Source organism: Salininema proteolyticum, from assembly GCF_042685645.1.
Taxonomy (GTDB): domain Bacteria; phylum Actinomycetota; class Actinomycetes; order Mycobacteriales; family Micromonosporaceae; genus Salininema; species Salininema proteolyticum.
The window spans coordinates 56,182-286,867 of sequence record NZ_JBHUNX010000001.1 but is presented as its reverse complement, the minus strand read 5'-3'; the positions used below and the strand labels follow the sequence as shown (position 1 = coordinate 286,867).

Below are 230,686 nucleotides of genomic sequence, written 5' to 3'. Positions count from 1 at the left end.
TCCCATTCGATGATGGTCTCCATGGAGAGTCTCTCCTAGTCTTGGGCGGACGGAACCGAGTCCGGGTCGGCGGATTCGATATAGGTGAGGGTGTGCCCCACGGCCGGTTCCACCATGTCGACGATCGGCTGCGGGTAGAACCCGAAGGCGAGGATGGCGACGACGAGGGGCGCGACGAGCGCCTTCTCGCGGATGGTGAGGTCGCGCTTCATGGCGGGCAGCTTGTCGAGCCGGTGGTTCCGGTCGCCCTGCATGGTCCGCTGGTACATCCACAGCACATAGGCGGCGGCGAGGATGATCCCGAGGGTCGCGACGATCGCGACGGGCTCGTTGACGCTGAAGGCGCCGAGCAGGACCATGAACTCGCTGACGAACGGGGCGGTGCCCGGGAGCGAGAGCGAGGCCAGTCCGGCGAAGAGGAACACCCCGGCCAGGAGCGGCAGGGTCTTGGCGGCCCCGCCGTAGTCGCTGATCTGGGAGGACCCGCGCCGCATGGTGAGCATGCCGACGACGATGAACAGCAGTCCGGTGGCCAGGCCGTGGTTGAACATGTAGAGGACGGCTCCGGTGGCGGCGGAGGTCGTGAACACGAAGATGCCCAGTCCGATGAACCCGAAGTGCGCGATCGAGGTGTAGGCGACCAGGCGTTTGAGGTCCCGCTGCCCGATGGCGACGAAGGCGGCGTATAGGATGCCGATGACGCTCATGGCGATCACCCAGGGCGCGAAGGTCTCGACGGCGTCGGGGAACATCGGCAGGGCGTAGCGCAGGATGGCGAACGTGCCGATCTTGTCCATGACGCCGACGAGGAGCGCGGCTATCGCGGCGGGCGCGGCGCCGCCGGCGTCGGGCAGCCAGGTGTGGAACGGGAAGAACGGCGCCTTGATCGCGAAGGCGAGGAAGAAGCCGAGGAACAGCCAGTTCTGGAGGCTGCCCGCTCCGAGTTGGAGGGCGGCCTCCTGCTCGTCGGCGCCGACGAGGGCGGCCCACTCGAAGACTCCGCCGGAGGCGACCCACACTCCGATGACGGCGACGAGCATGAACAGGCCGCCGACGAAGGAGTAGAGGAAGAACTTGACCGCCGCGTACTGGCGGCGCTGCCCGGTCCCGTAGGAGCCGATGAGGAAGTACATCGGCACGAGCATGACCTCGAAGAAGATGTAGAACAGGAGCACGTTGGCCGACAGGAAGGTCGCCAGCATGCTCGCCTCCAGGGCGAGGGTCAGCGCGAAGAACGCGGGGACCGAGCGCTTGACCGCGTTGAGGTCGCGCCAGGCGGCCAGCATCGCGATGGGCGTGAGCCCCCCGGTGAGGAGGACGAGGATCAGCGCGATCCCGTCGATCCCCCAGGAGAAGTTGAGGTCCCAGGCGGGGATCCACGCGTAGGTCTCGGTCAGCTGGAGCCAGGCGGCCCCTTCGGCGTAGTCGAACTGGAGGGCCGCCCCGGCCGCCAGCGCCGCGGTGGCGATGGCGATCGTGAGGGCCAGCCATTTCGCCGCGTTCGGTCTGGTCCTCGGGACCAGCGCGACGGCGAGCGCGCCCAGGGCGGGCAGCGCCACGATTCCGGTGAGAATCATTGGAATATCACCACCATCAGGCCGGCGAGCACGAGGACGGCGCCGGATAGGACGGACAGGGCATAGGAGCGGACGTATCCCGTCTGCAGGCCGAGGGCCCGCCGGGAGATGCCGCCGACGGCGGCCGAGAGGCCGTTGACGATCCCGTCGATCCCGCGGGCGTCGAAGGCGACGGAGGCGCGGGCGGTGAAGACGCTCGGCCTTTCGAAGAGGGCCTTGTTGACCAGTTCTCCCCCGAGGTCGGCGCGGGCGGCGCGGACGGGGAGGGAGGCCGGCTGGGGCGCCTCGTCGGTGCCGGAGCGGAAGTACCACCAGGCGAGGGCGGCGGATCCGACGACGGCGACCATGGTCATGACGGTGACCTGGAGGTGGGAGAGCGGTCCGTGGATCGTCTCCGGGTTGGCCGCGAAGACGGGCTCGAACCAGGCCGGCATGTACTTGTAGAGCAGGTAGCCGCCGCCGAGGGAGCCGATGCCGAGGACGACCAGGGGGCCGACCATGACGGCGGGGCTCTCGTGCGGGTGGACGTCCTCGGTCCACCGCTTGGGGCCGTGGAAGGTGAGGACGAACAGGCGGGTCATGTAGAAGGCCGTCAGGGCGGCGCCGAGGAGGGCCGCTCCGCCGAGGATCCATCCCCGGACGCCGCCTTCGGCGAAGGCGGCGTAGATGATCGGGTCCTTGGAGAAGTAGCCGGAGGCGGGCCACATGCCGATGATGGCGAGCCATCCGGCGGCGAAGGTGGCGTAGGTCCAGGGCATCTTCCTCCAGAGTCCGCCGAAGCGGCGGATGTCGGTCTGGTCGTTCATGGCGTGCATGACCGAGCCGGAGCCGAGGAACAGGTTGGCCTTGAAGAAGCCGTGGGCCAGCAGGTGGACCAGTCCGAGGACGATGGCTCCGCCGCCGAGTCCGACGGCGAGGAACATGTAGCCGATCTGGCTGACGGTCGACCAGGCCAGGACGCGTTTGATGTCGTCCTTGGCGCAGCCGACGATCGCGCCGAAGAGCAGCGTGAGCGCCCCGATGGAGACGACGGCCAGTTGGACGGTCTCGTTGAGGCTGAACAGGACGTGGCTGCGCGCGATGAGGTAGACCCCGGCGGTGACCATGGTCGCGGCGTGGATGAGCGCCGAGACGGGCGTGGGGCCCTCCATGGCGTCGGGCAGCCACGTCTGGAACGGGAACTGGCCGCTCTTGCCGCAGGCGGCGGCGAGGAGGCTGAGCCCGATGAGGAGGGCCATGCCGGTGGACAGCCCCGAGGCGTCGGCCTCGATGGCGGAGAAGTCGAGCGTCCCGAACGCGGCGACCATCGCGAACAGGGCGATGAGGAAGCCGACGTCGGCGACGCGGTTGGCGAGGAAGGCCTTCTTGCCGGCGGTGGCCGCCGCGGGCTTCCACTGCCAGAACGAGATCAGCAGGTACGACGCCAGTCCGACGCCCTCCCAGCCGATGAAGGTCATGAGGTAGTTGCCGCCGAGGACCAGGACGAGCATGGCCGCGACGAACAGGTTGAAGTAGGCGAAGAACTTACGCCGGTCGGGGTCGTGGGACATGTATCCGACGGCGTAGAGGTGGATGAGCGCGCCGACTCCCGTGATGAGGAGGACGAAGGCGGCGCTCAGCGGGTCGAACAGGAGGGAGGCCTCCATGTCGGTCCCGCCCACGGACAGGAACGTGTAGAGGTCGGTGTGGACGCTCTTGGCGTCCAGCCCGGCCAGTTCAAGCGTCTGCGCCAGGCCGAGCCCGAAGGCCGCGGCGACGGTGGCGACGCCGAGCCAGTGCCCCCAGCGGTCGGCCGCCTTCCCGGTGAGGAGGAGGACGGCCGCGCCGAAGGCGGGCAGGGCGATCAGGAGCCAGGTGTGGGCGAGGATCCCGGTCGGGTCGGAGTAGGTCATGCCGGCGTGGGCCAGTGTCTGTGCTGTCATGGGACCTTCCTAGGCCTTCAGAAGGTTCGAGTCGTCGATGGAGGCCGACCGCCTCGACCGGTAGATGGCCATGATGATGGCCAGGCCGACGACGACTTCGCTGGCGGCGACGGCCATGGTGAAGAACGCCAGGACCTGGCCGTCGATCGTGCCGGTGGTGCGGGCGAACGTCACCATGGCGAGGTTCCCCGCGTTGAGCATGAGCTCGACGCACATGAACACCACGATGGCGTTGCGCCGCACCAGTACTCCCACGGCTCCTATGGAGAAGAGCGCGGCGGAGAGCATCAGGTAGTACTCGGGTTTCATTCCCTGCCTCCCAGGGTCTTTTTGGGAGCGGCCTCGACGGCGGTGAGCTGCCGGGGCGCGACGTGCTCCGAGATGGACGACCCGGCCACGGACCCGTCGGGCAGGAGGGCCGGCGTGGCGGTCGAGGACGAGGTGGCGAAGACGCCGGGCCCGGACTTCGGCCCCGGGTAGTTGCCCTCGGCGAAGCGCTCGCGGCTGTGCTCGCGCTGTCCCTTGCGCTCGCCGTGCCTGGAGACGTGGGCGAACATGAGCGCGCCCATGGCGGCGACGGTGAGCAGCGCGGCGATCAGTTCGAACGCGAAGACGTAGGTGGTGAACAGCGACTGGGCGATGGCGGCGACGTTGGACTCCTGCCCGGCCGAGGTCGTCACGGTCGGCGGGCCGACCGGCGAGACGAACATGCCCGAGACGGCGTGCGCGATGCCGCCGGCCAGGAGCGCCGACAGCCCGATGCCGAGGGCGATGGCGGCGATCCGCTGGCCCTTGAGCGTCTCCATGACCGAGTCGCGCGAGCCCGACCCGAAGAGCATGAGCACGAACAGGAACAGCATCATGATCGCGCCGGTGTACACCATGATCTGGGTGAACCCCAGGAACGGCGCGGACTGGGCGATGTAGAAGACGCCCATGCTCAGCATCGTGCACACCAGCATCAGCGCCGCGTGGACGGCCGAGCGGGCCAGGACGAGGCCCACGGCCCCGCCCAGCGCGATCGGGGCGAGGACCCAGAAGACGACCGCCTCGCCGGAGACGGCCAGGGTGGCTGGTTCAAGCATTCTCGCTGCTCCTCTCGCTTTCCGTGCGCTGCTTGAGCAGTTCGCTCAGCTCGACGGAGGAGAACTCGGCGCCCTGGCTGGCGCCGGGATTGTCGGTGCCGGTGCCGTAGTAGTCCTTCTCGCTGTCGCCCAGCCGCATCGGGTGCGGAGTCCGCTCCATGCCCTCGGTGAGGGGCGCCAGCAGCTGCTCCTTGGTGAAGATGAGGTCGCGCCGGTTGTCGGCGGCCAGCTCGTACTCGTTCGACATGGTCAGCGAGCGCGTCGGGCAGGCCTCCACGCACAGTCCGCAGAAGATGCAGCGCGCGTAGCTGATCTGGTAGACCTTCGCGTAGCGCTCGCCGGGCGAGTAGCGCTCGGCCTCGGTGTTGTCGGCGCCCTCGACGTAGATCGCGTCGGCCGGGCACGCCCAGGCGCACAGTTCGCAGCCGATGCACTTCTCCAGGCCGTCCGGGTGCCGGTTGAGCACGTGGCGGCCGTGGTAGCGCGCCTCGAGCTTGGGCGGGCGCTCCGGGTAGTCGACGGTCACCTGCTTCTTGAACATGTGCTTGAAGGTGACCGTGAAGCCTTTGAGTGAACCCCACATATCAGGACTCCTTCCTCTCGGAAGACGCCTCGATCTCGAGGGCCTCCTTCTCCTTGAGCTCTGTCAGGCCCCGCGGGGTCGGCGGCACGACCAGGTCCATGGGCGGCACGGGGTAGCCCCCGACGCCGCCGTCCGGGACGGAGGACGGCTCGTAGGGCTTGCGAGTGGGCCACAGCATGATCAGCGTGAAGATGAGGACGGCGGCCCCGCCGATCATCCCCCAGCGCACCGCGGCCGACTCGGAGGCGCCGCCGATGTTGATGGCCGCCAAGGCCAACAGCCACACCAGGCTGACCGGCACGAGGACCTTCCAGCCGAGGCGCATGAACTGGTCGTAGCGCAGGCGCGGCAGCGTCCCGCGCAGCCACACGTAGACGAACAGGAGCGCGAGCACCTTCCCGAAGAACCACACCAGCGGCAGGTAGCCCTCGGCGGCGGCGGGCCACCAGGACTCGGGGAAGGGCGGGCGCCAGCCGCCGAGGAACAGCGTCGTCGCCAGCGCCGACATGGTGACCATGTTGACGTACTCGGCCAGGAAGAACGAGGCGTACTTCAGGCTGGAGTACTCGGTGGCGAAGCCGGAGACGAGCTCCGACTCGGCCTCGGGGAGGTCGAACGGGGCGCGGTTGGTCTCGCCGACCATGGCGATCAGGAAGATCACGAACGACGGGGCCAGGATGAGGAAGTACCAGCCCGGCAGGGAGAACGACACCCCGAAGAGGGCCCCCTCCAACGGCTCGGACTGGGCGTTGACGATCGCCGACATGCTCGTCAGCTGCGACTGGAAGAACACCGCGAGGACCGCCAGGCCGAGGGCGATCTCGTAGGAGATCACCTGGGCGGCGGCGCGCAGCGAGCCGAGCACCGAGTAGGAGGAGCCGGAGGACCAGCCGGCGAGGACGAGCCCGTAGACGCCGACCGCCGAGGTCGCGAGGATCAGCAGCACCGACACCTCGAAGTCCGTCAGCTGCAGCGGGGTCGTGTACCCGAGCATGCTGACCTCGGGGCCCATGGGGACGACGGCGAAGGCCGTGAACGCGCACGTCACCGCGATCAGCGGCGCGGCCAGGAAGGTGACCTTGTCGGCCGTGCGCGGCGTGATGTCCTCTTTGAACGCCAGCTTCAGGCCGTCGGCGAGGCTCTGCAGGAGCCCGAACGGGCCGTTGCGGTTCGGTCCCGGCCGCACCTGCATGAAGGCGACCACCCGGCGTTCGAACCAGATGGTGAACAGCACCAGGAGGACCAGCACGACGAAGACGCCGAGCGCCTTGAGCGCCGTCAGCCAGAACGGGATCTCGGAGAAGGTGTTCACTGCGACCTCTCTTCCGCGTCGGTGCGCTGTGCGGGGCTCCCCGGAGCGCGGTGGGAACCGTAGGCGCTTACGGAGACGACGTCCCCGTTGCCCGCGCCCAGGTGCCGGTAGATGCCCCTGCCGGGGGCGTTGGTCGGCAGCCACACGACGCCCTCGGGCATCGGCGTGACGGCCAGGGGGAGGGTGATCGACCCGATGGTGGTGCCGACGGTGACCCCGCCGCCGTCCTCCGCGCCGATCGCCGCCGCCGTGGCCTCCGAGAGCCGGACGACCGGCTTCGGGGCGCACTCGGCCAGGTAGGAGTTGTTGTCCTGGAGGCTGCCGCCGTCCAGCAGCTGCCGCCACGTGCCGAGGACCGCCTTGCCCTCGCCGGGCCTGGGGACCTCGGCCGGCTCGTGCAGCGGCGCGGGCTGGCGCGTCTTCGGGTCGGGCAGCCCGGCCAACTCGGCGCGCACCTCGTGCACGTCCGACAGCCTCAGCTTGTGCCCCAGGGAGTCGGCGAGCGCGTCGAGCACCTCGTGGTCCGACATGTACTCGGTGTCGAAGGTGGCCTCGAAGGCGCGCAGGCGCCCTTCCCAGTCGAAGAACGCGCCGGGCTTGTCGCTGACGGGCGCGACCGGCAGGACAACGTCTGCCACGCGGGTGACCGCCGAGTGGCGGATCTCCAGGCTGACGGTGAACTTGGCGGCGTAGAGGGCCGCCTCGATCGCGGGCGCGTCGGCGAAGTCGTACGGGTCGACCGCTCCGACCAGGAGCCCGCCGACGGACCCGTCGGCGGCCGCTGCCAGGAGCTGGAAGGCGCTGCGGCCGTCGGCGGCCGGGAGCGCGTCCACGTCCCAGTACTCGGCCAGCTGCTCGCGGTCCTCGGCGTACTCGGAGAGCCCGCCGCCGGGCAGCATGCCCGGGAGGCAGCCGGCCTCGACGGCTCCGCGGTCGCCGGCTCGGCGCGGGACCCAGGCGAGCTTCGCGCCCGTCTCCCTGGCCAGCTTCACGGCCGCGCTGAGCGCGCCCTCGGAGGTGGCGAGGCGCTCGCCGACGAAGAGGATCGCGCCCTCCTCGGAGAGGGAGGCCTTGAGATCGCCGTCCAGCAGCGCCTCGGCCTCCCCTCCGGGGGCGCACTCGACAAGAGCGCCGTTGATCTTGCGAGTGCCCTGGGTCGCGAACGGTGCCACGACCCTGACCTTGACGCCGGACTGGCGGACCGCCTTGCGCAGGCGCAGGAAGAGGATCGGGCACTCCTCCTCGGTCTCGAGTCCGGCGATGACGACGGTGGAGGCCTTCTCCACGTCCTCGTAGGTGACCGCTCCGCCCGCGGGGAAGACCCCGGCCACAGCGTGGGCGAGGAACTCGGCCTCCTCCGTGGAGTGAGGCCGGGAGCGGAAGTCGATGTCGTTGGTGCCCAGTGCGACACGCGCGAACTTGGAGTAGGCGTAGGCGTCCTCGACGGTGAGGCGCCCGCCGGGGAGGACCCCGACGCCGCCGCCGTCCTTGGCCGCGGCCAGCCCCGCCGCCGCCTTGCGCAGCGCCTCGGGCCAGCTGGCCTTCTCCAGGCGGCCCTCCTCGTTGCGCACCAGCGGGTGGGTGATCCGGTCGGTGGCGCGGATGTAGTCGTGGGCCCAGCGGCCCTTGTCGCAGTTCCACTCCTCGTTGACCGCCGGGTCCTCTCCGGCGAGGCGCCGCAGGGTCTTGCCGCGGCGGTGGTCGGTGCGCTGGGCGCAGCCCGCCGAGCAGTGCTCGCATACGGACTCGGAGGAGACCAGGTCGAAGGGCCTGGCCTGGAAGCGGTACTGGGTGCCGGTCAGGGCTCCGACCGGGCAGATCTGGACGGTGTTGCCCGAGAAGTAGGAGTCGAACGGCTCGTCCTCGTAGATGCCGACCTGCTCCAGGGCGGAGCGCTCCATCAGCTCGATGAAGGGGTCTCCGGCGATCTGGTCGCTGAACCTGGTGCAGCGGGCGCACAGGACGCAGCGCTCGCGGTCGAGGAGCACCTGCGGGGAGATGGGCAGGGCCTTCTTGTAGGTGCGCTTGTCGACCGCCTCCATGCGCGTCTCGGTGCGCCCGGCGCTCATCGCCTGGTTCTGCAGGGGGCACTCGCCGCCCTTGTCGCAGACGGGGCAGTCCAGCGGGTGGTTGATCAGGAGGAACTCCATGATCCCTTCCTGGGCCTGCCGCGCGACCTCGCTGGAGTACTGGGTCTTGACGACCATCCCCGGCATGGCCGTGGTGGTGCAGGAGGCGGCGGGCTTGGGCATGCCGCGCCCGTTGCCCATGTCCGGCACCTCGACCAGGCACTGGCGGCAGGCGCCGGCGGGGGCGAGGAGCGGGTGGTCGCAGAAGCGCGGGATCTCGATGCCCAGCTGCTCCGCCGCCCGGATGAGGAGCATGCCGTTGGGGACTTCGATCTCCTGGCCGTCAATGGTGATCGTGATGGTCTCTTCGGCCATGTCAGTGGGCTCCGATCATGTCGGCGTGAAAGAGGGGCTGCTTGCGCCCTTCGATGTAGTCCTCGTAGTCCTGGCGGAAGTGCTTGAGCGAGGAGGTGACGCAGCTGGTGGCGCCGTCGCCGAGGCCGCAGAAGGAGCGGCCGAGCAGGTTCTTGCAGGCGTCTTCGAGCAGCTTCAGGTCGTCCGGCTTGCCCTGGCCCGACAGGATCCGCTCGTAGACGTGGACCATCCAGTAGTTGCCCTCGCGGCACGGGGTGCACTTTCCGCAGGACTCGTGGTGGTAGAACTGGATCCACCGCCAGCAGGAGACGACGGGGCAGTCCTGGTCGGAGAAGATCATGACCGCGGTCGTGCCGAGGATCGAGCCGGCCTTGGCGACGTTGTCGAAGTCCAGCGGCACGTCCTGGTGCTCGGCGGTCAGCATGGGAGTCGAGCTTCCTCCGGGCGTCCAGAACTTGAGCTCGTGGCCCTCCTCCATGCCTCCGGCCAGCTCGATGAGCTCGCGCAGGGTCGTCCCGAGGGAGCACTCGTACTGGCCGGGGTTCTTCACCCGGCCGGAGAGGGAGTAGATCATGGTCCCGGCGGCGTTCTCGCTGCCGAGGCCCTTCCACCACTCCGCTCCGCCGAGGACGATGTGCGGCACGGCCGCGATCGAGCCGACGTTGTTGATGGCGGAGGGCTTCTGGTAGAGGCCGTGGGTCGCGGGGAAGGGCGGGCGCAGGCGCGGCTGCCCCCGGTAGCCCTCGAGCGAGTCCAGCAGGGCCGTCTCCTCGCCGCAGATGTAGGCGCCGGCGCCGGAGTGCACGTGCACGTCGACGTCGAAGCCGCTGCCGAGCACGTCCTTTCCGATGTACCCGGCGGCCCGGGCCTCGGCGATGGCGTGGCGCAGCCGACGGGCCGCGTGGACCGCCTCCCCGCGGATGTAGATGTAGGCCCGCGACGCCTTGATCGCGTAGGCGCCGATGAGGACGCCCTCGATGACCGAGTGCGGGTCGTTCATCATCAGCGGCAGGTCCTTGCAGGTCCCCGGCTCGCCCTCGTCGGCGTTGACGACCAGGTAGTGCTCCTGGCCGTCGTCGGGCACGAACTGCCACTTCATGCCGACGGGGAAGCCCGCGCCGCCGCGTCCGCGGTGGCCGGACTCCTTCATGAACTCCACCAGGTCGCCCGGCCGGTAGCGTAGGGCCTTGCGGAGGGCCTTGTAGCCGTCGAGCTCCTCGTAGACGTCGAGGCGCCAGGCCGAGGGCGAGAGCCACCGCTTGGTGAGGACGGGCTTGAGCTTGGAGAGGACGTTGTCGCTCGCTTGTCGTGGACTGGGCACAGCTGTCTTACTCACTTACGGCCTCTTCGGTTTCGGGAAGGAGAGGGGCGTCGGGGTCGCCGTAGGGCGCCGTCTGGCCGGCCTCCGCCGCCAGTCGCGCTCCGGCCAGAGTGGCGTCGCCCTGGGCGTTGGCCTCCAGGGCGGGGCGGCGGTCCTCGTCGAACCCCGCCAGGATCAGCTGGGTCTCCTTGAGCGTGCACAGCGGGGCGCCCCGGCCCGGGAAGGGGCGGTTGCCCTCCTTCAACTGGTGCACCAGGTCGAGGGACTTCTCCTCGTCCATGTCGTCGAAGAACTCGTAGTTGACCGTCACCACCGGCGCGTAGTCGCAGGCCGCCAGGCACTCGGCGTGCTCCAGCGTGAACTTGCCGTCCGGGGTGCTCTCGTCGTGGCCCACTTCGAGCTCGGCCGACAGGGCGTCGAAGATCCTCTGGCCGCCCTTGGCGTGGCACAGCGTGTTGGTGCAGACGCTGACCAGCCAGTCGCCGGCCGGGCTGCGCTTGTACATGGTGTAGAAGGTCGACACGGCCTGCACCTGGGCCTTGGTGATGTCCAGCTTCTCGGCGCAGAAGGCGATGCCCTCGTCGCTGACGTACCCGTCCACCGACTGCACCAGGTGCAGCAGCGGCAGGAGCGCCGAGCGCTCCCTTCCCTGCGGGTAGCGCTTGAGGATCTCGTCGGCCTGCTCGTGGATCTTCTCGGGCCAGGCTCCGGCCTTGCGGTCTCCGTAGGTCATCAGCGGTCACACCCTCCCATCACCGGGTCGAGCGAGGCTCCGCCGGAGATGACGTCGGCCAGCAGCCCGCCTTCGGCGAGCGCCGGGATGGCTTGCAGATTGATGAAGGAGGGATCCCTCATGTGGACGCGGAACGGGCGGGTCCCTCCGTCCGAGACCGTGTGCATGCCCAGTTCCCCGCGCGGGGCCTCGATGTTCACGTACACCTGTCCCTCCGGGACGCGGAATCCCTCGGTCACCAGCTTGAAGTGGTGGATGAGGGCCTCCATGGACTGGCTCATGATGTGGCGGATGTGGTTGAGGCTGTTGCCCATGCCGTCGGCGCCCACGGCCAGCTGCGCGGGCCAGGCGATCTTCTTGTCCGCGACCATGACCGGTCCGGGCTCCAGTTTGTCCAGGGCCTGGCGGACGATCTTGAGCGATTCGCGGATCTCCTCGATGCGCACCATGTAGCGGGCCCAGGCGTCGGCGCCGGTGTGGATCGGGACCTCGAAGTCGTAGTCCTGGTAGCCGCAGTAGGGCTGGGTCTTGCGCAGGTCCCACGGCAGTCCCGCGGCCCTGAGCACCGGCCCGGTGACGCCCATGGCGAGGCAGCCGGAGACGTCGAGGTAGCCGACGCCCTGGGTGCGCTCCTTCCAGATGGTGTTGCCCGTCAGGAGGCCGTCGTAGTCGTCCAGGGCTTTCGGCATGTACTCGAGGAACTCCTCGATGAGCTGGATGCCGCGCTGGTCGATGTCCTGGGCCACGCCGCCGGGCCGGATGTAGGCCATGTTCATCCTGAGGCCGCTGACGGCCTCGAAGATGTCGAGGACCTTCTCGCGGTCGCGGAAGCCGTAGATCATCATGGAGAGCGCTCCCAGCTCCATGCCCATGGTGGCCAGGGCGACCAGGTGGCTGGCGACGCGGTTGAGCTCCATCATGAGGACGCGGAGCACGGTGGCCCGCTCGGGGGCCTCGATGCCGAGGAGCTTCTCCACCGAGAGGCAGTAGGCCGTCTCGTTGTGGATCGGGGCCAGGTAGTCGGCTCGGGTGACGAAGGTCGTGCCCTGGGTCCAGGTCCGGTACTCCAGGTTCTTCTCGATGCCGGTGTGCAGGTAGCCGATGACCGGCCGGATCTCGCGGACGGTCTCGCCCTCGAGCTCCACGATGAGCCGGAGCACGCCGTGCGTGGACGGGTGCTGGGGGCCCATGTTGATGACCAGGCGGTCCTCGCCGACCGGGTCGACTTCGCTGACCAGGTCGTCCCAGTCTCCTCCGGTGACCGTGTAGACGCGGCCCTCGGTGGTCTCTCTCTCGTCTGCGTAGGTCATTCTGACGACCTCCTCCGGTCCGGGGTCGGGATGGGCGCGGCCGTGCCGTTCCTGGGAAGAACGCTCACTTGTAGCTCCTCCTCTGGTCGGGCGGCGGGATGTGCGCGTCCTTGTACTCCACGTCGATGCCGCCGAGCGGGTAGTCCTTCCGCTGCGGGTGGCCCTCCCAGTCGTCGGGCATGAGGATGCGCGTCAGGCCGGGGTGGCCGTCGAAGACGATGCCGAACATGTCCCAGGCCTCGCGCTCCTGCCAGTCGGCGGTCGGGTAGACCTCGGCGACCGAGGCGATCGTCGGGTCCTCCGCGCTCACGGCCGTCTCGACGCGGACGCGGCGCCTGTAAGTAAGAGACGTGAGGTGGTAGACCGCGTGCAGGCGCCTCTCCTCGCTCGGATAGTCCACTCCGGACACCGAGTTGCAGAGTTCGAACTTGAGGTTCTCGTCGTCCCTGAGCACCTTGCAGAACTCGGCCGTCATGTCCGGCGGGACGTGGACGGTCAGCTCTCCGTGCTCCACGACCACGCCGCGGATCGCGTCCGGCCCGAACCGCTCCTCGAGCACGTCGACGATCTCGTCGAAGTACTCGCCGTAGGGGCGTTCGCTGGAAGCGACCTCGTCGGGGTGGGCCTTCTGGCGCACGAGCCCCGAGAATCCGCTGGTGTCACCGCTTCCGGTGACTCCGAACAGTCCTTTGTCGCTCATTTGCGGACCACCGCCTTCTTGATGCGCAGCTGCTCTTCCTCGCCCTTCTCCTGGGCGGCGATCCATTCCCTCTTGCGCTGCTTGTCGAAGCGGTAGCTGGAGGGGATGGTCCCCGGCTCGGGACCGGTCCGCTCCTTCTCCTTCAGCTCCAGCCGGCGCTCTTCGCCCAGCGGCTCGTGCTGGATCTTGTCGTGCAGCTTGAGGATCGCGTCGAGCAGCATCTCCGGGCGCGGCGGGCAGCCGGGCAGGTACATGTCGACGGGCACGACGTGGTCGACGCCCTGGACGATCGCGTAGTTGTTGAACATGCCGCCCGACGAGGCGCAGACGCCCATGGACAGCACCCACTTCGGCTCGGCCATCTGGTCGTAGATCTGGCGGACGACCGGCGCCATCTTCTGGCTCACGCGGCCGGCCACGATCATCAGGTCCGCCTGCCTCGGGGAGGCCCGGAAGACCTCCATGCCGAAGCGGCCGGTGTCGTAGCGGGCCGCGCCCGTCGCCATCATCTCGATCGCGCAGCAGGCCAGTCCGAACGTCGCCGGCCACAGCGAGGCCTTCCTCGTCCAGTTGACGAGGCCCTCGACGCTCGCCAGGATGATCCCGCTGGGCAGCTTCTCCTCGACACCCATGTCTAATCCCATTCCAATCCGCCGCGCTTCCATTCGTAGGCATAGGCCACGAACAGCGAGGCAATGAACATCGTGACCGCCCAGAAGCCGAACAGCCCCAGGACGTCGTGGTGGACGGCCCAGGGGATGAGGAACATGATCTCGATGTCGAAGACAATGAAGAGCATGGCCGTCAGGTAGAACTTCACCGGGAACCGCTTGGGCTGGGCGGCGTCCGGCGCGGGCTCGATGCCGCACTCGTACGGGTCCGACTTGGCCCGGTTGGGCCGCCGGGGGCCGGCCACTCGCGCGCCTATGAGGCTCACGATGCCGAATCCCAGGCCGATGGCGAACATGACCACCAACGGCACGTAAACTTCCGTCCCCATCAGACTCTCCTCAGACGCGGGGTCAGTACTTCCAGGGTGTTGACCAGATGGTCTGCCGCGCCCTTGGCCGGCCGGTCGTGCAGGTTCGCCAGCAGCCTCAGGACGAGGCGCATCAAGCGCGGGGACTTCAGCCCGTACTCGGTGCACAGACGCATGACCTCGGGGCGGCCGATCAGGTCGACGAACACCCCGCCCATGCGGTAGTAGGAGCCCAGCCGCAGGCCTATCGCCTCCGGGTAGGTGCGGAGGACCCGCTCCCTGCCCGGGACGGTCCGCTCGCGGAGCGCCCGCGCCGCGGTCCGGGCCGCGATCTCCCCGGCCTCCATGGCGTAGGCGATGCCCTCGCCATTGAACGGGCTGACCATGCCCCCTGCATCCCCAACGAGGATCACCCCCCGGGAGTAATGGGGTTGTCGGTTAAATCCCATCGGCAGCGCCGCGCCGCCTATCGGGCCGTCCGCGGCGGACTCGTCCAGATCGGTCGTCTCGAGCCAGTCGGTCAGCAGCTTGCGGTAGTTGGTCTTGCCGTAGGCGGTCGACGAGTTGAGGACGCCGAGGCCGACGTTCACCCTCCCGTCGCCGAGGCCGAAGATCCAGCCGTAGCCCGGCTGCAGCACGTCGGGGGCGCTCGCCGACCTCAGCTCCAGCCAGGACTCCAGGTAGTCGTCCTTGGTCCGCTCCTCGGACTTGTAGTAGCGGCGCACGGCCACGCCCATGGGGCGCTTCTCGTTGCGCTTGAGGCCCAGGGAGAGCGCGAAGCGGCTGGAGACGCCGTCGGCCGCGATCACCACCGGGGCGCGGAACTCGACGGGGTCGCCGAGGTCCTTCCTGCCTCGCGGGGCGTCGGGGTCCTCCCGGCGGGCCTGGACTCCGCAGACCCTGCCGGCCAGGTCGAAGAGCGGGCCGGCGACGTTGACGCCGCACTCCAGCCTCGCTCCGGCCTCGACGGCCTTCTCGGCGAGCATCTGGTCGAAGTCCTCGCGCGTGCGCGTGAGGCCGTAGTTCGGGAAGTCGTCCAGTTCGGGCCAGTCCAGTTCCAGGCGGACGTCCCGGGTGACGACGCGCAGTCCCCGGTTCCTGATCCAGCCGTTGGCCTCCGAGGTGTCTATGCCCATCCGCAGCAGGGCGGCCACGGACCGGGGCGTGAGCCCGTCGCCGCAGACTTTCTCCCTGGGGAACCGGGTCTTCTCCAATAGCAGTACGTCGAGCCCCCGCCGGGCGAGGTGGTAGGCGGCTGCCGCGCCGCCTGGTCCCGCTCCGACGATGACTACATCCGCGTCCGGGGCGCTGTGAGTGGTCACCGTTGATCCTCTCCATCGGCCAGGCCCGTATCCAGGGCCTTCAACCGGTCCAAGTGAGACTTTTCCTACTCCCACTTCGCTTGTGAAGATATTCACAAGCCCTAACCGAAGGGTAAACCCCCGAAATACACGCCCGCAACTTAGGTCCACCTAAGTATCAATGGATGCTGGTCAAGCATCGGTTACCTGCCAGTACGCCACTTTCGGCCCCCACGTCGGCCCCATTTCCGGCACGGCCATCCGCGAACAAACCTTAGATATCGCGATTTTTCAACTCCATGACCGATCCGACACCTGTTCGACCCCTCGAAATCCGCCCGCTCCCGCACCCGTCCGTATCCGGACCATCGCGAGCCGCGACACCCCGTCAGCGCCTACCAGCGCCTTGGCGAACTCGATAAACTCGGAGCCATGCCTCCCGACGCCCGCCAACAGACTGAATGGCCCGACAGACTGCTCACCTGGGAGCGGAAGACCTCTCCGCTCCTCATGTTCCTGGCCATCGCGTTCCTCATCGCCTACTCGACGCGCGTCCTCTTCCCCGGGCTGCCCGACGGGGTCAGGACCAGCCTCCTGATCATCGACTACGCCATCTGGGGGCTCTTCGCCCTCGAGTACGCCTGGCGCCTGACCATCGTCGGCAAAGGGTTGCGGGCGGACTTCATCCGCGCGACCCCCCTCGAGTTCTTCGCCGTGCTCCTCCCGCCCGCGCGGCCCCTGCGCCTGCTCCGGGCGACCATCGTCATCATCGACACCCTCACCCGCCACACCAGGCTCCTCGTGCGGACCCGCCTGTCCGTCCTCGTGCTCGGCTCTACCGCGATGCTGGTCTTCCTCTCCGCGCTCGCCGTCCTCGACGTCGAGCGGGACGCCCCCAGCAACATCAACACCTTCGCCGACTCCATCTGGTGGGCCTTCGTCACCATCACCACCGTCGGATACGGCGACTACTCCCCCGTCACGCCCATGGCCCGGATCATCGCCATCGCCCTGATGATCATCGGCATCGGCCTCTTCGGCTTCGTCGCCGCCACCCTCGCCTCCTGGATCACCGAGAAGTTCGCCCGACACGGATCCGAGACCGAAGAAGAGATCGAGTCCGAGTTCGGCGTCGTCCGCCGCAGCCTGGAGTCGCAGAAGCAGGCCACCCGGGAGCTGACCGACGAGGTCGCCGAGCTCCGGGCCCAGATCGCCGACCTCACCGCAGCCCTGTCCGAATCGCAGCGATCCCCGGACTCCACCGCCGACGATCTGGAGTCCCGGGCCGCGCCCCGTCAGAACTAGGCGAAATCCCGCCAGATCACCACTGAACGTTGTCAGACTCGCACGATATCCGTATCATGCGTATGCACACTTATACCCTTCAATGCATTGGAGACAACGTGTTCAAGAAGAAACTGCTGGGCATCCTCGCCGCCGGGGCGATCGCCGTCCTCGGGGTCGCCCTCCCCTCCGCCGCACAAGCAGATCCAACCTCAGGCGACGACGTCTCGGCCCAGTTCTGCGACAAGAAGGTCATCTCCTCCGACGGGGTCAACCATCGGGCCGACCGGAGGCTCGACGCCACGATCCTCGGGTGGATCCCCAACGGCACGATAGTATCGGCCGCGTGCGACACCTTCCCCGGCGATCGGTACACCGCTTGCGGGAAGACTTCCACCAGTTGGGAGCAGGTAGGCTGGAACGGCAACTACGGATGGGTCGCCGACGCCTGCCTCAAGTACGTGTCTTGAGGACTTTAGGCCGCCGGAACTTCCCCGGTGCCCCCTCACAGAACCGTGCGCAACATTCCCCTAGCTCCAATGCCGTTGCCTTAGCGGGTTGGCTATTTTTCAAGTCTTGTTGGGGCGCTTAGGGATAAGAGAAGGAGCTCCTGGTAGAACGGTTGTTACCACACATCCGTCAAAAAGAGCTCCTTGTCTTCCCATACTCTCATAACGTGTGTCGTCCGTGCGGATGGAGGGGTCTTCGCTCCCGGTCATATCGGCAAGCTCACCCGCATCCTCCCGTTCGAAATGGTCGACGCTGTCTTGTCCGGGTGCGGTAAACAGGAAAAGCGCGTCCGGTTGCTGCCCGCGCAAGTGGTGGTCTACCTGGTGGTGGCAGGCGGGCTGTTCCCCGCGTTGGGCTGAAGCCTGGTGTGGGACAGGCTCACCTCGGGCCTGGGTCGACGGTCGTGTCCGTCGGGGTCGTCGCTGTATCGGGCGCGCAAACGTCTCGGACCGCTTCCGCTGCGGCGCCTGTTCGAGATGATCGCTGGCCCGACGGCGGCCGCTTTCCGGTGGAGGGGCCTGCTCTTGTGCGCCTTCGACGGAACCGAACTGGACATCGCCGACTCCACGGCCAACCGCAGCGCGTGCGGAACTCACGGACATGGCGACAAACAGGCGGGCTACCCTCATCTGCGGTTGGTCGCCCTGGTCGCCTGCGGTACACGGTCGCTGCTCGGGGCGGCGTTCGGCACCATCCGCACCACCGAGAGAGACCTGGCTCTGGTGTTGTTCGGTCATCTCGACGCGGGGATGCTGGTTCTGCTGGATCGGGGATTCGCCGCCGGGCAATGGTTCAGCGACTTGCATGCGACCGGGGCGGACTTCCTCGCCCGCGTCCCTGCCCACTGGAAACCGGGAACCGTGGAACGCTTGCACGATGGGTCGCGATTGGTCCTTCTCGGCGGTCTGACGCTCCGGCTGATCGAAGCGGAGATCACCATCGCCACTGCCGGCGGGAAGCGGACGGGTGTCTACCGGCTGGCCACCACGTTGGTCGATCCCGACCGGTTCCCGGCGCTGGACCTGATCGAGCAGTACCTTCACCGGTGGGAAATCGAGACTGCCTACAGTGAGCCTTTCCGTGCAAGCTAACCGGTGCGCTCTGTGATCTTCCTTCGGGGCCTGATCCGGTGGAAGGCGACGAGGCAGGCCTTCATGACCGTGCCGATCTGTTCGGGATCAAGGCCGACTTTGTCCAGGCACTTGAACATGACCTTCAAGTCGGCGTTGGCCTTCTCTTCCAGCGCACGAGCGGCGCCATGAACTCGATTGAACACACGGCGTTCGATGGCCAGGTCGGCGTTCTTCGGCTTCTTGAACGGCGCGACGACGCTGTCGATGCTCTCGAACTTGAGATACCCGAGGTCGACCAGGATATGCAGTCGCTGCTCGTCAGCGACGCCGGTGTTGACCTGCCGCAGCGCTTCGTCCAGGCCATGGTGGGTGGCGGCGGTGGAGTCGAAGACGCGCCCGGGCAACGCGTCGGAGACCCACAGCGGGTGGCCATCGGGAGCGGAGAGGACCTGCTCGTTCACCCCGTGACGATGATGTTTTCCCGACCAGTAGAGGTCAACGCCCTTGGTCGGTCCCTCCTTCTTGTAGGAGCGGGTCGGGATAAGGGTGCCGTCGAGGATCAGGTGCTCATCGCCGGCCGCTCGGGCCGCCGCGATCGCCTTGGACAGGTCCGGAGACTGGTCGGCGAGAACGTCGAGCCCTTCCCACAGGCGGTCATAGGCGCAGGTCTTCTTGATGTCGTTGTCACGAGCCAGCTGTGTGAGCCGAGTACCGTCGACCAGCCATCGCAGCACGAAGACGGCCTGCTGAAAACAGGTCAGCGCACGCGTGCCGGTTCGGGTGCCGATGCGGTGGCGGTGGGCGCGCAGTTGGAAGGAGAACCACGTGACGGCAGTACGAGGGACAGGTAGGACAGCGCGGTATGCGACACTGGAGGACACGGGAACCTCTTCGTGGTGTTGTTGATTAGCCAGAAACATTGTCCACGAAGGGGTTTCCTATTTTCTTACCAGGGGTTCATTACCGGCTGTGTTGACGTCCTTGCGCGGAAGAGCTCAGTGATCTGAAGTCGACTCTGGGCGATGGGCGCGTCCTTCGCTCCCGCGATCGGCTTGGCGTCGAGCAGGAAGTCTGGGCCGTGTTGACGTTGTACCAGGTCATCCGGTGTGTGATCGATGACGCCGTGACCGGCGGTGAGATCACTTCGCTGCAGGCCAGTTTCAAAATCGCTGTGGAAACCGCTCGTGACCATCTTATCCGGGCAGAGAACATCCTCGACGAGAAGACCATCGATCTCAAGGGCCGTATCGGGGCGGCACTGCTTGCCAGCCCGTTGCCGAAACGACGGCTGCAAACCGCGCCACGAGTCGTGAAAAGGACGATCTCCAAGCACAGAGCCAAAGGCCAGGTCCAACGCAAGACCTACCAGGCCACCCTGGAAATCGCCCTCATCGACACTCGCTACGGCAACGGCATGGACCCTGGCCCCTGATGGTTGCGGGGACGATCATGTCGGCCTTGGTTGACTAGGAATCGATGGACGTAGCTGGGAATTCACTCTTCCATCTGGTCGCGTAACGGAGCTTTTCACGAATAGCGGTGTTTAAACAGCCTCCACGCACCGGGCGAGACCCAGGGGGAATAGAACCAGAACACCGTCTTGAACGGAGAACCGTCAACTGTGAGGATGCGCCATTTCGGGCCGGAGTCCGCAATGTAGCGGATTGCATCGACGATCGCCCAGGGCAGCGGTGCTCATGCCGGCCTCGGCCGGCCGAGGCCGCCGGAACCGGAAGGAACATGGCGTTCAGAGCCCATTCAGCGTCAGTGAGCCTTTTCCCGCAACCTATCCGTGACTTGGTGTGAGTCTGGAGCCGCGTGGGCGGTCGATCCGGAATACGGCCAGGCATGCCTTTACGATGGTTCCGATGCGCCATGGATTGAGGCTGACCAGGGCCAATGCCTTGGACCTGACATTCAAGTCCGCGTTGGCCTTCTCGGCCAACGCTCGGGCTGCACCGATGGCCTTGTTGTACTGCTTCTGAGCCAGGTTCAGTTCCTTCTTCGGTTTCTTCTTGTGGGGCATGTGAACGGAGAGAAAGTCCTTGAATTTCTCGTATCCCAGATCGACGAGGGCAAGCAGACGCAACCGGTCCTCGATACCGACGCTGAGCAGGGCCAGGTCTTCTTCCTTGCCATGCTTGATCACGGCAGTGGAGTCGTGTTCACGGCCGGGGCGGGTCTCGAACACCCATAGCGGATACCCGTCCGGAGCCGACATGACCTGGATGTTCGCTCCGTGGCGGTGATGCTTTCCCGACAACCAGAGGTCAACGCCATCGGTCGGTCCTCTCAGGTGGGTCTTGGCCATGAGGATGAGCGTGCCGTCCAGGCCGATGTAGCTGTCGCCGGCTGCACGGGCGGCGTCGATGGCATCGGCCATGGTGGGGGCCTGGACTGCCAGGACTTTCAGTTCCTCCCAGAGGTAGGCGTAGGTCGTCGTACAGCCCAGGTTGTTGTCGCCCTGCAGTTGCCTGATTCTCGTGCCGTCCAGCAGCCAGCGCAGGACGAGCACTGCCTGCGCCCATGCTGTCAACTGCCGTGTGTTGGCCTTGGTCTTGAGGTTCCGGCGGTGACATGCGAGTTTGCGGGAGAACCACCCGACGACAGCCCGGTCGATGGGTAGGACGGCGGCGTATGTGACACTGGAATCCATAGAACCTTCTGGGAGAAGTTGTTGTTGTAGTAACTACATCTTCTACCAGGACGTTCTCTTGTTTCCCAACGGGTTAAGGTCACCGTCCGCACAGGACTGCTTGCTGGAAAAGACTCAGTGCAGTCGGAAGGGTAGACGGAGATATGGCCTTTGTGAAGCTATGGGTCGCAGGCACGATGCAAAACAACCTCCGGTGGCCGTCCTTCTTGTAGCTAAGAAAACTGATTCCAGAGGCTATTTTTCTATGGGCTGCAGGGGCTCAGGATTCAAAGGCAGCTTCTCAAGAATGGCCAGTATTCCATCTCTCCCGGATAGTTTCACGTTGCTCGGCAACAGTTGCCGCCTGCTCCCGGGGAACCGGATCTAGAATATCCACCTTATTCTTCTGAGCAAGCTCCAAAGCTCCCTCTTTGAACACATATGCATCACGAGTAGCACCCATATCCAATTGCATCCCAGAAGGCTGCACTTCCCTTCGAGAACCTTGACAACATAGAATGTACCCGAAATCCTCCAGATCTTTCCGAAGTGAAATAAGGCTATCCCACAGAGTTGACTCACTGTAATCTGATTCAAAATCCAAGCCAGGCACGGCGACTTGGAGAGTCGGTGGAAGATGAAGGACTCCTACCGTAACATCAACATAGGCTTCACCGCTTTTCACGTACGCTCGAAGCTCTTTGATCTCCACTCCATCAGCCTCCTGTGTAGTTTGGATTCATAACTCTAGTTCCGTCTGGCAATCTACATGAAACAATACAGCCTGGAGAAATTGATCGTGGAACGGCGATCTCCTGCTCTCCCCCGAAGGGAAAACCGGGCAGCTCTCTATCTACATCGATACCTTTCACGCCCTTGATTTCATATACATATTGGGGATTCCGTTCAATTGCGTGAGCCTCATCTATAGATGTACCAATATAGCCAGAATCTTCAAGCCGACCTCCGTCTGACTTACGCATACCGGCGACATGTTCTTCCAGGTCCATATTGTTACCCCTTGACTCGAAACCATTCTCGAAGATTTCCTCAGGGCCCCTATTGTCCGCTCTATAGAGCGTACACGACCCCTCATTGTGAGTGAGAAAGTCAGTTTCGTCAGCTTTGACATGGTACGTATGAAGATCGGCGATCGTGAGGTTATAGACCGTCGTGTCTTCCGCATGCCTCTCCACAGAGGCGATCTGGATCCAGGTTCCAGAGCTTGTACGTAGAAACTGACCTACCTGCAGGTTGATCGCGTCAGTCCACTCACCGGTCAATGTGCCCGCGGCGGAGCTGACTGGACCTGCGTTCTGATCGTCGCCAGACGGCGGTCCGCCGCCCCCGGAGCCGGATCCGTCAGTGACGCTCAGTTTCTCGCCGAAATCAACTTCATTATCGCTTCTCTTGCCCAAATTGGCACCGAACTGCTCTTCGACTGGAATTTCAGCCGGGTCCGCAGTCCATATGGGGTGCTCATCAGTAGCAGTGATCGTCTCATCTGACTCTCCATCGCCATCAGTGTCGATGCCGAAGGTGATGAGAATGCGTTCTCCAGTGCCCTCACGAGTCATTACTACTTCACGGGCTTCGGTCTCGCCGGTACTGTCATCAGTGGCGAGAACCTTCTCACCAGGTTCGACTTCGTCGATGGGTTTGGTACTCCCGTCCGCCATGACGACTTCTGCGTCTGGCTTGAACGAATTGCCGATGCGGCAGGAAGGCGCGTCCGCTTCAGCTGCCTTCTTGTCTTTCTTCTTAAGTTTGTTCAAGAACTTGCCGGCCGCTGCCTTGGCAGAGTCGTTGTAGCTCTTCAATGTGCTGCGAGCCCAGGCGAGCTTCTCCTTGAAACCCGTGACCGCCTTGTAGATCCGTTTGGCTGCCTTCATCAGTTTGGCGCCGACCTTCAGCATCTTGGTCCACGGGATGAGATCCAGCAGCAAGGACGCACAGGACATCATATCGCCGGCACCGACGCAGGACATGATGTCATTGATGCCGATGAGGTCCTTCAGCACCTCTCCGGCCACATCTATGACCACATCCACTATCGACGTGTTGAGGATATCCTGGGCTTTTTGAACCTCTTCTTTCTCCTCCTGGCTCATGTCCTGCTTGGCCAGGTCGGTAGCCTTGTCTTCGTTGCTCGGGGTGGCTTCCCCTGTACCTTGACCGCACCTGGCTTCATGCTGGTAGTCGCCGCAGTCGGTCCGGAGGGAACCATCACTGTTGTGGTACGAGCAGTCGCCGTCGATGCAGGATTGCCCGTTGATCTTCCCGGGAGTCAATCCCGAGGGGTCCGCGAACGATACAGGCGAGTGGTTCGAGTAGGCGTACCCGCCCATTTGCTGTGAGGAGAGGGGATCGATGATCGGGTCGGCCGATATGAACCTGCCCAGCGTTGGATCGTATTCTCTCGCCCCTAGATGGGTCAGCCCGGACGGATCCTGGGTGCCTCCGAGGAAGCCGTGGTCGTTGACCCACGACTGGACCGGAGCGCCACGCTCATTCCCGTAGATGTCGAGATGGCGGACGTTGGCTTCCATCGTTTCGGAATCGACGGTGGCAGTGGTCGTACCCTGGTGGTCACCGCCGAGCCAGTGAACCCTGTTTTCGTTGGTGCGCAGTGCGACCTGCTGCCCGCCGTGCGAGTAGTACCGCGACGCGGTGATAGAGCCGTCGGCTTCCTTCACCACCTCCATCCCCGGCAGGAAGACGGTGGTCTTCCCATTTGGGTCGGTCCTGGAAATGCGGTTGCCGTCGGCCGTGTAGTCATAGTCGGTGACGTCACCGGCCTGTTCCAGCGTCTCCAATTTCCCGTCGGGAGACCAGGTAAGGGTCTGCGGAACACCGTTCTCGTCGGCACGGGTGATCGTGTTCCCGGCCTTGTCGTAGGCGTAACCCAGAGTCTTGGTCGACTCGGGCTTCGTGATCGTCGCCTCGGTGACGGTGTGCGGCTGGTCCGGGCTGTAGGTGTAATCGATCGTCTCATCGGCGAGGTGGTCGACCTGCTTGGTGCGGTTGCCCGCCAGGTCGAACTCCCAGGACTTCCAGTAGGGAGCAGAACCTCCGACCTTATCGGCGCTGGTCGGCTCAGACCCACACGCCTCCGGATCCGCCCCGGTCCAGGCGTCGGTGATCCGCTTCAGGTGGTCATAGGCGAAACACTGGGTGTCCACCCCGAGGTCCGACTGGTTGTCGATCGACGTGATCAGGCCGGCGTCAGAGTACTCATAGGTGTTGTTGATGACCTGGTGGTTCGGACCGGTGGAGACCTCGAATCTCGAGCCGGTCATCCGGCGGGTGCCCTTCTCGTATGTGAAGGCTTGCCACGCCGACGGAGAATCGGCCACGTTCGGCCCGTCGGGGTCCATCGTGATCTGAGCGATCTCCGCGAACCTGGTGTACAGGGACTCGGAGACGTACCACTGTTTCGACGAGTAGGTGCTCTGGGCCAGGCCCAAGTCGTCGTACGTGGTGACGACCTGCTCCTTTCCTAGCCCGCCGACCTGCGGGTAGGTGATCTCTTCGACCGAACCGTCGGGGTTGTACGTGTAACGGAAGTCGAACGATCGGTCCAAGCCGGTGCCCATCGAAGTGGGCATCGTGTACCGCATGCCGACCGGCCGGCTCGCGGCGTCATAGGCGAGGACTCGGGTCTTATACTGGTTCCCGTCCTCATCCCATGACGACGTGGTCGCGGGCAGGCCCTTTCCGAATATGTCGTACTCGTATGCCTGAACGAGGTCGCCCCAGAAGTCGTCCTTCATGACGTAGATCGGACGCCCGAGCTCGTCGTACTCGTACCACATGCTCTTGCCGCGGGAGTCGGTCACCGATTCCACGAGTCCGTTGTCGTAGTAGGTCGACTCCGTCCGCCCCGTGTCCGGGTCGACCGAAGCGATCTGGCGGCCCATGAGGTCGTACTCGTAGGACCAGGTGTTCCCCGCCGCATCGGTCATCGCCTTGAGGCGGTCGGCATGGTCGTACTCGTAGGTGATCGAGTCGTGAGCGCCATCGGGATCGGACGTGTGCAGATTTCGGACTTCGGTGGTGTTGCCGCGAACGTCGACGATCGAGGTCGCGGCACGCCCGTCAGGGTCGGTTACCGTGACCTTCTCGCCGTTGTAATCACTAGTGGTCCGGTACTGCTCGTTCCCGAAGGAATAGAAGACATCAGCGGTCACGCGGCCGGCAGAGTCGTACTCGTACACGGTCATTCCGGGAATGTCGCTGTCGGACGAGGCGAAGAACGTTTGGGACGGCTCGGCCTCGTTGTAGTAGGCGCTGTACTCTCTATGAACCTGGCCGAGCGTGTTGTAGAAGGTGTCCGAAAGGATACGGCCGCCGCCTGGCGCGGGAAGTTGCGTCTGGCGAGAGCGGAGAAGCCCGTCGAACAGCTCCACAGTCGACGTGTACGTGCCGTTCGCGTTGATTCCGTGCGCGATCGTTGCGTTCGGCTCGGTGTCGGACAGGATGTACTCGAATTTCGCGGCCGGGTCGAACCCGTCGGCTCGGGTCCGGTCCGGGGTCCACCCTGCAGTGATCCGTCCGAGCGCGTCGTACTGCATCTCGGTGACGTTGCCGTTCGCATCGGTGGACGAGAGCGGCTTACCGCGCAGTGGATCGAGGGTCTGACTCGTGACGTGGCCGAGCGGATTCGTCGACGTCACCTTTGTCAGCGGGCCGCCGGCGGCCGGCGTGTACGAGGTCTCGGTGACATTGCCGTCGACGTCGGTAGAGGTCAGGCCACGTCCGTACTCGTCAACGGTGACGGAACCGGTGACGAGGTAGACGGGCTTGCCGTCCACATAGTCCTTGAGAGTCTCGGTCTTGGTGATGTCACCGGTGGTCGGAGCAGTGGTGTGCGACGTGGCGCCGTCGTAGTAGACGCGTTCATCGGAGAGGAGGTCCTCCGGATAAGAAGGTGCGGCATCGCAGGAGGTCGAAAGGGCCTCGGTACGGACCGGCGCGTTGACGATCCACTTGGACGTGTTGCGTGCGTAGGTGATCTTGACGCATTCTTCGTCGCCGGATACGGCGGAATCGCCGGAGGACTCGGTGGCGACGGCCATCCCCCACGAGTCATAGGTGGTCGTGGAGACCGACGAGCGCCAGGTCCCGTCCGACTGGAGCGAACTGGCCTCGACCGAGGCGGTGCCAGTGTGCCTCGCATGGACCGTCCCCCAGTCACGCGCACGGGTGGCCGTGGGACTGGACCGCCAAGGAGTCGTGGTCTGCTTGGAAATGACTCGGCCGTCGAGGATCGTCTTCTTGACGCGGGGCCGGCCGGCGAACTCGTCGTGGTCGGTGATTCCGTCGACCTTGACCGACGTGGTAGAGCCGTCGGGCAGCTTCTGTCCGTCGAGACCGCGGAAGTACGTGGTCTCGGTGGTCATCTTCATGTCGTCGCCGTCGCCGATAACGGTCCGGACTGCCGAGTAACCGCGGTACTGCGACCAGGTCTTGTAGGCGGGATCGGTGAGCCCGTCGTCGTCGGTGAAACGCCAAGCGGGCTTCCCGACGTACTCGTACCTGGTGGTCACGGCCGGAGCGCCGCCCGTAGTGTCGATGTCCGCGACATCGGTGACCACGTACTTGTGGTACCAGTCGTGCTCGGGCGTGCCGCCGTTGTCCTCGGCGGTCGTCGTGATGATGGGCATGCAGCGCATGTCGTTGCCCTCAGGGCTCGACGGCATGACGCCGTCCTTGGCGTTGCACTGCTCGCCGGAGTAGTTGACGGTGGTGGTGCCGCCGGTCCCGTTCTTGATCGACTTGACGCGCCACCAGTTCATGGGCGCCTTGGTGTCCAACGACTTCTGGACGCGGTTGGACAGCTGCAGGCCGTGGAAGACGGTCTCCGGCATGGAAATAGGATTGTCTCCTGCGAGCCCGGTCCGCTGGATTCCGGCCAACCAGAGACCGGCTCTGGTCGAATCGCCCGGGTCAGGGAAGGACTGGCGCAGCTCGTACTCGTCCACGCCCTTCCACGTTCCGTTTACGTTGGCCTTGGTGGTCACCTTGCTCAACCGCTTATCGGTGAAGAAGGCCGGAGTGTAGATCTCCGCGCAGTCCGAAGCGGTTCCGTCGCAGGCTTGGTCGAGCGGTGTGTCGGGCCAGTTCTCGGGGTGGTCGTAGTCGCACACGCTCCCCGGGGCACAGCGGTCGGTGAGGGTGAACTCGACGCGGTTGGTGGCACCGGAGTAGGCGTCGCCCTTGCGGAGTCCGTAGTCGATGCGCTTGAGGTTGACGGCGCGATCGTAGGCGACGGGCTCGTTGTCGTCCAGGTTGAGGAGGTAGTGGTTGCCCTCGCCCTCATAGAAGTAGGCCATGGCGTTGCCGTGGGGATCGACGACCCAGTCCAACTGCCAGCGCCAGGCCTGCTGGCACCAGGAGTCCCCGAACGAAGACGAGTGGCAGGGCTCCCCGGTGTGGTTGCCGAAGACCGGAACGGTGGCGGTGGATTCCGTCTCGCTCTTGCCGGAGGCGTAGCCCGGCAGGCGGTTGAGCCCAAAGTAATACTGGATGCCGGCCGACGTGGTGACCCGCCAGTATTCGCCGTTGTCGTCCCCGTTGGTCGCGCCCGTGAGCTTTTCGACCTTGGAAGAGTCGTCGTTCTTTATCCTCCACTCACCGGTGTCGTCGTCGAGGATCAGCTCGCCTCCGGACCCGTTGAGCGACAAGGTCGCGTTGTCCGTGCGCCAACACTGGTCGCCACCGACGGGGTCGGGGTTGTTCGCCCCGTCCTCGTCGTCCGTCTGGCACGCCGAGTATTTGCGCTCGATGAACCCGGACTCGAAGTTGAAGCCCTCGCCGATGACGGACGGCTGGTTGTTGGTCGACTCGTTGCGGCCGTCGACCGAGGACGAAGAGTAGGAGAACCCTATGGACGGGTCCAGGCTGCCCGGAGAGGAGGGCACGTCCAGAGGGTAGGACCAGGAGAAGTCACCGGTCGGATTGCCCGCGCTCCACGTGGCCGACGGAGAGAGCGTCGTGGCGGCGAAGCTGCCGTTGGCGCCGGAGGCCGAGGCGGCCACCGTGACCGAAGCCGTGCTGACCGAGCCGCTCGAACCGTCGTTGGTCTGGTATGCGGCTTTCTTTACGGGTTTCAGATCGATGCGCGCCGTGACGGTTCCCTCGACACCGTTGTTCTCGGACGCGATCGGAGTTCCGCTGGAACGGTCGTAGACCTTGAGGCGGTCGTCCCAGTCGGCGCCGGCCGCATCGCGGTAAGAGCCGTAATCGAACCGCATCTCGACCGAGCCCGGTTCGACCGAACCGTCCGTCCGCTCAACCTCCCAGTCCAGACCCTCGGCGGCCGAGGCGGACTTCAAGGAGATCCGGACGCTGCGCGGCGTCTCGGCGTTCTCGCTGCCGGAGGCCACGGCACGGACCGAGGCATCCAAGCCTGGAACATCCGTCCAAGAGGAACCCTTCAGATCCACCCGCACCGCGTCGGATTCGGGAAAGTCGACCTCCCGTTCACCCTCGACCCCGCGGTCGGCCGTGCCGTCTGGGGGAAGATCGGGGTCGCCGGGCTCGAAGTCCTCGCCGGGAACGGACTCTACTTCGTCGGCGATCTCAGGCCGGTACGGCGCCTCCCATCCGGCGACGGCCACGAAGAGGCCCACGAAAAGGGCCATGACGGCGGCGAACACGAGCGCCCGGCGCGACAGGTCCCTTCGCGACGCGGACCACGGCGAGTCCAAAGCAGAGAGTTCTGTCTTGTATTCCGGCACAGGGCGTCTCGAAGGAGTGGACACGAGGGGGTCTCCAACCAAAATGAGAGGTTTCTGATTTTTGTCGAAGAGTAACATATCTATCGCACACGGGTGAGATACCCCCCACGGGGACGATCTCCTAAACGGATTGTTATCTGACATACTCTCAACCGTCCCGGCCGCCCGGCCTGGACCGAAACCCCAAGATGTCTGAGAAATCGGAATAGGAGCATCCCTTGAGACCCTCTCTCAGGCGGCCACTCGCTCTCGCGCTCGCGGTGGTAACCGCGAGCGCGACGGCAGCGACGCTGGTCGCCGCGCCTCCCGTTGCCGCCCAAACGGCCGACGACACCGTTCCCCCGGGGTCGGGTTCGTCCGAGACGACGACCGACACCGAAATCGACGACGCTCTCGACGAAGCCGCTTCCACCGGCCAGGACGTCGAGATCGAGTCCCTGTCCAGCCCCGACTCCGACGTGTTCGCCACGCCCGACGGCGTGTTCGCCGAAGAGGTGGCATTGGAACCTTTCCAGGCGCAACAGGACGACGGCAGCTGGGCCCCGATCGACAACACCCTGGTCGCTTCGGGCAACGGCGCCTTCGTTCCCACGAACAACGACTCGGGTCTGGAGGTCTCCGACGGGGGCGACACCGTCATCGCGAAGACGACGGACGTCCACGGCCGCAGCGTCGCCTACACATGGCACGAGAACCTTCCGACTCCTGAGGTCACCGGCGATACGGCCGTTTTCCCCGAAATCGTCCCCGGCGTCGACTTGAAGGTCAAAGCCACTGACGACGGCTTCTCCAAGGTCTTCGAAGTCAAGACTCCCGAAGCCGCCGCCTCGCCCGAGGTCGCGAATCTGAGCATGGGTTTGGAGCTCGACGGGTACACCGCCGCGATCGGCGAGACCGGCGCACTGGAGATCAACGACTTCGCCGGCAATGTCGTCGCAGGCGGTCCGACCCCGATCATGTGGGACTCGACCCCGCCCGACGAGGGTGTGGGCGACTCGACGACCACCGAGTGGTCGCCGACGACGTTCGCCGTCTCCGCCGACGTCGCCCTGGCGTACACAGACGGGCAGCTGACCCTCACTCCCGACGCGGAGATGCTGGCGGACCCCGACGCGGTCTACCCGATCCGCATCGACCCCAAGCAGGTCGCCGTAGGGAGGTCGGCCTGGGCCATGGTGTCGGACTACTACTCCTACCGGAACCGCAACTACTACAACGGCGGTTCGTTCGAGAAGGACCCCAACGGCACGGCACGCCTAGGCCGCGCCTACGACTACAACGTGGGCATGGAGCAAACCTGGCGACTAGCGTTCGAGTTCGACACCGCGCGCTTCCGAGGCCGCGACATCCTGGACGCGGACCTGCGCCTGACCATGACGTACTCATGGATGCGCAGCTGCGACGGAATCTCCGCCACCGCGGACATCTACGAGCTGGACGCCAATCTGCGCAAGATGACGTGGAACAACCAGGGCAGCTGGGGTTCCAAGATCGCCTCTCGCGATGAGGGGATCGCATCTGGTTGCGGCGCCCCGCGACAGCTCTGGACCGACGTGACCGGTTATGTGTCCGACACCGCCGGGACGAAGGACCGCAAGATCCAGTTCGGACTCAAATCCTCGTCGGAGTCGTGCGGGACTCACTGCCCGAGCTTCCGGCGCTTCGGCCCGGAGAAGACGAAGGACGACAACGGTGGAGTGTACCTGCGCGTCAAGTACAATACCCCGCCGAACAAGCCCGGTTCGTTCACTATCGATGGGCAGTCCTGCCGCCCCGGTACGACGGTCAAACTCGGAGCCGCCGCCGCTTGGACGGTGACGGCGAAGCTGACCGACGACGAGGGTGACAACATGGACGGTGTTCTCAAGTGGACCGACAATGACAGCGGTTCCTCAAAGACCTGGAACACCGCCGGCGCCGACCGTGAGCGCGCCACCTGGTCAGTTCATCGGGACGGGATCTCCGGGCAGTCGTACCGGGCGACGGTCTCCGCGAAGGACGGCCGTGCCACCGGTTCCAGTTCCGGCGGTTGCACCGTGCTAGTGGACACGACGCCGCCGGAGAAGCCCACGGTGACTTCCACCGACTACCCGTCCGATGGTGATCCGCACGGTTCGGTCGGCAAGACCGGACGGTTCACACTCGAGTCGACCAGTTCCGACACGGCCGGATACTACTGGAGCCTGCAGGACGCCACCGGGGACAACGAAGTACCCGTCTCAACTCCGGGCAGAGCGGCCACCATAGCGTTCGACCCACCGACCGACGGGCCGCTCACACTGAGCACCTGGGCTTACGACGCGCATGGGAACGTGTCGGACAAGACGACGTACAACTTCAGCGTCAACCCAGCATCGTCACCCATCGCACATTGGAAGCTCGACGAGACCGAGGGGGAGACCGCGCCGGACTGGGCGTACCCCGGCAACGCAGATGACGTCGATCTGCCGCTGGCGGTCTCGGGCGCGGAATGGAGCGGTGGCAATGCCGCCGACGCCGCCGAGGACCACCTCAACTACCTGACCTTCGACGGCAGAGACGAGGCGACGACCGACGGCCCGGCCGTTCGGACCGACTCTTCGTACACCGTGTCGGCGTGGGTGAGGATCCACCAGACCGACACCGACTACACGATCGTGTCGCAGGACGGCAATGTCAACTCGGCGTTCATGTTGAAGTACGACGGCGAGAGCCACGAGTTCCTCATGGTGGCCTCCAACAAGGACAGCACCGAGACAGGTCTGTCCTTTCCCTCGGCGGGTTCCGAGGTCAATGTGGAGGCCGGCGTCTGGTATCACGTGACCGGAGTGTTCGGGTACAACGCTCAGCAACTGAGCCTGTACGTCAACGGGCAGCTGCAGAACACGGCGTCCTTCTCGGACTCGTGGAACTCCACGGGTTCGTTCGTTGTGGGACGCGATCTCTACGGCGGCAATGAGTCCACTCACTTCGCCGGCGACGTCGACGATGTGAAGGTCTGGGACCGCACCGTGTTCCGCGGCGAGGTCGAACGCCTCGGTCAGCACGCCAAAGGTATCTGGGACTTCGAGGGCATCAGCGCCGGATACTACGACGACAAGTCGGGCAACGGGCCTCGACTGTACGGCGACAATATCGAGATCGCCGAGGGTTACACCGGACAGGCGGCCATGATGGACGGTTCAACGTCCACGCTCACCACCGAGTCGAAGGTCATCGACACTTCGGGGGACTTCACCATCGGAGCGTGGGCGCGTTTGGACCGCGACGGCACGACCGCGAACGTCCTCAGCCAGGACGGCGACTACATCAGTCCGTTCTACTTCGGTTACCACGGGGGAGGAAACGCTTGGAGTTTCCGCTCCACCGCGACGGACGGGACCGGCTACACATGGAATCAGAAGGTCGACGCCGACACCCCCGTACGTGTCGGTGAATGGACTCACCTCGCCGTCGTCTACCGTGCCGAAGGCGGTACCGTCGACTTCTATGTCAATGGCAACCCCGCAGGGCACGGGGAGGACATCGACCTCTGGGCTTCGACCGGAAACCTCCGCGTCGGATCGGTCCTCCACAAAGGCGGCGTCGTAGACCATTGGCCCGGCTTGATCGACGACGTCAATATCAATACGGGGGCCTTCGACGACCAACAGGTGAAGGCCCTGGCCGACATCAGCGAGCGTGAGACCCGCAGCGAGCTCGTCACCGGCGACTTCAACGGGGACGGCTATGTCGACGCGCTGGCCGTGGTCGACGACAGCTCCGACTATTCCGACGTCTTCATGTTGGAAGGCAATGCCGAAGGCGGGTTCACCCGGCGATCCGACGAGGTGTTCGAATCGGACGACTACAACCTTCCGGAAGTCAGGGACTGGTACCTCGATGACGCCGTCTGGCGTTCCGGCGACGTGAACGGTGACGGCCGGGACGATCTCATCGTCGCGGTTCCCGAGGACGCAGGGTTCGAGGTATGGGCGATTCCCGCTTGCAGCCCGCGCGATCGGGTCTGCCGCCAGAACGCAGCGGTGTTCGCACAGTCGGGCATTGCAGCGGCATCACTGAACGCGAAAGACGGATGGGAACTGTCCGACACTCAGATACAGGTCGGCGACGTTACCGGCGACCAGCATGACGACCTCGTGATGCTCCGCGGCGACGGTCGATTCGACTACTCTGTGTGGACTGCGGAATTCGTCCAGGACCGGAGAAACGCCGGCTTCGGCGCACCGACTCAGGTCGCTTCCGAAAGCGGTGACTCGCGCACGATCGAACTGGCGGTCGCCGATTTCGACGGTGACTGGCGCGGCGATATCGCGGAGATCCGCACAGGTTCCGACGGCAACGCCGAAGTGTACGTTCGCTACGGCTCTGGCACGGGAATGGAAGCGCCGAAGCTCGCCTTCGACTCCTCAGGCGGATGGTTCACCCACCGCGACCACGTCACGATTGCCGATGTCTCCGGGGACGGACTTCCCGACATCGTCGCGTCCTACCGTTTCGACGCCAGAGTGCGCCTGCAAGTGGCAGTGGCCGAGCCGAACCGGGGCGGTTTCAAGAACAGCTCCGGTTGGGACCATAGCGCCCGTTGCACCGGATGCGCGTCAGACTTGACCCAGTGGCCCCATGTGCGGCTCGCCGGCGGGGATATCGACAACGACGGTAAGGAGGACCTGTTCACCCTTCGCGCCGGAATCGGCGGCGAAATCGGTGCGCTGTGGACGAGAAAGTCGAACGGCGACGGTTTCGCCGACGCTACGCCGACCTGGGCCGACCCGACGACCTGCTTCGGTGCCGACGGAGACGTCAACGGGGACGGGTATCGCGACGCAGTTCTTCCGAATCCTTCCCAAACTGTCGACGGGCAGGCGGACGCCGGAGCCATTTGGTTCGTAGACGGAGCCACGCAGAAAATCTCTCTCATCCATGCGAATTCGGCTGGAATCAACGGTGTTTCCGAAGCAGGAGATCTGTTCGGTCACGCCGTCGACACCTATGATTCCGACGGCGACGGCTGCGCGGAGATCGTCGTCGGAATACCCGGCGAGAACTCGGATACCGGCTACACGCAGATCCTGCCGGGTTCTCGTGACGGTATCGATACCGCCTCCGATCTCATGATCAGCCAGAATACCTCCGGATATCCCGGAGCGGCCGAGTCCGGAGACAAGTTTGGCTGGTCGGTGGCGGCCACTAACACCGCCCACGGAACACCCATCCTGGTGATCGGAGCTCCCGGCGAAGATGTCCAGACCGATACGACCGGTGCTTACCGGGATGGCGACGCCCGAGTTTCCGAGGTCACCGACGGCGGTGCGCTCATCTATGTCAAGGGTGACCGCAAGGCATGGGTCGACCAGAACTCTCCCGGAGTCGGTGGCGGAGTCGAAACCGGCGATCAATTCGGATGGGACATCGACGCTTCTCCCACTCATTTCATAGTAGGAGTTCCCTTCGAGGACGGCGGCGCCGACCAGATCAACGAATCCGGTGGCGCTCTCTTGTTCAACCACTACACTTCGAAGCAGAACCGTCCCAATTTCAAAGAATGGTATGACCAGGACGACGCCTACATGCCCGGCGGTCTGGAATCCAGCGACCGCATCGGATACAGCGTCGCCATCGAGGATTACTGGCCAGAGGGAGAAGGCCCTTGGAAGTATGCGACGAAAATCGCCGTATCGACTCCGTGGGAGGATCTCAGCGGATTCGACAACGCCGGAGTGGTCACTCTCCTGGACAGGAATTCCGCAGGCACTACGACTCTGGCGGAACACTACAGCCAGGGTTCCGCGTTGGGCGAAGCGAAGGAGGATTTCGACCATATCGGGACCAGTGTCGAGCTAGTCAACATGGATGATTCGGTGGTCTCTACAAATGCCACATTGAAGTTGGCCGTCGGGGTTCCCGACGAGAATTTCGCCACCGCCGACGACGACGGCCTGGTTCACGTTACCGGTGCGGCGGCGCCTGGCCATGGTAAGGACACCGTGGTGACATATTCCGACGCGAACAACAACGGCAGTTTCGGAGCGGGGATCGCCTGTCTGCCGACCGGGCTTTTCGCCACAGCGCTGGGCGACAATTCCGTGTACTCCCTGGACTGGGCCGACGCGAAGGAGGGAACGACGCAGACAGCGGTGTCCGCTGGTACCGCTTAACGTACAAATTAATATTTGAAGCCGTCGCGGTTTTCATCGCGGCGGCTTCATTCGTTCGCTTATGAATATCGTCCGGCCGAGTTCAATCGGACGTTGCGGTCCCCGGAGGCAGGTCGAACTCGCCGTCGTCCTTCCCCTCGACGAAGGCCGTCCACTCCTCGGGCGTGTAGATCAGGAGATCGCCATCGGGCTCTTCGGCCAGTCTCAGCGCGACCAGGCCGTTCTCGGCGAACCCGATCTCGAACGCGCCGGGCTCGCCGTCGTCCTTCAACGGCCTCTCCCATCGGGCCTCGGCAGTGTCGAACTGCCCTTTCAGCGGGTGCTCTCTCGTCGTCATGGCCGTATTCTACCGCCGCTCCCCGTGCAGAGAATCCCCCGAAAAGGCTGACCGTCCGCGCAAGGTTCGAATGGCGGAAACATCCTTGTCCCGTACGGGCTGGGACCGCGGCGTTATCTCCGCTTCACACTCGGCCGCATCCACATGCCGACCTGATCGGCACCGAAACCCGGTCCTGCGTCAACGTCGAGAACGGACGAAACGGTCGATGGCCTCTACGCTCGCCACCGCCGCGTCGCCTTTCCCGTACGGGAAGTACCCTTCTCTGACCGCGGGATCCGGCGTCCTCGTCAAGAGAGACTCCCACTGGGAAGTGGACACGGAGGACGCGTCCGGCACCAGGACGTTCCACTCGCCGGTCAGCGTCTCGCCCCATTCGGTCTCCGTACGAACGGTGATGCAAGGCGTGTCGAGGAGGAAGCACTCCTTCTGCAGACCCCCGGAATCGGTCACCACGGACCGTGCTCCCGACACCGCCGCCACCATGTCCGCATAACCGAGTGGTTCGACGAGGCGCAGCGAGCCCCTGTCGAGGGCGACTCCGGCCTGCTCCGCCTTCGCCCGCAGCCGGGGATGGACGGGAAGCACCACAGGCAGTGGCGACGTGGCCAGCTTGTCGACCACGGCGGCCAGCCGGGCGGGATCGTCGGTCGTCTCCGCGCGGTGAATAGTGGAGAGGACGTACTCCCCGGGCACGACGCCGAGCGCTGCGGCGACGGCCGCCGAATCCGCGCCCTGGGCGGTGGCGAGGCACACATCGGTCATTACGTCGCCGGTCAGAACGGTCCGCTCGGCAAGCCCCTCGTTGCCGAGGTTCTCCACAGCGGCTTCAGTCGGGGCGAGGAGGAGGTCCGAGGCGTGGTCGCTCAACACCCTGTTGTGCTCCTCCGGCATGGCCCGGTTGTGCGACCTCAGGCCGGCCTCGAGGTGGGCCACCGGAACATGGATCTTGACAGCGGCCAGGGCCGCGGCGAGAGTCGAGTTGGTGTCCCCGTAAACGAGGACGCAATCCGGCTCGAACCGGCCGAACTCCCTCTCCAGGCCGGTCATCATGGCCCCGGTCTGCGCGGCGTGCGACCCGGATCCCACATCGAGGTTCACGGTCGGCGCCGGAATCGACAGGCCCTGGAAGAACACGTCCGACATCCTGTGATCGTAATGCTGCCCGGTGTGGACGATGATGTGGTCCACACCTCGCTTCTCCGCCGCCGCCGCGATCGGAGCCAGTTTGACGAACTGCGGACGGGCGCCTACTACGCTGATCAACCTCATGGGGGCACTTCCGTTTGAAGGGGTCAGGGCACTGCACCATAAGATAACCCCCGGACCCCGAACGCACGCTTGTGCCGGAGGCGCGTGTGACCAGTGTGATCCCCCGGCGTGCTCGCTTCAACGGACCGCTCTCCGCATCCTGGCTCACATGACGCTGCCTGCTAGAATCCTCCCTAGCCCGGCATGAGCCGCATTCCCCGCGATATTCCGACACGCTCCCGGAGATCCGCCCCGACGAAGCGCCGTCGACATCCGCACAGGACGACACAGCCCCGCCCAGGAGAGCCGCATGACAGCCGTTGACTTCCCATCAGCCTCCGACCGGACCCCTCTGATCGGTGACGCTCCCCGGTTGACGACTGAGATCTCACGGATCTGGTCGGAGTTCGGACGGGAGGCCGTCTACAAGACCGGAATCAGGACCAGATCGCACCAGCTGACGGACTGTCTCGAGGACCTCGCTGCCGAGTTCGACGAGGGCGGTACCCGCCACGGGATCCCCCGCCAATCCGGCGGAGGCGGCCGTGCCTCGGCCGAAGTCCGCCTCGTCCTGGGGTGCTTGTACGCGCGGAGGGGCCTGTTCGAAGAGGCGCGCTCCGCCTTCAACCGCGCCGCGTCGGCCGTCGATATCCGGGAATGGAGCGTCGACGAGCACTTCTACTACGGCACGAGTGCCCTGCAGACCTCCGGATCACTTCCGGACGGGCTCTTGGACGCCATGAGGCAGGGCGACTTCCGACGAGAGGCCCTGGCGACGGACGCGGTACACCCGGACTTCGGCGGCGAGCCCGGTCCGTGGTTGGCGAGGTTCGAAGAGTTCTGCGGCTGGACGGGGCTGGAACTTCGCGAAGGGGACGATGCGCCCGCGATCGACCGGTTGACCTTCGCCCCGGCCCCGGAGAGGCGGCACCCCTCGCTCATCTCCATCATCATGACCACCTACAACCCGACCGAAGAACTGCACACGGCCATCGACTCCATCCGACGGCAGACGTGGACCAACTGGGAACTCATCGTGGTCGACGACCACTCCGACCCCTCCTGCCATGAACTGCTCCGCTCCATCGCCGCCGATGACCCCCGCGTGCGGCTGCACCTCCTCCCTGAGAACGGGGGAACCTATCGCGCACGCAACGTGGGGCTCTCCCTCGCGCAGGGAGAGTTCACCACGGGCTTCGACTCGGACGACGTCGCCTCCAACCGCTGGCTCGAGGAGCAGGTGGAACCGCTTCTCCACGATGAGTCCCTGGTGATGACGTCGTCGAGCTGCTACCGGGTGACCGAGGACCTGCGTGCGACGGGAACAGGGAGGCCCGTCCGGGGCCCGCGCTCCACCTCGGTCCTCTTCCGGACCGAGGAGGTTCGGCAGAGGCTCGGCTTCTTCGACACCGTGCGGAAGGGAGCCGACACCGAAATCCACGAACGCATTCGGGCCGCCTTCGGAAGGGGGTCGACGAAGTTCCTCAAGAACAGCATCCACACTCTGGTCCGCCTCCAGTCCGGCACCTTGACCTCGCAGGAGATCTACGGAGGGTGGAAGCACGCGGCGCGCACGGCCTACCAATCCTCACACCACCAGTGGCGCAAGAGGATCCGTAAGGGGGAGGCCTCGCCCTTCCTGCCCGCCCATCAGACCGAGAGGGCCTTCTACGCTCCGCCGCACCACTTCGGGGAGAAGTTCGAAGGCAGCGAGTTCGACCTGCTGGTCGTGGCCGACCTGCGAACGGACACTCCTGAACTGCGGCGGGCGCTGGACGCCCTGCGGGAGGCCGAGGACGGAGAGGCCGTTGGCCTCGTCCACATGGAGAGTCTGCTCCGCCCCACCAAGGACGACGGGGAGTTCTGTCCCGAGGCCGTCGACTTCCTGCATTCCAGCGGCGTGCCGTTCGTCGCCGCGACCACCGCGGCCCGCACCGGCAGGCTGCTCGCGGCGCAACCGGACTTGGTGGACGGCCGCCACGACGAATTCTCCATCGAGTACGCCGAGTTCGCCTTGCTCGAGTCCCCGCCCACCCGCTCCGCAGGTCGGGACGGGGGCGAGTCAACGGAGGCCGAGCCCCGAACCAAGACCGACGGTACGCCCGCACCATCGGAGAACCCGGCCTCGAAGTCGAATCGCAATGAGACCGGGACTACCGCGCGCAGGCCTGGCCTTCGCAAGATGGCACTTCTCGCTCTTTGCATCCTGGGAGCGGGGCTGATCGCCGCCGTGGGGCTGGCCGTTGCCGGATATGCTGCCGTGGCGATCGGCCTGTTCGCGTTCATCGCGGTCCAGCCGCTGGCCGTCGGCGTCCTGCTGCTCGGCGACCGGGGCCATCCGCTGCTTTTGAAGGCGACCTCCAAGATCAAGAACGCCCTCCCCTCCACCGGACAGGGACCCGCATCATGAGACTCTCCCGAAAACTGTTGCTCGCCGAGACCGCCTTGATCGCCATTGCGGTCATCATCGCCTTCATGGCCGTATGGTCCCCCGTCAACGCCGTCGTGGGCGCCGCGGTCGTTCTGGCGGCCGGCACCGCCGGCTGCCTCTTCCGGGCCGGCAGGCTGAAGACCCGACACCGCCTGGAGAAGCTCTGGCACGTCGCTTCACGGCGTCATATTCGCGAAGCGGGCAAGCGAAAGACGCTCAACGGCAAGTACCTTGAGAAGATCGCCGTGGCGGAGACCTGGGTCGAGCACGGCTTCCACTCGCTCGCGGAGAAGCGGTTGAAGGCCATCGAAGAGAGCGAGTGGTCCTTTGAGGAGACCCGCCGCTCCGCCGCCTCGGTGATCGCGTCGATCCCGGATCCGCGAGACCACGCCGAGCCGGAGGAGCGCTTCGACGTCGTCGTGGTCTCGAACTTCAACCTTCCGGGCGGAACCACCGAGAGCAACCGCCAGGAACTCTCCCTCCTGGCCGAGAACGGCGCGAAGGTGGCGGTGGTGCATCACCCGCTGGTCCAGCACTGCGACCGTCCCCTGAACCCCAAGATCGAACAGGTCATAGATCAGTACGGTATCCGCCGGCTCGGACCCGACGATTCGGTGAAGGCCGACATCCTGCTCATGCGGTTCCCGCCCTTCGCCACCACCCTGCGAGACGACCTTCCCCGGATCGACGCCGAGAACCGCGCCCTGGTGGTCAACCAGACGCCCATGACCTACTACTCCTCGGTCGGAGGCCGAAAGAAGCAGTGGGACGTCCAGAACGTGGTGGAGAACCTCGACGCGTGGGCCGGACCGCAGACATGGTTCCCGGTGGGGCCCCAAGTCGCCGAGGCGCTGGCGGAACACCATGCCGACGAGTTCGACCTGGGACGGGTCTCAGCGGACCATTGGTACCCGAGTTTCGACATCGCGGCCGTAGAGCGCAGAAGCGGGTACCGGGACGCCTTCGACCCCGATGACGTAGTGATCGGCCGCCACTCCCGGGACCACTCGTCCAAGTGGCCGGAGCTCGCCAAGCACATCCACGAGTGCTACCCGTCCGGAGAGGGCCATACGGTTCGCGTTCTCGGGGGCGGGAGCACCCCCGAGCGGATCCTCGGACGGATCCCCGTCTCCTGGCAAGTCCTCCCCTTCACTTCCGACCCGGTGGAGTCCTTCCTAGCCGGCCTGGACGTGTACGTCTACTTCCTTCACTCGCAGTACGTCGAGGCCTTCGGACGGGCACCGGTGGAGGCCATGAACTCCGGGGTACCCGTCATCCTGCCGCCGAAGTTCCGCACCCTCTTCGGTGAGGCCGCGCTCTACTGCTCCCCCTCAGAGGTGCGCTCGACCGTCGACGCCCTCAGTTCCGACGAAGGGCTGTACCGACGTCAGCAAGATGCCGGGTACCGCCTGGTCGACGATCTGTTCAGCCACGACGTGCAGTGGAAGAGGTTCGAGAAGCTCGGTCTGAAGACCCGCTGACGCCGTGGGGGTCAGTCGGGCAGAAGGCGGCCGACTCGATTCAGGTAGGACTCGGCGGAGAAGCGCTCCCGGACGGTTCTCCGCCCCGACTCCGACTGTCGGCGGAGCCTCGTCTCATCGCTGACCAGGTCGCGCACCGTTCGTTCCACGGCGGCCGGCTCGCAATAGAGGGCCCCGTCGCCGAAGAGGTCCGCGAACCGCGGTTCCGTCACGACCGGAATACCCCGTGCCATGGCCTCCATCGGCGCGCGTCCGAAAGCCTCTACCGCGTCCTTTCCGATGAAGTAGACCATGACGTCGATGCCGGCGAGGAAGTCGTCGACGTCTTTCTCTCCGAAGCCGTGGACGTTCCAGTTGTCCGGCAGTCCGCCGAGCTTCTCCCGGGCCGCTTCGGCACCGCCGAGGACTTCGATCCGGAAGTCCGGAGCGTCCGGATAGCAGAGGCGCAGGTCCTCGGCAGAGGGCCACTTCCGCTTGTCGTCCCTCGCATGGCGCCCGACGACGATCACGCCGTCTCGGTCCGAACCCCGGTGCGGTGGGAAGTCTCCGGCGACGATGTCGTACCACGGTTCCTCGGCCAGCTCGACGCCGCCGAGGTCTTCGGCATGGTGGCGGCTCATCACCTCGGTGATCGCAGGTCCCACCGAGTACCAGTCAACCTCTCCCGGCCAGCGACGGAGGTTCTCCCTGACCTTCGCCACGTCCCACACCTTGCGCCGCGGACCGTCTTCGCCGTAGTAGCCGTAGGGGCTCTGGTTGACCACCAGGACGGACCTGTCGGAGCGAACGTCGGGCAGAGTGTCCGCCAGACGGTGGAAGCTGGGTGGGAAACGCAGAATCGCCAGCCTCGCCCGGACACTGTCGTGTCGGCCCACGGCGACCACACCGCCGTCGGACTCGATGAAATGGGAGATCTTGGGATTCACGGGCCGTGCGACGTCGAATTTGTAGGCCGGGTGGTGGTAGAGCCCGACTGTGAGGCCCGCTTCGCGGAGCGCCTTGATCTCCTGGACATTGGATTCCGTTGTTCCACCGGGGAGGGACAGGTCCCCCGCGATGAGGACGTCGACATCGCGGTGTGCCGGATCGACCGCCGTTTCGGCCTCGTACCAGGCGACAATGTTCCGCAGGATCGAGAGGCGAAAGTAGGCGGGTTCGTCGTCGCTGCGCGCCATGGCTTTGCCCTTGGCGATCGCGTTCTCGTGGAACCCGTTGAAGAGGCGTCCCTTCCACTCGTCCCGTTCGGCCTTCTTCTCGGGGGTCAGCGGTTCTAGCCGCTGCGGCCGCCCTTGCCCGACGGGATCACGGACGTCGTCTTTCCGGGGACGGCGAGACCGACCCCAGGCGTAGCCGGTCGCGAGTGCCGCCAGGACGGCGGCCGCCGCGACCGCGATGATCGCAATGGTCATATCAGCTCCTCGAGGAGGGGAAGAAGCGGTCGGAAGGCGGCGGAGACGCGGCTCGGAGCGAACCGGCGTCACCGCACGAGGCAGGTCTCCGCGGTCTCCACCAGGCGGCGGAGCGATCGCCTGCGGCTCCATTGAACACCGTGGTCCAGTGCTCGGGCGGTCAGGTCGGGGTCCGGTGACCGGGCCGCGTCGGCGGCCGAGCGCATGGCGGCGGCGACATCGTCGGCCTCCAGGCTCTCCGGTTTGAACCAGAGGGGGTAGTCGCGCAGGAAACGCTCGGCGTCGGATCCCTTCTTGTGAATGGACACCACGGGCTTCCCCGTCGCCATGTACTCGAAGACCTTGCCGGACGTCACGTACTTGGAGCCGCCGGCCAGGAAGAGGAGCACATCCGAGCGCGCATAGACCGAGCTGATCTCCGACTTCGGTATCGGGCCGCGGTACTCGACCGCGGGGTCTCCGCCGGATTCTCCGTCCAGCCCCAGCTTCCGCATCAGTCCGGCGCGGCTGTCCTCGAAGTAGCCGAGGTATCCGTACAGGCGGATGCGCGCTCCGAGTTCGGGATTCGCCCGGCGGAGGGCGTCCAGCCCCGCGCCCATTCGCTTCACCAGATGCTGCCGGGTGAGGGTCCCGACGAACGCGAAGTCGGTGTGCGGACCGGGCTCGCCGTGGCCGGCCTGCGCCTCGGTGTCCAGGTATTCCTCATCCCACCCGTTGAGGACGACGGTCATCCTGTCCGCCGCCTCCGGGTACCGCGCCGCGTACCATTCCCGGATCGGCTCGTTGACGAAGGAGATCCCGGCCGCGCCTTCGACGCAGCGCCGCTCCCACCTGCCATCGGCGGAGTCCTCCGCGTGCGCTTCCTTGCCGGTGAAGAGGTCGAGGGTCCAGGAGTCACGGAAATCGAGGAGGTACGGCGTACCCGTCCTCTCCTTGAACTGCTGGGCGACAGCGAAGGCGGAGTTGGGGTTTCCCGTCGCCAACACCAGATCGAAGGGCCGGCGCGAGTGCTCCCGCAGGCTCTCCTCCAAGACGCGGCGAGCCCAGCCCCAGTACTTCTCCGGGAAGAACCGCGCCTCGAAGCGCCTGTCCGCGCGCTTGCCGAGGCCGGCCCGGACGGACGCGAGAACCGATCCCTCGGACGAGGGCGGCGATACCCTCTTCACCCGCACCGACTCGTCGATACCGGGAACCAGGCTGGGGTCCGTCGAGCCCGCGAGGGAGGCGAAATAGCCTTCGTCCGCGGTCGCCACCGTTACGTCCCACCCGGACTCCGCGAAAAGGTCGGCCGTGGTCTTAGCGCGGTACACGCCGCTGGCCCGCGAAGGCGGGTAGAAGAGCGAGACGTAGAGGAGTCGCGGTCGGGCGCTCACGCCGCATCGTCCTCGAAGCGCGAGGCCAGGAAACCCGACATACGCTGAACGGCCATGGTCCCGTCGTGGTACTGCTTAGCGAACGCGGCGGCGTCCGCCCCGAGGCGGCGTGCCAGGTCCCTGTCGTCCAACAGCTTCTCCAGTCCGGAGCGGACATCGGCCGCCCTGCAGTTGACCAGGGGCGGTTCCACTCCCATCCGGTCCACAGTGTCCCCGTCCACATAGGCGAGGACCGCCTTGCCGGCCGCCATGCCCTCGCACGCGAAGGTCCCATAGGCGCCGATGCTGAACTGGTCGACCACGATGTCGCTTTCCCGCACCGCCCGGACTACCGCATGGTGAGGCTTGCCCTCCATCAACTTCAGCTCGATGGCGCCGCGGCGGTCCATGTCCTCCAGGACCGGGAGGATGGCCTCCGTTCCCTTCGTCCACCGCGCCGACGGCGCGTGCACCACCACGGGGCGTTCCCGCTCGAAGATCTCCCTCTCGTTGCGCCAGCGCTCGTAGTCGACGATCAACGGGAGCCACGTGGCCTGGGGAAGGTCGTCGAGCAGGTCGGGCGTGGTGACGAATACCGGCAGGTCCGCCGCTTCGGCGATGGCACGGTTCTCAGCGCTGATACGCCGCAGAGCCTCCAGCATCTTCGGTTCCGCCGCCTTGAAGAGCGAGTCCGGATGCTTGGCGAGGTGCCGATCGGGGTCCCGCGCTTCGCTGCCGTGCACGAGCAGGGCCACCTGCTTCTTCGCCATGCGCAGCGCGGGAAGGTCCGCGGCGATGTCCTTGCCGTTGAGCCAGCCCAGGACGGGTCGGAACGCGTCGGATACGACGTGGGTACTCCAGCCGAGTACGGCCTCGACCTGTTCGACCTTCGTCTTGGCCTTCGACTGGCTGAAGTGCTCGATCTCCACGTCTGCCGCGTAGCGGATCACCCGCGCCTTGGTCGAGGCGACCGCCACCTTGGAACTCACGTCGGGGCGGGTCGCCCCCAGCGATCCGGCCAATCCGGTGAGCTGTCCGGCGAAGTTCGCCGTTCCCATCCACAACCGCACATCGTTCCCCGGCGTGGTCGGCCAGGGCGTCGTGGTGCCGTAACGGCGACGTTCGGCGAACTTGAGCGTCTTGAATCCACCTGTCAGCGCCTTCGAAACGGCCCGTGAGAGGGAGTGCTCGGATTCGGGCAGGCATTTGACGCCGATGGACTTCTTGACCGCGAACCGGGAGAGCGCCTTGTCTCCGCCCACGATCAGCGGCAGTCCGGTGGACACCACCTTGACGAAGTTCTCCGGCGCCCTGACCTCGTCGCCGTTCTTGCCTCGGATCACCATGGCCACGGACTTGACATGATCGTCCGAGGCGAATCCGTCGGTGTCTAGGTCCACCTTGCGAAAACGGTCATCGAGGCCCCTGGAATGCAGCAGCGCGGCAAGTCGGGGTAGGTCGGAGGTCGCCGCGAGGCTGAGACCGGGGTGGGACTCGAGGAGATCGCCGAGTGCGGTGTCTCCGGAGGCGGGAAGGTCTTCCAGCAGCAGGATTCGGGCGACGGCGTCTTCTGGGAGCAGAGCCGGCTCCTTGCTCCCCTTCTTGCCCTTGGACTTCGACTTCGCAACGGATGCGCCGGCGGCCTTCGCGGGAGCCGCGTCCAGCTTCCTTCCGATCGCGGAGTAGAGGTCGGCGTATTCCCGTGCCTGGTGGTCCCAACTGAATTGGTCCAGGATCTCTTGCGGGACGGGTCCTTGCGCCTGCGACGGTTCGAGGACGCGTGTCATGGTCGCGGCAAGAGAGTCGCTGTCGCGGGGGGCGAAGGTGTCCCCGATACCGTGCGTCCTCACGAACGCGCCGGAGGTGGGCAGGTCCGGAACAATGACGGTAATGCCGGCGTGGGCGTACTCGAACAGCTTGTTCGGCAATGCCAGTTTGTGGTTGAGCTGGGTGTCCACGAGTGAGACGATTCCCGCGTCGGCCGTCCGCAGGTAGTGCTGGACGGTTTCCGAGGGGACGAAGGGCAGGAAGTGCACGCGTCGCGAAACGCCGAGTTCCTGCGCCTGCTTCCGCAGTTCCATGACGTACGGAGCCGTCATGGAACCGAGTACCAGCGCCAGGTGGACGTGCCGGGGAGTCTTTGCGAGAGCGTCGACGATGACGTCCAGACGCCTCTCCGGTGCGGCTCCTCCCGAGTACACGACCAGGCGCTCCTCGTCCTCGAGGTCGCAGTGCGTCCGGATATTGTCGAACTCCAGGGACTCCACCACCTCGTCAGGGGCCTTCCTCGGCGGAGTGTTCAGGACGACCTTCGGGAGGTACCGGAGCCCGTAGTGCTTCTTCAGCGCCACGGCGATGTCGGGAGATACCGTGACGACATCGTCGACCCGACCGATATAGCGCTTCTCGTACGAAGTGAGCGCCGTGTACTTGGCGGGCGCGAAATCTCCGACACCGGGCATGAACTCGTGGCTGTCGTATACGACGGGGACTTCCCTGCCCCGGGCCCGGAAGAAGTCCGCGCAGCGGACGGCGATTCCCAGCGGATAGATGTCATGGGCGTGAATCGCATCGGGGGCGAGATCGATGACGAGCTCTCTCATCCCGGCCTCGATGCGCTGCGCCACGGGATCGAGATACCGCCAAATAGTGGTGGGGCGCAGTAGCCTCCCGACTCCGATCTCGAGGCGCTCCCGGAAGTCGGCGTCCCTGGGAGTCGTACCGCTCCCATTCTCGGTGGCTGAAATGCGTTTCTCGAGCCAAGCCCGGTGGATCTTTCCCGCGAGTCTTCCCGCCATTGATCCAGGGAGGAAACGGCGCACTCCACGGTATCGTCCGAGCAATTCCGAATGGTGCGCCCAAGCGAACCGGAGCCGCGACTCCGCGAGTTTTCGTTCATTCGTAGAGGCGTAAGACAGCCAATTCCTCTTGCCTTTGTTCCGCACCGACCACCGCAAGTCCGGATACGGGGGGATGGCGACGCGGTGCACCGTGAAATCACCATATGAAAAAGTTTCATACTTTGAGTCGGGCGACGACCCGACCAGGTGAACGTCCCATCCTTCCTCGGCCATGGTCTGCGCCGACTTGAGGACCCTCGAGTCCCCGATCACCTTATTGGCGACCATCATGACAAGACGGCGTTTAGCGCGAGCGGGCAATTTCGGCTCCTCCGGGGTCAAGGGATTCGTCCGCCGTTCTCCTGGAGGGCCGTTCGCGAAATCGGGCTGAACGAGGGTATACGGCCGCCGCATAACGGAGAAATCCGACAGAACAGGCACATGAAAGCCGAAAGGTCGCGCTGGTGACCCAGGCGACGACCGGTACGGCTTTCACCACCTATTCTAACCGTATGATGTCCGACACTGCTATTCAGGCGCGAGCCCGTCCTGGCCGCGAAGGCTCTCCTACGCCTGCAGCGGGTCGTTCCACTCGCCGCCGAACTCGATGCCCGCCAGCAGTTCCGGACAGGCGCGCTCGACCTGCTCGTAGTTGTCCTTCCACTGGCAGGAGGCGTAGACCATCTGCGTCTCGGAGAAGATGAAGTACTCACGCTGCTTCAGCTGGTCGTCGCCATCGCCGGAGCGCCCGAACCGGTAGATTCCGTGCTTGCCGTTGACCAGTGCCCCGTCCGCGGCGGACGTGTAGGTGAAGCCGTTGCCTCCGTCGGTGAGGCTCGTGGCCAGTTCCCTCTGCAGGGCGATGGTCGAGGTGTCCGTGCCTTCCGGAAGGACGAAGGATGAGATCTCAAGGCGGTCCTCGCCCTTGCCTCCGGCGACCTCGAAACGCTGGGTGGCGGACTCCTCGTAGTACGGGAAGTCGGGCTCAGCGCCCTCCGCCTCGACGAAGCCGGCCGGCGCCTCGGCGGACACCGGCAGGATCTCGTAGACCGGAGCCGCTTCGGACGACGAGTCCTCCGAGGGGTCCTGGTTGCTGTCATCTTTGTCGCCGTCGCCGTTTCCGCAGGCGGCGAGCAGCAACAGGGGGGTGACGAGGAAAGCGAGTCGTTTCACCATTGCTCCTGACGGGGTTGTACGGGATCCGATACTCAGTTTACTAGAGCCTCGCCCAGCAGTGCGGTCAGCGACCGCACATATGGCGTGCTCAGGTGGTGGGAGTCGCGGTAGGTCAGCAGGTTGTCGACGATGGGCGGGCAGTACTCCTCATAGCAGATCCAGTCGGTGGGATCGATGATATGAGCCTGGTAGGCCTCTTGCACTGCGATGCCACCCTCGCGCCGTTCCGGCTTCGACACTGCAGCGGTCCGCTCGAAGGAGCACGCCTGAACGTCGTTCTCCTTTCGCGCCACGCATTCGGCCACGTTGTAGCCGGGACGCGGCGTATCCGATATCACCGTGATCTCCGTGTCGGCGGCGAGGAGCTGCTCCATGGTGCGGGTCCAGCCCTCCGTCCAGATCGAGGCGTCGGAGTTCGACCCGTTCGCGTACACCACGGCCTCTTCCGAACTGAGGATCACCCTGTCCGGCTTCTCCCGCTCGATCTCCTGGAAGACGGCGTTCCTCCACTCGTCGCACTGCCGGTAGGCTCCGCCGACGTCATCGTTGTGCACGGTGATGTCGACGGGAGTGCAGGCGCTCTTGGTTCGGCTGACCAGGCGCCATCCGTTCTCTTCGGCGATCGTCTCCAACGCCGGGAACCACTGGGCGGCATGTGAGTCGCCCACCAGGAACACCGTTTCGCCGCCGTCCGGCGCGCCGAAGACGCACCCGTCGGGCAGGGCCGTGTCCGGGATGTCGACATGGCATTTGTTGTCGTACGTGGTCGGCTGGTCCTTCTGAACCTGGTGCAGCGGCGGTAGGAGTTCGTCGGGCACACGGGTGATCTCCGCGGCCTCTTCCAGGCGTGTCCGGGACTCCGACTCCTCCTCGGCGGTCTCGACCTGGACGCTCTCCAGGTCGACCGTCTTCGGGGTCGGTTGCAGCAGGATCGCCGTGAGGATCACGGCCACCGAGAAGGCGACCGAGGTGAGCCCCACGCCGAATCCCCAGTAGTTGGCGATCCGCTTGGGCTTGCGGGCGCCCACGTGCCGCAGCGGATTCTCGATGAAGCGGTACGACAGGTAGGCCACGCCGACCGAGACGAGCCCGAGAAGGCTTCCCAGCCATGGATTGAGCTCCACATCGATGGCCAGCGGCACGATCATGATGATCGGCCAGTGCCACAGGTAGAGGCTGTACGAGATGTCTCCCAGGAAACGCATGGGCGCGTTGTTCAGCAGCGGGTAGGCCGCGTGTCCGCGGGAGGCCGTTCCAGCGAGGAGGACCGCCGCCGAGCCTAGGACCGGTAGGAGTGCGGCGTATCCGGGGAACAGGGTGTCGCTGTCGTACAGGAGGGCCGAGAGCACGATGGCCGCCAGCCCTCCGACGCCGAGCACGTGGGCTGCCCACTCGGGGATCCTCCTCCACAGCGGGATGCCGAGCGCGAAGAGGGCGCCAAGGCCGAGTTCCCAGACGCGCGTGTAGGTCACGAAGTAGGCGATGGGCGGGGAGTCCGCTGTGACGATGAGCGACAGGATGAAGGAGGCCGCCACGATGACCCCCATGAGGATCGCGGCCCAGCGGACCACGGCGGCGCCCTTCCTACGCCCGAGGGCTATCGCGCCGATCAGGAGCAGGGGCCAGACGAGGTAGAACTGCTCCTCCACGGCGAGGGACCAGTACTGCTGGAAGGGGGAGGGGATGACGTCGCTGCTCAGGTAGTCGGTGCCCTGGATCGCGAGGCTGAAATTGACCGAGAAGACGGCCGAGAAGAAGGCGTCCTGCAGGACGGTGCTCATGCGGGTGACCGGGTACCAAGCCCAGGCGGCCAGGAGCGTCGCTATGAGTACCGCGGTGCCGGCCGGGAGGATGCGGCGGGCGCGGCGGGCGAAGAAGCCGGCCAGGGAGACGCCGCCGGTGGAGCCGAACTCCTTGACCAGGAGAGAGGTGATGAGGAATCCGGAGATGACGAAGAAGACGTCGACGCCTACGAAGCCGCCGTCCATGAACGGGATGGTCGCGTGCGACAGCAGGACGAGCAGGACGGCCACCGCGCGCAGCCCCTGGATGTCGGGGCGGAAGCCGTTGGAGGCCGGTTTCGCGGCGGTCGCGGTGCGGGCGGGGGACGGGGGCTGAGGTTCGGCCGGTTGGAAGCCTCCGCCGGTCCCCGGGGGGCGGAACGTCGTCGCCGAGCCGGGGGCCGCGTGGGGCGCCGGCTGTGGGGAGGGTTTGCGGGGCTTGCTCTTCGGCACCAGACGATATGTGTCGCGGTGCTCCTGCCCTTCGCCGCCCACGGTGGGGAGTGCGGCCGTCTCGTCCTGGATGAGGTCCGGCGCGGCGGGGTGCGGCGCGCCGTCAGGGCGTGGCGGTTGCGAGGAGGTCATGCGTATTACTCTCCGAACGGAAGACGGGGAACGTGACGAGTCCGTGCGACGCCGTATCGTCGTTTTCCATGGTATCCAGAGCCGACCGCTCCGACCCAAGGGGAGACAGAGAATGCGGCCCAGCCGATTCCGACTGGGCCGCAAGCGAACGATATATCAGAGCGCCTTGAGTACGCGGGGTTCGAGCTTGTAGAACACCCAGCGTCCCAGGAACATCATGATGACCGCGAAGAACGTCGCCGACATGATGCCGACCTGGTCGGGCGCGAGCCCGGGGATCCAGACGGCGCGGTGCATCTGGAAGAGGACCACCAGTGGGTTGTGCTCGTAGAGGTAGGTGACCCACGGCAGCTTCTGACCGAGCCCAGAGTCGGAGACCCTGTCCATGGTGAAGAGGATGGCCGAGCCGTAGAACAGCATGCGCATGACCAGCGGCAGGAAGCGCTGGATGTCGCGGACCAGAACGTTGCCGGCCGCCAGCATGAAGCCGATGCCGACGAGGGTCATCGCCTGGAGCAGGATGGCGGGGAGAATCCACAGGAGGTTCCAGCCGAAGACCCCGTGCCCGAAGGTCGCGGCGATGATGATGATGATCGGGAAACCGGCGAGGTACTCCGCGAAGCGGGCGAAGACCACGGAGATGGGGAAGACCTCGCGGGGCACCTTCATTACCGTGATGAGGGCCGACTGGCCGCCGAGGGAGTTGGCCGCCTGGGTGACCGCCGCGCTGAACCACTGCCAGACGAAGACGCCGGAGACGATGTACAGGACGAAGCTGGCATCCGATCCCGGCACGACGTCTTTATCGTTGGCGCCCATGACGATGCCAAAGACGAAGAAGTAGATGAACGCCATGCCCAGGGGCTCCAGCAGAGACCAGAAGTACCCCATGACGGTCGCCTGGTACTTCACCGCGAGGTCGCGTCGGATCAGAGTGGACAGGGCGTGGCGGTTCCGCACGAGCGCCGAGAAACCCGTGGTCAGGGGGAAGCGCCGTCCCGCCAGGTCCCCCTCCGGCTTGACGTTTCCGATGGGCTCGTCGGAGGTCGCGGAGTCGAGGAACCGGGGCAGCTCCCCGGTCTCGTCGAGCGACGGCCTGCGCGTGGGGCCGCCCGGAGTAGGTGTCGGATTATCCGAGCTCATTGATCATCCCGTCCAAGTGATGGCGTATCTCAGCGGTGTCCAGCTCACGGTGCTCCAGAATCGTATAACGGCCCGGCCTGGTCGCCGGGGCGTGCGCGACGGCGTTCGTGAACTGGTCGACAGTCAAGTCCAGATCCTGTGGCACGGTGGGGAGGCCGTGCCGCCGGTACGCCGCTGCGAGGTCGCGCCAGAGCCCCGTGTCCCCGCGTACCCAAGTACAATACAACGCCCCCAACGCGCCCTGTTCACCATGGCTCCCGTGTCCGGGGAAGAGGGAGTCGACGGCGTGGGCGATCTCGTGGCACCCGCCCGAGCACGGCCGCGAGGAACCGGCCATGGCCATGGCGGTCCCGCCCTGGATCAGCGCGGCCGCCAGAGTCGAGAGAAACGCCTCGTCATCGATGGTGCCGGGGTGGCGCAACACCGCTTCGGCACCGGTGTGGGCGATGGAGGCGGAGAGGCCGTCGAAGCGCTCTCCGGTGACCCGGTGCGACAGCTGCCAGTCGGCGACGGCCGAGAGGTTCGTCAGGGCGTCGCCGATGCCGCTGCGCCGTTGCACGGCCGGGGCCTGCAGAACCATGGTGAGGTCGACCAGGACGGCCAACGGCATGTGAACACCGTATGAAGTCGAGGCGCCGTTGTCGTTGAGCAGGCTCGCGACCGGAGAGGCCAGTCCGTCGTGGGCCAGGGATGTGGCCACCACCACGAGGGGGACGCCGAGCTCGGTCGCGGCGTACTTGGCGGTGTCGATCAGCCGGCCGCCGCCGATGGCGACGATGGCGTCCTTGTCGACGGACTTGAGCCGCGCGGCGAGGTTCCGCGCGTCGCCCAGGCTCCCGGCGGGGACGGTGTGGAAGGTCGCCGAGGGAAGCTCCAGCGACGGGACCAGCGACTGCCCCGTGGAGCCGACCACGACGGCGACCTTGCCGGTCGGGGCGATGTTCGTCTCCTGCAGCAGGTGCGGCAGGTGGGCCAGCGCGTCGGACCGCACCTCGACGGCCAGGGGCGCGAGGACGGTGCGCGCTAGGAGCGGCATGCCAGTTCCCGCGCCAGTTCCAGGTCGGCGTGGTCGTCGACCTCGGTCCACTCGACCTCGCCGATCGAGACGGCCGAGACCAGGCCCTGTTCGGCGAGCAGCTGGTAGCCGTCCTCGTAGTACAGGTCGGGGTCGCCCTTGAAGGTCCGCTCGAGGGCGGCGGTCAGTTCGTCGGCGAGCGCGGCGGGGATGAGGCTCACGCCGATGTACTCGCCCGCGGCGGCGTCGGCCGGTTGCTTCTTGGTGATGAGGTCGACGCGCCCGTCGGCGACGCGGACCTTCATGTCCTCGTCGGTGAGCGGGTGGAAGTCGTCCAGGGCGAGGAGGAGCCTGTCGCCCTCGTCGACGTCGAGGAGGCGCCGTTCGACGCTGTGGGGGTGGAAGGTGTCGCCGTTGACGACGACGGCGCCGTGGCGGTAGTGCTCGCGGGCGGTGTAGAGGGAGTAGGCGTTGTTCCAGTCGGGCCTGTCGTTGTCGACGAGGGTGATCGTCGCTCCGTGGCGCTCCTGGAGGGCTTCGCGGCGCTCGCGGATGGCCTCGGCGGCGTGTCCCACGGTGATGGCGATGTCGTCGATGCCGACGGCCACGAGTCCGGCGAGGATGGTGTCGAGGATGCTGTCGTCGCCGGTGAGAGGGAGAAGCGTCTTGGGGATGGTGTCGGTGTCGGGCCGGAGCCGCTGTCCTTGGCCGGCGGCCAGTATGATGCCTCTCACGGTGCGCCTTTCTGGGTCGGATACGTCCGTCGACCAGCTTACCCGGCTGTCCCGGCCCGGCCCGCGTCACACGTTCCGGTGATGGCCGGGTCTCGGATTGAGCCGCACGCGGAGCGTCGCGGCGTTAGCGCTGGAAGGAGCTCAGGCCGCTGCCGGAGGCAGCCTGCAGGCTCTGCCAGGTGCGTTAGATCGTGCTGATCGTGAGGTCCGATAGGGCTTCCGCCCATCGGGCCTCGGGATCGGTGCGAACTGCGCTTCCCGGTCGGCTCCGCCGACGCACGTGCCTGGGACGGGGCTGAGCGGACACCGACCACGCAAAAGAGGAGGCCCCCCGGAGGGGACCTCCCTTGGGAAGGGACGGCGGTGTTGGACCACCGCCGCACTAGTTATAACGAGCCCGGGCCCGAAAAGTGACTCTTACTTCGCGCTCTGGGCCTTGGAGAGGTTCTCGGACAGGGCGTCCATGAACTCGTCGGTGGTGAGCCACTCCTGGTCGCCGCCCACGAGCAGGGCCAGGTCCTTGGTCATCTGGCCGCCCTGGACGGTGTCGATGACGGTCTTCTCCAGGTCGGCGGCGAACTCGGTCACGGCGGGCGTGTTGTCGAGCTTGCCGCGGTGGGCCAGGCCGCGGGTCCAGGCGAAGATGGAGGCGATCGGGTTGGTCGAGGTCTTCTCGCCCTTCTGCCACTGGCGGTAGTGGCGGGTGACGGTGCCGTGGGCGGCCTCGGCCTCGACGGTCTTGCCGTCGGGGGTCATGAGCACGGAGGTCATGAGGCCGAGGGAGCCGAAGCCCTGGGCGACGGTGTCGGACTGGACGTCGCCGTCGTAGTTCTTGCAGGCCCAGACGTAGCCGCCCTCCCACTTGAGCGCCGCGGCGACCATGTCGTCGATGAGGCGGTGCTCGTAGGTGAGGCCGGCGGCCTCGAACTGGTCCTTGAACTCGGCGTCGAAGACTTCCTGGAAGACGTCCTTGAACATGCCGTCGTAGGCCTTGAGGATGGTGTTCTTGGTGGACATGTACACCGGGTAGTTCCGGGCCAGTCCGTAGCGGAACGAGGCGCGGGCGAAGTCCTCGATGGACTTCTTGTAGTTGTACATGGCCATGGCCACGCCGCCGCCCTCCGGATACTGGGCGGCCTGCATCTCGATGGGCTCGGAGCCGTCGTCGGGAGTGAAGGTGACCGTCAGCGTGCCGGGGCGGTCGACCTTGAAGTCGGTGGCCTTGTACTGGTCGCCGTGGGCGTGGCGGCCGATGATGATCGGCTGGGTCCAGCCCGGTACCAGGCGCGGCACGTTGTTCATGATGATGGGCTCGCGGAAGACGACGCCGCCGAGGATGTTGCGGATGGTGCCGTTGGGGCTGCGCCACATCTTCTTGAGGCCGAACTCTTCGACGCGGGCCTCGTCGGGCGTGATGGTCGCGCATTTGACGCCGACGTTGTGCTCGTTGATGGCGTTGGCGGCGTCGACGGTGACCTGGTCGTCGGTCGCGTCGCGGTTCTGGACGGAAAGGTCGTAGTAGCGCAGATCCACGTCGAGGTAGGGGTGGATGAGCTCGTCTTTGATCTTCTTCCAGATGATGCGGGTCATCTCGTCGCCGTCGAGTTCGACGACAGGGCCCTGCACTTTGATCTTGGACATTGCGGGTGCCTCCTTCAATGTTTAACAGTACAAGCGTACTGGGGGCGGCGGGCCTTCGGTCGGCGGGCAGTTGGAGATAACGGTCACCACACAGGTAGACTGACAGAAAGTTTATGCAACTTTACTTACAGAAATATCGCGGCTGCGCAACCCGCAACCGAGTACTCATTCCCACGGACGGTCCCTACCGTCCGGCCGGAAGCTTCCCACCCCGGAAAGGAAACAGCCCCGATGACAGCCGACCCCACCGGGTTCCGCCGTCGCTCCGTGTTCCAGGCGGCGGGCCTCGCCGCCCTGGGAGCGACTCTGGCCGCCTGCGACGACGAGCGGCAGGGCCCCAAGAGCGACACCTTCATCTACGCGTACCCCTACTCGTACGAGGACGCCTCCTACAACACCTTCCTAGGCAAGGACGCCTTCCTCGACCAGGCCGCCGTCACCGAGCTCCTGCGCCCCTCCCTCGCCATGCTCAACTGGGAGACCTACCAGTGGACGGGCCTCGTCATCGAGGACCACGCCTGGGACGGCGACACGCTCCACCTCGCCCTGCGCTCCGGCGTCAACTGGTCCTCGGGCGACCGGCTGAGCGCCAAGGACGTCCTCGGCACCTTCCAGGTCGAGCGGATCAACGCCGACGCCAACACGCCGGGATGGTCGGACGTCAAGAAGGTGGAGGCCCTCTCCGAGACCGAGGTCGCGGTGACCTTCCACCAGACCTACTACGGAGTGGAGACGGAGATCCTCCGCAGCCGGGTGAGCCCCTACGCCGTCTACCACGAGTGGATGGACCGGGCCGCCGCGCTGCTCGAGGACGGCGTCGAGCACGGCGACGACGAGCAGGTGGCCTTCGACGAGGAGCTGACGGCCCTCGCCCCGCCCCAGGAGGACTTCCTGGCCTACGGCCCCTACAAACTCGACGCCGCGTCCGAAGAGGACGTCGACCTCGTCCTCAACGACGGCGGGCTCTTCTCCGACCGGGTCGGGTTCGCCCGGTGCCGGGCGGTCAACGCCGACAACTCCGAGGCCACCCGCCTGCTCCTGCAGCAGGAGATCGACTACATGACCCAGGTCCTCGACTCCGCCAAGCGCGACATCCTCTACGAGGTGGAGGGCATCACCGAGACCAACACGCCCGGCAACGACGGCGTAGGCCTCATGTTCAACTACGGCGACGACCCGGCCTTCGACGACGTCCGCCTGCGCAAGGCCCTCCTGCACGTCCTCGACCGCGAGTACATCGGCGAGGACGCCCTGGGCGGCGGCGGCTTCTCGCTGCCGCACTACGACTGCGGCCTGCCCGACCGCCACGCCGAGGAGATCTACTCCACCGAGGAGCTGGCGGAGATGCCCCGCTACGACACCGACCAGGGCAAGGCCCGGGAGCTCCTCGAGGAGATCGGCTGGAGCCTGTCCCCCGACGGCTGGAAGGACGACTCGGGCGAGCCGGTCTCCTACACCGTCGTCGCCCCCGCCGGCTGGTCGGACTTCGAGGCCGTCGGGAAGCAGGTGGCCGACCAGCTGAGCACCTTCGGCATCCGCTGCGAGTACGAGGCCATCGACGGCGGCAACCCCTGGGGCGTGTGGAACGCCGGGGACTTCCAGATCGCGGTGCGCCACTGGGGCAACCCGACCGTCCCCTACCACTACGGCTCGTGGGCGATGACCTGGTTCACCGACAACGAGCGCACCGACGCCAGCCCCGGCATGGACTACGACACCACCGAAGTCGAGACCGACACGATGGGCACCGTCGAGATCGACGGCCTCTACGAGAAGGCCCGCAAGGGCTCCGAGGAGGAGCGCGTCGAGGCCAACAAGGAGCTCGGGAGGATCTTCCACGAGACCCTCCCCCGCCTCCCCCTCGTGCTCATGAACCGCGTGACCTACGGGATCGAGGACCTCCGGGCCAACACCCTCGACACCGGCGAGTACGCGGCCAACGACATCTACACCGACAACCCGGTCATGCTCCGCATGCTGCAGGGCGACATCGGCCCCGCGTAGACGGCGAAGGGGGCGGAGAGTCGCCTCTCCGCCCCCTTCGCGCCGATGACGCCTTAGGCGCCCATGTGCGGGTACTTCCAGTCGACCGGGGGAACGAAGTTCTCCTTGATCGAGCGCGGGCTGATCCAGCGGACCAGGTTCTGCCAGGAACCGGCCTTGTCGTTGGTGCCCGAGCCGCGGCTGCCGCCGAACGGCTGCTGTCCCACCACGGCGCCGGTGGGCTTGTCGTTGATGTAGTAGTTGCCCGCCGCGAAGCGCAGCTCCTCCGAGGCGCGCGCGATGGCCGCGCGGTCGTTGGCGAAGATGCCGCCGGTCAGGGCGTACGGGGCAACGTCGGCGGCCTGGCGGACCACCGAGTCGAAGTCGCTGTCGTCGAAGACGTAGACGCTCGTGATCGGGCCGAAGTACTCGTCCGTGAAGACCTCGTGCTCCGGGTTGGTCGCCTCGATGATGGTCGGCTGCACGAAGTAGCCCACCGAGTCGTCCGCGGTGCCGCCCGCGATGACCGTGGCCTCCTTGTCGTCGGCCACGCGCTTGAACAGGGCCGTGTGCTTGGCGTAGGCCCGCTCGTCGATGACCGCGCCGCCGAAGTGGTCGAAGTCGGTGACGTCGCCGTACTTGATCTGCGAGGTGATGTCGAGGACCTGGTCCTTCAGGCCGCCCTCCCACAGGCTGCGCGGCATGTAGGTGCGGGAGACCGCGGAGCACTTCTGGCCCTGGTACTCGAAGGCGCCGCGGGTCATGGCGACGGCCAGCTGGTCGATGTTCGCGCTCGGGTGCGCGATGATGAAGTCCTTGCCGCCGGTCTCGCCCACCAGGCGCGGGTAGGAGCGGTAGCTGGAGATGTTCTCGCCGACGTGCTTCCACAGGCTCTGGAAGACGCGGGTGGATCCGGTGAAGTGGATACCGGCCAGGTCCGGGTCGGCCATGACGACGTCGGAGATCTCCGGTCCGGGACCGGTCACCATGTTGATGACGCCGCCGGGGAGTCCGGCCTCCTCGAGGATCTGGACCAGGAAGTTCGCCGCGAACTGCTGCGTGGTGGCGGGCTTCCAGACGACGGTGTTGCCCATCAGCGCCGGGGCCGTCGGCAGGTTGCCGGCGATGGCGGTGAAGTTGAACGGCGTGATCGCGTAGACGAAGCCGTCCAGCGGACGGTGGTCCGTGCGGTTCCACAGGCCGGCGGAGGACTGGGCCTGCTTGGCGTAGATCTGCTCGGCGAAGTGGACGTTGAAGCGCAGGAAGTCGATCAGCTCGCAGGCCGCGTCGATCTCGGTCTGGGCGGCGGTCTTGGACTGGCCGAGCATCGTGGCGCCGTTGAGGGTGTCGCGGTACGGTCCGGCGATCAGCTCGGCGGCGCGCAGGAAGATCGCGGCGCGGTCGGCGAAGTCCATCGACGCCCACTCGCGCTTGGCGGCCTTGGCGGCGGCGACGGCCTCGGCGGCCTGCGCGCCCGTGGCCGCGTGCGTGACGCCCAGCACGTGGGAGTGCTTGTGGGGCTGCACGACCTTGATGGCCTCGCCGTTGCCGCGACGCCACTCACCTGAGATGTACATGTCAAGGTCGTGCTCCTTGGCCTGAAGCTCGGTAAGCTTGGCCTGGAGGCTCGCCCGCTCCGGGGTCCCCGGGGCATATCCCTTCACCGGCTCGTTCTGCGGAGTAGGGACAGTAAACAAGGCGTCCATCAAAATCTCCCGTCGATTTCAAAGCATCTTTGCGGTTTATACCTTTGAATCGTAGAGTAACGGATCGTCATAACGATCGTGTAACGATCCAAAGGCCCCTCTCCCCCGAATCTATCGCGTCGGCTCCGGTCGCGCCAGCACCTCGCTTAGACCTGTACAACACTGGCCCGGCACGTTGAAGAACCTCTAATCCGCTGGTCCGTATGGTGGGGAGTGTGACGGACACACTCGCGCCCGGCAGACCCGCGGCTGCCGCCAAGTTCTCGCCCACCGCGACGGTACTCTTCATCGCGGCCTGGGCCTGGCTGATCTGGACCCTCGTGGCGACGGGGAATACCCTGTCGATGGACGGCCGGCTCGACGACACGGGCATCGTCCTGCTCGTCACCAACCTCCTGGCGCCCATGCTCGCCGCGACCTGGGCCGGCGCGGCCACGGCGTTCCTCATCCGCGGATGGAACGGCCCGCGCCTCCTGTCGCTGCTGATCGGCGGCCTGCTCGTCGGCATCCTCTGCTGGGTGGCCGCCTTCGCGTACTTCGCCGCCGACCCCGCGATCTCCACGATCCTCGGGGCGCTGCTCCTGGCCTGCTCCCTCGCCGGCGGGCTGCTGGTGTTCCCGGAGAACACCGTCAAGATCCGCGCCGCCATGCTCGCCATGGCGATCCTCGCGACCATGATCCTGCTGCAGGGCTTCCTGCGCCCCATGACCGCGCGGTTCTTCGACAACCCCCTGGACAACCTCCGGGCCTGGAGCATGTGGATGCCCCTGATCATCGGCCTGGTCATCGGAATCGCCGTGTTCCTCTACCTCCGCAAGGTGCAGCCGCAGACGACCCTGTACGGCTACGTCTACGCCGCGGCCTTCCCCGGAGTCCTGTGGATCGTGGCTTCCGTCGTCTTCCAGATCAGCATCGGCCCCCTGACCGGGCAGCTCCAGGGAGGCCTCAACCCGCTCGACGCGGCGAACCTCTCCATAACCTCCACCGGCGCCTACAACGGGGCCATGACGGTGCTGTTCACCGCCGCCGTCACGACGCTGCTGGCCTACGGACTGCTGATCCCCCGGGGGAAGGCCGCCGCCGAGGGGTGACCCTACGGCCTGCTGATCCCCAGCGCGAAGATCTCCAGCACGGAGTCCAGCTCCGACGGGTGGTACCAGTCCATCACGAGGCTCTCGAGGCCCTCCGGGTCGAGGGAGCCTTTCTCTATGCCCTCCTTGACCGCGCCGGCCGCCTCGTCGTCGTCCACGTGGATCGCCGCGACCTTGGCGAGCTTCACCGATCCGCTCGCCTCCGCGGCGGCGGTCCCGGGGATCTCCTCCAGGAACTTGTCGGGCAGGTCGGCGCTCACCACGACCCTCCGCGGCCTCTCGGCCGTCGCCATCCCGGCGGAGACGCCCGCCGCCTCGGCGAACGCGGTGTACTCCAGGTCCTCCCCGTCCGCGTCGGGGAACGCCTCCCGCAGAGCCTCGGTCACGAGGTAGACCGGCTCCTCCAGGGCGACGGAGCCGGCCTCCTTCAGCTTCTCCAGGAACGCGGCGTCGGCGGGCACATAGATTCTCGACATGCGCCCATTCTAAAGTGAGCCCGGGCCGCCCGCGCTAATGCAGGAACGCGAAGTAACCCAGGAACAGGACCGCCAGGATGTAGGTGACGAAGTGGACCTCTCTCCACCGCCCCTTGGCGATCATGACGACGGGGTAGAACAGCAGGCCCAGGGCGATGCCGTTGGAGATCGAGTAGGTCAGCGGCATGGCGATGACGGTCAGGAACGCCGGCACCGCGTACTCCAGGTGCTCCCACTCGATGTTGCCCATCGACCGGGCCATGAGGATGCCCACCACGATCAAGGCCGGGGCGGTGACCTCTCCGGCGCCCGCGATGACCTCGAAGACCGGGTAGAAGAAGGCCGCTATCGCGAACCAGCCGGCCGTGGACACCGCGGTCAGGCCCGTCCGGCCTCCCGCCGCCACGCCGGCCGTGGACTCCACGTAGGCCGTCGTCGTCGACGTGCCGATGATGGCTCCGGCCATGGTCGCGACCGAGTCCGAGCCCATCGCCCGCCCGGCGCGGGGCAGGCGGCCCTGCTTGTCCAGCAGGTCGGCCTGGTTGGCCACCGCGATGAGCGTGCCCGACGTGTCGAAGAAGTCGACGAACAGCATCGTCAGCACCACGATGATCATCTGCGACGTGAAGGCCTCGGGCAGGTGGATGACCGCCTGGCCGAACGTCTGGTCCAGTCCTCCGGGCAGGGCGAGGAATCCGCCGGGGAGGCCGACGACGCCGGTCGCCATTCCCACGATCGCGGTGATGGCGATGCCGTAGAGCACTCCGCCCTTCCAGCCCAGAACGAGGAAGACCACGGTGATGAGGAGCCCGAACAGGGCCAGCAGCGTGGTGGGCTCCCTGAAGTCGCCGAGGGCCACGAAGGTGGCGTCGTCGGCCACCACGATCCCCGCGTTCTTCATTCCGATGAAGGCGATGAACATGCCGACGCCCGCTCCCACGGCGAGCTTCATCTGCATCGGGATCGCGTTCACGATGTACTCGCGGATCCCCGTCACCGCCAGCACGAAGAAGACGACGCCCGAAAGGAGCGTTCCCGTCAGGGCCACCTCCCACGGGATCCCCATGGTGAGGACCACGGTGTACGCGAAGAACGCGTTGAGGCCCATGCCGGGCGCCAGCGCGATCGGGTATTTGGCCCACAGCCCCATGACGAGGGTGCCGACCACGGCGGCCACGGCGGTGGCGGTGAAGACGGCCTGCATGGGCATGCCGAGTTCGCCCAGGTCGCCTTGGTCGCCCAGGATGATGGGGTTGACCGCCAGCACGTAGGCCATGGCGAGGAACGTCGTCGTTCCGGCCAGGATCTCGCGTCCGGCGTTGGTCTTGTTCTCGCTGAGTCCGAAGAACCGGTCGAGGAAGGGCTTCCTCTCCTTCTCTCCGGTTGCGGCGTTGTCGGCCATGTGGGCGTCTCCGTAGATTGCGCGCGCCGGGCAGCAGGCGCTGGGGACAGACTAAAGCAACGTCGCTGAACCGTAGAGCAGTTTACCGAAGAGGAAACGCCTTCGCCCCCGGCCCGGGGCGGGCGTGAGAGAGGGCGCGGGTTCAGGGAGAGAGAGTGGAACCCGCGCCCTCGGGCGGGTCGCGGCGGCAGGAGGTCGTCCGGACCCTGACCCTCGGTGGCCTGCACCGGTGAGGTCTACGTCGATAACACGCCCCCGGGACGGAGGAGGTTGCAAAGGAAACGCATCCGGATCCGATCCCAAATCGGCCCGGTACTCCCCCACTCTGTTCCACCCTTCCCATTCATCTGGTTCCCCACATGGAAAGGAGCTCAGGCGTGTCCAGGTGCGCCAGATCGTGGGCTTCAGCCGTTCGAGGCGTGCGTGCGGCACATCCGAACGGCTGAAGGTCGCGAGATGGTGTGGCTGGGCGCGGCTGAGCGGTCAGTCACCCCCAACACGTCCGGACGGCAGAAGGTCGCGAGATGGTGTGGCTGGGCGCGGCTGAGCGGTCAGCATAAAGAAAAGGCCGGGCTGATGGGACAGCCCGGCCTCGGGTAGGAAGGGAAAGTTCTCAGTTCTTGCAGGTCGTCGGGTCGCCGGCCTGGAAGGCGGTGACGCCGCAGACGTTCCAGGCGAAGGCTCCGGTCAGGTCGACCTTCGCCAGCGCGATCTCGTTGTCCTCGGGGCCGACGGGGTCCTCGCGGGGCGGGATCGAGTTGTCGCAGTCCTGCGGGGTCTCCGGGCTGCCCATGATGGCGACGCCGCAGACTTGGACCTTGGAGAAGTCGCGCGCGTCAACGTTGACGAGCGACATGCCGCCCGTCTTGGGGGTCGCGTTCTCGGCCGCTGTGTAGCGCTTCTCCATTTCGGCGCCCATGAAGCGCTCGCTGAAGCAGTCGGGGTTCACCGGAGCGCCGACGTCTTGGAGGGCGCAGAAGTTCGGGATGTCTACTTTGTCCTGCTTGATCTTGACGAGCCCGGGGCCGTGCTCTTCGACCGGCGTCTCGGCGGCCATGGCCGTGCCCGCGGTGAGGGCCAGCGTCCCGGCGACGGTCGCGGCCGCCGTCGAGGCGACTTTGATTCCTCTGTTCATCTTCGTTCTCTTCTCTCGGGGAATTCAGCGGGGGTCAGCGGAAAAATGAAGGGTGCCGGCCACCGGCCGGCACCCTTGGGTCCTGTTACTGGACGTCGCCCATGTCGGAGACCATGGCGTTGCCTCCGTCGGCGGCGGCCTGGAAGGCCGGTCCGGTGAGGGGCTTGTCGCCCGGGCCGTTCCCGCCCTCGTCCATGGTGAAGTGGTCGCGGCTGTCGCAGTTCTGGTCCAGCGACGGGCTGGTGGCGACGTTGATGCCGCAGATCTGCCAGTGGGCGGCGTCGGAGACGTCGACGTTCACGGCCGACACGTCTCCGGAGTCGACGCCGGACTGCGGGCCCTCGCCGAAGTGGTCGCGGTTGTCGCAGTTCTGGCCGTACGACGTGGTGAACGCGTTCACGCCGCAGATCTGCCAGTGGGCGGCAGAGGAGGCGTCGACGTTGACCAGGCTGACTTCTCCGGCGTCGACGCCGGAGTTGCCCAGCGCGAGAGCGGGGGCGGCACCGACGGTGGCGAGGCCGGCCGCGGCGACTGCCGCAGTGGAGAGTACTTTGCGCATGTTTCCTTCTTCGTCCTTTTCTGTACCGCCCCGCGGGGCGGATGGTGGTGCCGGGCGGGAACCGTCAGGTCCCCGCCCTGAGCTTCAGTTCCGCGTTACTGCGTGAAGTGGTCGCGGTTGTCGCAGTTCTGGTCCAGCGACGGGCTGGTGGCCAGGTTGCCGCCGCAGATCTGCCAGTGGGCGGCAGAGGAGCCGTCCAGGTTGGCGACCGAGACCGAGCCGGCGTCGACGCCGGACTGGGGGCCCTCGCCGAAGTGGTCGCGGTTGTCGCAGTTCTGGCCGTAGGACTGGGCGAACGCGTTGATGCCGCAGATCTGCCAGTGGGCGGCCGAGGACAGGTCGACGTTGGCCAGGCTCACTTCGCCCGCGTCGACGCCGGAGTTGCCCAGCGCGAGAGCGGGGGCGGCACCGACGGTGGCGAGGCCGGCCGCGGCGATGGCAGCGGTGCTAAGAACTTTACGCATGTTGTTTCCTTCGTGTTAAAGGCGTTCGAGCGGTGCTCGAACCGTGTAACTGACTGCGTCGGCGCAGCGCGCTCGACTTTTCTGCTCGGCCGCCGTGCATGCGGGGCTGCGCCTCTGAGGCGCCAGAGCGGAGTCCGGAAAGGACTGTTCGCCTGCCAGTGGGAGCCTGGTGGCCCGCCCATGCGCGGGCGGCTGCGGTGAGCTTTGCGGGCGCGGAGACCGGTGTCCCGGTTCCGGAGCCGCTCGGCGGTGCGACTCGTGTCCGCGCCTGCATTCCCTGCCACTCGCTGCCCGGAGCGCCGGGGAGAGGGTGACCCTGGGAATCGCTGTCGGCGGACAGCGCAGACGTCTCTGCCCCCGGTCGGCGGACCGGTATCGAGGCGTCCAAGTCGTAGTCCGACGATGAGGAGCCGATGCCGCGGGCACTGGGTTGGCGCCCTTCCGGATACGTTTCCACTGCCCCGTGCCGCGCGCCGGCGGGATTCGCGTCCCGTCGACGGCCAGACACACGGCGCGGTTCCGGATCCTGGGCCCGCGTCTTCGCGTGACTGCGCCGGTCTTGCGCAGCCGCCGTCCCGGCCAGGGGACGGTTGTCGCTGGGACGAGGGAGATCCGGTGTGTCCGCGCCGATCACGCCAGGCGGCACGTGCCCTTCCGGGGCGCGGTCGCGGGGCGCGGAATCAGCTTGAAGGGAGGAGGAGGGAACGGGCTGGGCCGCGATCCGTCCGACTAGTTCGCCGTTGGCTGTCATGGCCCCTCCTTTCCTCTCCGGTCCTTCTCGGGTGTCCCGCTGTGCGGGTTCGCTCCGGTTTCGCATCGACTCATGTCTCATCGAACCGCAGGGGCCGCTACTCCGCGGTGGGCCTTGCGGGCCCTGGCCGCTGGGAGCCTTGCGTCCCTTGCACTAATAGAACGACCTGAGAGAAACCGGGGATACGGCCAAAATAGGATTTTTTGGCATCAAATACCCGAAACTTGCTTTTATTCGCCCACTTCCCTTTGCCTAGCAGGCGTTTTAATCGGAATCGCGATTGCGGAGGGCGACGATGAGACTACAGATTATGGCGTATCCCACAAGGGTGAAATCGTTTCCGGACATGGAGAAAGGCGCGCGGCCCGTGCCGCGCGCCCTGTGAAGCGTCCTGTCCCGCCGGCCCCTCAGAGGAGGTCGGCTATGTCCCTGCGGACTAGGTCGGCGCTGACTCCGGAGTTCGGGCAGCCGCCGAAGTGGTGCAGCGCCACCACTTCATGGGAGTCTCGGGATAGCACCGGAGAGCCGGAGGAGCCGAACTCGGTGTCGCAGTGGTAGGCGATGTCCGTTCCCTCCACATAGCCGTCGATGCGCGCCCGGGTCACCTCGCAGGAGCCGCCGGGGTCGACGGCGATCTCCTTGGGGCGGCCGCCCGGATGCTGGGGGATGTAGAGCTGGTCGCCGCGTTTCGCGCGGCGGTCGGCCAGTTCGAGGTGCCCGAATCCGCGGACCGCGCGAAAGTTGTCCACAGTGAACAAGGTGTAGTCGTGGGACTTGTCGGTCCTCAGGACCCTGTCCCCCCTGACCTTCACGGGATCCGTCGGCGTCTCGTCCCGGCAGGAGCGGCAGCCGTAGCCGAACCAGACCTCCGTCCTCTTGGCCTCCCAGTCCTGGGTGAAGCAGTGGTTGTTGGTCAGCAGCCGGTTCTTCTCGCTGACGGTGAAGGCCGTGCAGAGGGTCGTGCCGTCGACCAGGAGGCGCGCCACGGGTTCGGCCTGCGCGACCATGGCGGGGTGCTCGGACTCGTAGCAGGGGACCGGGCGCCGCTGCGTTGAGCCGCAGTTGCTCTCCGGGACGCGCGCCCCGTCGGCCCTGTCGCGCACGGCGGCGTCCACGACCTCGTCGCGGAGGCCGTAGGCGACCTCGTCCACCACCGCGCCCAGGGTGCCGGGGAAGCTGGTCCTGTTCTCCGACACCGACAGTTCGAGGACGGCCTCGTCTCCCGAGACCGACATGGCCCAGTCGTCGAGGAGGGTGTCCTCATAGGTGTGGGACTCGGAGCCGTCCGGGCTGGAGACGGTGAGGCTGTCGCCGTCCATGAGGAGGAGGCGGTCGAAGTGCACCTTCACATAGGAGGCGCCCTCTTTGGCGAAACGCAGGGTCCGCTTCCCGGCCTCGTAGTCGTCGTAGCCGAGGGACTCGGAGACCTCGACCCGCTCACCTATATCCACTATGGATTTCACGGCGTCGTCCACGGGCAGGAAGTCCTCTTCCCCGGGGGAGTCCCCGAAGGGCAGGTCCAGCCTGTCGGCCATGGCGTCGGGCACGACCGCGACTGCTACGGCCGCGGCGGCCGCGCCGGCGGCCGTCAGCGCTGTGATCTTGCGGCGTCGTCGGCGGGCCGGACGTCGGATGGGCCCGTGCGAGGGCTCTGGGTGGACCACGATCTCCCCTTCACTTTGTCGTTGCTGTATTGGAGAACGACTCGGGAAGCGATTGGTTACTAGGCCGAACGGCCATTCACCCGCGACGAACGGGTGCGGACGCAGCTGGGAGGCACGGTCCGCACCCGTTGTTCCACCCGCACTCCGCTGTGCGGGAAGACCTGTCGTCGCCGGCCCGCGGTAGGGGCCTCGCGGCGTTGGCGCTGGAAGGAGCTCAGGCGCTGCCAGGGGTACTAGATCGTGCCGATCGCGAGGTCCGATGGGCCGAAAACCCTTTCGGACCTCGCGATCGGTGCGAGATGACGACCCTGGAAGGGGTTGAGCGGGCACCGACCGCTCGTCAGCCCTTGACCGCCCCGCCCGTGAGGCCGGAGACGATGTAGCGCTGCAGGGCCATGAAGATCCCGACGGTCAGAACCGAGGCCATGAGCGTTCCCGCCGCGAACATGCCGCGCTGGGTCAGTTCGGCGTTGTCGGCGGTCATCGTCTTGAGGCCGAGGGCGAGGGTCCACTCCTCCCGGTCGGTCAGGAAGATCGAGGCGAGCACGAAGTCGTTCATGGTCCCCACGAACGCCAGGATCCCCGAGATGGCGATGATGGGAGCCGCCAGCGGGAGGATGATCTTGAAGAAGATCTGCGCGTGGGAGGCCCCGTCGATGCGCGCGGCCTCGTCCAGCTCCTTGGGAATGGTGTCGAAGAAGCCCTTCATGAGCCACGTCGAGACGCCCAGGGCGCCGCCCATGTAGACCATGAGCAGGCCCATCCTCGTGTTGAGCCCCAGCGCGGGGTAGTACTCCCCCAGGTTGCTGAACAGGACGTACAGGGCCACCATCGCGAGGAAGGCGGGGAACATCTGGATCAGCAGCAGGAAGAGCAGGTACGGCCGGCGCCCCCGGAAGCGGAAGCGGCTGAAGGCGTAGGCGGCCAGGGACGAGATGAGGATGGACAGGAAGGACGCCGTGCACGCCACGGCGATGGTGTTGCCGTACCACTTCACGAAGGGGAACTGCGGGTCGGTGAAGAGCCGCTCGAAGCTCACCAGGCTGACGCCCTCGGGCACCAGGGAGGTGCTGGGCAGGGTCCCTGACGGGTTGAAGGCGCCCACGACGATGTACAGGAGGGGGACCAGGACGTAGAGGCAGACGACCAGGGCCACGGCGTGGCGCCAGCCCTTGGTCTTGGCCCACTTGGCGAAACGGCGGTCGTTCTTCGTCGTCACTGGAAGACCTCCTCCTGCTTGACGGTGAGGCGGAACATCGCCGCGGACATGGTCGCCACGATGAGGAAGATGAACACGCTGACGGCCGAGGCGAATCCGTAGTCCGGGTTCGTTCCGGTGAAGGCCAGGCGGTAGGTGTAGCTGATGAGCAGGTCCGTCCCGCCGACCTGGTCGCCCACGCCGATCGGGTGGCCCCCGGTGGTCAGGAGGATCGCGTTGACGTTGTTGAAGTTGAACGCGAACGAGGAGATCAGCAGCGGCGTCAGGGAGACCAGCAGCAGCGGCAGGGTGATCGACCGGAAGGCCCGGAAGCCCGTCGCCCCGTCGATCTTGGCCGCCTCCAGCGAGTCGCTCGGAAGCGCCTGCAGGGCGCCGAGGCTGATGAGGAACATGTAGGGGAAGCCCAGCCACAGGTTGACGAACAGGACCATGAAGCGCGCCGTCCAGGTTCCCGCCAGCCAGTTGACGTCCATGCCGAACATGTTGTTGATCAGCCCGTACTCGGAGTTGAACATCTGCGACCAGACCAGGAACATGGCGAAGGCCGGCATCGCGTAGGGCAGGATCAGGATGGCGCGGTAGATCTTGGTGCCCTTGAGGTCCGGCTTGTTGAGCGCCATGGCGCAGGCCAGTCCGAGGGCGAAGGTCAGCGCCACCGACGCGACGGCGAAGGCGAGGTTCCACACGAAGACGCGCAGGAACGGGTCGCGCACGGACTCGTCGGTGAAGACCTTGGTGAAGTTGGACAGGCCGACGCTCACCTTCCACCCGGCGAGCGCCCGGTTTCCGTCCTCGTCGTAGAACGCGCCGCGGTCGTCGTCGGCGGTCCACACCGTTCCGGTGGCGCTGTCGGTGATGCAGTCGCACGAGGCGTCGTAGGTGCGGGTGCTGGTGCCCTCGAAGGCGGTGAAGCCCTGGACGTTGATGCCGCCGTCGCCGACGGGGACGGCGAGGGCCTCGATCTCGTCGATCCTCTGGTTGACCTCGTCGGTGTCCCAGACCCGGTAGCCGGGGGACTCGGTGACGCGGCCCTGACCGTCGACGGTGAGCTCCGAGGCGTCGAGCTCGGTCAGCCCGGTCTCGTCTCCGGCCCAGTAGGACTCCTCGGCGGGGTCGGTCAGCAGGAGGGTGGGGCCGCCGGCGTCCTCGCCCACCGAGTAGAGATACGTGGGCGAGTCGGGGTCGCGTTGCAGCCCGGCGGCGATGGTGGCCTGGACGGCGCCGTCCTTGTCGAGGCGGTGCCCTTCGCCGTAGTTGGTCGTCGCGGTGGCGACGGTGAGGACCACGGGGAGGATCTGGAAGGCGGCCAGGAGGAGTGTGCCGGGCACGAGGTATTTGAGCGGGACGTGCCGTTTTTGGAGGTAGACGTAGTAGACGAGCGCGAGGAGGCCGGCTTCGAGGGCGAGCCAGCCCCACTGCTGCTGCCCGATCAGCGGGAGCGCGGCCCACACGGCGAGGGCCGTGGTGAGTCCGAGGGCGGCGATCTTGGCGACGGTGCCGCCCAGGGTGACGCTGTGTCCGGTGTGGTGCGTCGGCCGCGCTCCGCTGTCGGGTTCGTCCGTCGGGCGCGTGGTGCGCGTGTTCATTCGGTGCCTTTCGGAGGGTCCGCGCGGGCGGCTAGCCCTCCACCTCGTCGCGGACTGTCTTGGCGGCGGTCTCGGCGGCCTCGCGGCCGGTGGTGTTGCCGTTGATGCAGTCGGCCATGGCGCGTCCGAGGGGTTCCCAGACGGCGCCCATGGCGGGGATGTTCGGCATGGGCAGGGAGTTCTCTCCGGCGGCGGCGAAGCCGGCGTTGACGGCGTTGTCGCGGGTGAAGGCCGCGGCGGCGTTCAGGTGGGCGGGTTCGCGTCCGCCGTCCTGGGCGACGATGTCGAGGAAGGCCTCGTCGAAGAGGGCGCGGGTGGCGAAGTCGACGGCGCTGGCCTTGTTCTCTCCGTCGGGGTTGACGTAGAAGCCCTGGGCGCCGAGGAAGGGGGCGGCGGGGTCTTCGCCTTCGAAGCCGGGGATGGCGCCGACCTCGAAGTCGACTCCGGCTTCGGTGACGGCGCCGACGGACCAGGGGCCGGTGATCATGTAGGGGGCCTCGCCCTTGACGAAGAGGTCGACGGCGTTCTCGGAGCTGACGGAGGTGGAGAGGACGCCCTCTTCGCCGAGTTCGGCGAACTTCTCCAGGGCGGCGACGCCGCCTTCGGAGTCGATGCCGATGTCGGCGGCGTCGAAGCCCTCGTCGGGGTCGTAGCCGAAGAGGTAGCCGCCCATGGAGGAGTAGATCGGGTAGCCGTGGTAGGGGTCGCCGTCCTCTCCCTGCTGGACGACGAGGGAGCGCTCGGTGCCGGCCTTCTCGGCGTCGGCGATGAGGTCCTCGAAGGCGGCCGGCTCGTCGGGGGCGAGCTCGGTGTTGCGGAAGAGGCCGAGGTTCTCGACGGCGTAGGGGATTCCGTAGAGCTGGCCGTCCATGGTGAAGGCGGAGACGGAGGCGGGGTTGAGGGCGTCGGTCTGCGCTGTGTCGAGGTGGAGAGCCTCGGCTCCTCCGGCGGAGACGACGGCGCCGGCCCAGTCGTGGGCTCCCACGACGATGTCGGGGCCGTTGCCCTGTTCGACGGCGTTGAGGTAGTTCTCCTGGAGGTCTTCGGCGTACTCCTTGACCTCGAAGTCGAGGCCGTAGTCGGCCTTGACGGCGTCGACGGCGTTCTTGAGGACGGGTCCTTGGGTCTCGTCGGCCCAGATGACGAGTGTGGTCCCGTCTCCGGCCGAGTCGTCGGTCTCTGGTCCGCCGCCTCCGCCGCCGCAGGCGGCGAGGGCGAGCGCCGTGGTGGCGGCGATTCCGGCGCCCAGGGTGCGGCGGGTGAGAACCGTTGGGGCGGTGGAGTGTCGGCTCTGCTTCATGTTCAGTCTCCTCATTGAGATCGGCCCCCGTTGTCGCAAGGGCGGCGCGGACGCCGCAAACCCTGCCACGGAGGTCATCCTCGCAGGTTAAGTGAGATGTTCGCGTAACCTGTGCGACATTCTCACGTCATTGACATCCACCACAGCATGACACGGATCGGAAATATATTGCAATTCCCGTAAAATCTTGCACCCAAAATGTTATCTACTTTCCAAACTGCTACGCTGGATCCATGCGCCTCAGACTCACCGATGTGGCCGAACAGGCCGGCGTCAGCGAAGCGACCGTCTCCCGGGTTCTCAACGACAAGCCCGGAGTCGGCGCGCGGACGAGGGAGAACGTCCTCACCGCGCTCGACGTCCTCGGCTACGAGCGCCCCGCCTCCCTGCGGCGCCACGCCGTGGGCCTCATCGGGCTCATCCTCCCCGAGTTGGACAACCCGATATTCCCCCTGTACGCGCAGACGATCGCGACGGTGCTCGCCGGATCCGGGTACACCCCGGTGCTCTGCACCCAGTCGCCCTCGGGCGTCAGCGAGGACGAGTACATCGACATGCTCACCGAGCGCGGCGTGGCCGGGATGGCCATCGTCTCGGGCATGAACTCCGACTCGACGGCCTCCAGCGAGCGCTACCGGGAGCTGGTGGAGAAGAAGCTGCCGCTGGCGTTCATCACCGGGCAGCCGGAGGGGATCGAGGCGCCCGCCTTCAGCGCCGACGACGCCCACGCGGCGCGGACGGCGGTGGAGCACCTCGCGTCGCTGGGGCACACCGAGATCGGCCTGATCTCCGGACCGGAGAAGTACACTCCGGTCAAGCGCAAGCTCGACGGGTACCGCAAAGCGGTGCAGAAGGTCGGGCCCGAGCACATCGAGTTGACGCTCTTCGGCGAGCAGGGCGGCTACGCGGCCGCCGAACGACTCATCGACCGGGGCGTCACCGGGATCGTCTGCGGCTCGGACATGATGGCGCTGGGCGCCGTCCAGGCCGCCGCCGACCGCGGGCTGCGCGTCCCGGACGACCTCTCCGTCGTCGGGTACGACGACTCGCCCCTCATCGCGCACACCTCCCCTCCCCTCACGACCCTGCGCCAACCGGTCCGCGACATAGCCACGGCCGCCACGCGCTCCCTCCTCGAGTCCATCGACGGCGCCGCCACCCCCACCGCCGAGTACCTGTTCCGCACGGAACTGGTCGTCCGCGGTTCCACCGGCGGCGCCTGAGCCCCTCGCGAAGCGAACAGCACCCAGACCGACTTCTTCTCTCCAGAAAGGGAACCCCCTATGACCAAGTGGTGGCAGGACACCGTCGTCTACCAGGTCTACCCGCGCTCCTTCGCCGACGGCAACGGCGACGGCATGGGCGACCTCGCCGGCGTCGGGGACCGACTCCCGTACCTCGCGAAGCTCGGCGTCGACGCCGTCTGGCTCTCGCCCTTCTACACCTCGCCCCAGAACGACGCGGGCTACGACGTCGCCGACTACCGCGACGTCGACCCGCGCTTCGGCACGCTCGCCGACTTCGACGCCATGCTGGCCACCGCGCACGAGCACGGCATCCGCGTCATCGTCGACCTGGTCCCCAACCACACCTCCTCGGAGCACGAGTGGTTCAAGGCGGCTCTGGCCGCCGGGCCCGGTTCGCCCGAGCGGGCGCGCTACCACTTCCGCGACGTCGACCCCGCCGCCCCGGACACTCCGCCGAACAACTGGCAGTCCATCTTCGGGGGCGCGGCCTGGTCCAAGACGCCCGACGGGGGCCAGTGGTACCTGCACCTGTTCGACTCCACCCAGCCGGACCTCGACTGGGACAACCCGGAGGTGCGCACCGAGTTCGAGTCCGTGCTGCGCTTCTGGCTCGACCGCGGCGTGGACGGCTTCCGGATCGACGTCGCCCACGGCATGGTGAAGGCCGAGGGCCTGCCGGACACCGGCGGGGACGGCTCCATCGAGATGATCGGGACGACGAAGGCCCCGTTCTTCGACCAGGACGGCGTCCACGACATCTACCGCTCGTGGCGCCCCGTCATCGAGGAGTACGACGGCGACCGCGTGTTCGTCGCCGAGGCGTGGACCGACTCGGCCGAGCGCCGTGCGCTCTACCTGCGCCCCGACGAACTGCACCAGGCGTTCAACTTCGACCTCGTGCTGGCGCCGTTCGCCGCGGCGGACTTCGAGTCGGCCATCGACGCCGAGGTGCGCAACAACTCCGGTGTCGGCGCCCCCTGCACGTGGGTGCTGTCGAACCACGACGTGCAGCGCCACGTGACCCGTTACGGCGGAGGCGAGACCGGGCTGGCGCGCGCCAAGGCGGCCACCGCGCTGCTCATGGCGCTGCCGGGTGTCGTCTACGTCTACCAGGGCGAGGAGCTGGGGCTCAACGAGGTCCTCGACCTCCCCGCCGAGGTGCGCGAGGACCCGACCTTCCACCGCACCGGCGGCGAGCAGATCGGCCGCGACGGCTGCCGCGTCCCGCTGCCGTGGAAGGAGTCCGGCGAGTCCTTCGGGTTCGGGTCGGCCGGCGCCTGGCTGCCGCAGCCCGGCGACTGGGGCGGCAAGTCCGTCGAGGCCCAGGAGAAGTCCGAGGACTCGGCCCTGGCCTTCTACCGCCACGCCATCGGACTGCGCAAGTCCTTCCGCGACGAGCGCGGCTCCTCCGTCGAGTGGCGCGAGGCGCCCCGCGAGGACGTCCTCGTCTTCGACAACGGGGCCCACTTGTGCGCCACCAACTTCGGCGACGAGCCGGTGGACGTCTCCGGGCTGCTCGAGGGCCGGGAGGTCCTGTTGGAGACCGCTCCGCTGGAGGGCGAGTCCCTCCGGGGCGGCTCGACCGTCTGGCTCAGCCGCTGACCGATACCGACTAGGGGACCGGCGGCCGAACGGCCGCCGGTCCCCTTTCGCTCCCCCTCATCGCGACCCGGCTCCGTCGAGCGTCGGGTAGTCGGTGTATCCCTGCGCGCCACCGGTGTACATCAGGGCACCGTCCTGGAGTCCGTTCAACGGCGCGCCCTTCTCCAACCGCTCCACGAGGTCCGGGTTGGCGATGAACGCGCGCCCCAGGGCGATGAAGTCCGCGCCCGCCTCCAGCAGTTTCCGCCCGGCCTCGGCTCCGCCGTCCTCGGGGACGGTCTCGCCCAGGCTCGGGTTGGCGATGATCGCGGTGGGCCACTTGGCGCGCAACGTCCGGAACAGCTCGGACTCCGGTTCGGCGAAGATGACGTGCAGGTAGGCGATCCCGCTGCCCGCCAGGCGGTCGGCCAGGGCGGGGTAGATCTCCCCGGTCTCTCCCTCCGCGATGCCGTTGACGGTGTTGCCGGGAGAGATCCGCAGGCCGACGCGCTCGGGCCCGATCTCGGCGGCCACCGCCTCGACCACCTCGACGGTGAGTCGCAGCCGGTTCTCCAGCGAACCGCCGTAGGAGTCCGTGCGGTGGTTGGTGTTCTCAGCGATGAACTGGTGCAGCAGGTGTCCGTTGGCCGAGTGGACCTCGACGCCCTCGAAGCCGGCCTCGACCGCTCGGCGGGCGGTGGCGGCGAAGTCGGCGACGGTGTCGCGGATGTCCTCGGCGGTCATCTCCTCGGGCACCACGGACTCCTGGCGGCCGGAGGGGGTGTGGATGGTCTCGGGCAGGGCGATCGGCGAGGGCGCCTGCGGGGTCAGTCCGCTGTTGTCGGGGTGGCCGGCGCGCCCGGCGTGCTGGATCTGGACGAACATCCGCCCTCCGCGGGCCTTGACGGCGTCGGTGACCTTCCTCCATCCGCGGACGTGGGCGTCGGTGTAGAGGCCGGGGATGTTCGGGTAGGACTGGCCGACGCGGCTGGGCGTGGTGCCCTCGGTGATGATGAGCCCGGCCGAGGCGCGCTGGGCGTAGTACTCGCGCATGAGGTCGGTGGGGGTGCCGTCCACGGCGGCGCGGTTGCGCGTCAGCGGGGCATGACGAGGCGGTTGGGGAGCTTGAGGCCGGCGAGGGAGTCGGACTGGAGGAGTTCGGAGGTGTTCTCGTTGTGTCGCATGCCGATAGACTAGGACTTGACACCGGTGTCAGTTTCAAGCGTCTGTGAGGTGCGCCATGAAGATCGGGGAGCTCTCCCGCCGGACCGGAATCAGCGAGCGCTCGCTGCGCTACTACGAGAAGCAGGGCATTCTCCGCTCGGAGCGGACTCCCGGCGGGCACCGGGTCTACGGTGAGTGGGCGGTCGACCGCGTCATCCGTATCCAGATCCTCTTGGCCGCCGGGCTGTCCAGCGACAAGATCAACTACCTGCTGCCCTGCCTGCGGGACGCGGACGGCGGGCCGAACGAGCGCACCGACGAGAAGCTCCGCCGGGAGCTGGAGGCCGAGCGCGACCGCATCGACGAGTCGATCCGGGACCTCATGCTGACGCGCGACATCCTCGACGAGGTCATCGAGACCGCCGAGCCGAGGCGGAGCGTCTCCGCCTGAGCCGGATCGCACCCGGTCCGCGGCAGAACGCGTCCACTCGAAGGGTGGGCGTCAGCCGCTCTCCGTGCCGGGCCCCTCTTCCCCCGGCTCCCACCGCAAGAGGTCGCCCGGCTGGCATTCCAGGGACTCGCACAGCGCGTCCAGGGTCGTGAACCGCACGGCCTTCGCCCTGCCGTTCTTCAGCACCGCGAGGTTCGCCGGGGTGATCCCGACCTTCTCGGCGAGCGCCCCGACGGTCATCTTCCTCTTGGCCAGCATGACGTCGACGTCGACGACGATGGGCATCAGATCACCTCGTCCAGTTCGGACCGCAGGTCCACCGCCTGTGCCAGCAGTGCCCTCATGACGGCGACGATGAGTGCCACGCCCGCGAGCACGACGGCCACTCCCCCGATGAGGAGCACCATCCCGGGCGGGACGTCGTCGCCCGGTGCCAGGAGCGCGCCGAAGACCAGCACCAGTGCCGAGGCGGTGGACACAGCCGCGATGACCGTGTGCACGAACCGGAAGGCCCCGTGGGAGAACACGGTTCCCTTGCGCACCATCGTCAGGAGTCTCCAGACGCAGACGGCGACCACCTGCATGCATAGGAGGGCGAGAACGGCGATCGCCATGAGGGCGACGTCGCGGGCGCTCAGGTCGTTGCCCGCCCGCTCGTCGTTGATCGCCGTCATCGGGATCATCAGCAGTTGCACGACCAGGGAGCCGGCGAAGGCCAGCGCTATCACGGTCCGCAGTGCCAGGACGGTCAGTCGGCCCATGGCTCCTCCTTCTCTCGAATCACGATAATAATATATCGTTTTTCGATAGATATTGCCAACTCGGGCCCGGGCGCACGGAGGGGCCGCCCAACCCCAGTGGAGCCCATTGCGGCTGACGCATCCGGGCTCTGGCGCACGGAGGGGCCGCCCCCTTTTCGGGACGGCCCCTCACCCTCGGGACGAGGTCTACTTGTACTCCCAGTCCTTCATGCAGTACCAGGCGGAATAACCCCATCGCCCGTTCCATTTGACCTTCAGCCAGTAGCTCGACGAGCCTCCGCAGGCGGAGTACTTGCCGCCGGACACGCGGCTGCACGTGGCCGGGACCCACCGCCCCTTGGGGATGATGCCCAGGGCCGTCGAGTTCGTGGTCGCCCTCGCGCGGTGCTTGACGCCCTGCTTGAAGCGGGCGCGGCAGGAGGCGTCCGGTAGGACTTCCACCTCGGCGTCGACCACGGCGGCGGTCGGCTCGGACGGCGGAGCCGCCGCCGACGGTGCCGCCGTCGTGGGACTGGCAGTGGACAGGGCGAGGCCCACTGAAGCGGCGAGGACTACCAGGGCTGTCAGCAGTCTGTTCTCACGGAATTTCTCTCTCAGCACTATCTTCTCCAGATTCGTTGTGCCGGACAGGAATATCGGGTCGATGCCCGACTAACCGCAAGCTATCAACGCGGGATCGCGGTGAACATACCAAGAATGCCTCTAGTCGCGAATTGTATTATCCGTGCCTACCGATATCAGCAGCGAGGAGTGCCCCAAGAAAGTTGAACGGATATACAACTTGTGTTACCGTTCAACTAATTTTCCACAGAAAGGGGCACCACCGTGGTAGCCACCGAAGCCCCGCCGGCCGGAACCCGGGAATGGCTGGGCCTGGGCCTGCTGTCGGTCCCGACCGTCCTCCTCGGCCTCGACGTCACCGTCCTCTACCTCGCCCTGCCGAGCATGGCCGCCGACCTCGCCCCTTCCCCCGCCCAGACGCTCTGGATCATGGACGTCTACGGATTCCTAATAGCCGGCTTCCTCATCACCATGGGCACCCTGGGCGACCGCACGGGCCGCCGGCGCCTGCTCATGATCGGGGTGTCCGCCTTCGCCGCCGCCTCCCTCTTCGCCGCCTTCGCCCCGAGCGCGGAGGCCCTCATCGCCGCCCGGGCCCTGCTGGGTATCGCGGGCGCGACCCTCATGCCCTCGACGCTCTCCCTGATCGGCACCATGTTCACGGATGTTCACCAGAGGGCCGTGGCGATCGGCGTCTGGGTCACCATGTTCGCCGTGGGCATGGCCGCCGGTCCCGTGGTCGGCGGCCTCCTGGTCGACCTCTTCTGGTGGGGCGCGGCCTTTCTCCTCGCCGTACCGGCCGCTGCGGTCGTGCTCGTCGCGGCGCCGAGACTGCTGCCGGAGTACTCGGCGCCGACCGGGCAGCGCCTCGACCTGGCGAGCGTCCTCCTCTCCCTGGCGGCGATCCTGCCGGTCGTGTACGCCGTCAAGCACATCGCGGCCAACGGCTTCGACCTCTCGACCGCTGCCCTTTTCCTGGCCGGGGCCGTGGCCGGCACGGTGTTCGCCCGGCGGCAGCGGCGGCTCGACGCTCCCCTGGTGGACGTGGGGCTCTTCGCCGACAAGGGGTTCTCCGCGGCATTGGCGGTGCTCCTCGTCGGGCTGGTCGGCGTCGGCGGGGCCATGTACCTGGTGACGCAGTACCTCCAGACCGTCGAGGGACTCTCTCCCGCCGCGGCCGGCCTGTGGATGGGGCCTCCCGCGCTGACGATGATCGTCGCGGCCGTCGGCGCTCCGATCTTGGCCCGGCGCGTGCGGCCCGCCGTCGTCATAGCGGCCGCGCTGGCCGTCTCCGTGGCGGGCTACCTGCTCATCGCGGGGGCCGACCTGGGCGGAAAGGCGTTCGTGGTCGCGGGTTTCGCCCTGGTCTACCTGGGGCTCGGAGGCATCGCGGCGCTCGGCACCGACATCGTCGTCGGCGCCGCCCCGGCCGAGAAGTCCGGTTCCGCCGCCGCGCTGTCGGAGACGGTCCAGGAGTTCGGAATCGCCGCCGGGGTCGCCCTGCTTGGTAGCCTCACCACGGCGATCCGGCTCGGCCGGTCACCCGAGACGCCGGCGGAGGAGAACGCCGCCTTCACCGCCGGGCTCATGGCCTCGTCGCTGACGGCGGCGGTGGCGACGGCCGCCGTGGCCGTGCTCTGCATGACCACGCTCAAGCACTTGAGACCCATCGGGGCCGACTGACCGTGGCGGTACAGTTGTACCGGGCGGACAGGAGGCGCGATGAGCGGGGACGAGGCGAGCGACGGGCGCAAGGCCAGAGGGGCCAAGCGCCGTGCCGAGATCATCGCCGCCGCCCTCGCCGTGGTGCAGCGGGACGGCGCCGGAGGGGTCACCCACCGCGCCGTCGCCAAGGAGGCCGGCATTCCGACCAGCCTGAGCGCCTATTACTTCGCCACCATCGACGATCTGCTCGTAGCCGCGCTGGCCACCGTTGCGGACTCCTATACCGCGAAGATCCGCGCGATCATCGATCGGCGCGAGGACGTTTTGCGCGGCCTGGCCGAGCTCATCGCCGAGTCGGCGGGCGGGCCGGGGCGCGACCGGGCGCTGGCCGAGCGTGAGCTGTCCACTTTGGCATCACGTAGGCCGGCGCTTCGCCCGGTCGCCAGGCGCTGGCGGGAGAACGTGGCGGAGCTGGGCGGGCGCTGCACCGACGACCCCGAGGCCATCTCAGCGCTGGTGGCGGTATCGGACGGGATGTGCACGGCGCTGCTCATCGAGAACGCCCCCGCCGACGTAGACCATATATACGCGGTGCTTAGGAAGACGTTGAACGTCTGATCTCGTGCAGCGGTCCGGAGAACGTGGCCGAGCCCGGTGATCGGCCTCCACCGCGCCTTACGACTTGTCTCGTTTCCGACAATTTACAGTGCGTGTCAACGGGATCCGACTCGCGACGCGATTCGTATCCTGGGCGAATGGTAACAGCCGAACACGAGGTCCCCCTCCGGATTCTGCAGAGCAGACCGGAAACCGCGCTGGACCTACTCGAGATCGCCGGATTCGAACGCCCCCGCGCCACAGCGGCGACGCCCGGGTCGGAGGTGTCCTCCAACGTCGCAATCAGGCCGTTGAACTGCGACTCGGTCTTCTCTGTCGTCGGCCCTTTCTGACGGGCCCAAGAACCTGCTGGAGCAACTCATGGCAATGGAATCATATCCGTACGAAAGTCGCCTTCTCAACGAGCGGGAAAAGCGCGGAGAACAGCGCGGCAAAAAACACGGAGAGGCGATCGGCCTGCTCAAGGGCATAAGGCAGTCCCTCATCCGCTACTGTGAGATCCGGGACGTCGCCCTGACCGACGACGATCTGCGGAAGATCGCCGAGTGCGACGACCCCCGACAACTCGAGCGGTGGCAGGTCGCCGCCTTCCAGGCGACATCTCGGAACGAGATCTTCGGCCCCTGACCGCAGCCCGACGCGCCGCGGCGGCGGCACACCGGCTCCTCATTCGTTCTCAGACCCCGGGGCCTCGCCTGCGCAAGTCGTCCACCGACGTCATCGCGTCGCGCAACTCGGCGAACCAGTCCTCGGCGTGCTGCTCCACGAGCCTCACACACCAGGCGAGCGCGTCCGATCGCGAAGAGGCGACGCCGGATCCGACGAGCGTGTCGAGGACGAGCCGCTCTGGCTGCCTCAGCCGCGCGGTGACGGGCACGGACTGGTGGGTGAACACCATCGTCGTCCCGCCGCAGCGCGCGCCCCAGGAGGCTTGGCGCTGGTAGCGGTACTGGACCTGTTGCGCGATCTGCACGCGCAGGTCCCGGGTGGCCTCGCGGAACCGGGAGATGCGCCCCTCTTCGGTGGCGGCCCGGTCGGAGTCGGTGGCGTCGCCGGGATGTTCGGGCGCGGGCAGCGGACAGATGATGATCATCTCGTCGCGGTCGACGGTCAGCTCGGGCAGTCCGGCGATCCACCCGTCGGGCATGATGCCGTAGATCCACGCGGCGGCGTCGTCGGTCGGGGGCAGGGGACCGTAGTGCCACGAGGCGGTGTTCTCATGTGCCATGCGCTGTTCTCCTCAATGTTCCCTATCGAGGATTACAGGTGTCCGCCACTGTCGCAAACGGGCGGGCCCCGCTCACCCTCTAGGCCGACATGAAGCCGACGGGGAAGAAGCCCTCACCGTCGTTGCGGCGAGGCTCGGGCTCGGCATTGGCCTGGCGTTTCGGGGCGCGTTGGCGTCCGGCCTCGTACAGGCACATCGTGGCGACGGCGGCGGCGTCTACGCCGGGCATCCCGTCGCGGGTGGGCGTCCTCACCGTGGCGTCCACCGCGTTGCGCCAGGAGTTGGGCAGTCCGAACTGCTCGTCGGCGACGACCAGGAGGGTGGGCCCGGTGAAGTCGTGGGCGGAGGCCTCGTCCTGCCCGGTGGGCGAGGCGCCGACGACGGTGAGTTCCCCGTGTTGTCGGGTCCAGGCGATCACCTCGTCGACGGGCAGGCCGGTGAGGACGGGGACGCGGAGGACGGCTCCGGCGGAGGCGTGGACGGCGCGGGGGTCGAAGGGGTCGGGCACGCCGGCGTCCATGATGACCATGTCGGCGGAGAAGGCGTGGGCGGCTCTCAGGGTGGCTCCGACGGCGGAGGGGTCGGCGGTCGGGCCGCAGACGACGGCGGTGAATCCGGGGCCGGGTCGGACCAGGTCGAGGTCCCAGGCGCGGTGGGAGAGGACGGCGGTGATCTCGGAGACGCCGCCGAAGCGGGATCCCAGTTCGGCCATCAGTTCGGGGGCCACGGCGTACACGTCGCCGCCCGTGGCGTCGAGGAGGCTGCGGGCCCCTTCGGAGAGGTTGAGGCCGCTGTTGAACAGGAGGGCCCGGACCGTCCACCCGTATTCCAGGGCGGTGCGCACGCCGAGGACGCCCTCGACGAGGAACATGCCGGTGGAGTTCCGCTGTTCCCTGTCGTTGAGCAGAGCCTCGACGCGGCTCCAGGTGGCGTCTCTTTCGGTTATCCACTGCGGAGCTTGCATACCATGGGTCCTTCCTATGCGAAACCCCCATGATAGACGCACATGGCTCGATGGCAAGGGGTCGCGCCCCTCCGGTTCCCATCTTCTGACACTCGGTGATCGTGCCAACGAATATCGTTGCGCCCCTTATGCTCTGGAATGCACCGCGCCTACGCACGGCAGTAGGAAAGGACGCCGTCCGAATACCCGGGATGGGCGGGTCCCGGGACGGACGGTGAGCGGTCAGTACCGGACGGCGGTCGTCCGGAAGTCCTGGATGTCGTCGCCCCGGACCCAAGTCTCGTACAGGCCGCGCTCCACGGCGCTCACGTTCAGGTTGGAGAAGTCCTCCATCGACGGCTGGGTCAGGCGCAGGCGGACCCACTCGTCGGAATGGTCCACCGCGAGGCACTCGACCCCCTTCCACCAGCCGGTGATGTAGAAGCGCTGCGGCGAGGAGACGACCGTCGGAGTGGTCGAGCCGGGCAGGAAGGTCACGAACACGTCGTCGCCGAACTTGCCGCGGCCGAAGCCGAGGTCCGCGGTGGCCGTGACGGTCCGGTCCTCGTGCAGGGCGACGAGGCCCGACCAGCGCGACGGTTCGACGAAGTAGCGCGTGCGGTTGCCCTGGTTGCCGGGGACCTGGTCGAGGAGGTTCTTGCGCCGGGCCCCCGCCATCCGCTCCCAGGTGCGCGTCCCCGCCTGGTACTGGAACAGCAGGACCTCCTCGCCTTCGGGCGTGTAGGCGAGGATCTCGGCGCCCGAGGTGAGCGGGATGTCGGCCAGGCGCGCGGTGGCGAACTCGGGGATGAGCTCGGAGGGCGAGGGGAGGAATCCGGACCCGATGACGAGGGTCCCGCGGCGCTCGCGGGAGCTCATCGTGGGCAGCCCCGGGAAGTGCCGGAGGTCGGTGGGCACGTAGTCGCCGGCGTCGACGGCGTTCCAGCGCAGCGCGAAGGCGACGGTGGCGGCGACGTCGGGGTCGCCGGACAGGGCCTGGCGGTGCTCGGGGAGGCGCAGGTGCGCGGTGTCGTATTCGCGGTAGCAGACGCCGCCGATGGTGGGCGGGCTGTGGAGCTGCCGCGAGACCTGCTGGGCGCTGAGGGGTTTGACCATGCGGGTGCCGCGGCGGACGCGGGCGGTGTTGCGGACGTGGGTGACGATGTCGGCCTCCCGGGGCGTCAGTCCGGCCCTCTGGGTGAGGTTCTGGATCCTGGCCTGGTCCAGCCCGGAGTCGACGGGGAGGCAGATGGGCGTGTCGGGATGGGGTACATAGGGTTCGGTGACGGTGTCCTTGACATGGACGTAGCGGCGGAAGCGGCCGGCCGAGGGCCGGAAGCCCTCTTGGGGTACGGGGCTGATCAGTTCGTAGGCGGCGCCGTCGGCGAGTACGCGAGCCTCGTACTCCCGGCCTTGCCAGCGGGCGACCGTCTCTGTTGCCTTTTCGATGGTTGCCACGCCCTGAGCCTAGGATTCGGGCGTGAACCGGCGGTGAACCCGTTCCGAACGCGCCGTGACACCGGCCTGTATTTCGATATGCACCGAAATACGGCCTGATCGGTCACTCTTCGGCGTTCTCGCGGAGTACGCGGTTCTCTTCGGCCAGCCGGAGGTTGCGTTCCTGAACCACTTGGTTCTCGACGGTGAGATCGGTGTTCGAACGGCGGAGGTCCTCCATCTCGGCGCGGAGTGCCGCGAGTTCCCCGGAGTGCTCGGAGCGGAGGCGGTCGGCGTCGGCCGCTTTGGCGGAGGCCTCGTGGCGCGCGACGGCCAGCTGGCCGATCAGCTCTTCGACGCGGGTCTCGAACCGCTGCGTCTCCTCGCGCGCCTCTTGTGCGTCCTTCTGCGCCGCACCGGCTCTCGCCTCAGCGGCGTCCACCTGAGCCTCGGCCCGCAGGACCGCTTCGCGGCCCTCCGCGCGGGCCTCGTCGGCGGCCTCGCGCTGCCGCTCGGCGTCCTCTTGCGCGGCGCTCATCGCCTGTTCGGCGATCGCCCGCGCGTCGAAGGCTTCGCGCCGCCGCCGTTCGGCTTCCTCGGCTGACGCCTCGGCCTCCTCGCGAGCGGTCTGCGCTTCGCGGGCGGCGGCCTCCGCCGCCTCGACGGCGCTGCGCGCCTCGGTTCGGGCCTCTTCGCCTGCGGCGATCGCCTTCTCCGCTTCGCGGCGCGCTTCGGCGGTCTTGTCGGCGGCGTCGTTGGCGCGCTGTCGGGCCTGGTGCGCCTCTTCTTTCGCGGTGTCGAGGTCGGCGGTCCGGGCGGCGTACTGTTCTTCGAGGTGGGTCAGGCGGTTCGCCTGTTCGTCGCGTTCGGCTCGGGCCGCTCGGACGGCGTCGGCGGATTCTGCCTTGACCTGGGCGAGTCGGGCTTCGACTTCGGCGGGGTCGGTTTCGGCGCGGAGTGCTTCGGCGAGGGGGCCGAGGGCGGTGGACAGGGACTGCTCGATGTTCTCGTACAGTTCTTCGGCTCGGGCGAGCGCGCCTTCGAGCCCGGGGGTCGACCGTCGCATCTCGCGCTGCCTCTTGGCTTGGGAGGCGCAGTCGCCTTCGGGGCAGTAGAGGCGGGGGCGTCCGCGTCCGCGTTGTTGGGGAACGGGTTTGCCGCATCGTTTGCAGAGGGTCACTTGGTCGGCCACTCGTCCATGATAGTCGAGCCGTCCGGTTCGCCCGGGCGAACCGCGTTGCCGCCGCGCAAGTCTCCGTCGGGGCGGCTCTCGCGGTTCCAGTCCGGCGCGCCGGCGCGGGTATTAGACCGGTCGGGCCGCCTAGAGGCTCCGGCGCTGGCGTTCGGCCCGTCGGTATACCCGAAGGCTTCGGCGCGGGCGTTCGGCCCGCCGGTATACCCCCATGGGCTTCGGCGCGGGGCTCCTCGCCGTCGGAGTCCTCGTCGCGCCGTTCGGCTATTTGAAGCCGCGGTGCAGTGCGACCGAGCCGCCGGCGAGGTTGCGCCAGGCGACCTTCCGGTAGCCGGCCTTGATGATCTTCTGGGCGAAGGCCTCTTGGTCGGGCCATTCGAGGGTCGTCTCGGACAGGTACCGGTAGGCCTCGGGGTCGCTGGAGACGACCTTGCTCACGCGCGGGAGGACGTGTTTGACGAAGGTGCGGAAGCCGACGCGCACCGGGGCCCACACGGGGGTGGAGACCTCGAGGAGGACGAGTCGTCCGCCGGGCTGGAGGACGCGGTGGATCTCGGCGAGGACGGCGTCGGAGTCGGCGACGTTGCGGATGAAGAACATGCCGGTGACGGCGTTGAAGGTGTTGTCGCCGAAGGGGAGTTCGGCGGCGTCGGCCGCGACCAGGGGGGCCTTGCGGTCGCCGCGCTCCTGCATCATGCCCAGGGAGATGTCGACGCCGATGACGTCGGCCCCGGACTTGGCGAGCTCTTCGGTGGAGACGCCGGTCCCGGCGCCGAGGTCGAGGCAGCGCTCTCCGGGTTGGAGGCTGAGGGCCTCGCGGGTGGTCCTTCTCCAGCGCTTGTCCTGGCCGGCGAAGGCGATGGTGTTCGTGCGGTCGTACTTCGGCGCGACCCGGTCGAACATGGCGGCCACTCGTCCCGGGGCCTTGTCGTCGACGGTGGGGGCGTCGGCCTGGTGCTGTCGTGGTTCGGTCACGACTCAAGCGTCGCATACGCCGTGGAAAAGCATCCGCCGGAGCCCAGTCTTGTGGGCGCCGGCGGATCAAGGGGTTGGCGGACCGGGGTCTCCCGGGGGAGTGCGGGACAGGGGGATCTCCATGGTTCGAGACCGCGGTCCACCAGTAGGTCTATTCGGTTGTTCGCTGTGGTTCCATCATGCCCGCTGAAATCCGCGTGGTCTATCGATGATTCCGAACCGTTATCGTGCGTAATCAAAGCGATAGACTTCCGGTGCCCGCGGACACACGGTTGTCGGCGCCACTCCCGTTCGAGGGAATTCCTCGCGATCCACTGATGGTCGTGTCCACCTGCGGATACGAAGGAACCGGGGCCCTCCCCGAAGGGAAGTCCCCGGTTCGCGTCCAGTCGGCGTCCCGGCCTAGCGGTCGAGGAGGCGCCCCTTGACGACGGTCGCGGTGCAGTTGCCGGCCGCCGCTGACACGAGCGCGGCGTAGGGGTCGTCGCCCGCGTCGACGGCGAAGTGGGCCAGGTCTCCCCGGCGCCCGACTTCGAGGGAGCCGATGTCCTTGCGGCCCAGCGCTGTGGCCCCGCCCGCGGTGGAGGCCTCGATGATCCAGCGGTCCAGGCCCTCACCGGAGTCGCCCTGCGACAGCGCGGCCTTGCGCAGCTCCGGCCACTCCCCCGCCACGTCCAGGTCGGGCGAGGAGGCGCGCGAGTCCGTGCCGACGGCCACCGGGCCGCCTTCGGCACGGTAGGCGGCGACGGGCGGTTCTCCCGCTTCGAGGCGCTGGTTGGAGCGGATGCACAGCGCGGTCGCCGTGCCCTGTTCGCGCAGCAGCGCGCGGTCCTCGGCGTCGAGGTGGACGCCGTGGGCGACATGGGAGTCGGCACCCAGCCAGTTGAGCTTCCCCGCCTGGGCGGCCGGGGAGTGGTCGGCGCCGCGCGACTCGGTCAGGTCCATCGACAGTCCGGCGCGGCGGGTCATGAAGGCGAACGGGCCCGCCCCGCGGCGCACGAACATGTCCTCGTGCTTGGTCTCGGCCAGGTGCGGGTGCAGGCGCACGTCGAGTGTCCGGGCCAGTTCGGCCACCGAGACGCCCACGGCGGTGGACAGGGTGTAGAGGGTGTGGGGGCTGACGCCTATGGAGAGGTCCTCGCTGTGGTTCTTGGCGCGGGTCTCCATGAGGACGTCGCGCCAGGCGGCGCGGTTGTCCTCCCAGGTGGCGGAGTCCTGGAAGCACGCCTCCCAGTAGAGGGTCCCGGTCAGCGGGGTGTCCAGCAGGGCGGGGAACGCCGCCGCGGGGGTCACCACGTCGGCGACGGCCGTGGTGCCGTTGCGCAGCGACTCCTCGGCGCCGGCGCGGGCAGCGGCGGCCCATTCCCCGTCGGTCATGGCGGGGTTGCGGATCGCGAACTGCTGGATCCACTCGAAGAACTCCTTGTCCGAGGTGTACATCTCGGTGTAGGCGCTGTAGCAGAGGTGGGTGTGGGCGTTCACCAGGCCCGGGGTGAGGACGCCGTCGAAGCGGGTGGTCTCGCCCTCCGGGGCCTCCGAGGAGGGGCCGACGTACGCGATCAGTCCGTCGTCCCCGACTGCGACGGCGCCGTCGGAGATCGGCTCGGAACCTACCGGCACGACGGTGGGAGCGGTGAAAATATGCATGGCACCAGACTACTCCCGCGCCGGTGCCCAGAGAACGCTCGGAGACGCCGGCGACACACCGCGTCACCTCGGTCGTCTCGAACGGAGAGCGCGGGTGCGGACCACAGAGAACGGGAGCGGGCCGCGGAGAACGGGGTGCGGACCGTGGAGAGCGCGGGAGCGGGCCGCAGTGCACAAGTGCGCAGAGAACGAATGCGGGCCGCCCGCGTCCGGTGCCCGTGGGCGGCCCGCTCCCTCGGCGCCTCTACTTCTTCGCGTCGAAGAAGGGGACGACGACCTCGCGCAGCAGCTCCACCTTGTCCGGGTGGTGCAGGAAGGTCGCCTTGACCGCGTTGACGACCTGGCGCTCGATGTCCTCCCAGCCCCAGCCGTTGGCCGTGGCGACGAGGTGGAACTCGCGCGAGAGGGTCGTGTTCGACATGAGGCGGTTGTCGGTGTTGACCGTGGTGCGGAAGCCCAGGCGGTCGAGCTCCCCGATGCCGTGGGTCTCGACGCTCTCGGCCGCGCCGGTCTGCACGTTCGACGACGGGCAGAGCTCCAGGGCGATGCGCTGGTCGCGGATGTAGTCGGCCAGGTCGCCCAGGTTCAGCTCGCCGTTGACGACCTCGATGTCGTCGAGGATGCGGATGCCGTGGCCGATGCGGTTGCAGCCGCAGCGCTGGACGGCGCCCCAGATGGAGGGGAGTCCGTCGGCCTCGCCGGCGTGGATGGTGAACGGCATCGACTCGCGCTTGAGGTACTGGAAGGCCTCCAGGTGCTTCTCCGGCGGGTTGCCCAGTTCTCCTCCGGCGATGTCGAAGCCGACCACGCCGCGGTCGCGGTGGTTCACGGCCAGTTCGGCGATCTCCATGGAGCGGTCGGCGTGGCGCATGGCGTCCAGCAGGGTGCCGATGCGGATGGTGTGCCCGGCCTCGGCGGCCAGGCGCTCGCCCTCGGCGAAGCCGGCCTGGACGGCCTCGACGACCTCGTCGAGGCTCAGGCCGTTCTGCTGGTGCTGCTCGGGTGCGTAGCGGATCTCGGCGTAGACGACGCCGTCGGCGGCGAGGTCCTGCGCGGCCTCGGAGGCGACGCGCTTGAGGGCGTCGGCGGTCTGCATGACGGCGCAGGTGTGCGCGAAGGTCTCCAGATACCGCTCCAGGGATCCGGAGTCGGCCGATTCGGCGAACCACCTGGCGAGGTCCTTCGGCTCGTGCTCGGGCAGTTCGTGGCCGATGGCGTCGGCCAGTTCGACGATGGTGTGCGGGCGCAGACCGCCGTCGAGGTGGTCGTGCAGGAGCACCTTGGGAGCCTGCTGGATGTCGGCCAGGGTGATCTCTTGCGGATTCTTCTCTTGAGCTGTCACACCGTCAGTTTAAACGAATCATGGGATGACTCACGTGCGCCCGAGGGCCGTCGCGCGCCGTGGGACGCGGGTTCCGCCCGAGCGCGGCCGTCCTAGAGTTTGACCTGGTCCCACATGGGGGCCTCTTCGCCGTCGAAGGTGACCACCCACTCCAGGACCCAGCGGCGGTGCCAGACGAGCGAGTCGTCCAGTCCGGCGGGCGGGTTGACCCCCGTCTGGTAGGCCTGTTCGCACAGCCAGTCGAGGCAGAAGTAGAGGTCGAGCATCTCGGCGATGTCCGCCGGGCCCCGGGTGGCGTGGAGCTGGCGGGAGCGCCAGTCGGCGAAGGGCTCGGGGGTCCGCAGGTCCGGCAGCAGGGCCGGGAAGTTCTCCTCGCACGGCCTTCTCGGGTCGAGGTGCTCGACGAGCCCCAGGACCCACGCGAGCGCGTAGAGGCTCTCGCACTGTTCGGCGTAGCGCATGCGGTCGCCTCGGCCGCAGGCGATGAAGCCCCACTCGGCGGGGACGAGGTGGTCGAGGATGTGGGCGTCGAGCAGCCAGCGCATGGCGAGGTCTTCGGGCATGTTGAAGACGCGGGCCTGGATGACGTTGAGGATGGCGAGGCGGGACTCGATCTCGTGGCTGTTGCGGACCCGGGGGACGGTGCCTTGGGGGAAGAGCAACTGGAACTGGTTGGGGACGGTGAGCCCGTAGTTTCGGAGTAGACTGACAGTCGTCTGCCGCATGGTGTGCGGGCTCACGGCGAGTGAGGTCATGGGGCCCCCTGGCACATCGAGGTGGTTGGAGTGCCCGTCCGTGGTCAGTTGCGGTATGCGCCACAGTCGGGGTTATTACTCGACTGTAGCGGCAGCGTGGAAAACCCGTCAATGGGGTGACGTGAAAAACCGAGAAGCCCTGCGTATTCAGCGGGCGGTGTCGTCATCGCGTTGCGTAGTCGCCTCTCCGCCGCGGTTTTCCGGCCGCGACCAGGTCGTCCACGCGCCGGATCAGGGCTTCGTGCGAGAATCGTTGGCGCACTGCGTCGCGCGCGCGTTGGGCTTGGGCGCGCCACCGCGCGGGAGACTGTGCGAGTGCCCGCACCGTACCCTCTACCTCGGATGGTTCACAGTAGACGGCCGCTTCCCCGAAGAGCGGTTCGAGCCGCCGGTCGCAGACCACCGGGACGCCGGCGGCCATGGCCTCCATGGGGGCGTAGCCGAAGGCCTCTTGGGCGGCGGGGTCGATGAAGTAGACATAGACGTCCAGGGAGTGGAGGAACTCTTGGACGTCCGTGCTTCCGAAGGGCAGGTCGGTCCAGGTCTCCGGGAGGCCGCCGAGACGTTTACGGGGGACGTTCGATCCGCCGAGGACCCGGACTTCGGTCGTCCGGCCGGCGGGGTAGGCGTCGGCCAGGTCGCGGCCGTGCGGCCATTTCAGTTCGTGGTCGCGGGAGTGGCGGCCGATGACTATCGGCCGGGAGGTCGGGGCGGCCTCTCCGTCGATCGCCTTGGCCCGCCACCTCGCGAGGTCCAGGACCTCGTACCAGTAGTCGCCCGATAGATCCATTTCGGACATTGCCGTCGAGTGGTGATCGGACAGGGCCTCGCGCACGACGGGTCCGACCGGGAGCCACGTGTGGTCGCCGAATAGCCGCTGGACGTTCTCCCGGACGGTCGCCACGTCCCAGGCCTTGTCGACGCCCCGGTCGCCCTCGTAGTACTTGAACGGGGTCTGGTTGACGACCAGCACCGTTCTGCGGGCGGTGATCTCGGGCAGGTCCTCCATGGGGCGCATGAAGACCGTGGGCAGGCGCAGGACGGCCAGCCCGCACTCGACGGCGTCGCCCGGTCCGGCCAGGACGGCGGACTCCCCGTCGAGGAGGTCGGCGATCTTGGGGTTCAGCGCCCTCGTGATGTTCCAGGTCCGGACGGGGTGGTGGACGAGGACAACAGTCTTGCCGGCCGCCTTCAGGGCGCGGACCTCCTCTGCCACTGCGGAGGCGTTTCCGCCGGGCAGGGCGAGGTGGCTGACTATGGCGACGTCGGCTTTCAGAGTGCGCGCGGTCCAGGTGCGCCGCCAGGCGCTCCAGCGGTTCTTGAGGTTCAGGGCGGACAGGCGGGCCGCTCGGCCGCCGTTGCGCTCCACTCCGGCAAGGAGGGCGAGGCCCTCTTGCGACCAGCCGTGGAACAGGAGGTTCTCAGCGCGGCGGAGGGTCGTCGCTCCACGTCGGGAGAGGAGCGGCGTCGCCCACGAACCGCGGCTCAGGGCGGGCAGTCTTCCGGCGAGGCGGCGGATCACCGTTCGGCCCTCTCCCCCGACCCCGGCTCGCGTGCCGGTCCCGGCCCGTCGGCGCCGTCTTCGGCGGCCGGTTCCGCGCGCTCGCCGTCCGCACGGCCTCCCGCGCCGTCTCCCGGAGCGGACGCGGCACCGGTGTCCGCACCGGCCTCCGATCGGGCGCGCATCTTCGCGCCCAGGCTCGGATGCAGGCGGCCGACCCGGTCCACATAGGCCTCTGTGCTGAAGCTCCGGCGCACGTGGTCGAGCGCGCGCCGCGATGCCTCGCGGTAGTATTCCTCGTCGTTCCTCAACTTCTCGAGCACGTCGCGAACCTCCTCTGGTTCGCAGACGATAGCGCCCGGCCCGAACAATTCGGTGAATTCCGGGGCAACGACACACGGCAGTCCGGAGGCCATTCCCTCCAGGATGGTCCGGCCGAACGCCTCCGTGCCCGTCTCGGCCCGGAAGAACACCAGCGCGTCGAGGTCGTGCAGGAACTCGCGGGCGCCCCGGGACCCGAACTCCTCGACCGTCCAGTTGTCCGGCAGGTCTCCGCCGATGACCTTGGCCGCGGCGGCCGCGCCGCCCAGGACGCGCACCTCGATGCCCTCGTCGTCGGGGTAGGCGGCCAGCAGCGTCTCCGGCCTCTGCGGCCATTTCCCGGCCGCGTCCCTGGCGTGCCGGCCGATACGGAAGGCTCCGCCGCCCGCCCTGCGGCCCTCGCGGCGCCAGTCCTCCACGTCGACGAAGCCGTACCAGTACTCGTCGTCGACGGGCATGGCGGCGGTCTCGCGGGCGTGGTCGGCCTCCAGCGCGCGGCGGATCTGCGGGCCCTGGAGGAACCAGCGGTGGGCCCCGGCCCAGTCGGTGAGGCCGTTGAAGACCGGGGACGGGTCCCAGGTGAGGACCTTGCCGCGGTCGGCGTAGTACTCGTAGGGGGCCTGGTTGACGACCAGGACGGTATCGTCGGCCTCGATGTCGGGGCGGTCTTCCAGGGGGTGGGCCATGACTCGCGGAAAGCGCACGATCTGCAGGCCGACGCGCAGTGGTTCGTCGACCGCGACCTCCTCGACCGCTCCCTCGTCGAGCAGAGCCCGGATCTTGGGGTTGAAGTCCCTGCTGATACGCCAGTCGTAGACGGGGTGGTGGAGGAGGCCGACGGTCAGTCCGGCGTCGGCCAGGGCGCGCATCTCGGCGGCGTTCGAGGTGGACGTTCCGCCGGGCATGCAGAAGTTGGAGACGAACAGGACGTCGATCTCGCGGCGGTGCGGAGGAGTCAGCACGCCTCGGGAGATCGCTCCGCCCGGGCCCGACGGCGGATTTTGGGACTGCCCGGCGTCGGCGCGGTGGCCGTCCCCGGCCCGGCCGTCCTCGCGGTCCCGGTCGCGTACTCCCCCGCCGCGTCGGTGTTTCCCGCGTTCACCGGTGTAGAACTCGTCCAGCATCTGCGCCGCGCGCTTGCGCAGTCCGTACCGCAGGGCCGGGTTCTCGGCGATCTTCCGCAGTTCCTCCCCCGCCGTGCGGGAGAAGCCGCCGTACAGGCGCTGCCTCCAGAACTCCAGGTCGTGGCGGGCCGAGCCCCATTTGCGGCGGGCCCTGCCCGGGAGCCAGGTCGTGCCCGCGACGGCGGCGCGGCGGGCGATTCCCCCGGCCTTCGCCGGAACCCTCTTGAGTCTTCCGCCGACCTTGCGGACCGGGGCGGGCAGGGAGGCCTTCACGCCAGGGCCCTCGTGCGGCTCGCGCACCTCCAGTCCAGGCGGGGCCGCGGCCTTCTTGCCGTGCTCGACGGACAGGAACAGCGCGGTGGCCTCGTCCGCCGCGAACCAGTCCGCGTCGGTCGACGCGGCCGGGTCGGCCCATTCCAGGCCCTCACGCAGGGCGGTCTCCAGGACCGGTTTCGCGTAGCGGCGACTGGCGACGGGGTTCGTCCAGTCCGGGTAGTGGGCCAGCGCCACCCGCCGTCCCCGGCGCGCGGATCCGACGGCCCGGTCCATCAGCCCGCTGCGCAGCGGGGCGTCCTCGCTCCAGTCGGCGATGTAGACCTCGTCGAACTCCTGCGCGGCAAGCGGGTCGAGCAGCACGGTCGGCGCGTAGAACGGGCGCGGCCAGACGTTGCGCGCCAGTCGGGAACGGCCCCTGCGGAACTGCTGCCAGTGGCTGAAGGCCGACTCGTAGGCCTTGCGGCTGGGATGCAGCCAGCCGGGGGCGATCTCCCCCGCCGAGAGACTCTGCCCGCTGACCCGCAGCACGGTGTGGACCGCGTCCAGGCGGACGGTCCGCTTGGCGCCGAAGCGTTTCTGGATCCGCAGGCGGAACTCGCTGTCGGCTCCCTTGCGGACCCAGTCGTAGTAGCCGATCCGCTCGCGGACGGGGTCGCGGCGGAACATCGCGGAGGTGGAGCGGTGCTCGAAGAGCTTGAGGCCCGGGGCGACGAAGGGGGCGAGGTCCGAGCCGAGGCGCACGGCCCGCGACATGGTCATCATGAGCTCGGGGTCGTCGAGGAGCGGGGCGGCCTGGTCGGCGAGCCAGGAGGGGTGGGCCCAGTCGTCGGAGTCCAGCCCGGTCACCAGGCTGCCGCGGACCTCGTCGAGGGCGCGGTTGCGGGCGGCGTAGGTGCCGAGGTTGTAGGGCTGGCGCAGGACGCGGACCCGGTCGTCGAGGCCGGCGATCTCGCTCAGGACCCCGTCGTGTTCGGGCCCGGAGCAGTCGTCGACGACGACCAGTTCCCAGCGCTGCCAGGACTGGGCGATGACGGATCGGACGGCCGTGGCGATGTGGCGGTCGGGCCGGTAGCAGCTCATGATGATCGAGATCAGCGGGCCGCTCTTGACCGGGTCCAGGGCGGGGCCGCGCAGGCCGTCGAGGCCTCCGGGCTCCTTCCTGCTGCCGAGCGTCCCATCGGACGCGGCCTCGCCGGACTCGCCGCCCAGGGACATTCCGGTCCATCCGGTGCAGGCCTCCAGGGACGCGACGACGTCCCCGCCGCCGTTCACGGCGTCCTTCAGGTCCAGCGCGGCGGCCGTCTCCGCCGTGAGCCGGACGCCTCCGAGGTCATCGGGGGCGGTCTCGGCGATCAGGCGCGCGTAGGTCTCGCGCAGTCCGGCGTCGTCCGGTATCTCGCCGCGTTCGAACAGGTCGCGGGCGGCCCGGCGGTCCCCCTCGGCCAGCGGCTGGACGGCCAGGACGCGTGCGAGCTGGAGTTCCGCGCGCCGTCGGCCGCGCCGCGCCGCGATGGCGAGCGCGTGGCGCCCGATCCGGCTACGGGTGGCGAGCGCGTTGGCCGCCGTGGCGTCGATGGCGTCGGGGCCGGTCAGGCGGTCGGCGACCGCGTTGAGGGCAGCGTCCGCCTCGGGAGGGGCGTCTTCCCAGACGCTCGGGGCGTCGGGGCCGGGGGTTCTGGTCGCCTTCACCGTGAGTCTTCCACGTATGTCCGAAAGGTGTGATTCGGAAGGGTGTGCCGCTTCCGCCGCCCAGACTAGCACCTTATGGCGAACTTCCTGCTCGTCTGCGGTTCGGGGGCCGTCTCGGTCACGGGTGTCGGGGCGGGCCGCCGGCAGGCCCTCGTGGACTCGCGGAGGGGCCGGTCAGTCGACGGGTGCGGGGAGCTCGCAGGCCCCTACCGGTGCCCCGCCCGTGAATATCCGGTCAGTCGACGCGGGCGAGGATCTCGCCGTGCGGGACCATGAACCACGCTTCGGGATCCTGGGACCAGAGGCGCCAGGCCTCGGCCAGGCGGCCCAGGTCTCCGAGGGAGGCGAAGCCCTTCTCCACGGCGATCGCGGCCAGTTCGGAGCTCTCCAGGCGCTCGGCCCACAGGCCGCACCACCATTCCAGTTCCTCCGGGGTGGAGTAGGTCCAGGCGGAGGTGGTCATGGCGATGTCCTCGGTCTCGATGCCGGCCTCCACGCACCAGGCCTTGAGGCGGCGGGCCGCGTTGGGCTCGCCGCCGCAGCTGCGGGCGATCTCCTGGTAGAGGGTTCTCCAGGTCTCCATGTCGAGGTCGGGCGGGAACCAGGTCATGGCCCCGTAGTCGGCGTCGCGCACCGCTATGAGGCCGCCGGGGCGGACGACGCGCCGGAGTTCGCGCAGGGCGTCGACGGGCCGGCTCACGTGCTGGAGGACCTGGTGGGCGTGGGCGACGTCGAAGGCGTTGTCGGGGAAGGGGAGGTCGAGGACGTCGGCGGTGCGGAGCTCGGCGTTGTGGACGCCGTTGGCCGCCAGGTGTTCGGCCGCCCGGCCCACGATGGCCGGTTCGCGGTCGACCGCCACGACGCGGCCCCAGCGGACGAGGCGGGCGAGGTCGGCGGTGATGGTGCCCGGCCCGCATCCCACGTCGAGCAGGAAGTGGTCGGGTTCCAGTTCGGGGATCAGATAGGCCGCGCTGTTCTCGGCTGTGCGCCACGTGTGGGACTTCAGCACCGAGGCGTGGTGTCCGTGGCTGTAGCGGGCTTCGTCTCTTGCCATGGTCATACCATAGGCATGAATTCCATATTATAGAAACGTATTCCTATATCGTGGTCAGTGCTCTTACCTCTGTTTTCGTCTTTCCTTGCGGCCGTGGCAGGTCGGTGGGCGGCCGACCCGCCCTCCGCCGGTGCGGACCGTCCGTGCGGACGGCCCGCTCCGTGTCGCGGCCTCTCGGCCGCTCACCGGTTCGTCCGCCTATCCGTACGAGGCCGACTGGAGCGCGTGCAACTCGGCGTACTGGCCGCCGGCGGCCACGAGCTCCTCGTGCGTTCCCGCCTCCGCCACGCGACCGGAGTCGAGCACGACGATCAGGTCGGCCATGGACACCGTCGAGAAGCGGTGCGAGATGAGGACGGTGACCGTTCCCCGGTGGGCGCCGTGCCGGGTCTCCTCGGCGAAGCGCTCGAACAGCCGGTGCTCGGTCTGCGGGTCGAGAGCGGCGGTCGGCTCGTCGAAGACCACCAGCAGCGGGGCGCGCCGCATGCGGCCGCGGGCGATGGCCAGCTTCTGCCACTGGCCTCCGGAGAGGTCGACGCCGTTCTCCCAGCGCACGCCCAGTCTCGTGTCCAGGCCGTCGGGCAGGTCTTCGAGGAGGTCGTCGGTCCCGGTGCGCCGCATCGCGTCGCGCACCCTCTCCTCGGAGGTGTCGCGGAGGTCCCCCAGCGCCACGGTCTCGGCGGCGGTGAACTCGAACTTGGCGTGGTCCTGGAAGGTCGCTCCGATCCGCGAGTGCCAGTCGGTCTTGGCGACCTCGGAGAGGGGCTCGCCGTCGAGGAGGACCTCGCCCCCGGTCGGTTCGAGGAAGCCGCTCAGCATCTTGGCCACCGTGGTCTTGCCCGCGCCGTTCTCCCCGACCAGGGCGACGACCTTTCCGGCGGGTAGGTCCAGGTCGAGGCCGGAGAGGACGGGACGTTCGGCGCCGGGGTAGGAGAAGGAGACGTCGCGCAGGGCGATGCCGCTCTCCAGCGTCTCGGGGGCCGGGCCGCCGCCCTCCTTCGCCCCGCGTTCGGCGACGTATCCGCGCAGGCGCTCGATGCGCCGCCCGACCACTCCCATGCGGGCCATCAACGCGGTCATGCCCACCAGCTGCGCCGAGGTGCCGGCGACGGTGATGAGGAGGCTGCCGAGCATGGCGAGGTCGCCGGCCGTGGCCCGCCCGTCGACCGCCAGGTAGAGCCCGAAGGCGAGCGCTCCGGCCATGACCGCGGCGGACAGGAGTCCCTCCATCGACATCCACAGCACGGACTTGAGTTCGGCGCGGTTGCGTTCGGCGACGACCTCGGCCCCTTGGCGGGCGTGGAACTCGCCGACCCTTCGGGCGCTGCCGAAGGTGCGCAGCTCCTTGGCCGGCTCCGAGCGGGTGCCGATCTCGAACAGGGCCCGGCGCAGGCGTTCGGCCGGGCTGGTGGCCTTCTGCGCCGCGACCTGCAGTTTGTTGGCCTTGCCGCCTACGTAGAGCGCAAAGACGGCGAGCGCGGGGAAGAGCACCATGAGCGGGTGGATCGTCGCCAGGAGGAGGCCGCCGGCGGTCACGACGAGGAGCGAGCGGATCCACTGGGCGGGCCAGTTGATGCCCATGGCGAGGTAGTGGCGGTCCTCGCGGATGCGGTGGAGGTCGTCGAGGTAGCGCTCCTGCTCGAAGTGGTCTATAGAGGCCGTCGCGGTGGACAGGTCCATCAGTTCGCGGTCGCCGGCGCGGGTGCACTTGCCGACGAGGCGGAAGACGACCTTGATGTAGGCGAGGATGATGGCGGCGAGGAGGACCACGCCGACGGAGAGGATCGCGGCACCGGTGTAGGCGGAGGCGGCGTCGCCGCCGAGGATCCCGTCGAGGGCGAGCTTGCCCCCGTAGGAGAGTGCGGGGACCTGGAGGGCCATGAGGATGCCGAGGGCGAGTTGGAGGCGGGAGTCGCGCGGGTCGGTGCGGTAGCAGAGGCGGATGACGGCGCGCAGTCCGGAGAGGCGTTCTTTCATGACCGGGCTCCTGTGGTGTGGAGGTTCAGTCGGTCGGCCTGGAGGCGGAAGGCGGTGGCGTAGAGGCCGTCGGCGGCCATGAGGGTGTCGTGGTCGCCGTCCTCGGCGATGCGTCCGGCGTCGATGACGACGATGCGGTCGGCGCGGCGGACGGTGGAGAATCGGTGGGAGACGATGACGGTGGTGAGTCCGGAGGTGATGTCGAGGAACTGGTCGTAGAGGTCGGCCTCGGCGCGGACGTCGAGGGCGGAGGTGGGTTCGTCGAGGATGAGCAGCCGCGCCCCGCATTCCACTTTGAACAGTGCACGGGCGAGGGCGACGCGCTGCCACTGGCCTCCCGAGAGGTCGACGCCGCCCTCGTACTCGGCGGAGAGGACGGTGTCCAGTCCGCGCGGCAGCGAGTCGACGAGCTCTTGGACGTCGAGGTGGCGGCAGGCGGCGCGGATCTTGTCGTCGTGGTCGGCGAACTCGGGGGCGCCGAGGGTGATGTTGTCGCGGACGGTGAGCGGGTAGCGGGTGAAGTCCTGGTAGAGGGCCGAGAGGCGGGAGCGCCACTCGGCCGGGCGCAGGTCGGCGATGTCGATCCCGTCGGCGGTGATGGCGCCGCTGTCGGGGGCGTAGAAGCCGGAGAGGAGTTTGACCAGGGAGGTCTTGCCGGCGCCGTTGTGTCCGACGACGGCCAGGGAGGTGCCGGCGTCGATGGTGAGGTCGAAGTCCTCGAGGACGTGGTCCTCGGCGCCGGGGTAGGCGAAGGTGACGCCCTTGAACGTCACGTCGCCCTCGGGGGCCTCGGGGGCGAGCGCGACCGGGGCGGGCGGCTCCTCCTCTCGGAGGTCGTCGTCGAGGTCGGTGACCTTGGGGACGGGTACGGCGCCGAAGACTACGAAGGCCGTGGAGTCGTCGAAGGCGTTCAACTCGGAGAGCGAGCGGACGGCGAGGAGGGAGATGCCGATGGTCGCCGCCGCGACGGTTCCGGAGAGTCCCTGGTAGGCGAGCAGGGTCGCGGTGGTGCCGAAGAGTGCGAGGACGATGGCCAGGGCGATCGCCAGGCGGCCGGGGCGCATGCCGGCCTGGCCGGTGTCGATCGACCGCGCCCATCCGGCGTCGAAGCGCTCGAGCAGGCGGCGGCGCAGCCCCCAGATGCGGACCTCCTTGGCGGGCTCTTCGCTGATGGCGATGTCGCGGAGGTACTCGGTCTCCCTCAGGTCGGTCGATCCGGCGTAGACGAGTCTGCCGATGCGGGCGTACTCCATCATGAAGAGGTAGAACATGAGCGGCCAGCCGATGAGCCAGGCGAGGCCGAGCCAGGGCGAGAAGAGGCCGATGAGGAGGCACGCTCCCAGCGAGGCCAGGACGTTCGGGAACACCTGGCCGATGCCTTCGACGGCTCGTTCGGGGCGCATCTGGTCGACGCCCAGGTTGCGGGTGACGCGGAGCCGGTCGAGGATGTCGGGGCGGTCGTAGTGGGCGATGCCGGCGGGGCGGGCGAGGACGTTCAGCAGGCGGTTCTGCAGGTGCAGCTGGAGGTCGCGTCCGACGTTGTGGGACAGTGCCAGGCAGAAGTTCTGGGAGAAGCGCGTGCCAAGGGTGAGCGCCGCGAAGAGGCCGATGTAGACGTAGGTGCGTTGGGCCTCGGGGCTGTCGAGGCCCGCTTCGGCGGCCGCGGGAAGCGAGCCGAGGAGGGTGCCGCCGACGAGGACGAGGCCGAAGGGGAAGGCCGCCGAGGCGAACAGGAGCGCGAACCAGGCGGCGGCCTGGCCGGGCTTGTTCTGCCAGGAGAGGTGGAATATCGCCGCGATTCCGCGCAGCGAGTCGGGGGTTCTCCGGGGAGAGGACATGAAAGACTCCAGATGATGTCAGAATAATGTCTTGCTGACATCATATCGAAGGAGTGACAGCTCACGCAAGGGCGGTCGGCGCCCTCCCCCTGGTACCGTTGGTCAACGTGTCTGCAGCTAATCTCGTCAACCTCGAAAACGCCTCGAAGGCCTACCCCGACCTGGTCGTTCTCGACTCCGTCTCCCTGGGGGTGAACGCCGGTCAGCGCATCGGCGTGGTGGGCCGCAACGGCGACGGCAAGTCCACCCTGCTCAACATCCTGAGCGGCCGGGACACCCCCGACTCGGGGCGCCTCGTCAAGACCCGGGGCGTCACCGTCGAGAGCCTCGGCCAGACCGACCGCCTCGACGACGGTTCGACCGTGCGCGACTCCCTCTTCGGCGACGCCGACGAGCACGAGTGGGCCTCCGACGCCGCGACCCGCGAGATCCTGACCGGCCTGCTCGGCGGCCTGCACGCACCCACGCTCTCCGAGGGCCTCGACAGCGGTATCGCCACCCTCTCCGGCGGCGAGCGCCGCCGCGTCGACCTCGCCCGGGTCCTCACCTCCCGGGCCGACCTCCTGCTGCTGGACGAACCGACCAACCACCTGGACATCGAGGCGATCGCCTGGCTCGCCGAGCACCTCTCGGGGCTCAAGGCCTCCCTCGTCACCGTCACCCACGACCGCTGGTTCCTCGACCAGGTCGCCACGCAGATCTGGGACATCCAGCGCGGCAACGTCTTCGAGTACGAGGGCGCCTACGCCGAGTACGTCCTCTCCCGCGCCGAGCGCGAGCGCCAGGAGGCGGTGGCCGAGGAGAAGCGGCAGAACGTCATGCGCAAGGAGCTGGCCTGGCTGCGGCGCGGCCCCAAGGCGCGCACTTCGAAGGCCAAGTTCCGCGTGGACGCCGCCAACGAGCTGATCGCCGACGAGCCGCCGGCGCGCGACGAGGCCGAGCTGATGTCCTTCGCCATGGCGCGCCTGGGCAAGACCGCCTTCGAGGTCGAGGACGCGACGCTTCTGGCCGGGGACAACGTCATCTTCAAGGACCTGACGTGGATGCTGGGCCCGGGCAAGCGGATCGGACTGGTCGGTGCCAACGGCGCGGGCAAGACGACGCTGCTGCGCTCATTGGCCGAGGCCGCCGGGGACGTCCAGCCCCCGCAGGGGCGCGTCAAGGTGGGCCGCACCGTGAAGCTGGCCTGGCTGAGCCAGCACATGGAGGAGCTCGACCCGACCTGGCGGGTACTGGAGTCGATCGAGAACGTCGCCAAGCGCGTCCAGATGGGCAAGAAGGAGGTCAGCGCCTCCCAGCTGGCCGAGAAGCTCGGCTTCTCCGGCGGGCGGCACTGGACTCCGGTCGGGGACCTCTCGGGCGGCCAGCGGCGCCGGCTCCAGTTGGCGCGCCTGCTGATGACCGAGCCGAACGTGCTGTTCCTCGACGAGCCCACCAACGACCTCGACATCGAGATGCTGACGCAGCTGGAGGACCTGCTGGACGGCTGGCCGGGCACGCTCGTGGTCGTCAGCCACGACCGGTACTTCACCGAGCGGGCCACCGACGAGATCTGGGCGGTGCCCGGCGACGGGAAGCTGCGCATGCTGCCGCGGGGGATCGACGAGTACCTGGAGATGCGCCGTTCGCAGTCGGGTCCGGTCGAGGCTCCCAAGCCCGCCAAGGGGCCTTCCCAGGCGACGATCGACCGCGCCGCGCAGAAGGAGATGGCGAAGCTGGAGCGCCGTCTCGACAAGGTGACCGCCAAGATCGAGGCCGTCCACGCCGACATGGCCGAGTTCGCCACCGACGGCGCCAAGCTCTCGGAGCTCCAGGGCTCGCTCACGGCGCTCGAGGGCGAGCGCGACGAGATCGAGGAGCGGTGGATGGAGCTGGCGGAGTAGGACCCTGGCGGGTTGACGCCACGGTAACGGATGTCCGGTATACGCCAAATCGGACCGATCACTGTGGACACAATGGTGAATTCCTGGTGAATCACCTCGTCACAGGACCCTCCACTTCGCCGTAGGCACCCCGGCGACGCCCCGCCACTCATTTACAGTTCTCTGTTTTCGAATTAGTCTCCTCCGTGGAAGCCGGCGCATCCCCGGTCTCCATCGACTGGACAATCGAGAACGGAAGGGCATTCCATATGTCACGTAAGAGAACCTTGCGTCGCGCCGGGGCGGGCGTCCTCGCCGCCGGCGTCGCGGCCGGGGCCTTCGCCATCGCCACCACGAGCGCGCAGGCCGACACCGCGATCCTCGGGGCCGACGACCCCGACGCCATCTCCGGGGAGTACTTCGTCGTCTTCAAGGACGGCGCCTCGGCCCAGGACTCCGCCACCGTCGCCTCCAGCGCCGGCGTGGACGACGTCACCACCTACGGCGTCCTGGACGGCTTCTTCGCCGAGATGACCGAGGAGCAGGCCAAGGAACTGGCCGACGACTCCCGCGTCGACTACGTCGAGCAGAACCGCCGCGTCCACACCATGGCGCCCGGCGAGCAGACCGACGCCACCTGGGGCCTCGACCGCACCGACCAGCGCGACCTGCCGCTGGACCAGACCTACGGCTGGGACGAGGACGGCAACGGCGTGACCGCCTACATCGTCGACACCGGCGTCCTCTCCACCCACAGCGAGTTCGAGGGCCGCATGGCCGAGGGCTTCGACGCCATCGAGGACGGCAACGGGACCGAGGACTGCAACGGCCACGGCACCCACGTCGCCGGCACCACCGCCGGCAGCACCTACGGTGTCGCCAAGGAGGCCACCGTCGTGCCCGTCCGCGTCCTCGACTGCAACGGCTCCGGCTCCTTCGACGGCGTCATCGCCGGCATCGAGTGGGTCGCCGAGAACGCCGAGAAGCCGGCCGTGGCCAACATGAGCCTGGGCGGCACCAACTCCGACATGCTCAACGACGCCGTGGACAACGCCGTCGCCTCCGGCGTCTCCTTCGCGGTCGCCGCGGGCAACAGCGACAACGACGCCTGCGGCAACACCCCGGCCGGCGCCAGCGACGTCATCACCGTCGCCGCCACCGACGACTCCGACGCTCGCGCCACGTTCTCCTCGTGGGGCTCCTGCGTCGAGATCTTCGCCCCCGGCGTCGACATCACCTCCGCCTGGCACACCGGCGACGAGGACACCAACACCATCAGCGGCACCTCCATGGCCACGCCGCACGTGGCCGGCGCGGTCGCCGTCTACCTGTCCGCCAACCCGGAGGCCACCCCGGCCGAGGTCACCGAGTGGCTGACCTCCAACGCCACTCCGGACGTCGTCCAGGACCCGAAGGACTCCCCGAACGCGCTGCTGTACGGCAAGTTCGAGTAGTCCCTTGAGTCCCGCCCGCTAGTCCTGTTCCGAGCCTCGCGGCTCTCTCCCGCCCGGGACGGCTCCGCCGTCCCGGGCCTTCGCTTGTCCGGAAGCCGATAGTCGGCCGTCCACCTCGTTCTCACGTCCCACTCTGCGGAACGCGCGTCCTGTAGAGCACCACGCGTATTTACAACTGTCAAATTCTCCATTAGTCTCTTCAGGGGGCCGGGTCATCCCCGGTGACCACACGACAGGACAAGTGAAAACGAGAGGGACAACCCTTATGTCTCAAAGGAAAATCCTGCGAAGGACCAGCGCGGGGCTCTTCGCCGCCGCCATCGCGGCAGCGGGAGTGGCAGTCAGCTCCACGAGCGCCCAGGCCGAACCGACCATCCTCGGCGAAGGTTCGTCCGAGGCCATAGCCGGCGAGTACTTCGTCAACTTCAAGGACGACCTCGTCTCCGCCCTCGACGCGGAGAGCTTCGCCGCCTCCGAGGGCGTCTCCGACATCAAGACCTACTCCGTCTACGACGGGTTCTTCGGCAAGATGAGCGAGAAGAAGGCCGAGGCCTTCGCCGCCGACCCGCGCGTCGAGTACGTCGAGCAGAACCGGACCGTCTCCGTCCTCGGATCCGGCTCGCAGCCCAACGCCACGTGGGGCCTCGACCGAATCGACCAGCGCGACCTGCCGCTCGACGACACCTACAACTGGGACGAGGACGGCAACGGCGTGCACGCCTACATCCTCGACACCGGTGTCCTCTCCACCCACTCGGAGTTCTCCGGCCGCATGGCCGAGGGCTTCACCTCCATCAACGACGGCAACGGGACCGAGGACTGCAACGGCCACGGCACCCACGTCGCCGGCACCACCGCCGGCAGCACCTACGGTGTCGCCAAGGAGGCCACCGTCGTGCCCGTCCGCGTCCTCGACTGCGGCGGTTCCGGTTCCTTCCAGGGCGTCATGGACGGCATCGACTGGGTGGCCCAGAACGCCCAGCAGCCCGCCGTCGCCAACATGAGCCTCGGCGCCGACAACTCCAGCTCGCTCAACGACGCCGTGGACAACGCCGTCGCCTCCGGCGTCCCGTTCGCCATCGCCGCCGGCAACTCGAACAACGACGCCTGCAACAACACCCCGGCCGGCGCCAACGACGTCATCACCGTCGCCGCCTCGGACTCCAGCGACGGCAAGGCGTCGTTCTCCGCCTGGGGCAGCTGCATCGAGGTCTTCGCGCCCGGCGTGAGCATCACCTCGGCCTGGTACACCGGTGACAACGCCACCAACACGATCAGCGGCACCTCCATGGCCTCGCCGCACGTGGCCGGCGCCGTGGCCGTCTACCTGTCCGCCAACCCGAGCGCCACGCCCGCCGAGGTGTCCGACTGGATCGCCACCAACTCGTCGCAGGGCAAGATCTCCAACCCGAACGGTTCGCCGAACCTCCTCCTGCACTCGCTGCTGGGCGACGACGGCGGAGACCCGGGCGAGCCGGGTGACTGCGTGGGCACCAACACCACGTCCACTCCCCTGCCCGACACGGAGACCGTGACCTCCACCATCGACATCGAGTGCGAGGCGACCACCGCCTCCAACGCGTCGGTCGACGTGGACATCACCCACTCCTACCGCGGCGACCTGGAGATCAACCTGATCGCCCCGGACGGTTCCTCCTACAACCTCAAGATGAACGGTTACGACTCCGGCGACGACGTCAAGGAGACCTACTCGGTGAACCTGTCCGACGAGACGCCCAGCGGCACCTGGACGCTCGAGGTCATCGACCACTACTCCTGGGACTCCGGAACCCTCAACAGCTGGGGCCTGAGCCTGAGCTAGGTCGTTCACCCGCGCGCACGTGACGGGCTCTGAGTCCGTAGGCGCGCCGGCTCCCGAGGAGTGTGCGCCCTCGGGGGCGCATGGAAAAAGCGGAGGGGACGGGAAACCGTCTCCTCCGCTTTTCATCGTGCTATCAGAATCAGGCGCAGTGGTCCCGGCTTCAGCCGGGAGGTGTAGCGGCTCGGAACCGCGCGCGGCAATTTACTGTCACCGCTGGAACCGACCCGCGCGATACGTCGCAGGTGTATTGTCGGGCCCCGGAAGTAATGTTGTTCGTATGTTCTTGCGGTACCGTTTTCGTCTTTACCCGACCGCTCCGCAGCGCAATGCTCTGGCGCGGACGTTTGGGTGTGCGCGGACGGTGTACAACGACGGTATTGCCGCACGCCGTGCCGCCTACGAGGCCGGGGAAAAGTACCCTTCGTATGTTTCGTTGGCGAAATCCCTGATCACTGAGGCCAAGAAGACCCCTGAGCGCGCATGGCTGGGTGGAGTCTCCGCCGTGGTCTTGCAGCAGGCGTTGCGCGACTGCGACACCGCTTATCGGAACTTCTTCGACTCCCTCAAGGGGAAGCGGCAGGGTCCGCGTATCGGGCCGCCCCGGTTCAAGCGGCGTTCGAACATGCAGACCGCTCGGTTTACCAGGGCTGCGCGGTTCACGGTGTTGGGCAACGGGAGGCTGCGACTGCCGAAGGTCGGAGACCTGAAGGTCGCCTGGTCGCGGGAACTTCCGTCCGAACCGTCCTCCGTGACGGTCGTGAAGACCCCGACCGGGAAGTATTTCGCGTCGTTCGTTGTGGACCTGGAGGAAGGCGCTGATCTCCAATACCCGCTCCCGGAGGACTGCGAGACGGGTATCGACCTGGGCCTCAAGTCGTTTGCCGTGCTGCGGGGCGGGAAGACCATCGACTCCCCGAAATTCTTTCGCCGCCTGGAGCGGAAGCTCAAGAAAGCTTCTCGGTCCCTCTCCCGGAAGGAGAAGGGATCTGCCAACCGGGCCAAAGCGCGCCTGAAGGTCGCGAAGGTCCATGAGAAGATCAAGCACTCCCGTAACGATTGGATCGACAAGCAGGTCAACCGGATAGTTGCCGAGAACCAAAGCATCTACACCGAAGATCTCAACGTCAAAGGCATGGCGCGTGGCCGTGCCGCGAAGTCGGTGGCGGACGCGAGCTTCGGGCTGTTCCTCTCCCGCCTGGAATCGAAAGCGGCCCGCGAAGGTCGGACGTTCGTGCGGGTGGACAGGTTCTTCCCCTCCACCCGCCTGTGCTCCGACTGCGGTGCGCTGACCGGCCCGGCCGGGCTGGAAGGGCTCAGGGTGCGCCGGTGGGAGTGCGGGTGCGGGGCCGTCCAGGACAGGGACGTGAACGCCGAAATCAACATCCGCCGCGAAGGCCGACGCCTCGCGCGCGAAGCCGCCGCAGGACATGCGGAGGCTGTAAACGCCTGTGGAGCGCAGGTAAGACCCGCACAGCGTGGGCACAGCGCGTCGAAGCAGGAACCCTCCCGTAGAGCTAACAGCCATGCTGGAAGCCAAGCCGGGAATCCCCGTCGATTACGGTGCTGTTGGACAACGGACAGAACGGACAAGGCTCGCCCAGGATCTGCCTGGTCGTCCTGTCAGCGCTCCCGGTTCGCCTGGGAGTTTTGTCCGTTGCCCAACAGCACCGTTTACGGCGGAGAGGGTGTCAAACGAAGACCGCCACTCCCGCAGTTATGAGGGAGATGACTCCGATGGCCGTGAAGTGGCCCGTGTTGACCGGGTCGCGCTTCTTCCACCACGGGATGACGATCATGATCGCCAGGACCAGCGCCAGGCCGGCCTTGATGCCGATCTTCATGTGGTCCGCGTCGGCGCCCGCCGTCCCGGCGAGGATGATGCCGGTGACGAGCTGCGTCGCGATGCCCAGGAGCATCGCCGTGTTGATGGTGTACTTCTTCGCCAGCGTCGCGGCGAGCCAGCCTCCCACCACGGCGGCGAAGCCGATCAGGTGGAGGTAGCGCAGGATCAGGTGCAACGTGTCCATACAGCGGAGTATGACAGAGTGTTGGCAGTGCCCCGCCCCTTCCGCCGTCCGCACCGTCGACGGTCACAACCTGCGAAGATTCCTCGGAAATCTCTGAAGTGCGACGGCCCCGGAAAGGGCCGTCCTCCACCCGGATCGAACGGGTCCCCCATCGAGGAGCGAGGAGAGGGCGGCCGCCTCTTCGACCACGACGGTCCGGCCATTGTGAGAGCACAGGTCGACACGTAGGATTTCAGACATGGACACCCCTCCCCGTCTGAAGGTCTACTGTCGCCTCCAGGGCTCGAATGGATCACCGCAGCGAGTGCCGGCGGTAGCCCCTCCCGAGAACGGAGAGCCACCGGTTCCGTTGTCGGTGGTGTGCCCGAACTGTCGCGAGAGGATGGAATTCCAGGTTCCGGCGCCGGCCGCCGCAGTCAAACGCCGCCGGACGGCCTTCGCCATGACCACCGTAGGAATTATCGTCTTCTGCGCGGGGCTGACGGTCGCAGACCTCCATTGCGGACGCTTCGATACGGCCCCGACGTGGGCCTCGGTCGCCTTTCCCCTGTGCTCGGGGGCCGGGCTACTCCTGGCGGGGAACGGCGCTTTCTACGCGCTTCGATTCAAGACCGTCTGGCCGGCTCGCGGACTCGGACTGTGGCTCCATCGCGCCCGCCTCGACCGGTGACCGACCGGCAGAACCGACCGCCATGCGAAACAGCCGAAGACCGGTACCTCTCGCCGCGGGGCTGTCTCGGGATACTTCTCGCTGCCGACCGCCCTCGCCCTAGGCTCCCGCCTCCAGCTCCGAGACGACCCAGCCGACCGCCGCCTCCCGAGTCACGAACGAGGGCCACTCCTGTTCCTCCAGCACGTTCCCGATGACGGCGATCCGGTACCCCTCTCCGTACAACCGCTTCAACGACGCGCCCACCAGTTGGATCGCCAACTGGTCCGCCTCGTCGATCTCGGAGAGGTCGCACACGAGCGCTCCCGGCGGGTCGGGCAGGGCCTCGCCGAAGGCGCTGATCAGCCTCTCGACCACCGAGAAGTCGAGCACTCCCTCCGCCGAGACGACGCCGACCTCCGCCCCCGGCTCCGAGACCACCGTGACCGGAAAGCCCGCCGTGGCGGGATTGTGCATGAGGTGCAGGCGGAAACGCTCCGAGATCATGCGCAGGGCGGCGATCCCCCGCACCGTGTTCCCGGTCGAGTCCAGGTTCGGGCTGAAGGCCGCGATGCCGGACCGGCCCGGGCTGGCGGCCAGCACGATGCCCGAGACGCCGCTCTTCGCGGGGAGCCCGACGCGGACGAGCCAGTCTCCCGACGCGTTGTACATCCCGCACGTCGCCATGACGGCCAGGACCTTCGTAGCCACCCGCGGCGGCACGACCTGTTCGCCCGTGACCGGGTTAGTCCCTCCGCCCGCGAGCGTGGCCGCCATGAGCGCCACGTCGCCGACGGTGGCCTTCACCGAGCACTGTCGAAAGTAGAGGTCGGCGGTCTCGTTGACCTCTCCGGGCAGCGCCCCGGCGGCGTGCATGAGGTAGCCCAGCGCGCGGTTGCGGTCCCCGGTGGCCACTTCGGACGCGAAAACCTCCTCGTCGACCTCCAGCGGACGCCCGGCGAAGCGGGACAGCGTATTGAGGATCTTGGCGAACTTCTCCTCGGGCCCCGCGCCGGGAATGAGCGCGGTGGCGACCATGGCCCCGGCGTTGATCATCGGGTTCATGGGCCGCCCGGTGCCCGGCTCCAGGCTGATGCCGTCGAAGCGCTCGCCGCTGGGCTCCGTGCGCAGCCACGGCGACACCCCGCTCCAGCCCAGCTCGGTCAGCGCGAGCGCGTAGACGAAGGGCTTGGACGCCGACTGCAGCGTGAAGGTCGCGTCGACGTCGCCGCTCTGGTAGCTGTGGCCGCCGACGCTGGCCAGCGCGATGGCGAACTCCTCGGGGTCGGCCTGCGCCAGTTTGGGTATGTAGGAGGCGACCTCTCCGGAGCGGTTCCTCACGAGCGCGTCGTGGATCGTCTCGAGCGTGTCGGTGATGACGTCCGCGCCGCTGCCCATGCCCCTCGCCGCCCTCCTCGTCGCCTGCGGATGAAGTCCAAGGAGAAGTCTATGTGCGGGCCCGGGCCCGGGTCTACGTTTGGCGGGGATTTCCCGGGGTGAGGCTGACCTCGACGAACCGCGGCTTGTAGATGCTGGGGTCGCGGTAGTGGGGGCTGTCCTCCGTCGCACCGCTGTCGAGGTGGTTGACGTTGTACGACATGACGAGGGTGTCGCCGTCGGCGAGCGTGTCGTGCAGGTGCGCGTTGTAGGCGTAGACGTCCTTGTCGCCGTAGGAACCCGCCGCCCCGGTCTCCGGCATCCGGTACACGAGTGTGCCGTTGGTGAAGGGCCCGGCGGGAGAGCAGGAGGTGTAGGCGCGGACCTCGGTGGAGAAGGGCACGGAGGTGTCCTGGGTGAGGAGCAGGTACTGGCCATTCCAGGGGGTCACCGAGTACTCGTTGGCAACGCCCGCGAGTCCCGCTCCGGCGGCGTTCTCGTCGTCCGTCCAGCCTTCGGGGCTCCAGTAGCTCCAGTTCGCGGTGTCGCTCAGGTCTTCGCCCGGGACGCGGGCGATGCGCTGGGTCTTGCCGTCGTCCGAATCGAGGAGGCCGTAGACGTAGGTGTGCCCGTCGCCGCTCTCGCTCGCCGGCAGGAGCGCCGATCCCCAGGCCCCGCCCTGCGAGGGCAGGTCGTCGACGCGCACGGGTTCGGTGAGGTCGTCCAGCGCGAAGGTGGCCACGGCGTTGCGTTCGAGGCGGAAGTCCCAGTCGCCGTCGCCGAAGCGCCGGTACTCCTGGAACACGACTTGGAGGTGGTCGGTGCCGTCCTGGTGCGAGATCATTCCGTCGCCGAGCCAGTACCAGTGGCCGGGCCGGTCCGGTGGCATGATCGCCTCGGGCCGCGAGGGCGTTCCGCCTTGGACGGTGGTGAAGGCGTCGCCCTCTTGCAGGACGAAGCTGTTGTTGACCAGGGGTGCGGTGACCGGTCTGGTGCCGTCGTCGTTCAGCGGCCCGAGGAAGGTGTCGGAGAACAGCCAGAGGAGGCCGCCGTCGGGGAGGCGGACCGAGTACGTCGAGTCCGCCCCCGTCCATCCGTCCGGAGTGGACTCGGCGTAGTCGAGGAAGGCGCCCTCCGGTTCGGCGTCCGGCCGCACGTCGGCGACGTCGATCGTCGCGGGCCCGCACACGTCGGGGTCCGCGCCGGTCGGCGGCTCTCCCACTGCGGCGGGTCGGACGGTGATCAGCGCGGTCGCCATGATCGCGACGCCGGCGTAGGACAGTGGCCTCATGCCGTCCTCCCAATGCGATGGCCGTTCGGGGTGTCCACCGCAGTATGGCATTACGGTGCCATGGAGGAAACCTCATCGGGGTCGGCGTCCGTCCGCTCCGCCTCTTCCAACGGGGCCAGGGCGGCGGAGGTGGCCGCGTCGAGGTGGACTCTGGCCTCTTCGTACGGCACCTTTTCGGGCCAGCTGCCGAGGACGACGACGGTGAAGCGCTCGTCGGGGCCGACGATTCCGGTGGTGTTGAGCGCCCGGTCGGGCAGGCAGCAGGCCCAGCCCTGTTTGACCTTGGCTCCCTCGTCGAGGGCCGCCAGGCCGAACCGCTGGTCGAAGCCGTCGGCGGCCACGTCGGTGATGTCCTCGAGGGCCGCGAGGACGACCTCGGCGTGTTCCGGCGGAACGGCGGTCTCCACGTACTCGTAGGCGGTCACGATGTCCATGGCGGACATGAGGGTGTCGCCCCACCGCCCCGGGTCGTCGGGCGCCGCGGTCTCGCTCAGGCCCATCCGCCGGGCCTGGGCCTCGACAATGGCCGGGCCCCCTCCGCGCGCCCACAGCTCGCTGGCCAGGTCGTCGTCGCTCCGCGAAAGCATCTCGTTGACGGTGTCGGGGTCCTCTCCGCGTTCCAGGGCGTCGAGGGCGATGAGTATCTTGACCACCGACTGGGTCTCCTCGGGCCGCTCGGCGTCGTGGGCGGCCAGGACCCGGTCGCTGTCGCGGTCGTAGACGGTCGCGGCGAACTGTCCGGGGATGGCGGAGAGCGCCTCGCCCAGGGCGTCGTCCTGTACCGACGTGTCCTGGCCGGCCTCTTCGAGGGGGAACTCGAACGGCGGTCCCTCCTCCGCAGCGGACCCGCCCGGGGAGCAGGCGGCGGAGGCCAGGGCGAATACGGTGATCATGCCGAGCGCCAGTCCTCTCGCGAGGCTCGGCCGCGTGTCAGTGTCGCTTCTCTTCACCGGTGCAGTGTGCGGAGTTCCGCCTTAAGCGCACCTTAAGCGAAGTCTAAACATCCCTAATCGTTCGGGGTCCCGATCCCGTAGTACTCGGTCGCCTCCCCGTCCGAGCACTGGAACTCCAGCCTGTCGAACTCCTCCTGGTCGTCGGTCCAGAACTCGGCGTACTTCTGCTCCCCCGGGCCGCTGCCGCCGGTCACGACGCCGGTGCTGCTCACGAACCATCCCAGCGCGGGCGAGGGCACGAACGTGTCGACGGCGTTCCCGTCGCAGAGCACCCAGACGACGCCGCCGTCGGTCGTCAGCCGGACGGCCCCGTCGTTCTTTATCTGCTTCTCGGACTCGCCGAGCTTCTCCCCGTCCGCCAGCGCGTCCAGTTCGGTCTTCACCTGGTCCGGGGACTTGTAGATGTCGGGCCGGTCCCGGTTCAGAAGCCACAGGACGATCGCGGAGCCCCCGCCCACGGCGAAGGCCGCCACCACCGCCCACAGGGCCGCCAAGGTCAGGACACGTCTCACGGTTCCATTATGACGGGTGTTCACGCGCTCGCCTACACTCGTTCCATGCCTCATGTCGTAGTGGTCGAAGACGACGCCGAGGTCCGCCGTGCCCTGGTGAAGGGCCTCCGGCGGCAGGGCTACTCCGTGACTCCGCGCGGCGAGGGCCTGCCCGGCATCGCCGCCGTCCGCGAGGAGGCGCCCGACCTCGTCGTCCTCGACCTCGGCCTGCCCGACTCGGACGGCCTCGAGATCGTCGCCATGCTCCGCTCGGTGAGCGACGTCCCCATCGTCGTGGTCACCGCCCGTGACGGCGAGGCGAGCATGGTCAAGGCCCTCGACCGGGGCGCCGACGACTACATAGTGAAGCCTTTCGGGGTGGCCCAGCTGGACGCCCGGCTGCGCGCCATCCTGCGCCGCGTCGCCCCCGACGACGAGGACCGGACCGTCGTCGTGGGCGGGTTGTCGATCGACCCCGACGGTTCGCGCGCCGTGCTCGACGGCACCGAGCTCGACCTGACGGCGCGGGAGTTCGACCTGCTGCTGCTCCTGGCCCGGAACGCCGGGAAGGTCGTGGCGAAGCATCATATCCTCAGCGAGGTCTGGCAGTACGGCGCCGGGGGTTCGGAGGGCACGGTGGACGTCCACCTGTCCTGGCTGCGGCGCAAGCTCGGCGAGTCGGCGAGCAGCCCCCGCTACCTGCACACCGTGCGGGGGAAGGGGATCCGCCTGGAGGCGCCCGGCGAGGGCGGCGGCCGATGAGGAGGCAGCTGAACGCCCTCGTCGCCATGACCACGAGCCTGGTCCTCATCGCCCTCCTGGTCCCGGTCGGGATCGTCCTCTACGTGCAGGCGAAGGACCAGGCCATAGCCGAGGCCGCGTACCAGGCCCGCACGGCCGCCGCCGAGGCGAGCACCTACGACGGCCCGCCGGAGAGGTTCAAGCCCTTCTGGAACGTCCATGTCTTCTTCCCCGACGGGTCGAAGACGCTCGGGGCCGTGACGACTCCGAGCGTCCGGCTCGCGAAGAGCGGCAAGGCGTTCGCTGTGGAGCTGGACAGCCGCATCGAGGTCTTCACGCCGGTCGAGTGGGAGGGCGAGGGGACCCTCGTCGTGCAGCACCAGCTTCCCTACGAGACGATCTACCTGGACGCCAACCGCGCGATCGCCGTCCTCACGGCCATCTCGGCCCTGCTGGTGCTCCTGGGCGTCCTCATGGCCGACAGGATCGCCCGGATCATCGTGCGCGCGACGGTCGACCTGGCCAAGGCGGCGGACAGCCTCGCGGAGGGCGACCTCTCCGCGCGAGTGGAGCCCGGCGGGACCAAGGAGCTGCGCCGGGTCGGCCGGGAGTTCAACCGGCTGGCCGAGCGGATCGGCACCCTGCTCGAAGCGCAGCGTGAGGAGACGGCCGACCTGGCCCACCAGCTGCGCACGCCCCTCACCGCTCTGCGGCTCAACGCGGACGGCACCGACGACCCGGACCTGGCCGCCCGGCTCAGGGCCTCGATCGGCGTCCTGAACACCTATATCGACGAGATGATCCGCTCGGCGCGGCGCCCCGACCGGGAGGGCGCGCTGCCTTCGGCGGACCTCGTGTCGGTGGCCGCCGACCGCTTCGAGTTCTGGAAGCCCTTGGCGGAGGACTCCGGACGGCGCTTCACCCTGCGGGCACCGATGGGTCCCCTGCCCATCGCCACCAGCCGCGAGGACATCGGTGCGGCGGTGGACACGCTGCTGGACAACGCGTTCTCCCACACTCCCGACGGCACGGCGATCGAGTTGACGGTGACGGAAGAGGGGGAGTTCGTCGCGGACGACGCCGGCCCCGGCTTCTCCGAGCTGGAGGCCGTGCGCGGACGGTCCAGCGGCGGCTCCACGGGCCTGGGCCTGGACATCGCCCGCCGCACGGTCGAGTCCACCGGCGGCGAGCTTCGTATCGAGCGGTCGCCGTCGGGCGGGGCCCGGGTGGTCCTGGCCTTCGGTTCAGCCGGCTGACCCCTCGGTTCCGCCGCCTGGTCCGACTGTCGACCGAGCCCCCGGAGTCCCCGGAGTCCCCGGAGTCCCCGGAGTCCCCGGAGTCCCCGGAGTCCCCGGAGTCCCCGGAGTCCCCGGAGTCCCTCCGCGACGGTCGGCCCTGCGCAGCACACTCCCCTCCTATACCGATAGTGTCGCCTATCCGCCCTTTCGGGCACGCCGTGCGCCCTCCACTTGCTCCCCGCCGACCCTAGGATGGTCGAATCCCGACATCCATTCCCGTCATTCTGCGGGCGTTCGAGGAGAGAGGCACGTGCGGAGAGCGAACCGGATTTCCTTGACATCCTCCCCGCCCTGAAAGGGGACGGGGATTCCCGGCTAAAGCCCCGTAGGACTCATACAGGAGGGTTCGTGCTTCTTTCCCGGACGGGAGTTTCCAACGCTGCCGGACATGTCCGGTCTTACATGCTGTCCACACGCGTTTTGAGCCTCCGCATGCCCTGCGGCGGCTTGGGCCGCGAGGCGTCGGCCTTCGCGGCGAATGTTGATTTCGGCGTTCGCGTCCCGGTCATGAACAGCCCCGCACCCGCATTCCCAATGGCGCACTGTGAGCCCCTCCAAACCGGAGGGTCCAGTCAACGCCCCGCAGTCGGAGCACAGCCGAGTAGAGGGGAAGAACCTGTCCACGCGCACGAACACGCGACCCGCGCGGGCCGCTTTAGACTCCAGGCGGGTGAGGAACATGCCGAAGCTCGCGTCCGCTATCGACTTCGCGGCACGCCCTCGGACGAGCCCTGTGACATTCAAGTCCTCGCAATACACAGCTTGGCTCTCGCTGACGATCTGCTTAACCTGCTTGTCGATCCAGTCCGAACGGGAGTTCTTGATCTTCTCGTGGACCCGCGCGACCTTAAGGCGTGCCTTGGCGCGGTTGGCCGAGCCCTTCTCCTTGCGAGAGAGCGACCGCTGTGCTTTCTTGAGCTTCCGTTCCAGTCGGCGGAAGAACCTCGGGTTCTCGATGGTCTTCCCGCCCCGCAAAACGGCGAACGACTTGAGCCCCAGGTCGATCCCGGTCTCGGCACCGTCGGGAAGCGGGTCAAGGAAGTCCGTTTCGTCCTCCACCGCGACTACGAACGACGCGAAGTACTTCCCGGTCGGGGTCTTGACGACCGTTACGGAGGACGGGTCGGAGGGCAGTTCCCGCGACCAGGCGACACGGAGGTCTCCAACCTTCGCGATGTACAGGCGTCCGTTGTCTTTGACCGAGAACCCGCGCCGCGTGTACTCCGCCGTCTGCGTTCCCGTCCGACGTTTGAACCGAGGCGGCCCCACACGCGGCCCCTGTCGTTTCCCATTGAGGGAGTCGAAGAAGTTCCGGTACGCCCGGTCGCAATGCCGCAACACCTGTTGCAGAGGCACCACCGATACTTCGGACAGCCAGGCGCGTTCCGGGGTTTTCTTTGCCTCGGTGATCAGAGACTTTGCGAGGGCGACCGTGATCGGGTATTTCTCCCCGGCGGCGTAGGCAGCCTTGCGGGCCGCTATGGCGTCGTTGTACACCGTCCGCACACACCCGAACGTCCGCGCCAACGCCCTGCGTTGCGGCGCGGTCGGATAGATCCGATAGGAGTACCTCAGATGCACGCCAACAACTATAGACCGAAGGTCCGACAAGCACAATCGGGAACCAGGCCAGCCTCTAAAGCGCCGATTCCTCTCCAGCCTGAAAGCCGGAGTATCCACGGCGGTGTCCGATGAGGAGGGGTTCGGCCTCCGCCCGCCTCGCGTCGGCGGCCGCGGCCGTCCTGGCCTTGACCGCCTGCGAGTCCGCCGCGTCCGAACCGGACGGTTCGCGCGGCGGCATCATGCCCTACCTTCCCGACTCGATGGTGGACGCTCCCCGGAACCCGCCGGACCTCCACGTTGGGACGCCCGAGGGGACAGCACGCGCGCGGCTCATCGCCGCCGACTGGAACCCCGGTTCCGGCACCGCCCTGGAGGCTCCCGCGAGTCTGCGCTGGCCCAGCGCCGCCGCGCCGCGCGGGTCGCTCGACTTCTCCTTCTCCACGCCGCAGGTCCCCGTCCGCGTCGTCGTCTACCAGTACCCGGGCGTGGACTCCAACGGCATTCCCGCCGAGGAGGAGGGCACGGAGACGATCTGCGGATGGAACGACCCGGACCTTCCCTGCAGCCGCGAGGGCGACGGGGAGGAGGACATCACCGTCACCGTCGACCCGCTTCCACGGGCGGGTGATCATTTCGTCCTCCACGCCGCCTGGAAGGCTCCCGTCGAGGATCAGAGCCGCGCCGATCCGGAGATCGTGTCAGCATCGTGGGTGATCCGACTCGATGGAATGGACGGAGGGGGCTGATGGACTCCGCCTCGACGAACTGGTTCGCCTCGCTGGCGAGGACCGCCGTGGGCGACGCTTCGGCGACGCTGACCGCGTCGGACGGCGCCGACACCGTGTACCGCCGCTCGCGCCACGACCTGCGCGCCTCGGACCTGACCCGGTGGCGCTACGAGGTCGAGTCGGACGGCGAGACGACCGTCCAGTACTGCGACGGCATCACCCTGGACTTCAGCATGGCGGGCCGGACCTCCACCACGCCCGTCCCCTCCGGCGAGGAACCCGACGACCCGCTCTTCTTCTACAGCTGGATCGGCGTCGTGGACACGTGGCTCGTCGAGATGCTGCGCCCGGCCGAGCTCCTCTCACGGCTGGAGATCGCCTCCATCGCCGCGCCCCAGGACGGCGAGGTCCACATAGATGCGACGCCCCTGGGCAACGAACCGTCGCCGTACAGCGGGATCGCCCTGCCCGACGGCCGCCGCCTCGAACTGCTCTTCGACACCGAGCGGATGGTCTGCCACACCGCCCGGGCGACCTTGCCGCCCGTCGAGGGCACCACCACCGTCTTCACCTACACGGTCACCAACCTGATGGAGGCCTGAGGCCCCGCGCGCGGCCGTCTCCGGCCGCCGCTCTCGCACGCCCGGACCCTCGCCTCATGGAGATCCGGCACGAGGTGAGCCATGGGTTCGGACCCGAACGTGGCCCCGAACTCGGGGTCGGACATGAACATGGGCTGGGCTTCGACTTCAGCCTGCGCCTGAGCCCGGCCTCGAGCTTGACGGGCATTGACATAGGCCCGAGCCGGGATTTGGACGTTGACTTGAGTACGCGAAAGGGGGCCCGGCGGTCTTTCGACCACCGGGCCCCCTTTCAAAGCCGTTGAAGGCTATGCGGCAAGGCCCGCACCGTGTGCGAACCTCGGCGCGGCCGCGCCGTTAAGCGCTGCCCTGGCCGCTCATCCCGCCTCGCGGACCGGACCCGGACCCGCCGGAGCCCTTCGGCGGCGGCATGGTGCCCCCGCCGGCGCCCGGCGACTTCGGAGCCGACGTGTGGCTCAGAGCCTCGACCACGTCCGTGACGACCTCGTCGGTGTCCGGCTTGTCGTCCCCGCGGAAGGTGAGCTGCGTCTTCTCGATGTCCTTGGGGTCGCCGTCCACGTCGACGATGACGATCTGGCCGGCGTGGATCTCTCCGAAGAGGATCTTCTCCGACAGGATGTCCTCGATCTCGCGCTGGATCGTGCGGCGCAGCGGACGGGCGCCGAGCACCGGGTCGTAGCCCTTGTGCCCGAGGTAGAGCTTCGCGTTGTCGGTCAGCTCGATCGCCATGTCGCGGTTGTGCAGCTGCTCCTCGATGCGCAGGATCATGAGGTCGACGATCTCGGTGATCTCGTCCTCCGAGAGCTTCGGGAACACGATCGTGTCGTCGATACGGTTCAGGAACTCCGGACGGAAGTGGTTCTTCAGCTCGTCGGAGACCTTGTTCTTCATGCGCTCGTAGTCGTCGTCATCGCTCTCGCCGGACTGGAAGCCGAGCGTGACGGCCTTGCCGACGTCGCGCGAGCCCAGGTTGGTGGTGAGGATGAGGACGGTGTTCTTGAAGTCCACGATCCGGCCCTGGCCGTCGGTGAGGCGGCCGTCCTCGAGGATCTGCAGGAGCGTGTTGAACACGTCCGGGTGGGCCTTCTCGATCTCGTCGAACAGGACCACGGAGAACGGCTTGCGGCGCACCTTCTCGGTGAGCTGCCCGCCCTCGTCGTAGCCGACGTACCCGGGAGGCGCGCCGACCAGTCGCGAGACCGTGTAGCGGTCGTGGAACTCGGACATGTCCAGCTGGATGAGCGACTCCTCGGAACCGAAGAGGAACTCGGCCAGCGCCTTGGCCAGCTCGGTCTTACCGACACCGGACGGGCCGGCGAAGATGAACGAGCCCGACGGGCGCTTCGGGTCCTTCAGACCGGCGCGCGTGCGGCGGATGGCCTGGGAGACGGCCTTGACGGCGTCCCGCTGGCCGACGATCCGCTTGTGCAGCTCGTCTTCCATGCGGAGCAGTCGGGTGGTCTCCTCCTCGGTCAGCTTGTAGACCGGGATGCCCGTCCAGTTGGCGAGGACCTCGGAGATCATCTCCTCGTCGACCTCGGCCACCTGGTCGAGGTCTCCGGCCTTCCACTCGCGCTCGCGCTCGGACCGCTTGTCCTGCAGCTGCTTCTCGCTGTCGCGCAGGCGGGCGGCGGCCTCGAAGTCCTGCGCGTCGATCGCGGACTCCTTCTCGCGGCGGGTCTCGGCGATCTCCTCGTCGATCTCGCGGAGGTCCGGCGGCGCGGTCATACGGCGGATGCGCATGCGGGCGCCGGCCTCGTCGATGAGGTCGATGGCCTTGTCCGGCAGGTACCGGTCGCTGATGTAGCGGTCGGCCAGCGTGGCGGCCTGGACCAGCGCCGCGTCGGTGATGGTGACGCGGTGGTGGGCCTCGTAGCGGTCGCGCAGGCCCTTGAGGATCTCGATGGTGTGCGCGAGCGTCGGCTCGGCCACCTGGATCGGCTGGAAGCGGCGCTCCAGGGCGGCGTCCTTCTCGAGGTACTTGCGGTACTCGTCGAGCGTGGTCGCGCCGATGGTCTGGAGTTCGCCGCGGGCGAGCATCGGCTTGAGGATGCTGGCGGCGTCTATGGCGCCCTCGGCGGCCCCCGCTCCGACGAGCGTGTGGATCTCGTCGATGAACAGGATGATGTCGCCGCGGGTCTTGATCTCCTTGAGGACCTTCTTCAGGCGCTCTTCGAAGTCACCGCGGTAGCGGGATCCGGCCACGAGCGCGCCGAGGTCCAGCGTGTAGAGCTGTTTGTCCTTCAGCGTCTCGGGCACTTCGCCCTTGGTGATGGCCTGGGCCAGTCCCTCGACGGCGGCGGTCTTTCCGACGCCCGGCTCGCCGATGAGGACCGGGTTGTTCTTCGAGCGGCGGGAGAGCACCTGCATGACGCGCTCGATTTCCTTCTGCCGCCCGATGACCGGGTCCAGCTTGCCTTCCTTGGCCGCCTGGGTCAGGTTGCGGCCGAACTGGTCCAACACGAGGGAACCCGACTGCTGGCCCTCGCCGACGGTCGAACCGCCCGCGGTGGCTCCGGCGGTCTCCTTGCCGCCCTGGTAGCCGGACAGCAGCTGCAGCACCTGCTGGCGCACGCGGTTGAGGTCGGCGCCCAGCTTGATGAGCACCTGCGCGGCGACGCCCTCGCCCTCGCGGATGAGGCCCAGGAGGATGTGCTCGGTCCCAATGTAGTTGTGGCCCAGTTGGAGAGCCTCACGCAGGGAGTATTCCAAGACCTTGCGGGCGCGCGGGGTGAAGGGGATGTGCCCGGACGGGGCCTGCTGGCCCTGACCGATGATCTCCTCGACCTGCTGGCGGACACCCTCAAGGGAGATACCCAGGCTTTCGAGGGCCTTGGCGGCGACGCCTTCGCCCTCGTGGATGAGGCCCAGGAGGATGTGCTCGGTGCCGATGTAGTTGTGGTTGAGCATCCTGGCCTCTTCTTGGGCCAGGACCACGACACGTCGTGCCCGGTCGGTAAAACGTTCAAACATCTTCTAGTAGCTCCTCGTCATGCCCGGCAACTTATTCGCGGCACCGTGACCCTATGGCTATACCTTATCTCCCCGCGGAGGTTCTGGCTGGTGCCATGTGGTCTTAACAAGCCCTCCCAGGTCGAAATTCCAGCATCTGCCGCTGTGCTGTTCGCGGGAGGCGAACAGCCCCACCTGTCGGCTGAGCTTGGAAAACGGCTTCCTCGGCGTGGCGCCGCGGCGATCGGGGCCGATCGCCGGCCCGGGCGCGGCGGTTCCCTCTTCGAGAGGACGCTCCGGTCCGGGCGCCCCGCCGGTTCGGTGACGGCGTTTTGGTCCGGGAGCCCTCACCGGATCGGAGACGGCGATCGGGTCCGGGATCCCCTGCCGGTTCGGAGACGGCGTTCCGGTCCGGAGGCGGGGCGGCGTTCCGGACACAGTACAGCCGCGCCCTCGAAATGACAACGTCCGCAGCGCCCTCCCGCCGCCCCCATAGGCCGTCCCCATAGAGAACTAAACGCCCACGACGCCCTCCTCGCCGCCCTCTGAGGCACTCTCAGTGCCGCCCCCATAGAGAACTAGAGGGAAAAGGACATCGCCGACAAACTCCCCCGGCCGCGCCGAAGTGGAAGGCCCCTCCGGCTGCGCCCCGGCGTCTCCCTGTCCGCTCCCCGGCGGCCCGCTTCGCCTCGGCCTTCCGGCCTCGAAAAAGACAATGTCCCGGTCTCCGCACACGGGGGCGTGCAATGACCGGGACGGAAGCCCTGAGCGCGTGGCGCTGCGCAGAAGAACCCTTAGGAGCTCTTCTCCGCGTGGTAGGCGGCGACGACGTCGCCGGGGATGCGGCCGCGGGGGGCGATCTTCATGCCCTTGTTGGCCGCCCATTCGCGGATCGCGCGGTTCTGCTCGCGGTCCACGACCGGGGTCTGACGGCGGGCGTTGCCACGCCGGCGGGCGCCGCGGCCGGGGTCGACCGTGTAGCGTCCGAGCCGGGTGCCGGCCGCCTGGTACTTGGCCAGGAGGTTGCGCAGCTCATTGGCGTTTGCGGCGGAAAGATCGATCTCGTAGGACTCACCGTCGATGCCGAAGCGGACGGTCTCGTCTCCCTCACCGCCGTCTATGTCGTCGATGAGAATGACTTTGTGTTGTTTAACCATGCTCTTTCCCTTCCAAGGGCCGGAGCGCGCCGATTCGCCGTCTCCGAAAAGGCGCCCCAATTCATCGTTCAATCCCATAAATCGGACCGGACCTTGTCTGATTACACGAGGCCATTTTTATTGTTTGCTTTGGATGATATCCGCTTCCTTCGGAACGCCTTTGTCTGGGGTCGGGTATTCCCGTCCGCTACAGCGGGACCGGCGGCCTCGCAACGTATTAGGTGCACACGCGAGGCCTCCTCTACCCCCTCCGATTTTCCGCTTCGACATCGTTCAATGACTTTTGGGAAAGGGGAGCGCGAAAGGAGCAGCGACGGATTGATTACTATTTGGACGGTCGTCGCGGGGCAGCCTCTGCACAGGACCCGTAAGGAACTCGTGTACGCCGGATACTAAAGAAGGCCGGGGGCCTACGCCCCCGGCCTTCCCTCGGTCGTTCGCCGGTCCCCACTCTTCCGTCCAGAGCGCCTGCGGCGCTCCGGGATCGGAGGTCGGCCCTCCGTCCGATTCGCGGGTGGGGCGCTGTGCCAGCGCCGCCTCCGCGATCGGCCCGGCCCGTCGCCTCGCCTGTCCGGCGGGGCAGGGCCGCTCTTCCCCGGACGGGGCGCGGACGCCGAATGGGCCGACGCCGCCCGGTGACCGCTGGTCGCCGATCCCGGTTCGGGACCGGCGGTTCCGCCCGGAGCCCCTGTTCGGCCGACGGCTCCGGCCGCCGGGCCAATGGACCCCGTAGTTCTTCCCGCCGGATCAGCGGGTTCTGCTATTCCTCCCGCTTGTTCAGCGGGAAGAGGATCGTCTCGCGAATCCCCAGGCCCGTCAGGGCCATCAGCAGGCGGTCGAGCCCCATGCCCATGCCGCCGGTCGGCGGCATGCCGTACTCCATCGCGCGCAGGAAGTCCTCGTCGACGGTCATGGCCTCGTCGTCGCCCTTGGCCGCCAGGCGGGCCTGCTCCTCGAAGCGCTCCCGCTGGATCACCGGGTCGACCAGTTCCGAATAGCCCGTGGCGAGCTCGAAGCCGCGCACGTACAGGTCCCACTTCTCCGTCAGGCCCGGCTCGGTCCGGTGCGGGGCGACGAGCGGAGAGGTGTCGGCCGGGAAGTCCATGACGAACGTCGGCTCGTGGAGCTTGTCCGCCACCAGGTGCTCGAAGATCTCCTCGGAGAGCTTGCCGTGGTTCCACACCGGGTCCACGCCCAGATCGATCTTCTCGGCGATCTCCTTGAGCCTCTCAAAGGGAGTGGCCACGGAGACCTCCTCGCCGAGGGCCTCGGAAATCGCACCATAGAGAGTGATGCGCTTCCATTCCCCGCCCAAATCGTATTCGGAGCCGTCGGTCAGCGTGACGCTCGTGGACCCGAATACGGATTCGGCGGCGCCGGTAATCAGACGCTGCGTCAATTCCGCTACGGTGTGGTAGTCGCCATAGGCGTGGTAGGACTCCAGCATCGCGAATTCGGGCGAATGCGAGGAGTCCGCACCCTCGTTGCGGAAATTGCGGTTGATTTCGAAGACGCGGTCGATCCCGCCCACCACGCAGCGCTTGAGATAGAGCTCGGGAGCGATGCGCATGTACAGGTCGATGTCGTAGGCGTTCATGTGCGTGACGAACGGGCGGGCCGTCGCCCCGCCGGGCTGGACCTGCAGCATCGGCGTCTCGACCTCGACGAAGTCCTCGTCGTGCAGCTGGTCGCGCAGCGAGCGGACCACCTGGGCGCGGTTGCGCGCGTTCTGGCGGGCCTCGGGGCGCACGATGAGGTCGACGTAGCGCTGCCTGACGCGCGTCTCCTCGGCCAGCGGCTTGTGCGCCACCGGCAGCGGCCGGAGGCTCTTGGACGTGATCTCGAAGGATTCGGCCATGATCGACAGCTCGCCGGTCTTGGACGACACGACCTCTCCGGTCACGCCGATGTGGTCGCCGATGTCGACCAGGCGCTTGAAGTCGCCGAGGGACTCCTTGCCCAGCTTGCCCTGGGAGAGCATGGCCTGGAACTCGGTGCCGTCGCCGGCGCGGAGCCGCGCGAAGCACAGGCGGCCGGCGACGCGCACGAAGATGACGCGGCCGACGGTCGAGGCGTTGTCGCCGGAGCTCTCGCCGGGCTCCAGGTGTCCGTACTGCTCGCGGAGCTGGGCCAGGGAGTGGGTGCTGGGGTAGCCGAGCGCGTAGGGTTTCTTCCCGGCCGCGATGATCTCGTCGCGCTTGTCGCGGCGGATCTTCATCTGCTCGGGAAGGTCTTGTTCGATTTCAGGAGTCTCATTCTGCTCGGTCACCTCTACAGGATAGAGGCGCGCCGCGATTAAACGCCAATCAATAGCCGGGTGTCGTATCGCATCCCACAGACGATCCGCTCACCGGTTCCGGGCGTCTGCCCGCTCGAAGGCGAAGGCGGGGTATCCGACCACACGGTCGGGTGATCCGGAGGTGTCGGCGGAGGTGCCCAGGCGCAGTCGGCGCGCGGCCAGGCCGGTCCGCTTCGCCCAGGCCAGGAGCCCGCGCAGCGCGAAGATTCCGCAGGCGCGCTCGACGGGGATCCGCTCGGGTTCCAGAGCCAGGATCGCCTCGGCGGTCTCCTGGTCGAGGCTCGTGGCGGTGTCGATGTCGTGGTAGTGCGAGAGGTCGGTGGAGCAGAGCACGAGCGGCCGGTCGGAGGGCGAGTCCGCGACGAGGCGCTCGATGAGGTCGGCGGTGTCGTCGGTGCCGCTCATGCCGACGGCCACGGGCGTGATGGTGGCCGTCGAGGGCAGGATGCTCTGCAGGAACGGCAGCTGGATCTCCAGCGAGTGCTCGTTGGCGTGCGGTTCGCTCTGCGCGGCGACGGCCTCGGTGGGGGCGAGCGTCATGCCGCCCAGCGGCGTCACCCAGGTCGCGGCGGGGCTGGCGGCGGCGCCGCGCAGCGGGTACTGGTGGCTGGGTCCGAGGATGATGACGTGGTCGACCTCGGCGGCGTGGCGGGCGATGCGCGCGTAGGACTCGGCGGCGACGGCTCCGGAGAAGCGCAGTCCGGCGTGGGGCACGATGTACGCCTCCGCGAGCGGGCCGTCGTCTTCGGGAACGGTGACGCCGTCGAGCAGGGTGCGGACGGTGGCTCGCAGCGGCTCGGGCTTCGCCGGGTAGAAGAGACCCGCCACGGCGGGCGGGCGGAAGGCGATGGTCTCGGTCATGGCGGTGGTTCTTCCCAGTCGCGTTCAGGCTCGGTCGGTGGGCGCCGCGGAGATCCGGACTGGCCGTCTCCGCTGCCCCCACGTACCGGGGAGGTCGAAGCCGGCGGGGGGATCGAAACGCCCGGGCAGGGTGTGGCCGCAGTGGCGGCAGTCTCCTCCGGGTTCGAGTTCGTAGGCGAGGATACGGTACCAGTCGCGGACTATGACGGCGGTCCCGCAACTCGGGCAGTAGGTGGTCTGTCCTTCCACGTCGTGGACGTTTCCGGTGTACACGAAGTTCAGGCCCTCACCGAGGGCGATGTCGCGGGCGCGCCTGAGGGTGCTGGGCGGGGTGGGCGGGACGTCCATCATCTTGAAGTCGGGGTGGAAGGCGGTGAAGTGGAGCGGCACGTCGGGGCCGAGGTTGTCTCGGATCCAGCGGCTCTCTTCGCGGATCTCCTCGTCGCCGTCGTTGTGGTCGGGGATGAGGAGTGTGGTGATCTCGGTCCAGACGTCCGTTTCGTGGACGAGGTACTCGAGGGTGTCGAGGACGGTGCGGAGGTTGCCGAAGGCGATCTTCTTGTAGAAGTGCTCGGTGAAGCCCTTGAGGTCGATGTTGGCGGCGTCGGCGTGGCGGTAGAGCTCTTCGCGGGCGCCGGGCTCGATGTATCCGGCGGAGACGACGACGGACTTGAGGCCCAGGTCGTGGGCGGCCCGGGAGGTGTCGTGGGCGTACTCGGTGAAGATGGTCGGGTCGTTGTAGGTGAAGGCCAGGGAGGCGCAGTCGAGTTCACGGGCCGTGGAGGCCAGGTCGCGGGGGAAGGCCGACGAGGTGAGGGTGTCGATCTCGCGGGATTTGGAGATGTCCCAGTTCTGGCAGAAGCGGCAGCCGAGGTTGCAGCCGGCGGTGCCGAAGGAGAGGACGGGCGTGCCGGGGATGAAGTGGTTGAGCGGCTTCTTCTCGATGGGGTCGATGCAGAAGCCGGAGGAGCGGCCGTAGGAGGTGAGGACGATCTGGTCGTCTTGGCGGGCCCGGACGAAACAGAATCCCCGCTGGCCTTCGCGCAGTCGGCAGTGGCGGGGGCAGACGGTGCACTCGATGCGTCCGTCGTCCAGCTTGTGCCAGTGCTCGGTGCCGACGGTGAACTCGTCGGTGTCCGGCACTGCCGGGCGCGGCACTGCGACCTGTGTCATACCTTCAAGCTTAGGTCAGAACCGCTCGTCGGGCCAGGCCCCGATCCGCGGTGGACGGCCGATGCCCTCGAAGAGTCCGCGAACGGCCTCTGTCATCAGGTGGTCCATGCGCTTGGTCTTCTTGCGTCCGGTCTCGGCCCGGTTGGCGCGGTCTTCCCAGCCCTCTCCCGAAAGGTCGGTCTTCACTCGGCGCCCTCCACGTCGATGAACGCGTGGACGGCCCCTCCGCCGTTGTCCATCTGGGAGATCGACCGCATCAGCCGACCGGCGTTGCGCGGGGACCGGAGCAGGAAGACGGTTTCCTGCCAGGCCTCATAGTCGTCCTCGGACATGAGGACCGCATTGCCCTGCACCGAGGCGCCCCTGACCGGAACCCGCTCATCGTTCACCTTCTTGATCAGTGAATGCAGGTCTTTCCCAGCCTGGCTCGCGGTAATGGTCATGCACCCTCCTCAACCGCATGGAACGGAATACCGCCCATTGTCCGTACGTGAACAGGTACCAGAATTTCGGGACAGAGGCGAGTCCAAGTCCATCGGCCGCATCCGGTCATCTTTCAGAAGCGTCGTCGCAAGCACGGCGACCGGCCATCAGCTCTTCGCACGGCAGAGAGCCGCCGGGTGCCCGGAGGTGTTCTCCGGGCACCCGGCGGCTCTGTGTGTGGGGGCCGCGAGCGCCTAGTTCAGGCGCTTGCCGGTGGAGGCGCTGAAGACGTGCTCCTTGCCCGTTTCGGGCACGATCCGGATCTTCTCGCCCAGACGCGGCACGGCGTGGGAGTCGCAGCGGACGGTCAGGCGCTCGCTGTCGTGCTCCCCCGCCAGGGCGCCGCCGGCCGCTTCGGCCGGGGCTCCGTAGATGAAGGCCTCGCTGCCGAGCTCCTCGACCAGCGACACCTCGATCTCCAGGCCCTCGTCCTCGGCCTCGGAGATGCGGCAGTGCTCGGGGCGGATGCCCACGGTGACGCTCTTGTCGGAGCCCAGCGCGGAGCGGGTCTCGGGCGTCAGCGGCAGCTTGCTCTTGCCGAACTCGACGCCCTCTCCGCTGACGGCGAGCGTCGCGAGGTTCATGGCCGGGGAGCCGATGAATCCGGCGACGAAGACGTTCTCGGGGTTGTCGTAGAGCACGCGCGGCGAGTCGCACTGCTGCAGGAGGCCGTCCTTGAGCACCGCGATGCGGTGGCCCATCGTCATGGCCTCGATCTGGTCGTGGGTGACGTAGACGGTGGTCGTGCCGAGGCGCTGCTGGAGCGAGGCGATCTGCGAACGCGTCTGCACGCGCAGCTTGGCGTCCAGGTTGGACAGCGGCTCGTCCATGAGGAAGACCTGCGGCTCGCGCACGATGGCGCGGCCCATGGCGACGCGCTGGCGCTGTCCGCCCGACAGGGCCTTGGGCTTGCGGTCGAGGTAGCCCTCGAGGTCCAGGAGCTTGGCGGCGTCGGTGACGCGCTCGCGGATCTGGGCCTTGGGGGTGCCCTTGAGCTTGAGGGCGAAGCCCATGTTGTCGAAGACGCTCATGTGCGGGTAGAGCGCGTAGTTCTGGAAGACCATCGCGATGTCGCGGTCTTTGGGTTCGAAGTTGGTGACGTCGGTGTCGTCGATCCAGATGGAGCCGGAGGTGACTTCCTCGAGTCCGGCGAGCATGCGCAGGGAGGTGGACTTTCCGCATCCGGAGGGCCCGACGAGGACGAGGAACTCGCCGTCCTGGATGTCGAGGTCGAGCTCGTCGACGGCGGGGGTGTCCGATCCGGGGTACAGGCGGCTGGCGCCCTTGTAGCTCACGGTGGCCATGGTCGCTACTTCCTTTCACTGGCAGGTACGTGCCAGACGATCCGTTGTGCAAAGGAATCCGTCCGCCTCGGCGAAGAGGTGAACGTTTCTTCAATTGTTTCCCGGATCATAGCCCACCGGTCAGGCCCCGTCGTCCCCAGGGGCCTGGAGTTTCAGGAGCGCGACCGTCCCGACCTGGCGCGTCTCTATGAGCTCCAGGCGGTTGTCCTTGTCGAAGGCGAAGCGGCCGTCCCCGACGAAGCGGGGCGCGAGGGAGTCGCCGACGAAGAACGGGGCGACGGCCAGGTGGAGTTCGTCGACGAACCCGGACGTGAGGAAGGAGGTGTGGACGCCGCTGCCGCCTTCGACGAGGAGCCGGGCGACGCCGGTCTCCTCCAGGTCGTTCAGGAGGGTGGCCAGGTCCTCGGCCTCCCGGACCTCGGAGACCTCGCCGAGCATCTCGCGGACGCCCTCGGCGGACTCGGCGTCGGTGTAGACGATCTTCTCCGAGTCCCCCTCGGTGAAGAAGGCCGCGTCGGGGTCGAGGTCGCCGTGGGTGAGGACGACCTTCGCCGGCTGCGCGGACTTCCCCGAGGCCTGGCGCATCTGGACGCGCTCGGGCGAGCGCACCAGCAGCCGCGGGTTGTCGGCGCGGACCGTGCCGGCCCCGACGAGGATCGCGTCGGCCGTGGCCCGCAGGCGGTCTACGCGGTCGAAGTCGGCGGCGTCGGAGAGCATCAGCCGGTTCGGGGTCGTGTCGTCGAGGTATCCGTCGAGGGACATCGCCGCTGACAGGATGACGTGGGGCTTCTTCATCGCTTCTCCTCTGGGGCCGGTGGTGTCACAGCGAGGTGCCGAGGGACCGCGCCCTCACGCGGCGCACCGCCCACTCGACCATGTCGGGCCGGTCGATGTGCATGAGGTGTCCGGATCCCTTGACCTTCTCAGTCTGCCCTTCGGGGAAGAGTTTAGCCAGGTCTTGGTGCCAGGCGGCCCATTTCCTGGCGTGGCGGTCCTCCTTGCCCCAGCCCTGGGCGCTGAGGACGACGACCGGCGCTTCGGGGCTGACCAGCGAGTACTTGCGCATACGCTGGAGTTCCGCGGCCTGGGCGCGGTAGGCGATGAGGTCGGCGGCGGCCGAGACGGTCGACCGGACGTCCCCGTAGTCCTTCGCCGCGCCCTTCCTGTCCCCTGCGGGGAGCCGGCGCCGGGCCGCCAGGCGGTTGGACGCCCGCCATACCGCCGGGCCGAGGAGCTTCGGCGCCCCGGTCTTGCCGATGCCGTTCAGGACGGTCCTGGTGAGGGAGAAGGTCCGCCGGGCGGCGTCGTAGCCCTCGGTCTCGCCCTGGGTCACCGACGGATCGACCAGCACCAGGCCGGCGACGGGGTGGCGCCGCGCGTAGGCCTCGGCGGTGAAGGCGCCCATGGAGTGGGCCACGATCAGCGGGTCCCGGCCGGCCTCGGCCCGCACGTGCGCGACCTCGTCCTCCAGTGTAGGCAGCCCGTCCTGTTCCAGGCGGTCGACGACGACCGCGTCCAGGCTCCGCGCCAAGGGGTTCCAGGCGTGGGCGCTGCCGCCCAGCCCGGGAACGATGATCACCTGTTCCGTCATCTCTGCCTTTCAGGGGTAGTCGCCGCGGACGGGGTCTCCACCGGCGTTAGCCGTGCCCGCCATGCCGCCCACAGGAGCCAGAGGCCCATGAGCGCTAGCTGTCCTCGTTGCACCGCTCCCAGTATTCCAGTGGGCCACAGCGCGTCAATGGACGTCCAGATCGAACTGCCCACGACCAGCACCGCGAGCGCGACGCTCACCGTGTCGCGCCAGACCCACGCGGCCAGGACGGCCGCGGCGACGAGTCCGGCCGCCGCGATCGAGGAGGTGACGACGTGTCCGCCGTGCCGCCAGGAGAGCGTCCCGGCCTCCTCTCCCGCCGCGCACCACCGCTGCACCGACGTCGCGCAGTCCATGGGCGTGATGGTCGCGTCCAGGAACGTGAACGCGCCGAAGACCAGGATGCCGACCCAGATCCAGCGCCAGGTCCGTCCCGCCTTGGCGAGGAACAGGGCCGCGGCGACGGCGGCGATGCCGGTGAGCATGTCGCCGAGCCGGAACAGCCACGAGTAGCGCTGGGTCCGGGCGGCCAGTTCGGAGGCGAATCCTTCGACCGGGTCGACCGCGGGGTCGAGCCACGGCCCCAGGAGCCAGCTGGAGTAGAGGGCCGCGGCGAGCGCGAGGAGTCCCGCCGCCCACCAGGCCCGCGCTTTGGCCTCAGCCATGGGGCTTCACCATCGGGAACGGGAGCGTGTCGCGGATGCCCTTGTCCGTCAGGAGCATGACGAGACGGTCGACGCCGATGCCCAGTCCTCCGCTCGGGGGCATGGCGTACTCGAGGGCCTCCAGGAAGTTCTCGTCCAGTTCCATGGCCTCGGGGTCTCCCCCGGCGGCCTTCAGGGACTGGTCGGTGAGCCGGCGGCGCTGTTCGATCGGGTCGACGAGCTCGGAGTAGGCGGTGCCGATCTCGGTGCCGAAGGCGACGAGGTCCCAGCGTTCGGCCAGGCGCGGGTCGTCCCGGTGCTCCCTGGTCAGCGGGGAGACCGACGCGGGGAAGTCGGTGTAGAAGGTCGGGCGGAGCGTCTCGTGCTCGACAAGGCGCTCGTACATCTCCAGGACCAGGTCGCCCTCGCCCCATTTGGGGTCGTAGGGGATGTCCTTCTCGTCGCAGATCCTCCGCAGCTCTTCGGCCTGGGTGCCCGGTCCGACGTCGCGGCCGAGCGCATCCGAGATGGCGGTGAACACCGGCACGACGGGCCACGGGTCGGCGAGGTCGTACTCCACGCCGTCCTTGGTGAGGACCGTCGTTCCGAGGGCCGCTTCGGCGGCGCCCCGGATGAGGCGCTCGGTCAGGTGCCGCATGGTCGTGTAGTCGGCGTAGGCCTGGTAGGCCTCCAGCATGGTGAACTCGGGGTTGTGTTTGAAGGAGACGCCTTCGTTGCGGAAGTTGCGTCCCAGTTCGAAGACGCGCTCCACTCCCCCGACGCACAGGCGCTTCAGGTACAGCTCGGGCGCGATGCGCAGGTAGAGGTCCATGTCGTAGGCGTTGATGTGGGTCTGGAAGGGGCGCGCGTTGGCGCCGCCGTGGATGGCCTGCAGGATGGGCGTCTCGACTTCCAGGTAGTCCTGGCGGCGCAGTTCGTCCCGCAGGGCGTTGAGCGTCGCGGTCCTCTGCCTGAGCAGGTCCCGGGCCCCGTCGTCCATGATGTACGTCAGGTAGCGCTGGCGGACCCTCGCCTCGGGGTCGGTCAGTCCCTTCCACTTGTCCGGCAGCGGCCGCAGGCACTTGGCCGTCAGCGTCCACTCCTCGGCCCGGACCGACAGCTCGCCCTTGCGGGACCGCACGACCTCGCCGTGGACGCCGAGGTGGTCGCCCACGTCGACGGTCCGCTTGAACTCGGGGTCGTCGACGACCATCAGCTGGAGGGTCCCGGACCAGTCGCGCAGCTGTGCGAACGACAGTCGGCCGTGGTGGCGCAGCAGCATGACTCGGCCGGCGACGGACACGGTCTCGCCGCTCTCCTCCCCGGCCTCCAGGCCGTTCCAGCGCTCGCGGACCTTCTCCAGGCTCGGGCCGCGGTCGAAGCCCACGGGGTAGGGGTCGACGCCCTGGGTCCTCAGCCTGCCGACCTTGTTGGCCCGCACGAGGACCTGTTCGGGCCATTCGTGGGTGACGCTCTTGCGCTCCCGTTCGGCGACCGCTTCCAGGGCCGTGTCGAGTCCTTGCAGGGGTGCCAGCAGGGAGCCGTCGGCGATGGAGGTGCGGCGGGCCGGCGGGGAGATGAACCCTTCGGCGATGCCGGCGGCGACGCCGACGCGTCCGAGGGCGCGGCGCTCGCCGTAGACGAGGTAGCGGGGTTCCCAGTCGGGGCGGTACTTGACGTTGGAGCGGTACAGCGACTCCAGCTGCCACCAGTGGGAGAAGATCAGGAGCAGGCGCCTCCAGATCCGGAGCACGGGTCCGGCGCCCAGCCTGGCGCCCTCTTCGAAGACCGCGCGGAACATGGCGAAGTTCAGCGAGACTCTCCGGATGCCCAGGCTCGGGCCCTCCTTGGCGACCATGCTGACCAGGTACTCGGTCAGGCCGTTGTCGGCGCTGCGGTCGCGGCGCATGAGGTCCAGGGAGAGGCCGTCCTTGCCCCAGGGCACGAACGACAGGAGGGCCTTCAGGTTGCCCTCGGCGTCCCTCGCTCGGACCATGACACAGTCGCCGTCGTTGACGTCGCCGAGCCGAGACAGCGCCATGGAGAAGCCGCGTTCGGTCGAGGTGTCGCGCCAGGTGTTCGCCTTGAGGATCGCCTCGGACATCTCCTCTTCGGTCAGGTCGCGGTGGCGTTTGGCGCTGAAGGTGTACCCGGCCCTCTCGATCCTGTTGACGGCCTGGCGGACCGGCTTCATCTCGCGGCCCTCCAGCGTGAAGTCCTTGGTGTGGAGGATCGCCTCGTCGCCGATGTTGAGGACCTTCAGTCCGGCGTCGGCGTAGGCCTGCGCGCCGTCCTGGCTCGCGCCCAGGGCTGCCGGGACCCAGCCGTAGCGACGGATGTAGGTGACCCACGCCTCGATGGCCCTCGGCCATGCGGCCGGGTCGCCCACCGGGTCGCCCGACGCGAGGCACACGGTGCCGACGGTCCGATAGGTGATCGCCGCGCGGCCTCCCGGCTCGAAGACGGCCGCCTTGTCGCGCCTGGTGGCGAAGTAGCCCAGCGAGTCCTCCTGGCCGTACTCGGCCAGCAGGGCCCTGATGCGGACCTCGTCGTCGGACGACAGGGACTCGTGGGCCCTGCGGGAGCGCAGCAGCGTGAAGACCGCCGCGAAGATGGAGATGGCGCCGAAGAGGCCGAGCAGCAGGGTGATCCAGCCGGGTACCAGGCCGTCGTTGACGGCCGACAGACGGAATGCCCCGGCGACGACCTTCTTGACGACGAACTCCAACTGGTCCTCCGGTGCGAGGTCCCCGGGGAACCAGCGCACCAGGAGGCGTCCGATCAGGACGAAGACAGCTCCCAGGCCGAAGAAGACGCCGACCGCGCGCCAGAAGCTGAAACGCTCGACCTTGGCGTAGAACTGCCGGTAGCCCGCGAACAGCAGGATCAGCACCACGAGCGTGATCGTGCCGCCGACCACGGCCCGGGGCAGGATGACCGAGTAGAGGACGTCCGTGTCGCCGTTCTCGACGACCTCCTCGGGGAACGCGAAGATCGCCAGGTAGTTGACGCCGTGCAGCAGCATGCTCAGGCTGAAATAGACCGTCAGGACCCACCACGCGACGCGCTTCCTGCGCGCCACGCCGGCCGCGAAGACGATCAGCAGCGCCGCGTAGGCCAGGTTCGGGGGCGCCGGGAGGATCAGGTCCATCCACTCCTGGATGTGCCCCGTCGTCGTGGTCCGGTGCAGGGAGCGGGCGATGGAGCCCAGCACCGAGAGGCCGGCCACTATGACCAGCAGCCACGACAGGATGGCGGGGATCTTCGCCCGGAAGCCCTCGTCGGGTGGGACGAGGGCTTCGTCGGCCGTAGGGGGACGCAGCGATGCGGTCTGTGGGCTCATACCCCCTATTGTGGTCAATCCCCGCACTCGTGATGTAGTACTCCGGAATGATTCTTCCCGAGGCCCCTATCACGTAGGCATTGTCAGCCGGCCGCGTTGGCGGGCGCCTTCTCCTTGCTTCGCCACCACTTCATGACGCGGCGGTCGTAGTAGAGCGTGAAGAACGGCGGCACGGCGCAGACGAGGCCGATGAACAGCTCCTTCAGGCCCCGGTCGTACTTGCGTGCGATGTAGAGCACGGTCACGATGTAGACCATGAACAGGACGCCGTGGACGGGGCCGAAGATCTTCACCCCGATCTCGTTGCCGCCCCCGAGGTACTTGAAGTACATGCCGATGAGCAGGCCCGCCCAGGAGATCGCCTCGGCGATCGCGGCGGCCTGGAATAGCTTCAATTCGCGCGGAATCACGGCGAAAGCCTATCAAGGGGCCTTGGGTAGTCTGGATCTCAGACATGTGGAAGGATCACCATGAGCGACAACACCCCCGCCAATTCGGACGACGAAGAGTCCAGCGTACCCTGGATATCCTTGGCGTCCCTCGGCTTCGCGACGCCCTTCATCTTCTACAACCTCGCCAAGGGCGAGCCCGATAAGACTTATCTGAAGTGGGCCATCGCCTACGGGGCCGCCGCTCTCCTCACCGTCTGTTCCTTCGGCGTCCTCGCGCCGCTCCTGCTCTTCCCCTGGATAGGCGGCTCGATTCACCTGTTCCTCATCCGTGACGGGCACCTGCCAGGCAAGGGCAAGGCCATCTCCGACTCCGTCAAGTCGATGATCGAGTCCACGACGGCCTCGGCGGACAAGGACCCGGTGGCCGAGGCGAAACGGCTGCGCACGAAGGCGCGCCGCACCGTCGCGAGCGACCCCCTGCTCGCGAAGAAGATGGGCATCGGCCGCCCGGACCTGGACGACCGCGACGCCGACGACGGCGGGCTCATCGACGTCAACAACGCCCCGGCCCAGGCCGTCGAGACGCTGCCCGGCATCTCCGCCCAGACGGCGAAGGACATCGTGGCCCACCGCGAGGCGCACGGGCCCTTCGCCGATGCCGACGAGCTGATCATGTCGGTGTCGGTGAATCCGAAGTTCGAGGCCCAGATGCGCGAGTACACCGTCTTCATTCCCTGAGCCTCGGCCTCCGCCTACGCTCCGCCACTGGACTCCCCGGGAGCCGAAGCGTAACCTGGATCTCAGATTTTCGGAGGGGATCGCCATGGGCGGGAAGGTTTCAGAGACGTCGAACGGGGTGCCTCGCCGGGCGCCCCTCATCGCGTTCCTCACGCTCGGCCTGGCCACTCCGGTGATCTTCTTCCGACTCGGCAAGCGCCACTCCAACGGGACGCTCGCCCAGGCCGGGTTCGTGTACCTCGCCTGCATCGTCGCCACCGTCTCCAGCGTCGGCATCTTCTGGATGCTCATGGCCGTGCCGTGGGTCGTGGGCACCGTGCACCTCTACCGGCTTCGCGAGGGTCTTATTGCCGTTCCGGAGGCCCCGACCGCCGATACTCCGGACGCCGCCGCCCGGGCCCTGGCCGCTGATCCCGAGGACCGGGCTCCGACTCCCCCGACTGCGGCCGCCGCTCCCGAATCTCCGACTCCCGTCGGCCCTGCCGATGCTTCCGAGTCCCCTGCTCCCGCCAGCTCGACCGCTCCCAATTCGACCACCGCCACCGAGGCCCAGTCCCCAACCGTGCCGGCCGCACGGCGCGCCGCCGAGGCCGGCCGGTCCGATACCGCCGACGCGAAGCGTCGGCGGAGGATCGCCCGCCGCACCGTGGTCGAGAACCCCTCCCATGCCAAGGACATGAGGATCGGCCGACCGGATCTCGACCGTAAGATCCACGACGGCGGGCTCGTCGACGTCAACAGCGCCCCGGCCGAGGTGATCGCGACTTTGCCGGGGCTGACCCCCGACGTCTCTCGGGCCATCGTCGCCCACCGTTCCGAGCACGGTCCCTTCGACGACGCCGACGATCTGATCAGGTCCGTCCCGATCGTTCCGGAACCCACCCCGCAGTTGCGCGTGTACGCCGTCTTCGTCCCCTGAGCTGGCCGCGCGGAGCCTGTTGCGGCGAGCACCACTGCGGGCGGGCTCACCCGTGGACGGCTTCCGGGCGATGTATTATGGGGCCACCATGCCGCCCTGGCGCAATTGGCAGCGCAACTGTCTTGTAAACAGTAGGTTAGGGGTTCGAGTCCCCTGGGCGGCTCCACGGACACCTATTCATCGAGGCCGATCACCGGAGCTTCCGGGGTCGGCCTTGTTCTTTGTCGCAATGCCGACATGTCCCCTGCCGGAACCCTGACGTGACAGATCTTCCCCGACTCCCGATCTGACGTGACAGCAATTCTCCACGGCTCGCGGCACCCCACCCTGTCACCCCCAGGAACAGGCGCGATACCGCCTGACATGACAAGCCGACGACCATATAGGTCCTATTGGTGAAAAACCGGTACCAGTACCGGAGAATCAACGAAAAAATGGGAAGGAAAACCGGGGAGAATCCCGTAACCCGACTGTGCCTCGCTCGTTGAACAGGCCGTACACAGTCGGGTGGCGCGGCGGAACCTCCCCGCCGCGCTCCCACAGATCCGGACGTGACACTCTCGCGTCATCCGGCTCCTGCAACACCGGTCAGCGTGCCATTCTCGTCACCCAACGCCAATGCTCGAAATAGGCGGGGTACTCCTCGACGACTTGACACCAGCGGCGGATAAACCGCTTCCAGCTCCGAAACCGTCGATACTTTTTCCTCACCCACTTCGCCAGCATCGCGTTCAACTGTCCCAGAAGCGGATAGAGCTCGGAGCGACCGAATGACCCGTAATAGTTCATCCAGCCCCGAACGATCGGGTTGACCAACCGGGCGATCTCATCGAACCCCCGATCGGTTCGCCTGCCGATCCGCCAAGACCGCATCACCTGCGACATCCGTTTACGCGCCGCTCTACTGACAGCAGGCGAAAACGTCGTCATCCGCTCCCCGTCCCGGCGCCATCCTCCCGGCCTGCACCGGAAATCGAACCCCAGGAAAGTAAACGACCGCGGGCCACTCCATCGAACGTCGCGGTCATTTCCGCAGTAGACGATACGAGTCTTCTCCGGATGGAGCCGCAAACCCACCTCGGTCATCCTCACCTCCAGCGAAGCCAGGACTTTCTCCGCCTGACGCTGCGAAACGCAGTGAATCACCACGTCATCGGCGTAACGCTCGAACATGACCATCGGATGGGCACGTTCCAGCCAGGAATCCAGCGCCCAGTGCAGGAACAGGTTCGCCAACACCGGCGAGACCGGTCCCCCTTGCGCCAGCCCCCGTTCACGCGGTGCAACATCCCCGTCGGCATCGATGACCTCGCAGGCCAGCCAGCGGCGCACATAAAGCACCACCCAAGACGGAAGCCCAAGGGCCTCCACCGCCTTCACCAGCAGGTTCCAGTCCACCTCGTCGAAGAACGAGGCGATATCAACATCGACCACCCAAGACCGTGACCAGCACCGATCCCGGCAAACCTTCACGGCCTCCTTCGCTGAACGGCCCGGTCGAAACCCGTAGGAGTCGGAGTGAAACAGAGGTTCCACCACCTCCTCAACACGCTTCGCCACCACCGTCTGAGCGATCCTGTCGGCCACAACAGGTATGCCGAGAACCCGCCGACCACTGCCTGCGGGCTTCGGTATGGACACCGACCGAACCGGCTTAGGGAAATACGATCCCGACGCCATGCGATTCCAGATCTTGTACAGGCCTCCCTGCAGTGTCTTCGCATCACGACCGAAATCGTCGATCCCCACGCCGTCGGCTCCGGCGGCTCCGCCGTTACGGGCCACCGCCAACCAGGCGGCCCATACCTCCTCCCGGGACACGTCAAAAGGCTTCCCGGTCGCTGACCGTGATTCACTCACGGGGTTCCTCCCATCGCTGGTTGACCCAGTAATCTGAATCTGTATTGCCGGTCCCCTTCGCTCCACTCCCACCGCGCCAGCAAGAGGTTCGCCACTACTACGAGACCGTCCGCAATCCCCTGCCCGCATCGGTACTCGATTCCTCGCCGGCTAAGGCTCGGAACACTCCCTTCGCATCGAGCGAGGATCTTCCCACGTTCCATGCAGCCGCAGCAGACTGCGTTCACGCCCCCTTTACGCCGGATGCCGCCTGGCCAGTAAACGGGTTTCTGCCAGACTCCTCCCAGCCTCTTTTCGACAGGCCGGTTTTGACATCAGTTCAACGCTTTTCGACGCTTCAAACAGGGCCCCAGCCAGAGTCTCTGACACTGGATTTCACGCAACGTCTCCGCAGTCCCCACCTGACAGCTCAACGCTGCCTTCTAAACGTATCGCTCACCACAGTCCCGTTACCGGTCATGCAGCATACGCCGGTTTGAGACCCCCTCCCGAAAGGCGATCTCGGAGGGCCAACCTCCATCAGCTACACAGCACCTCGAAAACAGTTACATCACCACCTTCGAGTCCGTGGCACACCAGAAAAGGCGCCCAGGCGGTAGTCGGCAAACTTCTCCTGGACGCCAACACAAAACCACCTGCTTTCGCAGGCAGAAAGGTACGGCGATCCTAACATGTTCCAGCAGCTGGTGGCCGCATGCCGCGAGTACCCCGTCCACGGCCGCGAGAAGGCCTTCCTCAACGGCGTCGCCTCCTTCGCCGACGAGAACGGATTCATCCCCCGCACCTCGAATCAGCAGTTGGCGCACTGGACGGGCTTCTCAGTCCGCACCGTCCAGCGGGCCGTCGGCGACCTCGAAAAGCGGGGCGTTCTCGTCCGGCACCGGCGCCACAACAACGCCAACGCATTCACCATTTTGATCGACCCGGCGTCGGGAGGCCTCCGGGCCGCAGACCAGAACAGCCGCAGGCCCTCCGTTCCCCCGCAGCCCGCTCCGGCGCCCGTCGCCGAACCACGGCCCGCCTCGCCACAGGCCGCCCCTCGTCCGGAACTCCCTGCCCCGCAACCCGATGACGAGCCGGAGAAGGTCGCCCCGATCACCCCGACCACGTCCCACATCGGTACGCGCTGGGGCATCTACGGCAACGGCCTGACCTTCATCGACGCCCAGATCCGGGATCTGCTCTCGCGCGGCTGGACGCAAGCCACGCTCGACAAGGCCCTCGGTTCCCGCACCGACGACGTGAAGCATCCCTTCGGCGTCATCCGCCACCGGCTGGAGAACCTCACCAAGCGCAAGCCGCCCACCGAGTCCGGCGACATGCCGAGGCACAAGTTCAAGTGCTGGACGTGCGGCGTGCCCACCGACAACCAGTCGAGGTCCTGCGAAAGCTGTGCGGCCGAACGCGCCGAAGCGAAGCCCAAGAAACGCGGCTGGCGGGAGATCAAGGCGATGATCGAGGCCACCGCCGAGGCCAAATCCGATCCAGACGCCGAAGGCTAGGCTGCAAGCCGTCGCAACGGACCGCCCGGCAACGGCCGCACCGACACACGTCGAACCCGGTTCACCGGTGTCACCGGATGGCCAGGGCCACAAGAGGACACATGAGACAATGGCCCGGCCGAACACACACTAGATCAGGGGCCGACCATGTCTGAGACCGTTTCCCTCATCCGTTCCAATAAGCTGTCCGACGCCGCCGAGTACGCCTACGCCTCCACGGCACCGGCTGACTCGCGGATGATCTTCCTGGCCGGCTCGTGTCCGTTGAACGTCGACGGGTCCACCGCCGGGGTGGGAGATTACGCGGCTCAGGCAGCGAAGTGCATCGAGAACATGAAGACCGCGCTCTCCGAGGCCGGGGCCGACCTCACCAACGTCGTCAGCACCCGCGTGCTCGTCGCCTCGTCGCGGCAGGAAGACCTCGTGACCGCGTGGGAGGTCGTCCGCGACGCCTTCGGTGAGCACGACGTCCCGAGCACTCTGCTCGGCGTGACCGTCCTCGGCTACGACGACCAACTGGTCGAGGTCGAGGGCATCGCCGCCATCCGCGACTGACCGGGGGCCGCAAGAGCCTGACGGCCGTGACGAGCGGCTTGAGCGATTGCAGTACCCACCTGCTCAACGAGCGGCAGGGCCGGGAATCCCGTTCCGAGGAACGGTGCGTCTCAGCCCTGTCGCCATGCCAAGACTCATCGGAATCGCAGTGCCCCACATAGGCGTGTCCCCCGCGCTTACGGCTCACCGTCGCGCCGGATGGCGATCGGACTCGGCCGCTCTCCCGACCAATATCCGCCGCCACAGCCTGACCCAGGCTGACATTCGGTGCGGTTTCGCCGGCTCGCCCGTCGTGTGCCTCTCTGCGTTGTCCATCAGCTGCTCCAGTAGGGCGTCGTGCATCCACCGCACGACCAGCGGCCACAGGACCACCATGCTTCCCTTCATCCCGCCCGTCATCACGTGGGTGATCCGGGCGCCGTGTCCCTCCGATTCCACTCGGAACTCGTGTTCTCCCTGAAGGCCGAAGTCCGGCGCGAATCTGAACCGTACTCTGCGGCCCGGCTCGTACTCGACGACCTCATAGCGGACCGGACCGTGGCCTCCCTCTGAGCCGACCTTCAGCCCGTCGTCAAGGCGGATCGGCCACCAGTCAGAGGTCGGCCAGAGCTTGTCGTCGGCGCTGGCCAGGGTTTCCAGAAGGTCGCTCAGGTTATCCACAGGGGTGTGGACAACCCTCGTGTGCACATTTCTCATGACTCCTCCATACGCTGCCGTATGGTTTTACCATACGGTACCGTATGGGGATGGCGCAAGGCGGGAAACGACTCAAGGCCGACGACTGGGCGCGGGCTGCCCTCGACGCGCTCGCCGATGGAGGGATCGGGGGCGTGTCCGTGGAGCCCCTGGCTCGCAGGCTGGGCACTTCCAAGGGGAGCTTCTACTGGCATTTCAAGAATCGGGACAGTTTGATCCAGGCCGCGATGGAGCTGTGGGAAAAGGTCGGTACCGACGAGGTCATTGCCGAGCTTGAGGACGACAAGGCAGCCTCGCCCCGCGACAAGCTTCGGGCTCTGCTCTCCCGAGTACTGTCGTTCGGCATGGCGAGCCGGATCGAAACTTCGTTGCTGGCCTCCGCCGATCACCCGCTCGTCGGTCCTGTTCTCGAGCGGATCGGGCGGAAACGGATCGGGTATGTGGCCGCTCAGTTCGAGGAGATGGGCATGGCCGGCGAATCGGCGAGGAGTAAGGCCGTGCTGATGGTGAGCGCGTATTACGGCGTCAGCCACGTCAATAGGACGACGCCCGGAGCCCTGCCGGGTGATGACGAGAAGAAGGACGAGTTCGTCGAGCTGGCTCTTCGGAGTCTTCTGGATTGACGGATTCGAAGAGAACCACCTCGCGGATGAGAAGTCGCTCCTACACGAGCACCGAAGGCAGCTAGGAACGATGTCGGAGGCGAAGTCAGGTCCAGACGGCGTTGGAAGTAGCCGCTATGCTGGAGCCGTATCGCCCCCTAAGGCTGACGCTGCGAGGAGTCCCCCGGTGACGACCACCCGACGCCCTAATTTGCTGACCTATGCCGCCCTCTTGCTGGCGGCGCTGATGCTCGTTGCCGTGACGCCGGGCATCGCGAAGGCGCAGCAGAGCCCGGACGAGTACCTACGTGAGCAGAACGAGTGGGTCTGGAAGCAGATCAATGCCGATAAGGCCTGGGAAACCACCAAGGGCAAGGGTGCGACCATCGCAGTGCTGGATAACGGCCTGGGTCTGCATACATACTTCGAGGGCAAGGACATCCTCGAACCCGAACACTTCCGAGGAGGAGACCCTGGAACAGTAGGTAATGGACACGGTGGTTCAGTAGCAGCAGCTGCCCTTCAAATTGCCCCCGAGGCCACCATTATGCCCCTTGTAACCAACGCGCCAGAAGATCTTCCTGAAGAACTTAAGACCTACGGAGAGTCTGCCGTAACTGAGGCAATCTACTATGCCGTCGACAACGGAGCCAATGTGATCAATATGTCCTTTGGGCCACCTGTCGACACCACCCAAGAGAAAGTTCAAGAAGCGCTGCAATACGCCGTTGATCGCGGTGTAGTCACCGTCATTGCGGCTGGAAACGATCCCAATGTCAAGGCCGATCCGATCATGGCTACAGACGGCGTTATCGTGGTTAGCGGTTCCAATCCGCAAGGCACCATCTGGAAAGACAGCTGGCGTGGTGAGGAAGTAACCCTGGCTGCTCCGGGGGATACCCAAACCATCGTCGAATCGGCCTTCGACAACTCCGACAAAAACAACCTCATTGATCCTGAGCCCTCGAATGATTATCGGGAATCACCTGGTACTTCGCTCTCCGCTCCGACGGTTGCGGGAGTGCTCGCACTAATGTTCTCGGCTGACGCGGACCTAGACGGAAACAACGCTATAGAACGCCTTATAAAGACTGCTAGCGGCAACGGCGAATGGAACCCCGAACTCGGATACGGGATAGTCGACGCAGAAGCTGCAGTAAATGCGGACAACATCTCACCCGTAGACTCCAATCCTTTGGGATACCCGTTGGGACAGGCAGGATTGAGCCTGGAAAATGACGCCTCTGACATTTCAGAAAGCGGTACCGACGAAAGTAACCAGACAAGCTCATCCACAGATGAATCTTCCATGATCAGAATCTGGCTGGTCGCTGTGGCAGCAACACTGCTGGCCGCAACGGTCGTCGCCTTCTTGATTCTTAGGCGCAAGAAGGCTTAGTCGTCTCCATATAGATCAAGATCTTCAGTTGGCTCCCAACTCATCTGATCCTCGTACTGCGAGTACGCTCTCCTCCGTTCCTTACGCTCTTCCTCCTCTTCTCGCTGCCGTTGGCGCGCCGTAGACGCGGAATTGCTTTCCTTCGTATCTACGTTGAATCGGGTAGGCTGCCTCGGTTTGTTTCTATTTCCCCCCGACGAAGAAGCAGAGCTCCTGTTGGCATTTGACTGTCCAACACCGGTTCCTCGTGAAGAGCTAGCACCACCGGTGCTATTGTTTTTGACCATCCCACCAGCTTGGTGAGGATTCCTGAATCCACCGCCTGCCCCGGTCGTCGAAGGCATTTGACGATTGCCCGTACTGAAAAGGCCACCGCCGACTGCAGGTGCGGCTCCGCCGCCGCTGACAAGAGCCGATGACACCCCACCGGACACAGAGCTGCCGAGAGTCATTCCACCCACGCTTCCACCGCCGGCCAGGCCGCCAGAGGGCTCGAAATCATCATCTTCCTCGTTGAGAGCCCAACCTGCACTCGTCTCTTCCGGCTCGTCAAGAAATTCTGTATCCCCGTCATCGTCACCAAGATCGCCACCTTCTTGGGTCAAACTGCCTGGGGCGCCATAAGACATGTCAGTTGGAGTATCCGTATATGTCGGCGGAGTAGGCTGAACGTATCCTTCACCATCTGATTCATCGGCAGGCACTTCTGGCAACCTTGCTGCCGCATTCTCATACTCCTGGGCAAGCTTGAATACGATTTCAGCCAATCGACTCTTTCGCTTCTCAAGATACTTCTCGTACTCGAGCTTCTCAGAACTAGAACCCGAAAGATGTTTTCCCTCACTACCATGCCGAGCTGCAAGAAATTCGGAAAGGCTAAGATTCTCACGCGGTGATAGATTCGACTCACCGAATTCTCCCAGCTGCTCGGATCCTGTTTTGGCATCACGAATATGCTCTGCAATGCTCGAATGATAATAGTGCCCAAACTCAAAAACTTTGGCACCCCATTGGTCTATGTAGTCGAGCAGCGGCTGCGCACCACCCTCAATAAAGGCTTCAGCTGCGTCTCCCTTCCAGAAATTCCGTAGCTGATCAGCGCTTCTGAATATTCTCTCGCGCATTCCTTCATTGCTTTCATAAAGCCTGATCCACAGATCGCCGCACTGTTCGACCGCAGCTGCGTCAGCTTCGAACAGCATTCGCCAGAGAGTATCGTGGTCCAAATTCTGATAGTAGGACAGATCGTGTTCGAAATTAGCGGACATAACAATCACCTTCGCTTCAGGTCGGAAACGATCTTGTCAACCTCGTCAAACGCAGAATCCAGCTGTTGTATGATCGCGGCAGCATTATCGTCGCCGTCTTCATACCTTTCACGAGCCGCATCCACCTGCTCCGCCAACGTTTCTAGCGATCGCATAAGGTCGTTCATTCTCTTCGCATCTTGAGCGAAAACACGTTCGAAAATGGCCTTGTTCAGCGCAGCCGCTGCGGGGAAGGCGCCAGTTGGTGGATTTCTGGCGTCAATCGGCTCGCCATAATCCATAAACCGGCCACGCATGTCCGTTACCTTTTGATCTACACGACCATCGCGAAAAGAGTGGGCGTTCTGAAGGTAGTCGCCGATTTCGCCACGCATCTGTTCCACGTATCGCGCCATCGCGTCCAAGTCAGCACCAAGTTCGCGGTTTATTACCGAGCCGACCGAGCCGGCTGCCCCGGATACGCCACTCCGATTGGTAACTCCATGATCCTGGTCTGTCATCGAACTTACTCCTTTCAAATTTCCTCTAGCACAAAGTAAACGTGCCATACTCGGATCTCATCACTTCACGCACACTTTCTGCTTGCTCATTAGAGACTTCAGCAGCCCTAAACACGCATAGAGTCACGTATCTGATCTGCGATATCGACCAGAGCGGTCTCTTGAAGCTCAGCAACATCGTTCCAATCGGAAGCTTCCCAAGATTCCGGGAAGTCACCCGACCCTCGGTGTTCCTCCAGCGGCTTTGTTTCGCCTTCAACGAACTCCGGAGTCACGAACACGTATAGGTAAAACAGCGTGTCATCTACCTCAAATGCTGCTTGAGAGTAAATGACCTGCTCATCGAAGGTGATACCGCTATAAAGCTCGAAGCGGTCCCACTCATCAGGATTTTGATCAGGGGGCGACAGACGTTCAGTCGAGTTTGCCGGCACCAAGTTCGAGGACAGATTTCCGAATATTATCTCCGGAACTTCAGGAGCCTCAGAAGCATAAGCGAAAGTTGTGGTGGCAGCGAAGTTGAAGTAGTCACTTGCCTTGGGCTTGGAGGACTCTCCTACTTCATCCTTCTCGGATTTTGAAGCACAGGTCACTTCAGTCATCTGGCCATCAACTATTGCTTCTCGAGCGTTGTCTCCCACCCGTTCAATTGCGCTGGTGCGAGGTGCAAATTCTATGTCGTCGGCAAAGCCACTAGGTATCATCTCCCCAATGGCAGACCAATCAATATCCTTGCAAAAATTGTCCTCCGCTGGAGGCAGATATGCGAAATTATCTAGGGCATTCTGATCAGCATCAGAAGACGACTGCGAAGGATCGGATTCACTTGGAGAAGGATCCTCGGTGCTGCCATTTGACGAGCACGCCGACAGCCCAAATAGAAGGACTGAAGATGCAACTACTATTCGGCCAATACTGCCGTTACGCCCCGAATTCATAAAGCTCCAAATCACGCTTCTTAGTTTCATCGACGAGACCCTCCAGGTCCTTCGCCTCCGATTCGATCTTGTATTCCCCTTGTGTGATCTGGCTTTTCAGTGACTCCATATCATGAAGCACGCTGCGAACGATTTCATTCGGATCTTCGCTAGCAAGTGTGTACGTCTGTATTTCCTTCTTACCGGAACCTATGTATGACGTAGACGATGCCAAGAACTTCGCAGCTGTCAAGACAGTTGCCAGCGAGCCGCCACTAACTATCGTGCCCGCAATCAAAGCTCCGTCAATTGCCAGCGCTACTCCGGCCCACTCGTCCTTCTTCAACGAGACGGTCGTTCTTTCAGTTTCTTCTTCCGTCTTCTCGATTGCCGATTCCAAGACCGAGCTGTAGGTCATTCTGACCGCCATTATGTGCGACTTCTGCAAGGCAGCCAGGGCCATCATGCTGATGGCGATATTTCGATGAACTATTGGTGCATTTCTCGCGGAGTCCAGCCAGTTTCGCCGAAACTCATCCGCATCATCGCCCTCCCAGTCACTCAACCGGTTTTCGACTTGGATGATGTCGGTCGTCATGGTATCGTCACCGTCAGCGCCCGCTGCCCCCAAGATTCTCGCGTAATCGCGAAACTGCTCTTCTGCCTCCTGCAGCCTCCAGAGACTCTCAGGGTGATATAGCTTCACCTGACTCAGACAGTGCAGTGCAATATCTAGTGCAGCATGGTCAACTGCTTCAAACACTTCCTTGAAGTTGCAAATGCAATCAAAGTTTCGATAGTTTAGTACGTTCTTTCCTGCCTTAATAAAGGCCACAAACCGACACTCGTCATCTAGGTTCACGCGACGAGCATCTTCGCTGTCATCATCCTCCCCTCGGTACCCGATTCCATGCGCTTCATAGTCAAATTCTGGGATATCCGGAGAAAAGCCCTCCACGTCGAAGATCTGCTGTGATGCATCCGGAATAAGTGCGATTGACTGATTACCCTCAGCAAAACCAGTGATGACCTTGAATGCATGGTCCAGATACGTTTTTGTCAGCGCCCTCTTGAAGGCATACTCCACCGCATCGTTGACGTCGTCGAATCCTTCGATGCTGCCGTATGCACTGAGGTAGTCCTGCTCAATTGCCATTAGACTATTCCACCTTCCTGCTCGAACTCCTTCTGTAGTTCGTTTGATTCTTCAGTGGTTGTGGTTTCTGGCCTTCCCTCAATGACAGGAGTATCTACCGGCGTGTTCTCTTCGTTGCTCGCTTCCTCTGAAATCTCATTGAATCTGGCAACTGCATCCTCCTCATTGCCAAACTCCCTATAGGCAGCTTTTTCAAGCTGCTCAGCAACGTAAACCGACCTTTCAAACGTGCGGCGACTCCACGTGTTCAGGTCAGAACTGATCGTCTGAAATATATCCCCGGCAGCAGTTCTTTCGCCTTCTGAATTGAACAGGTCAGGGGGCGAGGAAACGATGTTATCGCTTCGGCTAATAGCGCTCGAGTAGTTTTCCGCCCAGCCCATTATAGTCACTCGACCGCATCTCCATATCTCGTATGGGTCGACACTTCGCACGTTGATCATGTTGCCCTCCTCTTTTTGAGCACATCGTTTGCCCACGCATCGGAATTCGATGATGCAGGTAAGTCATATTCTCTGTGTCGATTTATTCCCCATGGATCGCTGCGCAATTCAGAAAGATCGAATTGCTCAATCTCGCTGGATTCATCTGACATCTCATCGTCGTCTGAATCCGGAACAGCCTTCTCTTGCATGGAAGAATATTCATCGTCTTCGGATCGTTTCAAACCCCAGGTGTCTTTCGGAGGCACTGGAACTTCCACATAGAGGTACTCAACAACCGTCTTTAGAAGCTCCATGGCTGTCCGGGGACTTTCCCTCGCCAGGCGACGCATATCAGGATGATCCGGAACTTCAGACAGATCAATCGCGTTCCTCTGCATAGCATGACCCAGTGATCTAAGTATGAGGTCAGAGTCTTCTGCCAACGACGCTGCGATCATTCCCTGATCGCCATTTCCAGCCATTCCGTAATTTCGAGAAGCAGTTGCCCGGATCTTGTCGCCCAGTGCATTGACAAATTCATTGATCAATCGCTCGGGAACTTTCCTCGATGAGAACTCGGAAGGGGCTTTCAGCGCTAGAGTCACTAGTCGCTTAGCCTCTATATCATCATCGGACGGGGTGGTATCCGAAATCGTATGATCGTAATCCCTGCCGGCCCTGAAATCAGGGTGCGCAGCCCTGGCTCTAGAAAGAATCGTTGGCTCACCGGCCAGATGAGCCCGAATTAGATCGATGAACTCACGTGTTTCATCTGGATCAACTTCCAAGCCCTCTTGAATGATCGTCGCGTATGGCTCTTCGAATGCCAGGTCCCACAACTGGATCTTCTCCGCCAAGAGCCTCTCGCCGATCTGAGACCAGTCATCGTGCTCGGACTCTTGGAGATGACGGAAGAGATAAAGGTGGCGCTCCTGGTCAGCCACATGAGCCGACTTTTCTACCGCTTTCCTGACTGCGTCTCGAAATCGCTGAAACTCGTCGGCAGCGTCGGAGCTCCTTGACATCGGGGGACGTCCTCTTCATTCACCAGGGGGATGAGCATTCCTCACTACAAGATACCAGTCGGTTGCAACTGCTGAAACCCGCTGAGGCACAGTCGCTTCCTCATGGCTAAGGGCCTGGCCATTGACGTATTGGAGCGCACGAGGTTGACGCATGCTATCTGCAAAGATCGCTTGTCCCGCATACTTTGATCCGACACGCCGGGAAGACCTGAACGTTGACAAGCTGTTGCACTTGGGCAACACTGGGCGATGGTTGGATGATTCCGACAATCGTCCGAGGCCGCAAGCGCGCACTCCAGTTCGCTTATGGCAGCGGCTCACCAGTCCGATCGACCAAGACAAGAGCTGGTGAGCCGCCCTCAACACCGTCACTCCCCGAAAGGAGTTGTCGTGTACTCGCCCATCGTAGTACATCGGGCTGCCCAAAACCAGCCTCGATCCCAGAGCGCGCGTCGAGTCTCGAAGCCTCGCTCACCGATCTTCCGGTGACGTTCTCTTCCTTCCATCTACTCGCCGCAGCTCTGCTGCCCTGCAGCACCTTCCTCATCCGTCCGAGCATAGGTCGGCCTCGCCGTCGCGCCCGCCGAGCGGCGATCTCCTTTCCCGATTTCATCAACGAACCCCTGTACAGGGGAGACTGGGAATCGCTCAATGCCGATACGCATCACCACACTGACCCTGGATTCAACCCGGATTGACGTCGTCAAACGCTCCGGAGATCAGATCCTCTGGGTTTACATTTCCGGCCGCAGAGCCGCACTCATCCACACCACTGGGAACTTCCTGCTCCCCCTCCGAGGCTGGTCGATCCGCGACGACGTCAGGTTCTGGATCCTCCGCCACGGCCTCGCGGCCCTCGCACTCCGCAAGCTCGATCCGAAGAAGGCAGGAGCCGCCCTATGACCGATATCCTGAGCTTCATCGCGGCCGTCTTCGCCGTCGTCCTCATCAACATCTTTCACGCCCGCATACCGCTCCCCGGTACTGCCGGCACCGGTTCGGCATCATCGCCATCGGCTCATGGCTCCGCTCATCGCCAGTCTCGGCCTCGCCCGTACCTTCCGAACACCACCGGCCCCATCCTGGGCTCGGTCTCGTTCCTTGCCCGAACCTTCGAGGTCCGAGCGGTACGCCGAACCATCGCGTCCGTCGTGGCCATCGAGCCCGGCGGAAACGAAACGTACGTTGCCTCCCTCGAGTGGACGTCCGGCCCACCGGCCGCCGTCCACTGGGCGAACACGGCATCCCGCCACGCCCTCATCACCAATGGCACCCGACTTCAGCTTGCGTTGGAACAACGGTTCCGTGCTGTCGTCGAACACGTCGCCTTCGGCCATCCACTCCCCCAGCGCTTCGCCGACGAAATCAGGAAAGGAGAGGCCCATGCCAATCCGCTACATGCCGCCGGGCACTAAAGACCTCGGAGCCATCGTTCAGGACGAGTTCGAGTTCCGTCTTCGCCTCGACGAGCCGTCGCACACCGTCTACCTCTTCCTACCCAGTGACTCCGAACTACCGGTGGAGGAACGTCCTCCGGCAGCGCTGGCGAACTGCGCACGCTGGGCCTGGCCGAAACTAGCACTCTACGCAGACGAGCTGTACAAACGATCACGAGCGGAACCGCACTGGGCGGAGGCCCTCCGCAACCAGATCTCGATCGCCGTACGCCGCCACCGGCGTGAAGCAGACGCGGACAAGACCGGGACCTCTTGACCAAGAACGTCCACTGAACCGACGTCGACGCGACGGTCTTCACGGCTGGAACCAGCGCGCCGGCGTCGGGTCTATTCTATTGCGTCTCCGGGACACAGACGGACGTGGCAGAACTTTCGCCGAAGTTGGACAACCGCAAGACGTCACTTGCCTCAACATCCTGGGAGAGGTCTTCCCAGTAGACGTAGAGATCTCCATAGTCCAACGTGCAGAGAAAACTCCACCGCGCCCCGTTCGGCGGCTCCAAGCGATCCGAGGGGTTTCGGTCGAACTGCACTCGTATGGCGCCTGGTTCCAAGGAGTGAAAACCTGCCCCATGCGGTGTCGCCTTCCCTCGTATCTCCGGGTAGTCCACAACCTCCATGACTACGTTGTCCCCCTTCGTCAGGTAGGTGCCCTCGTAACGGAAGGTCGTGCTTTCCTCCAGGGAATAAGGGCAATCAGGCTGAGGAACGGTCAATACGTCGTCTTCTTCGACACAGGAGTCCAGAATCCGGCGGGCAAGGTCGGCCATCAATTCGTCCCCCTCGGCGGACACCTCGAGTCCCTCGAATGGAACTCCTTGGTTGACCAGGTCCCATTCATCAGTGCCCCACGGCTCCTCTTCGAAACCGACCCTCGCAGTGGTCTCGCTGCCTTCCAGAAAGGTCCCGAACCTGCGGTCCTCGAAGGTGAACTCGCCGGGAAACACCATGATCGGTTCGGTCGTCGCCGGCATCTCCACGCCGTTGACGATCAGACCTTCCTGGCCCCCGGCATCAACGGGTAGCTCGACCAGCAGTCCGTCTACTTCCCAGTCGGCACCGCCGAAAGCCGAATCCCCGACCATCGACACTTGGAACTTGATCGGAAGGGCGACTCCACTGGCACGGGACTCGACCAGCGCCATCACCGTGGCGTCGAACTGGTCCTCGATTCGTGAATTCGCGACAACTCCGACCTTCTGAACCGACCAGGCCCCGGTCGTCGCCTCCGCAACGACCCGTTGCTCCTCGGAAAGCCGATCGCCCCGGTTACTCGCTTGGATCGCCTCCTCACTCCCACCGTTCGCGATATCGTCCAGCAGATCGGAGGCGAACTCCAGCACCCGCTCATCGTAGTCGGGACCGAGGTACCCCTTCCACAGGTGATCGCCGGACACGGCAGCGAACAGTGCGAATGCGACCAAGGCTGTGATGAGCGGTGTTTTTCGCGATGGAACGAGGTCCTTCTTATCCGGTAGTTCGCTTCGCTCGGCGGAGCCTTCAGACATGGCGGGCACCTTCTCGGTTGGGGGACTTCAGTAAGGTGTAGTCGTCCCCCACAATACTTGGAAAGGCCAACTGCATGGCGACGCAACCGACCCGGGCCGATAGGACCGACCTGTTGATCGGCATCACGGTTCTCTTCCTCGTCGGAGCCGGCGTGATGGCGATGATGGAACCTCCCGAACGTGAAAGCCTGAGCGAAGAAACTGAGTTCGCCGTGGAGGCAGACGGGACCACGGCCCCAGGCGAGGAGCCCGAGCACTCCGGTGAGGTGACCGTCGTCGAGAACGGCTTCTCCATCTACGGGGATCGACTATCGGGAGCCGCCATACTGTCGAATTCCGACCCCGAACTCTTCGCACGCGTCAAGTACCGGGTCGCCTTCAAAGACGATGAGAATCGTCCCGTGGACGACCTCAGAGGCGATGTGGGCTCGGTATACGTGGCACCTCGAGGAGAAGCCGCCATCATAACCCCTCCTTCGTCGTATTCGGGCACTTCTGTCAAAGCCGTCGCCGACGTTGAAACCCAAATCTCGGTCGAATGGGAAAGAGAGGGGTCGGGAGGATATCCTGGCCTGTCCTCGTCCGACTTCACTGTCGCAGCTTGCGACAGTGGGGGTTCCACCGGTCTCTACTGCCGCATCGAAGCAGACGGTGTGCCCGCCGGCCTTCGGATGAGAGGAGCGGTCGTCTGGCGTGACGAGGAAGGCGAAATCTCCGGTGCGGCGAGGTTGGAGGACCGTTTCGAAACCGCCCCCGACGGCTTCTGGGTCGAGCGGAGCCTCGATGTGGACCGCGACATCATAGGCGACCTGAACGGCCTCGACGACGCCTCGTTCTATCCGAACTGAATAATGACGACGGGACCGCACGGCCGGCGGTTTCCAGACACGACGGCGTAAAATGGCACCTCTTCCTTGGTACGAAGTGAACCTCTCTACACTGATGGTTCCGATCCGGCTCCGCCGGATCGGGATTCTTCTGGTCTCCGTGACGGCTTGTGGATCTCGACCTCCGGCGTTGTTCGGGCTCCCGCTACCGAACCTATCGGTCCGCCTGGATCGGCTCGGCATATTCCGGTGCCTCCCGCCGTTCGACCTGCTCGACTCGCAGTAAGGCGTCCATCAGGGGTTGAACAGCTCCCAGTCTCCTTCGGAGATGACTTCGACGTCTCCGTCGGTCACCTTGATGGCGGTCTCATCATCCATGGCGTAGGTCGGGACCGGTACCCCCGACGCCCACTCTTGCATCTCGGACAGCGGTGTGGGCGGCATGTCCGTCCGATACAGATGCGGATACAAGGTGAAGTCCACCAGCCCCAATGGCCTGTCGGGTTCCTGCGCCACCTCACTGTCGGAGCGCAGGAACCTGTGGTTCCACTCCGCGTCGCAGTTGTAGGGGGTGGCCGCGATGCTGCCGGCGCTCACCCCGACATAGACGGTCCCGCACAGCGACGGCAGCAGGTTCGCGAGACCGGACTTCCGCAGCCAGTAGCTCAGATAGCGCACGTGGCCACCCCCTACGAGGAGGGCATCGGCTTCACGAACCTCGGGCACCCAACTGTCCACGTCGATAGTGGGAAGCGCGGTCAGCTCCAACACGCCCAATGACTTCCACCCCAGCTCGCTCAACGGGGGCGGAAGTTGTCCACTGATCGTCTTCCAGGCCAGGGCAGCCCCTCCGGGGAAAGGACGGATGGCGGTCGGTATGAGGAGGGCATTGGACTCGGCGATCGGTTTGCCGAGCAGATCGACCAGCGCGGCCTCGATGCTCGAGTTCGTGACACCACCCGACGTGAGAAGTAGCCTCATTGCGTCTCCCTGTCAAATCGCCTCCAGGTCTGATATGCTCAGACTTTCATCTGAAAGCTGACCGCGCAAGTCGAACCCGACGGAGGCCCCGACCGGATCAGGCGCAGAAGACCTGCTCCCCGAACAGGCCTTCGGCGACTGCCTTGGAGGCGATCACAGCGGCGCGAGATCGTCGGGAATGTCATCCCAGTGCAGCCGGACGTGCGTCAAGGTGCCGAATCCGAGCGTGTCGAATCCGCCCGAGTTGAGCCCGTAGTCACCGCCTCCTCCTTCGGCACCGTTCTCCCTGGTCATGGCGTCCAGGTTCGGCATCGCGTACCCCTGTCGGGCCGTGTAGTGGTGGTAGACGGTCTCCCACACCGGACGCACTTGCCCGCGTTGGCGTTCGGAGATCACCGTGTGCTCGCGGTAGTCGCAGTTCTGCCCCGTTCCCCAACCGTAGGTCGTGAACGGGACGTCGTGGCCGAGGTTGAAGCGGGCCACGTACTCCGCCGCTTTGGCGAAGGCGTTGTCCTTTGCGCTGTAGAGGTCGATCCCTTGGTTCCACGCCATTTCCTTGACATCCTCCCCGCCCTGAAAGGGGTGCTGTTGGTAAAGGGACAAATCTCCGTCCGAAGCACGGTCCTCGGCGCGCGCGACCGGGGAATTCCCGATAGACGCTCGACTGTTCTGTCCGTTGCCCAACAGCACCCTGAAAGGGACTGGGATTCCTGGCTAAAGCCCCGTAGGACTCATACAGGAGGGTTCGTGCTTCTTTCCCGGACGGGAGTTTCCAACGCTGCCGGACATGTCCGGTCTTACATGCTGTCCACACGCGTTTCGAGCCTCCGCATGCCCTGCGGCGGCTTGGGCCGCGAGGCGTCGGCCTTCACAGCGAATGTTGATTTCGGCGTTCGCGTCCCGGTCATGAACAGCCCCGCACCCGCATTCCCAATGGCGCACTGTGAGCCCCTCCAAACCGGAGGGTCCAGTCAACGCCCCGCAGTCGGAGCACAGCCGAGTAGAGGGGAAGAACCTGTCCACGCGCACGAACACGCGACCCGCGCGGGCCGCTTTAGACTCCAGGCGGGTGAGGAACATGCCGAAGCTCGCGTCCGCTATCGACTTCGCGGCACGCCCTCGGACGAGCCCTGTGACATTCAAGTCCTCGCAATACACAGCTTGGCTCTCGCTGACGATCTGCTTAACCTGCTTGTCGATCCAGTCCGAACGGGAGTTCTTGATCTTCTCGTGGACCCGCGCGACCTTAAGGCGTGCCTTGGCGCGGTTGGCCGAGCCCTTCTCCTTGCGAGAGAGCGACCGCTGTGCTTTCTTGAGCTTCCGTTCCAGTCGGCGGAAGAACCTCGGGTTCTCGATGGTCTTCCCGCCCCGCAAAACGGCGAACGACTTGAGCCCCAGGTCGATCCCGGTCTCGGCACCGTCGGGAAGCGGGTCAAGGAAGTCCGTTTCGTCCTCCACCGCGACTACGAACGACGCGAAGTACTTCCCGGTCGGGGTCTTGACGACCGTTACGGAGGACGGGTCGGAGGGCAGTTCCCGCGACCAGGCGACACGGAGGTCTCCAACCTTCGCGATGTACAGGCGTCCGTTGTCTTTGACCGAGAACCCGCGCCGCGTGTACTCCGCCGACTGCGTTCCCGTCCGACGTTTGAACCGAGGCGGCCCCACACGCGGCCCCTGTCGTTTCCCATTGAGGGAGTCGAAGAAGTTCCGGTACGCCCGGTCGCAATGCCTGAGTGTCTGCTGCAACGGAACGACCGAGACTTCCGACAGCCAAGCACGATCGGTTGTCTTCTTCGCCTCCGTGATCAGGGTTTTAGCCAACGCGACCGTGGTCGGGTATTTCTCCCCGGCGGCGTAGGCGGCCTTGCGGGCCGCTATGGCGTCGTTGTACACCGTCCGCACACACCCGAACGTCCGCGCCAACGCCCTGCGTTGCGGCGCGGTCGGATAGATCCGATAGGAGTACCTCAGATGCACGCCAACAACTATAGACCGAAGGTCCGACAAGCACGATCGGGAACCAGGCCAGCCTCTAAAGCGCCGATTCCTCTCCGGCCTGAAGGCCGGAGTATCCACGGCGGTGTCCGATGAACGCGCCCATCAGTCCGATCCCCATGATCGAGTGGGCCTGGTCGCGTCCGGACTCCTGCCACTGCGCCAGTCCGCCGTCGTACACGAACGGGAACGCGTTCTCTATGGCCCCGTTGCCCGCCCCGTTCCAGAAATAGTCGACCGCGCGGTCCACCAGCGTCCTGTCGTCGGTGAGAATGCCGCAGGCGAGGATGTTCGCCATATTGCACAGGTCCCAGTTGGCCCAGTAGTTGGTGTCGCAGGCGTCGTTGTGCTTGACGAGGAAACCCTCGCTGAGCGGCAGGAAGACGGCGGTCACCATGTCTTGGAAGGCGCCCAGGTCGAAACCGTCGGCGTCGCGGACGAGCTCGGCGGCATTGCAGAACTGGTACCCGTAGATTCCCGACGCCAGGTAGCGGTCGGCGTTTCCGGTGACCTCGGTCAGGTTCTCCGACCAGGCGTTGAGGATCGCCACCGCCGTGTCGCGGTGGGCCTCGTCGCCGGATATCTTCCAGCGCAAGGCGTTCTGGTAGGCGGCGTGGATGTCCCGGTACAGCTGCGGGAAGTTCGATCCGGTGCCGCCCCGGACGACGACGCGGGCCGGACGGGGCGACCAGCTCGTCCGGGAGTGGCCGTTGGCAGTGAGCCGGTCCCAGCCCCAGATCCACGGCTCGGCGCCGGCGGCGACCTTCTCCGCCATACGGTCGAGGTCGGCCTGGGTGTGAAGCATGCCGGGGTGGCCGGCGGCCGTCGGTTCGACGCCGGCCGGTTCGGCGGTCGGCGCCGGCTCGTCGGCGTGCGAGAGCCGGACTCCGGCGATCCCGGCCGTGGCCAGGCCAGCGGCGCCGACGGTTCCCTTGATGAGGCGCCGCCGGTTCAGGCGCGTTCGGGTGGGTTCGGTGGTCATGTGTCTCCTCTTGCCGCTCAGGCGAGTCGCCAGAGCGTGCTTTCATTGCCGTCGTCGTTCCATGTCACGAGGGGAGTCCCGGCGTCCGTCGAGGAGTCGTCGACGCTGAGTACCTTGCCGCCGTTGCGGCATCGCAGCCGGTAGGTGCCGTCTCCGCTGTGCAGCAGCGACCAAAGGTGATCGTCGGTACCGTTGTCCTCCCACTGAAGGACGGCAGCACCCGCCTCAGTGGACTCGTTTTCCACGCCGAGCACCTTGCCGCTGTGCACATTGCGGATCTTGAGGTCGTCGCCGTCGGGCACAGCTGTCCACAGATGGGCCTGCGCTCCGTCGTTCTCCGCCTGGACGGCGAGCGCGCCGTTGCCCAGAGAGGCACCGTCGACCGAGAGGAAGAGTCCGCTGTGGACGTTCCGCAGCAGCAGCGTTCCGTCGGGGACCAGGCGCCAGGAGTTGTCGGGCGACCCGTCGTCGGCGTCTTGCACCGCCACGGCGCCCCTGGCCGTCGAGCCGTCCAGGAGTCCGAGGGGTTTATCGCTGTTGCCGTTGACGATCCGGTGGGAGCCGGCGCCGTCGTCGACGATCGACCACAGGTGGTCCGGGGTGCCGGTGTCGCTCCACTGGAGCGCGCGGGCGCCGTCGGCGGAGGAGGCGTCTTGTATTCCGAGGACCTTGCGGCTGTGGAAGTTCCGCAGTTTCAGCGCGTCTTCGGACGGCTCGGCGTGCCACCAGTGGTCGGGGGTGTGCGAGTCGTCCCACTGCAGGACGGGTGCCCCGTCGGCGGTGGACATGTCCTGAACGCCCAGGACGAGGCCGGAGGCCTCGTTGCGCAGCCGGTACCGGGGCTCACTTCCTCCGTCGCGGCCGGAAGCGTCCCAGTAGACGACATAGTTCAGGTCGTGCGCGTCGTAGAAGGGGATCAGCCTGACAGTGGCTCCGGACGCTTCGGCGGTGAAGGCGAGCGATCGGTCGTCGACGCGGGCTATCGTGGCGGGGTCCAAGGTCGGGGCCTCGGAGATCTCGGTGTCCCCGTAGTCGCCGCACAGCACGACCGGCCCGTACAGGACCGCCGAGGTGTTGGCGTCGTCGTTGGCCGCCCGCATGCTGAGGCGCATGGGCAAGCGCACCTCCACGGTGTCTCCGGGGCTCCACTCCCTTGTCAGCGAGGCGTACGATCCCGGGGCGCCGCCGACGTTCTGCGGCTGTCCGTTGACGGCGATGGCGGCGTCGTCGCACCAGCCGGGGACGCGCAGCCGCATCGTCCACCGTCCCGAACCTTCGACCGTCAGAACGGTCGTGTCGGACACGGGGAACGCGGTCTCCTGGACAACTCGGACTCCCTGTTCTGCCCAGTCGATCTCCGACGGGATGTACAGGTTCACCGTCAAGACGGTCCCGTCGGCGGCGTACACCGCGTCGGCCAGTCCGGTGTTCGTCTCCAGCGCGGTCGCCTGGCAGCACCAGAACGTGCCGTAGTCGGTGCTGTAGCTGCCGCCACCCACGGCCGGTCCGCGCTCGCCGCGGCGGCCGCCGGCGCGCAGCGAGGTGAAGTAGCAGACGTGGCCGTGCTCCGAGCCGGGATGCTGTTGCCCCAGAAGGTGGTTGTAGAGCGCTCCTTCGCAGTAGTCGAACAGTTCGGCCCGGTCGGGGTTCTGGCTCCACATCTCCCGGGCGAGCTTCAGCATGTTGTAGGTGTTGCAGGCCTCGCAGGAGTCGTCGGCCAGGTTCCCGGCGATCATGTGCTGGGTCTGGAAGAACTCGCCGCGGCTGTTTCCTCCGATGACGTAGGTGTGCGCCCCGGTCGTGAGGCGCCAGAAGTTCTCTGCGATGTCCCGGTAGGAGGCGTCGCCCGTCGCGCGGTGTTCCTTGGCGGCGCCGACGATCTTGGGGATCTGGGTGTTGGCGTGCAGGCCGGCAAGTTCATCGCGGCCTTCGCGGAGCGGTTCGAAGACGGCGTCGTGGTCGAAGCGGCGGGCGGTGGTGAGCCACCGGTCGTCTCCAGTCCGGAAGTGCAGCTCGGTGAGGACGTCGTTCATGCCGCCGAACTCGATGCCGAGCGCGGTCTGCATCTGCTCTCGGGAGAGGCGGCCCGTGCGCCAGTCGACCCAACCCGCGAGCGCGAACAGCACGTCACGGGCCTGGGCGCTGCCGATCAGCCGCCAGACGTCGAGGAGTCCTTGGAGGGTCTTGTGGACGCAGTAGTACGGGACCCCTTGGCGCCGCCCGGTCTCGACGGTGTCGAAGTCGGACTCGGGGAAGCCGGAGAGGTAGCCGTCGTTGAAGTCGGCGTCGGCGGCCTGGCATGCGGCGAGCCCGGCGACCATGCGCTCGGCCTTGTCGCGGCAGGCGGTGTCGCCGAGGACGGCCCAGGCGTGGGACCAGGCGGTGAGGAAGTGGCCTTGGCTGTGACTGCGGAACTCGAAGTCGGGGGCCTCCCAGCCGCCGCAGGGTTCGGCGCCTTCGGTGGGGAGTCCGTGGTTGGCGCGGAAAGAGTAGAGGAGCCGGTCGACGTCGATGTCGCGGAGGTAGGCGAGGGTGCGGGCCTGGTTGTCGTGGAAGCGGCCGGGGCGAAGGCGGACGGTTCCGAGGGGAAGGGCGGAGGGTGCGGTCTCGTTCGCGCCTGCGGGTGGGGAGAGCGCGGTGGTCGTGGTGCCCGCGGCCGCTGCGGCGGCCGCTGTGGAGAGCATGGTGCGGCGGGTGAGGTGCGGGCTCGGCATGGAGGCCCCCTTGAAACATGTAGGAAAATGTTGATTTATGGTCCTTTAACAGGATTATATGAAGATTTTTCCACATAAGTCAACATTAGAGCACAGGGGCTTGCACTACCGGGACAAGGGCATCGGCGCCTGGCGGCCTTCTCCGAGAGCCCTCTAGTCATCTGCTCAATGGAGGGTTCGACTCCGAGTCGCGACGGCCAGTACGCCCATGACACCGCCGTTGACCAGGTCATCGGAGCTCTCACTCCACCGGCCGCGCAAGTCGCCATCCGCCGCACCGCCGCAAGGTCAAGGGCCGAAAGGAAACCCGCACGACCGTGTTCGCGGTGACCGACTTCCCGGCCCGATACGCCACACCGACGGTAGTCAACACCAATATGCCGGGCCCATGGACGATCGAGAACAAGTCCCACCTCTACGGCTCGACCAATTCATTCAGCGGGTTTCCACCCATCCCAGGAATCTCGGCGCAGCCGAAACCACGGCATGCGCCGCCTCTAGACGCCAGCACAATGGACATGGCCGAAAGAGGCGAATTTCCTGTGATGATCCCTTAAGGACTCTAAAGTACGGAATGGCCGCGGCGCATCGGCGAAGTCCGCGTCCCACGGAACAATCGCCAGCACAGGTCCCAAGGAGGAAAACCATGTTCGCAAAGGTCATAACCACTCTTGCGGTGGCCGCGATGCTCGCAGCCTCACCCGCGCAGGCACAAGCCGCTACCGGCGCCGAGGAGGCAGAGAAGGCCAGCGTCCTCACCTTTGAACTCCTGGAGACAAGGACCGCTCAGTGGGCGCAGGTTCGTCTGGAATGTCCTTCCGGAAGGGGAAATCATCCCCATGCGGAACAGACATGTTATGAAATAAAGAGGGTCAAGGGGGATCTCACCAAACTGAACCACTCCTTTGAACAACGGTGCGTTCGAGATGACACTAGTGCAGTTATCGTCGATGTGAGTGGAAACTGGAAGTCGCAGAACCTCGAGTATCACATGATATTCGCAAACCACTGCCACCTCAAAACCACCGGCGGTCCCATATTCGACGTGTTGTGATGCCAGAGGAAGCCGGTGCCGTATCGGACCCTCCCCAGCGCACGCATGGATCCTCGGGTGCCGGCCTACTCAGGGGCCGTCTTGAACGCAGCGTGCGGTGTCGGTGACGGGGATGCGCAGTGGCGGCCGCCGTGGACGGCCTCCTCGACCCGCTTCTCCATAACACCTTCGAGCTGTTCCAGCAGGTGGCGGGCATTGCCGGTGAGCGTGTACGGCCCTTGGGTGTCCTGACGTGCCCACATACCGTGGGCGGCGAGGCGGGCCCGGCGTCGGTGGAACGCGTGGGCCTCGGCCTGACGATGGCTCAACGACGCAGTGACCACGAGGCATGGGCCGGGGCGCGGCGGAGAAACCGCCGACGACCCGGGCCTGGAATGGCATTCGCCGTCCCCGTATCCGACTGTCCGAACAACACGCTTGAGAATGCCGGAAATCCCCGCGGGCTCTCCGCCGATCGTCCTAACGTACGTGGTGGCCGTAGCCCCAACGCGGGATCATCGACCGATGCTCGGCCCCTACCTCTCAAATCAAGAAAGGGAACCCCATGCGCAGGAGGATCACGACCGCTCTCATTGCCGGTGCGGTCGCTATGCTGCTCTCCAGTACACCGGCGCAAGCACAGCCCATGCCCGACGAAGCGAGCACGTTCTACGGCTCCTTCGATTTCACGGTTATAGAATATCCTTCACGTGAATTCTATAGGGCAACCCTGGAATGCCCCTCAGCAAGGGGAAGTCATCCCCACGGGGGACAGGCTTGCATCGATATAGCAAAATTCAACGGAGACTTCAAAAGACTGGATCTAAAACATCCAAGTTCATGTACGACGAAGCGCCCGGTGCTGCAGGTGAAAGTGCGAGGCAAGTGGAACAATGCGATTAATGGTTGGATTGGATTGTTCGAATCCTACTGTCACCTCAAGGCCGCAGGCGGACCCATATTCGACCTGAGATGATATCGCCATCATCGGCTTAGGCCTCTCGACCTGTGGATCTGAATTTCCACAGACCGAGAGGCCTTTACGTGCGCCCTGGTTCCACAAGCGCATCAGTACAACTACGATTCCATTTAGGATAGATGACGTGTCATGACGAGGACGCCGGCGACCCGCACGAACCATTCAGTGTGTTCGGGCTTGTGCTCGTAGTCGCGCCAGAGGCGGCCCCAGTGCACGGGTCGTGCGGCCGGGTCGACCGCGCGGCGAGGTTTCCATCGAGCTTGATGACTCCTTTACGCGCAGACTCCCGCCAAACCGGACATGAGAGTTTCCCGCTCATCCGGTTTTCCAACGACTCCGAGGTTTTCGCGCCGATCCGTTCTGCTGGACACTGCCATGGCAGGCACCGCAGACCACAAGGGTCTTTCGCGCGTCATCCAGGATTCAACGAGTGCGGGCAGGTCGTCCTGCATACGATGAGTCCCTGGGACATCTTGTCGAAAGGATCATCATGACCGCCATCGAGTCCATCGTTCTGGAATCCCCGGATCCGCAGGCCGCCGAGGAGTTCTGCACCGCTTTCGGAGCGGACGTCCCGATGAGGATACGAGCCTCCCAGGAGCCGACCTCGGGATTCCGTGGATTCTCGATCTCCCTGTCGGTATCACAGCCGAGCGACGTGGACGCGCTCTTCGCCGACGCCCTCGATGCCGGCGCCGAGTCCCTGAAACCGCCCAGGAAGAGCCTGTGGGGCTATGGCGCGGTGTTCCGGGCCCCGGACGGGTCCGTCTGGAAGGCCGTCACCTCGAAGTAGAAGGACACCGGACCGGTCACGCAGAACATCGACGACGTGGTCCTCCTCCTCGGAGTCGAGGACGTGAAGGCCTCCAAGGCCTTCTATACCGAACGCGGCCTGGAGGTGGCGAAGAGCTTCGGCGGCAAATACGTCGAGTTCGCACTCTCCGAGGAGAGCGTCAAGCTGTCGCTCTACGGCCGGAAGCCCGCTGCCAAGGACGCCGGCGTCAGTCCGGAGGGAAGCGGATCGCACCGGATCGCCCTCTGCTCCGATCTGGGCACGTTCTCCGACCCGGACGGCTTCCCCTGGGAATCCCCGTCGGACTAGCGAGGGCCAGTCCGCCCGTTAGGCAAACCCCGAGACGCGTCGCCATGGAAGACGTCGCGGGCGGCCCTTTCGTGCGACCGCAGGATCGCCCAGCACAAGGTGGCGTCGGAATCCGAGTACTTCAAGCCGGAGGCGCAGGCTCCTTCCTGGCAGACCTCGCTCCTCAATCCGGACGCCTCCCGATTCGGTATCGGTCCGTGTCAGCTCTGGGCCGCTGTGACGATGAGGGACGACAGGAGGCGGCTGCGATGCCCCGGCACCGCGCTTCACCGTTGAGGAACAGCAGACTTCGACCGCCGACGACGGAACCGGACGGACGCCCTGCCGGCTTTCATCGGCAGTCGTGAACCGGCGTCCTTCTCCTCCGCTCAATCCCCGGCACCTCGGCCGAATCACTGACCGGACGCCACTGACCGCCGTGTCGCGCAAGGAGTGTAATCCCGCTCCGGCTTCGCCGGAGCGGGATCCTTCTGGTTCCCTTACGGGTTGTGGAACTCGACCTCCGGCCACTCCTCACTAGGACCGTCGAAGATCGGGGCCTCCTCCCCCTTCATGTGTCGGTCGGCGAACGCGGTCAGATAGACCCTTGCCATCTCGTCGAGGTAGGCGCCCGGCAGGTGGTCGCTCGGAAGCCCCGCCTGCTCTCTGAGCGGCGCCAGGTCCGTCCACGCGCTGTGGCTCGTATCGTCGATCCGCAGCCAGCGCTTCCAACCGTCAAGGCGCTTCCACGCTTTGTACCGCGACTTGTCCTCGTCCTCGAACCCCTGGTCATCGTTGCCCACCAGTAGGAACGGACGGTCGATCTTCTGCGGCGACAGGCCGAAGAACGTCCCGTCCAGGTTGAAACCCGCGTCGAAGCGGTCATCGATCGACATGGCCCGGTGGCTGCCGGAGCCGCCGACCGAGTGCCCGCCGACCATGGCCCGCTCCTCGTCGATGACGCCGGCGTGCTCCCACACCGCGTCGTCACCGGTCAACTCGTCCAAGACGAAGGACAGGTCCTCGCCCCTGGTGTCGGAGACTCGCTTGATATCGGTGTTCCCGCAGGTCAAGCACTCGGTTGTGCGGCCGGGAAAGCTGATGGGCGCCTCGTAGTTGTGCCCGACGGCGGCCACGACATAACCACGGCTCGCCAGCTCCTCCCCCAGTCCGGCCAGCGTCGCACGGGGGAACGAGTACCCGGGCGACAGGACGACCAAAGGCAGTTCTCCCTCTCCGGCGGACGGCTCGACGCCGGCCACGGAGTTCGTCTCGACCCCAGCTAGAAGGTCGAGTGGTACGTCGAAAGGCGAGCCTTCGAGCTGTCGCGCGAGGAACAGCTCCGACTCCTCCACCGTCATGTAGGAAGCCGCCTCCCCAGTCCCCTCGGTCGGATACCAGAGCGTCGTCATGAGTTCGCGCCGCTCCTCAGGAACCCAGGGGTCGGCGCGGTTCTCGTCCACGAGATGGAGAGTCGTACTACCCACGCGGTTCTCGCCACCCGGTTCCCTGAGCGACAACTGCGGCGTGTTCGGATCGTCGTCGTGGCAGGCGGCCCCGGCACTGGCTGGGGTGAAGGCGACGGCCGCGACGGCCGCCGCGGCAAGTCCTCCGACCGCCCTTCTCTTCGTTGAGTCCTTCATGGATTTGCTCCCAATAGTCGGGGTGATCTGGTTTCTCACGGCGACATGAGCGCCGCTCCGTGCCACCAAGACTATGAGCGGCAAGGACTTCCGCCACCTGCCGAAAGTGAGCGAGTTCGTCCAAGCCGTGGTACCGCCGTAGGAGCGCGCTACTCACTTTCGACAGTTGCCTCGGGCGTCGGCATCTTATACGCGAACCCCATGGAAGACGTGGTCTCAGCGGAGAGAATGCAACCGGCGGTGGCCTCCGGATTGCCGATACTTCCCCACCTCGAGGTCAGGAGAACCCCACCGGCATTCGGGTGCTCTCTGCATGGTGGCGAGCGAATCGACGGATGAGAATTGTTATTGCAGAGCAACTCTCAGGCAAGGAGGCCCGGAATGACGATCACCAATTCCATTATGGCTGGAGGGTGTGCGGCGCTCACGGCGCTGGCCCTCATGCCCGGACCAGCGAGCGCAGAGACCTCGGATCCCCCGGAGCCGCCGTCACGATCGGAGCTTCAACGCCAGGCAGAGGCGATCGTCGACGCCGGGGCGCCCGGCGTCAGTATCACGGTCCGCGACGAGAACGGTGAGTGGAACGGCGCCGCCGGGGTCGGCGACATCAGAACCGGCGCACCACCGGATCCCAACGGCCTGGTCCGGATCGGCAGCGTCACAAAGAGCTTCACCGCCACCATGGTCCTGCAGATGGTGGAAGAAGGAAGCCTCCGCCTCGACGACCCGATCGACCGGTACCTGCCGGGCCTGCTGCCGTACGAGGAGCCCATCTCGATTCGCGACCTCCTGCAGCACAGAAGCGGCCTGCCCAACTACGCCGACATGCTGTGGCCCGACGCCCGTGCGGCGAGCGAGGTGCGGTTCCGGCGCTTCACTCCGACCCGACTCGTCGGGATGGCGACGGACGATCCCCTGAAATTCCCCCCGGGAACGGATTTCTCGTACTCGGACACCGGCTACATCGTGCTCGGCATGCTGATCGAGGAACTCGCCGACGACAGCTTCGCCGCCGAACTGCGGCAGCGGATCCTCTGGCCCGCCGGACTCCGCCACACCTATGTGGCGGGAGACTTTCCCCTGTTCCCGCACCCGGCGCTACGCGGGTACGAGGCGCTCGGCGATACGTCCGGCGAACTGACCGACCTCACCGCGTTCAACATGTCCGGCTCATGGAGCGCCGGCGCGATCGTGTCCACGTCCGGCGATGTCAATGAGTTCTATCGGAAGCTCCTGGCAGGCGACCTGCTCACTACTCCGATGCTGGAGGAGATGCAACGGACGATCCCCGCCTTCCCCGCGTTCGAATACGGTCTGGGACTGGCGGGCGGGGAGTTCTGCGGCCAAGAGGTCTGGGGCCACGTCGGCGGCGTCCCCGGGTACATGACATACAGCTTCACCCGCTCCGACGGCGCACGTCAGATCACGGTGACGGCCAATCGCAGCCTGTCCGCGCCCCCAGAGGTGGCGGAGGCCGTCTTCGCGATGGTGAAGGCCGAGTTCTGCGGGACACCAGAGACCACTCGGACATGACTGCTTCTCTCCAAAGAAACACCGTCACAAGAAGCAGCTGTGCAAGAAGCAATGGTGCAAGAAGAAGACGTGCGAATGCTCAGACGCCTGGCCACATGGATACGCGGGGCGACATCCCAAGAGGTCCCGGAAGCGAGCATATGACGAACCAAGCGACCGAAGACCTGCACTAATGTCTTGAAAAAGTGGAATGATGAGCTTCAAGGATCAAGCGAGACCAGGACATGCGAACGGACCGCGCTCTGAATACTCGACCGGACACTAGAGTTCGGGTACGGGCTCGAAGCCGATGCCGGCACCACGGCGGCGGAGCCCTGACAGTATTCCGTTCTGAGGGTTACGCCTTCATTCGGCAAGGTCAAGCTTCGGGTGTTCAGCCGCCGGGGCAGTCAGTGATGCCGCCAGAGCGGGGAATGCACTGACTCGGGTTGGGCTCGTTGACCTCCGGGGCCGGGTCGTTGCCCCGGTCGGTCGCGACCAGGGCGATCAGGGTTACGAGGGCGAACACCGCTGCAGTGACCGCAAAGGCGGCCGCGGTCTTCTTCATCCCGCCGATACCGGCGACCAGCGCGATCAGGGCGGGGCAGACGGCCATCGCGACGAAGAGCACCGTCACGCCCATCTTTCCGGAGGCGACCTGGTCGGCCGTCGGTGTTTCACCGAAGAACGTCCAAGATTCCAACATCATCTCGAGCGATGCGCACACCGCGACCGGCCAAAAGAGGACGACCACTATGAAGGCGGTGATCCAGCGGGAACCCCGACTGGAGGAGGGTTGTTTTCGAGGGGGACCTTCAAGCATTCTCCAATAATACTCGCGGGTAAACGCTTGGTTGCGATCATCGAGGCCGTCCCGATCGCGTTGCACATCGCCACCCGGTTGGGCGTGCAACGTTCCGCGGAGCCGGACCGATTCCTTGATGAAGACGCGCTCACCCGAACTATCGGGGCGGCCCTTCTACCCGAATGCCGGTTGTGCGTGGCAATGGAAGTCTGCGGTGTCGAGGTCGTGAAGCAAAAGAGGGGCCATTACTCTCGCAATCCGTAGTATGCGTCCCACATCTCCGATTCGTCGTCAACGGTGAACCCGTTGAAGTCTCCGGCGGCCTTGCACTGATTCAGGTACTCGAGTGCTCTGGCGGCATCGTTCGATCGCTCTGATGATAGAAAGACCTCCGTCTCGGCCAATCCTTGGCCACAGAGCAGTTGTACATCAATACCGAGATCGCTGTCGAAACTGGATTTCTTCGCCCTCCAGATGAGCAGGGTGTCGGACGGTTCGCCGCCATTGAAGAGGTGCACGCAGCAGAGCTTCATCACCAGTACGTCGCCCGCGCCTTGACGTCGGCGTTCGAGAGCGGTGTGAGCAGCGAGGATATTCCGGATCTCATCGAGGTCGCTGCCGGTTGACCGGGTGCCGAATCTGGCGAGCATCGCATCTTCGTCCATGGCAGTCATTTCAGCAGACAAGTGGTTCACATTCACAGCGTGGTGTTGCCAGTCCCGGTCGGCATCGTCTTCAGGAGAGCCTGACGGCCGACCTATCGCCAAGCCGAGGCGTCCACCATGAGTGGAATCCTCTCGATTACCCCATGAGGATAGGTCCGGCCTTCTCTCGAGGGGTGGGATCTTCGCCGGCGCGGGCGCGCTTCAAGCACCGCACCATGGCTTCGCAGGGTACGACCTGACCGCCAGAGCCCCCTCCCAGAAAGCGCACTGTCGATGTGTCAGTCAGCACTTGCTTTGCGCCCTGCTGGATGTACGGATCGGTTTCATCAGGGGCGATAGGAATTCCCTATGCCGTTTGCTGAAAATCAGTCTTTGACCACCGTCTTTACCCGAACCTACCGTGGAATCCCTCGACGGAACGACCGCGAACGCTTCACAGCATCGATTGCCGCGCAAGTGGATCGGTCTTCCGCCGAGCGATTGATTCGCTATGGGAAGGACATGTGGCGTGACCACAACAGACAAGAGTTCGGAAATGGGCGAGTTCAAGGGGAAGCGTGCCCTGGTGACGGGCGGCTCCCGGGGTATCGGCGTGGCCATCGTGCGCCGACTTCTGGACGAGGGCGCCGAGGTGCTCACGACCGCCAGGTCTTCGAAGAGCACAGTACCGGACGGCGCCGCCTTCGTAGAGGCGGACGTGCAGACGCGCACGGGAATCGAGGCCCTCGCCGCGGCCGCGAAGGAGAAGCTCGGCGGAGTGGACGTCCTGGTCCACAACGCGGGCGGAGCGCGACCGCACGAGGGGACTTCGGCCATCCCGGACGAGGAGTGGCAGAACGCGCTGGACCTCAACTTCCTGGCATCGGTGCGGTTGAACTCGCTACTGCTGCCGGGAATGAGGGAACGGGGATCGGGAGCGATCGTCCACATCTCCTCCGCCGCTACCCTCACGCCGGAGGTGCCGCAGTTCCTGCATTACGTGACGGCGAAGGCCGCATTGGAGACCTACAGCAGGGGCCTGGCGTTGGAGCAGGCGCCGTTCGGGATCCGAGTAAATACGGTGTCGCCCGGCCGAGTGGCCTCACCCGGCGGCGAGCAGACACGGAAGGAGTGGGCGAAGGTGACCGGTCAGAACGACGCGATTCCGGCCGAAGGCGCCGTCGTGCCGCTCGGTCGCGACGGCCTGCCCGACGACATCGCCCAGGCGGTGCTGTTCTTCGCGTCCGACCGGGCGGCCTGGCTGACGGGGCGGAACCTCACCGTGGACGGCGGCGAATTCCCCATGGGTTGAGGCCGTCGGGGACCGGAACACCGTGCGTTCTCGGACCCGCCTCCTTCTCGCCGGTCAGGGAATCGGGGAGAAGGAGGCGGTCTCCGCCCAGGTCTCTTGACGGAGAAGGTCGAGCAACGCCGTCTCGGCGGGGCCCGCGTCGGACCGGAGTACGGCGATGACGGGATGGGTCAGGCCAGGCGACAACGGACGAACGAGCTGCTCGTGACCGTGCGGGACGGCCGAAGCCGGGATCAGGGCCGCTCCGAGCCCGTGGGCGGCCCAACGCGCGGCCGTCGCCGTCTGAGAGACGCGGGCGACCGTGGTGAGGTTCAGTTCGTTGTCTCGCAGCAGGTTCTCTAGTACCCCGTCGAGCGCACTGTCACGATCGAACCGCACCCAAGGCTCGCCGGCCAGTGAGCGCGGGTCGATCCGGTCTCCGTTGAGAAGCGGATGCCCCGGACTCAGCATCACGACGAACTCCTCGTACCCGAGCCTGTGGGCGTCGTCAGGGGTCTGTTCGCAAGCCGCCATGAGGGCGAGGTCGAGAACGCCCCGACGGCCCAGCCGTTCCAGCTCGGCAGAGCTCGGCTCCTCGAAGACGGTGAACTCGAGCCGCGGGAATCGCCGGCGCAGCGCGCCGAGCGCACGCGGCAGCTGTCTCGTGCCGAACCCCATTTGAACCGAGACGACGAGCTCGCCCGCAAGATCCTCGGCTCCGGCCCGCGCCGTCGCCTTCGCCCGTCGCGAGGCGTTGACCGCGACTTCGGCCTCCCGCAGGAACGCCTGCCCGACTATGGTCGGCACCAGACCTGACGGGGTCCGGGCGAACAATCGGACACCGAGTTCCCGCTCCAGGTTGCGGATCTGCTGGGACATCGACGGCTGGGCCACGTGCAACAGCTCCGCCGCGGCCGTCACGGAGCCGTGTTCGGCGACGGCCAGGGCGTACTCGTACTGGCGAAGACTCATCGGCTCCTCCTCGTTCACGGTGAACCGAGGGCTCACGCGGCTGTGTCAGTACGTCGTACAACGCGGAGACCGATGCATTTAGTCCGGTCGGGAGGACCGTTCTCCATGCTGCTGAGAAGGGAATGCCTCCGCTGCCGCGAGCTGATTTCGACGTCGATGGTCGACAGCCTCAAGGTCACGGTGTCCAGCTGCGCCGACCGGTCGGTACTCCGTTGTCCACGAGGAGCGCCATTCGCAGCAGACGGCGTTGGAGCGCGTTTCCACTGTGCTGGACCGGCGAACCCCGATCCAGCACCGCACTCTACGCGGACTCGTGGCGTCGAGTTCAGCCGCAGTGGACGTTACTCAATTGCCTGTCGGGCGCGGACCCGTCGGGCATCTTGACGGCGCCCTTGACGGTGATGCACTCGCCCGACATGTTGTAGCCCCTCGGGGTGTAGACCGGTCCGGCGTAGTACTTGAAGTCCCCGGCGTCGATGTCCGCCTCACGAGGCGAGGAGGAGGGGTAGATGAGCGCCATCTTGTACCTCGCGAAACCTCGCGAGACACCGACCGAGTCCATGACGGCGCAGTTCCGTTGGGTCGTCGACGACCAGTAGACATCGATGTAGCCGACCGTGCCGAAGGACGAGGACTTGATCGGATAGTGTCCGACCTGTGCGTACGACGAGCCGCACGGGCCGGCGGCGGCCGCCGGCGCCGCAGTTGCGACGGTGGTGAAGCCGATGGCGGCGACGATCGACGCAAGGGCCAGAACTGCCCGAGTCAAGACGCTCGTTCCGCCGACGGTGGAGCCGGGTCTCTTAAATGCCACGGAGGACCTCCTCTTTCAGATTTCCGTACAGTGCCGTGGGCCTGTATTGCGCGGCCATTCTAAGCACGCCTGGATTCCCGGTAAGTCATTGGCGCATAACGATTTCACCTCAAAGCTGTGCAGCGCCAGGTGACAGTGGACGGACGCCGTCCGGTAGAGGGACGGTGCGCTCAGTGGTTCTGGAGGCCGAGGGCGTTGACCACGCGGACGGCCTCGGCAATGGAGTGGAAGTCCTTGCGCAGGATGTGGTCGTGGTTGCTGGCGACCTTGGCGTGGATCTCGATGTTCGGATTGCGGGCGACGACCTCGTCGAGGCTGGCGCGGATCTTCTCCTGCTCGTCGCCCTTGCTGCCGAGGGAGGCCCCGGAGGCGAGCACGTAGCGGGTCGGCACGACGAGCCCGTCCAGCACCGGACCGAGCGCGGCCTTGCGGGAGACCTTTCCCAGCTCGATATTGCACTCCGCCTGCTGCGCGGCGCTCAACCTCGGGATCAGCCCCGTGGGGCGCAGCAGCGCCGTCAACCAGCGCAGCCGCTTGAAGAGCTTACGGATGCGCACCTCCATGGCGTCGGTGAGCCAGTCGTGCGCCTGTGCGCCGTCGACGGGAACCAGCCCGATCGCCCGGTCGGGGTTTCGGCTCGCCCAGTGCGCCGCGACGAAGGCCCCGTAGGACCAGCCGACGACGATGGCCTTGTCCACGCCCCTGGCGTCGAGAACGGCGTCGACGTCGCGAACGGCCGCCTCGAAGGAGTAGTCGGAGGAGGCCTGGGAGAGCTTGCCGCGTCCCCGCTCGTCGAAGGTGATGTGGCGAAACTCGGGGCCCAGCTCGGCGATGACCCGCTTCCAGTACCCCTGGGTCGCGAACTGGCCGTTGCAGTAGATGATCGGAATGCCGTCGCCGCCGGTGTCCGTGGCGGCCAGCGCGGTGTCGTCGACCGGCACCATGCCGGTCCAGGTCGAGTCGTTCAGGGCCGGGCTTTTCGGGAATTCGCTGTTCTTCGTCATGCCCCCAACTATCGGCGGCCCTGCTTTCACAGCCCTGACATTGCGCTGACACCGCCGCTGACATTGCGTTCAACCTGTTCAAGCCGCCTCTTGGCGCCGCCGTTCCGCATTCTCGCCACGCCTGGCGAGACTCGACCTCCGTTCAGAGCAACGGCCGCCCGGCTGCGACTCCGCACTGGCGAGCGACTGTCGGATCCCGCGGCGACTCGCTTAGGAGACCGCTCTGAACAGGACGCGTACTCGCGAAGCGTCCGCGTGGGCGAGCGTCCTCATTCGCGCGGGATCATCCGGGCTGTCCGAGGTCGATCGGGCGCCGCCACGACAACAGGCCCTTGAGAAGCGCCATTCCGTCGCCGAAGACGGGAAGCAGGAAGACTCCATGCCCCAGGAACCACCACGAGAGGTAGCGGGTGCTCGGCGACGCCGCGAGGACCGCTCCGACCACGACGCACGCGCCCGGACCGGCCACCGCCGCCAAGGCCGCCTGCCGCCCGGTCATGTACCCGTGCGGAACCACGGAGACCCGGAGCATGGTCCGCGCCAACGTGATCGCGGAAACGGTCGGAACGCGCTTCAGGACCGCCGTATGGGTCGCCTCGTGCAGCGCGAACGATCCGGCCAGGCCGATGAAACCCGTCAACGCGATCCCCCAGGCCAGCGGCAGCTGGGAGGTGTCCCCCGTCGCCGCGGCCCAGGCGAGTGCCGCTCCCAGGATCAGGGCCAGGAACACCAGAACCGGCCACACCTGGAAGACCACGGCCAGCGCCGTCCGCACGACACTCGCCTCGGACCGCGGGAGCGTGCTGGCCTTACTCATTCTGCTGGGCCAGCAGAAAAGCACGCCGCGCCTTCAGCACGCGGTACACAAGCTGGAACATCGTCAAGATCAAACCGATGACGAGGAACAGGACCACCAGCGGAACGACGCTGTCCACGCCCAGGTTCGCCTTGGTGGTGTCGCCGGAAACCTCGGTCACCTCGAAGAAGAGCGACCCGAACAGGGCGGTCTCGCGGACGGGCTCGTCAGGATCGGTCGAGAACATGAGCCCCAGCAGGGCCACGACGGTGATGACGGCCGTGACCATCAACGAGCCCATCAGGGATATGACGACGGTCTTGATCTTGCTCATTTCTTCTCCGAGATTCATTGGTGTGGATTTCGACGATGGTGTGGGCGACGACCAGGGCCGCGCAGAAGGCCAGCACTCCCCAGGTCACCGGGGCCGGGAGCTTCAGCATCCCCAGGCCGACGGCGATGAGGCCGAACATGGCCGCCGCACAGGCGACCCCGAGGAATATCGAGAACGGATTGTTCTTCTCCGAAGGGAACACGACCGAGACCCAGGTGGTGATGACGACGCCGGCGAAGGCGGACAGCAACACCGTGCCGGTTCCGTCGAGAGCGAAGGGGTCGACGAGGGCCGCGATGCCCGCCTGCGGAATCGCGAACGCCGTCAGGAGCACCAACTGGCCTTTAAGAAGGCGCGCATAGGTGACCACCGGGGAGTCCGTGCAGGTGGGGAGCGACCTGATCACGTCGGTGCCCGAGTAGTGGTACAGCCCGGCCATCGCCAGGACGGGAAGGCTCCACATCGGATTGATGCTTCCGCCGAGGAGGAAGTAGACGAACAGGACGGTCGCGACGATGGCCGAGACGGTCGTCTGCGTATTGCGAATCAAGCAGTAGTCGTAGGGGTGAAGCACGAGTCGCGCTTGAGGCCCGCTGAACAACTTCAAGAACCGCGACTGGCGGACATAGTGGGCCGGAGTCAAGGCCATCGCGGCGGCGGCGAGGACGGCCATCGCGACCAGCGAGGCGGCCAGCGCCAGGACGGGGCTCGCGTCCCACAGCCGGTGAATCGTGTTCTGCCAGTGGAAGGCACCCGCACCGTCCAGATAGGCGTCGGTGATGCCGAAGACGGTGTCCTCGATGGTCGACGAGTAGTAGGCGAGCCCGATGAACAGGAGGAGCACAGTGAGGAGGTTGGCCACGCTCCCCAGACCGACCGTCCCCAGAAGGCGCACCGAGACCTGGTACAGGACGCTCAGCGTCAGATACACGATGGCCGCGGGGAAGACCAGGGTGGTCAGGATATAGGGCACCGCGCCGACACCGAGGATCACAAGGGACGTGACCGAGAGGGCCGCGAAGCCGACCGCGGCGACCGCCCCGGTGATGGCCGCTTCGTACAGCAGCAGGGCGACCGCGCGCTCGCGATTGGTGACGGGCAGCTGGTACGACAGCTCCAACATGCCCTCGGCGTTGATGAACAGGACCTTGACGACGAGGAAGGCGCCCATGACCCAGAGGACGAGGGAGGTGGTGCTGATGTCGAAGAGCAGGTCCCACTCGCCGGTCGACAGAGAGAGCGGTTCGAGGAAGAGGTAGGCCGCCGAGCACAGCACGCCGAACAGGACGAGGCCGAGGAGGCCGGCGGCCACCCGGGCCGTGCGGGCGCGGAACAGGCCCACGCGCAGCACCCGCCGGCGGAAGAACAGGAGGAGCAGGGCCGCCAGGTGCATCGATCGGCCGAGGCGCAGTCTCATCGGTCGTCCGATCCTATGTAGTCGTACACCATGCGCTCCAGCGACCCGTGCTCCTCGACGAGCTCGCCGGTGGGGGCGTCGTAGACGACGGACCCGTAGTCGAGGAACACGACCCGGTCGGCCAGCCTTTCGAGGACGGGGAAGTCGTGGGTGCAGAGCAGCACCGACAGCCCCTCGTCGCGCAGGCCTGCCAACTCCTTCTCCGCCAAGTGCATCGCCTCGATGTCGATGCCGTTGAGGGTCTCGTCGATGACCGTCAGCCGACGGCGCGCCAGCAGCGCCGCGACCAGCTGCGTCTTCTTGCGCATTCCGTGGGAGTAGTCCTCGATGAGGTCGTCGTAGCGGCCCTCCATGGAGAAGCGCCGGAACAGGTCGCGCGCGGCGCCCTCGTCGACGGTCATGCCGTAGAACCTGCCGATCATGGCCAGGTACTCCGCGGCCGTGAGGAACTCGGGCAGGTAGTCGTTGCTGGACAGGTAGATGGCGCTGTCCTTGGCGTCCGGAGTCCCGTGGGGGCTGCCGTTGATCGTGATGGACCCCGACTGCGACCGCAGCAGGTCGAACACGTTCTTGATAAGGGTCGACTTCCCGGAGCCGTTGGGCCCCATGAACCCGACGATGCTTCCCGCCTCCACCGACATGCTCACGCGGTCGAGTGACCTCACGGTCCCGGTGTAGGAGTAGGTCAGGTCGGTTATCTCAAGGTCGTTCACTGTTCTGAAAGTTCCTCTTCGGCCGGGGATCGGCTATGATCGGAGGAGCGGATCCGCCCGGGGCCGGGCGAACCCGCTCGTTCAACACTTCGCCGTGTTAACAGGTTGGGGTGCATCCCGTTACCGGATGCACTCCATCTCCACGTAGAAGCCGCCGTTCGCGAACCGGAAGTTTCCGCTGAAGCGGCCCTTCTCGTTCACCAGGCACCAGACGGCCATCCCGGCGAGGAGGGTGGCGCCCAGGGCGAGGATGACGGCGATGAGCACGAGGAACCAACCGTCGTAACGCACCAGCGCACTGTCGATCTTGCGCTTCATCGTGTCGATCATGGAGTGGCCGGCGGTGGCCGCCTTGACTCCCGCAAGAGTCATAACATCTGACATGCCAGTCTCTTCCTTTCATAAGCAGTGCTTCATATGAGCACGAGCGACTTGCATTTATGACAGTAAAGCAGGGTGGATATCATTTCTATTCATAAATGATTACATTTGTATAACTTTGAATAATTGATGAATTCACGGAGACCTAGAACAAATGACTCTATATCGAACACATGCCCTAACTCGGTCTTTTGACCTGCTGTTTCACATGACTAACTGACGCGAAAGTCAGTTCTTGACCCGTGTTCAATAAACGGTCATTTTCTGTCCCATAATCCATAATGGAGTTGATTACTGAGGCGTTCAAGAACGTGTTCAACAATTGACAGAGCTCGGAACACCGTCTATGGGAACGCTCCCTGGACGGGTCCATACTTCGACATGGGGCCACATTGACAAGTCCTGTTACTCTGTTCGCGTGAACTCCGATTACCCACCCAATGCCATGCCCGTGTCCGCGGCTCCACGGTTCCTGCGGTCCGCCTTCGGATACGCACTCGTCTCGGACATGAACGCCGACGCCGAAAATGAAGTCTCCGCACTGCGAGAAGCGAGCTGTCGCAAGGTCTTCTGCGACTCCGTCTCCTCGGACAACGCGGACCGGCCCGCCCTCCGCAACCTCCTCGGTCTCGTCCAGGCCGGCGACCTCGTCATCGTCACCGGGCTGGAGCGGTTCGGCCGCAGCCTCCACGACCTTGTACAACTCGTCAACCGCCTCTATGTCAAAGGCGTCGGCTTCGCCTCGCTGCGGGAGTCGATCAGCACCTGCGCGCCCGGCGGTGCGGCCGTCTGCGGCCTCTTCGCCGTCCTGGCCGACTTCACCAGTGTCGTCGCCAGCGAGACCACCCGCAACGGGCTCGCAGCCGCACGCGCCCAAGGGCGCACGGGCGGACGCCCCACAGTGGTCGACGAGGACATGCTCGCCAAGGCGCGCGAACTGCTGCCGAACCCCGAGTACTCGGTTCGGTCGATCGCGGCGCTGCTAGGGGTCAGCCCCGGTACGCTCTACAACCACATCCCCGAGCTGAAGATGCTGCGCGGCCATGGCGGCCACTGCGATCTCGAGGCCGACGCCGGCGCCGAATCGGCCGACGATTTTGTCTCAAGTCATCCTGTGATCCCCTCGCGGGAAACGGAAGACCACCACATGCCAGCCGCGGACGCGACGTCCTAGGAGCCGGCCGGGTATAGCCCCCCCGGGCCCGGCCCTACCGACACACCGCACCCGGCGGCAAGAGCCGCCAGACCGAAGCATCCCTCCCGAGTCGGAGAGCCACCATGCCCTCGTCCGACCCCACGATCTGATCCTTCCGTTCACCATGTCCACTGCGGGCGGACTTCGGCAGTCTGTGGACGCTCTCTCACACACTATGGCCGGTCGCGGCACTCGCAGGAACCGGTGAGACCGGGTTCGCCGACCATCTGGGCATCTGAACAGAAATGGTCCACGGCCGCATACGATCCATTGTCGACATGGCGAGGTCGGCGCCTGTCTGACGGCGTTCCACCAGGAGAGTCCTTCGAACCCCTCCCCCGGTCCAATGAAGCCTCGGAAGCCCTCGACCCACTCCAAAGAGAGCATCGCGGGACGGTGCCGTGTCACCGTGAGGTCCTCCAGCTGTACGGGAAAAACCTGTTCCACCAGGTCGGCGCGGCCCCAGCCGTGGCCGAGTGCGACTGCGAAGAGCCGCACTCGACGTCGACGGGTCAGCAGCGCCCGGGCTCCTATTCAGATGTCGTGCCGGGTCCTGCTGCCACGCGATTCCAACACCGCACCATGGCCTCGGCCGAAACGGCGATGTCCTCGGGAGTCGTGGAGGCGTCGCTGACACTGATCCGCATGGCACGGCGGCCCTGCCAGACGGTGCCTCCCGCCCAACAGGTTCGGTCCTTCTGGACGGCGGCGATCACGGCTTCGGTCGTCTCATCGTCGTCGAACCGCACGAGCACCTGGTTGAGCGCGGGCGGCACGAGCACCGTCACTCCCGCCTCGTCGAGAAGGCTCGCCATCTGCTCGGCCCGCCGACAGAGCCGATGGACCAGGTCGGCGACTCCCTTGCGCCCCAGGCCCGCCAGGATCGCCCAGATCTCGGCCCCGCGAGCGCGTTGGGACATCTGCAGACCCAGATGCGCACCGGCGCGTTCGGCGTCGCTGTCCATGTAAGCGGCGCTGAAGGCCATGGCGCGGCGCAGGTCGTCCGGGTTACGGCAGATCGCGATCCCGCAGTCGTACGAGGCGTTCAACCACTTGTGCGCGTCGGTGGCCCACGAGTCGGCCAGTTCGGCGCCGTCGGTGTGCCTCCGCTGCGTCTCGGAGGCGCCGGCCCACAGGCCGAAGGCGCCGTCGATGTGGACCCACGCGCCCCGGCGGCGGAGGCCCGGGATGAGCTTCAGGAACGGATCGCTGTGGCCGGTGTTCACATTGCCGGCCTGGAGCAGCACGATGGTCGTTTCGTCGACGGTCGGGAAGAGGTCGGCCCGGACCCTCCCGCACTCGTCGGTGGGCGCCGAGACGACCTGGTCAGTGCCGATTCCGGCCGCGCGCAGCGCCTTCGCGACCGAAGCGTGGATCTCTTCCGAGGCGACCACCTTCAGCGGCGGTGCTCCGGCCAGTCCGCGTTCGTCGACGTTCCATCCCGAGCGGAGGAGGAGCGCGTCGCGGGCGGCGATGAGGCACGTCAGGTTGGCGACCGACGCCCCGGGACAGAAGGCGGCGATGGCGGTGTCCGGCAGGCCCAGCAGTTCGAGGGACCAGCGGGCGGCGATCTCGTCGAGCCGGGCCCCGACCGGCGACATGACCGGCAGGGCGGTGTTCTGGTCCCAGGCTCCCAGAAGGACCGACGCCGCGGAGGCGGCCGGATCGGTGCCGCCGTTGACGAAACCGAAGTACCGGCCTCCGGTCGAGGTGACGGTCGCCGGCGAACCGAACTCGTCGAGCATCGCCACGACCTTGTCCGCCCCTATGCCGGCGTCGTTCAGCTCGGTCGGGAATCGGTCGAGGCCGCGCAATGCCTCTTCTGTCGGGAAGACGCCGCGCTCGTGGCTCGAACCGATATAGGCCGCCGCTCGCTGTGCGGCGTCGAGGAACAGCTCGGTCTTCGCGGCCTGCCGGCCGGGTGTGTGTGGTTCAGATGGCATAGTCCGAGTCTATGAAACTGGCACTGGAAAACAAGTGCCACTTTGTGAGAAAGTGGCACCATGTCGAATCGACCAGGGCGCCTGAGCGTCGAACACCTGACGGCCGGACTCTACGGATGGCAGGACGGCCCCGGCCCGCGCTACCTGCGGCTCGCCGAGGCGCTTCGGTCGCTCGTCGACTCCGGATCGGTCGCGCCGGGGACCCGCCTGCCCGCCGAACGCCCGCTGGCCGCAGCCCTAGAGGTCTCGCGCAACACCGTTGCCGCCGCCTACCGCCACCTCCGCGACGACGGATGGTTGGACGCACGCCAGGGCGCCGCGCCCCGCGTGGCCGCCGCGACCCACCTCAGCGGCGACTACGCCGCCTCCGCCGACCCGTTCGCCGACTTTTTCCGGGAAAGCCCGCGTCCCCGCCACGACCTCACGATCGCCAGTCCTCCCCCCGCGCCGGCCGTCCTCGACGCGCTGGGCCGACTCCCGGACCTGATGCCGGAGTCCGCCGGGCTGGACGGCGGCTGCTATCCGTCGGGGCACCCGCTCCTGCTGGAGGCGGTCGTCCGCAAGCTCCGCGACGACGGCATTCCCGCTCGGCCCGAGGAAATCGTCGTCACCAGCGGCGCCCAACAGGCTCTCGCGCTGGTCGCGGCGGCCTTGTACCGGCCGCGCCGTGTGGCCGCGATCGAGACGGTGACCTTCCCCGGGCTGATCGACGCGATCCGCCGGCGCGGTAGGCAACGGCTCGTCACGCTGCCCGTCGAGCAGGACGGCCTGCAGGTCGACGCGGCCGCGCGGCTCATCCGGGCCACCTCGCCGTCGGCCGCCTACGTCACCTCGTTCCAGAACCCCACCGGGCGTTCGATCAGCGACGCGGGCAAGGAGGTCCTGCTCGATGCGGCCGCCGCGGCCGGAACCACCGTCGTGGAGGACCGCGTGCTGGCCGACCTCCCGCTCAAAGGGCAAGAGCCGTCGGCGCCGTTGGCCGCGCTGTCGCCCGACTCCCCGGTGATCACGATCGGAAGCATCTCCAAAGTACTCTGGGGCGGACTGAGAATCGGCTGGATCCACACCAACCGCACGCTCGCGTCGCTCCTGCGGGCCCGACGCAGCGCCCTCGATCTCGGCAGCCCCGCGCCCATGCAGTTCGCCGCGGCCTGGCTGCTCCAGAACCACTACGAGGACTCGCGGGCCTGGCGCGTCCGACAGCTGCGGAGTTCCCTGGACGCGTTGACCTCCGCGATTACGGACGCGGGGCTCGACTGGCGGTACCAGGAGCCGCACGGCGGGCTCAACCTCTGGATCCGGCTGCCGCGCCCCACTGCCCGCGCCTTCGCCGATCGCGCGGCGCGGGACGGAGTCCCCGTCGTGCCGGGCAATGTGTTCACCACCGCCGCCGGGGTCGCCGCCGACCGGATCCGGATCCCGTTCTACCTGCCGCCGGACGATCTGGCGTCGGCCGTCACGATCCTCACCGCCTCCTGGGAACGGCACCGGAGGGCCGATCCCCGCCTCTGAACAGACCGTTCCCGGCGCTCGCGATTACCCCGTCAACGCCTCGGCCGACGTCTTTGTTCGAGCGGGAAGGGCCGCCCCTCACCCCGGGTTCTCTTCGCCGCCACCTGCTCTGTTCGGCAAAGGCGCAGGTCTTCAAGTCCTCGGAAGGGCCCTCGCCATCGCGGCACCGTACAAGTGCGGCAGGGGTCGGTCCGGATACCTGCTCGCCCCCTCGCCGAACCGACCGACCCGCGAACGGTGGTCCACGAGGCTTGAGCCGGGCTTCAAAGTCACTGCCGGTCCCGGGCGTTCGAGTACATTGCGACCAGCAGGTCCAATCGCTGCTTCTCGCCCTCCGGGGGGATCCGGCCGCCCTTCGCGAGCACGGCCAGGCCGTGCAGCGATCCCCAGATGAGCTCGGCCAGTGCCGCCGTCCGCCCGTCCTCGGGACCGAAGGCGCCGACCAGTTCCTCGAACCCGGCGCGCAGCGGTGCCGGCGTCTCCTCGCTGGCGAACTTCATCTGGGTCGGCAGGACGAACATGGCGTGGTACACCGCCGGGTTCCCTGCGGCGAAATCCAGGTACGCGGTGGAAATGGCGCGAATGCCCTCCGACTCGGGGACGGACTTGCGGGCCTCGCGCATCAGTTCCGCCAGCTCACCGAACCCTTCGATCGCCACGGCGTCCCGGATGGCGTCCTTATTGGCGAAGTGGCTGTACAGCACCGGCTGGCTGTACTCGACCCTTTCGGCCAGCCTTCGGGTCGTCACCGCCTCCCAGCCTTCGGCCTCGGCGAGTTCGCGGGCGGAGGTGATGATCAGTTGATGCCGTTGGGCTCGTTCGCGTTCGCGACGTTCGGAAGAGGACATGGAAAAATTCTAGCAGCACTAGACTTCCTGTCGTCGATATGATTATCATTGACCTAAGTTCTAGCAGTGCTAGATTCGAGACGCCCCGGCCCTCACGAAAGGAAGCGCCCATGCTCCTGATCATCGCCAACGTCCTCGCCGGCCTCATCGGCGCAGGCATCATCGTCATCGGCCTGCGCGAACTGTTCGCACCCCGGACCGCTGCCGACTTCGGGATTCCCAACACCCCGACCGGAAGCCCGAACTTCCAGGCGTGGCTGTCGGTGAAAGCCGTCCGCGACATCGCCTCCGGGGCTTTCATCTTCATCCTCATGGCAAACGGGTCGCCCGACCTGTTCGGCTGGTTCATGCTGGCGGCCGCCTTCATCCCCGCCGGCGACTGCCTGGTCGTCCTGCGCAGCAAGGGGCCGAAGTCGGCCGCCTACGGGATTCACGGTGCCACTGCCGCCGTGATGTTGGTGATCAGCGCCCTCTTGATCGCCGCGTGAACCCTGGCGCCCAGGAATGTTCCAGAAGCGCTCAAGTTCGGCGTCGATCATCGAGGACGTCGTCCGGCTCGGGATTCGCCATCTCGGCTCGGTGAATCCCGAAACCCTCGAGCACGCTCGCAGGCCGTACACCGGAGAGCCCATAGGCGAAGTAGCCCAAGGCGTTAACGCCGACTCCGAGGCCGAGGAAGGCCGTGAACACGAAGTACTCCGTCACCCAGTTCGGTGCCTGGGTCATGTCCCATCCCCACATGGCGCGGACGATGAGCCCGGAGAGGAACAGGGTCATTCCCGATATCCCGACCAGGCCGGCGTTCCACCGGCGCTTCGCGACGGTGGCTCGGGATAGAATCTTGTATTTGAATACCTCCTCACAACCCGGACAGGTCACGCTCAAATGCACGGGACCGCCGTCATCCGGTTGTTCCACGCCGGGGACGTTCACAGGATTGACTTTGCGTGAGTTCGGAGAGCAGTAGAGGGTGAGGATCGGAGGGGTGGTCATGAACGTGATGGTAGACCACCGATCCAGTTCGCCGTCCCCGGAAGACGATCGAGGCCTTCTTGACGAGCGGGCCCGGACAGGCGCGGAAAGGCGACGCTCGTTGAGCCGATCCACGAGGTCAGTTGGCAGCGCCGTAATCTCGGTAAGGACACCCTGGCTCCAATGCCAGCAAGTTGGTGGCATTGTTGCTGACTGTGTCCGTGATGGAGATTGTGGTGGCGGCCTTTTAGGGCTCTTGCATTTATTACTTGGCTGGTTGGCTTGTGGGTTGCTTGATCGTGTAGTTCCATTCCCCGTGGAACTCATGGGGTTGGAGCCCGATCTCGGCTAGGTCTTGTTTCGTGGCACGGCGTCCGGTCGCGTAGACCCGTTCGTCCAGCCAAGCGGTGACGATCAGGCCGTTCTCGGTCTCGGTTCCTCCGATACGGTCAAGAACGATCTGATAGTCCTGCAACGGCTGTCCCCGCCAATTGAGGGTCACGAACGAGAACAAGCGATGCTCGATCTTGTTCCATTTGCTGGTGCCGGGCGGGAAGTGCAGCATGACGATGTCCATCTTGAGCTCGGCCGCGAGGTCGGCCAGCTCCAGCTTCCAGAGGTTGGACCGGTAGCCGTCCGAACCGCCGGCGTCTCCGACCAGGTAGAGCCGGTCGAACCCGTCGTAGAGGTCGCGACCTTCGGCATGCCACCACTGACGGATCGTGTTGGCAGCGAACTGGGCCGTCTCACGGGAGACCCCGACGCTGATCCACCCGGTGTCGGCCCCGATGTCATAGACACCGTAGGGGATGGCTTTGGGGACGCCTGCAGGGAAGTCGTGGGCCTCAACCTCGACGGGGTTGTCTTTCGGACGCCATTCCCTGCCTCCGGCGGTGTAGTTGCCGACCAGTTCCTTGTTCTTGCAGTCGATGGACAGGACCGGATAACCCCTGGAGATAGCCCATGTGGTCTTGGTGTCGATGTACTCGAACTGGGCGTCGCGGTCGGGATGCTGGCCGCCCTCCCGGGTCTTCTTCGTTTTCTGTAGCCGGTAGCCCTGCTCGTGCAACAGGTTTGCGATGGCTTTGATCGAGGCGGTGAACCCCAGGCGCCGCAGTGCTTCGCGTAGTTCTTTGAGGCTCTTGCACGTCCATTTCAACGTGCTGGTCGGCTCGCCCCGCAAGGTCGGTTCAACCAGGGCTTCGAGTGTTTTGGTGATACCAGGCTGTTGGATTTCCAGGCGGGGCCGTCCGGCGCCGGGGGCGCGGACCCGGTCGGTGGCCTCCGCGCCGGCCTCGATCTCGGCCAGTCCGGTACGGACGGTGCTCTTTGACGCCCCTGATGCCTGCGCGACCACGGAAACGGCGCTCCTGTCGATACCAGTCTGGTCCAACGCCTGCGCCTCGGCTCCCAGGAACAAGCGCCACTGCCGCTCGTTGAGATGCGGTTTGATCAGCTCATACTTCGATGCCAAAACTTCCCGATTGACCATGCAATGTTCAACGAGCGGACAAACAAACCGACTCGCACACGACCAAGTAATTCATACAAGAGCCCTTAGGTGCACCGGTCGATGCTTCCGATCGCTCGGTGTTCGGGGATCGCCCGCTTCACTACTCTTGGGCCGTTCTCAATTGTCCTGGTGGCAGGGGCCGAGCTAGAAGTTCGCGGGCGATGAGGGTGTCGACGGGCAGTTCTTCATCGGCCATAATGCCCTCCGCTCGTACGATCTGATCCTTACCGGCCTCGATGGCGAAAGTGAAACTCATCTGGAGTTCACTCAGGCCGTCGTCCAGCGCGGCGGCTTGGGCCATGGCGGTCCGGATTACCTGGTAGAGGAGGAGGAATGCCCAGATCTCTCGATCGATTCCGTCGACGTCACCGGCGCGCAGGACACGGCGGCGCAGCAGCGTGGACTTCATCTCGGCGTAGACGGTCTCGATCCCCCAGCGCTCATGGCAAAGCACAATGAGGTCGCCTGCAGGGTGGCGGGCGGGGGTCGGGGGTCGGTCAAAGTGGTCAGGAGCCGGTAGTCGCCGGTGCGATTGCCCGGCGAGGCATTGATAGTGATCGTCGCTTCGATCAGCCGCCGGCGCAGGCGTCCGGCCAGGACGATGCTCGATCCGCCTGGTAGGCGCTGGATGCGTTTCGGCTTCATGGGCGCCGGTGATCACGCTGGACTGAGCGGCTGCTGTCTGGTTTTATTGTCTCACAACAGAAAACACCGACAACAGCCGTCATTGGCTTCCCGGACTTTTACAGCGGCACAAGGCTTCTGCCGACAGCCGAAGCTCCATGAAACTCAACCTACGGCCATAGCGCTAAGGGCTCTTGTATGAATTACTTGGTCGTGTGCGAGTCGGTTTGTTTGTCCGCTCGTTGAACATTGCATGGTCAATCGGGAAGTTTTGGCATCGAAGTATGAGCTGATCAAACCGCATCTCAACGAGCGGCAGTGGCGCTTGTTCCTGGGAGCCGAGGCGCAGGCGTTGGACCAGACTGGTATCGACAGGAGCGCCGTTTCCGTGGTCGCGCAGGCATCAGGGGCGTCAAAGAGCACCGTCCGTACCGGACTGGCCGAGATCGAGGCCGGCGCGGAGGCCACCGACCGGGTCCGCGCCCCCGGCGCCGGACGGCCCCGCCTGGAAATCCAACAGCCTGGTATCACCAAAACACTCGAAGCCCTGGTTGAACCGACCTTGCGGGGCGAGCCGACCAGCACGTTGAAATGGACGTGCAAGAGCCTCAAAGAACTACGCGAAGCACTGCGGCGCCTGGGGTTCACCGCCTCGATCAAAGCCATCGCAAACCTGTTGCACGAGCAGGGCTACCGGCTACAGAAAACGAAGAAGACCCGGGAGGGCGGCCAGCATCCCGACCGCGACGCCCAGTTCGAGTACATCGACACCAAGACCACATGGGCTATCTCCAGGGGTTATCCGGTCCTGTCCATCGACTGCAAGAACAAGGAACTGGTCGGCAACTACACCGCCGGAGGCAGGGAATGGCGTCCGAAAGACAACCCCGTCGAGGTTGAGGCCCACGACTTCCCTGCAGGCGTCCCCAAAGCCATCCCCTACGGTGTCTATGACATCGGGGCCGACACCGGGTGGATCAGCGTCGGGGTCTCCCGTGAGACGGCCCAGTTCGCTGCCAACACGATCCGTCAGTGGTGGCATGCCGAAGGTCGCGACCTCTACGACGGGTTCGACCGGCTCTACCTGGTCGGAGACGCCGGCGGTTCGGACGGCTACCGGTCCAACCTCTGGAAGCTGGAGCTGGCCGACCTCGCGGCCGAGCTCAAGATGGACATCGTCATGCTGCACTTCCCGCCCGGCACCAGCAAATGGAACAAGATCGAGCATCGCTTGTTCTCGTTCGTGACCCTCAATTGGCGGGGACAGCCGTTGCAGGACTATCAGATCGTTCTTGACCGTATCGGAGGAACCGAGACCGAGAACGGCCTGATCGTCACCGCTTGGCTGGACGAACGGGTCTACGCGACCGGACGCCGTGCCACGAAACAAGACCTAGCCGAGATCGGGCTCCAACCCCATGAGTTCCACGGGGAATGGAACTACACGATCAAGCAACCCACAAGCCAACCAGCCAAGTAATAAATGCAAGAGCCCTAAGCATTGACCGCTGTTTCGTGGAGAACGCGGGCGAGCTCCACTGGTCGGGTGATCATAGGCCAGTGTCCGGAGTCAATGTCGACGTAGTCGATTGAGCAGGCGGCGGGTAGCTCCGAAATATCCCCGGCTTTCACCCAGGACTCGGCGTCCGCTGCGCTGTACTCGGGACAGACCAGGCTGACTGGGACGTTGAAACGGTGCTCGTCCTGGTAGTGGACTATTCCATTCGCAACTCCCTCAGGCACTGGAACCATGCCTGAGGCAAGGCCGTCCTTCGCCTCCTCGTCCAGATCGACCGAGTCGGGACCGTCGAACGGCTCCCACCCCGGGAAGGGCATCTTGCCGTCGACAATAGGGAAGAAGTCGGCGTACTTCCCGCCTGCGGCGCCGGGGAAGCCTCCCACCATCACCGAACGACGGACCGCCTTAGGGCGCCGGTCGGCCGCAAGCCATGCCAGCCCGCTCGCAGCTGAATGCCCCACCACAACGGGGCTGTCGGCTTTATCGACGGCGCCGACGACAGCCGCGACCTGGTCGTCCAGGGTGGCGTTCGAAGCATTGTCATCCACTCCGGGCAGAGAGACGGGGACGGGGTTGTGCCCATATTCCTTCAACGCTCTCGCAACCTGATCCCAGGCGGAGGAACGGAGCCACAGGCCTGCGATGAGAATTATGTCCATAACGGATTCATCCTTCTATTGAGGTTCGGCCTTCGCCGCTTTCCTTCGGACCCTATCGGGCGGCGCCGACAACTCCGTGTCGAATCGGGTGCGTCGATGCCCCGGGCGGATCGTCCGTTTCTTGTCCCCGAGGTTGTCGAGTTGAGATGGGGAGGTTCGCACAGGCCGCCGCACGGGGTAATCGGATGGAGGGCGGCAGCGCGGGGCCCGGCAATCGCCGACCGTTCCCGGGTGATTGAGAAAGCCGGTCACCGGCGGTGCGGACCATGGACTGAACGCCATGACAGATACGCGATCGCACTCGAATCCTTCCCCGCTGGCCAGGGCCCGGAGTCATGCTAGGTATATCGTCGGCGGCCTGGGCGGTGTTGACTGCCCGGACGAGGCGATCGGTACCGTGTCTCGCTTGTGCGAGAAGGCACCCGCCGGCCCTGGGTTGGGTCTCGGCTCGGGATTGGGGCTGGGCCTAGACCCAATGCCGTTCAATAAAGCCCTCTACCAGGGAAATCACGATCTGGCCGGAGAGGGTTCGGCGGTTGGCCGGTAGACGGGTCAGCACGTCGACGCGAACCTTGGCCGGAAACGGCGTAGACGCGTACCCGCGGACCAAGGCACGGCCGTCGAATCGCGGTGGCGCGCAATGGGATTGCAGTTCGACTTGGCGAACAGACCCATGAGGCGTGAGTGGCGATCGGCGCACTTCCCCGGAGAACAACAGTCGGGGATGCCGCCAGCGTGATCACCGGATCACCGCTGAGGCCGGCGCCCCGGTCGACGCCGATGTCTCGTGCGGTCTCCGGTGATGACCGGTGGTCCACTCGGCACGCGCTACGTCTGCTTCATCTTCCTCTCGGTGTCGACCGGAATGCGCCGGCCCTCGAACCGGGAGACCGCCAGATCATAGAGACGCGTGTACTCTGCGGCCGGATACCGGAGCAGGTTGATCTTCAAGCACGGAACTCCGTCCTTCGTCCTGAGCCGCGGAACGTCCACGGCCTCGTTGAGACGGACCTCGAATGCGCAGTTCAGGTCGGCCCGGTCCCACAGGAGCGCGATCTTGGAATTGTTGTCGTACCTGATGCTGGTGACGCTGGATATCGCCGTCCATGGGATTTCGCGGCCACCCCGCACGGTGATCCCGTTCAAACCGATCGCCAGGTCGATGGCGTCACGGCCCTTCCGCGCCGCGCCCGACCAAGCGGTCGCCAGCCCGATGCCGCCGTAGATGAGGAACAGCGCCCCGAACGTGGCGGGAGTCCACTGGACGATGATCTGCGCGCGCCTGCTCGAGGTGTCGGGGAGGTCGTTGAGGATCAAGTACAGGCCCAGCGGCAGCAGGATCGCGGCCATGAACAGCAGGAACGCGCTCTTCTTCATTCTGGGCCCATGGTGCGACGGCGAGCTGACGAAGTCTTCGGCGCCCTGCTCGTGCGGAGTTGAGTTCTTCAAGGAATCGCTGTTTTCGCTCTCGTTGATCTTTCACGCCAGTATGGCACTATGCCCTCTGCGGAAACCGGTCCTTGAGCTTTCCATTGACCGGAAAGTCCATGGCCTCGGGCCAGTAGGCTGTGATCAGGCCCCGCTGGACCGCGCCGTTGCGGCGCAGCTTCGCCTTCACCGACATCATCCACTCGTAGATGTGCCTGGCGTTGACCACCGTGTAGGTCTCGTAGGCGACGTCGCTCTCGGCGAGGAAACACCCGATCCACGTGCCCATGCGGTGCTCCCAATAGAGCAGCTCGTGCTGATCGCAGAGCCCCTCTGTGGCGCCGAAGTCGACCAGGTCGTGGAACCGCCCGAACTCCTCGACGAACGGCTCGCCGTCACCGTGGAGCTCGGTGAGCACCCGCGCCATCTCCCGGGGGCCGACCGGCGTCCGCACCTTGCCGAGCACGCTGTACCAGCGCCGGGCGATCCCGTAATGGTTCGACCGAATGTGCAGGTAGCCGTCTAGCCCGCTCTCCAAGTGGGAGAGTCCCAGGGCCGGGTGGCTGTACAGGGAGGCGTTCGCCCTGGTGATGGAGAGCAGCGGCTCCTCGGGGTAGCGGTAGGGCATCGGCACGCGGCGGAAGTCCAGGCCGAGCTTGTCGGCGAGCTCCCGGGACACGTCGGAGTCCCGTGATTTCTTCCCGGTCCTGCCCTGCCGCACTTCGGGGAACTCGTAGCAGAAGTAGGTGGCCCGGTCCGCCACAGACCGGGAGACGGCGGTCGTGGTCCGGCTGTCTAGACCGGCGGTGAGCGAGATGAGCAGCCGGTGGTCCCGGCTGAGCAGCTCCAGCTGGCTCTCGAGGATCGGCCCGAGGTGGTCGATGACCTCCAGAGGGTCCCGGCGGGCCATCTCCACTCGCGGATAGAAGCGCCGGACGCGCTTGGTGGGCACGTGCATGTCCGTGTTCGGCGTGAGCGTCCGGACGGTGTCCCAGGGCGTCAGATTGCCGGGCAGCGCGTAGGTCCGGTGCCGGGCGAACAGTTCATTGGGATCGGGGAACACGGGATGCCTCGGAGCGCCCGTGACCTCGGCCAGCAGGTGGGCGTGGGAGGAGAACGCGTCGGCCTTCTCCGAGTAGTGGACGGGCCTCATCCCGGTCGCGTCGCTCTGGACCCACACATTGCTTCCACGGCCGTCGATGACGATGTAGCGTCCGCAGACGAAGTCGAGCGCCTCGATCATCCGGTCGCGCGAGCGGCGCCGGCGGGACAGAAGCTTGGCGGCGATGCCCCCGAGGTCCGTCGTCCAGTCGGCGATGTCGACGGCGATGCCGAGCAGGGCCACGAAGCTGCGCCCCCGGCAGGCGACGGCGAAACCGAGGCGCGGGTCGTGGTGGAGCGTGCGGCCGCCGAGCTCCTGCGAACGCCACCAGGGGTGAGGCGGTGCGACGTCGATCGAGGTGTACAGGTATCCGCGGGCCCAGAGCAGGTGGCGGTGGTCGTCGGAAGGCGTGACGGCCGAGTCGGAGGCAGGGGTGGTCGAGGAGGAGTCGGTGCGGAAGAGCACGGGGGTGTACCTTTCAGCGGGAGTAGAACGAGGGAGGTCTCGACCCTGCCGACTATAGGTGAATTACATTCGAATACCACTTTTCCCGCCGGAGAAGACAGTGGAACGGATGAGTCTCCCCCCGCGGCAACGATGGACCGTATCGACCCATTCCCTCCCCGCGACACGGCTCCCGAGTCGCATGACATACCGGCCGAATTGTCATACCATCGCCCTAACATCGAAGCAGGTGGGCAATGCCCCTCGGCCTCGGCGAATATTCTTCACCGGGTACTCGTGGTCTCCAAGATCCGACGTACACGGCAGGGCAGAGCGGTACTCGAGAACAACGCAGGACGGGGAGAAATGGCATGACGCGATACCTGATCTCATTCGACGACGGCTCGATGGACATCCCGGAGGAGGACCTCCCCGATGCGGACAGGGCCGCCCACCAGGTGGTCGACGAGGCCAAGCGCGCCGGCGCGTGGATCTTCGGCGCCGGACTGGAAAGCCAGAGCGCCAGCATCGTAGCGGCCGACGGGACCGTCAGTGAAGGTCCCTTCCCCGAGACCAAGGCGGTCCTCGGCGGTTTCGTGATCGTGGACGTGGGCTCCCGCGAGGAGGCTCTGGAGTGGGCCGGCAAGTTCGCCGCCGCCTGCCGGTGTCCGCAAGAGGTGCGCGAGCTCCTGCCCGACCCGAACGTCTGATTGACGATCGCGGAGCCGGCGCCCGTCAGATGCCACGGCACCGCCATCGCGCGGCGGAGCGCCCCCGCGCCGCGAAACCACGACATCGTCTCCCTCGGGATACCAACCCGCAGCACTCCGCATCCCGGATCATGTTCTGGGGCAATCGGTCCCCAGACGTTCCGACCATCCAACACGCGGCCACAGGTAGTCAGACGATGACATCCCCCTATAACAGTTCGGCATCAATACTTTCCTCCGCCGCCCGCGCCTGACATGATCGAGTGGCCACCCCACCCCGAACTGGAAGACGACCATGCCCCGCAGTAGATTCCGCCGGTACCTCCCCGCCATTCTCAGCGCCGTCGCGGCCCTCGCCTTCGCCTCCCTCGGAATGGCGAGCGCCTCGGCCGACGACAACGGCGAAGCCGTCCTTAAGATCACTCCGCAGGAGACGTCGATCGGGCCCGAGGCCCAAACGCACCGCCTCAGCTTCGACGTCTACAACGAAGGCGACGCGGAGGCCCTCGACGTCCGACTCCACTTCTCCATCGAACCGGTCGACGACGGACTCGGCCCCGACGCCATCGCCCTGGGCCCGTTCAACCCGGACGCCTCGTGCGATCCATACGTCGAGAACACCCTGGAGATAACCTGCGACCTGGGCGATATCGGGCCCGGACAGGTACGGCACATGGACGACATCACGATCTTCGTGCCCGCCGACGCCAAGGCCACCGCCGCCACCGCGACCGTCGAGGCCGATGGCCCCATCGACCCCGACCACAGCAAGATGGAACAGGACATGTTCATAGCGCGTGGAGAGAGCGGTATCGACATGGGCGTGTGGTCGGTGGACTCCGTTCATCTGGAGAAGGACTCCGCGACTCCGTTCGGACGTGAGGAGATCGGCCTGTACAACCAGGGAGCGGTCGACGCCGTCGGTGTGGAGATGGTCCTCCGCTATCCCGAGGACGCCGAGTTCACCTTGCCCGCCGCATGTGAGGACACGGGGCACCGCATCGTGTACTGCGTCTTCCCCGAGCTGACCGTTCCGGCCGGCACCGGCCCCCAGCACGGCCTGGAGCGTCTGGACCTCGCCGAGCTGACTCTGGCAGACGACGTGTACGGGGCCAAGAGCCTCGGGTTCATCGACGGGTACGTGTCCGCCCTGAACACCAGCTCTACCGAGGCCAAGTCACTGCAGTCGGCCGATTCAGACGACATCGTCGTCGCAGCCGAGCTCGGGGACTCGGACAATCTGCTCTTGGTCGGAGTGGAGGCCGACGGCGGTGAGGAGCCCAGCCCGTCGCCGAGCGACGAACCGACCGAGACCGCGACCGAAAGCCCCAGCGCCTCGCCGACGGTAGAACCCACTGAGACGGGCACTTCCACCGAGGAGCCCACTGAGACCGGCTCGGCCGACCCGACCGATTCCAAGAGCCCCTCGGAGTCCGAATCGGACGCGCCGACCACGACGGACGGCCCGCAACCCAAGCTGCCCGTCACAGGCACCTCGTACATGTCCCTGATCTGGTATTCCGCAGCCGCACTGAGCGCCGGCGCCGCGCTCGTGTTCCTCACCCGGTCCCGAAAGACCGCCTGACCGAGGACCGGACGGCATTCGGAGCGGCCTTTGATCACTCTCGCCTCTTCTGCTCGGTGGCAGATGCTGCCACTGAGCAGGAGGACGCGCTTCCGCTGTGAGCCGCCGATGCCGTTGCGGGGCTTGAGCTAATAACCTGTCTCGAGCGACCGGACTCGGCCGTCGAAAAGCCTCGATCGATGCCCCGCAACGCGACCCAGGACGCGAACGCCGGTGCCCACCGCACTGGCGATAACGGGGCACGTATGCTGGGCGTCGCCCACCCCACGGATCGAACACCATTTCATGGAGCCCACATGGGACTTGATTTGCCCTCCATCTCCCGGCACCTCTTCGACGCCATCAGTCGGCCGCCCGCCCTCATCGGCAAGCCGCCCCTGATCGAAGACGCCGACCTCCGCTTCACGCTTGCGCGTCGAGTCGGGGGACCGCAGTCGCAGGAACGGATCCGGTTCGCCTTCGCCTACCGGTCGAGAGACGGGGTCCTGGCCGCCTGGGAGCTCGAACCCGTGGCCACACAGGCGGAGGCGTGGGGCACCGAGTCGGTCATGCGAGGCATGCTGGACGAGATCAGCACCGTGGAACCGGACCGGTTCGAAGCCGACGACGACCGTTTCACCTACACGCTCGACATCGCGGCGGGTCCGGACACCGACCTCGGCTGAGTTCGCCATTGTCGGCCGTTCCCTCAACGGCCGGGCCACTCGCCTCTCTCATTCCCCGCTTCCTCAGCCGCCATCAGCCCCGGGCCTCCATGAAATGCGTTTTAATACGCCGGGATGGAACACGTCGCGATAGTGTGAGCGCGTGGTTCTCAAGGTCTCGAAAGCCGATGTCATCGCTTTTCGCCTCGGCGCGCACAATCTCGACGAAAGATCGACGTCCGACCGTCTCGTGGACGCGGCCGGCGCCTGCGGGATCCAGAACAGTCCGCCCGGTTCAGCACTGCTCGCCCTGCACGCGAGAGTCCGCGACATGACCGCCGGCCGGCTCGACGCAGCGGTCTCCGACGAGAAGAGCCTGCTTCAGAGCTGGTGCATGCGGGGCGCGCCGTTCTACTTCCCAGTGACGGACGCTCCGACCTTCACCACGGGTGTACTGCCGCCGACGGAGAAGGCTAGGCTGCACCTCGTTCTCGGGGTCGGTCCGGCGTTGGACCGTCTCGCAATGAGTCTCGATGAGACGGTGGAGTTGACGGAAGCAGAGACTCGCAACGTGTTGTCCGGGAGGCGTCTTGCCATTGGCGAGTTGGGAGAAGAGGTCGCCGAGCGCATCGCCCGTACCTTGCCGAAGAGGCAACGAAACGTCTGGGAGGAGATAGGACCCTACGCCGCGAACCAGCCGCTCGGAGAGGGCGTCGTCCACTTCTGCTTTCGCCTCCTCACTTTGAGGGGGCTGGTCTGTTTTGGCGCCACGTGCCGGAAACAAGGCACCGCTCGTCCTGGTCGACGAGTGGCTCGGCCGTCCGATCCCGCAGACCGATCCTTACATCGCGCGTGCCGAACTGCTCCGCCGGTACCTGCGCCGATACGGCCCGTCGACGCGGGGCGATTTCGCCGCGTGGGTCGGAGTCCAGGCCGGCGATGCCGACCACTGGTGGCGCTTGATCGAGAACGAGTTGACGCAGGTGGGTTTCGGCCGCGGGTCATGGATCCTCACGGAAGACCTCAACGCGCTGCGGGCGGCGACGCCGCCGAAGGGAGTGCGACTGCTTCCGCAGCGCGACCCCTATACCCAGATGCGCGACCGTGAAACGATCGTCGACGAGAAGCACGTGCGGTCCGTGTGGAAGCCTGTGGGTGAACCGGGAACGGTACTCGCGGACAGCGAGATCGTCGGCATTTGGCGTCCGCACAAGAGCGGACGGAAGCTGACGGTCAGAGTCGACACCTTCCGCTCGGTCCCCGACGGAGCCAAGAAGGCGCTGCGGCAGGAGGCCGAACAGGTCGCGGAGCTACGGGGCGCGACGTCGATGGACATCGTGTTCGGAACCCTCTGAACTCCCGCGGTACACCAACGACTCCGGACACGGCCACCCTCATCGGCGTCCCTCTTCCGCTCGGGACGATGTCGCACCCACCGAACTCCGATACGTTGACCCGCCGAATCGTATGGCCATGGCGCCCTTCCCCGTCGAGAACCCGTTCTTCAACCGAAATGGGGCCCAAGCGGCGACAGAGTCCGCCTGACAGTTGCGGAACGGACACGGGTCAGAACCCCGAGCCCGGGCTATCATCGTCTCGACGCCGATCTCATTGGGCGGAAACCCGAAGGCGGTTTCTCGAGGAATCCGTTTGAGTGGACGGTAAGCCATGGGTTGTGCGATAAGGAGGACGGCAGTGGTCGAGTGGACGGCGATGGCGGGCATCTCGCTCGTGGCGTTGGGAATGGTCCTGACCCCGGGACCCAATATGATCTATCTGGTCTCGCGGACGATCACCCAGGGCCGCAAGGCAGGATTCGTCTCTCTTGCGGGTATCGCGGGAGGCGTGTTCGTCTACCTGGTCGGGGCGGTCGCAGGGATCAGCGCGATCTTCGCCCTCGTCCCGGCCCTCTATACGGCACTCAAGATCGCCGGCGCGGTCTACCTCCTCTGGCTGGCCTGGCAAGCCCTGCGCCCGGGAGGCACATCGGCCTTCGCTCCCAAGGACCTCCAGGTGGACCCGCCCCGGAGGCTGTTCGCCATGGGCATGCTCACCAGCCTGCTGAACCCCAAGCTCGCCATCCTCTACGTCTCTCTGCTTCCTCAGTTCATCGACCCGGCGAGCGGCCCGGTCGCCGCGCAGAGCCTTGTCCTCGGGCTGACTCAGATGGCTGTCGGCATCACGGTGAACGGCCTGATCGTGTGCGGGGCCGGCGGGATAGCCGCATTCCTGGCGGAGAGGCCGCTGTGGACCAGAATCCAGCGCTATTTCATGGGAACCGTGCTCGGCGCAATGGCGATACATCTGGCCGTCGACAAGACCCGTCCGGCGGCCGCGCTGCCGTAGACGAGCATCTCTCTGTATCCCTCCTATGGCCGCTATTGCAGCAACAGTTCTCGGGATCGCTGATACGGGCCCCGCATTTGCCTGACGGTCCGCCAACCGTCGCCGTCGCGGGGACGACTGCCGTGTCTCAAATCGAGCCCTATTGTCCTCTGTCGCCAATACGACCCTCTCGAATCAGTCGCCGTACCCGGTGAGAGGCGCCGGGACCTACCATCCACATAAGGGTCATTCGATCACGGCGCGGAATAAGACCGACAAGACTTGGTGCTCGTCTCCGCGCCCGAAGGGACTACGCGAAATGAGAACACTTTCCAGGGCCATTTCGAGCCTCATAGCCGCCATTGGAATCATCCTGGCTTCCGTCGGGACTGCCGCTGCGCAACCAGGCACCTATGGAGGCACTCCGAACGGCGATACCTGGTACGTCCGCAACGCGGAGGGGAAAATCGCCGGAATCATCGCGTGGAGGGACTACGATGCCGACAATCCCAGCGAAGACATGGATGACATCGGCGTACAGGACTACCGGACCGACGGATACTACATCGAAGTCCTTGCGTGCTGGAACGGCGAATGCTACGCGAAGAACAGCTATGGCAAAGTCGAATGGCTCGATATCGGAAACCCGCGGGTAGGAGACTACATCGTGGTGAGGGCTTGCATGAGGAGGTCCGACGATGGTGCCATCTATAGATGCAAGAACGGCGTGATCGTGGAGTGACCTTTTCTCCGCCCTCGACTAACCCAGGTGAAATTCGATCGACTCCGCCGAGAGGAAGTCATCGGCGAACTCGTCGGGGACGGAGACTTCGACATATTGCCAGAACTCCCCCGGCGAGGTCCGGCCGGCGAGTGCTGTCCGTCCCCCTCCCAAAATGCCGTCTTCGCCCCACCAGACGACGGTTCCCGTCAGGAGAAGCCCCGGCTCGACATCAGACCCGGAAAGACGGCATTGGACCTTTGTCAACGGTCTTGCGAACTTCCCCACTGGCGGACTCGTAAGGTCCCTGCTGGCGGACATCTAAGTTCCCCAGAACACGACTGAACGTTTCCGTTTAGCTACTGAAAGAAACGACTCCTTTGCCAGTAGTCGCTTCGTTCAACCGGTGGCTCTCGCCTGAGGTGACGGCGATGTGCGCGTGGTGCAGCAGCCGATCGACAGTGGCCGTGGCCAGTGTTTTCGGCATAATCTCATCGAACCCGCTGGGGTGGAGGTTGGACGAGACGGCCAGGGAGCGTTTCTCATAGGCGCTGTCGACCAGGCGGTAGAACCCTTCGGCAGCGTCGTCGGAGACTGGAAGCAGGCCGATGTCGTCGACGATGATCAGGTCAGCCCGGGCGATTCTGTTGAACGCCTTGTTGACCGTGTCGTCAACGCGGTGGCGTCGGACGATCGCTCCGAGGTCTTCGATCGTGAACCAGGAGACGGCCAGGCCGGCGTCAACGGCTGTCTGTCCGATGGCTTCGCTGAAGTGCGACTTGCCTGTTCCTGAAGGACCACAGATGCAGAGGTTCTCCCTGCGACCGATCCATTCGAGCGTGCGCAGCGCCTGCTGAGTCGGGGCGGGGATCGACGAGGCGGTCTCGTCCCAGACATGGAAGGTCTTCCCCGTGGGGAACCCTGCCCGTTTGCGTCTGGTGCGCAGGTTGGAAGACTCCCGGCCGGCGACTTCCTCGGCCAGCAAGACGCGGACGATCTCGGCCGGGTCCCAACGCTGGGCCTTGGCGGTCGGGACGACCTCCTCCAACGCTCGCCGGAAATAGGGCATCTTCAGCCGTTTGGTGAGGGCGATGGCCTCCTCGTAAGCCTGCCCGGTCGCGGCGGCGACGGCAGATGCGGGCGCCGCCATTCGAGGTGGGACCGGGGCGGAGGTGGTGTCGGTCAATGGTTTACCTTTCACTCATCATATTTGTTTGGCCTCGAACCCGGCATAGCCCAGGTTCGGGGCTTTTCTAGTTCGGTCCGAAGGACGCCCAAGCGCCAGTGCCCGGCTGTAGGGAGTGGTCCTCCGAAGCGCGTGTGACCTCGGCGCGGGCGCGGTATTGCTGGTAGGCGAGGATGTCGTCGAACGAAGCGGTGTCGAACCGCTCTGCGGTGCAGGCGGTGGCCAACGCTCGGATGACAGCGGGCCTGCCGTGGTCGCAGACAGCTTCGAGCGCTCGGGTCATGGTCTGGGAGATCCTCGAGGCGCCTGCGGCTGCGGCGGCGATCAGCCATTCCTCCGCCTCGTGCCCGAGGGCGAGGAACTGGGATTCGATCTTGTTGCCGGGTTTCGGGCGCCGGTTCCCGCGGGTCGAAGGCGGGTAGTGGTCGTCGTTGATCGATGGTTGGCCTGGTGTGGAACGCGTGTGGCGGGCGACCTCGCGGGCTCCGGCCTCGCTTGCAGCGACGATGACGACCTCGTCGCCATCATGGCGAACCCAGACAGTCTGATCGGTAAGCTGGTGCGGGACGGAATAGACGACCCGGTTGAGCGTGACCGTCGCGTCCCTCCTGACCCGCCGAGTCTCCCCGAACGCTGCCGAGAACGGTTCCTCTGGGACCAGGTGCAGACGGGTCTGTTCCTCCATCAGGGCCTCTGCCGGGACGCGTTGAGTGGCGGTATGGACGCGGAAGTTCACTTCTTCGGACCAGGCCTCGCAAGCCTCTTCCAGGGCGGAGAACGCCCCGTACTGGGCCCGCAGGTTGACGGCGGTGGGGACGAGGTCGCGCTTGGCGATCTTCACCGTGTTCTCCGACCCGCCCTTGGACTCTGGATCGGCTGGGAGACAGGTGCGGACGGTCGTGCCGTAGAACCGTCCGACCTGCGCCATGGTTGGATGGCGGACTGGGATGCCGGCGACGTGGTCGAGCGTGACGGTCTTTTCGTTGTCGGTCAAGACGTAGGTCGGGACGCCCCCGATGATGCGGAACGTCCGGTCTAGGCAGGCGGCGACGGTCGGCAACGTCTTGTCCCAGATGGGGAACACGACGCGGAAGCGTGACCAGGCCAGCCAAGCACACCACAAGTGCGTGCGCTGCCCGTCGACCTTCGGGCCTTCGCCGTAGTCGTATTGCAGCCACATGCCCGGCTCAGGGATCCAGGGACGGTAAACGCGCCGGTTCCCCGACCGCCAGGCGTGCTTCGCCGCGGCCACGGCCCGCCGTGTCGTCCGGTCAGTGCCCGTGAATCCCAGCGCGGTCAGCTTGCGGTGTACGACATCAGCGCCGATCTTGCCCTTGGAACGCTCGACGAGCTCCTCGATTTTAGGCAGGTAGGTGTCGATCATCTTCGCCCGCGGCTTGCGCGCGGTGGGGTCGACGCCCTGGCCGCGCAGCGCGACGTAGTGGGCGACAGTGTGGTGGTCGCAGCCGGCGAGTTCAGCGGCTTTGCGGTACGAGCCGGTCAGGTCGTAGGCCTCGAGGATTTCCATGATCTCCCTATCCGATTTCACAACCGGTAATCATCCAGAACACGATTCGATAACAGTGGGGAATTTTCGTGTCCGTGAGTGGGGACCCAGTCCTGTCCGCCAGCGGGGACTCTAACTGGCCACCATTGGGGAGTTTGGCACGTCCACTAACAGACCTTGCCGTTCCCCGGGTTGCCGCATTCCGAAAGCCGGAAATCGACGGCGTCCGAGTCGACATAAGTGTCCGGCTCTTCGCTGTACCAATACATATTCGTGATGGGCACGCCGACGTCCTCGACTTCCGAGGCGTCAAAGTCCTGTATCACGTTGCCCCCGACGCCGACGGCCTGCTCTTCGCCCGGTCCGACCGTGACACGCGTGTTCCTCCACCGCGCCTGTGATCCGGGGATCTGTTCACCGGCCTCGTCCTTGACATCCCACTCGTAACTCACCTGCACGTAGAGATCGGGGTCCGAGTTCTTGAAGATCGCCCCGACTGCGAAGTCGTTTCCCTCGGCGCTGAAACCCGACTCGATGACCGTCACCTCACCGGTCGGTTCGGGGTCTCCATCCGTCGACGAGTCGTCCGCCTCCACGGCGAACTGGGACTTCGGGATGGTCTCGTCTCGCTCGCCCCATTCTATGGCCGCTATGACCATAGTCGCGATGAATACCACAGGAGTGAGGGCGACAAAGACGTCGGCACGTCTCGACCAGGCTGGCATCTTGAGCATGGGGGATTTGCCTTTCCACAGTACGCTGGCACTCGCCTACACCATACCGACCATCCCCCAACTCCCTGAGGTGCGAACAATGACGGCTGCAGACAGCCCGGAAGAACCACCCGCAGCAAAGGCTCCCGCGAACAAGGCGCCGTACGTCGCTTTCGGCGTCGTACTCGCACTGTTCCTGGTCGTCGCCGGCAGCAAGCTCTGGGCCGAGGTCCTACGACCGACCGACGACGGACGGGCCGGAGACTTTGCCGGCGAACTCCTCAACGCCATTGCTGAGGGGCGCAGCGACGACGCGGTGCGCATGGCCGCGGGTGGCTCCGGGCATTCCGCGGACTCGCTGACCCTGCTCGGCAGCACTACCGGCCTCTGGTCAGTGGAGAAGGTCGGCGTCATTCACAGCAGCGGGAAAGGCGACGACTATACGGCCGAAATACGTGCGATGGTAGAGGACGAGAAGACCGGCGACAGACTCACCATCGGATTCACCCTGGATCGATGGACCGAGAATGACGCCGAATTCGGCGACTGGTCGGATACCGGCTGGATGGTCTCGGATCTTCTAGAGCCCTTCCCGAGCCTGCCGGGCCTCGACCGCAGCTTCACGGTGAACGGAATGGATCCACCCGGCGATATGGGACCGTTCTACGTCTTCCCCGGAGTTTTTGCTCTGCAGGACAATCGCTTCGGCCCGCTCCTGGAGTCGGGAGAGGTTCGCGTGCGAATCGGAGACGAGAACGAACCCTCCCCCGATGAGATCGAGACCATCGGATTCGTGGAGAACTCCCCCATCACCGACCTCGAACTCTCGGAGGACGGGCAAAGGGAACTCGACGGCTTCGCACGAGGCCTGCTCGATGAGTGCGTCAGCGAAGGGAGGGGCCGCTTCGAGGACGAGTGCCCCTACGTCGCCCTTAGTTACGATCTCCGGTCCGGGGACGACCAGGTGAATCCAGGGGAGGACCTCTCCATGGAAGTGGTCGACTACCCCGAACTGCAAGGGCATACCGACGATGACGGCCTGGGCATCTATTCGCCGGAGCCCGGACGTATCCGGGTCGAGTTCACGCCCGCGCGCTCCCGTGGCGGTGACCTGCCCGAAGAAGAAGAGATGAGTTTCCTCTGCTCGCTCAACTTCGACAGCTTCAGTCTTCCCTGGGACGAACTCCCGGACGAGGGAAAGGATCTGTCGCAGGCCGGCTGGGAAGTCGGGCCGATCGATTCGACCTGTGTTCCGGAAGCGTGAGGGATGTCGACCACCGTATGAACTCCGAACCCCTGATTCTCCGTCGCCGTTCCCGCGTGGTCATCGGCAGAGTCTTGGTGGGAATATCGACGGCCACAACCATTGTGATCGTGTTCGGCATTGCCGTTGAGATCGTAGGGCGAAGACTTGATCCCAACGATGCGATAGTCGCACTGTCGTTTTCCATTGTCCTGTGTCCATATGGATGGCTCAGCCTAATACACCCCCGGTACGAACTCCACGACGACCATGTAGCAGTGGTCAACACATGGGAAAGTCGTCGTGTCGCCTACAGTCTCATTTCGAGGGCGATCTCCGAAGAGGGAGAACTGGTCGTCGTTCTTCACAGCGGGAAGTCGCTGCGGGGCGCAGCATTCACCCGGTCGAGTTGGCACGCTGCCAACGGCGACCCGATCGCGGAAGAATGCGCGAACGAAATCAACAGGCGGCGAACGGAGTCCGAACCGAACAGCGGAACGTGGGTAGAGCGGCGTGCCGATTGGTGGAATATTGCAATCACGGTCGCCCCTAACAGTGTCGCCATAGTCGCTCTTTCCGTTCTCGGCTGAGGAGGGATGACGTGCCTCCCTAAGACCGTGGGGCAGGACGGCCGTCTCGGAGCCGCTTCTGCTCGGCCAGGACCGCGAGGGCCTCATCCACACGCTTCCGTGCTTCCGGCAGTAGGACGCGCTCCGCCATTTCCTCGTAGAGACTGCATGCCGTACTACCGTGTTCCAAGGCAGCCTCCATGTCACCGGTTCTGGCGAGGATCGTGCAGAGCACCTCCGATCGCCGCGCCCTGTACAGTTTGGAATTCTCAGCACCGTCCGCGCCGTGAGCGTCCGCGTACCATCGGGCCTCGGTGAGATCGCCGGCCTCAGCGGCGAGATCTGCCAGTAGAAACTGGCTTCTCCGCAACACGATGTACACCTCGTGCTGCGAGCCGATGTCATAGGCCTCTTCGGCATCCGACCACGCCCCGGCATGGTCGCCGATCTTGATCCGCAGACGAGCACGGACGGTCAGCGTGCGCCCGCGCCCTTCCACCGTCTCAAAGGGAGTTCGGAACAGCCTGTCGAGCATCTCCCCTCCCTCAGCCGTCTCACCGGTTTCGATCAGCAGCTCCGCAAGCAGTTCCTCCGCAAGCTCTCGTAGGCGCACATTCGACCTGGTCGGCCGAACCGTGCCACCCACGCTTCGCGCCTCCTTCAGGAGTTCCTTCGACCGATCCACATGGGCGCTCCTCCGGTAGGCATTGGCCAGGTAGATCAGCTGGTGGAGAACCAGTTCCCCGTCTCCCAGCCTCCGAGCTGCATCCAGGGACGCCTCCAGCAGTTCGCGGGCAGACTCCGTGTCGCCGGCCTGGCCCATCACCATGCCTTGGCTGCCCAGGATCTCCGCCTGCCAGACGGGGTCGGAGGTCCGGTCGATCAACTCCCTGGCACGCGATATGTTTCGCACCGCTTCCGCCATTTCTCCCCTGACGGCGGAAAGCTTGGACCTCCATTCCCACATCACCGCCTGGCCCGTCAGATCTTCGGCTCTCCGTGCCGCGCTCAACGCGTGCTCGATGACGGGGCGAAGCACCGTCACGTCACGCTGCAACCGCAGGAACTCCCGGGACCTGCCCAGAATCTTCCAAACGGGGAACGACTCAGCATACGACTCCATGACGGCCATAATGTTCCCCACCTCGACCTGCACGTCAAGGTGGCTCTTGTCCCCGTACCACCGGGCCACCGCGCAGGCGACCTCTTCTTTTCTGTCGGAGGGAACCATCGTGTCGGCATTGAGGCGCAGGTGGTCGCGCACCAGGTCATGGAACCGATAGCGCCGGAACCTGTACTGGTCTATCAGGCTCGCCTCCTCGAGAGATTCGAGGACGGACTCCGAGCTCTCAGGCCCCAGAACGGCCCGGATCAACGGCTGGGACAGGTCGGCTCCGGGAATGAGGGCCAGTTCGAGTGCCGACCTCCGTGCATCGGGATCGAGCGCGCGCAGGGTCACGTTGAACGCGTCTTCGACGGACTTGCCCGGGTTCCCGCCGACCCGTAGAAACTCGCGCCCCTGGCCGGACGACAGCTCCTCCGCCGCGGCCTCGATCGCGTCCGCTCCGGTATGTATCAGGTTGGAGGCCATCAGACAGATCGCCAGGGGAAATCCTCCACTCTTGCGGCCCAGTTTCCGCAATGCGGCGTCATCGGCCCTGGCCTCCATCAATCGAGCCAGCATGTCCTGAGCCTGAACCGTTGACAGCGGTCCGACCTTCATCGCTCGGGCGCCTGCGCTGACGTGGAGCGACTGAAGCCGATGCCGACTCGTCACGACGGCCTGCGACAGCCCCGCACCCGGCAGAAGGGGCTCGACCTGCCCCTCCGATCGGGCATTGTCCAAGACGAGCAGAATGGAGCGCTCCGCGAGCTTCGTGCGCAGCAGGTTCGCGGACGCTTCGATGCCCGTGGGAATCACCGACGTGGCGACTCCCAGAGAGTTCAGCATCCGCGAGAGCGCCTCTTGCGGCTCCACGGGACGCTCCCTGCTGAACCCGCGCAGGTCGATGTACATCTGGCCGTCTTCGAACCGCTCGGCGAAGCCTTGCGCGGCCTCCACCGCCAGCGCCGTCTTCCCGATGCCTCCCGGCCCCGAAACGACGACGGGAGGGCCGCCGGGAACCAAAAGGTGCGACAACTTCTCGAGTTCCTCTTCGCGGCCCGTGAAACTCGCGGTCAGCCGAGGCAGCTCCGCCGGCCGGACCTCTCCCCGCGCCGAATGGCCCGTCGCCTTCGCGTCTCCGAATGCGATCGGTTCACGCCGGAGGATCTTGGCGTGCAGGCTTTGCAGTTCGCGCCCCGGATCGAGGCCTGTCTCGGTGGCTACCGAGTTCCGGTAGTCGGTGAAGATTCCAGTGGCGGCGGGGACGTCGTCATTGCAGTAGTGTGCGGTCATGGCCGCGTGGACGGCCTCCACGGAATGTGGGTTCATAGCCAGCAGCTCATCCGCCAGCGGAAGTGCTCGGGCAGTCTGCCCGGTCTCCGCCAGCGCCTCCACGCAGCCGGCCCGGATCGAGACGATCAGGCTGTTGACGCGGACGGTCTCCACGGTGAACACGTCCCCGGAGATGCCCGAAAGCGGCTCACCTCGAATCAGCCCGAGCGCCTGGACATAATGGTCGGCCTCGGCCTCATGCCGCCCTGAGAGGTGGGCCTGCCGGGCCTTCCGACCGAGACGGTCGAGATCCGCGATGTCCGTCGCCACGTGGGGCAAAGACCAGGTGCGCTTGCCCGTCTTCATCGCGGCCGATCCGCATTCGGCCAGTCCGCGCCGCACCCTCCCCGCGAGGTTCTGGACCATTCGATCGGCGGACCGCGGCGGATCGTCCTCCCAAATCGCCTCCCTGACGACGTCGATGCCCACCGGGTGCGGGGATTTCAGCGCCAAGAGCGCCAGAAGCTTCGTCGCCTGCTCGCCACGCACCGGAACCGGCCTCCCATCGCACAGCAACTGGAACGACCCCAGCATGAGCACCCTCAGTCCGCCGTCGCACCGGTTGGTCAGGGAGTTGTCCATATGTATTACTGTAGTCCACCCCGCAAAATCACACCCGTTTCCGCACTTCGCATGACTTCTTCGAATACTTGGACGTGGTCGGACTTCTCGCCCCCTCCCCGCCCCTTCCCGCGCATGCGGCCGACCCAATCGCCTTCGGCATCGACGAACACCGGATGAGCGGTGTTGCCGATGTTCCCCGTGACGTCCTGATAGGACAAGAAAGTCGCTTCGTCGTCGATGAACCGAGCCCGCGCCCAGCCGATGCAGCCTTGCGAGTTGTCTTCCAGCCGCAGTGGTAACGGCGTTCGCTCAAGCAAACTGGCACAGCTGGTTCGGAGACCCCGTGTGGAGGAGTGCGCCGGTGAGATCAACCAGCGACTTCCCGAGGAGTCTGGACTGGCCCCTCCCCGGACGGCCGCCCTCATCGACAAGCCGCCACCGCTAGAAGATGCCGACCGCCACTCTCACCGCCCCGGCAGGTCGAAGGGCCACAGCGACAAGAGCGAATCCAGATCGCCTTCGCCTACCGTTCCCGCGACGGCGTCCTGGCCATATGGGAACAGGAGCCGGCGGCGACACAGACGGAAGCATGGAGCACTGAAACGGTCATGCGCGGCATGCTGGACGAGATCGCCACCGTCGAACCGAAACAATTCGAAGCCGACGACGACTGATTCACCTGCACACTCGATATAGAAGCGCGTTCCGACGCCGGCCTCGACTGATGCGGCCTAACGCCGCCCAGGCGCAGGCGACGGGGGTCGAGGTTCCGCTCAACGACGGCAGGCAGGAGGATGGCTCATCCGAGATGGAACTCTTTGGCCTCGGCCGAAAGGAACTCGTCGGCGAGTTCGTCGGGGACGTGGACTTCGACGTACTGCCAGAACTCCCCCGGCGAAGTCTGACCGGCGAGTGCTATCTGTGCCCCTCCCAAAATGCCGTTTTCGCCCCACCAGACGACGGATCCCGTCAGGGGGAGCCCCGGTTCGACATCAGATCCGGAAAGACGGCATTGGACCTTGCCATGCCCTGGGTTGCCGCACTCCGAAATCTGAAACCCATCGCTATTCAAGTCCGTATAGGTATCCGGCTCTTCGCTGTACCAATCCAAGATGGTGACGGGTACGCCGACGTCCTCGACCTCCGACGCATCGAAGTCGTGTGTCACGTCGCCCCCGATCCCGACGGTCCGCTCTTCGTCCGGCCCGATCGTGATTTGCGTGTACCCCCACTGAGACTGTGATCCGGAGACCCTTTCACCGGCATCGTTTTCCATGTCCCACTCGAAACTGACGAGCGCGTACAGTTCAGGGTCTGAGTTCTGGATGATCGCCCCGGCGGCAAAGCCGTTTTCCTCCGCGCTGAATCCCGACTCGACCACCGTCACTTCATCCCGACTCGACCACCGTCACTTCACCGATCGGTTCGGGGGCTTCACCCGCCGACGAGTCATCCGTGTCAACGGCGAACCGGGACTCCGGGACGGTGTCGTCCCGCTCCTCCCATTCTACTGCTGCTATCACCAGAGTCGCTATGAACACCACAGGAGTGAGGGCGACGTAGACGTCGGCACGTTTCGACCAGGCTGGCATCTTGCGCATGGGGGATTTGCCTTTCCACAGTATGATGGCACTCGGCTACACCATACCGACCATCCCCCAACTCCCCGAGGTGCGAACAATGACCGCTGCCGACATCCCGGAACGACCGCGTGCGGCAAAGTCCCATAAGAGAGAGGCTCCCTATGTCGTCTTCGGTGTCGTACTCGCACTGTTCCTAGTCGTCGCCGGACGTCAGCTCTGGGTCGGCGTCCTTCGACCGACCGACGATGAACAGGCCCGTGACTTCGCCGTCGAACTACTCGAGGCGATAGAGGAGGGACGTGGAAAGGATGCGGTCCGGATGTCGACGGACAGTGCCGAAACCCTCGAAGAGCCGTTCGCGGTCCTCGGCGACTCCACGGGGCTCTGGACAGTGGACAGCGTCGGCATCGTCGGGAGCACCGGCGAGGGCAACGGCTATCAGGCCGACGTGCGCGCACGGGTCGAGGACAATGAGACCAGTGACGTCCTCACCATCGGTTTCACCCTGGAACGATGGTCCGGAGACGACACCGATTCCGGCGACTGGTCGGAAACCGGCTGGGTGGTCTCGGACCTTCTCGAGCCGCTTCCGGACTTGCCGGGCTGGGATAGCCGATTCTCGGTGAACGGTGCCGCACTACAGGGCATCCTGGGACCCCACTATGTGTTCCCCGGCGACATTCCTCTGGAGGACAACCGTTTCACCCCGCTATTCGAGAGCGGGGAGACTCGAGTGCGGCTCGGAGATGAGAACGGACACTCTCCAGGCATCGACACCACAGGACAGGTGGAGAACTCCCCCATCACCGAGCTGACACTATCGGAGGACGGACAGAGTGCGGTCGACGATTTCACACGGGGCCTCCTCGACGACTGCGTCAATGAGGGAAAAGGATACGATGACGATAAATGTCCCTATATACTGAATTACAGTTTTCGCGTCGGCGATGAGAAGATCAGCCTCGGGCGAGACCTTGACTTGGAGGTCGTTGACTATCCAGAGCTCCAGGCCCACACTGCAAGCCAGGGATTGGAGTTCTATGCGCCTGAGCCCGGTCGGATACGCGCTTCGCTCACACCTGTCGAATACTCTGATGGTGCCCTTCAGGAAGGAGACGAGGTGAGCTTCCTCTGCTCTCTCAACTTCGACCGACTTGTCGTCCCATGGGACGAGCTTCCATCGAAGGTGGATTTGTCGGACACGGAATGGGAGCTAAACCATATCCAAACGGTGTGCAAGCCGGAGAAATGAGAAAGGCGCACCACGGCTTCCTCTACGAATCGAGCTCTGTCCGTGCCTCGTCCGCCAGGTTCCGGTAGTACGTCGCGGCGTTGAAGAAGCGGGCCTCCTCGCCGGCGACCATGTCGCGCAGGGTCCCCTCGTAGGCACGATCGAGACGGTCGTCGATGTCGAGGCGTTCCGCGCAGACCGCGTCGGTCATGGCCAGGTCCCTCTGCTTCTCGTCGAACTCCGCGAATTCCATCTCTCCCAGTCGCATGGCCTCTTCCAGAACGAAGACATGGTCGAACGTCTCGACCTCGCTCCACCCTCTCTCACGCATACAGCCGGCCCAGTCGTCCTCGGCTGCGACGAACCCCGGATGAGCGGTATTGCCGATGTTCCCCGTGACGTCCTGATAGGCCTGAAACGTCGCTTCGTCGTCGATGAAACGAGCCCGCGCCCAACCGGTGCAGCCTTGCGCGTTGTCCTCAAGGAACTCGTTCACGACGTCGAGATCGAGACCCGCCTCGGCAACCACCTCGACGTCATCCGCCATATCCCGAAATGCCTCCGGGTCATCGCGGAGGGCCATGGACACCGTGCGCGCCCTTTCGTCCAGAGAGTCGGTCACGGGCTCGGGCTGCTCACTGGCGAGTTGGTAAACGCCGCGGTATCCGATGGATTCCGCCTCTTCCCGAGTGGGACGCCTCGGGTTATACAGGTAGTCCTCAATGCCATCGCGCTGCGGAGGAGGATCGACCACCGGACGATGCTCGTCCTTGACTCCCAACTCCTCCAGGCACTTGTCGGCCAACCGCTTCTCGACGGCCACGAGCTCGGCCAGAGCGTCATGGTTGTCCATATAGTAGCCGTAGAGGGTCTCGGCTGCGATGTTCTCCTGCCTGACCGGCTGATCGGAACATGCGGTCAGCCCGGCCAGAAGGAGGATGAGGGACAGGGGGAATCCGTTCCTGAGGGTGGACGTCATGACGTTACTCCATCGCTGTGTCCCTGGGACTCTCCGAGACCGGGGGAACCTCGGGTCAGTGCCTGACGACACCGCCTTCTCCGGTGCACCCGGTGGCGCACATGCCGTGGTAGGTCGAAACGGTCCACCCCCGCACATCGGTGTCCTCGGCCCGAACGGTGCCCGTGTTGGGGTTGCCGCGGTCCCAGACCCACGGGTCTCCCTTGATCCGCACGGACGCCGTGCAGTCGATGTTGTTGATGCTGAACGTCGACCGGGTCCAGGCGGTCATGAGGATGTCCGATTCGAACCCGACGTGGGAGGACTTGAAGGCGTAATGGCAGTAACCCCCGGAGGAGTAGAACTTGCCCTCGACGCGGTGAGCGTCTGCGGGAGCGGCCCCCAGCGCGAACGTGGCCGCCAGGGCGAAGGTGATCGTAGCGATAAGGACGGGAATCCTTCGGCGTGAAAGGAGCATGGCACGGCCTTTCCGTGAGTGGGACTCATTTGTATGGATCACCGTAGGGCAGTCGAGTAATTGCGTCAACACTCAACCATTGGTCACCCACCCGAGTAAGTCAGCGCGACACGCACTCTCGGAACCCGTGGATCGGACGGACGTGAGCATACGATGTACTCATGAAAGTCCGACACGCACTGGTCACGCCGACAGTAGTCGGCATGGCACTCCTGACCTCCAGCGCCGCAACAGGAACCCCTAACACCGTTCCCATTCCGCCGGCCGAGTTCGACAACGACTGCCTCGGAGGCACCTGGCGACTGGCCGACCACCCCGAACCCGAGACCCGCTGGGACATGGACGAGCACGGGCTGACGGTGCGGCTGATCGATTCCGAACTCCGCGACGGCTGCGGCACCTACCAATACGACGTCACCAACACCTCGGGCGCAGGGCGGTCATTCGACCTGGAATGGCACCTCACCGACGACGCGGACCGTGAACTCGCCGTCTTCACGACCGGATCACGCATGAGCTCAGGCGGCCAGTCCATCACTCAGGTCACCTTCACCGCGACCGACCTGGACGGGCACGCTTCACCTAGTGATGTGTCCATGATCGAGCCCAAAGTAGTACCGCTGAGCGTTTTGACCGATTAGCGACCTGAAGCTTCGGGCGGCATGGCAGATCAAGGCTTGCAGCCTGATCACGGCCTCGGGCCGACCGCCAGTATGGGATCGACCGATGACACGGACGGCCGCCTTCACCTATCGGCAGCCCATGCCGGTCGCCGATAGGAAGGTCACCCGAGGAGCCCAATACCTGGCGTCTCGGTCCGTAAAACGAATTGACTCGCACGTCGCGCGCCACACAGAATGGCCCCATGCCTTTCACGGATCTACAGATCGACATTCCCCAGGGTCTCTCGACGGACGAGTTCGTTCTCCGCCCGATCACAACCGGCGATGCCGAGATGGACTACGAAGCCGTCATGGAGAGCAGGGACTACCTCCGCAAATGGGAGCAGTCGACCTGGCCCGAAGACGACTTCACCGTGGCCGCCAACCTCAAGGACCTGCAAGAACTCGAGCGACGGCACTCGGCCCAGCAGGCATTCACCTACACCGTCGTGGACCCGCCCGGAACGCGGTGCCTCGGCTGCGTGTACTTCATGGCGCCCAACGCGGGCATGTTCACCAAGTCCGAGATCACTCCCGTCAGAAGCGAACAGTGGGAGGACTACGAGGCGATGGTCTACTTCTGGGTTCGCAAGTCCCACCTGGCATCCGGAACCGACCGCGCACTGCTGGACTCACTCCGGCCCTGGATCGACCTGGAATGGAAATTCCAGCGTCGACTCTTCATCACCAATGAGCAGTTCACCCAGCAGGTCGACATGATCGAGCGCGCCGGCCTCCAGCTCCGATTCACGATCAAAGAACCCGACAACCCCGGCACCTACCTCGCGTACGAATAGGCCCACCGGGGCCCTTGCCGGCGACAATGCCGCGATGGTCGTGTCCAGCCTCCGGACCATGGCCTCCAGCGGGGCCGGGGTCGTCGTCGCCACCCATGACGAGTGGGTACGGGACCAGTGCGACGAGGTCGTCACGGTCGACGACTTCGTTCCGGCCGCGACGGTCGACGCGTGACCTGAGAGTACTGGTCGAGCCGGTCGGAGCAGTCCCTGACCACGGTGCCCAGGCCGGCTCGACCAGTTTCGGGGAGTCCGCGCGCTGGTGATTCCCTATCTCCGAGCGGGTGATTCCTTGCCGCAGGCGTACTCGGGCCGCATTTCCGGGTCGAGTTGACAGGTGACCAACGCGTTCACATGTCCGTCCTTCTCCTTGACGCAGGAACGGGGATGGATCATCGCTCGGAGCGCAGGACCTGAAAGGACAGCGCCGAGGCCCAGAGCCAGATGACGGCCCCTCCGGCCAGCATCCAACGGAAGTCGGCGGCCGCGAACGAGACCGCGGTGAGCGCCAGGTAGACCGCCGGCACGATGTAGCAAGTGACCGTCCAGCCGGTCTGGCCCTGCCGGCGGAAGCGGCGGGCGAAGATCAGGCAGGCCGCGAGCAACGTGAGCCCTGCGACGGGGGCGGCGAACCCGTGCAAGAGGCCGTGCCAGCTCAGTTCCGCCGGGGCTCCGTCCGGCGTGCCGACGGGGAACCCGAACGCAGGGTCCGCGACGAACACGCCGCCCCAGATCAGCGCGATTCCGTACAGGCCGACCATTCTCGGTCCCCATTTTGATCCGGGGCCGCCGGCCAAGAACCGTCGGAGACCCACGGCCCCCGCCAGTGCCAGTACGCCGGAGACGATGAAGTTCGCGATATGGATCCATCCGAGGTCACCGAGACTGAGCATGCTTAGCGGGTGAATGACGGGGTCGAATCCTTCGCGGGCGGGGATCTGCGCGATCGTGGCGCCGACGAACAGCGGTCCGGCGACGATGCCGCAGGCGAGCAGACGGTCGGTAAGAGTCTGGTCCGTCGTGGCGACGGGAGTGTCCCTGATGGCGGTGGTCATAAGTCTTGCTCCTTCGGAGGGCGTTCAGTTCCATCCGTGGAGACGAGGCGGCCCTGGAGAACTCATCGCGACGGGGCAGTCGCGGGTTGGCTGCCGTATCCGCCAGAACGCCGTTCTACGGGCTTCTTTGACGGCGGAACCGAAGCTGGGCATGGAAAAGGCCCGGCGGTCTGCGCCGGGCCTGAACGGACTCGTCCGTTAGTTCTCGAGCTCGTCGAGCTCCTTGTCAAGCTCGTCGAGCTCCTTGTCGAGCTCTTCGCAGGTGGTTCCGGTATCGGCTTCGAGGTCGTCGCAAGCCTCGTTGACCGCGCTGGCGAAGACCACCATCCAGAGAATGCAGACGACCAGGGCGATGACGCCGGTGACCAGGCCGGCTATGCCCATTCCCTTGCCGCTGCCCGCCTTGCTGGCCTTGGCGATGCCGATGGCGCTGAAGATGATGGACAGGGGGGCGAGCACCCAGGCGATCAACCCGATGACCGGGATAATGGCGAAGACGATGGCGATGATGCCGAGCACGAGACCGGTGACCGCAAGGCCGTTGCCCTGCTTGACCGGAGGCTGAGGTTGGGGCTGGGGTTGGACCATAGTGGACCACTCCTTTGGAGAAAAGGGGTTCATTCGGGCGGAATCATGATACATGAGCATCAATCGCGGCCATAGGCCAGTGCGCTCCACTTGGGAAAATCATCCACCGCTTCACTTGTGGCCATTGCTTTCAGGCAAAACGCCAATTCAATCAGCGTGCTTAAGCTATGATCCCCTCAGGGACGACAGGCGACGAGAATGACGACCCCAAGCACTCATCGCCCTTTGAACTTGTCCCACTTCCCAATTCATACCTATTATCCATCAGTGAATCTTTCAATTGTTGCATTGAATCCCGATGATGCAAAGAGAGGCGGAGGCTCCCGGAAATCCAACCCGGACGGATCCGACGACGCCCGCGATTCTCGCGAATAGAACGGCTCCCTCCGAACCCGTTGGCTGCCCGCGAGTCCCGTGTCCGAGGGCAGTACCTCATTCAGTCATTTCCCCAGCTCGAGCGCTATTTTCAACATATCCACAGCTTTTCCACAACATCGACCGGTCATGCTCGTGGCACGAACGGAACACCACCTCCGTGCCGGAGCATCTGCGACGGCCGGACACTCGACGCGCCCGCTTCGGCACGGCGAAGTCCGCGGTAGCCACCTCACTTTCCGCGGACTGCCGGTTCACCACCGATCGGTCCGGAACCCAGCACCGGAACCGATGCGTCGAGTGCTCCGCCCGCAACGCCTCAGGTTGGGCCGATAGGCCGATCGCGGGACGCTCAGCCCCTCACCCCCCGGCCGTCCAGAGTCTAAGCAGGACTGCCAGTTCGCTTTCTGACGTGCAGGACTGCATCGGCTCCATCGATGACCGCCTCGTCGAGCGAATAGTAGTCCTTCGCCGACGCCGCATCGGTCGGCTCGACGGTCGGATCGACCGCATCGGCCGCAGCGAGCCTCCACGACGATGCCCGGTCCGGACCCGGTTCTGATGAAGCATCCGGAACAGTCCCCTCAGTGAAGAGCCCGTCGCCGGGGCCCATGCAGCTGGGGATGAAGGCGAACCGCTCCCCCAGCAATGAGGCGACGATGGAGCCAGTGCCGAACCAGGCGAGATCCATGCCCGCCATTCTCATACGGCTCTGACCCCGCTGCAGGTGGATATTGTGGGCGAAAACCAGCGAGGGACCTCGGCCGGACTCGACATCGCGGATGTCGAGCAGATTGCGGGCCATGAGCACGTCCCGGACACCGGACAGACGCGACCACCTTGCGCCGTCTTCGATGTGCTGCGCGGCCTGCCGGTGATAGCGCAGTAGTCCCAGGGCGGAGGTCGCGTGAATCTCGGCCCGCCGCCATGTGGAGAGCGACGATCCCGCTATGAGAGCGGGCGCTTGGGCGTACAGCGCCGTGAGCATGTCATCGGCGATGGCGCGCAGACTCATAGCCTCTGCGGTCTCTCCGGGCGACTCGGCCGGGTCCGACACGGCCTCCGTACGGCTCCACCGCTCGTCGTCACCTGCCAGGCTCGCTATGTCGTCGTCGCGCCCCAGGTAGTCCCGCACGTATTCGAGGTCGCTCCTGGGGCTGGCGGCCGTGAACTCCAGCGGCGCGTCCATCCCGTGAAACGCCAGGCGGTCCTCTGGAGGGCGGCCGACGTTGTACTCGCGCATCCAGGAGACCAGGTCCCGGTTGGCTTCGAGAGCGCCGAACCAGTGCGAGAAGCCGTCGCGCATGGCCGAATCGAGGGATCCAACACCGTCCTGGACGAAGTCGTCCACGACGAGAGCGGCCACGCGGTCGGACTCGAGCACGATCGACCGGAAACCGCACTCGACCAGCCGAGCGAACACCTCGTTGCGGGCATGCCCGAAGGCCGGCTCATGATGCGCCGGCTCCCCGAGCGCCACCAGATCGTGCGAACCATGGACGAAGTCTCGAATATCCTGTGTCAGGGCCTCAAATATATCGTTGAAACCTCGGTTGAGACTTTTCAGACTTCATACTGCTATTCAATGCGGTAAAGTCTCAATCGATGGATAAACTCCGACCGACGGATCTCGCGCGGGAGCACGGCCTCTCGACCCAGGCGGTCCGCAACTACGAACGCGACGGGTTCCTGCCGCCCGCCGAACGGACGAAGAGCGGCTACCGCGTCTACACCGAGGCTCACGCGGCGGCGCTCCGGACGTTTCTCGCCCTGGTCCGCGCCTACGGCCACGCCACCGGCGGCGAGATCATGCACGCACTCGGCGACGGCGACATCGACGACGCCCTGATGATCATCGACCGGGGACACGAGCAGCTCATGCGCGACCGGAGCACGCTGGACTCGGTGCGGACGACGATCGACAGTCTGGCGGCTGAAACGGGACACGGACCGGATCGGCCTGCGCCCGACGCGCCCTACACCATCGGGGAACTGGCGCACCGCATCCGGGTCACTCCGGCGACGCTTCGCAACTGGGAGGAGTTCGGAATCCTCACCCCCGGAAGGGACAGGCCCACAGGCTACCGCCTCTTCAGGGCCGCCGACGTCCGCGACGCCGAACTCGCCCACCTGCTCCGTCGCGGCGGCTATCCGCTGGAGCACATAGCCGAGGTGGTCCGGCAAGTCAGGGGCGCCGGCGGAGCCGAGGCACTGGCACCGCTGCTGGAGGACTGGCGGCGGAAATTGACCTCGAGGGGAGTGGCCATGCTCGACGCCGCCGCGCAGTTGAGTCGGTATCTGAAGACGGTCGACACCTCGACGATCGACCGGAGTTTAATAGGTCAACAGTGGACTGTAGGCGTCGGACAGGACACCGCGAACCGGGGACCTCCGGGTACGGAGGTGATCGCGGTTTGCGCCAGGCCCGACGCGGTTGGGCGAGAACGCCGACGGCAGGACCCGCACGATGGGCGTCCCCGTCGGAGGCAGGCGGTACGATCGTGATCACCCTCTGGAAGACGCACCGCCCCAGGAGCCGCATGGACGATCCCCGTGAACGGAAGAACCTCCGCGAACCGGTCCTCGTCCTCGCGAGCGCCCTCTGCTTCGGCACCGTCGTGGCCTTGCACCTGTACGCGTACCTCTCCGGTCGTGGCGCCTTCCCGGAACTCCTCGCCGCCGTCCTCATCGTCCTCGGCATGGCCTTCCCGGTCCTGTGGGTCGTTCGGCGCGTGCGGGATCTGAGCGCGGGAAGCGATGCGACCCCGAGCAGAGATCCGAAGGCGCGGTGGAAGTACGCGACGAAGGTCGGCCGTGTCGGCCAGTTCCTCCTGATCCTCGCCAACATGGCCGGTGTCGCGCTGGTGGCGGGGACGATGGGCGACGATCCGCGCTGGCGGGCGTTCACGGACGGGACGCCGACGAGCGAGAGGATCGCGATCGAGTCGATCGAGAGCGTCGAGGAAAAGCAGCGCGGCGACATGGGGCCGACCTACACCGTCGATTTCACCGGCACCGTGGAGACGTCCGCCGGGCCCCGGCGCGTCGAGTCGTCGGTGTCGTTGGAGAGCGATCCGCGCGAGTGTCCCGAATGCGTCGAGTTGTGGGCGATCTTCAATGACGAGGACTTCGAAGCCGGCTTCGTCCTCGCGCGGAGCCCCTCGGAGGCCGCCGTCGCGGCCAGGTGGCCGCTCCACCCTGTTGTGGGGCTGGGCTTCTATCTCTTCTCTCTGATCACGGCCCTCATCGTGTGGATGACTGAGCCAGCCGACCACCGGGCCAAGATGGGCCTCTTCCCCAAGACGACGCGAGCGCAGCGGGTCCGTGCCGCCGCAAGGGAACCCCGTTGGGCGCTGCGGGTCGGATCGATTCCGGCGGCGCTGGTGGTCGTGTACCTGCTCTGCCTCGATCGCCGGATCCCCGACGAGTTCATCCGCTCCGGCGAGGTTTGGGGAGCGAACACATTCGGCACCGCGATCTACGGAGTCGGCATGGTGGCCGGTATCAGTGTTCTCGGCGCGATGTTGAGGGCGCGCGCGAAACAGCTCGCGGCGGTGGACTGACCGGCGGTCGCCGCCGTGAGGCGGGTCGGCGCCCGATCGGACGCGGGTCAGTTCGCCGCTATGACGGCGAACGGCGGTCCGCACCGTCCGATGCGGGGCCGGTGTTCAACTCTCGGTGTCCACGCGGCTCGGTTCCGCCAAAGGCTCCAGGCCGCAGGCCTCGGCGTAACCCTCGCCCTCGATGCCGAGGGCGACATTGGTGCGGGCGGACATGTTCGCGAACGAGACGAACGCTGTGAGCTCGATCAGCGCGGGCGCCCCGAGCCGGTCGAGCAGTCGGGCGGACAGCTCGTCGGTGACGGCGGGCGGCGTCCGCGTCATGGCCTCCGCGTACTCCAGGACGTCGCGTTCCAGCGGCGTGAAGGCGTCGGACTCGCGCCACCGGGGCACCTGCCGCGCCTTGGCCAGGTCGAGGCCCTCGTTGCGGGCCTGGAAATAGCCGTAGTCGAGGCAGAACGAGCAGCCGATCAGGCTCGCCGCCGCCAAGTGGGCATAGGACTTCAGGTCGAGGTCGCACGCGTCCCACTTCTTGGCCCTCTGCCCCATGGACATGCTGGACTTGAGCACGCCCTGGTGATGCCACATGACCTCGAGCGCCTCGGGCACGGAGCCCAGGGTCTTCTTGCTGAACCTCTTCACCATCGCGCCGAAGACGCCGGTGATCTCGGCTTTCGGGACTCGGATACCATCGCTCATGGCTCCTCCTCAGTGCGGTCTCACCATGAAGACCCCGCAGGGCCGCGAAACCTGACAGTGGCATCGCCGTAGCAGGTCAGAAGCCCTATCGTGGGCCTCGGTAGGGCGGTACGCGCCGCGTCCCGGGGCCGGGGTCAGGCGAGCGACTTGCCCAGTTCGAACAGCAGCAGGCCGGCGAAGAAGAGCATGATCAGCCCCGACACGCGGTCGAACCAGAGGCGCCGGCGGGGAGTGAGGAACTGGCGCAGCATGGCCGCGCCGACGGCGAGGACCAGGAACCACACCCAGGAGGCCGTCACCGCGCCGAAGGTGAACGCCATCCGGTCGGCCATCTGCTGCGCGGCGATGGTCGCCCCGATGATGACGACGGTGTCCAGAATGGCGTGCGGGTTGAACAGCGACACCGAGGCGGTCTTGAAGAGGACGCCCCGAACGGAGACCACGTCCGGGTCGGCCGCCTCCTCCTCGTCCTTCACCTTGGCGCGCAGCGAACTCACCCCGAGATAGATCAGCAGGCCCGCGCCTCCCACCAGGAGGATCTCGCGCAGGCCGGGGACGCTGGAGATGAGCACCCCGGCGCCGACCGCGCCGAGGACGATCAGGATCGTGTCGCAGACTCCGGCGGCGACGACGGCCCACAACGCTCGCGGCATGCCGGCGGTGAGCCCTTGGGAGAAGATGAAGACGTTCTGCGCGCCGATGGGGATGATGAGGCCGAAACCGAGCAGCAGCCCGGTGAAGTACGTGGCTGTCACGTTGGGAACAGTACCGGAAGTCCGACCGCAACTCAATACGGACGGCGCCCCTGCCGCGAACCGTCCCGGCGTCCATGACGCGGGTCACGATGATGTTGTGCCACAAGGCCTTCGAACCTAGACTGAGCCGCTCAAGGCCGTACATATCCCCATGACTTCCCGAATACACCCACTATTCGCACGGAGATCGCACATGACCACCGCCATCGCTCCGGCGGCCTCGGGATACGCCCCCGCGCCGCTGCGCCGCGGATACCAGCCGCCGGCCGGCATCCGACCCCGCCTCAAAGAACTGCACCGATCCAACACCCTCCGCACCATCGCGACCGCCCTGGCCGACCACGCCCTCATCGCGGGGAGCATCGCCGCCACGGCCGTGACCGCCACGCTGTCCATCCCGGCAGCCGTCGCCGCGGCCCTCGCCGCCGTGCTCATCTCAGCACGCAGCCTCCGGGGACTGGAGAACCTCCTCCACGAGGCCAGCCATTTCAACTGGGCGAACGGGAGCAAGGCCCGCAACGACAGGCCCGCGCTCCTCCTCGCCGCCGTCCCGGCCGGATCGCCGATCACCGGCTACCGCGAGTCCCACTACCGGCACCACCAGCGCTTCGGCACGGAGAACGACCCCGACCGCCGACGCTACCTCGAACTCGACCTCGACCACCTCGACCGCTCCAGCACGACCGCCTTCCTGCGCGGCGCGCTGCGCAGGTTCCCCGCCTACCAGGCCGGGTGGATCGCGTCCACCGGAGCGCACCTCCCGGCGCTCGGCGGGCTGCTCCTGTACGTCGGCGCGCTGCTCGGCCTCGGATACGCGCTCGCGGGTGCCGTGGGCGCCGCGAGCGCGGGCGTCGTCCTGGCCGCCGTCTACCTCGTCGCGCTGCCGCTCATCCGCTTCACGGCGGAGGCCTCCGAGCACGTCTATCCGGGGGCGGAGTCCGTCTTCGACGCCACCGTTTCGAACCTGGGGCCGTTCCAGCGCCTGGTCCTCCATCCGCATGGCGACGGGTATCATACGGTGCACCACATGTGGCCCTCCATCCCGCATTTCAACACCGCGCGGGCCCACCGGCTCCTCATGGAGGCCGACCCCGACGGCTACGGAGCGCGGTTGAGGGTCCGTCACCGAGTCCTGGACAACCCTGTGCCGCACACCGGCACGGCAAAGGAGAACCTGTGAAGATCACCCTCGACCCGGCGGTCGCCGCCCGGTTTCCCGAGGCCCGCATCGCCGTTCTGACCGCTTCGGGCGTGGACTCGACCGTCCCGTGGCCGGGTCTGGACAAGGCCGTCGCTGCGATGGAGGACTCCCTCGCGGACGAGTCCTGGACGCCCTATTCGGAGCAGGACGCGCCGATCGCCTCTTGGCACGAGGCGTACCGGGAGTTCGGTGTCAATCCGAGGCGGTTGCGCCCCAGTGTGGACGCGTTGAGCCGGAGGCTCGCCAAGTCGGGGCGGCTGCCGCGCGTCCACCCTGCCGTGGACGCCTATAACCTGGCGTCCGTCGCCTCCGGGTGCCCCGCTGGAGCGTTCGACCTCAAGGCGCTGGGCGATGCCGAGGTGTCCGTCCGCTTCGCCGCGGGGACGGAGTCGTTCACGCCGCTCGGGGAGCCGGAGAAGGCCGAGAACCCCAAGCCCGGCGAGGCCGTCTACGCCTCCGGGGAGCAGGTTCTGACGCGCGCGTGGAACCACCGCGACTGCGATCGGACGAAGGTGACCGAGAACTCGACCGATGTCGTGTTCCTCTTGGAGAGGATCAGCGCCTCGGCCGTCGACGACGCCGCGCTGAGCCGGGCCGCCGAGGGGCTGGCCGACTCGCTGCGGGAGAACGGCGCGACGGTGCGGTTGGATTTCGTCTCCGCGACGTGACCGGAACGGGCGTCGGGGCCGGGTCCTCGGCGCCCGTGTACTCGTAAGCGGGACAATGGATCTCCCTCGGGTACGTGACTGATCACTCTAGTTGCGGGCTGCCGTCCGCGCCGGTCTCGACGTTATACTATCTTTAATAGTATTTGATCGGGGTCGGCCCGCCGTCCGCGCCTCGGTCATCTGACCTCTGTGCCGGGCCCGCGCTCCGCTGTCGCGGCCCGGGGAGCACGGCTCGCCCGCCGAGTCGGACGCGGCCCGTTCGCGGCTGCACCATCCTCCGTAGGCGAGAAGTGTCAGATCGATCACTGAAAGAAGAGGTGTATGGGCGCCAAATCTCGCCGTTCCCGGCGGAAACCCTGGATACCGCTCGCGGCCGGCATCGCCGTGCTGGCCGTTCTCGTGGCCGTCATCGTCAATCGCGGAAACGGGGAGGACGAGACCGACTCCGCCTCGGAGACCTCCGAGGAGAACCCCTACGCGGACCTCGGCGAGGAGCTGTCGCGCCGGGAGGCCGACGACCCCCAGGCGCTGGGAGAGAAGGACGCCCCCGTCGTCCTCATCGCCTACTCCGACTACAACTGCCCCTACTGCGGCCGCTGGTCGCGGGAGACCAAGCCGGAGCTGATGCCGTACGTCGACTCGGGCGACCTGCGCATCGAGTGGCGCGAGTTCCCCTACCTGGGCGACGACTCCACGAAACTCGCCCACGCCGCGTTCGCCGCCGGCGAGCAGGGCCGGTTCTGGGAGTTCCACAACGCCTACTACGAACTGGGAGAGAAGTACACCGGTTCGGAGCTCGACGAGGTCATCTCGGACATCGTCGGGGACCTCGGCCTGGACCGCGAGCGGTTCGACGAGGACCGCGCCGGCGACGACATCGCAGCGGCCGTCGAGGCGGACTTCCAGGAGGGCCTGGGCATCGGCGTCAACGCCACTCCCACCTTCCTGGTCAACGGGCAGCCCATCCTCGGCGCCCAGCCCACTCAGACGTTCGTAGACACTATTGAGAAGGCCATTCCCTGATGGGCGACATAGGATTCGCGGCGGCCTTCGTCGGAGGGGTCCTGGCGCTGCTGAGCCCGTGCAGCGCCCTGCTGGTGCCCTCCTTCTTCGGCTACGCCTTCACCAGTTCGCGCAAGCTCCTGGGCCGCACCGTGGTCTTCTACCTGGGGCTGTGCCTGACGCTCGTTCCGCTCGGCGCGGGAGCCGCCGCGGTCAGCCGGCTCTTCTACGGCCACCGCGGACTGCTCATCGCCATCGCGGGGTGGACGCTCATCACGCTCGGCGTGCTCCAGATCGCGGGGAAGGGCTTCGCGCCGGGGTTCGCGCAGAGGCTCCAGGCCCGCTTCGGCGGGCGCACCGGCGGGGCCTCGGTCTTCGCGCTCGGAAGCGTCTACGGGTTCGCCGGCTTCTGCTCCGGGCCGATCCTCGGGGCCGTCCTGACCTTGGCGGCAACCGGTAGCTCCGCTCGGGGCGGGGCGCTGCTCGCCGTCTACGCGCTGGGCATGGCCCTGCCGCTGTTCGTCCTCGCGGCCCTGTGGGACAGGTTCGACCTGGGCAGCCGCGGATGGCTGCGCGGGCGCAACCTCAGCCTGGGCCGGTTCCACGTCCACAGCAACAGCCTCATCTCGGGGCTCATGTTCATCGCGATCGGCGTGCTGTTCCTCGTCTTCGACGGGACGGCCTCCCTGTTCAACGGGGAGGGCTTCACCAAGTTCTCCTTCCAGGTCCAGCAGTGGGTGGGAGCGCTCGGCGCGGACGACGCGGACATCGTCCTGCTCGGGACCGCGGGCGTCGCGCTGACGGCCTGGGGCCTGTACCGCTGGAAGAAGGGCGGGGGCGAAGTCGAGGAGATCGAGGAGGACGAGCCCGTGTCGTCGTCCGAAGGGCGATGAGCCCACGATGAGAGACCTCGTCGGCCGATCACGGCGGCATTCCGGCAGCCGCCCCGTCGGATCGGCCGGCGACGGCGGCCGGGGGGCTCCCGAGAAGGAGGCCCCCGGCCGTTTCCTATGCCGCGGCCGTTGTCTTGTACTGCCGCGCTATGCGATCCGTCCGTAGGCGCGCAGGGTCGCCAGGCGTGCGAGCGTCAAGTGGCCGCCCCATTCATGGGCCACGACCGGCGTCCACATGGCGAAGTTCGGAGCCCAGCCGCCGTCGTCGTTCTGGGTCGCGATCAGGTGGTCCAGTTGCCGGTCGATGTCGGAGTCGGCGAACAGGCCGCGTGCCAGGGCGTCCGGGTTCGGCGCGAAATCGAGCGGCGAGTGGACGTGCCCCGGCGTCTCCGGGTCGAATGCCACCGTGGCCAGCAGGGAGTCCGACAGCCTCTCCAGCTCCGTTTCGGCGCGGTCCCGGTCCGGTACGCCTTCGAGGAAGGCGAGAACGGCCAGCGCGTCGTAGGCTCCGAGCTCGCCGGTCTTCGACAAGTGGTCCCAGCAGTACGCGGTCGCTCGGGCCACCCACGGATGCTCCACGCCGTGCAGGTGCAGGAGCCCGAGGATCAGCCCCGTCGCGATGATCGAGGACGGGGCCGGATCGCCCTCGGGCTGCCACCACGGCGCGCGTTCGGAGTCCCGCACGCTCGGCAGAACCCACGGGACGCCGCCGTCGGGGTTGCTCGTCGCTTCGAGCCAGTCGCACGCGTCGGCGACGCACGGATCGTCGAACGCGTCGATCTCGTCGAGGACCTGGAACGCTGCCCAGGCCGGCACCGGTTGGCTCGCGGACCCCCGCAGATCGGGCTCTATGGCGTTGCCGAAACCTCCGTCCGGGTTCTGGTATCCGTGCAGGACTTCGAGGATCGGCCGGGAGGGGCCGCCGTGGAAGAGCCGTGCGAATCGCAGCCGGTCGATGAGGCGCGCGTTCAGGGCCAGGTAGCGTTCGGCCCTGTCGAAGGCGGACCGGTGCAGAGTCTTCATGGGCGGATCCCTCTGGTCGGCATGTGCACGGGTCCGCCAACTTACCAGCCGGAGGGGCCGGGGTCATGGTCCGAAGCCGGGAAACCGCGGCGGCCACGGCTCCGGCGTCGAGCCGGTGGGGCTCAGCCGAAGATCGGGCTCTCTTCCGCGTAGAGGAAGCGGGTCTTCGTGCGGTCGATGAAGTTCTCCTCGTCGGGTGCCACGAGAGTGTTGTAGGTGTCGGACGTGAACCAGCCGGCGGCGTCGGCGATGTCGTCGACCCAGACTTCGGCGACGCCGTCGTAAGGGGCGGTGGCCACTCCGGGAATCTCGTCGCCGGTGGGCAAAAGCTGGATGTAGCGGCGGACCGGGACCTCTCCGCCGGGAAGGCCGGCGATGAGCGGGGTGTGCTTGTTCGTCCAGTAGTCCACGAACTCTTCGTGGGTGAGGTCCGCACGCCGGGTCAGGAAGATGCTGAGTTTGATCATGACGGCTCCTTTGTCATCGAATGTGACTTGCTTAGGCAACTCATAGCCTAGTCGGGTTTCACTTGCCTAGGCAAGTGAAAACACTTGCCTAGGCAAGTGCAATGAGTCATAGGGAGGAGCCGTGCCGCGGTTGGACGCCCAGCGGCGGAGGGCGGGCCGGTTCGTGGTGCGGGAGCGGCGAACGCCAGTCGAGGCGGGCTCAGCTACCGTCGAGATCCCGGCGGAGGGTGGCGGCGATTCGGGTGAGACCGGCCGCGAGATGGCGTCGCTGCGCCGGGCCGAGCGGCTCGAACACGAGTCGTTTCACCTCCGCCGCGTGGGCCGGCGCGCTCTCGACGAGCTTCTGTCGGCCGGCGTCGGCCAAGACGGCGAGAGTGTAGCGGCCGTCTTCGGGGTCGGGTCGGCGCTCGACCCACTTGCGGGACTCGAAGCGGTCCATCGTCTTCGACAGGCGGGGCTGGGTGCTGTCGCTGACCCGGGCCAGGTCGCTGAGGCGCATGGAGCCCCCGTCCGCCATGGACAGCCGCGCCAGGACCCCGTACTCGAAGTTGGAGATGCCCGCGTCCCGCTGCAGCTGGCGGTCGAGCGCCGCCGGGAGCGCGATGACGACAGTGAGCAGCGCCTGCCACAGTTCTTGCTGGTCATCGTCGAGCCAAGGCGATGGGGAGTCCATGCGCCCATCATACTTGCCGGGGAAACTCGTCCTGCGATTCGGCGGAGGGAAGCATGCGCGCAAGTGCGCGCCTCGAGATTGCTACGAGACGGGGCCGCTCTGGCCTTCCGAGACCCCGGCGGGTTCACGGACCATGGTCACGTCCAGAGGGTCCTCCGACTCGAAGACGAAGCCCTGCCGCTCATAAAAGCGCCGGGCCGCACTGCCCCGCAGGACGATCAACCGCACCGTCGTCCCTTCGCGGTCGCACCGCTCCAGCAGTTCGCGCAGCACCGCTCCGCCTATGCCTCGCCCCTGAAGACTCGAGTCCAGGTAGAAGTGCTCCAGCCAGGAGCAATCCCCGTCCGGACGCAGCGCCATGCAGCCGGCGAAGGCGCCGTCCACCTCGATGACCGAGGTGTGCTCGGGCTGGAAGCCATTGCGCAGACGGTTGCGTACGCGCTGCTCGTCGTACCGGCCAAGGCGCTCCAGATCGGGCCGCAGAACCTCGGCCCGCAGTTCCGCGATCGCGTCCACATCGGCGGGAGCCGCCGGGCGCGTCTTCCAATCTCCCATGGACACCACGGTACTTCCGCACCGAACGGGCACCGCCGCGCGGCGTCGACGGCTCCCACATTCTGCACGGAGCCGAAGCACGCCTGGCCGACACGGCGGAAGTTCCCGCGCCGTACAGTGGACTGGTGAACGGACAACGCCTCGGATCCCTCATCGGCGCGATCGGAGGAGCGGTCTTCGTGCTCCTCAACGCCGCCGACTTCCCCTCCCCCGCCGACACGGCCACGCGCGTCGCCGGAGCCGTCGCGTTCCTCGCCGTGATCTGGTTCGCCGTCCTCAAACCAGGACCGGCCGTCGAGGCTCCGGAGCCCTCCCGCAACGCCGTCCGCGTGTACTGGCTGTGCGTCGTCTTCGAGGTGATCGCGATACCCGTCGGGGCGCAGGTCATCACCCGCGCCTTCGAACGGCCCGACCTGGTGATCCTGTGGGTGGTGCTCGTCGTCGGCGTCCACTTCGTCCCTTTCGCCAAGGCCTTCTCCCTGCCGCTGTTCGGCTTCCTCGGCTGGACGCTCGTCGGAATCGCCGCCGCGGGCACGGCCGCCGCCCTGACCGTCGACGCCGTGGCCGCCCCCGTCGCGGGCGTGGCCGCCGGCTTTATCCTGCTCGGCTTCAGCGGCTTCTCCCGCTCCATGAAAGCCGCCTCGGCATCGTGACAGGAAGCCTCCGCGAAACGTCGTTCGCCTTGCCGCCCTACGATGCGGGAATGCAGAGAGGGGACTCGACGCAATGGTGAGACGACTGGCCGCCACGGCACTCGGACTGGCCCTGCTGGCCGGGTGCCAGTCACCCGGTGGCGACGCGGCCGACGACTCCGGTACCGGGGAGGCGACCGACGCCCAGGCGAACGGAACGGGAGCGGAAGTCGCCGAGATCGACCCGGAGGACCGGCCGACCGGCCCGCCGGTCGACCAGTTGCTGACCGCCTACGAGGGCCGCTGGGAGGAGAGGCCGGAAGGGGTCGACGAACCGCGCTTCTTCGAGTTCGACGACCAGGGCACCGGCACCTATACGACCGCGGGCGCCGGGCACGTCTACCGCGGGCAGATAGAACCCGTCGGGTACGGCATGGACCACTACAAAGGCGTGGCGATGAACGACCCGGACGACAAGGTCTCCCTGAGCATCGGATGGCGCGACGAGGACCAGGAAGTCCTGCTGCTGGAGGGCGGCGAGGGGACGTACTACGAGTTCCACAGGGCGTAGCGCCGCACCGGCGGGTCCGGGTCTCTCCCGAGGGGCCCGAGCCTGCCGCCGATCGCGGCGATTCCTCCCGAACGTCTCGACCGCACCGGCTCCGTAAGGAAGAATCGACCCCGGATTCCCGAGGACGACGGAAGGCGGACACCGTGGCCGAACAATTCGACGCGATCGTCATCGGCATGGGACCCGGCGGCGAGGTCGCCGCGTCACGGCTGATCGACGCGGGCAAACGCGTGGCGGTCGTCGAAAGGGAGCTCATCGGCGGCGAGTGCGGCTACTGGGCCTGCATCCCGTCCAAGACCCTGCTGCGCTCTCCCGAGGCCCGATACGAGTCCCGGCAGGCGGCCGGACTCGCCGAACCGGACCTGGACTGGCCTGCCCTGCGCGACTACCGCGACGCGATGATCCGCCACCTCGACGACCACCGCCAGGTGCAGGGATACGAGGACCTGGGCGCCACGGTCGTCAAGGCCGGCGCGCGAGTGGTGGGCCGGGAGCCGTGGACAGTGGAGGCCGGCGACCGCACGCTGAGCGCCGAACACCTCGTGCTCGCCACCGGATCGGCGGCGTTCCGTCCGCCGATCGACGGCCTGGAGACTGTGGACCCGTGGACGAACCGCGAAGCCACGACGCTCACCGAGATCCCCCGGCGCGCCGTTCTCGTCGGAGGCAGCGCCGTGGGCACCGAACTGGGGCACTTCCTGGCCCGCATGGGCACGAGGGTGGCGATCGTCGAACGGGGCCCGCGCCCGCTCGGCCGCGAGGAACCGCGCGTCGGGGACCTGGCCGACTGGCACCTCTCGCAAGCGGGCGTCGACGTCCGCACCGAGGCCCGCGTCGAAGCGGTCCGCAAGGAGGTCGGCGAGACCGTCGTGACGCTGGACGACGGCCGGGAGATCCGCACCGATGTACTGATCCTCGCGACCGGGCGGGTGCCGCGAGTGGACGGACTGGGCCTGGAGGATCTCGGCGTTCCCGTCGAGCGTCCCGACGGGCGGGCCGGAATCCCCGTGGACGAGCACTGCGAGGTCGCCGAGTTCCCCAGGCTCTGGGCGGTCGGTGACGTCACCGGCGTCGCCATGTTCACGCACGTAGCCAAGTACCAGGGCCGCGTCGCCGCCGACACGATCCTGGGCAGGCCCCGCACCGCCGACTACACGGGCGTCCCGCGCGTGGTCTTCGCCCAACCCGAGATCGCGGCCGTCGGGCTCACCTCCGAACAGGCCCGGAACGCCGGAATGGACGTGGTGTCCAGCGAGGTGGACCTGACCGCCGCACTGGCCAAGCCGTGGACCTTCGACACCGAGCCGGCCGGGACCCTCGGGCTGGTCGCCGACCGGCGCCGCCGAGTCCTCGTCGGAGCGTGGGCCGTCTCGCCGATGGCAGGAGAGTTCATCCACACCGCGGCCACGGCCGTCCGCGCGGAACTGCCGATCGACGTGCTGCTCGACGGCATCGCGCAGTTCCCCAGCTACAACGAGGGCTTCCTGGCGGCGGCCGAGCAACTGGACCTGGATTGACGCCGAGCGGCCCGGCGGAAGCGCCATTCGAGTGGGCCGCAAGCGATGGATTCACACGGCGGGCGTCGTCTTTATGGACAGAGGAAAGGAACGCACTATGAAACTCGTGGTCACCATGTTCACGTCCATCGACGGCGTCGCCCAGGCGCCCGGAGGCCCGAAGGAGGACACCGACGGCGGCTTCGACCAGGGCGGCTGGGTCGTCCCGCACTTCGACGACGCCACCGGGGAGGCGGTCGGCGGCTGGTTCGCGACGGCGGACGCGTTCCTCTTGGGGCGCAAGACCTATGAAATGTTCGCCGGGTACTGGCCGCACGCCCCCGAAGAGGAGGAGCCGGTGCGCTCCAAGCTCAACGAGCTCCCCAAGTACGTGGCGTCGCGGGGAGAGCCGGACCTCGCGTGGAACAACTCGCGGCCGATCGACGGCGAGCTCACCGAGGCGGTCGGGAAGTTGAAGGAGCAGCCGGGACGGGACCTGCAGGTCCACGGCAGCCCGACCATGGCGCAGCACCTCCTCGGGGCCGGCCTCGTCGACGAGCTGCGGGTGCTCACGTTCCCCGTCGTCCTCGGCAAGGGCAAGAGGCTGTTCGAACCGGGGACGAAGCCGTCGGCCTGGACGCTGGAGTCGGTCGCGCGTACGCCCTCCGGGGTGCAGGCCCAGGTATACCGCTTCCAAGGGGCACCGACCCACGGCACCTACGGTTTCTGAACCGGCCGAAGCCGTTCGGGGGCCGTGGCCGGGGTTCCCTATACTGCTCTAGAAGATACTTCTAGAAAAAGGGAGCCCCGGTGAACACCTCACTCGCCGTCCGGTACACGATGATGGGCGGCTCGGCGGACGACGCGCCCTACGTCATCTACCTCCTGGTATGCGGCGCCGTCCTCGTCGCCATGGCCGTCATCGGCGGACGCGCCGGGGCGGAGACCCGTTGGGGTGTGGGCGCGATCGGCTCGGTCCTGATCGTCTGGCACTCCTACATCCTCCTGGCCGGGGCCTGGTCGGCGATCTTCGGCGGATGGGTCGTCGTCTTGGGGCCTCCCGTTCTCATCGCGGCCATGGGCGTCGTCATGGTGACCGGCGACCGCGAGGAGAGCGCGGTCCCACCCGGCACCGCCCCTCCCGTCCCGCCCGGTCACGGGTATCCGGTGCCGCCTTCTCCGCCCGGACAGGGATACCCGCCCGCACCGCCGATCACGGCGGCCCACGGGTATCCGTCCGTTCCGCCGGGTCAGGGGTACCCTCCCGCTCCGCCGCCGGCCGCGAAGCCCAAGAGAACGCGCACCCTCATCGCGGTGGGCGTCGCCCTGGCCGTGCTCGTCGGAGGAACGGGCTACGTCATCGTCCGGACGTCGCAGGGGCCGGAAGAGCCGGAGCAGCTGACAGCGGACGAGATCCGCTACGACAAGCGTCCCACGTACCTGGAGATCGGCGAAGGCCCCGTCCGAGTCGACCTCTACACGGACGTGCTCTGCGCGGACTCCTGCCCCGGCCTCCGCGACATGCTGAAGACCGCCGAGACCGCATGGCTGCCACGCGGGGAGATCTCCCTGAGGATCCACTTCACCACCCGCGTCGGGCGGCAGCCGAGCGGCGCCTCCTTCGGAGCCGTCTGCGCCTTCGAGGAGGCCGGAGACGCCCTGGAGTTCACCGAGTACCTGCGCCGCCTGCTCGATTGGCAGGTGGACAACCGGTCGGCCTACGTCATGGCCGAGGGTGCCGTCGCCATCGCCGCGGACCTCGGTGTCACCGGCGAGATGAGAGAGTGTGCCATGGAGGCTCGGCACAAAGACTGGATCAGGGAGTCCGCGAAGGACGCCGAGAGCGACGGCCGCACCGAGACGGTGATCGTGGTCGACGGCCGGACGTCCGACCCGGACGAGGCCGTGGACGACGTCGAGGCGGCCGTTGCCGAGGCCGCATAGCACCTCGATATGACTCACCTCTCATAGAGGATCCGCGTCATGGCAATCCGGCATATCCGTCGTCATCGGACACGGCGATCGAGCGCCGGGCGCCAGGTGAGCTCGCTCCGAGTTCTGCCCGACCTGCGATCGCCTCCCCACCATGCCTTCACGGAACAACGAGGTTATGCAATGAAGACGATCGCAGTCTGGAGCGACGCGCCCGACGCGGCCGGCCGGATCACCGAGCAGTGCCGCATGAGCGGCGAGGACGTCCAGGCATGGAGGGCCGCCACGGCTGACGACCTGGTGCGCCTGCTGCGGGCCCGCCGCGTGGACTACATCCTTTTCGACAAGCACCCGGCGGCGGCGAGCTGCGCGAAGCTCTTCTACGCGGTGAAGAACGCCAGCCCGGGGACGAAGATGGTCCTCACCGGGGTCACGAACATGTCCTCGCTGCAGGGCATTCCCCTGGAGACGGTCGACGGGATCTTCCACCCGTCCTTCACCGACGGCAGCGACTTCCTCTCCTCGCTCATCCAGGCGCTGATCTCGTCGGAGAACGCCCGGACCTCGTCGGTGAGGGTCCCCCGGCAGGCGACCGGGCAGGAGCAGAAGGCGCTGTCCGACAGGGAGGCGCAGATCCTGGAGCTCATGAGCAACGGCTCGACCAACGGGGAGATCTCGCGCGTCCTGTCGATCTCGGAGGACACGGTCAAGACGCACGCCAAGCGCATGTACAAGAAGCTGGGCGTTTCCGACCGGGCCCACGCCGTCGCCGAGGCCTTCCGGCTCGGACTCACCGTCTGAGCACCGGCGTCTCCGTCCCGATCGGACGGAGACGCCAGCCGAATCCCACCGCGGGAATAACACCCCTGTCACCGAAGTCCCCGTGCGAACGCCTGAATGGTCCTCGGGACCCGGAACGCTCCCCCGAACGGCCGCCGGTCACAGGAATGTCCCGCCTCCCCGCTCCATTCTGACCTAGGCTGAGCCTCGACGACGACATAGAGGCAGGGGTGGGCAATGGACACACTGATCATGGCGGGGTTCACCGTCGTGCTCCTCATCATGGCCTTCAAGGGCCTGGGGAAGAAGGCGTTCATCGCCGTCTGGGCGGTGGGGATGGTGGCGCTCCTGGCGGCGCTCAACTACCACATCACCGATTCGCTGGACCTGACCGGACTCTAGGGAGGCAGACATGCTCGCACGCTTCATCAGCCGGTACCTGCCGCCCGTCTACGTCCTCGCCTTCCTGGGCGTCATCCTCGGCGGCTTCTTCGAGGGCATCTTCGGCGACACGCTCCCGTGCCCGCTGTGCATGCTCATCCGGTACTTCATGTTCATGGCGATCCTCCCGATCGTCTGGCTCATGTGGACTCGGCGCAAGGAGGAGGTCCCGAAGGGCCACGCCGTCACCGCGTGGGGCCTCGCGGCCTTCTCGTCCGTGGGCGGGGCGATCACCGCCGGGCGCCAGATGCTGCTGCACACGCAGAAGGGCGACCCCGGCTACGCCGGCACCGTCTTCGGCCTCCACACCTACACCTGGGCGTTCGTCGTCTTCGTGATCGCCGTGCTCGGCAGCCTCGTGGCGCTGATGTGCGTCGACGAGTACAAGCGCCTGGACCGCAAGCGCCTGCCCTCCGTCATCATGGCCATCGTCCTGCTCACGGTGGTCGCCAACCTCGTCTACGTCTTCCTGGAGGCGGGCTTCCACTGGTCGCTGCCCGACGACCCGCAGTGCTACCTGCTGTTCGAGGAGTGCTGAGGTTCGGGGCGGAAACATCTTAGAGAACTTTCTGAATATCGCGTCTCCGCCGGAGTGGCGGAAGGCGGGAAACAGTGGGAGACTGTGGGTCAAGAACCGGACACGATTAATCCTCGGAGGTCCCCTTGTCGATGGCCGTCAAGAACAGGCTGATCTGGCTCGCGAGCATAGTCGCCGCGATCGTCCTGGGCGTCGGGACCTGGCTGGCCCTCGGTGGCCCGACGACCGGCGAAGCCGAGGAGCCCACCGAGGAGGAGAGCCTCGCCGCTCAGTACGACGACTACATCACGCAGGTCGAAGGGTGGCTCCCCGACATCGTCGACTGGAAGCCCTCCGAAGTGGTGGAGGCCGGAATGGACATCTGTCGGCAGCGGGAGGCCGGAGCCTCCCACAAGGACCTCGTCGGCAGCGTCGGCATGCGGTTCAACACCCACGAGTCCTCCGCCGAGAACGTCCTCGGCGTCGTCGAGGCCCACTGCTCCGAACTGACGCGCTGAGCGGTGGTCAAGTCCCGCACGGACGGTCGTCGATCCCCGAGACTCCGAACTGAGGCCTTGAGCCCGAGCACGGTCACGCCTCCTGGTTCCAGGCCCTCCACAGCCGGGCGAAATCGCCGTCGGCCGCCCGCAGTTCGTCCGGCGTGCCCGCCTCGACCACCCGACCCGCGTCCATGACCGCGACGCGATCGGCCGAGACCGCCGTGGAGAGGTTGTGGGCGACGGCGATGACCGTCTTGCCCCGCAAGGACTCCCGCAACCGCCGGTCCATATCGCGGGCCGAGCCGCCGGCGAAGAGCGACGTGGCCTCGTCCAGCACCAGGACGTCCGGATCGGCCAGGAGCACGCGGGCGAGCGCCAGCCGCTGCGCCTCGGCCGGACCGACCGGGAAGTCCCGCTCACCGATCGCCGTGTCGAGCCCGTCGGGCAGGCCGGCGACCCACTCCGCGGCGCCGACGGCCTCCAAGGCCGCCAGGATCTTCGCGTCGTCGGCCGGGGCGTCGACCAGGCGCAGGTTGTCGCGGACCGAGCCGAGGAAGATGTGGTGTTCCTGCGTCACCATCAGCACCTTGCGGCGCCGGGCCTCCGTCGTGAGTCCGGAGAGGTCCGCTCCCCCGATGCGCACGCGCCCGGAGGTAGGCTCGTCGATGCCGCAGACGAGCCGGGCGAGGCTGGTCTTGCCCGCTCCCGAGGCGCCGACGACGGCAAGCGTCTCACCCTCCTTGACCTTCAGGTCCACATCGTGGAGTACCAGCGCGGAGTCGTCGTCGTAGCGGTACGACACCGCGTCGACCTCGACGTCGCCGCCGGGGCCCGTCGCGTCCGAGTCGTCCGGTTCCGCGGCGCCGGCCTCGCCGACCCCGGTCACGCGGGACAGCGACGCCGAGGCGGACAGCAGGCCCTGGCCGAAGATGAGCATCGCGGCGACCGGCTCGCTGATCTGTTTGAGCAGCAGGACGCCAGTGGTGACCTCGCCGAGCGTGGCCAGGTCCCGGCTGTGGAGAAAGGCCCCGACGGCGACGCCCGCGGAGACGGTCAGGATCATGCCGATGTCGACCGATGGGAACAGCACGCTCCGCAGGTTCATCTCCCTCTTGACGGCCCGCCAGGTTCCGTCCATGTTGGCGCGCAGGTTCTCGCGGCGCGCCTCCTCCAGGCGATAGGTCTCGACGGTTCCCGCGCCGGCGACGTCGGAGGCGGCGGCGTCCGCCAGCCGCGACTGGGCGGAGCCGCGGGCCAGCGTGACCGAGCGGACGCGCTTGAAGGCCCAGCGGCCTCCGGCTCCGGTGATCGGAACGGCCACCAGGAGCGAGAGGGCGAGCAGCGGGTTGATCACGGCGAGCCCGACGGCCAGCACCGCCACGGTGACCGCGGCGATGAGCACCTCGGGCACCGCGAACTGGGCGGCGCGGTTGAGCATGGCCACGTCGGAGGTCGCCCGGGTGAGCAGGTCGCCGGCGCTCGCCCCCTCGATGCGCCGGACGGGCAGGCGCATGGAGTCGGCGATGAAGTCGTCTCTGAGCCCGCGCATGACCTTCTCGGCCAGGCGCCGCGTGTGCACGCGGGAGATCCAGGTCAGGAAGGTCTGCAGGAGGACGAATCCGAGTGCGGCGGCGGCCAGGAGGTTGATGGTGGAGGCGGAGATGCCGTCGATTCGGTCCACGATGGCGCCGAGGACGACCGGGGCGGCCATGGAGGAGGCGGCGGCCAGCGCGTACAGGAGGATCACGGCGACGGCGGGTCGGCGGCGCGTGCGTCCGATCCTTTTGAGGACGGACCAGGTGTGCGCGGGGGATGCGATGGGGAGTTCGCGCATGGCTCAGCGTCCTGTCAGGTCGAGGTAGTCGTCGAGGCGGGAGAGGTCGGCGTGCGTGCCGGTCTCGGCTCCGTCGCCGCGGAGGAAGACGACGTGGTCGGCGGCGATCAGCCAGGCGGGGGAGCTGGAGGCGACCGCGGTGGTGCGGCCCTCTCGCAGTTCGGCGGTCCGCCGGACGACGAGGGTCTCGGTATAGGCGTCGAGCGCGGAGGTGGGGTCCACGGCGAGGAGCACCTCTGGCTCGGCGGCCAGGGCCCGGGCCAGGCGCAGACGCTGCCTCTGGCCTCCGGAGAGGTTCCGGCCCTCGTCTTGGAGCTCGCCTTCCCAGCCGCCGAGGCTGGAGCGGATGTCGTCCCCGGCGACGGCGTGGAGCACGCTGTCGCGGTCGGCGGCGCCGACCAGTGTGTCGGCGAGTGCGCCCGCGAAAAGCCGCTGGTCGTTGGCCACGGTGACGACCGAGCCGTGCAGTTGCGCGTGGTCGATGTCGGTGACCGGCGTGCCCGCCACCGTGGCCGCGCCCGGCTCCAGTCCCGCCATGCGGTCGAAGGCCCGCGCGACGGCGTCGCTGTCGGAGGAGGCGATGACGGTCAGCTTCCCGCGGGGAAGGGTGATGCCCGTGTCGGGATCATGGACCCGGCCGGGCGTGAAGGGCTCTTCGCCTGTCCACTCCGGTGCCCTGGTCGACAGGACGGCCACGACGCGCCTGGCGGCGGCCTGGGCCGTGGCGAGCGAGCGGGCCGCTATCGCGATGGTGAACAGCGGCAGCCAGAGGAAGGCCGTGTAGCCGAAGACGGTGATGAAGCCGCCGGTGGAGAGGTCCCCGTTCGCCGCCGAGTGCGCGGCCAGCCAGGTGACGGCCACGATGAGCGCGCCCGGCACCACGACGGAGACGGCGTCGAGGGAGGCCTGCGCGGGGGCCGCCTCGATTCCCTTGCGCTCCAGGTTCGCCGACTCGGCGCGGTAGTGCTCGCCGAACGAGCGCTCTCCGCCTATGCCCCGCATGACGCGCAGGCCGCCGATGATGTCGCCGATGCGCGTGTTGATGGCGCCTTCCTGGTCGCGGTAGACGTAGAGGCGGCGCTGGATGACCTTGACGACGGGGCCGACGGCGAAGATCTGGACGGCTCCGCCGAGGACGGCCATGACGCCGAGCCAGGGGTCGGTCCTCCACAGCACCACCGTGACGACGATGAACGCGATGGCGGCGCCGAGCGTGCGGGACACGAGGTCCGTGGTGCCGCCGATCTCCTGGGCGTCCTGGTTGGACACCGCGACGACCTCTCCCGCCGAGTGCGCCCGGGACAGCGCGCGACCCGTCCGGTGGGAGTGGCGGGTGACGACCTGGACGACGCCGAACGCGGCCAGCTGGCGGTTGAGGGACATGAACCGCTCGCGCCAGAGCGTCACCACGCCGCCGGCGACGGCGAATCCGGCGAGGACCGCCACCCACGTCCAGAGGTCCCGGCCGTCGCCGATGCCCTCGTCCACGGCCCGGCCGATCGCGACGGGCAGGGCGGCGAACACCAGCATCCAGGCCGTGCCGCCGAGGGCGCCGAAGGCGAGCGGCCAGAACTGCCTCATGTAGAGCCAGGCGAGGAAGCGGCCGGGTGTCGGGTCGTCCGGCGGAGCGGCCGTCAGGGGCCGTGTCGGATCGGGCATGAGACGCATATTCTCTCCCAGGGGGTAGGGATCAATCCGTCTATAAAGTAAACTATTTATTTTTCCGTCGCGAGTCGTTTCCCGCTCAGTGGTGTTACAGCGGACATGCGAAGCGGCGGCCCGCCCGGCGCGGCCGGAGCCGGTGCGCCGCACGGACCGCCGCGAGCAGGTCGTCCCCGGAACGCGGGGCTAGCCCGCCGGGGTGAGCGTCCAGTCCCCTCTGGACTGGACGGCCACGATGCCCGGTCCCTCGGGCAGTGTGAACGCGTCCGTGGCCTCGTCGGTGATCCCGTTGGCCGTCGCCAGGTAGGGAGTCATCAGGCGGGCACCGTGGAACATGACCTTGAACCCGGAGATGTGGCCGATCTTGTGGACATAGCGGTAGTCCATCTCGGTCTCGCCGCCCTCGTAGAAGAAGACGCCGTCGCCGGTGCCGGACTCGGGCAGCCCCGGGGCGTCGCCGAGGGGCTCGATGCGGATGGTCCAGTCTCCGGCGGCCTCCTTCACCTGGAGGAGTTCGGAGGGGACGCTCCGGCTGACGACCACCATCGCGGTGGTGCCCTCGTAGTCTCCGGACACGTTGACCAAGAGGTTCTTGGTGTTCTCGCCCTGCGCGTCGATGCCCTGGACAATGAAGTTCCCGTCCCCCCGGTGCGTGGCGGTCACCATGGACTCGGCGGCGCCCTCGGGCAGCTCGAGGTCCTCCGGACCCGATCCGCTGTACTCGACCGGTTCGAAGTCCGGGTACTCGGCGTCCTCGTAGTTCTCTTCGGCCGCCGCTTCCTCCTCGGACGACTCCCCGTCCTCCGGCCCGGCGTCTTCCGCGACGTCCTCGGCGGTCCGGTTCTCGTCGGGGTCGTCGGAGGCCACGCTTCCCTTGAGCGCGAAGAAGGCCACGCCGGCGACGACCGCCAAGGCGGCGACGGCTCCCCCTATGATCAGCCCTGTCTTCTTGGAACCCTGGGATTCAGCGCCCGGTTGTGCCATTATCGATCTTTCTCATCGGACCGTTGTTCGAACCCCTGCATCATAGGCGGCACCGCCCAACCGACCAGGACCGGCACTGGGACAGGGACCGGTGGTGGGAACGCGGAAAGCCCGGGCCGAGTCGGAGCTCGGCCCGGGCGTGGACGGCCTGCCGGGGCTCGGTTCGGCGTTCCCCGCCGACGGCCCGTTAGGCGGTGGCCGGAACGACTTCCGGAGCGGTTCTGTCCCGGATGGACAAGAGTGCTGCCGCACCGACGCACAGCACGGCGGCGGCCAGGAACGGCGCCTCCAGCCAGTGCGTCCACATGGCCACATAGCTGACCAGGGTCGCGGCGACGGCCCCGCCGAACCAGCGGCAGAAGTTGTAGCCCGCGCTGGCCACGCCGCGCGGCGCGTCGCTGATGCTCATGGCACGGCCGGTGAACAGGGTGTTCAGCAGCCCTGACACGAGCCCGCTGGCGATGACGCTCGCGATGACCACCGCGTGGTTCCCCGTGGAGATCAGGGCCATGAGGACGGCGTACGAGAGCACCGCCGCGATCAGGGCGCGCTGCTCGCCCAGCCTCGCGGCGAGCCTGGGGGCGAAGGCCACCCCCGCGACGGCGACGCAGACGCCCCAGCCGAAGAAGATGAGCCCGATGGTGATCGGCCCGAAACCGAGCACGAAGGGGATCCACGCCAGGACGGCGAAGAACGCGGCCGTGTACAGGGCCGAGCCGATACCGGTGCGCAGCAGCCCCCCGTGCCCCAGGGCCTTCAGCGGATCGCGCAGCCGCACCGGCTCCCGCTCGTGGTGGTGGTCGGCCGCGATCCACCGGGCGACGAGGACGAGGGCGACCGCCATGAGGATCGCGGTGCCGGCGAACGGCCCGCGCCAGGAGATCTTGCCCAGGGCCGCACCGAGGAGGGGGCCGACGGAGAGCCCGACGCCCAGAGCGGCCTCGTAGAGCAGGATCGCCACCTGCTGACCCCCGGAGGCGGCCCCCACGATGACGGACAGCGCGGTTGCGATGAAGAGGGCGTTGCCCAGTCCCCACAGGCCGCGCAGCCAGATCAGCTGGCCGATGCCGGTGGCCAGCGCGCAAAGGAGGGTCGCCGCGACGATCAGGCCGAGGCCGAAGAGGACGGTGCGCTTGGCGCCGAAGCGGGCGCTGCACCAGCCGGTCACCAGCATCGCCACGACCTGCACGCCGAGATAGGAGGTGAACAGCATGGTCACCTGCGAGGGCTCGGCGTCGAGGCTCTCGGCGATGGACTGCATGATCGGGTCGACCAGTCCGATGGCCATGAACCCGATGACGGCCGCGAAGGCCACGATCCAGACCTGCTTGGGCTGGCCCTTGATCGCGTGCGTCAGGCTCGGGTGGGCCGGTTCGTCGGAGGGCGGCGCCTCGGGGGCTCCGTGAGCTCCGGGCGCGGGGGCTCGGTGAGCTCCGGGCGCGGCGGGTTCGGGCTCTACGGCCGTGGCGTTCAGGGAACGTCCGGACTCGGTATCAGGGGGCTCCGCAGTCACTGCGGCTCCTTTCCGGTGTCGTCGGGACGGCTCCCCTCCCAGTCCAAGAGCTTTTCGAAGGCGGGCAGCGCCGCTTCGAGCGCGGCGATCTCGCCCTCGGTGAGCTCGCCGAGCCTCTCCTTGAGGAAGCGGTGGCGGATGTCCGCCAGGTCGTCGTAGTAGCGGCGGCCCTCGTCGGTCACGGAGATCCTCACGGCGCGGCGGTCGGAGGGATCGGGTTCCTTGACGGCGAGCCCTTCGCGTTCGAGGCGCCCCACGATGCTGTTCATCGAAGGCAGGGAGACGCTCTCGGCGGCGGCCAGTTCACTGAGCCGCTGCGGTCCCCGCTTGACGAGCAGGCGCAGGGTCAGCCCCTGGGAGAGGGTCAGGTGGTGGTTCGGGGTCAGCCGCCGCAACATGCGGTAGAAGTCGACGGAGATGACCCGAAGCTGGGAGGCGAGGGAGTCCCGGTTGTCATTCACTTAGCCATTCTAACTAAATTTAGTGAGGACTTCTAAGTAAAATCGCCGTGAGTTGCGGAACAAGCGGGGGCCGTCCGTACGGACGGCCCCCGCTCTTGGTGCGGCGGCTGAACACCGATGACGCGAGGGGGGCGTCCGTACGGACGCCCCCCTCGCATGCGAGTGGATTCACTCCCCGCCGGGACTCGACCCCTCGTCGAGGACGATGGCCCGCACCGGGCAGGCCTCCTCGGCATGGCGCACATCGTCGTGCAGCGCGGCCGGCGGCTCGTCGTCCAGGACGACGACCATGCCCTCGTCCTCGTCCTGGTCGAAGACGTCGGGCACGCTCATGACGCACTGCCCGGACGAGACGCACTTCTCGCGCTCGGTTCTGATCCTCATGGAAACCTCCTTGTCACCACGTCACCGGTAGTTCGTGGACGCCGTAGATGGTGGCGTCGTGCTTGAACGGCACCTGCGAGACGTCGCAGGCCAGAGCGAGATCCGGCATCCGGCGGAAGAGCGTCGACAGCGCGATCCGCATCTCCAGGCGCGCCAGGGGCTGGCCGAGGCACTGGTGGACGCCGAACCCGAACGCCATGTGCCGCCGCGCGTCGCGCCCGACGTTGAGCGCGTCGGGGTCGGGGAATACCTCCGCGTCGCGATTGCCGATGTCGGAGGGGACGATCACGCCCTCCCCCTTCCTGATCACAGTCCCCGCGATCTCGATGTCCTCCAGAGCCACCCGGCGGCGTCCGTTGTGGCTGATCGTCAGGTAGCGCAGCAGCTCCTCGTTCGCCCGCTCGACGCCCTCCTCGTCGGCCTCCCGGTAGGCCTTCAGCTGCTCGGGGTGTTCCAGGAGGGCCACCGTGCCCAGCGCCAGCATGTTGGCGGTCGTCTCGTGACCGGCCACGAGGAGCAGGAACCCGGTCTGCGCCGCTTCGACGTCCGTCAGCTCCCCCGCCGCGACCCGGGGCGCGAGAGTCGACATGACGTCGTCGCCCGGCTCCGCCGCCTTCTGGTGCACCAGCCGGACGAGGAAGCCGACGAGCTGCTCGGCGGAGGACTTGCGGTCCTCCAACGCGGTGTCGCGGCCGACGAGGCGCTCGCTGTGCTCCTGGAAGAACTCGTGCGAGGAGTAGGGGACGCCGAGCAGGTCGCAGATGACCAGCGAGGGCATGGG

Annotated in this window: 202 protein-coding genes, 1 tRNA gene and 4 pseudogenes (2 of these 207 running past the window's edge); 73 read left to right on the top strand and 134 right to left on the bottom strand. The window is 66.4% G+C overall.

Annotated features, from left to right (window positions below; genetic code table 11):
- The 15 genes from nuoN to ACFTE1_RS01220 form a co-directional block, all read right to left on the bottom strand.
- On the bottom strand, positions 1-23 hold the beginning of the coding sequence (nuoN, locus tag ACFTE1_RS01290; protein ID WP_380620055.1) for an NADH-quinone oxidoreductase subunit NuoN. The gene continues 1,558 nt to the left of window position 1, outside the view; only the first 23 of its 1,581 coding nucleotides appear in the window; it begins with the start codon at positions 21-23; its stop codon lies off the left edge, out of view.
- A gap of 12 nt (positions 24-35) precedes the next feature.
- Positions 36-1,577, bottom strand: coding sequence for an NADH-quinone oxidoreductase subunit M (locus tag ACFTE1_RS01285; RefSeq protein ID WP_380620053.1), 1,542 nt, complete (start codon positions 1,575-1,577; stop codon positions 36-38).
- The gene (nuoL, locus tag ACFTE1_RS01280; protein ID WP_380620045.1) at positions 1,574-3,499 is read right to left on the bottom strand and encodes an NADH-quinone oxidoreductase subunit L; all 1,926 of its coding nucleotides are present in this window, start codon (positions 3,497-3,499) and stop codon (positions 1,574-1,576) included. The genes ACFTE1_RS01285 and nuoL overlap by 4 nt, the downstream gene beginning before the upstream one ends.
- 9 nt (positions 3,500-3,508) lie before the next feature.
- The gene (nuoK, locus tag ACFTE1_RS01275) at positions 3,509-3,808 is read right to left on the bottom strand and encodes an NADH-quinone oxidoreductase subunit NuoK (RefSeq protein ID WP_380620043.1); all 300 of its coding nucleotides are present in this window, start codon (positions 3,806-3,808) and stop codon (positions 3,509-3,511) included.
- Positions 3,805-4,584 (bottom strand): NADH-quinone oxidoreductase subunit J, encoded by a 780-nt coding sequence (locus ACFTE1_RS01270; protein WP_380620041.1) that lies wholly within the window; start codon positions 4,582-4,584, stop codon positions 3,805-3,807. Before ACFTE1_RS01270 ends, nuoK begins: the two co-directional genes overlap by 4 nt.
- Positions 4,577-5,167 (bottom strand): NADH-quinone oxidoreductase subunit NuoI, encoded by a 591-nt coding sequence (nuoI, locus tag ACFTE1_RS01265; RefSeq protein ID WP_380620039.1) that lies wholly within the window; start codon positions 5,165-5,167, stop codon positions 4,577-4,579. The genes ACFTE1_RS01270 and nuoI overlap by 8 nt, the downstream gene beginning before the upstream one ends.
- Position 5,168: 1 nt before the next feature.
- Positions 5,169-6,479: an NADH-quinone oxidoreductase subunit NuoH gene (nuoH, locus tag ACFTE1_RS01260; protein WP_380620037.1), complete on the bottom strand. Its 1,311-nt coding sequence runs from the start codon at positions 6,477-6,479 to the stop codon at positions 5,169-5,171.
- Complete coding sequence (locus ACFTE1_RS01255; protein ID WP_380620034.1) at positions 6,476-8,923, bottom strand: NADH-quinone oxidoreductase subunit G; 2,448 nt, start codon at positions 8,921-8,923, stop codon at positions 6,476-6,478. The genes nuoH and ACFTE1_RS01255 overlap by 4 nt, the downstream gene beginning before the upstream one ends.
- A 1-nt stretch (position 8,924) precedes the next feature.
- Positions 8,925-10,244: an NADH-quinone oxidoreductase subunit NuoF gene (gene nuoF, locus ACFTE1_RS01250; protein WP_380620501.1), complete on the bottom strand. Its 1,320-nt coding sequence runs from the start codon at positions 10,242-10,244 to the stop codon at positions 8,925-8,927.
- A 7-nt stretch (positions 10,245-10,251) separates the two neighbouring features.
- A complete protein-coding gene (gene nuoE / locus ACFTE1_RS01245; RefSeq protein ID WP_380620031.1) occupies positions 10,252-10,977 on the bottom strand; it encodes an NADH-quinone oxidoreductase subunit NuoE in 726 nt (241 codons plus the stop codon).
- On the bottom strand, positions 10,977-12,287 hold the full coding sequence (locus tag ACFTE1_RS01240; protein ID WP_380620029.1) for an NADH-quinone oxidoreductase subunit D: 1,311 nt from the start codon (positions 12,285-12,287) through the stop codon (positions 10,977-10,979). Before ACFTE1_RS01240 ends, nuoE begins: the two co-directional genes overlap by 1 nt.
- A gap of 64 nt (positions 12,288-12,351) precedes the next feature.
- The gene (locus ACFTE1_RS01235) at positions 12,352-13,053 is read right to left on the bottom strand and encodes an NADH-quinone oxidoreductase subunit C (RefSeq protein WP_380620027.1); all 702 of its coding nucleotides are present in this window, start codon (positions 13,051-13,053) and stop codon (positions 12,352-12,354) included.
- Positions 12,984-13,619: a NuoB/complex I 20 kDa subunit family protein gene (locus ACFTE1_RS01230; RefSeq protein WP_380620024.1), complete on the bottom strand. Its 636-nt coding sequence runs from the start codon at positions 13,617-13,619 to the stop codon at positions 12,984-12,986. Before ACFTE1_RS01230 ends, ACFTE1_RS01235 begins: the two co-directional genes overlap by 70 nt.
- Before the next feature lie 2 nt (positions 13,620-13,621).
- Complete coding sequence (locus ACFTE1_RS01225; protein WP_380620021.1) at positions 13,622-13,987, bottom strand: NADH-quinone oxidoreductase subunit A; 366 nt, start codon at positions 13,985-13,987, stop codon at positions 13,622-13,624.
- Complete coding sequence (locus tag ACFTE1_RS01220; RefSeq protein ID WP_380620018.1) at positions 13,987-15,288, bottom strand: geranylgeranyl reductase family protein; 1,302 nt, start codon at positions 15,286-15,288, stop codon at positions 13,987-13,989. The genes ACFTE1_RS01225 and ACFTE1_RS01220 overlap by 1 nt, the downstream gene beginning before the upstream one ends.
- A 411-nt stretch (positions 15,289-15,699) precedes the next feature.
- Here ACFTE1_RS01220 and ACFTE1_RS01215 point away from each other — a divergent pair, with 411 nt between their 5' ends.
- The 4 genes from ACFTE1_RS01215 (at position 15,700) to ACFTE1_RS01200 (ending at position 18,152) form a co-directional block, all read left to right on the top strand.
- A complete protein-coding gene (locus tag ACFTE1_RS01215; RefSeq protein ID WP_380620015.1) occupies positions 15,700-16,572 on the top strand; it encodes an ion channel in 873 nt (290 codons plus the stop codon).
- 98 nt (positions 16,573-16,670) lie between these two features.
- Positions 16,671-17,021, top strand: coding sequence for a hypothetical protein (locus ACFTE1_RS01210; RefSeq protein WP_380620013.1), 351 nt, complete (start codon positions 16,671-16,673; stop codon positions 17,019-17,021).
- Between the two features lie 183 nt (positions 17,022-17,204).
- Positions 17,205-17,420 (top strand): transposase domain-containing protein, encoded by a 216-nt coding sequence (locus tag ACFTE1_RS01205; RefSeq protein ID WP_380620011.1) that lies wholly within the window; start codon positions 17,205-17,207, stop codon positions 17,418-17,420.
- Positions 17,421-17,585: 165 nt separating this feature from the next.
- Positions 17,586-18,152 carry a transposase gene (locus ACFTE1_RS01200; protein ID WP_380620008.1) on the top strand — a complete coding sequence of 189 codons (567 nt, stop codon included), beginning with the start codon at positions 17,586-17,588 and terminating at the stop codon, positions 18,150-18,152.
- On the opposite strand, the gene ACFTE1_RS01195 is transcribed toward ACFTE1_RS01200, so the two are convergent.
- Complete coding sequence (locus ACFTE1_RS01195) at positions 18,149-19,015, bottom strand: transposase family protein (protein WP_380762553.1); 867 nt, start codon at positions 19,013-19,015, stop codon at positions 18,149-18,151. The genes ACFTE1_RS01200 and ACFTE1_RS01195 overlap by 4 nt on opposite strands.
- 227 nt (positions 19,016-19,242) lie before the next feature.
- Between ACFTE1_RS01195 and ACFTE1_RS01190 the strand changes: the two genes are divergently transcribed.
- Positions 19,243-19,566, top strand: coding sequence for a hypothetical protein (locus ACFTE1_RS01190; RefSeq protein ID WP_380620004.1), 324 nt, complete (start codon positions 19,243-19,245; stop codon positions 19,564-19,566).
- A 354-nt stretch (positions 19,567-19,920) separates the two neighbouring features.
- Here the strand turns inward: ACFTE1_RS01190 and ACFTE1_RS01185 are convergent, their stop codons facing one another.
- The 3 genes from ACFTE1_RS01185 to ACFTE1_RS01175 all read right to left on the bottom strand — a co-directional run bounded on the left by ACFTE1_RS01185 (position 19,921) and on the right by ACFTE1_RS01175 (position 28,481).
- The gene (locus ACFTE1_RS01185) at positions 19,921-20,790 is read right to left on the bottom strand and encodes a transposase family protein (RefSeq protein ID WP_380620001.1); all 870 of its coding nucleotides are present in this window, start codon (positions 20,788-20,790) and stop codon (positions 19,921-19,923) included.
- Between the two features lie 280 nt (positions 20,791-21,070).
- Positions 21,071-21,481: a hypothetical protein gene (locus tag ACFTE1_RS01180; protein WP_380619999.1), complete on the bottom strand. Its 411-nt coding sequence runs from the start codon at positions 21,479-21,481 to the stop codon at positions 21,071-21,073.
- Between the two features lie 4 nt (positions 21,482-21,485).
- The gene (locus tag ACFTE1_RS01175) at positions 21,486-28,481 is read right to left on the bottom strand and encodes an RHS repeat-associated core domain-containing protein (protein ID WP_380762550.1); all 6,996 of its coding nucleotides are present in this window, start codon (positions 28,479-28,481) and stop codon (positions 21,486-21,488) included.
- Between the two features lie 248 nt (positions 28,482-28,729).
- Between ACFTE1_RS01175 and ACFTE1_RS01170 the strand changes: the two genes are divergently transcribed.
- Complete coding sequence (locus tag ACFTE1_RS01170) at positions 28,730-34,648, top strand: LamG-like jellyroll fold domain-containing protein (RefSeq protein ID WP_380619993.1); 5,919 nt, start codon at positions 28,730-28,732, stop codon at positions 34,646-34,648.
- An 82-nt stretch (positions 34,649-34,730) separates the two neighbouring features.
- Here ACFTE1_RS01170 and ACFTE1_RS01165 read toward each other — a convergent pair whose 3' ends face one another.
- The gene (locus ACFTE1_RS01165; protein ID WP_380619991.1) at positions 34,731-34,985 is read right to left on the bottom strand and encodes a DUF397 domain-containing protein; all 255 of its coding nucleotides are present in this window, start codon (positions 34,983-34,985) and stop codon (positions 34,731-34,733) included.
- Positions 34,986-35,165: 180 nt separating this feature from the next.
- Positions 35,166-36,257: a non-hydrolyzing UDP-N-acetylglucosamine 2-epimerase gene (gene wecB / locus ACFTE1_RS01160; protein WP_380619988.1), complete on the bottom strand. Its 1,092-nt coding sequence runs from the start codon at positions 36,255-36,257 to the stop codon at positions 35,166-35,168.
- 289 nt (positions 36,258-36,546) lie between these two features.
- On the opposite strand from wecB, the gene ACFTE1_RS01155 reads away from it, so the two are divergent.
- Both ACFTE1_RS01155 and ACFTE1_RS01150 read left to right on the top strand, forming a co-directional pair.
- Positions 36,547-38,646: a glycosyltransferase family 2 protein gene (locus ACFTE1_RS01155; protein ID WP_380619985.1), complete on the top strand. Its 2,100-nt coding sequence runs from the start codon at positions 36,547-36,549 to the stop codon at positions 38,644-38,646.
- Positions 38,643-40,148 carry a glycosyltransferase gene (locus ACFTE1_RS01150; RefSeq protein WP_380619982.1) on the top strand — a complete coding sequence of 502 codons (1,506 nt, stop codon included), beginning with the start codon at positions 38,643-38,645 and terminating at the stop codon, positions 40,146-40,148. The genes ACFTE1_RS01155 and ACFTE1_RS01150 overlap by 4 nt, the downstream gene beginning before the upstream one ends.
- Before the next feature lie 11 nt (positions 40,149-40,159).
- Here the strand turns inward: ACFTE1_RS01150 and ACFTE1_RS01145 are convergent, their stop codons facing one another.
- The 9 genes from ACFTE1_RS01145 to ACFTE1_RS01105 form a co-directional block, all read right to left on the bottom strand.
- On the bottom strand, positions 40,160-41,557 hold the full coding sequence (locus tag ACFTE1_RS01145; RefSeq protein WP_380619979.1) for a glycosyltransferase: 1,398 nt from the start codon (positions 41,555-41,557) through the stop codon (positions 40,160-40,162).
- A gap of 68 nt (positions 41,558-41,625) precedes the next feature.
- Positions 41,626-42,930, bottom strand: a complete 1,305-nt coding sequence (locus ACFTE1_RS01140; RefSeq protein WP_380619977.1) for a glycosyltransferase — start codon at positions 42,928-42,930, stop codon at positions 41,626-41,628.
- Entirely contained in the window at positions 42,927-45,707 is a 2,781-nt protein-coding gene (locus tag ACFTE1_RS01135) for a glycosyltransferase (RefSeq protein ID WP_380619975.1), read from the bottom strand. The genes ACFTE1_RS01140 and ACFTE1_RS01135 overlap by 4 nt, the downstream gene beginning before the upstream one ends.
- Positions 45,708-46,316: 609 nt before the next feature.
- A complete protein-coding gene (locus tag ACFTE1_RS01130; protein ID WP_380619972.1) occupies positions 46,317-46,922 on the bottom strand; it encodes a hypothetical protein in 606 nt (201 codons plus the stop codon).
- A gap of 35 nt (positions 46,923-46,957) precedes the next feature.
- Positions 46,958-49,291, bottom strand: coding sequence for an acyltransferase family protein (locus ACFTE1_RS01125; protein WP_380619969.1), 2,334 nt, complete (start codon positions 49,289-49,291; stop codon positions 46,958-46,960).
- 156 nt (positions 49,292-49,447) lie between these two features.
- Entirely contained in the window at positions 49,448-50,434 is a 987-nt protein-coding gene (locus ACFTE1_RS01120; protein ID WP_380619967.1) for an ABC transporter permease, read from the bottom strand.
- Positions 50,421-51,470, bottom strand: a complete 1,050-nt coding sequence (locus ACFTE1_RS01115) for an iron-containing alcohol dehydrogenase family protein (RefSeq protein ID WP_380619965.1) — start codon at positions 51,468-51,470, stop codon at positions 50,421-50,423. The genes ACFTE1_RS01120 and ACFTE1_RS01115 overlap by 14 nt, the downstream gene beginning before the upstream one ends.
- Complete coding sequence (locus ACFTE1_RS01110) at positions 51,458-52,183, bottom strand: phosphocholine cytidylyltransferase family protein (protein WP_380619962.1); 726 nt, start codon at positions 52,181-52,183, stop codon at positions 51,458-51,460. Before ACFTE1_RS01110 ends, ACFTE1_RS01115 begins: the two co-directional genes overlap by 13 nt.
- Positions 52,184-52,600: 417 nt before the next feature.
- Complete coding sequence (locus ACFTE1_RS01105) at positions 52,601-53,824, bottom strand: NADP-dependent isocitrate dehydrogenase (RefSeq protein WP_380619960.1); 1,224 nt, start codon at positions 53,822-53,824, stop codon at positions 52,601-52,603.
- Positions 53,825-54,055: 231 nt separating this feature from the next.
- Here ACFTE1_RS01105 and ACFTE1_RS01100 point away from each other — a divergent pair, with 231 nt between their 5' ends.
- Positions 54,056-55,828, top strand: a complete 1,773-nt coding sequence (locus ACFTE1_RS01100) for an ABC transporter substrate-binding protein (RefSeq protein WP_380619957.1) — start codon at positions 54,056-54,058, stop codon at positions 55,826-55,828.
- A 53-nt stretch (positions 55,829-55,881) separates the two neighbouring features.
- Here ACFTE1_RS01100 and pruA read toward each other — a convergent pair whose 3' ends face one another.
- Positions 55,882-57,513: an L-glutamate gamma-semialdehyde dehydrogenase gene (gene pruA, locus ACFTE1_RS01095; protein WP_380619955.1), complete on the bottom strand. Its 1,632-nt coding sequence runs from the start codon at positions 57,511-57,513 to the stop codon at positions 55,882-55,884.
- Between the two features lie 215 nt (positions 57,514-57,728).
- Between pruA and ACFTE1_RS01090 the strand changes: the two genes are divergently transcribed.
- A complete protein-coding gene (locus tag ACFTE1_RS01090; RefSeq protein ID WP_380619953.1) occupies positions 57,729-58,604 on the top strand; it encodes a hypothetical protein in 876 nt (291 codons plus the stop codon).
- A 2-nt stretch (positions 58,605-58,606) separates the two neighbouring features.
- Here the strand turns inward: ACFTE1_RS01090 and ACFTE1_RS01085 are convergent, their stop codons facing one another.
- The 9 genes from ACFTE1_RS01085 to ACFTE1_RS01045 form a co-directional block, all read right to left on the bottom strand.
- Complete coding sequence (locus tag ACFTE1_RS01085; RefSeq protein ID WP_380619950.1) at positions 58,607-59,080, bottom strand: DUF6912 family protein; 474 nt, start codon at positions 59,078-59,080, stop codon at positions 58,607-58,609.
- A 34-nt stretch (positions 59,081-59,114) separates the two neighbouring features.
- Positions 59,115-60,482, bottom strand: a complete 1,368-nt coding sequence (locus ACFTE1_RS01080; RefSeq protein ID WP_380619947.1) for an NCS2 family permease — start codon at positions 60,480-60,482, stop codon at positions 59,115-59,117.
- 613 nt (positions 60,483-61,095) lie between these two features.
- Positions 61,096-61,617: a hypothetical protein gene (locus tag ACFTE1_RS01075; RefSeq protein ID WP_380619945.1), complete on the bottom strand. Its 522-nt coding sequence runs from the start codon at positions 61,615-61,617 to the stop codon at positions 61,096-61,098.
- An 85-nt stretch (positions 61,618-61,702) separates the two neighbouring features.
- Positions 61,703-62,176: a hypothetical protein gene (locus ACFTE1_RS01070; protein WP_380619942.1), complete on the bottom strand. Its 474-nt coding sequence runs from the start codon at positions 62,174-62,176 to the stop codon at positions 61,703-61,705.
- A gap of 95 nt (positions 62,177-62,271) precedes the next feature.
- Positions 62,272-62,640: a hypothetical protein gene (locus ACFTE1_RS01065; protein WP_380619939.1), complete on the bottom strand. Its 369-nt coding sequence runs from the start codon at positions 62,638-62,640 to the stop codon at positions 62,272-62,274.
- Between the two features lie 1,158 nt (positions 62,641-63,798).
- Positions 63,799-65,055, bottom strand: coding sequence for a trypsin-like serine peptidase (locus tag ACFTE1_RS01060; RefSeq protein ID WP_380619937.1), 1,257 nt, complete (start codon positions 65,053-65,055; stop codon positions 63,799-63,801).
- Between the two features lie 340 nt (positions 65,056-65,395).
- Positions 65,396-66,274: a sugar ABC transporter permease gene (locus ACFTE1_RS01055; protein ID WP_380619934.1), complete on the bottom strand. Its 879-nt coding sequence runs from the start codon at positions 66,272-66,274 to the stop codon at positions 65,396-65,398.
- On the bottom strand, positions 66,271-67,860 hold the full coding sequence (locus ACFTE1_RS01050; RefSeq protein WP_380619932.1) for an ABC transporter permease subunit: 1,590 nt from the start codon (positions 67,858-67,860) through the stop codon (positions 66,271-66,273). Before ACFTE1_RS01050 ends, ACFTE1_RS01055 begins: the two co-directional genes overlap by 4 nt.
- A 31-nt stretch (positions 67,861-67,891) precedes the next feature.
- Positions 67,892-69,160 (bottom strand): sugar ABC transporter substrate-binding protein, encoded by a 1,269-nt coding sequence (locus ACFTE1_RS01045; RefSeq protein ID WP_380619930.1) that lies wholly within the window; start codon positions 69,158-69,160, stop codon positions 67,892-67,894.
- A 233-nt stretch (positions 69,161-69,393) separates the two neighbouring features.
- On the opposite strand from ACFTE1_RS01045, the gene ACFTE1_RS01040 reads away from it, so the two are divergent.
- Together ACFTE1_RS01040 and ACFTE1_RS01035 are read left to right on the top strand one after the other, a co-directional pair.
- The gene (locus ACFTE1_RS01040) at positions 69,394-70,383 is read left to right on the top strand and encodes a LacI family DNA-binding transcriptional regulator (protein WP_380619927.1); all 990 of its coding nucleotides are present in this window, start codon (positions 69,394-69,396) and stop codon (positions 70,381-70,383) included.
- 60 nt (positions 70,384-70,443) lie between these two features.
- On the top strand, positions 70,444-72,009 hold the full coding sequence (locus ACFTE1_RS01035; RefSeq protein ID WP_380619925.1) for a glycoside hydrolase family 13 protein: 1,566 nt from the start codon (positions 70,444-70,446) through the stop codon (positions 72,007-72,009).
- A 57-nt stretch (positions 72,010-72,066) separates the two neighbouring features.
- Here the strand turns inward: ACFTE1_RS01035 and ACFTE1_RS01030 are convergent.
- A pseudogene (locus ACFTE1_RS01030) lies at positions 72,067-73,172 on the bottom strand (alkene reductase).
- A gap of 56 nt (positions 73,173-73,228) precedes the next feature.
- Here ACFTE1_RS01030 and ACFTE1_RS01025 point away from each other — a divergent pair.
- The gene (locus ACFTE1_RS01025; RefSeq protein ID WP_380619922.1) at positions 73,229-73,603 is read left to right on the top strand and encodes a MerR family transcriptional regulator; all 375 of its coding nucleotides are present in this window, start codon (positions 73,229-73,231) and stop codon (positions 73,601-73,603) included.
- Positions 73,604-73,654: 51 nt separating this feature from the next.
- On the opposite strand, the gene ACFTE1_RS01020 is transcribed toward ACFTE1_RS01025, so the two are convergent.
- From ACFTE1_RS01020 to ACFTE1_RS01010, 3 genes are all read right to left on the bottom strand, one after another.
- Positions 73,655-73,888, bottom strand: coding sequence for a helix-turn-helix domain-containing protein (locus ACFTE1_RS01020; RefSeq protein WP_380619919.1), 234 nt, complete (start codon positions 73,886-73,888; stop codon positions 73,655-73,657).
- Positions 73,888-74,364, bottom strand: a complete 477-nt coding sequence (locus tag ACFTE1_RS01015) for a DUF2975 domain-containing protein (RefSeq protein WP_380619916.1) — start codon at positions 74,362-74,364, stop codon at positions 73,888-73,890. Before ACFTE1_RS01015 ends, ACFTE1_RS01020 begins: the two co-directional genes overlap by 1 nt.
- A 186-nt stretch (positions 74,365-74,550) precedes the next feature.
- The gene (locus ACFTE1_RS01010; protein ID WP_380619914.1) at positions 74,551-74,964 is read right to left on the bottom strand and encodes a hypothetical protein; all 414 of its coding nucleotides are present in this window, start codon (positions 74,962-74,964) and stop codon (positions 74,551-74,553) included.
- Between the two features lie 225 nt (positions 74,965-75,189).
- Between ACFTE1_RS01010 and ACFTE1_RS01005 the strand changes: the two genes are divergently transcribed.
- The 4 genes from ACFTE1_RS01005 to ACFTE1_RS00990 all read left to right on the top strand — a co-directional run bounded on the left by ACFTE1_RS01005 (position 75,190) and on the right by ACFTE1_RS00990 (position 77,835).
- A complete protein-coding gene (locus ACFTE1_RS01005; protein WP_380619911.1) occupies positions 75,190-76,608 on the top strand; it encodes an MFS transporter in 1,419 nt (472 codons plus the stop codon).
- A 39-nt stretch (positions 76,609-76,647) separates the two neighbouring features.
- Positions 76,648-77,208, top strand: a complete 561-nt coding sequence (locus ACFTE1_RS01000) for a TetR/AcrR family transcriptional regulator (RefSeq protein WP_380619909.1) — start codon at positions 76,648-76,650, stop codon at positions 77,206-77,208.
- Positions 77,209-77,345: 137 nt separating this feature from the next.
- Complete coding sequence (locus ACFTE1_RS00995; RefSeq protein ID WP_380619907.1) at positions 77,346-77,540, top strand: hypothetical protein; 195 nt, start codon at positions 77,346-77,348, stop codon at positions 77,538-77,540.
- A gap of 28 nt (positions 77,541-77,568) precedes the next feature.
- Complete coding sequence (locus ACFTE1_RS00990; protein ID WP_380619904.1) at positions 77,569-77,835, top strand: hypothetical protein; 267 nt, start codon at positions 77,569-77,571, stop codon at positions 77,833-77,835.
- Between the two features lie 49 nt (positions 77,836-77,884).
- Here ACFTE1_RS00990 and ACFTE1_RS00985 read toward each other — a convergent pair whose 3' ends face one another.
- From ACFTE1_RS00985 to ACFTE1_RS00925, 13 genes are all read right to left on the bottom strand, one after another.
- Entirely contained in the window at positions 77,885-78,436 is a 552-nt protein-coding gene (locus ACFTE1_RS00985) for a hypothetical protein (RefSeq protein ID WP_380619902.1), read from the bottom strand.
- A gap of 79 nt (positions 78,437-78,515) precedes the next feature.
- Positions 78,516-79,400 (bottom strand): TrmH family RNA methyltransferase, encoded by an 885-nt coding sequence (locus ACFTE1_RS00980; protein WP_380619899.1) that lies wholly within the window; start codon positions 79,398-79,400, stop codon positions 78,516-78,518.
- A gap of 222 nt (positions 79,401-79,622) precedes the next feature.
- The gene (locus tag ACFTE1_RS00975) at positions 79,623-80,837 is read right to left on the bottom strand and encodes a hypothetical protein (protein ID WP_380619896.1); all 1,215 of its coding nucleotides are present in this window, start codon (positions 80,835-80,837) and stop codon (positions 79,623-79,625) included.
- A gap of 103 nt (positions 80,838-80,940) precedes the next feature.
- The gene (locus tag ACFTE1_RS00970; protein ID WP_380619894.1) at positions 80,941-82,008 is read right to left on the bottom strand and encodes a hypothetical protein; all 1,068 of its coding nucleotides are present in this window, start codon (positions 82,006-82,008) and stop codon (positions 80,941-80,943) included.
- Positions 82,009-82,272: 264 nt separating this feature from the next.
- Entirely contained in the window at positions 82,273-82,983 is a 711-nt protein-coding gene (locus tag ACFTE1_RS00965; protein ID WP_380619891.1) for a class I SAM-dependent methyltransferase, read from the bottom strand.
- A 402-nt stretch (positions 82,984-83,385) separates the two neighbouring features.
- Positions 83,386-84,630, bottom strand: a complete 1,245-nt coding sequence (locus ACFTE1_RS00960) for an amidohydrolase family protein (RefSeq protein ID WP_380619886.1) — start codon at positions 84,628-84,630, stop codon at positions 83,386-83,388.
- A gap of 244 nt (positions 84,631-84,874) precedes the next feature.
- On the bottom strand, positions 84,875-85,972 hold the full coding sequence (locus tag ACFTE1_RS00955) for an adenosine deaminase (protein WP_380619877.1): 1,098 nt from the start codon (positions 85,970-85,972) through the stop codon (positions 84,875-84,877).
- A gap of 92 nt (positions 85,973-86,064) precedes the next feature.
- The gene (locus ACFTE1_RS00950) at positions 86,065-86,727 is read right to left on the bottom strand and encodes a DUF4272 domain-containing protein (RefSeq protein WP_380619875.1); all 663 of its coding nucleotides are present in this window, start codon (positions 86,725-86,727) and stop codon (positions 86,065-86,067) included.
- Between the two features lie 163 nt (positions 86,728-86,890).
- Positions 86,891-88,249, bottom strand: coding sequence for a glycosyltransferase (locus ACFTE1_RS00945; protein ID WP_380619872.1), 1,359 nt, complete (start codon positions 88,247-88,249; stop codon positions 86,891-86,893).
- Positions 88,246-91,638: a glycosyltransferase gene (locus ACFTE1_RS00940; protein WP_380619869.1), complete on the bottom strand. Its 3,393-nt coding sequence runs from the start codon at positions 91,636-91,638 to the stop codon at positions 88,246-88,248. Before ACFTE1_RS00940 ends, ACFTE1_RS00945 begins: the two co-directional genes overlap by 4 nt.
- 235 nt (positions 91,639-91,873) lie before the next feature.
- On the bottom strand, positions 91,874-92,692 hold the full coding sequence (locus ACFTE1_RS00935; RefSeq protein ID WP_380619867.1) for a methyltransferase domain-containing protein: 819 nt from the start codon (positions 92,690-92,692) through the stop codon (positions 91,874-91,876).
- A 198-nt stretch (positions 92,693-92,890) separates the two neighbouring features.
- Positions 92,891-94,669, bottom strand: a complete 1,779-nt coding sequence (locus tag ACFTE1_RS00930; RefSeq protein WP_380619864.1) for an ABC transporter ATP-binding protein — start codon at positions 94,667-94,669, stop codon at positions 92,891-92,893.
- Complete coding sequence (locus ACFTE1_RS00925) at positions 94,666-96,507, bottom strand: ABC transporter ATP-binding protein (protein WP_380619861.1); 1,842 nt, start codon at positions 96,505-96,507, stop codon at positions 94,666-94,668. The genes ACFTE1_RS00930 and ACFTE1_RS00925 overlap by 4 nt, the downstream gene beginning before the upstream one ends.
- A gap of 107 nt (positions 96,508-96,614) precedes the next feature.
- On the opposite strand from ACFTE1_RS00925, the gene ACFTE1_RS00920 reads away from it, so the two are divergent.
- The 4 genes from ACFTE1_RS00920 (at position 96,615) to ACFTE1_RS00905 (ending at position 103,365) form a co-directional block, all read left to right on the top strand.
- A complete protein-coding gene (locus ACFTE1_RS00920) occupies positions 96,615-98,390 on the top strand; it encodes an ABC-F family ATP-binding cassette domain-containing protein (RefSeq protein ID WP_380619859.1) in 1,776 nt (591 codons plus the stop codon).
- A 248-nt stretch (positions 98,391-98,638) separates the two neighbouring features.
- Positions 98,639-99,823: a S8 family peptidase gene (locus tag ACFTE1_RS00915; protein ID WP_380619856.1), complete on the top strand. Its 1,185-nt coding sequence runs from the start codon at positions 98,639-98,641 to the stop codon at positions 99,821-99,823.
- 265 nt (positions 99,824-100,088) lie between these two features.
- Positions 100,089-101,645: a S8 family serine peptidase gene (locus ACFTE1_RS00910; RefSeq protein WP_380619854.1), complete on the top strand. Its 1,557-nt coding sequence runs from the start codon at positions 100,089-100,091 to the stop codon at positions 101,643-101,645.
- A gap of 277 nt (positions 101,646-101,922) precedes the next feature.
- On the top strand, positions 101,923-103,365 hold the full coding sequence (locus ACFTE1_RS00905) for an RNA-guided endonuclease InsQ/TnpB family protein (RefSeq protein WP_380619851.1): 1,443 nt from the start codon (positions 101,923-101,925) through the stop codon (positions 103,363-103,365).
- Here the strand turns inward: ACFTE1_RS00905 and ACFTE1_RS00900 are convergent.
- The 5 genes from ACFTE1_RS00900 to ACFTE1_RS00880 form a co-directional block, all read right to left on the bottom strand.
- On the bottom strand, positions 103,334-103,672 hold the full coding sequence (locus tag ACFTE1_RS00900; protein ID WP_380619849.1) for a hypothetical protein: 339 nt from the start codon (positions 103,670-103,672) through the stop codon (positions 103,334-103,336). The two genes, ACFTE1_RS00905 and ACFTE1_RS00900, sit on opposite strands and share 32 nt — an antisense overlap.
- 769 nt (positions 103,673-104,441) lie before the next feature.
- Entirely contained in the window at positions 104,442-105,719 is a 1,278-nt protein-coding gene (gene glsA, locus ACFTE1_RS00895; protein WP_380619847.1) for a glutaminase A, read from the bottom strand.
- 73 nt (positions 105,720-105,792) lie between these two features.
- Positions 105,793-106,989 (bottom strand): DUF4185 domain-containing protein, encoded by a 1,197-nt coding sequence (locus ACFTE1_RS00890; protein ID WP_380619844.1) that lies wholly within the window; start codon positions 106,987-106,989, stop codon positions 105,793-105,795.
- A gap of 50 nt (positions 106,990-107,039) precedes the next feature.
- Entirely contained in the window at positions 107,040-107,939 is a 900-nt protein-coding gene (locus ACFTE1_RS00885; protein WP_380619841.1) for a hypothetical protein, read from the bottom strand.
- Between the two features lie 56 nt (positions 107,940-107,995).
- Positions 107,996-108,454: a hypothetical protein gene (locus ACFTE1_RS00880; protein WP_380619838.1), complete on the bottom strand. Its 459-nt coding sequence runs from the start codon at positions 108,452-108,454 to the stop codon at positions 107,996-107,998.
- Positions 108,455-108,499: 45 nt separating this feature from the next.
- On the opposite strand from ACFTE1_RS00880, the gene ACFTE1_RS00875 reads away from it, so the two are divergent.
- Both ACFTE1_RS00875 and ACFTE1_RS00870 read left to right on the top strand, forming a co-directional pair.
- A complete protein-coding gene (locus ACFTE1_RS00875; RefSeq protein WP_380619836.1) occupies positions 108,500-109,195 on the top strand; it encodes a response regulator transcription factor in 696 nt (231 codons plus the stop codon).
- Positions 109,192-110,430, top strand: coding sequence for an ATP-binding protein (locus tag ACFTE1_RS00870; protein WP_380619835.1), 1,239 nt, complete (start codon positions 109,192-109,194; stop codon positions 110,428-110,430). The genes ACFTE1_RS00875 and ACFTE1_RS00870 overlap by 4 nt, the downstream gene beginning before the upstream one ends.
- Positions 110,431-110,787: 357 nt before the next feature.
- Here ACFTE1_RS00870 and ACFTE1_RS00865 read toward each other — a convergent pair whose 3' ends face one another.
- Positions 110,788-112,083 (bottom strand): RNA-guided endonuclease InsQ/TnpB family protein, encoded by a 1,296-nt coding sequence (locus ACFTE1_RS00865; RefSeq protein ID WP_380762544.1) that lies wholly within the window; start codon positions 112,081-112,083, stop codon positions 110,788-110,790.
- Positions 112,084-112,163: 80 nt separating this feature from the next.
- On the opposite strand from ACFTE1_RS00865, the gene ACFTE1_RS00860 reads away from it, so the two are divergent.
- Both ACFTE1_RS00860 and ACFTE1_RS00855 read left to right on the top strand, forming a co-directional pair.
- Positions 112,164-112,781 (top strand): hypothetical protein, encoded by a 618-nt coding sequence (locus ACFTE1_RS00860; RefSeq protein ID WP_380623170.1) that lies wholly within the window; start codon positions 112,164-112,166, stop codon positions 112,779-112,781.
- Positions 112,781-113,365 carry a hypothetical protein gene (locus ACFTE1_RS00855; protein WP_380623169.1) on the top strand — a complete coding sequence of 195 codons (585 nt, stop codon included), beginning with the start codon at positions 112,781-112,783 and terminating at the stop codon, positions 113,363-113,365. Before ACFTE1_RS00860 ends, ACFTE1_RS00855 begins: the two co-directional genes overlap by 1 nt.
- A gap of 336 nt (positions 113,366-113,701) precedes the next feature.
- Here the strand turns inward: ACFTE1_RS00855 and ACFTE1_RS00850 are convergent, their stop codons facing one another.
- The 13 genes from ACFTE1_RS00850 to ACFTE1_RS00790 all read right to left on the bottom strand — a co-directional run bounded on the left by ACFTE1_RS00850 (position 113,702) and on the right by ACFTE1_RS00790 (position 129,582).
- The gene (locus ACFTE1_RS00850; protein WP_380623167.1) at positions 113,702-116,338 is read right to left on the bottom strand and encodes an ATP-dependent Clp protease ATP-binding subunit; all 2,637 of its coding nucleotides are present in this window, start codon (positions 116,336-116,338) and stop codon (positions 113,702-113,704) included.
- Between the two features lie 773 nt (positions 116,339-117,111).
- Positions 117,112-117,474, bottom strand: a complete 363-nt coding sequence (locus ACFTE1_RS00845) for a histone-like nucleoid-structuring protein Lsr2 (RefSeq protein ID WP_380623165.1) — start codon at positions 117,472-117,474, stop codon at positions 117,112-117,114.
- Between the two features lie 760 nt (positions 117,475-118,234).
- Positions 118,235-119,743, bottom strand: coding sequence for a lysine--tRNA ligase (gene lysS, locus ACFTE1_RS00840; protein ID WP_380623163.1), 1,509 nt, complete (start codon positions 119,741-119,743; stop codon positions 118,235-118,237).
- A gap of 78 nt (positions 119,744-119,821) precedes the next feature.
- Positions 119,822-120,634, bottom strand: a complete 813-nt coding sequence (amrB, locus tag ACFTE1_RS00835) for an AmmeMemoRadiSam system protein B (RefSeq protein ID WP_380623160.1) — start codon at positions 120,632-120,634, stop codon at positions 119,822-119,824.
- 24 nt (positions 120,635-120,658) lie between these two features.
- Entirely contained in the window at positions 120,659-121,807 is a 1,149-nt protein-coding gene (gene amrS, locus ACFTE1_RS00830; protein ID WP_380623158.1) for an AmmeMemoRadiSam system radical SAM enzyme, read from the bottom strand.
- 15 nt (positions 121,808-121,822) lie between these two features.
- Positions 121,823-121,993, bottom strand: a complete 171-nt coding sequence (locus ACFTE1_RS00825) for a hypothetical protein (protein WP_380623156.1) — start codon at positions 121,991-121,993, stop codon at positions 121,823-121,825.
- Positions 121,990-122,250 (bottom strand): type II toxin-antitoxin system Phd/YefM family antitoxin, encoded by a 261-nt coding sequence (locus ACFTE1_RS00820; protein ID WP_380623154.1) that lies wholly within the window; start codon positions 122,248-122,250, stop codon positions 121,990-121,992. The genes ACFTE1_RS00825 and ACFTE1_RS00820 overlap by 4 nt, the downstream gene beginning before the upstream one ends.
- A 234-nt stretch (positions 122,251-122,484) precedes the next feature.
- Complete coding sequence (locus ACFTE1_RS00815; RefSeq protein WP_380623152.1) at positions 122,485-123,594, bottom strand: ABC transporter ATP-binding protein; 1,110 nt, start codon at positions 123,592-123,594, stop codon at positions 122,485-122,487.
- Between the two features lie 120 nt (positions 123,595-123,714).
- A complete protein-coding gene (locus tag ACFTE1_RS00810) occupies positions 123,715-124,389 on the bottom strand; it encodes a RibD family protein (RefSeq protein WP_380623150.1) in 675 nt (224 codons plus the stop codon).
- A 25-nt stretch (positions 124,390-124,414) separates the two neighbouring features.
- Complete coding sequence (locus tag ACFTE1_RS00805) at positions 124,415-125,185, bottom strand: alpha/beta fold hydrolase (protein WP_380623148.1); 771 nt, start codon at positions 125,183-125,185, stop codon at positions 124,415-124,417.
- Complete coding sequence (locus ACFTE1_RS00800) at positions 125,182-125,850, bottom strand: DUF998 domain-containing protein (RefSeq protein ID WP_380623146.1); 669 nt, start codon at positions 125,848-125,850, stop codon at positions 125,182-125,184. The genes ACFTE1_RS00805 and ACFTE1_RS00800 overlap by 4 nt, the downstream gene beginning before the upstream one ends.
- Positions 125,843-129,172 (bottom strand): bifunctional lysylphosphatidylglycerol synthetase/lysine--tRNA ligase LysX, encoded by a 3,330-nt coding sequence (gene lysX, locus ACFTE1_RS00795; RefSeq protein ID WP_380623144.1) that lies wholly within the window; start codon positions 129,170-129,172, stop codon positions 125,843-125,845. The genes ACFTE1_RS00800 and lysX overlap by 8 nt, the downstream gene beginning before the upstream one ends.
- An 83-nt stretch (positions 129,173-129,255) precedes the next feature.
- Complete coding sequence (locus tag ACFTE1_RS00790; RefSeq protein ID WP_380623142.1) at positions 129,256-129,582, bottom strand: DUF3817 domain-containing protein; 327 nt, start codon at positions 129,580-129,582, stop codon at positions 129,256-129,258.
- Between the two features lie 60 nt (positions 129,583-129,642).
- Here ACFTE1_RS00790 and ACFTE1_RS00785 point away from each other — a divergent pair, with 60 nt between their 5' ends.
- From ACFTE1_RS00785 to ACFTE1_RS00775, 3 genes are all read left to right on the top strand, one after another.
- On the top strand, positions 129,643-130,302 hold the full coding sequence (locus ACFTE1_RS00785) for a ComEA family DNA-binding protein (RefSeq protein ID WP_380623140.1): 660 nt from the start codon (positions 129,643-129,645) through the stop codon (positions 130,300-130,302).
- Positions 130,303-130,387: 85 nt separating this feature from the next.
- The gene (locus tag ACFTE1_RS00780) at positions 130,388-131,221 is read left to right on the top strand and encodes a ComEA family DNA-binding protein (RefSeq protein WP_380623138.1); all 834 of its coding nucleotides are present in this window, start codon (positions 130,388-130,390) and stop codon (positions 131,219-131,221) included.
- Between the two features lie 90 nt (positions 131,222-131,311).
- A tRNA-Thr gene (locus ACFTE1_RS00775) sits at positions 131,312-131,387 on the top strand.
- Between the two features lie 422 nt (positions 131,388-131,809).
- On the opposite strand, the gene ltrA is transcribed toward ACFTE1_RS00775, so the two are convergent.
- Entirely contained in the window at positions 131,810-133,042 is a 1,233-nt protein-coding gene (gene ltrA, locus ACFTE1_RS00770; RefSeq protein WP_380618290.1) for a group II intron reverse transcriptase/maturase, read from the bottom strand.
- 710 nt (positions 133,043-133,752) lie between these two features.
- Between ltrA and ACFTE1_RS00765 the strand changes: the two genes are divergently transcribed.
- Together ACFTE1_RS00765 and ACFTE1_RS00760 are read left to right on the top strand one after the other, a co-directional pair.
- A complete protein-coding gene (locus ACFTE1_RS00765; RefSeq protein ID WP_380618072.1) occupies positions 133,753-134,583 on the top strand; it encodes a helix-turn-helix domain-containing protein in 831 nt (276 codons plus the stop codon).
- Between the two features lie 147 nt (positions 134,584-134,730).
- On the top strand, positions 134,731-135,138 hold the full coding sequence (locus tag ACFTE1_RS00760; RefSeq protein ID WP_380618073.1) for a RidA family protein: 408 nt from the start codon (positions 134,731-134,733) through the stop codon (positions 135,136-135,138).
- A 183-nt stretch (positions 135,139-135,321) separates the two neighbouring features.
- Here ACFTE1_RS00760 and ACFTE1_RS00755 read toward each other — a convergent pair whose 3' ends face one another.
- Positions 135,322-135,834: an SRPBCC family protein gene (locus ACFTE1_RS00755; RefSeq protein WP_380618074.1), complete on the bottom strand. Its 513-nt coding sequence runs from the start codon at positions 135,832-135,834 to the stop codon at positions 135,322-135,324.
- Between the two features lie 44 nt (positions 135,835-135,878).
- On the opposite strand from ACFTE1_RS00755, the gene ACFTE1_RS00750 reads away from it, so the two are divergent.
- The gene (locus ACFTE1_RS00750; protein WP_380618075.1) at positions 135,879-136,457 is read left to right on the top strand and encodes a TetR/AcrR family transcriptional regulator; all 579 of its coding nucleotides are present in this window, start codon (positions 135,879-135,881) and stop codon (positions 136,455-136,457) included.
- Between the two features lie 166 nt (positions 136,458-136,623).
- Positions 136,624-137,835: a S8 family peptidase gene (locus ACFTE1_RS00745; RefSeq protein ID WP_380618076.1), complete on the top strand. Its 1,212-nt coding sequence runs from the start codon at positions 136,624-136,626 to the stop codon at positions 137,833-137,835.
- Here ACFTE1_RS00745 and ACFTE1_RS00740 read toward each other — a convergent pair.
- The 6 genes from ACFTE1_RS00740 to ACFTE1_RS00715 form a co-directional block, all read right to left on the bottom strand.
- Complete coding sequence (locus ACFTE1_RS00740; protein WP_380618077.1) at positions 137,832-139,037, bottom strand: hypothetical protein; 1,206 nt, start codon at positions 139,035-139,037, stop codon at positions 137,832-137,834. The genes ACFTE1_RS00745 and ACFTE1_RS00740 overlap by 4 nt on opposite strands.
- 71 nt (positions 139,038-139,108) lie before the next feature.
- The gene (locus ACFTE1_RS00735; protein ID WP_380618078.1) at positions 139,109-139,603 is read right to left on the bottom strand and encodes a hypothetical protein; all 495 of its coding nucleotides are present in this window, start codon (positions 139,601-139,603) and stop codon (positions 139,109-139,111) included.
- A gap of 107 nt (positions 139,604-139,710) precedes the next feature.
- Positions 139,711-140,556: a hypothetical protein gene (locus tag ACFTE1_RS00730; RefSeq protein ID WP_380618079.1), complete on the bottom strand. Its 846-nt coding sequence runs from the start codon at positions 140,554-140,556 to the stop codon at positions 139,711-139,713.
- On the bottom strand, positions 140,525-141,676 hold the full coding sequence (locus ACFTE1_RS00725) for a hypothetical protein (RefSeq protein WP_380618080.1): 1,152 nt from the start codon (positions 141,674-141,676) through the stop codon (positions 140,525-140,527). Before ACFTE1_RS00725 ends, ACFTE1_RS00730 begins: the two co-directional genes overlap by 32 nt.
- Entirely contained in the window at positions 141,676-142,119 is a 444-nt protein-coding gene (locus tag ACFTE1_RS00720; RefSeq protein ID WP_380618081.1) for a hypothetical protein, read from the bottom strand. Before ACFTE1_RS00720 ends, ACFTE1_RS00725 begins: the two co-directional genes overlap by 1 nt.
- Complete coding sequence (locus ACFTE1_RS00715) at positions 142,116-143,045, bottom strand: hypothetical protein (protein WP_380618082.1); 930 nt, start codon at positions 143,043-143,045, stop codon at positions 142,116-142,118. The genes ACFTE1_RS00720 and ACFTE1_RS00715 overlap by 4 nt, the downstream gene beginning before the upstream one ends.
- A gap of 732 nt (positions 143,046-143,777) precedes the next feature.
- On the opposite strand from ACFTE1_RS00715, the gene ACFTE1_RS00710 reads away from it, so the two are divergent.
- Genes ACFTE1_RS00710 through ACFTE1_RS00700 form a run of 3 tightly spaced genes read left to right on the top strand, consistent with a single transcriptional unit; the run spans position 143,778 to position 144,839 of the window.
- Entirely contained in the window at positions 143,778-144,029 is a 252-nt protein-coding gene (locus tag ACFTE1_RS00710) for a hypothetical protein (RefSeq protein ID WP_380618083.1), read from the top strand.
- Positions 144,026-144,541 (top strand): hypothetical protein, encoded by a 516-nt coding sequence (locus ACFTE1_RS00705; RefSeq protein ID WP_380618084.1) that lies wholly within the window; start codon positions 144,026-144,028, stop codon positions 144,539-144,541. The genes ACFTE1_RS00710 and ACFTE1_RS00705 overlap by 4 nt, the downstream gene beginning before the upstream one ends.
- The gene (locus ACFTE1_RS00700; RefSeq protein ID WP_380618085.1) at positions 144,510-144,839 is read left to right on the top strand and encodes a hypothetical protein; all 330 of its coding nucleotides are present in this window, start codon (positions 144,510-144,512) and stop codon (positions 144,837-144,839) included. The genes ACFTE1_RS00705 and ACFTE1_RS00700 overlap by 32 nt, the downstream gene beginning before the upstream one ends.
- Before the next feature lie 76 nt (positions 144,840-144,915).
- Here the strand turns inward: ACFTE1_RS00700 and ACFTE1_RS00695 are convergent, their stop codons facing one another.
- On the bottom strand, positions 144,916-146,091 hold the full coding sequence (locus ACFTE1_RS00695; protein WP_380618086.1) for a hypothetical protein: 1,176 nt from the start codon (positions 146,089-146,091) through the stop codon (positions 144,916-144,918).
- A gap of 113 nt (positions 146,092-146,204) precedes the next feature.
- Here ACFTE1_RS00695 and ACFTE1_RS00690 point away from each other — a divergent pair, with 113 nt between their 5' ends.
- Positions 146,205-146,939 carry a hypothetical protein gene (locus ACFTE1_RS00690; RefSeq protein WP_380618087.1) on the top strand — a complete coding sequence of 245 codons (735 nt, stop codon included), beginning with the start codon at positions 146,205-146,207 and terminating at the stop codon, positions 146,937-146,939.
- Between the two features lie 273 nt (positions 146,940-147,212).
- Here the strand turns inward: ACFTE1_RS00690 and ACFTE1_RS00685 are convergent, their stop codons facing one another.
- From ACFTE1_RS00685 to ACFTE1_RS00665, 5 genes are all read right to left on the bottom strand, one after another.
- Positions 147,213-147,899, bottom strand: a complete 687-nt coding sequence (locus tag ACFTE1_RS00685; protein ID WP_380618088.1) for a Type 1 glutamine amidotransferase-like domain-containing protein — start codon at positions 147,897-147,899, stop codon at positions 147,213-147,215.
- 153 nt (positions 147,900-148,052) lie between these two features.
- The gene (locus ACFTE1_RS00680; RefSeq protein WP_380618089.1) at positions 148,053-148,451 is read right to left on the bottom strand and encodes a hypothetical protein; all 399 of its coding nucleotides are present in this window, start codon (positions 148,449-148,451) and stop codon (positions 148,053-148,055) included.
- A 162-nt stretch (positions 148,452-148,613) separates the two neighbouring features.
- Positions 148,614-149,978: an RNA-guided endonuclease InsQ/TnpB family protein gene (locus ACFTE1_RS00675; protein ID WP_380762540.1), complete on the bottom strand. Its 1,365-nt coding sequence runs from the start codon at positions 149,976-149,978 to the stop codon at positions 148,614-148,616.
- The gene (locus tag ACFTE1_RS00670) at positions 149,935-150,879 is read right to left on the bottom strand and encodes an alginate lyase family protein (protein WP_380624707.1); all 945 of its coding nucleotides are present in this window, start codon (positions 150,877-150,879) and stop codon (positions 149,935-149,937) included. The genes ACFTE1_RS00675 and ACFTE1_RS00670 overlap by 44 nt, the downstream gene beginning before the upstream one ends.
- Before the next feature lie 17 nt (positions 150,880-150,896).
- Positions 150,897-153,593, bottom strand: a complete 2,697-nt coding sequence (locus ACFTE1_RS00665; protein ID WP_380624705.1) for a beta-L-arabinofuranosidase domain-containing protein — start codon at positions 153,591-153,593, stop codon at positions 150,897-150,899.
- A 646-nt stretch (positions 153,594-154,239) separates the two neighbouring features.
- Between ACFTE1_RS00665 and ACFTE1_RS00660 the strand changes: the two genes are divergently transcribed.
- The gene (locus ACFTE1_RS00660; protein WP_380624703.1) at positions 154,240-154,647 is read left to right on the top strand and encodes an SSI family serine proteinase inhibitor; all 408 of its coding nucleotides are present in this window, start codon (positions 154,240-154,242) and stop codon (positions 154,645-154,647) included.
- A 65-nt stretch (positions 154,648-154,712) separates the two neighbouring features.
- Here ACFTE1_RS00660 and ACFTE1_RS00655 read toward each other — a convergent pair whose 3' ends face one another.
- Positions 154,713-154,955 (bottom strand): hypothetical protein, encoded by a 243-nt coding sequence (locus ACFTE1_RS00655; protein ID WP_380624701.1) that lies wholly within the window; start codon positions 154,953-154,955, stop codon positions 154,713-154,715.
- 236 nt (positions 154,956-155,191) lie between these two features.
- On the opposite strand from ACFTE1_RS00655, the gene ACFTE1_RS00650 reads away from it, so the two are divergent.
- Both ACFTE1_RS00650 and ACFTE1_RS00645 read left to right on the top strand, forming a co-directional pair.
- The gene (locus tag ACFTE1_RS00650) at positions 155,192-155,602 is read left to right on the top strand and encodes an SSI family serine proteinase inhibitor (protein ID WP_380624699.1); all 411 of its coding nucleotides are present in this window, start codon (positions 155,192-155,194) and stop codon (positions 155,600-155,602) included.
- Between the two features lie 493 nt (positions 155,603-156,095).
- A pseudogene (locus tag ACFTE1_RS00645) lies at positions 156,096-156,707 on the top strand (glyoxalase).
- 479 nt (positions 156,708-157,186) lie between these two features.
- Here ACFTE1_RS00645 and ACFTE1_RS00640 read toward each other — a convergent pair.
- Positions 157,187-158,329 carry an alpha/beta hydrolase gene (locus tag ACFTE1_RS00640; RefSeq protein WP_380624697.1) on the bottom strand — a complete coding sequence of 381 codons (1,143 nt, stop codon included), beginning with the start codon at positions 158,327-158,329 and terminating at the stop codon, positions 157,187-157,189.
- Between the two features lie 381 nt (positions 158,330-158,710).
- Here ACFTE1_RS00640 and ACFTE1_RS00635 point away from each other — a divergent pair, with 381 nt between their 5' ends.
- On the top strand, positions 158,711-159,862 hold the full coding sequence (locus tag ACFTE1_RS00635; protein ID WP_380624695.1) for a serine hydrolase domain-containing protein: 1,152 nt from the start codon (positions 158,711-158,713) through the stop codon (positions 159,860-159,862).
- Between the two features lie 373 nt (positions 159,863-160,235).
- Here ACFTE1_RS00635 and ACFTE1_RS00630 read toward each other — a convergent pair whose 3' ends face one another.
- Together ACFTE1_RS00630 and ACFTE1_RS00625 are read right to left on the bottom strand one after the other, a co-directional pair.
- Complete coding sequence (locus tag ACFTE1_RS00630; protein ID WP_380624693.1) at positions 160,236-160,664, bottom strand: hypothetical protein; 429 nt, start codon at positions 160,662-160,664, stop codon at positions 160,236-160,238.
- A 227-nt stretch (positions 160,665-160,891) separates the two neighbouring features.
- Positions 160,892-161,311: a hypothetical protein gene (locus ACFTE1_RS00625; RefSeq protein WP_380624691.1), complete on the bottom strand. Its 420-nt coding sequence runs from the start codon at positions 161,309-161,311 to the stop codon at positions 160,892-160,894.
- Positions 161,312-161,819: 508 nt separating this feature from the next.
- Between ACFTE1_RS00625 and ACFTE1_RS00620 the strand changes: the two genes are divergently transcribed.
- A complete protein-coding gene (locus tag ACFTE1_RS00620) occupies positions 161,820-162,602 on the top strand; it encodes an oxidoreductase (protein WP_380624689.1) in 783 nt (260 codons plus the stop codon).
- Positions 162,603-162,656: 54 nt separating this feature from the next.
- On the opposite strand, the gene ACFTE1_RS00615 is transcribed toward ACFTE1_RS00620, so the two are convergent.
- The 8 genes from ACFTE1_RS00615 to ACFTE1_RS00580 all read right to left on the bottom strand — a co-directional run bounded on the left by ACFTE1_RS00615 (position 162,657) and on the right by ACFTE1_RS00580 (position 169,015).
- Positions 162,657-163,553: a LysR family transcriptional regulator gene (locus ACFTE1_RS00615; RefSeq protein ID WP_380624688.1), complete on the bottom strand. Its 897-nt coding sequence runs from the start codon at positions 163,551-163,553 to the stop codon at positions 162,657-162,659.
- A gap of 325 nt (positions 163,554-163,878) precedes the next feature.
- Positions 163,879-164,367: a hypothetical protein gene (locus tag ACFTE1_RS00610; protein WP_380624686.1), complete on the bottom strand. Its 489-nt coding sequence runs from the start codon at positions 164,365-164,367 to the stop codon at positions 163,879-163,881.
- A gap of 170 nt (positions 164,368-164,537) precedes the next feature.
- Complete coding sequence (locus tag ACFTE1_RS00605; RefSeq protein ID WP_380624684.1) at positions 164,538-165,371, bottom strand: alpha/beta fold hydrolase; 834 nt, start codon at positions 165,369-165,371, stop codon at positions 164,538-164,540.
- A 283-nt stretch (positions 165,372-165,654) separates the two neighbouring features.
- Positions 165,655-166,188, bottom strand: a complete 534-nt coding sequence (locus ACFTE1_RS00600; RefSeq protein ID WP_380624682.1) for a hypothetical protein — start codon at positions 166,186-166,188, stop codon at positions 165,655-165,657.
- Positions 166,181-166,501 carry a hypothetical protein gene (locus tag ACFTE1_RS00595; protein WP_380624680.1) on the bottom strand — a complete coding sequence of 107 codons (321 nt, stop codon included), beginning with the start codon at positions 166,499-166,501 and terminating at the stop codon, positions 166,181-166,183. Before ACFTE1_RS00595 ends, ACFTE1_RS00600 begins: the two co-directional genes overlap by 8 nt.
- Positions 166,395-167,918, bottom strand: a complete 1,524-nt coding sequence (locus ACFTE1_RS00590) for a hypothetical protein (protein ID WP_380624678.1) — start codon at positions 167,916-167,918, stop codon at positions 166,395-166,397. Before ACFTE1_RS00590 ends, ACFTE1_RS00595 begins: the two co-directional genes overlap by 107 nt.
- Positions 167,915-168,631, bottom strand: coding sequence for an ABC transporter ATP-binding protein (locus ACFTE1_RS00585; protein ID WP_380624676.1), 717 nt, complete (start codon positions 168,629-168,631; stop codon positions 167,915-167,917). Before ACFTE1_RS00585 ends, ACFTE1_RS00590 begins: the two co-directional genes overlap by 4 nt.
- A gap of 120 nt (positions 168,632-168,751) precedes the next feature.
- The gene (locus tag ACFTE1_RS00580) at positions 168,752-169,015 is read right to left on the bottom strand and encodes a hypothetical protein (RefSeq protein WP_380624674.1); all 264 of its coding nucleotides are present in this window, start codon (positions 169,013-169,015) and stop codon (positions 168,752-168,754) included.
- Between the two features lie 415 nt (positions 169,016-169,430).
- On the opposite strand from ACFTE1_RS00580, the gene ACFTE1_RS00575 reads away from it, so the two are divergent.
- Positions 169,431-170,186: a recombinase family protein gene (locus ACFTE1_RS00575; protein WP_380624672.1), complete on the top strand. Its 756-nt coding sequence runs from the start codon at positions 169,431-169,433 to the stop codon at positions 170,184-170,186.
- Positions 170,187-170,737: 551 nt separating this feature from the next.
- Here the strand turns inward: ACFTE1_RS00575 and ACFTE1_RS00570 are convergent.
- Entirely contained in the window at positions 170,738-172,150 is a 1,413-nt protein-coding gene (locus ACFTE1_RS00570; protein WP_380624670.1) for a pyridoxal phosphate-dependent decarboxylase family protein, read from the bottom strand.
- Between the two features lie 60 nt (positions 172,151-172,210).
- Here ACFTE1_RS00570 and ACFTE1_RS00565 point away from each other — a divergent pair, with 60 nt between their 5' ends.
- On the top strand, positions 172,211-173,662 hold the full coding sequence (locus ACFTE1_RS00565; RefSeq protein WP_380624668.1) for an aminotransferase-like domain-containing protein: 1,452 nt from the start codon (positions 172,211-172,213) through the stop codon (positions 173,660-173,662).
- 269 nt (positions 173,663-173,931) lie between these two features.
- On the opposite strand, the gene ACFTE1_RS00560 is transcribed toward ACFTE1_RS00565, so the two are convergent.
- Positions 173,932-174,510 (bottom strand): TetR/AcrR family transcriptional regulator, encoded by a 579-nt coding sequence (locus ACFTE1_RS00560; RefSeq protein ID WP_380624666.1) that lies wholly within the window; start codon positions 174,508-174,510, stop codon positions 173,932-173,934.
- A gap of 110 nt (positions 174,511-174,620) precedes the next feature.
- Here ACFTE1_RS00560 and ACFTE1_RS00555 point away from each other — a divergent pair, with 110 nt between their 5' ends.
- A complete protein-coding gene (locus ACFTE1_RS00555) occupies positions 174,621-174,998 on the top strand; it encodes a DUF4267 domain-containing protein (protein ID WP_380624664.1) in 378 nt (125 codons plus the stop codon).
- Positions 174,999-175,029: 31 nt separating this feature from the next.
- On the opposite strand, the gene ACFTE1_RS00550 is transcribed toward ACFTE1_RS00555, so the two are convergent.
- From ACFTE1_RS00550 to ACFTE1_RS00540, 3 genes are all read right to left on the bottom strand, one after another.
- On the bottom strand, positions 175,030-175,443 hold the full coding sequence (locus tag ACFTE1_RS00550) for a hypothetical protein (RefSeq protein ID WP_380624662.1): 414 nt from the start codon (positions 175,441-175,443) through the stop codon (positions 175,030-175,032).
- Positions 175,444-175,747: 304 nt separating this feature from the next.
- Positions 175,748-176,956 (bottom strand): ISAzo13 family transposase, encoded by a 1,209-nt coding sequence (locus ACFTE1_RS00545; protein ID WP_380762537.1) that lies wholly within the window; start codon positions 176,954-176,956, stop codon positions 175,748-175,750.
- 139 nt (positions 176,957-177,095) lie between these two features.
- Positions 177,096-177,449, bottom strand: coding sequence for a hypothetical protein (locus ACFTE1_RS00540; protein ID WP_380625077.1), 354 nt, complete (start codon positions 177,447-177,449; stop codon positions 177,096-177,098).
- Positions 177,450-177,890: 441 nt separating this feature from the next.
- Between ACFTE1_RS00540 and ACFTE1_RS00535 the strand changes: the two genes are divergently transcribed.
- On the top strand, positions 177,891-179,099 hold the full coding sequence (locus ACFTE1_RS00535) for an ISAzo13 family transposase (RefSeq protein WP_380762537.1): 1,209 nt from the start codon (positions 177,891-177,893) through the stop codon (positions 179,097-179,099).
- Between the two features lie 14 nt (positions 179,100-179,113).
- Here ACFTE1_RS00535 and ACFTE1_RS00530 read toward each other — a convergent pair whose 3' ends face one another.
- The 3 genes from ACFTE1_RS00530 to ACFTE1_RS00520 form a co-directional block, all read right to left on the bottom strand.
- Positions 179,114-179,797 carry an alpha/beta fold hydrolase gene (locus tag ACFTE1_RS00530; protein WP_380624804.1) on the bottom strand — a complete coding sequence of 228 codons (684 nt, stop codon included), beginning with the start codon at positions 179,795-179,797 and terminating at the stop codon, positions 179,114-179,116.
- An 828-nt stretch (positions 179,798-180,625) separates the two neighbouring features.
- Positions 180,626-181,174 (bottom strand): hypothetical protein, encoded by a 549-nt coding sequence (locus ACFTE1_RS00525; protein WP_380624802.1) that lies wholly within the window; start codon positions 181,172-181,174, stop codon positions 180,626-180,628.
- Between the two features lie 118 nt (positions 181,175-181,292).
- On the bottom strand, positions 181,293-182,792 hold the full coding sequence (locus ACFTE1_RS00520) for a hypothetical protein (protein ID WP_380624800.1): 1,500 nt from the start codon (positions 182,790-182,792) through the stop codon (positions 181,293-181,295).
- A 350-nt stretch (positions 182,793-183,142) separates the two neighbouring features.
- On the opposite strand from ACFTE1_RS00520, the gene ACFTE1_RS00515 reads away from it, so the two are divergent.
- The 7 genes and pseudogenes from ACFTE1_RS00515 (at position 183,143) to ACFTE1_RS00485 (ending at position 188,777) form a co-directional block, all read left to right on the top strand.
- Positions 183,143-183,481, top strand: a complete 339-nt coding sequence (locus tag ACFTE1_RS00515; RefSeq protein WP_380624798.1) for a YciI family protein — start codon at positions 183,143-183,145, stop codon at positions 183,479-183,481.
- A gap of 295 nt (positions 183,482-183,776) precedes the next feature.
- Positions 183,777-185,066, top strand: coding sequence for a hypothetical protein (locus ACFTE1_RS00510; protein WP_380624796.1), 1,290 nt, complete (start codon positions 183,777-183,779; stop codon positions 185,064-185,066).
- A 296-nt stretch (positions 185,067-185,362) separates the two neighbouring features.
- On the top strand, positions 185,363-185,731 hold the full coding sequence (locus ACFTE1_RS00505) for a hypothetical protein (RefSeq protein ID WP_380624794.1): 369 nt from the start codon (positions 185,363-185,365) through the stop codon (positions 185,729-185,731).
- Between the two features lie 142 nt (positions 185,732-185,873).
- A pseudogene (locus ACFTE1_RS00500) lies at positions 185,874-186,509 on the top strand (DNA glycosylase AlkZ-like family protein); the annotation flags it as partial.
- On the top strand, positions 186,472-187,065 hold the full coding sequence (locus ACFTE1_RS00495; RefSeq protein WP_380624792.1) for a DNA glycosylase AlkZ-like family protein: 594 nt from the start codon (positions 186,472-186,474) through the stop codon (positions 187,063-187,065). The pseudogene ACFTE1_RS00500 and the gene ACFTE1_RS00495, both read left to right, overlap by 38 nt.
- 340 nt (positions 187,066-187,405) lie before the next feature.
- The gene (locus ACFTE1_RS00490; protein ID WP_380624790.1) at positions 187,406-188,056 is read left to right on the top strand and encodes a LysE family translocator; all 651 of its coding nucleotides are present in this window, start codon (positions 187,406-187,408) and stop codon (positions 188,054-188,056) included.
- Positions 188,057-188,354: 298 nt separating this feature from the next.
- Entirely contained in the window at positions 188,355-188,777 is a 423-nt protein-coding gene (locus tag ACFTE1_RS00485; protein ID WP_380624788.1) for a hypothetical protein, read from the top strand.
- A gap of 334 nt (positions 188,778-189,111) precedes the next feature.
- On the opposite strand, the gene istB is transcribed toward ACFTE1_RS00485, so the two are convergent.
- The 3 genes from istB to ACFTE1_RS00470 form a co-directional block, all read right to left on the bottom strand.
- The gene (gene istB, locus ACFTE1_RS00480; protein WP_380624786.1) at positions 189,112-189,906 is read right to left on the bottom strand and encodes an IS21-like element helper ATPase IstB; all 795 of its coding nucleotides are present in this window, start codon (positions 189,904-189,906) and stop codon (positions 189,112-189,114) included.
- A 103-nt stretch (positions 189,907-190,009) separates the two neighbouring features.
- Complete coding sequence (gene istA / locus ACFTE1_RS00475; protein WP_380624784.1) at positions 190,010-191,491, bottom strand: IS21 family transposase; 1,482 nt, start codon at positions 191,489-191,491, stop codon at positions 190,010-190,012.
- 125 nt (positions 191,492-191,616) lie between these two features.
- Positions 191,617-192,183 carry a hypothetical protein gene (locus ACFTE1_RS00470; RefSeq protein WP_380618681.1) on the bottom strand — a complete coding sequence of 189 codons (567 nt, stop codon included), beginning with the start codon at positions 192,181-192,183 and terminating at the stop codon, positions 191,617-191,619.
- On the opposite strand from ACFTE1_RS00470, the gene ACFTE1_RS00465 reads away from it, so the two are divergent.
- On the top strand, positions 192,176-193,426 hold the full coding sequence (locus tag ACFTE1_RS00465; protein ID WP_380762534.1) for a hypothetical protein: 1,251 nt from the start codon (positions 192,176-192,178) through the stop codon (positions 193,424-193,426). The two genes, ACFTE1_RS00470 and ACFTE1_RS00465, sit on opposite strands and share 8 nt — an antisense overlap.
- A 17-nt stretch (positions 193,427-193,443) precedes the next feature.
- Positions 193,444-193,995, top strand: coding sequence for a hypothetical protein (locus tag ACFTE1_RS00460; RefSeq protein WP_380618685.1), 552 nt, complete (start codon positions 193,444-193,446; stop codon positions 193,993-193,995).
- A 19-nt stretch (positions 193,996-194,014) separates the two neighbouring features.
- Here the strand turns inward: ACFTE1_RS00460 and ACFTE1_RS00455 are convergent, their stop codons facing one another.
- The 3 genes from ACFTE1_RS00455 to ACFTE1_RS00445 form a co-directional block, all read right to left on the bottom strand.
- Positions 194,015-196,993, bottom strand: a complete 2,979-nt coding sequence (locus ACFTE1_RS00455; protein ID WP_380618687.1) for an AfsR/SARP family transcriptional regulator — start codon at positions 196,991-196,993, stop codon at positions 194,015-194,017.
- A 781-nt stretch (positions 196,994-197,774) separates the two neighbouring features.
- Positions 197,775-198,356 (bottom strand): hypothetical protein, encoded by a 582-nt coding sequence (locus ACFTE1_RS00450; protein WP_380618689.1) that lies wholly within the window; start codon positions 198,354-198,356, stop codon positions 197,775-197,777.
- A 7-nt stretch (positions 198,357-198,363) separates the two neighbouring features.
- Positions 198,364-198,576 (bottom strand): hypothetical protein, encoded by a 213-nt coding sequence (locus tag ACFTE1_RS00445; protein ID WP_380618691.1) that lies wholly within the window; start codon positions 198,574-198,576, stop codon positions 198,364-198,366.
- A 79-nt stretch (positions 198,577-198,655) separates the two neighbouring features.
- On the opposite strand from ACFTE1_RS00445, the gene ACFTE1_RS00440 reads away from it, so the two are divergent.
- The gene (locus ACFTE1_RS00440) at positions 198,656-199,810 is read left to right on the top strand and encodes a hypothetical protein (protein WP_380618693.1); all 1,155 of its coding nucleotides are present in this window, start codon (positions 198,656-198,658) and stop codon (positions 199,808-199,810) included.
- A gap of 22 nt (positions 199,811-199,832) precedes the next feature.
- Here ACFTE1_RS00440 and ACFTE1_RS00435 read toward each other — a convergent pair whose 3' ends face one another.
- Together ACFTE1_RS00435 and ACFTE1_RS00430 are read right to left on the bottom strand one after the other, a co-directional pair.
- Positions 199,833-200,768 (bottom strand): hypothetical protein, encoded by a 936-nt coding sequence (locus tag ACFTE1_RS00435; RefSeq protein WP_380618695.1) that lies wholly within the window; start codon positions 200,766-200,768, stop codon positions 199,833-199,835.
- Positions 200,769-200,823: 55 nt separating this feature from the next.
- Positions 200,824-201,225: a hypothetical protein gene (locus ACFTE1_RS00430; RefSeq protein ID WP_380618697.1), complete on the bottom strand. Its 402-nt coding sequence runs from the start codon at positions 201,223-201,225 to the stop codon at positions 200,824-200,826.
- Between the two features lie 161 nt (positions 201,226-201,386).
- On the opposite strand from ACFTE1_RS00430, the gene ACFTE1_RS00425 reads away from it, so the two are divergent.
- From ACFTE1_RS00425 to ACFTE1_RS00415, 3 genes are all read left to right on the top strand, one after another.
- Positions 201,387-201,866: a hypothetical protein gene (locus ACFTE1_RS00425; RefSeq protein WP_380618699.1), complete on the top strand. Its 480-nt coding sequence runs from the start codon at positions 201,387-201,389 to the stop codon at positions 201,864-201,866.
- Between the two features lie 224 nt (positions 201,867-202,090).
- Entirely contained in the window at positions 202,091-202,684 is a 594-nt protein-coding gene (locus ACFTE1_RS00420) for an N-acetyltransferase (protein ID WP_380618701.1), read from the top strand.
- Positions 202,685-202,718: 34 nt separating this feature from the next.
- Positions 202,719-202,859 carry a hypothetical protein gene (locus ACFTE1_RS00415; protein WP_380618703.1) on the top strand — a complete coding sequence of 47 codons (141 nt, stop codon included), beginning with the start codon at positions 202,719-202,721 and terminating at the stop codon, positions 202,857-202,859.
- Positions 202,860-203,076: 217 nt separating this feature from the next.
- On the opposite strand, the gene ACFTE1_RS00410 is transcribed toward ACFTE1_RS00415, so the two are convergent.
- From ACFTE1_RS00410 to ACFTE1_RS00400, 3 genes are all read right to left on the bottom strand, one after another.
- Positions 203,077-203,739 carry a DUF998 domain-containing protein gene (locus ACFTE1_RS00410; protein ID WP_380618705.1) on the bottom strand — a complete coding sequence of 221 codons (663 nt, stop codon included), beginning with the start codon at positions 203,737-203,739 and terminating at the stop codon, positions 203,077-203,079.
- A gap of 198 nt (positions 203,740-203,937) precedes the next feature.
- On the bottom strand, positions 203,938-204,327 hold the full coding sequence (locus tag ACFTE1_RS00405) for a hypothetical protein (RefSeq protein ID WP_380618707.1): 390 nt from the start codon (positions 204,325-204,327) through the stop codon (positions 203,938-203,940).
- Positions 204,328-205,084: 757 nt separating this feature from the next.
- Complete coding sequence (locus ACFTE1_RS00400) at positions 205,085-206,182, bottom strand: erythromycin esterase family protein (protein WP_380618709.1); 1,098 nt, start codon at positions 206,180-206,182, stop codon at positions 205,085-205,087.
- A gap of 125 nt (positions 206,183-206,307) precedes the next feature.
- On the opposite strand from ACFTE1_RS00400, the pseudogene ACFTE1_RS00395 reads away from it, so the two are divergent.
- Together ACFTE1_RS00395 and ACFTE1_RS00390 are read left to right on the top strand one after the other, a co-directional pair.
- Positions 206,308-207,015 (top strand): annotated as a pseudogene (locus ACFTE1_RS00395) (TioE family transcriptional regulator); the annotation flags it as partial.
- A 227-nt stretch (positions 207,016-207,242) separates the two neighbouring features.
- A complete protein-coding gene (locus ACFTE1_RS00390; RefSeq protein WP_380618711.1) occupies positions 207,243-208,265 on the top strand; it encodes a hypothetical protein in 1,023 nt (340 codons plus the stop codon).
- 105 nt (positions 208,266-208,370) lie between these two features.
- Here ACFTE1_RS00390 and ACFTE1_RS00385 read toward each other — a convergent pair whose 3' ends face one another.
- On the bottom strand, positions 208,371-208,961 hold the full coding sequence (locus ACFTE1_RS00385; protein WP_380618713.1) for a carboxymuconolactone decarboxylase family protein: 591 nt from the start codon (positions 208,959-208,961) through the stop codon (positions 208,371-208,373).
- A 134-nt stretch (positions 208,962-209,095) separates the two neighbouring features.
- Complete coding sequence (locus tag ACFTE1_RS00380; protein ID WP_380618715.1) at positions 209,096-209,716, bottom strand: LysE/ArgO family amino acid transporter; 621 nt, start codon at positions 209,714-209,716, stop codon at positions 209,096-209,098.
- A gap of 193 nt (positions 209,717-209,909) precedes the next feature.
- Here ACFTE1_RS00380 and ACFTE1_RS00375 point away from each other — a divergent pair, with 193 nt between their 5' ends.
- From ACFTE1_RS00375 to ACFTE1_RS00360, 4 genes are all read left to right on the top strand, one after another.
- Positions 209,910-210,896: a fatty acid desaturase gene (locus ACFTE1_RS00375; RefSeq protein WP_380618717.1), complete on the top strand. Its 987-nt coding sequence runs from the start codon at positions 209,910-209,912 to the stop codon at positions 210,894-210,896.
- Positions 210,893-211,585, top strand: a complete 693-nt coding sequence (locus tag ACFTE1_RS00370) for a B3/B4 domain-containing protein (protein ID WP_380618719.1) — start codon at positions 210,893-210,895, stop codon at positions 211,583-211,585. Before ACFTE1_RS00375 ends, ACFTE1_RS00370 begins: the two co-directional genes overlap by 4 nt.
- Positions 211,586-211,906: 321 nt before the next feature.
- Entirely contained in the window at positions 211,907-212,608 is a 702-nt protein-coding gene (locus ACFTE1_RS00365) for a DsbA family protein (protein WP_380618721.1), read from the top strand.
- Entirely contained in the window at positions 212,608-213,480 is an 873-nt protein-coding gene (locus tag ACFTE1_RS00360; protein ID WP_380618723.1) for a cytochrome c biogenesis CcdA family protein, read from the top strand. The genes ACFTE1_RS00365 and ACFTE1_RS00360 overlap by 1 nt, the downstream gene beginning before the upstream one ends.
- Positions 213,481-213,627: 147 nt before the next feature.
- Here ACFTE1_RS00360 and ACFTE1_RS00355 read toward each other — a convergent pair whose 3' ends face one another.
- The 4 genes from ACFTE1_RS00355 to ACFTE1_RS00340 form a co-directional block, all read right to left on the bottom strand.
- Positions 213,628-214,503 carry a hypothetical protein gene (locus ACFTE1_RS00355; RefSeq protein ID WP_380618725.1) on the bottom strand — a complete coding sequence of 292 codons (876 nt, stop codon included), beginning with the start codon at positions 214,501-214,503 and terminating at the stop codon, positions 213,628-213,630.
- A 122-nt stretch (positions 214,504-214,625) separates the two neighbouring features.
- The gene (locus ACFTE1_RS00350; RefSeq protein ID WP_380618727.1) at positions 214,626-214,970 is read right to left on the bottom strand and encodes an EthD domain-containing protein; all 345 of its coding nucleotides are present in this window, start codon (positions 214,968-214,970) and stop codon (positions 214,626-214,628) included.
- A gap of 199 nt (positions 214,971-215,169) precedes the next feature.
- Positions 215,170-215,643 (bottom strand): MarR family winged helix-turn-helix transcriptional regulator, encoded by a 474-nt coding sequence (locus ACFTE1_RS00345; RefSeq protein ID WP_380618729.1) that lies wholly within the window; start codon positions 215,641-215,643, stop codon positions 215,170-215,172.
- An 81-nt stretch (positions 215,644-215,724) separates the two neighbouring features.
- Entirely contained in the window at positions 215,725-216,198 is a 474-nt protein-coding gene (locus tag ACFTE1_RS00340) for a GNAT family N-acetyltransferase (protein WP_380618730.1), read from the bottom strand.
- Between the two features lie 125 nt (positions 216,199-216,323).
- On the opposite strand from ACFTE1_RS00340, the gene ACFTE1_RS00335 reads away from it, so the two are divergent.
- The 9 genes from ACFTE1_RS00335 to ACFTE1_RS00295 all read left to right on the top strand — a co-directional run bounded on the left by ACFTE1_RS00335 (position 216,324) and on the right by ACFTE1_RS00295 (position 223,085).
- Positions 216,324-216,851 carry a hypothetical protein gene (locus ACFTE1_RS00335; RefSeq protein ID WP_380618731.1) on the top strand — a complete coding sequence of 176 codons (528 nt, stop codon included), beginning with the start codon at positions 216,324-216,326 and terminating at the stop codon, positions 216,849-216,851.
- A 73-nt stretch (positions 216,852-216,924) separates the two neighbouring features.
- On the top strand, positions 216,925-217,401 hold the full coding sequence (locus tag ACFTE1_RS00330) for a hypothetical protein (RefSeq protein WP_380618732.1): 477 nt from the start codon (positions 216,925-216,927) through the stop codon (positions 217,399-217,401).
- A gap of 143 nt (positions 217,402-217,544) precedes the next feature.
- Complete coding sequence (locus ACFTE1_RS00325; protein WP_380618734.1) at positions 217,545-218,918, top strand: dihydrolipoyl dehydrogenase family protein; 1,374 nt, start codon at positions 217,545-217,547, stop codon at positions 218,916-218,918.
- 97 nt (positions 218,919-219,015) lie between these two features.
- The gene (locus tag ACFTE1_RS00320; RefSeq protein ID WP_380618736.1) at positions 219,016-219,627 is read left to right on the top strand and encodes a dihydrofolate reductase family protein; all 612 of its coding nucleotides are present in this window, start codon (positions 219,016-219,018) and stop codon (positions 219,625-219,627) included.
- A gap of 80 nt (positions 219,628-219,707) precedes the next feature.
- Entirely contained in the window at positions 219,708-220,841 is a 1,134-nt protein-coding gene (locus ACFTE1_RS00315; protein ID WP_380618738.1) for a hypothetical protein, read from the top strand.
- A 171-nt stretch (positions 220,842-221,012) separates the two neighbouring features.
- Positions 221,013-221,630, top strand: a complete 618-nt coding sequence (locus ACFTE1_RS00310; protein WP_380618740.1) for a helix-turn-helix transcriptional regulator — start codon at positions 221,013-221,015, stop codon at positions 221,628-221,630.
- Positions 221,631-221,846: 216 nt separating this feature from the next.
- Positions 221,847-222,011 carry a DUF5993 family protein gene (locus tag ACFTE1_RS00305; RefSeq protein ID WP_380618742.1) on the top strand — a complete coding sequence of 55 codons (165 nt, stop codon included), beginning with the start codon at positions 221,847-221,849 and terminating at the stop codon, positions 222,009-222,011.
- Between the two features lie 10 nt (positions 222,012-222,021).
- On the top strand, positions 222,022-222,588 hold the full coding sequence (locus tag ACFTE1_RS00300; RefSeq protein ID WP_380618744.1) for a disulfide bond formation protein B: 567 nt from the start codon (positions 222,022-222,024) through the stop codon (positions 222,586-222,588).
- A 131-nt stretch (positions 222,589-222,719) separates the two neighbouring features.
- Positions 222,720-223,085, top strand: coding sequence for a hypothetical protein (locus ACFTE1_RS00295; RefSeq protein ID WP_380618745.1), 366 nt, complete (start codon positions 222,720-222,722; stop codon positions 223,083-223,085).
- 73 nt (positions 223,086-223,158) lie between these two features.
- On the opposite strand, the gene ACFTE1_RS00290 is transcribed toward ACFTE1_RS00295, so the two are convergent.
- The 7 genes from ACFTE1_RS00290 to ACFTE1_RS00260 all read right to left on the bottom strand — a co-directional run.
- On the bottom strand, positions 223,159-224,901 hold the full coding sequence (locus ACFTE1_RS00290; protein WP_380618747.1) for an ABC transporter ATP-binding protein: 1,743 nt from the start codon (positions 224,899-224,901) through the stop codon (positions 223,159-223,161).
- Between the two features lie 3 nt (positions 224,902-224,904).
- On the bottom strand, positions 224,905-226,560 hold the full coding sequence (locus ACFTE1_RS00285; protein WP_380618749.1) for an ABC transporter transmembrane domain-containing protein: 1,656 nt from the start codon (positions 226,558-226,560) through the stop codon (positions 224,905-224,907).
- A gap of 189 nt (positions 226,561-226,749) precedes the next feature.
- Positions 226,750-227,547, bottom strand: a complete 798-nt coding sequence (locus ACFTE1_RS00280) for a hypothetical protein (RefSeq protein ID WP_380618751.1) — start codon at positions 227,545-227,547, stop codon at positions 226,750-226,752.
- A 187-nt stretch (positions 227,548-227,734) separates the two neighbouring features.
- Positions 227,735-228,904 (bottom strand): MFS transporter, encoded by a 1,170-nt coding sequence (locus ACFTE1_RS00275; RefSeq protein WP_380618856.1) that lies wholly within the window; start codon positions 228,902-228,904, stop codon positions 227,735-227,737.
- 152 nt (positions 228,905-229,056) lie between these two features.
- Positions 229,057-229,521 carry a MarR family winged helix-turn-helix transcriptional regulator gene (locus ACFTE1_RS00270; RefSeq protein ID WP_380618753.1) on the bottom strand — a complete coding sequence of 155 codons (465 nt, stop codon included), beginning with the start codon at positions 229,519-229,521 and terminating at the stop codon, positions 229,057-229,059.
- Positions 229,522-229,689: 168 nt separating this feature from the next.
- Positions 229,690-229,905, bottom strand: coding sequence for a ferredoxin (locus tag ACFTE1_RS00265; RefSeq protein WP_380618755.1), 216 nt, complete (start codon positions 229,903-229,905; stop codon positions 229,690-229,692).
- A gap of 13 nt (positions 229,906-229,918) precedes the next feature.
- Positions 229,919-230,686, bottom strand: partial view of a cytochrome P450 gene (locus tag ACFTE1_RS00260; RefSeq protein ID WP_380618757.1) — the 3' portion only. It continues 441 nt past the right edge of the window; the window shows 768 of its 1,209 coding nt (coding positions 442-1,209); its start codon lies off the right edge, out of view — the gene reads right to left on this strand; the stop codon is at positions 229,919-229,921.

Bases quoted from the DNA above. Each gene is read 5' to 3' on its own strand.
- ACFTE1_RS00855 (WP_380623169.1), top strand. From the start codon at position 112,781: ATGGACTCCGCCTCGACGAACTGGTTCGCCTCGCTGGCGAGGACCGCC.
- ACFTE1_RS00595 (WP_380624680.1), bottom strand. From the start codon at position 166,501: ATGAGCAAGATCAAGACCGTCGTCATATCCCTGATGGGCTCGTTGATG.
- ACFTE1_RS01225 (WP_380620021.1), bottom strand. From the start codon at position 13,987: ATGGGGACGGAAGTTTACGTGCCGTTGGTGGTCATGTTCGCCATCGGC.
- ACFTE1_RS00850 (WP_380623167.1), bottom strand. From the start codon at position 116,338: ATGTTTGAACGTTTTACCGACCGGGCACGACGTGTCGTGGTCCTGGCC.
- ACFTE1_RS01215 (WP_380620015.1), top strand. From the start codon at position 15,700: ATGCCTCCCGACGCCCGCCAACAGACTGAATGGCCCGACAGACTGCTC.
- ACFTE1_RS00525 (WP_380624802.1), bottom strand. From the start codon at position 181,174: ATGAAGAAGAGCGCGTTCCTGCTGTTCATGGCCGCGATCCTGCTGCCG.
- ACFTE1_RS00440 (WP_380618693.1), top strand. From the start codon at position 198,656: ATGACCGCTGCCGACATCCCGGAACGACCGCGTGCGGCAAAGTCCCAT.
- ACFTE1_RS01255 (WP_380620034.1), bottom strand. From the start codon at position 8,923: ATGGCCGAAGAGACCATCACGATCACCATTGACGGCCAGGAGATCGAA.
- pruA (WP_380619955.1), bottom strand. From the start codon at position 57,513: ATGGACGCCTTGTTTACTGTCCCTACTCCGCAGAACGAGCCGGTGAAG.
- ACFTE1_RS01150 (WP_380619982.1), top strand. From the start codon at position 38,643: ATGAGACTCTCCCGAAAACTGTTGCTCGCCGAGACCGCCTTGATCGCC.
- ACFTE1_RS00640 (WP_380624697.1), bottom strand. From the start codon at position 158,329: ATGAAGGACTCAACGAAGAGAAGGGCGGTCGGAGGACTTGCCGCGGCG.
- ACFTE1_RS00350 (WP_380618727.1), bottom strand. From the start codon at position 214,970: ATGATCAAACTCAGCATCTTCCTGACCCGGCGTGCGGACCTCACCCAC.
- ACFTE1_RS01085 (WP_380619950.1), bottom strand. From the start codon at position 59,080: ATGTCGAGAATCTATGTGCCCGCCGACGCCGCGTTCCTGGAGAAGCTG.
- ACFTE1_RS01285 (WP_380620053.1), bottom strand. From the start codon at position 1,577: ATGATTCTCACCGGAATCGTGGCGCTGCCCGCCCTGGGCGCGCTCGCC.
- ACFTE1_RS00800 (WP_380623146.1), bottom strand. From the start codon at position 125,850: ATGGCTGAGGCCAAAGCGCGGGCCTGGTGGGCGGCGGGACTCCTCGCG.
- ACFTE1_RS00860 (WP_380623170.1), top strand. From the start codon at position 112,164: ATGAGGAGGGGTTCGGCCTCCGCCCGCCTCGCGTCGGCGGCCGCGGCC.
- ACFTE1_RS00685 (WP_380618088.1), bottom strand. From the start codon at position 147,899: ATGAGGCTACTTCTCACGTCGGGTGGTGTCACGAACTCGAGCATCGAG.
- ACFTE1_RS00660 (WP_380624703.1), top strand. From the start codon at position 154,240: ATGTTCGCAAAGGTCATAACCACTCTTGCGGTGGCCGCGATGCTCGCA.
- ACFTE1_RS01065 (WP_380619939.1), bottom strand. From the start codon at position 62,640: ATGCGTAAAGTTCTTAGCACCGCTGCCATCGCCGCGGCCGGCCTCGCC.
- ACFTE1_RS00890 (WP_380619844.1), bottom strand. From the start codon at position 106,989: ATGAGGCCACTGTCCTACGCCGGCGTCGCGATCATGGCGACCGCGCTG.
- ACFTE1_RS00570 (WP_380624670.1), bottom strand. From the start codon at position 172,150: ATGCCATCTGAACCACACACACCCGGCCGGCAGGCCGCGAAGACCGAG.
- ACFTE1_RS00695 (WP_380618086.1), bottom strand. From the start codon at position 146,091: ATGTCTGAAGGCTCCGCCGAGCGAAGCGAACTACCGGATAAGAAGGAC.
- ACFTE1_RS00330 (WP_380618732.1), top strand. From the start codon at position 216,925: ATGGTGAGACGACTGGCCGCCACGGCACTCGGACTGGCCCTGCTGGCC.
- ACFTE1_RS00710 (WP_380618083.1), top strand. From the start codon at position 143,778: ATGCCGATACGCATCACCACACTGACCCTGGATTCAACCCGGATTGAC.
- ACFTE1_RS00670 (WP_380624707.1), bottom strand. From the start codon at position 150,879: ATGACCACCGAACCCACCCGAACGCGCCTGAACCGGCGGCGCCTCATC.
- ACFTE1_RS00470 (WP_380618681.1), bottom strand. From the start codon at position 192,183: ATGCTCAAGATGCCAGCCTGGTCGAGACGTGCCGACGTCTTTGTCGCC.
- ACFTE1_RS01105 (WP_380619960.1), bottom strand. From the start codon at position 53,824: ATGTCCAAGATCAAAGTGCAGGGCCCTGTCGTCGAACTCGACGGCGAC.
- ACFTE1_RS00635 (WP_380624695.1), top strand. From the start codon at position 158,711: ATGACGATCACCAATTCCATTATGGCTGGAGGGTGTGCGGCGCTCACG.
- ACFTE1_RS01230 (WP_380620024.1), bottom strand. From the start codon at position 13,619: ATGGGTGTCGAGGAGAAGCTGCCCAGCGGGATCATCCTGGCGAGCGTC.
- ACFTE1_RS01155 (WP_380619985.1), top strand. From the start codon at position 36,547: ATGACAGCCGTTGACTTCCCATCAGCCTCCGACCGGACCCCTCTGATC.
- nuoE (WP_380620031.1), bottom strand. From the start codon at position 10,977: ATGACCTACGGAGACCGCAAGGCCGGAGCCTGGCCCGAGAAGATCCAC.
- lysX (WP_380623144.1), bottom strand. From the start codon at position 129,172: ATGAGCCCACAGACCGCATCGCTGCGTCCCCCTACGGCCGACGAAGCC.
- ACFTE1_RS00410 (WP_380618705.1), bottom strand. From the start codon at position 203,739: ATGACCACCGCCATCAGGGACACTCCCGTCGCCACGACGGACCAGACT.
- ACFTE1_RS00680 (WP_380618089.1), bottom strand. From the start codon at position 148,451: ATGGCGTGGAACCAAGGGATCGACCTCTACAGCGCAAAGGACAACGCC.
- ACFTE1_RS00390 (WP_380618711.1), top strand. From the start codon at position 207,243: ATGGACGATCCCCGTGAACGGAAGAACCTCCGCGAACCGGTCCTCGTC.
- ACFTE1_RS00815 (WP_380623152.1), bottom strand. From the start codon at position 123,594: ATGGCCACCGTGAGCTACAAGGGCGCCAGCCGCCTGTACCCCGGATCG.
- ACFTE1_RS00290 (WP_380618747.1), bottom strand. From the start codon at position 224,901: ATGCGCGAACTCCCCATCGCATCCCCCGCGCACACCTGGTCCGTCCTC.
- ACFTE1_RS01020 (WP_380619919.1), bottom strand. From the start codon at position 73,888: ATGCCCATCGTCGTCGACGTCGACGTCATGCTGGCCAAGAGGAAGATG.
- amrS (WP_380623158.1), bottom strand. From the start codon at position 121,807: ATGACACAGGTCGCAGTGCCGCGCCCGGCAGTGCCGGACACCGACGAG.
- ACFTE1_RS00900 (WP_380619849.1), bottom strand. From the start codon at position 103,672: ATGGACACGTTGCACCTGATCCTGCGCTACCTCCACCTGATCGGCTTC.
- ACFTE1_RS00425 (WP_380618699.1), top strand. From the start codon at position 201,387: ATGAAAGTCCGACACGCACTGGTCACGCCGACAGTAGTCGGCATGGCA.
- ACFTE1_RS00875 (WP_380619836.1), top strand. From the start codon at position 108,500: ATGCCTCATGTCGTAGTGGTCGAAGACGACGCCGAGGTCCGCCGTGCC.
- ACFTE1_RS00845 (WP_380623165.1), bottom strand. From the start codon at position 117,474: ATGGTTAAACAACACAAAGTCATTCTCATCGACGACATAGACGGCGGT.
- ACFTE1_RS00935 (WP_380619867.1), bottom strand. From the start codon at position 92,692: ATGGCAAGAGACGAAGCCCGCTACAGCCACGGACACCACGCCTCGGTG.
- ACFTE1_RS00320 (WP_380618736.1), top strand. From the start codon at position 219,016: ATGAAACTCGTGGTCACCATGTTCACGTCCATCGACGGCGTCGCCCAG.
- ACFTE1_RS01035 (WP_380619925.1), top strand. From the start codon at position 70,444: ATGACCAAGTGGTGGCAGGACACCGTCGTCTACCAGGTCTACCCGCGC.
- ACFTE1_RS00530 (WP_380624804.1), bottom strand. From the start codon at position 179,797: ATGGACATAATTCTCATCGCAGGCCTGTGGCTCCGTTCCTCCGCCTGG.
- ACFTE1_RS00630 (WP_380624693.1), bottom strand. From the start codon at position 160,664: ATGCTTGAAGGTCCCCCTCGAAAACAACCCTCCTCCAGTCGGGGTTCC.
- ACFTE1_RS00510 (WP_380624796.1), top strand. From the start codon at position 183,777: ATGCCCCGCAGTAGATTCCGCCGGTACCTCCCCGCCATTCTCAGCGCC.
- ACFTE1_RS00735 (WP_380618078.1), bottom strand. From the start codon at position 139,603: ATGACAGACCAGGATCATGGAGTTACCAATCGGAGTGGCGTATCCGGG.
- ACFTE1_RS01015 (WP_380619916.1), bottom strand. From the start codon at position 74,364: ATGGGCCGACTGACCGTCCTGGCACTGCGGACCGTGATAGCGCTGGCC.
- ACFTE1_RS00785 (WP_380623140.1), top strand. From the start codon at position 129,643: ATGAGCGACAACACCCCCGCCAATTCGGACGACGAAGAGTCCAGCGTA.
- ACFTE1_RS01000 (WP_380619909.1), top strand. From the start codon at position 76,648: ATGAGCGGGGACGAGGCGAGCGACGGGCGCAAGGCCAGAGGGGCCAAG.
- ACFTE1_RS01120 (WP_380619967.1), bottom strand. From the start codon at position 50,434: ATGAGCTCGGATAATCCGACACCTACTCCGGGCGGCCCCACGCGCAGG.
- ACFTE1_RS00445 (WP_380618691.1), bottom strand. From the start codon at position 198,576: ATGCGCAAGATGCCAGCCTGGTCGAAACGTGCCGACGTCTACGTCGCC.
- ACFTE1_RS00915 (WP_380619856.1), top strand. From the start codon at position 98,639: ATGTCACGTAAGAGAACCTTGCGTCGCGCCGGGGCGGGCGTCCTCGCC.
- ACFTE1_RS00295 (WP_380618745.1), top strand. From the start codon at position 222,720: ATGGCCGTCAAGAACAGGCTGATCTGGCTCGCGAGCATAGTCGCCGCG.
- nuoL (WP_380620045.1), bottom strand. From the start codon at position 3,499: ATGACAGCACAGACACTGGCCCACGCCGGCATGACCTACTCCGACCCG.
- ACFTE1_RS00990 (WP_380619904.1), top strand. From the start codon at position 77,569: ATGGCAATGGAATCATATCCGTACGAAAGTCGCCTTCTCAACGAGCGG.
- ACFTE1_RS00415 (WP_380618703.1), top strand. From the start codon at position 202,719: ATGGTCGTGTCCAGCCTCCGGACCATGGCCTCCAGCGGGGCCGGGGTC.
- ACFTE1_RS00905 (WP_380619851.1), top strand. From the start codon at position 101,923: ATGTTCTTGCGGTACCGTTTTCGTCTTTACCCGACCGCTCCGCAGCGC.
- ACFTE1_RS01240 (WP_380620029.1), bottom strand. From the start codon at position 12,287: ATGACCTACGCAGACGAGAGAGAGACCACCGAGGGCCGCGTCTACACG.
- ACFTE1_RS00740 (WP_380618077.1), bottom strand. From the start codon at position 139,037: ATGCTGTTCGAAGCTGACGCAGCTGCGGTCGAACAGTGCGGCGATCTG.
- ACFTE1_RS01040 (WP_380619927.1), top strand. From the start codon at position 69,394: ATGCGCCTCAGACTCACCGATGTGGCCGAACAGGCCGGCGTCAGCGAA.
- ACFTE1_RS00305 (WP_380618742.1), top strand. From the start codon at position 221,847: ATGGACACACTGATCATGGCGGGGTTCACCGTCGTGCTCCTCATCATG.
- ACFTE1_RS00590 (WP_380624678.1), bottom strand. From the start codon at position 167,918: ATGAGACTGCGCCTCGGCCGATCGATGCACCTGGCGGCCCTGCTCCTC.
- ACFTE1_RS00960 (WP_380619886.1), bottom strand. From the start codon at position 84,630: ATGCATATTTTCACCGCTCCCACCGTCGTGCCGGTAGGTTCCGAGCCG.
- ACFTE1_RS01070 (WP_380619942.1), bottom strand. From the start codon at position 62,176: ATGCGCAAAGTACTCTCCACTGCGGCAGTCGCCGCGGCCGGCCTCGCC.
- wecB (WP_380619988.1), bottom strand. From the start codon at position 36,257: ATGAGGTTGATCAGCGTAGTAGGCGCCCGTCCGCAGTTCGTCAAACTG.
- ACFTE1_RS00625 (WP_380624691.1), bottom strand. From the start codon at position 161,311: ATGGACGAAGATGCGATGCTCGCCAGATTCGGCACCCGGTCAACCGGC.
- ACFTE1_RS00755 (WP_380618074.1), bottom strand. From the start codon at position 135,834: ATGAGAAATGTGCACACGAGGGTTGTCCACACCCCTGTGGATAACCTG.
- ACFTE1_RS00930 (WP_380619864.1), bottom strand. From the start codon at position 94,669: ATGAAAGAACGCCTCTCCGGACTGCGCGCCGTCATCCGCCTCTGCTAC.
- ACFTE1_RS00950 (WP_380619875.1), bottom strand. From the start codon at position 86,727: ATGACCTCACTCGCCGTGAGCCCGCACACCATGCGGCAGACGACTGTC.
- ACFTE1_RS00285 (WP_380618749.1), bottom strand. From the start codon at position 226,560: ATGCCCGATCCGACACGGCCCCTGACGGCCGCTCCGCCGGACGACCCG.
- ACFTE1_RS00650 (WP_380624699.1), top strand. From the start codon at position 155,192: ATGCGCAGGAGGATCACGACCGCTCTCATTGCCGGTGCGGTCGCTATG.
- ACFTE1_RS00720 (WP_380618081.1), bottom strand. From the start codon at position 142,119: ATGATCAACGTGCGAAGTGTCGACCCATACGAGATATGGAGATGCGGT.
- ACFTE1_RS00910 (WP_380619854.1), top strand. From the start codon at position 100,089: ATGTCTCAAAGGAAAATCCTGCGAAGGACCAGCGCGGGGCTCTTCGCC.
- ACFTE1_RS00615 (WP_380624688.1), bottom strand. From the start codon at position 163,553: ATGAGTCTTCGCCAGTACGAGTACGCCCTGGCCGTCGCCGAACACGGC.
- ACFTE1_RS00980 (WP_380619899.1), bottom strand. From the start codon at position 79,400: ATGCAAGCTCCGCAGTGGATAACCGAAAGAGACGCCACCTGGAGCCGC.
- amrB (WP_380623160.1), bottom strand. From the start codon at position 120,634: ATGACCGAGACCATCGCCTTCCGCCCGCCCGCCGTGGCGGGTCTCTTC.
- ACFTE1_RS00365 (WP_380618721.1), top strand. From the start codon at position 211,907: ATGGGCGCCAAATCTCGCCGTTCCCGGCGGAAACCCTGGATACCGCTC.
- ACFTE1_RS00355 (WP_380618725.1), bottom strand. From the start codon at position 214,503: ATGAAGACTCTGCACCGGTCCGCCTTCGACAGGGCCGAACGCTACCTG.
- ACFTE1_RS00810 (WP_380623150.1), bottom strand. From the start codon at position 124,389: ATGAAGAAGCCCCACGTCATCCTGTCAGCGGCGATGTCCCTCGACGGA.
- ACFTE1_RS00665 (WP_380624705.1), bottom strand. From the start codon at position 153,593: ATGCCGAGCCCGCACCTCACCCGCCGCACCATGCTCTCCACAGCGGCC.
- ACFTE1_RS01115 (WP_380619965.1), bottom strand. From the start codon at position 51,470: ATGCCGCTCCTAGCGCGCACCGTCCTCGCGCCCCTGGCCGTCGAGGTG.
- ACFTE1_RS00460 (WP_380618685.1), top strand. From the start codon at position 193,444: ATGAACTCCGAACCCCTGATTCTCCGTCGCCGTTCCCGCGTGGTCATC.
- ACFTE1_RS01050 (WP_380619932.1), bottom strand. From the start codon at position 67,860: ATGAACACGCGCACCACGCGCCCGACGGACGAACCCGACAGCGGAGCG.
- ACFTE1_RS00580 (WP_380624674.1), bottom strand. From the start codon at position 169,015: ATGTCAGATGTTATGACTCTTGCGGGAGTCAAGGCGGCCACCGCCGGC.
- ACFTE1_RS00385 (WP_380618713.1), bottom strand. From the start codon at position 208,961: ATGAGCGATGGTATCCGAGTCCCGAAAGCCGAGATCACCGGCGTCTTC.
- ACFTE1_RS00420 (WP_380618701.1), top strand. From the start codon at position 202,091: ATGCCTTTCACGGATCTACAGATCGACATTCCCCAGGGTCTCTCGACG.
- ACFTE1_RS01025 (WP_380619922.1), top strand. From the start codon at position 73,229: ATGAAGATCGGGGAGCTCTCCCGCCGGACCGGAATCAGCGAGCGCTCG.
- ACFTE1_RS00345 (WP_380618729.1), bottom strand. From the start codon at position 215,643: ATGGACTCCCCATCGCCTTGGCTCGACGATGACCAGCAAGAACTGTGG.
- ACFTE1_RS00700 (WP_380618085.1), top strand. From the start codon at position 144,510: ATGCCAATCCGCTACATGCCGCCGGGCACTAAAGACCTCGGAGCCATC.
- nuoI (WP_380620039.1), bottom strand. From the start codon at position 5,167: ATGTGGGGTTCACTCAAAGGCTTCACGGTCACCTTCAAGCACATGTTC.
- ACFTE1_RS00995 (WP_380619907.1), top strand. From the start codon at position 77,346: ATGGTAACAGCCGAACACGAGGTCCCCCTCCGGATTCTGCAGAGCAGA.
- ACFTE1_RS00600 (WP_380624682.1), bottom strand. From the start codon at position 166,188: ATGAGTAAGGCCAGCACGCTCCCGCGGTCCGAGGCGAGTGTCGTGCGG.
- ACFTE1_RS00765 (WP_380618072.1), top strand. From the start codon at position 133,753: ATGTTCCAGCAGCTGGTGGCCGCATGCCGCGAGTACCCCGTCCACGGC.
- ACFTE1_RS01100 (WP_380619957.1), top strand. From the start codon at position 54,056: ATGACAGCCGACCCCACCGGGTTCCGCCGTCGCTCCGTGTTCCAGGCG.
- ACFTE1_RS00925 (WP_380619861.1), bottom strand. From the start codon at position 96,507: ATGTCCTCTCCCCGGAGAACCCCCGACTCGCTGCGCGGAATCGCGGCG.
- ACFTE1_RS01080 (WP_380619947.1), bottom strand. From the start codon at position 60,482: ATGGCCGACAACGCCGCAACCGGAGAGAAGGAGAGGAAGCCCTTCCTC.
- ACFTE1_RS00760 (WP_380618073.1), top strand. From the start codon at position 134,731: ATGTCTGAGACCGTTTCCCTCATCCGTTCCAATAAGCTGTCCGACGCC.
- ACFTE1_RS01270 (WP_380620041.1), bottom strand. From the start codon at position 4,584: ATGCTTGAACCAGCCACCCTGGCCGTCTCCGGCGAGGCGGTCGTCTTC.
- ACFTE1_RS01135 (WP_380619975.1), bottom strand. From the start codon at position 45,707: ATGGCGGGAAGACTCGCGGGAAAGATCCACCGGGCTTGGCTCGAGAAA.
- ACFTE1_RS00780 (WP_380623138.1), top strand. From the start codon at position 130,388: ATGGGCGGGAAGGTTTCAGAGACGTCGAACGGGGTGCCTCGCCGGGCG.
- ACFTE1_RS01045 (WP_380619930.1), bottom strand. From the start codon at position 69,160: ATGAAGCAGAGCCGACACTCCACCGCCCCAACGGTTCTCACCCGCCGC.
- ACFTE1_RS00605 (WP_380624684.1), bottom strand. From the start codon at position 165,371: ATGACGAAGAACAGCGAATTCCCGAAAAGCCCGGCCCTGAACGACTCG.
- ACFTE1_RS00820 (WP_380623154.1), bottom strand. From the start codon at position 122,250: ATGACCATTACCGCGAGCCAGGCTGGGAAAGACCTGCATTCACTGATC.
- ACFTE1_RS00870 (WP_380619835.1), top strand. From the start codon at position 109,192: ATGAGGAGGCAGCTGAACGCCCTCGTCGCCATGACCACGAGCCTGGTC.
- ACFTE1_RS00375 (WP_380618717.1), top strand. From the start codon at position 209,910: ATGACCACCGCCATCGCTCCGGCGGCCTCGGGATACGCCCCCGCGCCG.
- ACFTE1_RS01235 (WP_380620027.1), bottom strand. From the start codon at position 13,053: ATGGATCGCCGCCCAGGAGAAGGGCGAGGAAGAGCAGCTGCGCATCAA.
- ACFTE1_RS00310 (WP_380618740.1), top strand. From the start codon at position 221,013: ATGAAGACGATCGCAGTCTGGAGCGACGCGCCCGACGCGGCCGGCCGG.
- ACFTE1_RS00560 (WP_380624666.1), bottom strand. From the start codon at position 174,510: ATGTCCTCTTCCGAACGTCGCGAACGCGAACGAGCCCAACGGCATCAA.
- ACFTE1_RS00405 (WP_380618707.1), bottom strand. From the start codon at position 204,327: ATGGTCCAACCCCAGCCCCAACCTCAGCCTCCGGTCAAGCAGGGCAAC.
- ACFTE1_RS00360 (WP_380618723.1), top strand. From the start codon at position 212,608: ATGGGCGACATAGGATTCGCGGCGGCCTTCGTCGGAGGGGTCCTGGCG.
- ACFTE1_RS00280 (WP_380618751.1), bottom strand. From the start codon at position 227,547: ATGGCACAACCGGGCGCTGAATCCCAGGGTTCCAAGAAGACAGGGCTG.
- ACFTE1_RS00265 (WP_380618755.1), bottom strand. From the start codon at position 229,905: ATGAGGATCAGAACCGAGCGCGAGAAGTGCGTCTCGTCCGGGCAGTGC.
- ACFTE1_RS00565 (WP_380624668.1), top strand. From the start codon at position 172,211: ATGTCGAATCGACCAGGGCGCCTGAGCGTCGAACACCTGACGGCCGGA.
- ACFTE1_RS00485 (WP_380624788.1), top strand. From the start codon at position 188,355: ATGAGAACACTTTCCAGGGCCATTTCGAGCCTCATAGCCGCCATTGGA.
- istB (WP_380624786.1), bottom strand. From the start codon at position 189,906: ATGGCGGCGCCCGCATCTGCCGTCGCCGCCGCGACCGGGCAGGCTTAC.
- ACFTE1_RS00750 (WP_380618075.1), top strand. From the start codon at position 135,879: ATGGGGATGGCGCAAGGCGGGAAACGACTCAAGGCCGACGACTGGGCG.
- ACFTE1_RS01185 (WP_380620001.1), bottom strand. From the start codon at position 20,790: ATGGATTCCAGTGTCACATACGCCGCCGTCCTACCCATCGACCGGGCT.
- ACFTE1_RS00985 (WP_380619902.1), bottom strand. From the start codon at position 78,436: ATGGCACATGAGAACACCGCCTCGTGGCACTACGGTCCCCTGCCCCCG.
- ACFTE1_RS00505 (WP_380624794.1), top strand. From the start codon at position 185,363: ATGGGACTTGATTTGCCCTCCATCTCCCGGCACCTCTTCGACGCCATC.
- ACFTE1_RS01165 (WP_380619991.1), bottom strand. From the start codon at position 34,985: ATGACGACGAGAGAGCACCCGCTGAAAGGGCAGTTCGACACTGCCGAG.
- ACFTE1_RS00705 (WP_380618084.1), top strand. From the start codon at position 144,026: ATGACCGATATCCTGAGCTTCATCGCGGCCGTCTTCGCCGTCGTCCTC.
- ACFTE1_RS00340 (WP_380618730.1), bottom strand. From the start codon at position 216,198: ATGGGAGATTGGAAGACGCGCCCGGCGGCTCCCGCCGATGTGGACGCG.
- nuoK (WP_380620043.1), bottom strand. From the start codon at position 3,808: ATGAAACCCGAGTACTACCTGATGCTCTCCGCCGCGCTCTTCTCCATA.
- ACFTE1_RS01125 (WP_380619969.1), bottom strand. From the start codon at position 49,291: ATGACCTCCTCGCAACCGCCACGCCCTGACGGCGCGCCGCACCCCGCC.
- ACFTE1_RS01075 (WP_380619945.1), bottom strand. From the start codon at position 61,617: ATGAACAGAGGAATCAAAGTCGCCTCGACGGCGGCCGCGACCGTCGCC.
- ACFTE1_RS00435 (WP_380618695.1), bottom strand. From the start codon at position 200,768: ATGACGTCCACCCTCAGGAACGGATTCCCCCTGTCCCTCATCCTCCTT.
- ACFTE1_RS00455 (WP_380618687.1), bottom strand. From the start codon at position 196,993: ATGGACAACTCCCTGACCAACCGGTGCGACGGCGGACTGAGGGTGCTC.
- ACFTE1_RS00300 (WP_380618744.1), top strand. From the start codon at position 222,022: ATGCTCGCACGCTTCATCAGCCGGTACCTGCCGCCCGTCTACGTCCTC.
- ACFTE1_RS00805 (WP_380623148.1), bottom strand. From the start codon at position 125,185: ATGACGGAACAGGTGATCATCGTTCCCGGGCTGGGCGGCAGCGCCCAC.
- ACFTE1_RS00555 (WP_380624664.1), top strand. From the start codon at position 174,621: ATGCTCCTGATCATCGCCAACGTCCTCGCCGGCCTCATCGGCGCAGGC.
- ACFTE1_RS00515 (WP_380624798.1), top strand. From the start codon at position 183,143: ATGACGCGATACCTGATCTCATTCGACGACGGCTCGATGGACATCCCG.
- glsA (WP_380619847.1), bottom strand. From the start codon at position 105,719: ATGGGCAGCGGCGCGGACGTCATCACCGACACGCTCGAGACGATCCAC.
- ACFTE1_RS01145 (WP_380619979.1), bottom strand. From the start codon at position 41,557: ATGACCATTGCGATCATCGCGGTCGCGGCGGCCGCCGTCCTGGCGGCA.
- ACFTE1_RS00725 (WP_380618080.1), bottom strand. From the start codon at position 141,676: ATGGCAATTGAGCAGGACTACCTCAGTGCATACGGCAGCATCGAAGGA.
- ACFTE1_RS00430 (WP_380618697.1), bottom strand. From the start codon at position 201,225: ATGCTCCTTTCACGCCGAAGGATTCCCGTCCTTATCGCTACGATCACC.